Source organism: Amycolatopsis sp. WQ 127309 (assembly GCF_023023025.1).
GTDB lineage: Bacteria > Actinomycetota > Actinomycetes > Mycobacteriales > Pseudonocardiaceae > Amycolatopsis.
The window spans coordinates 6,804,148-7,034,833 of record NZ_CP095481.1 but is presented as its reverse complement, the minus strand read 5'-3'; the positions used below and the strand labels follow the sequence as shown (position 1 = coordinate 7,034,833).

Annotated in this window: 182 protein-coding genes and 3 pseudogenes (2 of these 185 running past the window's edge); 81 read left to right on the top strand and 104 right to left on the bottom strand. The window is 70.5% G+C overall.

Annotated features, from left to right (window positions below; genetic code table 11):
* Position 1, bottom strand: partial view of an aldo/keto reductase gene (locus tag MUY22_RS31830; protein WP_247050773.1) — a 1-nt sliver only. The gene continues 860 nt to the left of window position 1, outside the view; only 1 of the gene's 861 nt is visible here; the start codon is cut by the window's left edge — 1 of its three bases falls inside, at position 1; its stop codon lies beyond the left edge, outside the window.
* Between the two features lie 543 nt (positions 2-544).
* Between MUY22_RS31830 and MUY22_RS31825 the strand changes: the two genes are divergently transcribed.
* Both MUY22_RS31825 and MUY22_RS31820 read left to right on the top strand, forming a co-directional pair.
* Positions 545-1,960 carry a glycoside hydrolase family 30 beta sandwich domain-containing protein gene (locus MUY22_RS31825; RefSeq protein ID WP_247050771.1) on the top strand — a complete coding sequence of 472 codons (1,416 nt, stop codon included), beginning with the start codon at positions 545-547 and terminating at the stop codon, positions 1,958-1,960.
* 503 nt (positions 1,961-2,463) lie between these two features.
* Positions 2,464-3,153 carry a DUF998 domain-containing protein gene (locus MUY22_RS31820; RefSeq protein WP_247050769.1) on the top strand — a complete coding sequence of 230 codons (690 nt, stop codon included), beginning with the start codon at positions 2,464-2,466 and terminating at the stop codon, positions 3,151-3,153.
* A 30-nt stretch (positions 3,154-3,183) separates the two neighbouring features.
* Here MUY22_RS31820 and MUY22_RS31815 read toward each other — a convergent pair whose 3' ends face one another.
* A complete protein-coding gene (locus MUY22_RS31815; protein ID WP_247050767.1) occupies positions 3,184-4,077 on the bottom strand; it encodes an oxidoreductase in 894 nt (297 codons plus the stop codon).
* A gap of 131 nt (positions 4,078-4,208) precedes the next feature.
* On the opposite strand from MUY22_RS31815, the gene MUY22_RS31810 reads away from it, so the two are divergent.
* Entirely contained in the window at positions 4,209-5,195 is a 987-nt protein-coding gene (locus MUY22_RS31810) for an Lrp/AsnC family transcriptional regulator (protein WP_247050765.1), read from the top strand.
* A gap of 571 nt (positions 5,196-5,766) precedes the next feature.
* On the opposite strand, the gene MUY22_RS31805 is transcribed toward MUY22_RS31810, so the two are convergent.
* The 5 genes from MUY22_RS31805 to MUY22_RS31785 all read right to left on the bottom strand — a co-directional run bounded on the left by MUY22_RS31805 (position 5,767) and on the right by MUY22_RS31785 (position 11,399).
* On the bottom strand, positions 5,767-6,804 hold the full coding sequence (locus MUY22_RS31805) for an Lrp/AsnC family transcriptional regulator (protein ID WP_247050764.1): 1,038 nt from the start codon (positions 6,802-6,804) through the stop codon (positions 5,767-5,769).
* 62 nt (positions 6,805-6,866) lie between these two features.
* Positions 6,867-7,637 (bottom strand): SDR family NAD(P)-dependent oxidoreductase, encoded by a 771-nt coding sequence (locus MUY22_RS31800; protein ID WP_247050762.1) that lies wholly within the window; start codon positions 7,635-7,637, stop codon positions 6,867-6,869.
* A 13-nt stretch (positions 7,638-7,650) separates the two neighbouring features.
* Entirely contained in the window at positions 7,651-8,955 is a 1,305-nt protein-coding gene (locus MUY22_RS31795) for a multidrug effflux MFS transporter (protein ID WP_247050760.1), read from the bottom strand.
* 300 nt (positions 8,956-9,255) lie between these two features.
* Positions 9,256-10,386: a DNA methyltransferase gene (locus MUY22_RS31790; RefSeq protein ID WP_371827512.1), complete on the bottom strand. Its 1,131-nt coding sequence runs from the start codon at positions 10,384-10,386 to the stop codon at positions 9,256-9,258.
* Positions 10,383-11,399 (bottom strand): hypothetical protein, encoded by a 1,017-nt coding sequence (locus tag MUY22_RS31785; RefSeq protein ID WP_247050758.1) that lies wholly within the window; start codon positions 11,397-11,399, stop codon positions 10,383-10,385. Before MUY22_RS31785 ends, MUY22_RS31790 begins: the two co-directional genes overlap by 4 nt.
* A gap of 445 nt (positions 11,400-11,844) precedes the next feature.
* Here MUY22_RS31785 and MUY22_RS31780 point away from each other — a divergent pair, with 445 nt between their 5' ends.
* From MUY22_RS31780 to MUY22_RS31740, 9 genes are all read left to right on the top strand, one after another.
* Positions 11,845-12,918: a sigma-70 family RNA polymerase sigma factor gene (locus tag MUY22_RS31780; protein WP_247050756.1), complete on the top strand. Its 1,074-nt coding sequence runs from the start codon at positions 11,845-11,847 to the stop codon at positions 12,916-12,918.
* Positions 12,919-13,130: 212 nt separating this feature from the next.
* A complete protein-coding gene (locus MUY22_RS31775) occupies positions 13,131-13,427 on the top strand; it encodes a pilin (protein WP_247064219.1) in 297 nt (98 codons plus the stop codon).
* Between the two features lie 503 nt (positions 13,428-13,930).
* On the top strand, positions 13,931-15,643 hold the full coding sequence (locus tag MUY22_RS31770; RefSeq protein ID WP_247050754.1) for a hypothetical protein: 1,713 nt from the start codon (positions 13,931-13,933) through the stop codon (positions 15,641-15,643).
* Between the two features lie 55 nt (positions 15,644-15,698).
* A complete protein-coding gene (locus MUY22_RS31765) occupies positions 15,699-16,907 on the top strand; it encodes a PrgI family mobile element protein (RefSeq protein ID WP_247050752.1) in 1,209 nt (402 codons plus the stop codon).
* 6 nt (positions 16,908-16,913) lie between these two features.
* Positions 16,914-18,800: a VirB4 family type IV secretion system protein gene (locus MUY22_RS31760; RefSeq protein WP_247050750.1), complete on the top strand. Its 1,887-nt coding sequence runs from the start codon at positions 16,914-16,916 to the stop codon at positions 18,798-18,800.
* The gene (locus MUY22_RS31755) at positions 18,790-21,351 is read left to right on the top strand and encodes a type IV secretory system conjugative DNA transfer family protein (RefSeq protein ID WP_247050748.1); all 2,562 of its coding nucleotides are present in this window, start codon (positions 18,790-18,792) and stop codon (positions 21,349-21,351) included. Before MUY22_RS31760 ends, MUY22_RS31755 begins: the two co-directional genes overlap by 11 nt.
* A gap of 55 nt (positions 21,352-21,406) precedes the next feature.
* A complete protein-coding gene (locus tag MUY22_RS31750; RefSeq protein WP_247050745.1) occupies positions 21,407-22,495 on the top strand; it encodes a replication-relaxation family protein in 1,089 nt (362 codons plus the stop codon).
* Positions 22,496-22,533: 38 nt separating this feature from the next.
* Positions 22,534-23,508, top strand: coding sequence for a C40 family peptidase (locus MUY22_RS31745; RefSeq protein ID WP_247050743.1), 975 nt, complete (start codon positions 22,534-22,536; stop codon positions 23,506-23,508).
* Between the two features lie 196 nt (positions 23,509-23,704).
* On the top strand, positions 23,705-24,448 hold the full coding sequence (locus MUY22_RS31740) for a MarR family transcriptional regulator (protein ID WP_247050741.1): 744 nt from the start codon (positions 23,705-23,707) through the stop codon (positions 24,446-24,448).
* 297 nt (positions 24,449-24,745) lie between these two features.
* Here MUY22_RS31740 and MUY22_RS31735 read toward each other — a convergent pair whose 3' ends face one another.
* From MUY22_RS31735 to MUY22_RS31635, 21 genes are all read right to left on the bottom strand, one after another.
* Entirely contained in the window at positions 24,746-25,186 is a 441-nt protein-coding gene (locus tag MUY22_RS31735; protein WP_247050739.1) for a hypothetical protein, read from the bottom strand.
* 12 nt (positions 25,187-25,198) lie between these two features.
* A complete protein-coding gene (locus MUY22_RS31730) occupies positions 25,199-25,786 on the bottom strand; it encodes a hypothetical protein (RefSeq protein ID WP_247050737.1) in 588 nt (195 codons plus the stop codon).
* Between the two features lie 34 nt (positions 25,787-25,820).
* The gene (locus MUY22_RS31725; protein ID WP_247050735.1) at positions 25,821-26,141 is read right to left on the bottom strand and encodes a hypothetical protein; all 321 of its coding nucleotides are present in this window, start codon (positions 26,139-26,141) and stop codon (positions 25,821-25,823) included.
* Positions 26,142-26,215: 74 nt separating this feature from the next.
* Positions 26,216-26,479 carry a hypothetical protein gene (locus tag MUY22_RS31720; protein ID WP_247050733.1) on the bottom strand — a complete coding sequence of 88 codons (264 nt, stop codon included), beginning with the start codon at positions 26,477-26,479 and terminating at the stop codon, positions 26,216-26,218.
* Between the two features lie 87 nt (positions 26,480-26,566).
* The gene (locus tag MUY22_RS31715) at positions 26,567-28,345 is read right to left on the bottom strand and encodes a vWA domain-containing protein (protein WP_247050731.1); all 1,779 of its coding nucleotides are present in this window, start codon (positions 28,343-28,345) and stop codon (positions 26,567-26,569) included.
* Positions 28,346-28,388: 43 nt separating this feature from the next.
* Positions 28,389-29,612, bottom strand: coding sequence for an AAA family ATPase (locus MUY22_RS31710; protein WP_247050729.1), 1,224 nt, complete (start codon positions 29,610-29,612; stop codon positions 28,389-28,391).
* Between the two features lie 41 nt (positions 29,613-29,653).
* On the bottom strand, positions 29,654-29,800 hold the full coding sequence (locus MUY22_RS31705) for a hypothetical protein (protein WP_247050727.1): 147 nt from the start codon (positions 29,798-29,800) through the stop codon (positions 29,654-29,656).
* Positions 29,801-30,608: 808 nt separating this feature from the next.
* The gene (locus MUY22_RS31700; RefSeq protein WP_247050726.1) at positions 30,609-33,314 is read right to left on the bottom strand and encodes a BTAD domain-containing putative transcriptional regulator; all 2,706 of its coding nucleotides are present in this window, start codon (positions 33,312-33,314) and stop codon (positions 30,609-30,611) included.
* Positions 33,315-33,373: 59 nt separating this feature from the next.
* Positions 33,374-33,745: a hypothetical protein gene (locus tag MUY22_RS31695; protein ID WP_247050724.1), complete on the bottom strand. Its 372-nt coding sequence runs from the start codon at positions 33,743-33,745 to the stop codon at positions 33,374-33,376.
* A 29-nt stretch (positions 33,746-33,774) separates the two neighbouring features.
* Positions 33,775-34,212 (bottom strand): pilus assembly protein TadG-related protein, encoded by a 438-nt coding sequence (locus MUY22_RS31690; protein WP_247050722.1) that lies wholly within the window; start codon positions 34,210-34,212, stop codon positions 33,775-33,777.
* Positions 34,209-34,661, bottom strand: coding sequence for a TadE/TadG family type IV pilus assembly protein (locus MUY22_RS31685; protein ID WP_247050720.1), 453 nt, complete (start codon positions 34,659-34,661; stop codon positions 34,209-34,211). Before MUY22_RS31685 ends, MUY22_RS31690 begins: the two co-directional genes overlap by 4 nt.
* Positions 34,658-35,539 carry a hypothetical protein gene (locus MUY22_RS31680; RefSeq protein WP_247050719.1) on the bottom strand — a complete coding sequence of 294 codons (882 nt, stop codon included), beginning with the start codon at positions 35,537-35,539 and terminating at the stop codon, positions 34,658-34,660. Before MUY22_RS31680 ends, MUY22_RS31685 begins: the two co-directional genes overlap by 4 nt.
* A gap of 17 nt (positions 35,540-35,556) precedes the next feature.
* Positions 35,557-35,910: a TadE/TadG family type IV pilus assembly protein gene (locus tag MUY22_RS31675; protein ID WP_371827511.1), complete on the bottom strand. Its 354-nt coding sequence runs from the start codon at positions 35,908-35,910 to the stop codon at positions 35,557-35,559.
* A gap of 73 nt (positions 35,911-35,983) precedes the next feature.
* Positions 35,984-36,184 (bottom strand): hypothetical protein, encoded by a 201-nt coding sequence (locus tag MUY22_RS31670; protein WP_247050716.1) that lies wholly within the window; start codon positions 36,182-36,184, stop codon positions 35,984-35,986.
* Between the two features lie 19 nt (positions 36,185-36,203).
* Positions 36,204-37,079 (bottom strand): type II secretion system F family protein, encoded by an 876-nt coding sequence (locus MUY22_RS31665; protein WP_247050714.1) that lies wholly within the window; start codon positions 37,077-37,079, stop codon positions 36,204-36,206.
* A complete protein-coding gene (locus tag MUY22_RS31660) occupies positions 37,076-37,993 on the bottom strand; it encodes a type II secretion system F family protein (RefSeq protein WP_247050712.1) in 918 nt (305 codons plus the stop codon). Before MUY22_RS31660 ends, MUY22_RS31665 begins: the two co-directional genes overlap by 4 nt.
* Positions 37,981-39,339 (bottom strand): CpaF family protein, encoded by a 1,359-nt coding sequence (locus MUY22_RS31655; protein WP_247050710.1) that lies wholly within the window; start codon positions 39,337-39,339, stop codon positions 37,981-37,983. Before MUY22_RS31655 ends, MUY22_RS31660 begins: the two co-directional genes overlap by 13 nt.
* Entirely contained in the window at positions 39,336-40,190 is an 855-nt protein-coding gene (locus MUY22_RS31650) for a carbon monoxide dehydrogenase maturation protein (RefSeq protein ID WP_247050708.1), read from the bottom strand. Before MUY22_RS31650 ends, MUY22_RS31655 begins: the two co-directional genes overlap by 4 nt.
* On the bottom strand, positions 40,190-40,885 hold the full coding sequence (locus tag MUY22_RS31645; RefSeq protein WP_247050706.1) for an SAF domain-containing protein: 696 nt from the start codon (positions 40,883-40,885) through the stop codon (positions 40,190-40,192). The genes MUY22_RS31650 and MUY22_RS31645 overlap by 1 nt, the downstream gene beginning before the upstream one ends.
* A gap of 102 nt (positions 40,886-40,987) precedes the next feature.
* A complete protein-coding gene (locus MUY22_RS31640; RefSeq protein ID WP_247050704.1) occupies positions 40,988-41,527 on the bottom strand; it encodes a hypothetical protein in 540 nt (179 codons plus the stop codon).
* 386 nt (positions 41,528-41,913) lie between these two features.
* Entirely contained in the window at positions 41,914-42,474 is a 561-nt protein-coding gene (locus tag MUY22_RS31635) for a hypothetical protein (protein WP_247050703.1), read from the bottom strand.
* A 159-nt stretch (positions 42,475-42,633) separates the two neighbouring features.
* On the opposite strand from MUY22_RS31635, the gene MUY22_RS31630 reads away from it, so the two are divergent.
* Positions 42,634-43,260 carry a prepilin peptidase gene (locus MUY22_RS31630; RefSeq protein ID WP_247050701.1) on the top strand — a complete coding sequence of 209 codons (627 nt, stop codon included), beginning with the start codon at positions 42,634-42,636 and terminating at the stop codon, positions 43,258-43,260.
* Positions 43,261-43,440: 180 nt separating this feature from the next.
* On the opposite strand, the gene MUY22_RS31625 is transcribed toward MUY22_RS31630, so the two are convergent.
* On the bottom strand, positions 43,441-43,917 hold the full coding sequence (locus MUY22_RS31625) for a DUF6355 family natural product biosynthesis protein (RefSeq protein ID WP_247050699.1): 477 nt from the start codon (positions 43,915-43,917) through the stop codon (positions 43,441-43,443).
* Positions 43,918-44,068: 151 nt separating this feature from the next.
* Here MUY22_RS31625 and MUY22_RS31620 point away from each other — a divergent pair, with 151 nt between their 5' ends.
* From MUY22_RS31620 to MUY22_RS31610, 3 genes are all read left to right on the top strand, one after another.
* Positions 44,069-46,381: a tetratricopeptide repeat protein gene (locus MUY22_RS31620; RefSeq protein ID WP_247050696.1), complete on the top strand. Its 2,313-nt coding sequence runs from the start codon at positions 44,069-44,071 to the stop codon at positions 46,379-46,381.
* A complete protein-coding gene (locus MUY22_RS31615; protein WP_247050694.1) occupies positions 46,378-47,781 on the top strand; it encodes an FAD-binding protein in 1,404 nt (467 codons plus the stop codon). Before MUY22_RS31620 ends, MUY22_RS31615 begins: the two co-directional genes overlap by 4 nt.
* An 838-nt stretch (positions 47,782-48,619) precedes the next feature.
* On the top strand, positions 48,620-49,708 hold the full coding sequence (locus MUY22_RS31610; RefSeq protein ID WP_247050692.1) for a nuclease-related domain-containing protein: 1,089 nt from the start codon (positions 48,620-48,622) through the stop codon (positions 49,706-49,708).
* A 96-nt stretch (positions 49,709-49,804) separates the two neighbouring features.
* Here the strand turns inward: MUY22_RS31610 and MUY22_RS31605 are convergent, their stop codons facing one another.
* The 3 genes from MUY22_RS31605 to MUY22_RS31595 form a co-directional block, all read right to left on the bottom strand.
* Positions 49,805-49,990 (bottom strand): hypothetical protein, encoded by a 186-nt coding sequence (locus MUY22_RS31605; protein WP_247050690.1) that lies wholly within the window; start codon positions 49,988-49,990, stop codon positions 49,805-49,807.
* A 356-nt stretch (positions 49,991-50,346) separates the two neighbouring features.
* Positions 50,347-50,532 (bottom strand): DUF397 domain-containing protein, encoded by a 186-nt coding sequence (locus tag MUY22_RS31600; protein WP_371827699.1) that lies wholly within the window; start codon positions 50,530-50,532, stop codon positions 50,347-50,349.
* 27 nt (positions 50,533-50,559) lie between these two features.
* The gene (locus MUY22_RS31595; RefSeq protein WP_247050688.1) at positions 50,560-51,429 is read right to left on the bottom strand and encodes a helix-turn-helix transcriptional regulator; all 870 of its coding nucleotides are present in this window, start codon (positions 51,427-51,429) and stop codon (positions 50,560-50,562) included.
* Between the two features lie 287 nt (positions 51,430-51,716).
* Between MUY22_RS31595 and MUY22_RS31590 the strand changes: the two genes are divergently transcribed.
* Positions 51,717-52,046, top strand: a complete 330-nt coding sequence (locus tag MUY22_RS31590; RefSeq protein WP_247050685.1) for a hypothetical protein — start codon at positions 51,717-51,719, stop codon at positions 52,044-52,046.
* Positions 52,047-52,079: 33 nt separating this feature from the next.
* The gene (locus MUY22_RS49805) at positions 52,080-52,880 is read left to right on the top strand and encodes a Scr1 family TA system antitoxin-like transcriptional regulator (protein ID WP_371827510.1); all 801 of its coding nucleotides are present in this window, start codon (positions 52,080-52,082) and stop codon (positions 52,878-52,880) included.
* A 600-nt stretch (positions 52,881-53,480) separates the two neighbouring features.
* Here the strand turns inward: MUY22_RS49805 and MUY22_RS31580 are convergent.
* The 4 genes from MUY22_RS31580 to MUY22_RS31565 all read right to left on the bottom strand — a co-directional run bounded on the left by MUY22_RS31580 (position 53,481) and on the right by MUY22_RS31565 (position 56,893).
* Complete coding sequence (locus MUY22_RS31580; RefSeq protein ID WP_247050680.1) at positions 53,481-53,942, bottom strand: NUDIX domain-containing protein; 462 nt, start codon at positions 53,940-53,942, stop codon at positions 53,481-53,483.
* Positions 53,943-54,013: 71 nt separating this feature from the next.
* Complete coding sequence (gene tmk, locus MUY22_RS31575) at positions 54,014-54,649, bottom strand: dTMP kinase (protein WP_247050678.1); 636 nt, start codon at positions 54,647-54,649, stop codon at positions 54,014-54,016.
* Positions 54,646-56,112, bottom strand: coding sequence for a B12-binding domain-containing radical SAM protein (locus MUY22_RS31570; protein ID WP_247050676.1), 1,467 nt, complete (start codon positions 56,110-56,112; stop codon positions 54,646-54,648). Before MUY22_RS31570 ends, tmk begins: the two co-directional genes overlap by 4 nt.
* Positions 56,090-56,893, bottom strand: coding sequence for a hypothetical protein (locus tag MUY22_RS31565; protein ID WP_247050674.1), 804 nt, complete (start codon positions 56,891-56,893; stop codon positions 56,090-56,092). The genes MUY22_RS31570 and MUY22_RS31565 overlap by 23 nt, the downstream gene beginning before the upstream one ends.
* A 530-nt stretch (positions 56,894-57,423) precedes the next feature.
* Between MUY22_RS31565 and MUY22_RS31560 the strand changes: the two genes are divergently transcribed.
* The 3 genes from MUY22_RS31560 to MUY22_RS31550 all read left to right on the top strand — a co-directional run bounded on the left by MUY22_RS31560 (position 57,424) and on the right by MUY22_RS31550 (position 59,878).
* On the top strand, positions 57,424-58,536 hold the full coding sequence (locus tag MUY22_RS31560; protein ID WP_247050673.1) for a helix-turn-helix transcriptional regulator: 1,113 nt from the start codon (positions 57,424-57,426) through the stop codon (positions 58,534-58,536).
* A 13-nt stretch (positions 58,537-58,549) separates the two neighbouring features.
* The gene (locus MUY22_RS31555; protein WP_247050671.1) at positions 58,550-59,110 is read left to right on the top strand and encodes an HD family hydrolase; all 561 of its coding nucleotides are present in this window, start codon (positions 58,550-58,552) and stop codon (positions 59,108-59,110) included.
* A gap of 273 nt (positions 59,111-59,383) precedes the next feature.
* Positions 59,384-59,878 carry an NUDIX domain-containing protein gene (locus MUY22_RS31550; protein ID WP_247050669.1) on the top strand — a complete coding sequence of 165 codons (495 nt, stop codon included), beginning with the start codon at positions 59,384-59,386 and terminating at the stop codon, positions 59,876-59,878.
* A gap of 215 nt (positions 59,879-60,093) precedes the next feature.
* Here MUY22_RS31550 and MUY22_RS31545 read toward each other — a convergent pair whose 3' ends face one another.
* Positions 60,094-60,738, bottom strand: coding sequence for a TetR/AcrR family transcriptional regulator (locus MUY22_RS31545; protein ID WP_247050668.1), 645 nt, complete (start codon positions 60,736-60,738; stop codon positions 60,094-60,096).
* A gap of 127 nt (positions 60,739-60,865) precedes the next feature.
* On the opposite strand from MUY22_RS31545, the gene MUY22_RS31540 reads away from it, so the two are divergent.
* Genes MUY22_RS31540 through MUY22_RS31505 form a run of 8 tightly spaced genes read left to right on the top strand, consistent with a single transcriptional unit; the run spans position 60,866 to position 68,827 of the window.
* Positions 60,866-62,410: an ABC transporter substrate-binding protein gene (locus tag MUY22_RS31540; protein ID WP_247050666.1), complete on the top strand. Its 1,545-nt coding sequence runs from the start codon at positions 60,866-60,868 to the stop codon at positions 62,408-62,410.
* A 4-nt stretch (positions 62,411-62,414) separates the two neighbouring features.
* Complete coding sequence (locus MUY22_RS31535; protein WP_247050664.1) at positions 62,415-63,371, top strand: ABC transporter permease; 957 nt, start codon at positions 62,415-62,417, stop codon at positions 63,369-63,371.
* Positions 63,368-64,165 carry an ABC transporter permease gene (locus MUY22_RS31530; protein ID WP_247050662.1) on the top strand — a complete coding sequence of 266 codons (798 nt, stop codon included), beginning with the start codon at positions 63,368-63,370 and terminating at the stop codon, positions 64,163-64,165. The genes MUY22_RS31535 and MUY22_RS31530 overlap by 4 nt, the downstream gene beginning before the upstream one ends.
* Positions 64,162-65,739 (top strand): ABC transporter ATP-binding protein, encoded by a 1,578-nt coding sequence (locus MUY22_RS31525; protein WP_247050660.1) that lies wholly within the window; start codon positions 64,162-64,164, stop codon positions 65,737-65,739. The genes MUY22_RS31530 and MUY22_RS31525 overlap by 4 nt, the downstream gene beginning before the upstream one ends.
* Positions 65,730-66,755 (top strand): LLM class flavin-dependent oxidoreductase, encoded by a 1,026-nt coding sequence (locus MUY22_RS31520; RefSeq protein ID WP_247050659.1) that lies wholly within the window; start codon positions 65,730-65,732, stop codon positions 66,753-66,755. Before MUY22_RS31525 ends, MUY22_RS31520 begins: the two co-directional genes overlap by 10 nt.
* Positions 66,745-67,131, top strand: coding sequence for a TIGR03618 family F420-dependent PPOX class oxidoreductase (locus MUY22_RS31515; RefSeq protein WP_247050657.1), 387 nt, complete (start codon positions 66,745-66,747; stop codon positions 67,129-67,131). The genes MUY22_RS31520 and MUY22_RS31515 overlap by 11 nt, the downstream gene beginning before the upstream one ends.
* Positions 67,132-67,133: 2 nt before the next feature.
* The gene (locus tag MUY22_RS31510) at positions 67,134-67,946 is read left to right on the top strand and encodes a sulfurtransferase (RefSeq protein WP_247050655.1); all 813 of its coding nucleotides are present in this window, start codon (positions 67,134-67,136) and stop codon (positions 67,944-67,946) included.
* Complete coding sequence (locus tag MUY22_RS31505) at positions 67,943-68,827, top strand: LLM class flavin-dependent oxidoreductase (RefSeq protein WP_247050653.1); 885 nt, start codon at positions 67,943-67,945, stop codon at positions 68,825-68,827. The genes MUY22_RS31510 and MUY22_RS31505 overlap by 4 nt, the downstream gene beginning before the upstream one ends.
* Before the next feature lie 46 nt (positions 68,828-68,873).
* Here the strand turns inward: MUY22_RS31505 and MUY22_RS31500 are convergent, their stop codons facing one another.
* Complete coding sequence (locus tag MUY22_RS31500; protein ID WP_247050650.1) at positions 68,874-69,353, bottom strand: MarR family winged helix-turn-helix transcriptional regulator; 480 nt, start codon at positions 69,351-69,353, stop codon at positions 68,874-68,876.
* An 82-nt stretch (positions 69,354-69,435) separates the two neighbouring features.
* Between MUY22_RS31500 and MUY22_RS31495 the strand changes: the two genes are divergently transcribed.
* From MUY22_RS31495 to MUY22_RS31480, 4 genes are read left to right on the top strand one after another with little or no spacing between them, the layout of a single operon-like run.
* Positions 69,436-70,851 carry an MFS transporter gene (locus MUY22_RS31495; RefSeq protein WP_247050648.1) on the top strand — a complete coding sequence of 472 codons (1,416 nt, stop codon included), beginning with the start codon at positions 69,436-69,438 and terminating at the stop codon, positions 70,849-70,851.
* The gene (locus MUY22_RS31490) at positions 70,848-71,444 is read left to right on the top strand and encodes a hemerythrin domain-containing protein (RefSeq protein ID WP_247050646.1); all 597 of its coding nucleotides are present in this window, start codon (positions 70,848-70,850) and stop codon (positions 71,442-71,444) included. The genes MUY22_RS31495 and MUY22_RS31490 overlap by 4 nt, the downstream gene beginning before the upstream one ends.
* Positions 71,445-71,452: 8 nt before the next feature.
* Entirely contained in the window at positions 71,453-72,541 is a 1,089-nt protein-coding gene (locus MUY22_RS31485; RefSeq protein ID WP_247050644.1) for an NAD(P)/FAD-dependent oxidoreductase, read from the top strand.
* Complete coding sequence (locus MUY22_RS31480; protein WP_247050642.1) at positions 72,538-73,956, top strand: FAD-dependent oxidoreductase; 1,419 nt, start codon at positions 72,538-72,540, stop codon at positions 73,954-73,956. The genes MUY22_RS31485 and MUY22_RS31480 overlap by 4 nt, the downstream gene beginning before the upstream one ends.
* On the opposite strand, the gene MUY22_RS31475 is transcribed toward MUY22_RS31480, so the two are convergent.
* The 13 genes from MUY22_RS31475 to MUY22_RS31415 all read right to left on the bottom strand — a co-directional run bounded on the left by MUY22_RS31475 (position 73,953) and on the right by MUY22_RS31415 (position 85,408).
* Positions 73,953-74,780, bottom strand: a complete 828-nt coding sequence (locus MUY22_RS31475; RefSeq protein WP_247050640.1) for an SDR family NAD(P)-dependent oxidoreductase — start codon at positions 74,778-74,780, stop codon at positions 73,953-73,955. The genes MUY22_RS31480 and MUY22_RS31475 overlap by 4 nt on opposite strands.
* Entirely contained in the window at positions 74,777-75,781 is a 1,005-nt protein-coding gene (locus MUY22_RS31470; protein ID WP_247050638.1) for an acetylserotonin O-methyltransferase, read from the bottom strand. Before MUY22_RS31470 ends, MUY22_RS31475 begins: the two co-directional genes overlap by 4 nt.
* A gap of 9 nt (positions 75,782-75,790) precedes the next feature.
* On the bottom strand, positions 75,791-76,861 hold the full coding sequence (locus MUY22_RS31465; RefSeq protein WP_247050637.1) for an FAD-dependent monooxygenase: 1,071 nt from the start codon (positions 76,859-76,861) through the stop codon (positions 75,791-75,793).
* A gap of 1 nt (position 76,862) precedes the next feature.
* Positions 76,863-77,795: an aromatase/cyclase gene (locus MUY22_RS31460; RefSeq protein ID WP_247050635.1), complete on the bottom strand. Its 933-nt coding sequence runs from the start codon at positions 77,793-77,795 to the stop codon at positions 76,863-76,865.
* A 7-nt stretch (positions 77,796-77,802) separates the two neighbouring features.
* Positions 77,803-78,576 carry an SDR family NAD(P)-dependent oxidoreductase gene (locus MUY22_RS31455; RefSeq protein WP_247050633.1) on the bottom strand — a complete coding sequence of 258 codons (774 nt, stop codon included), beginning with the start codon at positions 78,574-78,576 and terminating at the stop codon, positions 77,803-77,805.
* 8 nt (positions 78,577-78,584) lie between these two features.
* Entirely contained in the window at positions 78,585-78,824 is a 240-nt protein-coding gene (locus MUY22_RS31450; RefSeq protein ID WP_247050632.1) for an acyl carrier protein, read from the bottom strand.
* A complete protein-coding gene (locus tag MUY22_RS31445) occupies positions 78,815-80,038 on the bottom strand; it encodes a ketosynthase chain-length factor (RefSeq protein ID WP_247050630.1) in 1,224 nt (407 codons plus the stop codon). The genes MUY22_RS31450 and MUY22_RS31445 overlap by 10 nt, the downstream gene beginning before the upstream one ends.
* Positions 80,035-81,291 carry a beta-ketoacyl synthase gene (locus MUY22_RS31440; protein WP_247050628.1) on the bottom strand — a complete coding sequence of 419 codons (1,257 nt, stop codon included), beginning with the start codon at positions 81,289-81,291 and terminating at the stop codon, positions 80,035-80,037. Before MUY22_RS31440 ends, MUY22_RS31445 begins: the two co-directional genes overlap by 4 nt.
* On the bottom strand, positions 81,288-81,614 hold the full coding sequence (locus MUY22_RS31435) for a TcmI family type II polyketide cyclase (protein ID WP_247050626.1): 327 nt from the start codon (positions 81,612-81,614) through the stop codon (positions 81,288-81,290). Before MUY22_RS31435 ends, MUY22_RS31440 begins: the two co-directional genes overlap by 4 nt.
* Entirely contained in the window at positions 81,599-83,005 is a 1,407-nt protein-coding gene (locus MUY22_RS31430; RefSeq protein WP_247050624.1) for an FAD-dependent monooxygenase, read from the bottom strand. The genes MUY22_RS31435 and MUY22_RS31430 overlap by 16 nt, the downstream gene beginning before the upstream one ends.
* Complete coding sequence (locus MUY22_RS31425; protein ID WP_247050622.1) at positions 83,002-83,694, bottom strand: antibiotic biosynthesis monooxygenase; 693 nt, start codon at positions 83,692-83,694, stop codon at positions 83,002-83,004. Before MUY22_RS31425 ends, MUY22_RS31430 begins: the two co-directional genes overlap by 4 nt.
* Before the next feature lie 151 nt (positions 83,695-83,845).
* Complete coding sequence (locus MUY22_RS31420; RefSeq protein ID WP_247050620.1) at positions 83,846-84,538, bottom strand: response regulator transcription factor; 693 nt, start codon at positions 84,536-84,538, stop codon at positions 83,846-83,848.
* A gap of 222 nt (positions 84,539-84,760) precedes the next feature.
* Positions 84,761-85,408, bottom strand: a complete 648-nt coding sequence (locus MUY22_RS31415; RefSeq protein ID WP_247050618.1) for a winged helix-turn-helix domain-containing protein — start codon at positions 85,406-85,408, stop codon at positions 84,761-84,763.
* 812 nt (positions 85,409-86,220) lie between these two features.
* Between MUY22_RS31415 and MUY22_RS31410 the strand changes: the two genes are divergently transcribed.
* From MUY22_RS31410 to MUY22_RS31395, 4 genes are all read left to right on the top strand, one after another.
* Positions 86,221-86,703, top strand: coding sequence for a MarR family winged helix-turn-helix transcriptional regulator (locus MUY22_RS31410; protein WP_247050616.1), 483 nt, complete (start codon positions 86,221-86,223; stop codon positions 86,701-86,703).
* A complete protein-coding gene (locus tag MUY22_RS31405; RefSeq protein ID WP_247050614.1) occupies positions 86,704-87,147 on the top strand; it encodes a hypothetical protein in 444 nt (147 codons plus the stop codon).
* A 186-nt stretch (positions 87,148-87,333) separates the two neighbouring features.
* Positions 87,334-87,681, top strand: a complete 348-nt coding sequence (locus tag MUY22_RS31400; RefSeq protein ID WP_247050612.1) for a hypothetical protein — start codon at positions 87,334-87,336, stop codon at positions 87,679-87,681.
* Positions 87,682-88,109: 428 nt separating this feature from the next.
* The gene (locus tag MUY22_RS31395) at positions 88,110-88,385 is read left to right on the top strand and encodes a DUF1883 domain-containing protein (RefSeq protein WP_247050610.1); all 276 of its coding nucleotides are present in this window, start codon (positions 88,110-88,112) and stop codon (positions 88,383-88,385) included.
* A 95-nt stretch (positions 88,386-88,480) separates the two neighbouring features.
* Here MUY22_RS31395 and MUY22_RS31390 read toward each other — a convergent pair whose 3' ends face one another.
* Genes MUY22_RS31390 through MUY22_RS31365 form a run of 6 tightly spaced genes read right to left on the bottom strand, consistent with a single transcriptional unit; the run spans position 88,481 to position 130,067 of the window.
* On the bottom strand, positions 88,481-89,689 hold the full coding sequence (locus tag MUY22_RS31390) for a cytochrome P450 (protein WP_247050608.1): 1,209 nt from the start codon (positions 89,687-89,689) through the stop codon (positions 88,481-88,483).
* Entirely contained in the window at positions 89,686-90,966 is a 1,281-nt protein-coding gene (locus MUY22_RS31385) for an MFS transporter (RefSeq protein ID WP_247050606.1), read from the bottom strand. The genes MUY22_RS31390 and MUY22_RS31385 overlap by 4 nt, the downstream gene beginning before the upstream one ends.
* Positions 90,963-110,738, bottom strand: a complete 19,776-nt coding sequence (locus MUY22_RS31380) for a non-ribosomal peptide synthase/polyketide synthase (protein WP_247050604.1) — start codon at positions 110,736-110,738, stop codon at positions 90,963-90,965. Before MUY22_RS31380 ends, MUY22_RS31385 begins: the two co-directional genes overlap by 4 nt.
* A gap of 57 nt (positions 110,739-110,795) precedes the next feature.
* Positions 110,796-112,151, bottom strand: coding sequence for a serine hydrolase (locus MUY22_RS31375; RefSeq protein ID WP_247050602.1), 1,356 nt, complete (start codon positions 112,149-112,151; stop codon positions 110,796-110,798).
* 56 nt (positions 112,152-112,207) lie between these two features.
* Positions 112,208-112,408, bottom strand: coding sequence for an MbtH family NRPS accessory protein (locus MUY22_RS31370; protein WP_247050600.1), 201 nt, complete (start codon positions 112,406-112,408; stop codon positions 112,208-112,210).
* Positions 112,409-112,433: 25 nt separating this feature from the next.
* Positions 112,434-130,067: a non-ribosomal peptide synthetase gene (locus MUY22_RS31365; protein WP_247050598.1), complete on the bottom strand. Its 17,634-nt coding sequence runs from the start codon at positions 130,065-130,067 to the stop codon at positions 112,434-112,436.
* 1,251 nt (positions 130,068-131,318) lie between these two features.
* Between MUY22_RS31365 and MUY22_RS31360 the strand changes: the two genes are divergently transcribed.
* Positions 131,319-131,882, top strand: a complete 564-nt coding sequence (locus MUY22_RS31360; RefSeq protein ID WP_247050596.1) for an STAS domain-containing protein — start codon at positions 131,319-131,321, stop codon at positions 131,880-131,882.
* 428 nt (positions 131,883-132,310) lie between these two features.
* On the opposite strand, the gene MUY22_RS31355 is transcribed toward MUY22_RS31360, so the two are convergent.
* The gene (locus tag MUY22_RS31355; protein WP_247050594.1) at positions 132,311-132,778 is read right to left on the bottom strand and encodes a DUF4383 domain-containing protein; all 468 of its coding nucleotides are present in this window, start codon (positions 132,776-132,778) and stop codon (positions 132,311-132,313) included.
* 310 nt (positions 132,779-133,088) lie between these two features.
* Here MUY22_RS31355 and MUY22_RS31350 point away from each other — a divergent pair, with 310 nt between their 5' ends.
* From MUY22_RS31350 to MUY22_RS31325, 6 genes and pseudogenes are all read left to right on the top strand, one after another.
* Positions 133,089-134,585, top strand: a complete 1,497-nt coding sequence (locus tag MUY22_RS31350) for an FAD-dependent oxidoreductase (RefSeq protein ID WP_247050592.1) — start codon at positions 133,089-133,091, stop codon at positions 134,583-134,585.
* Positions 134,586-134,745: 160 nt separating this feature from the next.
* Positions 134,746-135,587 (top strand): annotated as a pseudogene (locus MUY22_RS31345) (SigB/SigF/SigG family RNA polymerase sigma factor); the annotation flags it as partial.
* Between the two features lie 555 nt (positions 135,588-136,142).
* Complete coding sequence (locus tag MUY22_RS31340) at positions 136,143-136,553, top strand: STAS domain-containing protein (protein ID WP_247050590.1); 411 nt, start codon at positions 136,143-136,145, stop codon at positions 136,551-136,553.
* Between the two features lie 165 nt (positions 136,554-136,718).
* Positions 136,719-137,039, top strand: coding sequence for an anti-sigma factor antagonist (locus MUY22_RS31335; protein WP_247050589.1), 321 nt, complete (start codon positions 136,719-136,721; stop codon positions 137,037-137,039).
* Between the two features lie 9 nt (positions 137,040-137,048).
* Positions 137,049-137,525 (top strand): ATP-binding protein, encoded by a 477-nt coding sequence (locus MUY22_RS31330; protein ID WP_247050587.1) that lies wholly within the window; start codon positions 137,049-137,051, stop codon positions 137,523-137,525.
* A 78-nt stretch (positions 137,526-137,603) separates the two neighbouring features.
* Entirely contained in the window at positions 137,604-137,951 is a 348-nt protein-coding gene (locus MUY22_RS31325) for a hypothetical protein (protein ID WP_247050585.1), read from the top strand.
* Here MUY22_RS31325 and MUY22_RS31320 read toward each other — a convergent pair.
* Complete coding sequence (locus MUY22_RS31320; RefSeq protein ID WP_247050583.1) at positions 137,929-138,270, bottom strand: helix-turn-helix domain-containing protein; 342 nt, start codon at positions 138,268-138,270, stop codon at positions 137,929-137,931. The two genes, MUY22_RS31325 and MUY22_RS31320, sit on opposite strands and share 23 nt — an antisense overlap.
* Before the next feature lie 125 nt (positions 138,271-138,395).
* Between MUY22_RS31320 and MUY22_RS31315 the strand changes: the two genes are divergently transcribed.
* Complete coding sequence (locus MUY22_RS31315) at positions 138,396-139,157, top strand: SDR family oxidoreductase (RefSeq protein WP_247050581.1); 762 nt, start codon at positions 138,396-138,398, stop codon at positions 139,155-139,157.
* 18 nt (positions 139,158-139,175) lie between these two features.
* On the opposite strand, the gene MUY22_RS49520 is transcribed toward MUY22_RS31315, so the two are convergent.
* The 14 genes and pseudogenes from MUY22_RS49520 to MUY22_RS31250 form a co-directional block, all read right to left on the bottom strand.
* Positions 139,176-139,577, bottom strand: coding sequence for an LLM class flavin-dependent oxidoreductase (locus MUY22_RS49520; protein ID WP_256474705.1), 402 nt, complete (start codon positions 139,575-139,577; stop codon positions 139,176-139,178).
* Positions 139,578-139,684: 107 nt separating this feature from the next.
* Positions 139,685-140,179, bottom strand: a pseudogene (locus tag MUY22_RS49515) (LLM class flavin-dependent oxidoreductase); the annotation flags it as partial.
* A gap of 171 nt (positions 140,180-140,350) precedes the next feature.
* Positions 140,351-141,628 carry a methyltransferase gene (locus tag MUY22_RS31305; protein ID WP_247050580.1) on the bottom strand — a complete coding sequence of 426 codons (1,278 nt, stop codon included), beginning with the start codon at positions 141,626-141,628 and terminating at the stop codon, positions 140,351-140,353.
* Positions 141,625-142,677, bottom strand: coding sequence for a P1 family peptidase (locus tag MUY22_RS31300; protein WP_247050577.1), 1,053 nt, complete (start codon positions 142,675-142,677; stop codon positions 141,625-141,627). The genes MUY22_RS31305 and MUY22_RS31300 overlap by 4 nt, the downstream gene beginning before the upstream one ends.
* The gene (locus MUY22_RS31295; protein ID WP_247050575.1) at positions 142,667-144,001 is read right to left on the bottom strand and encodes an LLM class flavin-dependent oxidoreductase; all 1,335 of its coding nucleotides are present in this window, start codon (positions 143,999-144,001) and stop codon (positions 142,667-142,669) included. The genes MUY22_RS31300 and MUY22_RS31295 overlap by 11 nt, the downstream gene beginning before the upstream one ends.
* Positions 143,998-145,071 (bottom strand): NtaA/DmoA family FMN-dependent monooxygenase, encoded by a 1,074-nt coding sequence (locus MUY22_RS31290; protein WP_247050573.1) that lies wholly within the window; start codon positions 145,069-145,071, stop codon positions 143,998-144,000. The genes MUY22_RS31295 and MUY22_RS31290 overlap by 4 nt, the downstream gene beginning before the upstream one ends.
* Complete coding sequence (locus MUY22_RS31285) at positions 145,068-145,997, bottom strand: LLM class flavin-dependent oxidoreductase (RefSeq protein WP_247050571.1); 930 nt, start codon at positions 145,995-145,997, stop codon at positions 145,068-145,070. The genes MUY22_RS31290 and MUY22_RS31285 overlap by 4 nt, the downstream gene beginning before the upstream one ends.
* A complete protein-coding gene (locus tag MUY22_RS31280; RefSeq protein WP_247050568.1) occupies positions 145,994-146,944 on the bottom strand; it encodes an LLM class flavin-dependent oxidoreductase in 951 nt (316 codons plus the stop codon). Before MUY22_RS31280 ends, MUY22_RS31285 begins: the two co-directional genes overlap by 4 nt.
* Positions 146,941-147,723, bottom strand: a complete 783-nt coding sequence (locus MUY22_RS31275; protein ID WP_371827509.1) for an ABC transporter ATP-binding protein — start codon at positions 147,721-147,723, stop codon at positions 146,941-146,943. Before MUY22_RS31275 ends, MUY22_RS31280 begins: the two co-directional genes overlap by 4 nt.
* Positions 147,720-148,517, bottom strand: a complete 798-nt coding sequence (locus MUY22_RS31270; RefSeq protein WP_247050567.1) for an ABC transporter ATP-binding protein — start codon at positions 148,515-148,517, stop codon at positions 147,720-147,722. Before MUY22_RS31270 ends, MUY22_RS31275 begins: the two co-directional genes overlap by 4 nt.
* Positions 148,514-149,365, bottom strand: coding sequence for an ABC transporter permease (locus MUY22_RS31265; protein WP_247050565.1), 852 nt, complete (start codon positions 149,363-149,365; stop codon positions 148,514-148,516). Before MUY22_RS31265 ends, MUY22_RS31270 begins: the two co-directional genes overlap by 4 nt.
* Positions 149,362-150,312, bottom strand: coding sequence for an ABC transporter permease (locus MUY22_RS31260; protein WP_247050563.1), 951 nt, complete (start codon positions 150,310-150,312; stop codon positions 149,362-149,364). Before MUY22_RS31260 ends, MUY22_RS31265 begins: the two co-directional genes overlap by 4 nt.
* Before the next feature lies 1 nt (position 150,313).
* Positions 150,314-151,870: an ABC transporter substrate-binding protein gene (locus MUY22_RS31255; protein WP_247050561.1), complete on the bottom strand. Its 1,557-nt coding sequence runs from the start codon at positions 151,868-151,870 to the stop codon at positions 150,314-150,316.
* A 34-nt stretch (positions 151,871-151,904) separates the two neighbouring features.
* Positions 151,905-152,132, bottom strand: coding sequence for a 2-oxoglutarate and iron-dependent oxygenase domain-containing protein (locus MUY22_RS31250; protein WP_247050559.1), 228 nt, complete (start codon positions 152,130-152,132; stop codon positions 151,905-151,907).
* 178 nt (positions 152,133-152,310) lie between these two features.
* On the opposite strand from MUY22_RS31250, the gene MUY22_RS31245 reads away from it, so the two are divergent.
* From MUY22_RS31245 to MUY22_RS31215, 7 genes and pseudogenes are all read left to right on the top strand, one after another.
* On the top strand, positions 152,311-153,474 hold the full coding sequence (locus MUY22_RS31245) for a thioesterase domain-containing protein (protein WP_247050557.1): 1,164 nt from the start codon (positions 152,311-152,313) through the stop codon (positions 153,472-153,474).
* A gap of 2 nt (positions 153,475-153,476) precedes the next feature.
* Positions 153,477-153,689: an MbtH family protein gene (locus MUY22_RS31240; RefSeq protein ID WP_305879317.1), complete on the top strand. Its 213-nt coding sequence runs from the start codon at positions 153,477-153,479 to the stop codon at positions 153,687-153,689.
* A pseudogene (locus MUY22_RS31235) lies at positions 153,686-154,720 on the top strand (ATP-binding cassette domain-containing protein). The gene MUY22_RS31240 and the pseudogene MUY22_RS31235 overlap by 4 nt, the downstream one beginning before the upstream one ends.
* Positions 154,717-155,517 carry an ABC transporter permease gene (locus MUY22_RS31230; RefSeq protein ID WP_247050555.1) on the top strand — a complete coding sequence of 267 codons (801 nt, stop codon included), beginning with the start codon at positions 154,717-154,719 and terminating at the stop codon, positions 155,515-155,517. The pseudogene MUY22_RS31235 and the gene MUY22_RS31230 overlap by 4 nt, the downstream one beginning before the upstream one ends.
* Positions 155,518-155,744: 227 nt before the next feature.
* Complete coding sequence (locus MUY22_RS31225; RefSeq protein ID WP_247050553.1) at positions 155,745-156,278, top strand: sigma factor; 534 nt, start codon at positions 155,745-155,747, stop codon at positions 156,276-156,278.
* A gap of 80 nt (positions 156,279-156,358) precedes the next feature.
* On the top strand, positions 156,359-156,619 hold the full coding sequence (locus MUY22_RS31220; protein ID WP_247050551.1) for a hypothetical protein: 261 nt from the start codon (positions 156,359-156,361) through the stop codon (positions 156,617-156,619).
* A gap of 82 nt (positions 156,620-156,701) precedes the next feature.
* Complete coding sequence (locus tag MUY22_RS31215) at positions 156,702-157,115, top strand: ester cyclase (RefSeq protein ID WP_247050549.1); 414 nt, start codon at positions 156,702-156,704, stop codon at positions 157,113-157,115.
* 56 nt (positions 157,116-157,171) lie between these two features.
* Here the strand turns inward: MUY22_RS31215 and MUY22_RS31210 are convergent, their stop codons facing one another.
* The 4 genes from MUY22_RS31210 to MUY22_RS31200 all read right to left on the bottom strand — a co-directional run bounded on the left by MUY22_RS31210 (position 157,172) and on the right by MUY22_RS31200 (position 160,673).
* Positions 157,172-157,999, bottom strand: coding sequence for an IS5 family transposase (locus MUY22_RS31210; RefSeq protein ID WP_247050547.1), 828 nt, complete (start codon positions 157,997-157,999; stop codon positions 157,172-157,174).
* Positions 158,000-158,191: 192 nt separating this feature from the next.
* Positions 158,192-158,545 (bottom strand): transposase, encoded by a 354-nt coding sequence (locus tag MUY22_RS31205; protein ID WP_247050545.1) that lies wholly within the window; start codon positions 158,543-158,545, stop codon positions 158,192-158,194.
* 294 nt (positions 158,546-158,839) lie between these two features.
* Positions 158,840-159,085 carry a helix-turn-helix domain-containing protein gene (locus MUY22_RS49800; RefSeq protein WP_371827508.1) on the bottom strand — a complete coding sequence of 82 codons (246 nt, stop codon included), beginning with the start codon at positions 159,083-159,085 and terminating at the stop codon, positions 158,840-158,842.
* A 247-nt stretch (positions 159,086-159,332) separates the two neighbouring features.
* Positions 159,333-160,673, bottom strand: coding sequence for a helix-turn-helix transcriptional regulator (locus MUY22_RS31200; RefSeq protein WP_247050543.1), 1,341 nt, complete (start codon positions 160,671-160,673; stop codon positions 159,333-159,335).
* Positions 160,674-160,852: 179 nt separating this feature from the next.
* Between MUY22_RS31200 and MUY22_RS31195 the strand changes: the two genes are divergently transcribed.
* The 4 genes from MUY22_RS31195 to MUY22_RS31180 are packed head-to-tail and all read left to right on the top strand — an operon-like array spanning position 160,853 to position 164,325.
* A complete protein-coding gene (locus tag MUY22_RS31195) occupies positions 160,853-161,464 on the top strand; it encodes a dTDP-4-dehydrorhamnose 3,5-epimerase family protein (protein WP_247050541.1) in 612 nt (203 codons plus the stop codon).
* 46 nt (positions 161,465-161,510) lie between these two features.
* On the top strand, positions 161,511-162,497 hold the full coding sequence (locus MUY22_RS31190; protein ID WP_247050539.1) for a dTDP-glucose 4,6-dehydratase: 987 nt from the start codon (positions 161,511-161,513) through the stop codon (positions 162,495-162,497).
* On the top strand, positions 162,494-163,681 hold the full coding sequence (locus MUY22_RS31185; protein ID WP_247050538.1) for a DegT/DnrJ/EryC1/StrS aminotransferase family protein: 1,188 nt from the start codon (positions 162,494-162,496) through the stop codon (positions 163,679-163,681). Before MUY22_RS31190 ends, MUY22_RS31185 begins: the two co-directional genes overlap by 4 nt.
* Entirely contained in the window at positions 163,681-164,325 is a 645-nt protein-coding gene (locus MUY22_RS31180) for a formyltransferase family protein (RefSeq protein ID WP_247050536.1), read from the top strand. The genes MUY22_RS31185 and MUY22_RS31180 overlap by 1 nt, the downstream gene beginning before the upstream one ends.
* Positions 164,326-164,357: 32 nt before the next feature.
* On the opposite strand, the gene MUY22_RS31175 is transcribed toward MUY22_RS31180, so the two are convergent.
* A complete protein-coding gene (locus MUY22_RS31175; protein WP_247050534.1) occupies positions 164,358-165,560 on the bottom strand; it encodes a glycosyltransferase in 1,203 nt (400 codons plus the stop codon).
* Positions 165,561-165,858: 298 nt separating this feature from the next.
* Between MUY22_RS31175 and MUY22_RS31170 the strand changes: the two genes are divergently transcribed.
* From MUY22_RS31170 to MUY22_RS31150, 5 genes are all read left to right on the top strand, one after another.
* Positions 165,859-167,025, top strand: coding sequence for a hypothetical protein (locus tag MUY22_RS31170; protein WP_247050532.1), 1,167 nt, complete (start codon positions 165,859-165,861; stop codon positions 167,023-167,025).
* A 93-nt stretch (positions 167,026-167,118) separates the two neighbouring features.
* Positions 167,119-169,830 (top strand): tetratricopeptide repeat protein, encoded by a 2,712-nt coding sequence (locus MUY22_RS31165; protein ID WP_247050529.1) that lies wholly within the window; start codon positions 167,119-167,121, stop codon positions 169,828-169,830.
* Positions 169,831-170,124: 294 nt separating this feature from the next.
* On the top strand, positions 170,125-170,412 hold the full coding sequence (locus MUY22_RS31160; protein WP_247050528.1) for a hypothetical protein: 288 nt from the start codon (positions 170,125-170,127) through the stop codon (positions 170,410-170,412).
* 2 nt (positions 170,413-170,414) lie between these two features.
* Positions 170,415-171,401, top strand: a complete 987-nt coding sequence (locus MUY22_RS31155; RefSeq protein ID WP_247050526.1) for a hypothetical protein — start codon at positions 170,415-170,417, stop codon at positions 171,399-171,401.
* Complete coding sequence (locus tag MUY22_RS31150; RefSeq protein WP_247050524.1) at positions 171,394-171,969, top strand: DUF3558 family protein; 576 nt, start codon at positions 171,394-171,396, stop codon at positions 171,967-171,969. Before MUY22_RS31155 ends, MUY22_RS31150 begins: the two co-directional genes overlap by 8 nt.
* Before the next feature lie 19 nt (positions 171,970-171,988).
* Here MUY22_RS31150 and MUY22_RS31145 read toward each other — a convergent pair whose 3' ends face one another.
* The 4 genes from MUY22_RS31145 to MUY22_RS31130 form a co-directional block, all read right to left on the bottom strand.
* Positions 171,989-172,720, bottom strand: a complete 732-nt coding sequence (locus tag MUY22_RS31145) for an ESX secretion-associated protein EspG (RefSeq protein ID WP_247050522.1) — start codon at positions 172,718-172,720, stop codon at positions 171,989-171,991.
* Between the two features lie 68 nt (positions 172,721-172,788).
* Positions 172,789-174,102: a hypothetical protein gene (locus tag MUY22_RS31140; RefSeq protein ID WP_247050521.1), complete on the bottom strand. Its 1,314-nt coding sequence runs from the start codon at positions 174,100-174,102 to the stop codon at positions 172,789-172,791.
* Complete coding sequence (locus MUY22_RS31135) at positions 174,102-174,743, bottom strand: DUF3558 domain-containing protein (RefSeq protein WP_247050519.1); 642 nt, start codon at positions 174,741-174,743, stop codon at positions 174,102-174,104. Before MUY22_RS31135 ends, MUY22_RS31140 begins: the two co-directional genes overlap by 1 nt.
* Entirely contained in the window at positions 174,740-175,039 is a 300-nt protein-coding gene (locus MUY22_RS31130; protein ID WP_247050516.1) for a hypothetical protein, read from the bottom strand. Before MUY22_RS31130 ends, MUY22_RS31135 begins: the two co-directional genes overlap by 4 nt.
* 913 nt (positions 175,040-175,952) lie before the next feature.
* Here MUY22_RS31130 and MUY22_RS31125 point away from each other — a divergent pair.
* Positions 175,953-176,768, top strand: a complete 816-nt coding sequence (locus MUY22_RS31125; protein ID WP_247050514.1) for a serine/threonine-protein kinase — start codon at positions 175,953-175,955, stop codon at positions 176,766-176,768.
* A gap of 50 nt (positions 176,769-176,818) precedes the next feature.
* A complete protein-coding gene (locus MUY22_RS31120) occupies positions 176,819-178,270 on the top strand; it encodes a hypothetical protein (RefSeq protein WP_247050512.1) in 1,452 nt (483 codons plus the stop codon).
* A 37-nt stretch (positions 178,271-178,307) separates the two neighbouring features.
* Here the strand turns inward: MUY22_RS31120 and MUY22_RS31115 are convergent, their stop codons facing one another.
* The 3 genes from MUY22_RS31115 to MUY22_RS31105 all read right to left on the bottom strand — a co-directional run bounded on the left by MUY22_RS31115 (position 178,308) and on the right by MUY22_RS31105 (position 182,016).
* Positions 178,308-179,102 (bottom strand): hypothetical protein, encoded by a 795-nt coding sequence (locus MUY22_RS31115; RefSeq protein WP_247050510.1) that lies wholly within the window; start codon positions 179,100-179,102, stop codon positions 178,308-178,310.
* 623 nt (positions 179,103-179,725) lie between these two features.
* Positions 179,726-180,004 carry a hypothetical protein gene (locus tag MUY22_RS31110; protein WP_247050508.1) on the bottom strand — a complete coding sequence of 93 codons (279 nt, stop codon included), beginning with the start codon at positions 180,002-180,004 and terminating at the stop codon, positions 179,726-179,728.
* 836 nt (positions 180,005-180,840) lie between these two features.
* Positions 180,841-182,016 (bottom strand): IS110 family transposase, encoded by a 1,176-nt coding sequence (locus MUY22_RS31105; RefSeq protein WP_247050506.1) that lies wholly within the window; start codon positions 182,014-182,016, stop codon positions 180,841-180,843.
* 308 nt (positions 182,017-182,324) lie between these two features.
* On the opposite strand from MUY22_RS31105, the gene MUY22_RS31100 reads away from it, so the two are divergent.
* The 3 genes from MUY22_RS31100 (at position 182,325) to MUY22_RS31090 (ending at position 188,937) form a co-directional block, all read left to right on the top strand.
* Entirely contained in the window at positions 182,325-183,530 is a 1,206-nt protein-coding gene (locus MUY22_RS31100; protein WP_247050504.1) for an IS110 family transposase, read from the top strand.
* Between the two features lie 747 nt (positions 183,531-184,277).
* Positions 184,278-186,041 (top strand): ATP-dependent endonuclease, encoded by a 1,764-nt coding sequence (locus MUY22_RS31095; RefSeq protein WP_247050502.1) that lies wholly within the window; start codon positions 184,278-184,280, stop codon positions 186,039-186,041.
* A gap of 370 nt (positions 186,042-186,411) precedes the next feature.
* A complete protein-coding gene (locus MUY22_RS31090; RefSeq protein ID WP_247050500.1) occupies positions 186,412-188,937 on the top strand; it encodes a P-loop NTPase fold protein in 2,526 nt (841 codons plus the stop codon).
* Positions 188,938-188,957: 20 nt separating this feature from the next.
* Here MUY22_RS31090 and MUY22_RS31085 read toward each other — a convergent pair whose 3' ends face one another.
* Both MUY22_RS31085 and MUY22_RS49640 read right to left on the bottom strand, forming a co-directional pair.
* Positions 188,958-192,134, bottom strand: a complete 3,177-nt coding sequence (locus MUY22_RS31085) for a DEAD/DEAH box helicase (RefSeq protein WP_247050498.1) — start codon at positions 192,132-192,134, stop codon at positions 188,958-188,960.
* Between the two features lie 1,378 nt (positions 192,135-193,512).
* Positions 193,513-193,995: an Lsr2 family protein gene (locus tag MUY22_RS49640; protein ID WP_305879316.1), complete on the bottom strand. Its 483-nt coding sequence runs from the start codon at positions 193,993-193,995 to the stop codon at positions 193,513-193,515.
* Positions 193,996-194,763: 768 nt separating this feature from the next.
* Here MUY22_RS49640 and MUY22_RS31075 point away from each other — a divergent pair.
* Both MUY22_RS31075 and MUY22_RS31070 read left to right on the top strand, forming a co-directional pair.
* On the top strand, positions 194,764-194,964 hold the full coding sequence (locus MUY22_RS31075) for an AlpA family transcriptional regulator (protein WP_247050496.1): 201 nt from the start codon (positions 194,764-194,766) through the stop codon (positions 194,962-194,964).
* Between the two features lie 113 nt (positions 194,965-195,077).
* Positions 195,078-196,388: a site-specific integrase gene (locus MUY22_RS31070; RefSeq protein WP_247050494.1), complete on the top strand. Its 1,311-nt coding sequence runs from the start codon at positions 195,078-195,080 to the stop codon at positions 196,386-196,388.
* Between the two features lie 54 nt (positions 196,389-196,442).
* Here the strand turns inward: MUY22_RS31070 and MUY22_RS31065 are convergent, their stop codons facing one another.
* On the bottom strand, positions 196,443-197,045 hold the full coding sequence (locus MUY22_RS31065; protein ID WP_371827507.1) for a hypothetical protein: 603 nt from the start codon (positions 197,043-197,045) through the stop codon (positions 196,443-196,445).
* A 216-nt stretch (positions 197,046-197,261) separates the two neighbouring features.
* On the opposite strand from MUY22_RS31065, the gene MUY22_RS31060 reads away from it, so the two are divergent.
* Both MUY22_RS31060 and MUY22_RS31055 read left to right on the top strand, forming a co-directional pair.
* Entirely contained in the window at positions 197,262-197,837 is a 576-nt protein-coding gene (locus MUY22_RS31060) for a dihydrofolate reductase family protein (RefSeq protein WP_247050492.1), read from the top strand.
* A 43-nt stretch (positions 197,838-197,880) separates the two neighbouring features.
* Positions 197,881-198,507 (top strand): alpha-ketoglutarate-dependent dioxygenase AlkB, encoded by a 627-nt coding sequence (locus MUY22_RS31055; RefSeq protein ID WP_247050490.1) that lies wholly within the window; start codon positions 197,881-197,883, stop codon positions 198,505-198,507.
* 467 nt (positions 198,508-198,974) lie between these two features.
* Here MUY22_RS31055 and MUY22_RS31050 read toward each other — a convergent pair whose 3' ends face one another.
* Together MUY22_RS31050 and MUY22_RS31045 are read right to left on the bottom strand one after the other, a co-directional pair.
* The gene (locus MUY22_RS31050; RefSeq protein WP_247050488.1) at positions 198,975-200,252 is read right to left on the bottom strand and encodes a cytochrome P450; all 1,278 of its coding nucleotides are present in this window, start codon (positions 200,250-200,252) and stop codon (positions 198,975-198,977) included.
* A 53-nt stretch (positions 200,253-200,305) separates the two neighbouring features.
* Positions 200,306-201,967 carry a peptide-N4-asparagine amidase gene (locus tag MUY22_RS31045; protein WP_247050485.1) on the bottom strand — a complete coding sequence of 554 codons (1,662 nt, stop codon included), beginning with the start codon at positions 201,965-201,967 and terminating at the stop codon, positions 200,306-200,308.
* 144 nt (positions 201,968-202,111) lie between these two features.
* On the opposite strand from MUY22_RS31045, the gene MUY22_RS31040 reads away from it, so the two are divergent.
* On the top strand, positions 202,112-203,107 hold the full coding sequence (locus tag MUY22_RS31040) for a LacI family DNA-binding transcriptional regulator (protein WP_247050483.1): 996 nt from the start codon (positions 202,112-202,114) through the stop codon (positions 203,105-203,107).
* Between the two features lies 1 nt (position 203,108).
* Here MUY22_RS31040 and MUY22_RS31035 read toward each other — a convergent pair whose 3' ends face one another.
* Positions 203,109-203,786: a 1-aminocyclopropane-1-carboxylate deaminase/D-cysteine desulfhydrase gene (locus MUY22_RS31035; RefSeq protein ID WP_371827698.1), complete on the bottom strand. Its 678-nt coding sequence runs from the start codon at positions 203,784-203,786 to the stop codon at positions 203,109-203,111.
* A 228-nt stretch (positions 203,787-204,014) separates the two neighbouring features.
* Here MUY22_RS31035 and MUY22_RS31030 point away from each other — a divergent pair, with 228 nt between their 5' ends.
* Positions 204,015-205,220, top strand: coding sequence for an MFS transporter (locus MUY22_RS31030; RefSeq protein ID WP_247050481.1), 1,206 nt, complete (start codon positions 204,015-204,017; stop codon positions 205,218-205,220).
* Between the two features lie 102 nt (positions 205,221-205,322).
* Here the strand turns inward: MUY22_RS31030 and MUY22_RS31025 are convergent, their stop codons facing one another.
* From MUY22_RS31025 to MUY22_RS31015, 3 genes are read right to left on the bottom strand one after another with little or no spacing between them, the layout of a single operon-like run.
* Positions 205,323-206,216, bottom strand: coding sequence for an ROK family protein (locus MUY22_RS31025; protein ID WP_247050479.1), 894 nt, complete (start codon positions 206,214-206,216; stop codon positions 205,323-205,325).
* Positions 206,213-209,107: a sugar-binding domain-containing protein gene (locus tag MUY22_RS31020; protein WP_247050477.1), complete on the bottom strand. Its 2,895-nt coding sequence runs from the start codon at positions 209,105-209,107 to the stop codon at positions 206,213-206,215. The genes MUY22_RS31025 and MUY22_RS31020 overlap by 4 nt, the downstream gene beginning before the upstream one ends.
* Positions 209,104-210,546 (bottom strand): APC family permease, encoded by a 1,443-nt coding sequence (locus tag MUY22_RS31015; RefSeq protein WP_247050475.1) that lies wholly within the window; start codon positions 210,544-210,546, stop codon positions 209,104-209,106. Before MUY22_RS31015 ends, MUY22_RS31020 begins: the two co-directional genes overlap by 4 nt.
* Before the next feature lie 147 nt (positions 210,547-210,693).
* Between MUY22_RS31015 and MUY22_RS31010 the strand changes: the two genes are divergently transcribed.
* A complete protein-coding gene (locus MUY22_RS31010) occupies positions 210,694-211,866 on the top strand; it encodes an ROK family transcriptional regulator (protein ID WP_247050473.1) in 1,173 nt (390 codons plus the stop codon).
* A gap of 184 nt (positions 211,867-212,050) precedes the next feature.
* On the opposite strand, the gene MUY22_RS31005 is transcribed toward MUY22_RS31010, so the two are convergent.
* Positions 212,051-212,281 carry a hypothetical protein gene (locus MUY22_RS31005; protein WP_247050471.1) on the bottom strand — a complete coding sequence of 77 codons (231 nt, stop codon included), beginning with the start codon at positions 212,279-212,281 and terminating at the stop codon, positions 212,051-212,053.
* A gap of 122 nt (positions 212,282-212,403) precedes the next feature.
* Here MUY22_RS31005 and MUY22_RS31000 point away from each other — a divergent pair, with 122 nt between their 5' ends.
* Genes MUY22_RS31000 through MUY22_RS30990 form a run of 3 tightly spaced genes read left to right on the top strand, consistent with a single transcriptional unit; the run spans position 212,404 to position 215,312 of the window.
* Positions 212,404-213,219, top strand: coding sequence for a bifunctional 2-polyprenyl-6-hydroxyphenol methylase/3-demethylubiquinol 3-O-methyltransferase UbiG (locus MUY22_RS31000; RefSeq protein WP_247050469.1), 816 nt, complete (start codon positions 212,404-212,406; stop codon positions 213,217-213,219).
* Positions 213,220-213,267: 48 nt separating this feature from the next.
* Positions 213,268-214,752, top strand: a complete 1,485-nt coding sequence (locus tag MUY22_RS30995) for an MFS transporter (RefSeq protein ID WP_247050467.1) — start codon at positions 213,268-213,270, stop codon at positions 214,750-214,752.
* Between the two features lie 2 nt (positions 214,753-214,754).
* Positions 214,755-215,312, top strand: a complete 558-nt coding sequence (locus tag MUY22_RS30990; protein WP_247050466.1) for a TetR/AcrR family transcriptional regulator — start codon at positions 214,755-214,757, stop codon at positions 215,310-215,312.
* Between the two features lie 185 nt (positions 215,313-215,497).
* Here the strand turns inward: MUY22_RS30990 and MUY22_RS30985 are convergent, their stop codons facing one another.
* Positions 215,498-216,295 carry an FkbM family methyltransferase gene (locus MUY22_RS30985; protein ID WP_247050465.1) on the bottom strand — a complete coding sequence of 266 codons (798 nt, stop codon included), beginning with the start codon at positions 216,293-216,295 and terminating at the stop codon, positions 215,498-215,500.
* A 154-nt stretch (positions 216,296-216,449) separates the two neighbouring features.
* Between MUY22_RS30985 and MUY22_RS30980 the strand changes: the two genes are divergently transcribed.
* Positions 216,450-217,526: a DUF2235 domain-containing protein gene (locus MUY22_RS30980; protein WP_247050464.1), complete on the top strand. Its 1,077-nt coding sequence runs from the start codon at positions 216,450-216,452 to the stop codon at positions 217,524-217,526.
* Here MUY22_RS30980 and mftD read toward each other — a convergent pair whose 3' ends face one another.
* The 4 genes from mftD to mftE form a co-directional block, all read right to left on the bottom strand.
* A complete protein-coding gene (gene mftD / locus MUY22_RS30975) occupies positions 217,527-218,702 on the bottom strand; it encodes a pre-mycofactocin synthase MftD (protein ID WP_247050463.1) in 1,176 nt (391 codons plus the stop codon).
* Positions 218,699-220,129 carry a mycofactocin biosynthesis glycosyltransferase MftF gene (gene mftF, locus MUY22_RS30970; RefSeq protein WP_247050462.1) on the bottom strand — a complete coding sequence of 477 codons (1,431 nt, stop codon included), beginning with the start codon at positions 220,127-220,129 and terminating at the stop codon, positions 218,699-218,701. Before mftF ends, mftD begins: the two co-directional genes overlap by 4 nt.
* Positions 220,126-220,911 carry a mycofactocin-coupled SDR family oxidoreductase gene (locus tag MUY22_RS30965; RefSeq protein WP_247050461.1) on the bottom strand — a complete coding sequence of 262 codons (786 nt, stop codon included), beginning with the start codon at positions 220,909-220,911 and terminating at the stop codon, positions 220,126-220,128. The genes mftF and MUY22_RS30965 overlap by 4 nt, the downstream gene beginning before the upstream one ends.
* Positions 220,912-220,972: 61 nt before the next feature.
* Positions 220,973-221,662 carry a mycofactocin biosynthesis peptidyl-dipeptidase MftE gene (mftE, locus tag MUY22_RS30960; RefSeq protein ID WP_247050460.1) on the bottom strand — a complete coding sequence of 230 codons (690 nt, stop codon included), beginning with the start codon at positions 221,660-221,662 and terminating at the stop codon, positions 220,973-220,975.
* 92 nt (positions 221,663-221,754) lie between these two features.
* Between mftE and mftR the strand changes: the two genes are divergently transcribed.
* Positions 221,755-222,384, top strand: coding sequence for a mycofactocin system transcriptional regulator (mftR, locus tag MUY22_RS30955; protein ID WP_247050459.1), 630 nt, complete (start codon positions 221,755-221,757; stop codon positions 222,382-222,384).
* On the opposite strand, the gene MUY22_RS30950 is transcribed toward mftR, so the two are convergent.
* Positions 222,370-223,044: a GntR family transcriptional regulator gene (locus MUY22_RS30950; protein ID WP_247050458.1), complete on the bottom strand. Its 675-nt coding sequence runs from the start codon at positions 223,042-223,044 to the stop codon at positions 222,370-222,372. The two genes, mftR and MUY22_RS30950, sit on opposite strands and share 15 nt — an antisense overlap.
* A gap of 79 nt (positions 223,045-223,123) precedes the next feature.
* A complete protein-coding gene (locus MUY22_RS30945) occupies positions 223,124-223,717 on the bottom strand; it encodes a hypothetical protein (RefSeq protein ID WP_247050456.1) in 594 nt (197 codons plus the stop codon).
* Between the two features lie 264 nt (positions 223,718-223,981).
* Between MUY22_RS30945 and MUY22_RS30940 the strand changes: the two genes are divergently transcribed.
* Genes MUY22_RS30940 through MUY22_RS30930 form a run of 3 tightly spaced genes read left to right on the top strand, consistent with a single transcriptional unit; the run spans position 223,982 to position 227,019 of the window.
* Positions 223,982-224,941: a helix-turn-helix transcriptional regulator gene (locus MUY22_RS30940; protein WP_247050454.1), complete on the top strand. Its 960-nt coding sequence runs from the start codon at positions 223,982-223,984 to the stop codon at positions 224,939-224,941.
* 45 nt (positions 224,942-224,986) lie between these two features.
* Positions 224,987-225,880, top strand: coding sequence for a polysaccharide deacetylase (locus MUY22_RS30935; protein WP_371827506.1), 894 nt, complete (start codon positions 224,987-224,989; stop codon positions 225,878-225,880).
* Positions 225,877-227,019 (top strand): M20 family metallopeptidase, encoded by a 1,143-nt coding sequence (locus tag MUY22_RS30930; protein WP_247050451.1) that lies wholly within the window; start codon positions 225,877-225,879, stop codon positions 227,017-227,019. The genes MUY22_RS30935 and MUY22_RS30930 overlap by 4 nt, the downstream gene beginning before the upstream one ends.
* 91 nt (positions 227,020-227,110) lie before the next feature.
* Here the strand turns inward: MUY22_RS30930 and MUY22_RS30925 are convergent, their stop codons facing one another.
* Both MUY22_RS30925 and MUY22_RS30920 read right to left on the bottom strand, forming a co-directional pair.
* The gene (locus tag MUY22_RS30925) at positions 227,111-227,614 is read right to left on the bottom strand and encodes a type VII secretion system-associated protein (protein ID WP_247050449.1); all 504 of its coding nucleotides are present in this window, start codon (positions 227,612-227,614) and stop codon (positions 227,111-227,113) included.
* Positions 227,604-230,686, bottom strand: partial view of a hypothetical protein gene (locus tag MUY22_RS30920; protein WP_247050446.1) — the end only. Its footprint extends 13,654 nt past the window's final position; the window shows 3,083 of its 16,737 coding nt (coding positions 13,655-16,737); the start codon falls outside the window, past its right edge; the stop codon is at positions 227,604-227,606. Before MUY22_RS30920 ends, MUY22_RS30925 begins: the two co-directional genes overlap by 11 nt.

The following is a 230,686-nucleotide window of genomic DNA, read 5'->3' as shown; positions in this document are numbered from 1 at the left end:
TGCGTCAAGCTCCTCTCGTCGGCGGCCCACCACACCTCACCATCCCGGCATCGCCACCACGGGGCCTGCTCGTTCGAGCGATCTCATCGGCAACCGCCACGAGGCCAGTAAGATGGCCGATATTCTTCCATCGTGGACGCGATGGACCGGGAAATCGTGCAGTACCTGAAAGCAGACCACCGGTCGCCGGCACGGGGCTGAGCCTGCGCGCGGTACTCCCCCGTCGCAAAGGCATCTGACCAAGTCACGGTCAGCGGCAGTCTTGACACTCTGAGCTATCCGTCTTTAGCATCACTGCACGCAGCCAATCGGCCCTTGCCGCACTATTCCTCTCACGAAGAATTACGTGGCAGCCGCATGTCTGCAGCCTCTCACGAGGTTTCTCTCAGCCTGCCTGACAGCCGCCACTGTGGCAGCAACTCACGGAACCCGTCCGGGCGCGCAACGTATCCGGCCGGTCCAGAACACAAGGAGCGGCATGTCATATCCCTTTTCGCATTCCGGGGCCGGTCATTCCCCGAGGTACCGGTCACCGGGACGCCGGATGGTCACGGCGGTCACCATCGCCGTCACGACTGCGGGAGCCTTGCTCGCAGCACCCACGGCTCCGGCCATCGCGGCAACGTCCGCCAGCGTTTGGCTCACCACGGCGGACCGATCGAATCTGTTGCGGCAGCAGGGTGACGTCGCATTCGGCAACGGTGGCAGCGGTTCGGTGATCACGATCAACGACAACGCCAGGTACCAGTCAATGGTCGGCTTCGGCGCATCGCTCACCGATGCCGCGGCATGGAACATCTCCAACTCGTCACAGCGCAACAGCATCATGAACGCGCTGTTCAATCCCAGCAGCGGCATCGGACTCAGCTGGTTACGCCAGCCGATCGGCGCGTCTGACTTCTCCCGCAGCTTCTACACCTACGATGACGGCGCGGCCGACCCCAGTCTCACCCGGTTCTCGATCGCTCACGACAACGCCTACATCCTGCCGTTGGTCACGCAAGCCCGTTCGCTCAACCCGCGACTGTCCATCATGGCCACTCCGTGGAGTGCGCCTGCGTGGATGAAAACGAACAACAACCTCATCGGCGGCTCCCTGAGCGACAGCCAGATCGGGGCGTACACCAGCTACCTGGTCCGGTTCGCCCAAGCCTACGGTTCCGCGGGTGCGCCGATCGCCTACATGAGCGTGCAGAATGAGCCGAACTTCTCACCGCCGGGCTACCCGGGCATGCTGATGTCGGCCCAGCAGCAGTCGAACATCATCAACACCCTGACACCGAAGCTGCGCGCAGCGGGGTTGAACACCCAGATCCTCGGTTACGACCACAATTGGGACAACACCAGCTACCCGCAGACCGTCAACAACAGCGCAGGAAGCAACGTAGCCGGTTCCGCATGGCACTGCTACGGCGGCAACCCCTCTGCACAGTCCACTGTGCACAACGCGCAACCCGGCAAGGACATCTTCTTCACCGAGTGCTCGGGCACGGAATCGGGCAACACCTTCGCGGACTCGCTGCGCTGGCAAGGCACCAATCTCGCGATCGGCGCCACCCGCAACTGGGCGCGCACCGTAACGACGTGGAACATGGCGCTCGACGGCAACCACGGCCCGGTGATCGGCAGTTGCACCAACTGCACGGGCGTGGCCACCGTCAATGGCGGCAACGTCACCTACAACGCCGAGTACTACGTCCTGGGCCACTTGAGCAAGTTCGTTCAGCCCGGCGCTGCGCGGATCGACTCGACGGGCTACGGGGACGGCGGCATCCAGAACGTCGCTTTCCGCAACCCGGACGGCTCGATCGTGCTCGTCGCGCTCAACACCGGTGGTACACAGAACTTCCGGGTGTCCTACAACGGACAGTCGTTCGGCTACTCGCTGCCCGGCGGCGCGATGGCGACCTTCAGGTGGACGGCGGACGGCGCCAGGAGCGGTACCGTCACCGGTGGGTGACACCACAGTGCAGCTGTGTGGCAGCTTCGGCGCACCCCGATCAGCGGTGGACGGCCACTACCGGATTCAGACACCGCCGGCGATTCCCAGTCGAACGTTCCGGTGACGACCCGCCGTACGGTCCCTGCACTCAGGGGCCGTACGGCTCATCCTTCCGGCGCCGAGGATCGCCGTCACATCCCGTGGCAGACCGACGGCGATCCTCGGGTGCACCAACGCGGGTCGGTCCCGCCGAGACAGTGAACCAACCGAAACTGCGGTGTGATCCGGTACACGACCAGACCGAGACAGACACTTCTCCCAGCGAAGTCCGTCATGCCGTCCGCCGAAGGATCCGGACGCGTCGACCGCCGAATCACGTGTCGATCCTTCACAATCGGCCGCAACGGAAGGCCGATCCTCCAGCTCGCCCACACCGTCCCGGAAACAGCCGAGCACGCCCACAGCAAATCGACAGTTTCCTTGTCGAGAAAGTCGCATGATATCCGGCTACGCTCGTGCATATGATCACCGTCGCCCTCGGCCGCCGAGCTGATGTCACTGCGCTGTCAGGCGTCGGCGCGCTCTTCGTCGGAGCCGTCCTCATCCTGACACTGGGACTGATTCCCCTTACGAATGACATCAGCGTGACCAGCCAGACCATCAGCCAGTACGGCCTGAGTAAGGGTGCATGGCTGTTCGACCTCGCCGTACTCCTGGTCGCCGCCGGCTCCGCGCTGTGCTTCACCGCGCTTCGGATCCAGAACCGGCTGCCCGTGATCTCCGCGACCTTTGGTGCTTTGTGGACGATCGGCCTTCTGGTGATCGTCACGTTTCCCAGAACCAACTGGGCGGTCGAAACCGGATCCCATCTGGGTGGAACGCTCCACCGAATCGCGAGCGTGGTGGCCTTCGTTTGCTTGCCGGTGGCAGTCCTCACAGGAGCGCGCGCCGCGTTCCCGCGGCCTGTCCGCCGAGCCTTCATCGTACGACTGCTCGGGGCCGTTTCTCTTGGTTGGTTCGCAGTAATCATCGGTGCGATCGTGGTCGCTGCCGTAAACGGTGAACGCTGGTGGGAGATTATTCCGCTCGGCCTGGTGGAGCGAGGAATGGCGCTTACCGAAATCGTGGCTCTCGTTATCCTCGCTGCCCCGTTGCGGAGGGCCCGCGAGCAGTTTGCCACTACTACCGCGCGGGTCATCGACTCCCGATAGCCCGACGGCGGGAGGTGGACTGACCTGACGTCAGTTCAAACCCTCTCCTGCGGCTTTGAAGGCTCTGTCGCCCAGGGAGTCCAGCTCGGTGACCGCAGAAGGAGGGAGCTCGATGCTTGCCGCAGCGAAGTTCTCACGCAGATGGTCGACCGATGACGTACCGGGGATCAGCAGTATCGTCGCCGAGCGCTGCAGCAGCCAGGCTAGGGCGACCTGCAACGGCGTGTACCCCAGATCAGCGGCAACCTTCTCCAATGCCCTGGACTGCAGCGGACGGAAGCCGCCGAGGGGGAAGAACGGCACGAAGGCAATACCCCGCTCAGCGCAGAGGTCGACGAGGTCGTCGTCGCGGCGCATGACCAGGTTGTAGGAGTTCTGCACCGACACAACCGGAGCGATCTTCTGCGCCACCTCGACCTGATCCGCGCTCACGTTGCTGACACCCAGATGCTTGATCAGCCCCTCCTGCTGCAGTTCGGCCAGCACGGAGAACGGCTCGGCGATGTCGTCCGCATCGCGTGTGCCGGTCATCCGCAGATTGACCAGGTCCAGCACCGGCAGCTCGAGGTGCTCGAGGTTGTCGTGCACGGCCTGCACCAGGTCGGCGCGGGAGACGGCCTCCGGCCACGAATTGCCCGGTCCCCGGCGAGCGCCGACCTTGGTGACGATATGCAGGTCTTCGGGATACGGGTACAACGTCTCGTGGATGAGGCAGTTGACCGCGTGCGGCCCGTAGTAGTCGCTGGTGTCGATGTGGGTGATGCCGCACTCGACGACCGTGCGCAGGACCGCCATCGCCGCATTGCGGTCTCTCGGCGGCCCCCACGCCATCGGGCCGGCGAGCTGGATGGCGCCATAACCCATCCGGGTGAGCTTGAGGTCTCCGGCGAGCCTGACGCTGCCGGCCGGGATGGTGTCGGTCATGAAGGGCGCTTCCGTTCACTGCGTGTCTGACAACCTCAGCATCGCGACACCGGCGGGCAGAGACCCACGTTGGACACACGTTCGGCTTCGATCCTTCGCCATTACGGCGATCAAGGCGGTAATCTTCCAGCATGGAAGCCGTTGATCATCAGATCGTGCAATGTCTGCTGAGAGATGGACGAGCTCCCTTCCGTCGGATCGCCGACGTCTTGGGAGTCTCGGAGCAGACGGTTGCGCGGCGGTACCGTGCTCTACGCGCCAACGGCGTCCTGCGGGTGCAGGTACTCGCGAACGAGCGCGCACTCGGCCTGAAGCGGTGGTTCGTGCGAATTCAATGCCGGCCTGACGCCGCCGAAGCGTTGGCCGAGGTAATGGCCGCCCGCGAAGACGTCTCCTGGGTGAGCATCACCTCTGGCGGCTCTGAGATCATCTGCGTGGCCTTCAGCGACCCCAGCCGTGCCCGTGGCTCGGTGCTCCACCGGCTGCCCCGCACCAGCCAGGTTCTGAGCTTCACCGCGTTCGCCGCACTGCACATGCACGTCGGGACCGACCGGAAGTGGATGGCGTTCGATTCACCTCTCGGTGATGAGCAACTTTCGAAGCTGTGCGAAACACGCCCGAGGGCGCCGCTGAAGACCCCGCATCCTGGGTCTGTGATCCGCGACGAGGACGCCGCGTTGTTCGCCGAGCTGGCGAAGGACGGTCGCGCAGGCGCGGTCGCGCTTGCCCGCGCGACCGGTTGGCCGCAGTCCCGCGTCTCGGCTCGGCTCGAGGAACTGCTGTCGACCGGGACCGCGCATGTGTCCACCGACCTCGCACCCCAGCAGTTCGGCTTCGACGCCGTCGCTTACCTCTGGCTCACCGTTACTCCTTCGGATCTCGACGAGACCGGCAAAGAGCTGTCGCTACAACCGGAGACGACATTCACCGCCGCTGTGACCGGAATGGCGAACCTGCTGGTCACGGTGACCTGCCGGGACTTGGATGCGCTCTACACCTTCGTCACCACCAAGGTCGGGACACTTTCCGGAGTACGCCAGGTAGAAGTCGTACCAGTGCTGCACCGGCTCAAACAGGCCGGGACCCGCGTCCGCGACGGACGTCTCGTGGTCACCTGACGCCCCGATCCACAAAGGATCTCCCGTTGACGTGGGCGGTCAGCCGGCCCCATGAGGTCGGCCCGCCCGAATACTTAGGCCCGTGTCGTCCGCCGACGGTCACCACCATGCGAACTGTGCCGAATGCACACGACAGGGCGGCCGAACACGCCAGGCTTCTCAGTCCGGCTACGGCCGTGGCGCCGATCGTGTCGGCGCCTGGCAACAAGAGCAGTTCGACCGCTCGACGCCAACCCGCACTACCGGTCGGCCAGCCACTGGTCGCCAAAGATCCGTTCGCGGATCGTCGACGCCCGGGAACGGGCGTAGGACGCCACGACCCGGCCGGCGTCCACCAGTATTGCGACGTCGGCGGAGTAGCCCGGCACACACGTGCGGCTGGGCGCTGACGCGATCCGCGAACCCGTCGACGGGGCTGCCGGTGGTGGTCAGTCGTCTCAGGCGGTCCGAACACCTCTGACGGGAAACGCAGCGAGAACCGCCGACAGCACCGCTTGGCGCCACACCGGCATGGGCCTTCGGCGTGATCCCGGGCGGCGGAGACGTGAGGCGTCTGCGGCAGCGGCAGGGTTCAGCCGGGACGTCGCGTTGATGGCTTCTTCGGCCGTGGCGCAGTGAGCCGGTTTCCGGTCATCGGTGTGTTGAACTGCTTGAGCTGCCGCAGCACCGGTGAGACTTCGACGACACGAACGCCGTCGAGCGCGCCGATGCGATCGGTGACAAAGCCGAACAGGTCCTCCAGGGTGCGGCAGCTCACGGCGGCGTGCATGTTGTGGGTGCCGGAGATCCCGGCAGCGAAGGCGACCTCCGGCATGGCGCTCAGCTCCTTGCCCACGGCACGCACCGCACTCGGGGCCACCTGCAGCCACAAGTCCGCCCGCGTAGTGAAGCCCAGCGCGGCTCGCGACAGTGCCACGTCCAGGTGCAGGACCCCGGACTCCAGCAGTGCCTGTACGCGCCGAGCGGCGCGAGCGGGGCTGATGTCCGCAGCCGTGGCGAGTTCGACGTGCGTGGCCCGGCCGTCGGCGGCGAGGGCGGACAGGATGGCCTCGTCCTGCGGCTGCAGGGTGGTCGGGGGCTGCGGGGGCCGACGGCTCACCGCACCGCCGAGTGCGAGGGTTTCCTGAGGGGTGAGGGCAACCTCGAGCGCGGTCCAGTCGCGGGTGCACCCAGTCGAGAAGACGTGCATCACGACCGACGCGGTGATGTCCAGGACGGTCGCGACCCGCGGCAGCAGTTCGACGAGCAGGTGCTCGCGGTCGGCCTCGGAGCGGGAACGCAGCGCACAGGTCACCTCGGAGCCCGCGGCGTTGAGAGACACCCAGCCGACGTCGTCGCGCACGGCGAGAGCCTCCGCGATGGCCGGTGTGCTGTCCGGGCGGCATCGGACGCGCACCACCCATTCGCTCTGTCCCAGTGCCGCCGGGTCGACAACACCGGCCACGTGCAGGACACCGGCTTGGCGCAACCGCCGGTAGCGGCGCGCGACGGTCGCCTCCGACACGCCGAGCACCTCACCGAGCCGCGCGAACCCCTCCCGAGGCGCCAGCTGCAGGGCGCGGATGATCCGGTAGTCGTCCTGGTCCAGCTCGGACCGGGTGGTCACCATGGGCACTCCTCGACGATAGGTGCCCCGGCCGCGCCGGTGTGGCCTCGGCCGGGGGTCCGGGCTCAGAGCAGCGCGCCGCCGCTGGCCTCGACGCGCTGCCCAGTGATCCAACCGGTCCGATCATCCAGCAGCGCCGAGATGACGCCCCCGATGTCGCCCGGTTCCCCGGTGCGGCCGAGCGCCGTAATGCCGGCGATCGCTTCCCGCCCTTGGGGGCTTCCGGCGTAGCCACCGGCGAAGTCGGTCGCGGTGGCTCCGGGAGCGACGGCGTTGGCCGTGATGCCGCGCGGACCGAGCTCGAGGGCGAGGTAGCGGGTCAGCATCTCCACACCGGCCTTCATGATCGCGTAAGCGGACATGCCGGGGTTGGAGAAGCGGGTGAGCGCGGAGGACACGTTGACGATCCGGCCGCCGTCACGCAGCAGCGGCAGCAGCTGCTGGGTCAGGAAGAACACGCCTTTGAGGTGCACGTTCATCAGATGGTCGAAGTCGGCCTCGGTGACCTCGGCGAACGGAACCAGGCTGCCGTGGCCCGCGTTGTTCACGAGGTGGTCGAGATCGGCGCGGTCCCACGTGGTGCGCAGGGCCGCACGCAGGGCCGCCGTGAACGCGGGGAACGAAGTCAGGTCGGCAACATCGAGGTGAAGCGCCTCGGCCTTGCGTCCAAGCGCCCGTAACTCGGCGACGACGGCGTGCGCCTCGCCGGGGTGGCTGCGATAGGTGATGACGACGTCGGTGCCGTCCTGGGCGAGACGCAACGCGGTGTCGCGACCGACGCCCCGGCTGCCGCCGGTGATGAGAGCGACCGTGGAGCGGGTGTGGGCGGAACTCACGGAACAGGTCTCCTCATGCCGTTTCAGATGTCGAGCGAGTCAGCGGACGAACGGTTTCGCGGGGGCGAACCACGAGCGCCAAGACGAGCAGTGCGATCACCAGGCCGGCCGCGATGACCGTGGCCATGGCCGCCGGGCCGGTTCCGATGAGCCCGACCACTGGCGCGGCGAGCGCGCCGACGCCGAACTGGACGGCGCCGAGCAGCGCGGCGGCGGTTCCGGCGGCCTCTCCGTGGCGGGACATCGCGAGCGCGGGGGCGTTGGGAAGGGCGAACCCGACCGAGAACAGCACCATCCACAGCGGAATCAGGCTGCCGACGATGCCCCCCGCGCCGGTGGCCTCGAGGGTCAGGAGCAGCACTGCGGAACCCGCGGCCGCGACCAGAGCCGGGACGAGGATCCGCTGGGGACTGCGGCGCCGTAGCAAGCGCGCGTTGAGCTGGGTGCCGACCACCACCCACAGCGCTCCGGCGCCGAAGATATAGCCGAACGCCTGCTCGTCGAGACCGAAGTAGGTCTGGAACACGAAGGGCGAACCCGACACGAAGGCGAAGATCGTGCTCATCACCAGTCCCGTCACCAGGATCAGCCCCAGGAAGACACGGTCGCGGAACAGGGTGCGGTAGTCCCGCAGCGTTCCGGTGACGCCCCCGCGGCGCCTCCGCTCGACGACCAGCGTCTCGGGCAGCGCGATGCCTGTGATGATCGCGATCAGCAGCGTGACCACCGCGATGACCGCGAAGATCCCGCGCCAGTCGGTCCAGTTCAACACCACCCCACCTAGCGTGGGGCCCAGGATCGGGGACACGCCGGTGACCAGCATGAGTCGGGAGAGGACGGTCGCCGCCGCCGAGTCCGAGAACAGGTCTCGCACGATCGCCATCGCGATGACCGTCGACGTCGCGGCACCCAGGCCCTGCAGGACCCGCAACACATCCAGCACCAGCAGGCCGGGCGCGACGAGGCAGAGCGCAGACGCCACGATGTGCACGGCGACCCCGGCCAGCAGGGGACGTCGGCGACCGGCCCGGTCCGAAAGCGGCCCGACCAGCAGCTGCCCGAGTGCCAGCCCGGCGAGAGTCGCGGTCAGGGTCAGCTGGATCGCCGACGCGCTCGCGTGCAGCTCGGTGCCGATGGCGGGCAGCGCCGGCAGGTACATGTCCGTGGTCAACGGCCCGATCGCGACCACTGAACCCAGCAGCAACACCATCCGAATCCGCGCGCTGCGGCTGAGCAGCCCCTGCTCGCCATGGGCGCTGGGAGCATCTCTCGCGTGGATCGGCCGCTCCCCCGGACCGGACCATTGTTTCGTGCTCATGCGATTAAGTATCACCTCGTGATAATCAACGGAAGTGATGAAAACTGCGTAGTGGTCGATCCCCGCAGAACTCTGCGACCAGACGGGAGATTCCATCACCTTACGCTCGGCAAGCCGCACGGTTCCGGCATTCCGACCGTCCTCACCCTCGACGCGCTCGCGCGTCGCCGCTACTGCGACGGCTGGGTAGCCAGTTGGAGTCCAGTGCGGTCGTAGCGCCCGTCGTCGAGACGATCGAGGAAGTCACCTTGTCGAGATTCGATTACGTGCCCGCAATCGCGAGCTTGATCGAGACTGCGATCATGCCGTCTGCCGAATGGGCGAGAGGGGCAGGTCCGCCTCAGCCGGGATCGCGGCCCGCTTGGCGGTGGCCGGAGTGAAGGGCTTGCGGAGCACGATGACGTCTTCGTGCGCGATCAGGTGCAGCGGCAGTCCCTGCTCGCGCTGCTTGCGGATGAAGTCACGCTGGAAGAACGAGCCGCGGACGACGAGGTCGGAGTCGGCCACGCGAGCCAGCAGAGCGACGCACCGCTCGACCGGAACCAGACCGGCGGCGCGGCCGCAAGCGATGATCTGCGAGGGCAGGTCGATCAGCTCGGCGTGCTCGCGCCACGGCCGCACGGTGATCGCGATGTGACCGCCCGGACGCAGCACGGCCGCACAGCCGATCAGGACGCGGGTGAACCCCGCCAGCAGCCGGTGGTGGCCGACGTTGGCCAGATTCCCGCGGTCGAGGACGCTGCCATAGCGGTGGTGGAACTTGTGCACCTTCCCGTCCGGCGAGTCCGTGGTCGCGGTGACGACCTGTCCGTGGGTGGAGGTCCCGTACGGCGGTGAAGTGACGATCAGCGCGGCCTGCCCGTGGTAGCGCTCGGGCAGCAAGTGCGGCAGCCGACGGGCATCGCCGCGCAGGATCTCGGCGTCGTGCTCGTGCCCGCGTCGGCGTACCAGGCGCAGGTTCGCGCGGGCGACGCTCACCCAGTGCGGCTCGTACTCCACACCGACCGCGCGGCGCCCGGCGTCGATCGCCTCCACCAGCGTCGTCCCGGACCCGGCCATCGGATCGAACACGAGCTCTCCGAGCTGGGTGTAGTGGCGGATCGCGTACGCCGCGACCGCCGGGAGCATCTTCGCCGGATGGGCGGTGGACTCGGGGACGTAGCGGTCTTTGCGCTGTGCCGCGGGGGACGTCTGCGCGGTCGCCCACACCGACAGCGGCAGCTCGTCCGGAGTCGCCGTGTTGGTCTCCGCAGCGGGCCAGGAACGGCCAATCCCGGACGCGGCGATGTCGGCGTCGAGGTCGTCGATGAGCGCCCGCGGGATCGGTATCGTCGGCGCATCAGCGGGAGTGGACGGGCGCGGAGCGTGCATCGTGACGGGACCTTTCGTGGCGTGCGGGCGGGACTGGCGAGCAGGCTCGAGGGGTGTCATGCGTCCTCCTCGGGAGTCGCCGGCGACTGCGCGGTGTCGTGGTCGGCGGGTTGAGCGAAGACCAGGACGTCGCTGTGGGCGCGCCAGTGCGGCGTGGGCAGTTCGCGTGTGGCTGCGCGGTGCGCCGCGCGGCTGTATTCGGCGGAGGCCCGTGAGGTCGGCTCGGCGTGCAAACGGCTCTCGCGGAGCGGCGTGTGGAGGGCGACGACGTGCTGCAGGTAGAGCAAGTCGGCGTGCTGGCAGGCCGCGACGATCGGCCCGGTCGGATCGACCAGCACCCCGTCGTTCCAATCACTGTGCGTGTACACGGCAAAGATGCCGCCGCTACGCAGCAGACCGGCCGCGAGCAACGCCAGACGATCCAGCGACACCCCCTCCGCCGCGTGCGCGGGCAGCGACACGATGACCAGATCGACGTGCTCGCGGGCGCCTGAGGTCGGCTCGGCGGACAGCACCGGCGAGGCGGCGGGCGCCGAGTCCGGGGAGACCGGCAGCAGGCCGGTGAACGGAGTGGCGGAGTCCGTGACGAGGTGCGCCCAGAACGGCTGTGCCACCGGTGCCGTGGTGCTCTGCGCGGCGTCGAAGGTGGCGATCTCGGCGGTTCGGCCGACTGCGGTCACGGCTTCCCGCGCGGACGTGACCGCCTCCGCGATGGTCGTCCTGGCTACGCCGGTTCCGGTGTCGGGGACGGCGAGTACGACGTGCTCGCCGGAACTGCTGAATGCGGTGGTGATGGCTTCGACGATCGGGACCGGCCAGGGTGCGTGGGAGTCGATGGGATCCGGTCCGCACGTCCAGACGGTGGCCGGTGTCGGCGTAGGAGACGGAGGTGTCGTGGCGCGGCCGGTGGAGGCATTCGCGGGTCGGGAACGCGTGGCTGCGCGACCGGCGGAGACGCGGCCGGTGGCGCCGGGATAAGGCGCGAGGTCGCCTCCGCGACGGGAGCGCGGCGGGCGGGTCGCGTCGCTGCGACGAGCGGGGCGGTCGTCCGCGGGCTGCGGGCGTCGAGCCATGGTGTGCCTCCTTGATGGGGCGATCATTCGGCCGGCGAGAGCCTGGTTCCTTCGTGCTTGTCGGGAGGCAATACCTGGCACGTAGCATCGCGGCGACACCCTTGTATCAAGAAATGCCATTCATCTCCCGTCGACCGTCGCAGGTTCTGTCGGGTTCTACGAAATATCCTGACCGAGAAGCGATTCCGGGAATTCAGGACGTGAAGCACGATCCTTGTCTGAATATTTCTTTGCCGTCTGGAACACACTGACTTCGACCCGTTGAGGCGCTGCGCCTCATCGGACCGTCCCAGGCATTACAAGGCAGTTCAGAAGCAACTTTCAGGCTTGACGTGGCGACAAGAACGCGTCGTCTTCCGGCGGCGTCCGCAGCGGACACGACGGTCCTTGAGGCGCTTTTGTCACGGTCCAGAGGCGGTCCAGAGGCGGTTTTGAGGCGCCCCGGATGGCGTCCTGGTTGCTCACCGAAAGCACGAGCTTCAGGAGAGCCGCCATGGCCCGTTCCTCTAATGAATCCGCAACCCTCGGGCGCGTGTTTTATGTACGCGCCCATCCTGATTTCGTCACCAGCTCGGATGTGTTCGCGATGGCGCGGTCAAGTTTCGCGTGGCTGGTGACCGGGCCGGAACCGGTCAGCGTCGACGGCCGCGAGATTGACGGCCTGCCGCCGCGGCTGTTTCCACTGGACAAGCTCGGCACGGTGCTGCTCGATCCCGCCTGTCCTCAGCAGACCCGCGACGGCGTGTGGGCGTATCTGATCACGCGCTCGCGCGCCGAAGGCGGGACGTGGACGGTGGCGTGCGTCGGGCTGGCGCTACCGATGCTGCTGCGCGTCGCGGCGCTCGTGACGCGCCGGTTCTCCGGCGATACCCACGACCTCAACGCGGCGGTGCTGACCGGTTTCCTGCACGGGCTGCGCGAGGTTGATCTGGTTCGGCCGGCGATCCTCGCGCGGCTCTACTGGGCCGTTTACCGCGAGGGCCTCGCGGCCCTGCACGAGGCTGCCGGCAGCCCGACTCCCGTCGCCGATCTCGAACTGCGAACGGCCCCCGCGCCTCGGCCGGAAGGTCACCCGGATCTGGTTCTCGCAGCCGCCGTCGCGGCCGGGGTGATCACCGCCGACGAAGCCGGACTGATCGCCGAGACCCGCCTGGGCGAACTCAGCTTGACGCAGGCGGCGCACGCCCGCGGCCGCTCCTACAAGGCCACTCAGAAGTTCCGCGAACGCGCCGAGGCTCGCCTCGCCGCGCACCTCTCGTCGCCGGCCGGCGACGGTCCTGCACCGGCCCGGTCGCGACGGTCGGGCCGTGTCACGCCCACTCGCCCGTCGTTGCTCAGCGTGACCGCTACTGGCGCGAGTTCGGAGCGAAAAGTGCGTCGCCCGGTGTCGCCGGAGGACCCGGAATCCGGCATTGCCGCACGCGGGATCCCTCAGCCCGCGCGCCGCCGTACATGCGCGAGCCGCTCGGCCATCGGCCCGACCGCGCACACCGTCCGGGAGGTCCGCTCATGCGACTGAACCGCACCCGCCGTGCCCAGCGCCCAGCGCACCGTCAAGGCGCCACTCGACCGCCCCGACGGTCCGGTCGAAGCCCGATTCGCGCATCGCGCGCACCCGGAGCGTCTCGCGTTCGTGGCTGCCCGCGGTCCGCTCCCCCGCCGGATACCGAACTCGTGCCGCGACCGCGTCGGCGCCGATCGCTGACGCTGTTCGGCGGAGTCCTCGTCGCGATGGCGCTGCTGCTGGGCGGGTCGGCGGCGTGGGCGGAGACCGTGCAGTACGTCGCGCTCGCCCAGACCGTGGATCAGGTCCTGTCCAACATCCGCAACTGGATCATGGGCATCCTCGCCGGGGTCGCGTTGGTGTTCTTCACCCTCGGCGGGCTGCGCTACCTGATGGCCAACGGCGACCCCGGCGACGTCGAGAAAGCCAAAGGCGCCTTCAAGGCAGCCGGCATCGGGTTCGGCCTGGCCGCGCTCGCCCCGCTGGTGGTCGAGATCCTCAAGACCATCGTCGGCGGGGTGTGAGGCCGATGCCCGCCTCATCGAGCCGTCGCATGCTCAGTCCGGCAGGCAGCGAGAAACCTCGCCCGCGCGGAGCGTCGCGGAGGCGCCGGGGTCGCATCCTGATCGTCCTCGGCCTCCTGCTGGCAACGGTGCTCGGCGTCTTGGCCTCCGCCCATGCCAGCCCCGCTCCGGTGTCCGCACAGCTCGCGCCGCAGCAGACACCGCCTTTGCCGCTGCCACCCAATCCCAGCTGTGCGCCCGGCTCGGCCGAACCGGCCTGTCACCTGCCCGCCGCCAGCCCGACCCACACGATCCCCGCGACACCACTGCCGCCGATCACGACACTCCCTGCACCTGAGCCGTCGTGCGTCCCCGGCTCCGTGCTGCCCGGCTGTGCGCCCGCAGTCGATCCGCCGTGCGCCGGGCCGGACTGCATCCCCCAGCCTTCGACGCTTGTGCCGAGCACCGTGCCCCCGGCGGCAGTGCCTGGCGGGCCGGGCGGGGATGCCGCGGAGTGCGGGCTGATGCACCTGACCGGGTGCATGGTGGTGGCCGCGAGCGCGTTGTTCGCCGCGGTCGTGGCCGCCGGGCTGAACCCGCTGCTGGACCTGCTCGGCCGGACGCTGCTCACCACTCCGGAGCCGGATCAGCTGCCCGGGCTCGGCGCCGCGTGGACCGGGTCGTGGCACATCCTGCTCACGTCCTATGTGGTGCTGGTGCTGCTGGCCGGGCTGATCATCATGAGCTACCAGACCCTGCAGTCCCGCTACACCGTCAAGGAGATCGCGCCCCGGCTGGTCGTCGGGTTCCTGGCCGGGACGCTGTCATTGTTCTTGGCGACCAAAGGCATCCAGATCGCCAATGCCCTTTCCGCCGCGGTCATGGGCGAGGGCGTCGAGCCGGGTGTGCTGGCCCACAGCTTGATCACCATGGTGCAGGGCTCGCTGCACGGCGGAGGGCTGTTCCTCGGCGTGCTCGGCCTCGTTCTGGTCGCGATGCTGCTGGTGCTGCTCGTGGTGTTCATCGTGCGGGTGCTGCTGACGATCCTGCTGATCGCCGCCGCGCCGATCGCGTTGATGTGCCACGCGCTCCCGCACACCGAAGGCGTCGCCTACTGGTGGTGGAAGGGCTACGGCGGGGTTCTGGTGATCCAGGTCGGGCAGTCGATGACGCTCGTGGTCTCGGTGAAGATTTTCTTCGCTCCTGGCGGGTTCACCCTCTTCGGCCCCTCCCTTTCGGCGTTGGTGAATGTGCTGCTGTGCATCGCGCTGCTGTACGTGTTGATCAAGATTCCGTTCTGGTTCCTCGCCCCGCTGCGCTCCGGGCGCGGATCGCTGCTCGGGCGAGTCGTACGCGGTGCGCTGGCGTTCAAGACGATGGGGTTGCTTAGCGGTGCCCTGGCCGCTCGCGGCGGCGGCCCTGCGCCTCGTCGCGGAGGCGGCATGCCGGCAGATCCTCCGGCGACCCGCTCCGGGCAGTTCATGCTTCCGCTGCGGGTGCGCCGGACTCGCGTCGGTGCGCCACGCTCACCGAGGCTGGGTGAGCTCGCCTCCTCTGAGCCGTTCCCCGGCAGGCGTCCCGGTCCGGGACAGTTGTCGCTGTTCACCGCCTCCGGTTCCGGCGAAAGCCGTCGGGTGACGCCGAATCCGCGGGCGTTGCCGCCGGACTCGGTGCCGCACGCGTTGCCGCGCGATCAGCTCGGGTTGCCGATCACCACCCGCCGCGAACCCGGCCGCGTCGGGCGCCGGTCAGTGTTCGAGGACCTCGCCGAGCGCCAACCCGGCCTGCCGCCGCCGGTGCGCCAGCCCGGGTTGCTCACCGCGGATGGGCGGGTCAGCCGCAACGCCAAGCCACGGGCGAAGGCGCCGAACGCGTTGATCGCACCGGAGCCGGGCATGCTGCCGATGCACCTGTGCCCGGCAGCAGTCCGTCCCGCGAGGCGCACCCTCGGCGACGAAACCACGACTCCGACGCAACCGGTGCGGCAGACCGGGCCTGGGCTGATCACGCCGTCCGGGCAGATCAACCGCGCGGCCCGGGCGACACGCCGTCAACCGCGTGACGCCTTCACGGGGAACCGGCCGCTGGCCTCAGGCCAATACCCGCTGCCCCTCGGCGTGCGACGCCAACCGAAACCCGCCCCGCCGCCGGCAGACACCACCACTCCGGCATCGAAGGTGACGTCGACACGGCGGACCGGAGCGCAGTTGCCGCTGCCGCTGGACTTGCCGAAGTGACCGCGTCGCAGCCCGGCCCCGAAGAAGAAGTGAGGTCCTTGTCGTGACTACTCCCGTGCGTATTCCGGCTGACGTCGATCGCCCGGACCGGGTTCTCGGCCCCTTCACCGCCCGGCAGCTGGCGATCCTCGGCCTCGCCGCGCTGCTGCTCTACGGGCTCTATCTGCTCACCCGTCCGTTCCTGCCGGTGCCGATCTTCCTGTTGCTCGCCGCGCCGCTCGGGATCGCGGTCGCAATGCTCGCGTTGGGGCGCCGGGACGGGGTGGCGCTGGACCACCTCGCCGTCGCCGCGATCCGGCAGCACCTGTCCCCGCGGCATCGCGTCGCCGCCCCTGAAGGTGTGTGCGCGGCCCCGGCCTGGATCGCTCCGCACACGGGCATGGGGGCGTCGTCGCGGGGCCGACGGCCGGGCGGGAGCACGGTCTCGCCGGCGCCGCTGAGGCTGCCCGCCGAGCGAGTCGACGATCTCGGCGGCAACGCCGGGGTGATCGATCTCGGCGGGGACGGATTGGCGGTGATCGCGGTCTGCTCGACGGTGAACTTCTCCCTGCGGACCCCCGCCGAGCAGGAAGCGCTCGTCGCCTCGTTCTCCCGTTACCTGCACAGCATGACCGCGCCGGTGCAGATCCTCGTGCGCGCCGAACGGCTCGACCTCGCCCCGCAGATCGAGCAGCTGCGCGACCGCGCGGGCGGGCTCCCGCATCCCGCGTTGGAGGCCGCTGCCCGTGACCACGCCGACTACCTCGCCGAGCTCACAGCCCAGTCCGACCTGCTGCGCCGCCAGGTGCTGCTCGTGCTGCGCGAGCCGCTGCGCACCGGCCCGGCTCCGGCCACCGCGACGCTGCTGCCCTGGCGACGCGACCAGGGCGGGCAGCCGACCAGCGACAGCGCTCGGCACGCCGCCGAGCAGCGGCTCGTGCGCCGCCTCGCCGAAGCCTGCGACCTTCTGACGGCCGCGGGGATCACGCTGACCCCGCTGGACGCCGCCGCGGCGACCGGGGTTCTGGCCTCGGCGTGCAACCCGGACACGTTCCTCCTGCCGTCTGCAGATCTCGCCGCGGCCGACGACGTCATCACCGCCACTTCGACCTTCACCGATCTCTACGGCAACAGCGATCCCCCGCCTGGCCGCGCGGCGCCGCCCGATACCGGCACGCGCGCGCCGCAGCAGCGCTCGGCCGCCGCATCACGCATGGGGGCATCGGGTCCGTGGCTGGACGAGGACGACGACTGGGATTACGACGACGAGATCGAAGGCAGGTAGCCCGCCATGGCTCGACACACCACCACGGCCCGCAGCGGGTCGGCGGGAGCGTTCACCCCGGACTCGTTGTCGGTCGCCGCCCGCCATCTGGAAATCGGCAACGAATTCGTCGCCTCCTTCGGGATCACCGGCTACCCGCAGGAGGTCTACCCCGGCTGGCTCGCCCCGCTGCTGACCTACCCCGCCCGTCTGGACGTCTCCGTGCACATCCAGCCCGTCGACCCGGCCACCGCCGCCACCGGCCTGCGCCGCCAGCGCGCCAAACTCGAATCCTCCCGCCGCCAGAACGCCCGCCACGACCGGCTCGACGACCCCGACCTCGACGCCGCGGCCGACGACGCCGCCGACCTCTCCCGGCGCCTGGCCCGCGGCGAAGGCCGGCTGTTCCGGTTCGGGCTCTACCTCACCATCCACGCCCCCGACGAGCGCACCCTCACCGAAGAGGTCTCGGCGCTGCGGTCGCTGTGCGCGTCCCTGCTCCTGGACGCCAAACCCGCCACCTACCGGGCGCTGCAGGGCTGGGTGTCCACGCTGCCGCTCGGCCTCGATCCGCTCGGGCTGACCCGCACCTTCGACACCGCCGCCGTGTCGGCGGCCTACCCGTTCACCTCACCCGACCTGCCCCCGACCGACCCGGCCACCGCGACCCCGGCCGGCGTGCTCTACGGCTACAACGTCGGCTCCGCCGGTCTGGTGCACTGGGACCGCTTCGCCTGCGACAACTACAACTCCGTCATCCTGGGCCGCTCCGGCTCCGGCAAGAGCTACCTCGTCAAGCTCGAGACGCTGCGCAGCCTCTACAGCGGCATCCAGGCGTTCGTCATCGACCCCGAGGACGAATACGCCCGCCTTGCCACCCAGGTCGGCGGCACCTACCTGCACCTCGGCGCCGACGGCGTCCGGCTGAACCCGTTCGACCTGCCCATCCACACCGACTCCGGCGGCCGCCGTACCGCACCGCCCGATGCGCTGCGCAGGCGCAGCCTGTTCCTGCACACCGTTCTCGCCGTCCTGTTCGGCGTCGAGATCACCGCCGCAGAAAGGTCCGCGCTCGACACGGCCATCATCGCCACCTACGCCGGCGCCGGAATCACCGACGCCCCACGTACCTGGACTCGACCGGCGCCGCTGCTGCGGGATCTGCGCGATGCCCTGGCGGCGACCGGCGACGCGGGTGACGCCGTCGCCGCGGACCTCTCGGCCCGGTTGCACCCGTTCGTCGACGGCGCCTTCAGCGACCTCTTCGCCGGCCCCACCTCCACCGCGCCCGACGGGCATCTCGTGGTGTTCTCGCTACGCGACCTGCCCGATGAGCTGCGCGCGATCGGGACGTTACTGGTGCTGGACGCGGTGTGGCGGCGAGTGTCCAACCCGGCGCATCGACGGCGCAGGCTCGTGGTCATCGACGAGGCATGGCTGCTGATGCAGCAACCCGACGGCGCTCGCTACCTGTATCGGATGGCCAAGGCGCTGCGCAAACACTGGGGCGGGGTGACGGTTGCCAGCCAGGATGCCGGTGACGTGCTCAGCAGCGAGGTCGGCAAGGCCGTCGTCGCGAACGCCGCCACCCAGATCCTCATGCGTCAAGCACCGCAGGCGATCGAGGAGATCGCGGCGGCGTTCGACCTCTCCGCCGGTGAGCGGCAGTTCCTGCTCTCCGCCGACCGCGGTCAAGGACTGCTGTCCTCGGGCACCCAGCGGGTCGCCTTCCAGTCCTTGGCTTCCCCCGCAGAGAACTACCTCGTCACCACCGACCCGGCCGAACTCGCCGGCTTCGCCGAGGACCTCCCAGACATCCGAGAATCACCGCACGCCGAGGCTTACATCGACCTGGGCACCGTGGACCAGCCGGGGACCGAGGTCCAGAGCGAGGTCGATCTCGATGTGTCCTGACCTGCAGCTCTGGGGCCAACCACCGGTGCCTCGTAGCTGGGTGGGTGACTACCTGCGCGATCCCGGCAACGCCGTCCTCACCGTGCTGTCCGCACTCCGCGACGTCGCCCTGGAATGGGCACCGGTGGCGATCTCGGCGCTGGCCGTGGTTCTCGCGGGCTCGGCTGTGACCCGGCGCTGGTGGCGGATCCGCCGGCACGCCGCGCTGCTCGCGGACGCCCGGCGGATCACGGTGCTCGCGCCACCGACGGTGGACCCGGCCGGCGGGGCCGCGGTCTGGTCCAACCTCGTCGGGCTGCTGCGTCCGGCCTGGCGGCGGTTGTGGGCCGGGCAGCCGCACGTGGGGATGGAGTACGTGTTCGGCGAGCACGGCGTCGCCATCGGGTTTTGGGTTCCCGGTGTCATCCCGCCCGGCCTGGTCGAGCGTGCGATCGAAGCGGCCTGGCCCGGCGCCCACACTCGCACCGAACCGGCCATCTCACCCTTCCCCTGCCTGGCCACCGGCCGGCGGCGGATCACCGTCGGCGGGCAACTGCGCCTGGCCCGCTCCGAATCGCTGCCGATCAGGACCGGGTTCGACGCCGACCCGATCCGCGGACTGCTCGGCGCCCCCGTCGGGCTGGGCCGCGACGAGCACGCCTGCGTCCAGGTGCTGGCCCGCCCGGTCACCGGCCGCCGCGTCGCCCAGGCCCGCCGCGCGGCCCGCCGGGTCCACCGCGGTTCCTCCGCCCGGCTCGGCGGTCGGCTGCTCGACGCCCTCACTCCGGGTGGGCGGGCTACCCGGTCCGGGCGGACGGCCGACGCTCGGCGGATCAGTCAAGACCCGCAGCTGTCCTTGGAATATTCGGCGCAGAACAAGGCGATCGTGAGCAAACAGCGCGGCTCTCAGTACGAGACGCTCGTCCGCTACGCCGTCACGGCCGATCTGCCCGCCGGCGCCGACGAGGACGCGGTGCGGCGGACCCGTGACACCGCCCGCGGCCGGGCACACGCGCTGGCGGCCTCGTTCGCCGCCTACACCGAGCACAACTACTACCGCCGCACCCGATTGCCCCAGCCGGCTCGCGCTCTCGCCGAACGTCGACTCGAGCGCGGCGACCTGCTGTCGGTCCCTGAGCTGGCCGCGCTCGCGCACCTGCCTATCGACGCCGAGATACCCGGCGTGGAACGCGCCGGCGCACGAGCAGTCGCCCCGCCACCGTCGGTCGCGGCGCCGGGACCGGAGGTCAAGCCGCTCGGGCGAGCCGACACCGGCCACGGCCGCCCGGTCGGGCTGCGCGTGACCGACGCCCGCCAGCACATCCACATCATCGGCGCCACCGGCTCGGGCAAGTCGACCCTGCTCGGGAACCTGGTCCTCGACGACGTCGCACACGGCCGCGGCGTCGTGGTGGTCGATCCCAAGGGCGACCTGGTCACCGACGTTCTCAACCGGATTCCGCTGGCCGCGGCGGACCGGGTCGTGCTCTTCGACGCCGACTCGATGCACCGCCCGCCGATCATCAACCCGCTCGACGGCGAGGACACCGACCGCGAAGTCGACAACGTCGTGTCCGTGTTCCGGCGCGTCTACTCCGCGTTCTGGGGCCCGCGCACCGACGACCTGATGCGCGTGTCCTGCCTGACCCTGCGCGCGCAAGAAGGCGTTCCCACACTCGCCGACCTCCCGAAGCTGCTCACCAGCGACGCGTTCCGGGCCCGCATCACCACCGGGCTGACCGACCCGGTCCTCACCGGATTCTGGGACGGCTATGAAGAGCTGACCGACAGCTCCCGCTCCCAGATCATCTCCCCATTGATGAACAAGCTGCGCGCGTTCCTGCTGCGGCCGTTCGTCAAAGAGGCGATCGCCGGGGGCCGCTCCACCGTCGACATGGCACAAGTGCTCAACGAGGGCGGGATCTGCCTCGTCCGCATCCCCAAGGGCTCCCTCGGCGACGAAACCACCCGGCTGGTCGGATCCCTGATCGTGGCGCGCACCTGGCAGGCGGCCACCGCACGGGCCCGGACTCCGCAACGGCTCCGGCCGGACGCCAGCGTCGTCGTCGACGAGTTCCACAACTTCCTCAACATGCCGTACTCCCTGGAAGACATCCTCCCCGAGTCCCGCGGCTACCACGTGGGCTGGACCCTCGCGCACCAGAACTTGGCTCAGCTGCACCGCGAGCTGAAGGAAGGGCTGTCCACCAACGCCCGCTCGAAGATCATCTACTCCGCATCCCCCGAAGACGCCCGCGAACTCGCCCAGCACACCGCACCGCGGCTGTCCGCCCACGACCTGTCCCATCTCGACACCTACCACGCCGCGGCGCGGCTGGTCACCAACGGCGGCGAATCCGAGCCCTTCACCATGCTCACCAACCCGATGCCCGACCCGATTCCGGGCAGGTCACGGAAACTCCGCGCGGCCGTGCGGGCCCGGCGCAGATCAGGAATGACCGCAGCCGACTCGACAACAGGCCCTCGCACGAGCTCGTGTGGACCTTCGACTACGCGAACAGTGCGTCCGACGAGGACACCCAAGACCGACCCGCGCCGCAGCGCCTCGTGATCCGAATCGACATGTCGGCCACAGCAGGGAAACGTCCATCCGAGAGGGGCTTCCGGTGATCACCACTACGACCCGCCAGCACGCATTGCGCGCGCCTCTGCCCGGCCGCGCCACCGTGCGGATCGCGAGTTCGATCGAGCACCAGGCGATGCTGGCCGCTCGGCTCACCGCCCGCGACAAGTGGCTCCTCACCCTCTTGCACGAGCACCGCGTGCTCACCAGCCGCCAGATCCAGGACTGTGCTTTTCCCTCGGAACGTTCCGCCCGCCAACGGCTGCGCGACCTGTACCTGTGGCGCGTGATCAGCCGGTTCCAGCCGTTCCGGCAGCTCGGCTCCGCGCCGATGCACTACGTCCTCGGGCCAGCCGGTGCCGCCGTCCTGGCTGCCGAGCACGGCCTCGAAGTCAAGGACCTCGGCTACCGCCACGACCGCGCCATGGCCATTGCCCACAACCAGCGCCTTGCCCACACCATCGGCGTCGGCGACTTCTTCACCTCGCTCATCGCCGGTAAGCACCGCTCCCGCTGGCCGGGAGAACTGGTGACCTGGTGGTCGGAGGCCCGCTGCGCACGCCACTTTGGCGACCTCGTCATCCCCGACGGCTACGGCCGCTGGCGTACCGGCGACGACGTGATGGAGTGGTTCCTCGAGTACGACACCGGAACCGAGGCGCTCACCAAGGTCGGCCGCAAGCTCATCGGATACGCGCGGCTGGCCGACTCCACCGGTATCGCGACCCCCGTGCTGCTGTGGCTCCCCTCCAGCCGCCGCGAGGCCGGCGCCCGGGCCGCTCTCGCACGCGTGCACGCTCAGCTCGACCACCCGCGCACCGTCCCGGTCGCCACGGCCGCGGCCGACCTGCTCAGCCGATCGGACACCGATCCGAGCCCTGCCAGCGCGGTCTGGCTACCGCTGACCACCGCGCGAGCCGACCGCGCCGGCCCTCGCTACAGCCTCGCCGAGCTGGTCGGCGCCTGGCCAGGCATCGCTCCTCCAGCCGAAACGGTCACTACCGGGGTCCATCCCGCCGAGCCCGACTCCCCCGCGGCGTCGCCGTTCCGCCTTCCGCCGCCCACGCCGGTGCCGCCGCCCGCGACGCCCAACCGCGTTGCCCGGAAGCCCCGACGCCCCTCAGCCAGCTGAACCTCGGGCACTCCGAAATCCGACAGGAGGACTCCGTCGTGGCAAGCAAACCGATCGCCGGGCTCGCCGCGGCCGCCGTCGGCCTCCCGGTGCTGCTCGGCGTCATCCCGCAAGTTGTCGTGACGTCTCTGGCCGGCGGCGACGGCGGAGTCAGTTGCTCGGTCACGGGCTCGCCGACCGGCGCGGTGCCGGGATTCGCGCCGGATCAGCTGACCAACGCCGCCACGATCACAGCCGTCGGCCGACAGCTCGAGATTCCCGAGCCCGGCTGGGTGATCGCGATCGCAGTCGCGATCCAGGAGTCCACGTTGCGCAACCTCGCGTACGGCGATCGCGACAGCTTGGGCCTCTTCCAGCAACGCCCCTCGCAAGGCTGGGGCACCGCCGAGCAGGTCATGGATCCCGGCTACGCGGCCACGCAGTTCTACCGCCGCCTGCAGACGGTTTCCGGCTGGCAGCAGATGAGCCTCAACGACGCCGCCCAGGCCGTCCAGCGATCCGGCACCCCGGACGCGTACGGCCGCCACGAGCACGAGGCCGAGGCCATCGTCGCCGCAGTCGCCGGCGTCACGTGCGCTCACGACGCCGGCAGCGGGGACTGCAACACCATCGCAGCGCCCACTGCGGCGGCTCTCACGGCGATCAACTACGCGTGCGGGCAGCGCGGTCTCCCCTACGTCTGGGGTGGCGACGGCCCTCTGCACGGCGACGCCGGATTCGACTGCAGCGGGCTGACCCACGCCGCCTACGGCGCCGCCGGGATCACCCTGCCTCGCACGTCGGCCGCGCAGTACGACGCCGGCCCACGCGTTCCTGATGGCGAGCCGCTGCTGCCGGGCGACCTCGTCTTCTACGCCACCGCTGGGCGCGTGCACCACGTCGGCCTGTACCTCGGCGGCGGCCACATGATCGACGCACCCGACTTCGGCCGGCCCGTGGCAGTCCATCCCTATCGCTACCCACGTGACGACTACTACGGCGCCACCAGGCCATCAGGTGGCCCAACCGGGTGACTCGTCCGTTCTTTCACCGCGCGGACAGCTGCGAGTGTCCACATGAGACACGCATCTTGTTTGACGGATCGCTTGACACGGAGGCAGAGACGAAGCGTTCATAGACATGTAGCCCGCAACTAACGGATGCGCACCGGCGGGCGACAGCCCCGGCCGGGGCATGGCCAATCCACTTCATCTGAACACGGAGTCAGTCATGTCCCGCAAGAACAACAGCAGTCTCACCACCAACGACGTCCTCCAACCCCTCGAAGGCCCGGCCGACAACCTGTCCACAGAGGACAAGGTACGTACCGCGCTGACCACGCACCCCGACTCGACAAGCGCCGAACTGGCGAAGGAGGCTGGCGTCGGCCGCTCGACCGCCGGGAAGATTCTGGCCCGCTGGGATCGAGATGGCCTTGTCGTCCGTACCGCAGGAGCAGGCGGCCACAAGCCCGACACCTGGACGCTGACCGGACCGTGCGAGCACAAGACCGACGAAGGGACCGGCACGGCGTCCGTTCCTACCCCCGAATCGGCGTCCCAGAGCGACACCCGGCCCACCGAAACAGCCACTGGCGTGGTTACGTCGGAGGATGAGGAACCGGCGCCGGTGGACAGCACAGACAGCGCGACCACGGCCCAGGACATCATCGAGGAGGGAGACGAGGCCATCGCTCCTCCGAGCGATGACGCGGAACCGGCCCCGAACGGGAAGAAGCGGTTGCCCAAGGGTGGCCTGCGCGCCCTTGTCGAGGACTACCTGAGCGAGAACCCGGGAGAGAGCTTCGGACCCGCTCAGATCGGCAAGGTGCTGAATCGTTCGGGCGGCGCGGTGAGCAACGCATTGGACAAACTGGAGGCGAATGGGTACGCGATCAGGACCTGTCCTGCACCGAAGCGGTTCAGTATCAACCCCGCGAAGACCGACGTGGCGGACCCGACCGCCGCCGAGTAGCTACCGGACCTCGTGTAGGCCACCGCCAGCATCGTGGCGGTGGCCTACACAAGGTCCGGTTTTGTCGTCCCGAGAATCATTCCAGCGGAGCTGCGTAAGGGTCTCGAATCGGCGCACCAGGAACGAGTGCATAGGGATCCGGTGGCGGAGGCGGGCGGTGTTCGACGGGCTGACCGTCCCCGGTGAGGCGACTGACCAGGTAGGCCAGCAGGAGTATCGGGGTCCAGGGGCCTGGCAGCAGGATCACCAGGGCAGTCCAAACGAGACGCTTCTTTCGGTTGTCCATTCGGGTTTCCTCTACAGTGGTCCGACTTTCGAAGGCGGGTAGAGCCTGTGACTCCGGCCGTGACGCGGGTGGCCGAGGTCGTCGACGAAAAACAGGGAGCCGCTGTAGAGGCCGAATCTGTCAGGCGCCAGCTCTCCACTACCCCGGCGATCGAGGACAGCGAAGGTTTCGGTAGCCACTTCGGCGCGCGAGGCGGCGTCTTCCGGGGCGGGTAGCCCGACGAATCGGATGTGCAGGAACCATACGTCAGGCGCATCTCCCCACAACGGCCTGATCGTGGACGCGCTGACCGTGATCCCGACGTGGTCAGGGATTCGCCCGGCAGCCTGCGCAGTGATCAGGTCGTCGTGGACGTGGTGGGCGAAGGCGCCGAAGTCGTCGGCGTGCGCGGCGTTGAGGGAAACATCTCCATCGATCCACACGCCGGGCTTCCAGTCGTGTTCAATAAGCACTGTATTCTCCTCCTACGGTCGAGAGCTACTTGCAGGATCAGGAAAGACGCACTCGTCGTCGCAGTCGCGGGCCCCTGAGCTGGTGATGAACGGACAGTCGTCCCGATGAGCCTTGGTGAACGTGACGGCGCCGCTACCGTGCTCGAAGATGTGCAAGGCTCCCCCGCGCTCACAGGCCCAGGTGACCTCGTCCGGTTCGATACGCCTTTCGCCGTCGAAGCGGTAGGTGGTGGCCAAAAGTGCGCTGATCGCCCCATGTACGCGAGGCGACATGGCCAGCGGAGTCGGCGGCAAGGCGACGATGCGCGCGGCGCGGTAAAGCAGGTCGTCCGCGAGCCGGCCGAGAACGGCAGAGGCGTCGAGGTGGTGAGTCGGCGTCGGAGTGTCATACCACCAGTTGCTGGGCGCGTCGGAGGCGAGGCTCGTCCAGGTCATCTGATCGTTGAGCACCTCCACCACGGCGCAGCTGTGGCCGAGGTAGTAGTCGCGTTCGACGCAAGCTCGGACGGTGCGGCCCGCCATCGCGACAACCCGGGTGTAGTGGTAGCGGGTCGAAGTGGCTCCTGCGGCGCTGTCGCGTTCTGTCATGGTCACGTTCATTACCGATCTCCGTTCATCTTGGGCGGGCTTAAGGTCACCTCGGGGGACGAGTTGCTTCCCGCAGCAGAGTGTCGACTTCGTTACGGGGTGCCGTGAGGATGGTGGTCAGCACGAGGATGGCTGCGCCTTCGGAGACCGCGTTGACGAGTTCGCCGTCGAGGGTGAGGTGGTCGCCGTCGCGAGTGACGATGCGCCAGTCATCCGTGAGACGGTCGGCGCAGTAGTAGCTGCCGATGAGCGCGCCCTCATGGGTGGCGGTGCCGTACACGGTTTGCTGCTGGTCGGCGGGATCGGCAACGACAGCGGTGATCTCGCATTGGTTCTCGGTGAAGTGGCGGACGACGATCTCGGGCATGCCTTGCGATGTCATCGTGACCTCCATGGGCTTCTTCAGGGCAATGGATTGGTTCGAACCACGCGGCTGGCTCGCTAGACGTGGAAGTCTTCGCTGCTGTCGAAGTCGCCGGGGCCGACGCCGGGAAGTCCCACCGCTTCAGCCATCGCGTTCAGGGTGGTGAGGGCGGGTCCGTCCCACTGGCCGCCGGAGCCCACTTCCTCGGAAGCTTCGTAGTCCAGTCCCAGGAGGGCTGCGGTGAACCCTGCCCGGAGCTGGTCCTCGGTGAGGTCGCCTACACGTTCGGCGATCCGTTCACCGGCGGCGGTGATCGTCGGCAAGTCAGTGGTCGAGTTCATGGCTTCTCCTAGGTCGGGCAGGTTGTCGGTTCTCGTTCTGGGGAAGGGAGCGGCGGTTCCGCCCCTTCCCTTGCTGGGGCCGGTGAGCTAGCGGCGGGCAGTGGCCCGCAGGGCGGCGGTGGCCGCGTGCCCGATGGCGCGGGCGGTGATGGCCGGGTCGGACAGCAGGTGGACGGTCGCCCCGGCGAGCGGGGCGTCGAACATGCCGCCCGTGGTCAGCCACAGGGCCGCGCAGCCGGACGCGCGCAGCCGGTCGAGCTTCTTCTGCCCAGCGGCGCGGGGGTCGGGGCGGTAGTCGCCGTCGGACACGATGACCACCAGCCGCGCGGCGCCGGGACGGGACAGCCCGAGGGCACCGTCGAGCGCGTCCAACGCCGTAGGGATGTTCTCCCAGTTGTCATCGGATTCGAATTCGGTGACCATCGCGGGCGGCTTGCCGGGGCGGGTCAGCGGGCGCACGTGATGCCCGAAGATCACGCTGGCGACCTCGGCGGGAACCCTGGTGTGCCGGGCGGCGTCGGCAAGGATCCACGCGGCCGAGGCGACGTGGGCACGCGCCCACCCCATGGACCCGGAGACGTCACACGCGACCCCGACGCGGAGGGGCGGAAGAGCAACCGGGGTGCGGGTGACCCGGGTGAAGGGTTCGGCGGTCACCACCGCCCCGGCGGCGCGTTGGGCTTCCGCCGCGCGGACGCCCCGCATCCGCACCCGTCCCGGTGGCAGTTCGGAGGTGGACTTCACCGCGACCCGCTCTCGGATCCCTGCGGTGTCCAGAGCCCGTGCCAGCACGCGCGCGGCAGTGCGTTCCTCCGGGGTGGGTGGGCGAGTTCCCACCATCCGCGTGTGGCCGGTATGAGGGCCTCCGGTGGCGAACACTCGGTGTGCGGCCTTCCCTGCCGTCTGTTCGGCGGCTTCCTCTTCCTCGTCCCGGGCGGCCGCAACGGCGGCAGGGTCCTCGGGCGCCTTCTCCCGTGCCACCTTCCCCGCCACGCCGTTCAACACGGCGGCGATCGCATCGGCCAGCGATGACGGATCGGCGGAGCCGTTCCCGCTCGCAGACGGGTCCGGGGCGCCGGAGGGGCCGGGTGTCATGTCAGAGCCGTCGGGGTCGGCGTCCGGGTCAGTGCCGAGAATCTCGCACCACTGTCGCCCGAGTTCGAGCATGGCCTCGCCGGCATCGTCGGGGGTCCGTAGCGCCTTGCGCCACACCGCTCGCAGCTTGCCCAGCACGTCCGCGCCGAGCACGTTCTCGACGACGTCGGCGACGGGGGCGACCTCGGCGCGGGTGAGCACGCCTCCGTCGGCTCGTCCGAGCAGCAGGGCGGCGGTGTTCGCGGCGTCGGCGGGTGCCATCTTCGGGGCGGTGGCCGGGTCGGCGTACAGGTGCAGGTCCGTGGCGACGATGCCCTTCACGCACGCGCGCAGCCAGTGCCGGTCGTCCGGGCGGCGGCGAATGTGGGCCGCTTCCATGCGCGGCTCTTCCAGCAGCATGGCGGCGGCGACCACGGCGGGCGGGGCGTCGTCCGGGGGTTCCCACGCGGTGTGTTTGGCGTGTCCGCACTCGTGGGTCAGGGCGCCCCATGCCGGGGCGTAGCGGGGGCGGTCGGACAGGTTCGCCGGGTTCACGGTCGCCGGGTCCACGCCGAGGTGGTCGCCGTCGACTTCGATCAGGGCGCGGTGCGGATAGAAGCAAGCGGGGGCTCCGCCACCCGCGCCGGGGGCGACGCTGACCACGAGGTCGTCGCGGTCGGCGATCACCGGGACCTCGTCGGCGAACGCGGCGGACAGGGTCAGCCATTCCGGGCGCGCCGGGAACACGGCGGCGCCGGTGGCGGCCGGGTCGGCGGTGAAGTGGGCACTCATGGCGCGGGTCCTTTCGCGACGGTTCGCGGTTCCGCTTGGGGCGTCAGGGTTTGGTGGCGATGCGGGCACCGAGGGCAAGCGGCGTGACGGTCTTTCCGAAGACGTCGCGCACTACTGCGGCAACGGTGGCGCGGTCTTCTTCCGGCGCGATGCCGACCAGGTTCCCGGCGGCGGCGTCGAGGTCCCACGCGTCGGCGAGTTTCTTGAACGCGAGTAGCTCTCGCAGCTGGGGAGCCCAGCCGATCTCGCCTTTTTCCTGCCGGGTGGCCAGGTTCCGCGCCACGCGGACCGCTTTCGCGTCGACTCCGAGCTGGTCGGCGAGCGCGTAGTCGCTGGACACCTGGATGTGCACGGAGAACCGTGAGGACAGGGCGTCGGTGAGCACCGCGCCGTGCACGCCGGGGTTGTGCCCGGCGACGACGTAGAAGCCCGGCGCGGCGTCGACGACTTCGCAGCCGTTGGCTTTGACCGTGATTTGGCGGCGTCCGTCCATCGCGGGGTAGACCACGGCGAGCACGGTCGGCGGGATCAGCGTGGCGTCGTCGATGAACAGCGGTACGCCGTCGCGCATAGCGCGGACCAGCGGCCCGTGTACGAACACGAAGTCGCCCCCGGGGATCTTGGTGTAGTCGCCTACCAGGTCGGCGACCACGGTGTCCCCGTCGCCCTGCACGGTCAGGCAGTCGTTGAACGCCGCTTCCACCACCGACGTCTTTCCGGTGCCGGGCGGTCCGTACAGCAGGGCGGCCACCCCGACGTCACGCAACCGCTGCAGCGCGGTCACGTCCGGCATGCCGGACAGCAACCGGGGGTGATAGTCCATCCCGTTCGGCCGTTTTACCGGACCGGTTGCCTTTCGAGAACCGGTTGCACGCCGGGCCGGGGCGGACTTGGCTGCGGCGGCAGGCTTTGCCCCGGTGGGTTTCGGGCTTGATGGGCGGGATGTGCGCGGCGGGGCGGGAATGATGGTGGAAGCGGCGGCGGCCGCTGTCGTCGCGGTGGCCCGGTAGGCCAGTGGTGCGGCCGAAGCGACTTCGGCTTCCCCCTTGGCTGCCAGTACTTTGCACGCGTTCCCGACGGCGCCGGACGATCGGTTCAAAGTGTGCGCGATGCTGCCCGGGGTGTGCGTGTCACCGGGGTTGTCGGCGAGAGTTTTGGCGACCATGGCGCGGAGTTCGCCGTTGCGCAGCCGGGTTGACTTCCCGCCCGCCGGGACGGCGGTCGGCGCGGCGGCGGGCGCCGTGACGGGCGGTGTGGGCGTGGCCATGGCTGGTTCCTTTCGGTTTCTGTGAGCGCGGCGGATGGGCGTCAGGCGAGCACGGCGTCGGCGTCGCGCTGGTGGCGTTCGGCGTCGGCGTCCGCCGCTTCCGGGGTGGCGTGGTCTTGCGTCCAACCGCAGTAGCAGAACGCGACGGCGGTACCGTCTTCATTGGTGTCAGTGTCGGCGTAGCACATGATTAGACTCCCGTTTCCAAGAAGTTGAATGACGCGCCGGGTGAGGAATTCGATTCGAGCTTTCGCTTTTCCGGCGACACAACAAAGATAACTCGATCACGGGACGCCGCGCAATAGGTTTCCACTTTTGATTCGGCGAATTTCAAGAAAAGAAATTCGCATTGCCGATCGAATATGCATTCCGCATTGTATCCGTAGGCCAGGGGCGGTTCTACCCGCAGAGAAATGGCGGAACAAATCAAGCTCGAAGCGCCGGCTTCTACTCATTAATTGAGATAATGGCAAAGGCAGGTGAGGGCCAGTTGAGGCGAGTTGATCGACAGAGCATGCAACCACGGACGACGAGAACGGTCGAGAGAACGCAGACGACGGGCCTGATGTGTTTACCTGCTTGATGTCAAGCGAGTCTGGGATACCGACGGATCCCCTTGCAGGTACCTTGACCTGCAACAATCGAGGCAACAGGGGGATCCGGCTTAGTCGGCCACCGGAGGGCGAGCCTGATCGGCAGGCTCGGCGGCACCCCGATCGGCGCAGTGCTGGCGCCTTGCCATGCCAGAGACCGGGTACGCGAGGTTCGCATTGAGAGTCGATACCTTGATACCTCGGCGCGAGACATCGACGTTCCCCACCGCCGGGCACTCTGACCGTTTCCGAATATTGCACAGGCTCCGTCGACATCCACACAAAAAGAACAGATTGAGTCTCTTTCTGCCACCAGACCATCGGCAGCATCAACCGCGACGTTAGCATCGATTCCCGGTCGCGCATCCGATCGGAAATCGAGGTATTTTGCGGCGCTGGACGCTCATCCCCGGATTCGCGGACCGGTTCCGCACTGATTCGCAATACTGGCGTGGTGGCCGCGCAGTCGATGGGCGAGGTCGAGAGTCTCGGCAGTCGGCGTGATATCGAGTTCTGCCAGGCGTGTCTGCAACAAAGTAAGAGTTCGGGAGATCGCGTCATGCCGGCCGAGGAGGTGCTGCAATCGCATGATGTCGCGGTAGAGCAGTTCGTTGTGCGGATCGAACGAGCGCGCGGTTTCGAGCAGGTCGAGGGTGTAGTCCGGGTCGTCGTCGACGCGTGCGCGCGCGAGTGCGGCCACCGCGTCCATGGCGTCGCGGCGAGTGGCTTCGCGGGCGGCGACGAGCCATTCGGCGTCGAGCCCGTCCGCCAAGGGACCGCCGTAGGCGGCGATGATCGCCTCGTAGACGGAGTGGCGGTCGCCCGGCCCGCTGGTTCGGCGGCCGGCTACTGCGTCGGCGAAGTGCCAGTAGTCGACGTCCACCACCGCCGGGTCGAGCCGGTAGTGGCCGTGCTCGACCAGCACTGCCTCATCTGCGGCGCCTTCGGTGGCAGCGTAAACGGCGCGCCGGATCCGCGAGAGGACCGTACGGAGGACGCTTGCCGGGTTGCGGGGCGGGGCGGCGGGCCACAGGGCGTCGATGATGCCGTTGCGGGATATGCCGGTGGGATGCACGGCCAGGAGGACCAGCAGCTCGACAAGCCTTCGGGTCAGCTCACCCGACATGTCGCGCAGGTCGTCCGGGCGATCGGGTTCGGGGCGCCAGTGCAGCGTCGGAGGGCCGAATACCGTCATTACCAGGGTTCTGACGGCGGCTTTGACCGATGGACTGTCCGGATCGCCGCGTTCTCCCGCCACGGCAACCGGCGTCGGCCGAGCGGTAATCTCGAGACGCCCGGCTTCTGCGGGATGTGTACGGCTGGCAGGTTCCTCTCCTGCGAGTTCGCTCGGGTGGCCCGTGGGGTTCTGTGTCGCTCGCAGGAACGCCAGCAGCTCGCGGGTTGCGGAGTCGGGCAACGTGAAGGCGCGGGAGCCGCGGAGAGGCTCGCCGAGGCCGGGATTGGTGGCGGAGATGATTCCGCCGGCGGTGATGTACGCGGTGACGCCGGGACGCCACTGGCCGAGCAGCAATGCGGTGATGCCGCCGCGCGCGCCGTTGTCGAGCAGGTGTTGCAGCCGTGCCTGCCGGTTGCTGTCGTGCGGTGGTGACGTGACCAGTACGGTGGCTCGGCTTGGCTCTGCCTGACGCCGTTCGGCTTCGGCCAAGGCCGTGTCAAGGTCGGCGGTGACCTCGACGGTGACCGGCAGAGCCGGAGCTGGTGTTGACGTGCCGAGCAGGCGGCCCAGGTCCGCAGAAGGCACGAGGACCGACGGCGAACTTCCGGCTCCCGGTAGAGCGGTCAAGACTGTGAGCAGGAGAGCCCGTGCCGCGGCGTAGCCACCGGGACCGACGAGCCCGAGCCCGTGCGCGCTGGCCAGGTCGATGGCCACGTCCACGCCTGCGGAGACCTCTCGGTCCGCTGGCCGGTCGGCGGCCCCTTCGACGGCGATGTCGACCGTCGAAGATGAAGATTCGAGAGGTGGCGTACCGATGAGACGGTGGCCGCGTGACGCGACGAGCTGCAGCCGTCCCGCGGTATCCGGTACTGGCTCCTGGGGTTCCCCGGCGGCTTCCCCGTCCGGTGGATCGTCACTGCCGATCGCCGCGTGTTCGTCGTCGATCTGCTGAGCGTCCAGGTGAGCCAGCCGAAGCTGGTACACCACGGGCGTGACGGGAGGGTCGTCCTGTCGGCGGCCGCTTCCGGGCCGGTAGCGGGTGTGCCGTCGCCTGCGCGCTACCAGGAGCAGGGTGCTGACGGCGGCCGCCAGGGTCAGGCCTACGAACACCTCGCCGCTCCCCCACGTCACGGCCCCCGGCGTGCCTTCGTGCGCTACGCCGCTCGCCGGGCGGGGTGTGCCAGGCGCCTGCGGCGAAGGCTGCGACGGGCTCACGGAGGCTGGAGGTTGCGGGTCGTGACGGTCTTCCTGCGGGAGAAGCGATGGCGCTGCGGGCCTCGCCGTTGGTGGGGCGACGGGTAGGCGAAGAACGTCGCCAGGGTGGATCACGTTCGGGTTGGACAGGGCGCGCCCGCCAGGCTGGACGCTGCCTCGGTTGAGGGCCCAGATCTCCGGCCAGCGGTCGCCGTCTCCGAGGCAGCGTTGCGCGATCCGCCACAACGTGTCGTGCACCCCGCCGTCCGGGGCGCGGACCCGTTCGGTACCCGCCGCCGGAGAGGGCGGGGATGGCTTCGGGCCGCGGTCCCCGGGGGATGCGGTGGCATCCGCGGACGGAAAGAGCGGACCAGCGACCGACTGGCCACCGGAGGACGAGATAGGGGCGGCGTCGGCTGTGCGGCTGAGCAGCGCCAGCAACAGCGTTCCGACAAGGACCGCCGCCACACGCCGAAACGGCCAGGTGCCGGCTCTCCGCGGCGTGCCGCGGAGAGCGTCGACCGTGCACACGACGACGTCGGCGACGAAGACCAGCCACACGCCCCAGTCCAGGCAAGCGAGGATGTCGAGCAGGAACCGTTTCGACATCGGCGCCATCAGCGCGGCGCCGATCTCGTCCAGGTGCAGCAGATGGTCCGGCAGTGGCCAGCCAACACAGCCGATCAGCGCCCAGGGCAGACCGGCCACCAAACCCAGCAGCAGCACCGCCGCGCTCACACAACGCACCGTCCGGCCCAGCGGGCGCGACGAGGCCGGTGTGCGGGGCGGCGAGCTCATCAGCTGCCCGCAGAATCGTCGACTCGCGCGGCGAGCGCCGAAGTGGTGCTCCGCGGGTTCGCGCCGCCCGTGTCCTTGCCGCCGTCCTGGCGCTTACGACGTCGGGCAGGCTTGACGGCCTGCTCCCGCCAGCGGCTGAGGTCAGCAGCCGGGATGTCGGTGACGTCAGCCAGCTCGGGCACGTCGATGACGTCACGGGCTGCCGTCAGCACCTGGCCGAGTTCACGTTCGAGCTCGGCGAGCTGTCCGGCGAGGTCGACGTGCCGGCGGGCGAGCAGGCCGACGGTGGTGGCCGCCTGCGCTCGGCGAGCCTTGCGCACGGAATCGGTCTCGCTGAGGCGGCGGGTGATCTCCTCTTCGGTGGACACCATGACCAGGTCCTCCTTCGGTCGAAATGCGGTCAGGGTTCGAGTTCGCCGACTCCGCGCTGCGGGCGGGCGGAGCCGCGGCCGTGGACGCGGATCTCGGCGACGCCGATCAGGGAGAGCAGCTGGGTCGGACAAGTTTCGGTGACCTCGACGGACACTGTGTCCCCGGAGACGGATACGGAGCCGGTCGCCCCGGCGTCGCCGAGGTACTTCTGCGCCAGCTCACGTGCGCGCCCCGAATCAAGCCGAACTGCGCTGGTGGCGCGATAGGTGCCGAGATCTACGGCTTGGGCACCGGCGCGAGCTGCGGATTCGGCTTGACCGGTGGCGCGGACCTTGGCGGCCAGCGCGAGGCCGCCGTCCAGGCCGAGTCCGGCCAGGGCCATGAGCCCCAGCGTCAGCACGACAACGAAGGCCGAGACGCGTCCCTGCTCCGCTCGCCACCACACCGCGCCGCATCGCGCCTTCATCCCGCACCTCCGGCGGCGGACTGGGAGCGGAAAACGTCGATGATTTCGGCGGCAGAGGCGGAGAGCGTTTTCGTGCCCGGGACGCCGAGGACGAGCGCCTGGCCGAAGTCGACCGTGCATCGCACGCTGACGACGACCGTGGTCCCCGCCGTCGCCGACGTAGCCGTGTTCACGGCGATCCCGCGACAGACCACGCCGGCTCGAGCGAGCGCCGCGGTGGCAGTCGCCTCGGACGCCGCGGCCGCGGCGGCAGGCGTGCGCTGCAGGCTCGCGGCACGAGCGGCCTGGTGCGCGGCGTCGTCGAGCCGCAGCCGGGCATCGACGCCGCGGTGGACGACCACAGCAACGAACACCAGCAGAATCACCAGCACCGGCGTGAGCAAGACGGCTTCGGCGGTCACCGAGCCACGCTCGGCTCGCCACCAACGAGCCGACAGTGCGGCGGTCACCGGACCGGCTCCCCGTCGTCGGCCGGGCGTTCCCAGGGAAACGATCCGGCTCCCGACACGTCTCGAGCAGCGGTGACGAACGCGAAGCAGGACCTCGGCAGTTCTTCGGCGGAGTCCGCGACCTGCCGTATCGACGTGGCTCGCAGCTCGGCGGTAACGGCGAAGGTGCGTTCGGCGAGCTGGGTGTGGCGGAGTCTTGCCTCCCAGGCCCTCGTCAGGGTCACACAGCCGCGCAAGTGGAAGACCAGCTCGTCGAGCGCCTCGTCGAACTCGGCGAGCGCCTTGACCGCCGTCGACGCGAGCTCGGTCTCGTCCGGTATCGCCGCGAGCTGCGCCACGTGCCGACGCGCAGGCCGGGATCGGGCCAAGCACGCCAGCGCCTCCCACGCGAGCCGGTGTGCTCGGTCGGGCAGCTCTGGGTCAAGCCAGTCCCGGGCTTCCGTGGTGTGCAGCTCGCGAGTGAGGTCGATCAGCAGGAAGGCGGAGCGCTGGGCGGCGTCACCGAGATCACTGAAATCACGGCCACGGAGGAAGAACACGTCGGGCTGGCGTTCCAGCCGGCATCGGCGTCCGTGGGGATGGTCGTGGTCGATGTCCAGGCACAGCATGTGGATTGCCGCGTCACACAGACCGCTCACCACGAGCGCGGCAGCGGCGCCGACGAGCAGAGCGCCCGGGAGCGTCTCGGCGATACGAATCGCCAGGACCAAGGTGACCAGCCCGGCTGCGCAGCGAATCGTGAGGCATCGTAAGGCGAACATGCGAAGCGACTCAGTTTGCCAGCGTTTCGCAGTGAGGGCCGGATTCCAGAGCATGACGTCCGGTCCGTCGGCGAAGTCGCCATCGGTCACCGACTCAGGTTTTTTCAGCAATGTCACGGTCTTCTCCCTTCGGATCAGGCGTCCGGAACGAATCGTTCGACCTCGCCTGCGGTTTCGGCGTGCACGTGCAGGTGCACGCCGGGCAGAACCGCGACGGCCTCGCCCTGCACGCTCACCGCTGCCGAGGTCGTGGTGCGGACGATCTCGATCCGCGGCGAGCGCAGCGGCCCTCGGGCGAGGTCGTCGAGCAGCCGTTGACCTGCGTCATGCCCAGCCGCGACGGTGCCGGCCTGCACGCGGGTCGCAGACAGGGCCTGGGACGCGGCCGCCTGGGCGACGTGGGTGGCGTGTGACCAGAGGGCGAACTGGATGATCGCCAGCAGCGCGAGCAGCAGTAACGGCGTCGCGATCACCAACTCGGCGGTCACCGCGCCCCGCTCCCCCGCCAGCGCACACCGGACGCGACGCCAGGCAGCTGCGGTGAGACCGCGCGCGGGCACGTCAGCCGCCGAAGCCGAGGTCGATGCTGTTCGCCTTCGCCGTCAGCTTCGCCGCGATGATCGCGATCAGCGCGATCGCCAGCACGGCCATCAGGGCCGTGACGATGACCGTGGTCGTGATCTCGCCGCGGTCGTCGTCTTCCAGCACGCGCAGGATGCGGGCGGTGACTAGGTTCCAGAGGATTCGGATGTGAAGCAGCATGGTTGTCTCCTGTGGACTTTCAGAGGCCGTTGAGGACCTGCGTGACGGCCGGATAGGCGATGAACCCGAGGAAGCCGAGGAACAGCAAGGTCACCGGTAAAGCCATGCGTTCGGTCGCGGCTTGTGCTTCGGCCTCGGCGTCGGCGACCAGGTGCGTGCGCAGCGCGCCGGCCTTGGCCGACAGCGAGGCGCGGATCTTGGCGCCCTCGGTGCCGGCGAGGGCGAGCGACGCGGCGAGTTCGGCGAGCTCGGCGATGTCCAGCTCCTCGCCGAGCCGGCGCAGCGTCGCCCAGGGCGTGGTGCGGGTCAGCTGGGCGGCATCCAGCGCGCGACGGAGCTGGATGAACGCCGGGCCGTGCCCGACATCGGCGGCCGCGAGCAGGGCGGACTCGACTCCGGCGCCGCCGGCGAGGGTGATCCAGACGAGGTCCAGGAACGCCGACAGCGCCGCGCGGAACTCTGCACGTGCACGCCCGGCTTTCGCCCGGACCTCGAGGTCGGGTACGAGAAAGCCGGCGATGGCCAACAGGATCGCGACGACGAACGGCAACTCCACGCCGAACTGAAGGTCGCCAAGCGCCAGCAGCCCCTGAAGCAGCAACGGCGCGAGCAGCCCCGTGCAGCACAGCACGACCTTGACGGCCACGTGCGCGTCGGCGCCGCGGCCGAGCACGCGCAAGTCACGTTCGAGGATCTCCCCCGGCAGGCCGAGCGCGCGCAGGCCGGGTAGGACAGGTCGTGCCAGGGCGGTAGCCCACGTCGCGTCGGTGACCTCGGTGAGCGGAGCTGTCTCCGCGAGGCGGCCTCGAAGTGTCGGCTGCGGCAGGATCGCCCAGGTCAAGACCAGCCACAGGCCGAGTCCGGTGCCGATGCCCACCAGGATGACGGCGATCATGCCCGCTCACCTCCCCAGCCGGCTGCCGCCGCGGCCGGCTCGGGTTCCGGCGACTCGCGAAGGGAAAGCACGCGCGGTGCGCCACGGCCGGCCACGATCCGGGTCAGCCAGGAGAATCCGCCGCCGAAGAGCGCGCCGATGACGAGCAGGACGGCTTGGCCGAGCGGGCTGTCGTAGGCGGTGAGGTAGCCGCGGTTGAGGGCCACGACGCCGACCGCGAACGCGATCGTCGTGCCGACGATGACACGGACTGAGGTGCGGGTGCGGGCGCGGCCGGTTTCGACGCGCATGCGCATCGCCGCCTGCGCGCGGGCGGCTTCGGCGAGGGAACCGAGGAGGTCGCCGAGCTGCCGGGCTTGGTGCTCGGCGGCCAGGACCAGGGACGCGATGACCAGGTCCGCCGCCGGGTCGGCCAGGTCTTCGGCCAGCAGCCGCAAGGCCGGGACGAGGCGGTGCCCGCTGCGCAGCCGCAGCGCGAGGGTGGCGACGTCATCGCGGATCGCCGCCGGTGCCAGCGGTGCGGTCGCGAGGATCGCCTGCTCCAGGCCGGCCGCGGCCGACAGGGTGTCGCGCAGCATCTCCGTCCAGGACGCGACGGCCTCGATACGGGCGACCCGACGAGCGTGAGCACGGTCAGGCCCCACGAGCGTCGGCAAGAACCAGACCGCCGCGGCGGTGAGCACGCCTCCCACGAGCCAGCTGGTCGCGACGCCGGCCACCAGCCCGGCGCCGACGGCGATCACCAGGCGGAATCCCCAGCGCCGGTCGGTGCGCCACGGCAAACCGCTGCCGCTTGTCGACCGCAGTCCGGGCGCCAGCGGAGGCCGTCGGAGCCCCACGAGGACGAGCAGCAGTCCCACGGCGGCGCCGAGCCCGGTGACGGCGCCGATCACGGTGCTGGTCACGACGCCCACCACCCTTCCGGCCTCGCCAGCAGGTCGGGGTCGAACCCGGCGTCGACGAGGTCGTCGAGCGTGCCCGCGCGCAGGGCGCCCGCGACCGGGCGCGCGCGGAGGTCGGAGCCGGGACGGTAGATCTCATTGGACACGACGGTCCCGCCGTCGGCGTCGACGACCTCGCGGATCGAGGAGACCACCCGGGTCGTGCGGTCGGCGGCTTTGGCCAGGTGCACGACGAAGTGCACGCTCGAGGCCACCAGCAGCGCGGTCGCCTCCAGCGGCAGCCGCTCCGCGCCCTGCGCGGCGTAGGAGGCGAGGCGGGTGAACGCGATCTTCGAGCTGCTCGCGTGCAGGGTCGCCATCGAGCCGTCGTTGCCCTGCGACATCGCGTTGCACATCGGGATCACCTCCGGCCCGCGGATCTCGCCGACGATCACCCGGTCGGGAGACATCCGCAGGCCCCAGCGGACGAGTTCGGCCTGGCTGACCGCGCCGGCGCCCTCGACGTTGACCTCCCGTGCCTGCAGCGCCGTGACGTCGGCGTGGCGTGCCGAATCGATGCCGAGGCCGAGCTCGAAGGCGTCCTCGATGGTGACGATGCGCTCCAAGGGGTCCATTTCGGAGGCCATCGCGCGCAGGAGGGTCGTCTTGCCGATGCCGGTGCCGCCGGTGATCAGGACGTTCTTGCGGGCCCTCACGAGCGCACGGAGGAACCGTTCGAGGCCGACGTCGAGGGTACCGCGGCGGCGCAGCTGGGCGAGGCTGGTGGTGAGGTAGCCGTGGCGGCGGATCGAGCACGCGGTCATCCCGCCGGCAGTGAGCCCCAGCACCGCGAACAGCCGCTCCCCGCCCGGGAGCTGGAGGTTCAGCGCGGGTGAGCCGCGGTCGAACCGGCGCTCCTCCGAGGACGCGCGGGCGGCGAGGGTGCGGATCAGGTCGGTCAGCTCATCGTTCGAGGCCGCGACCGGGGCGACCTGGGCGCGGGAGCCGTCGGCGTACTGCACGAAGACGCGGTCGAAGCTGTTGACGTTGATCGTCTCGACCGCGGGATCGTCCAGCAGCTGCTGGAGGCCGCCCAGGCCGAAGACCTCGTCCAGCACGGCCTCGGCGACGCGCGCCTCGACCTCGGCCGGCAGCAGAACGCGCCCCGCTCCGAGCTCGGCCTCGCTGTGTGCGGCGCTCGCGGCCCGGAGAACGTCCTGGGCGAGTTCGCGCCGGCGTTCGACGGTGACCGGGCTCGAATCCTCTTGAGCACGGCCTGGCAGCTCGGCGGCAAGGGCCTGGCGGAGGTGGACGCGGAGCCGCGCCTCCGGGGCTCCGTCCGGTGCGGCAGGTCGGCGGTGTTCGTCGAGCACGGTCATGACGATGCGTCCTTCCTGAGTACGACCCCGTTGTGCAGCAGTTCCGGCGGGGCGACGCGGACGCCGGACATCTGGACCTGCTGCGGGGGCACGCCGGGAATCTGTGAGCCGGCAGCCGGAGGATGCGGAAGGGCAGCCGCCTGCGTCGGGATGGTGTCGTCGAGCAGAACTCGAGCGATGATTCCGGCGGCGCGGACGAGTCCGCCCTTCCTGTGTCGTCCGGGTATGCCGTGACCGGTGCGGGCCGTGACCGGGTCGTGGGGAATCCTCGCCATCACGGGAATCCCCAGCTCGCGCTCCACCTCCGCGGTCGGGTGCCCGTCGCCGGTCAGCACGAGGCACGGACGGGTGGCAGCTCGGCCCAGCTCGTGGATTCGGACGGCCAGGTGAGCCAGCTCATCGCTGTGCGTGCCGGAGAGCAGAAGCAGGACATCCGCGTGGCCGATCACCGGTTCCGCGGGCGAACCCGGATCCAACCGCCCGCAGTCGACGAAGATCGCCACGCCGGACTCCCGCCCGGCGCCGTACACCGGCGAACCGGGCGCGGTCAGGACGCCTAGCGCGGCGCGCGCCTGGTGGCTGCCGGGCGGACCGGACACGATCTGCGTCCCGCCTGGTAGCGGCTGTGCGTGGTTCCAGAGCACCTCGGGCTCGGCGGAGCCGCGGGCCGCGGCGGCCAGGCTGAGCAGGCCGGGCGTGGGACGCAGCCCGAATCGATGTGCGAGGTCTCCCCCGGCTGGGTCGCATTCGACGATCAGGCGGCGGGCGGCGATCGGCCAGCTGGCGGCCAGTGCCACGGTGAAGGCGGTGACGCCGGGCGACCCCTTCACGCTGGCCAGGGCGATCAACATCAGCGATCACCTCCGGCCAGCATGACCAGAGAGACCTGACCGGCCGGCACGCGGGCAAGCGCCGGTGCGCTGGCGCCGGGCAGCTGCAGCGAGACCACGGTGTTCTGGTCGGTCTCCGCCTTGACGACGCCGGTCACCGTCGCCGGCCACGCCGAGTCGTCGGCGGCGAGCTGAGTCGCCGAAGGCGGCGGCGTGGCGAGGACAACGAGGACGGGCGATCCTGGCGTGAGTTCCAGCGGGAACTGGCCGGGCTTGAGGGCGACCGCGACGACCGCGTACCCGGCGGCGGGAATCGTTGCTGGGCCGAGGCTGCTCGGGGTGAGCAGGGAGCCGGGGCCGAGGCTGGTGGCCATGCGCCGGCCGAGCACGGCGGACGCTTGCTCGGTCGGCACGGTGGCGACCGCGTCGGCTGCGGAGATCTCGACCTCGTGGACGTCGGCCGGTTCGAGGACGTGCCCGACGCTTAACGGCCGAGCGACGGCCAGCACTGGTACCTGGTTCTGTGCGTTGCTCGACCACCACAGCGCGCCGCCGACGCAGACCACCACGAGCAGGACGCCGACGAGCAGGTGCGGCAGACGCCGACGGGTTCGGCGCCCGGTCGGTACCGGCGTCAGCCTTCCCTTCTTTCCCACCCACGACGGGGAACCCACCTCGGGTCCGGCGCTTTGTTCACTGGTACGGATGCTGGTCACGACGTGCCTCCCAGGCATGGTTCGGCCGCGCCGTGCACTCGAGCGAATCGCTGGTGCACAGCGGAAACGGAGATTTGAATGTGCGGGGACCGGCTGGATGTGTCAGCGGTGTCCGGTGCCGAGCGCTTGGACCTCGGCGACGCGGAAGGCCGCCGAGCCGGAGGTCGTCATATCCGGGAAGGTGCCGCTCGCCCCGGCACCCGACCACGCCACCGTCCAGTGCACGGTCGCCCGGACCGGGAACTGGTGGGCAGGTGCTACCGCCGAGGACCGGCGGTAGGTGTGACCGCAGTCCGGCGAGGCGGCAGCAGGATCCGCGCCTGACGAGAAGGGAGTCCCTGCGCCGGAGCAGTTGACGGTTTCGCCGTCTCCCATCGACCACGAGACGGAGGTCGGTGTGGCGACCGCCGTCACCGAGACGCCGGGGACGGCCGCCGTCGCTTGCTGGGTTCCCCAGCTTGCGCGGTCCAGCCACAGCCAGGTCGGCAGGCTGACGAGCTTGTCGCCGGCCGGGTTCGCCTCGATGCGCGGGGCAGGCAAGCGCAGCTGCGCGTGGGCCTGGTCGGCCAGCTCCTGCGGTGACGGCGGCGCGGCTTCCGCGGGTACCGCACCGTCCGGGAGCCAGATCGGGGCTCGGTACAAGCCGTCACGGAAGCCGGGTCCGGAACATCGGTAGACGTACCAAGAACCGCCACCGCCAGGATCCAGCCGGAGCGCGACGGTCTGCACGCCGTTCGCGGGCGGATGGTAGTTGCTGCGGACGTACGAGCATTTCGCCGAGGTGTCCTTGCCGCCGAGGATACTGTCGCCCGACGGCGGTTCCTGGCCAGGCACAGGATGTGGCACTGCAGGCTTTCCCGGCCTCGCGGGCGACTGTGGCTTCGCCCCACCGCCGCGTCCTGCACCGAGATCACATGACGGGTTGCCGCCTTGTCCACAATCGACGGTTCCCCAGCCGTCGGCGTGAGCGACCTGGGCCAGCGCAAGGAAGAAACCGAACGCGATTGCGGTGGACGCAGCGCTCTTCCTCACCCCGAGCATGATCCGACCTCGTGAACGGCGAAGGTGGTGACCTTCCAGGAGCCGTCCACTGCTTTCTTCACCAGAGCCTCGATCTGGCGGCGACCGCCAGGGCCGTCGTCGGCGGGCTGTCCGTTGTCGGCGCGGTACTTCAGCCAGTTCGTCGAGTCACCACAGTCTGCGATGGTGATGGTCTTCGGGTCGGCCGGCGGCTCTACCGCCTGAACACGCGGGTGGTTCAGCGGACGTCCTTTGGTGACCAAGCCGTTGTAGTGATCGGCGTACAGACTCCGCGAGATGGTCTGCAACGCCTCCGCGGTGGCGTTCCGAACCAGCTTGGGCGACTGCCAGTCCGAGGTCGTGGCCGCGTCGGCCATGTCGCTCCACATGCCGAGGTACGCGGCGGTGGCCTGCTGCGTCGCGACGTCGCTCGGCTGCGGTGCTGCGCTCGTGGTCATCGGCGCGCTCGACGAGGCCGTGGGTCGGCTGGGCTCGTTCGTGCTGCAGCCGGCAATCAGCAGGATCGCGGAGCCGGCGATCGTGATGCGGGCCGTTTGACGCAGGTTCATGGATTCCCCTCCCCTTGGAATGATCAGCTGGCCGCCTGGCCCGAAGGACCACCTCGGCGGAGGTTCACCCGTTGGTAGGACGAGTGGTGCGCCGACCTGGCGAGCTGGCCAGCATGGCGTCATGGGGACGGGAATCAGCGCGGACGACGTGTCGGGGGCGTGGTGAACGCCTGGCCCGCCGTCGTCGCGGCGAGCGCGGGCTTTGTGCTGGGTGCCGTCGGAAGCCTGCTCACCGGGCGGCTTCTGCGTCAGCGAGCCCGTATCGCGTCGTCGTGGTGGCTTGGCGCGATCATCACGGCGCTGGTGCTCGCCGTGCTCGGCTGGCGCATCGGCCCTCGCGGTGAGCTGATCGTCTACGCCTTCGTGCTGGCGTTGGGCGTTCCGCTCGCGATCATCGATTGGGTGGAGCATCGGTTACCTCGCATTGTCGTGGTGCCTCAGCTGCTCGGCGGTGCTGTGGGTCTGGGCTTGTTGTGCGTCGCACGCGCCGACGCGGCTCCGGGAATCCGGGCACTGTGGGCGATGCTCGCCGCGACGGGCTTCTATCTCTTGCTCGCCGTAGTGGTCGAGGGCGGTGTCGGCTCCGGTGACGTGGGCCTGGCGGCCGTTGTCGGCTTGGTTACCGGGTGGTCCGGCTGGGCAGAGCTAGCCGGCGCGCTGGTGCTCGCGTCGTTCGTGGCGCTGGTTCTTCTGCTCGTGCCGCGCAAGGGCGGCGGACGTGCAGCCGTTCCCTTCGGTCCGTGCCTCTTGACCGGGATGGCAGCAATGCTCGCGATCACCGGCTGATCGAGTTGATGCCGACGCGGCGGGCGCCGCAGAGGGGGCAAGGACGCCCGCCGCGTCGACTGGCCGAGGACTGGGAGCCGTCCTCGAGATCGTGTAGCTACGCCGGACCTTCGTACCCCGGATAGCAGCCGACTCCACGCCCACGAATGTGAGCACGTCCCGCGTTCGATCTCAGTTTTGTCACGCCGGCCCGTAGTAGCCCGGGTCGCACCCCACTCCGCCGTTCCACCACGCGCCGACCACGCGCCAGCGGATCACCGGCTGGAGGTTCGTGGTTCCCGGCCCGACGCAGTAGTGGTACAGGTTGAAGAAGATGTCCTGGACGTCCAGCATCACGGTTGACCCAGAACCGTTGTCGCAGTGGGTGTATTCACCTCCGCCAATGTACCCACAACCAGCGGTGTCGAATTTTTCGGAAGCAGTCCGCGCCGAAGCTTCCATCGCGCCGGAACAACCGATTGCCAGCATCATCGCTACAGCAATGGAAGCGCGCCGCAGAGACCTCGAAATTGACATGGGATTCTCCAAAGGACGAATAATATTCCAGCCGTTGCGCTCATTCAGAACAAGCGCCCGGTTCGGTAGGGTTTGCGATAAAGCGGGAGAGTGAGCCGGGACGACTACAAGTGGCGACCGTTCCACCTGATCGAACGTCACCCGTTTGATTCAACCAACGGGTGATCCATCACTCACCATGCTCATTGTTCAGCCTCATGGACGATCTTGGTCGCGGCGTCCCGCTGTTTGCCTGACTCGAACCCTTGCTGCCACTACTCTCACTACTGAGGGGTACGTGTCCCGTCACCCGGTGACTACATCCAGGATCAACCGGAGCGACCGCGATTACCAGGGGGTTTCTGTTTTCATGTACCGGAAACATGAAACACGGGCGACCGAAGGCGAGAGGCGAAAGAGTTTCGCGACCGAGCTTCGTGATGTGCGCATCGCTCGCGGCTTGTCGCTGGCGGACCTGGCCGCTCGCACTCACTACAGCCGAGCTCATCTCGCCAACGTCGAACACGGTCGTCGCGCTGCCACCACGGAACTGGCCGAAGCCTGCGACAGCGCACTCGATGCCGGCGGTGAGCTGCTGGCGTTGATTCCGCGTCCACGCCAGGGTGATTCGGACACGGTTACCCGTCCAGCGCAGTTGCCGGCCGCTCCGGGGCGATTCGTCGGACGGGACGAACAGCTCTCCGTCCTCGACGCCATCTCGGGGCGCACGGACAGGCTGTCGATCGCGACCGTCCACGGGCCGCCTGGGGTCGGAAAGTCCACACTGGCTTTGCAGTGGGCACACCGGGAGATCGGCGGGTTCCCCGACGGCCAGCTGTTCGCAGACCTTCGAGGCCACTCGGGACACCAATCTCCGGCCAGCCCCGCCGAAGTTCTCGAAGACTTCCTGGTCTCCCTGGGATTGACACCCGCAGATGTTCCCGCCAGCGAGGAAAAGCGGGCAGCGCTGTTTCGCACCATGACACACGATCGCTGTATTCTGGTCGTGCTCGACAACGCGGCCTCTTCGGACCAAGTACGGCCACTGCTCCCTGGTGCGGCCGGCAGCACGGTGCTGGTGACGAGCCGGATCATGCTCACGGGACTCGCCGTGCGCGCCGGCGCGACGCAGGTGGCGCTCGCACCCTTCGACGCCCATGACTCACTGCGCTTCCTGCGTGAAGTCGTGGGCCCACGGGTGGACGACGAGCCGGAAGCTGCGTTGTCCGTCCTCGATCGATGCGGTCATCTGCCGCTCGCCGTGGCTGTCGCGGCGGAACGCATCGCCGCCCATCCCATCCGCCTTTCCGAGCTTGCCGAAGAGCTCGCGGAAGAGCACCAGCGGCTCGCGGCACTGACCGCGAACGAGGACGCCGACGTACGTGCCGTCTTCTCCTGGTCCTACCGGGCCCTGCCAGTGGCGGCCGCACGGATGTTCCGGCTGCTCGGCCTCCACCCCGGCAAGGAAATCAGTGCTGCCGCGGCCGCGGCTCTCGCTGATGCCCAGCCGGGGCAGGCCCTGGACCTCCTTCGCACGCTGGCCACCTGTCATCTGGTCGAAGAAGCTGGTCGAGACCGCTTCTGGCTCCACGAACTGCTACGGGTCTACGCGTCCGAGCAAGCACTGGCCGTGGACACACCTCAAGACATCGAGCAAGCTCAGGTACGTGAGCTTTCGTGGTACTTGGACACCGCCGGCACAGCAGGGCGGGCCCTCGAACCATTCCGTCCTCCGGCCCCGGCCCGTGCTACCTCCGCGCTCGACTACGCCGACGCGTTCAGCTGGTGCGAGCAGGAGATGGCCGGCTTCCCGTCGGTGGTCGGACTTGCCCTCAAGACCGGACACCCCGGTCTCGCGTGCCGGATTTCGCAAGCGCTTTTTTCGTATTTTCACCTTCGCAAGCCTTGGACGATCTGGGACCGCACCTACCACCTCGGTTTGGAAGCCGCCACCAAGCTGGGGGACTCCAGCCTTCAGGCCGACATGCTGACCGGACTCGGCCTCGTGGAGCTGGGCCTGGGACGCCCGGAGAACGGCCGTGACGCGTTTCGCCGAGGGCTGGACCTGCTGGAAGCCGAAACCGAGCCTTCCAGGTCGGCGTGGTGCCACATCGGCATCGGGCTCGCGAACGCGGACATGGAAGACTTCGACTCGGCCAGGAGCTCACTTGAGCGCGGCATGGTCATCCATCGCGCACAGAACGATGAGCACGCCGAATCCGTGGTTCTGGTGCACCTTGCCGATCTCTGCCGAGAAGAGGGGCGCACCGATGACGCGCTCCGCTACGCTGGTCGCGCTCTGTCGCTCTGCAGGTCGATCGACGACAGGTACGGCGAGGGACTCTCGCTCTATCAGATCGGGATGACGTACTTCGCGGCCGGCCAGTTCGAAACAGCAATTCCGGAACTCGAAGAAGCGCTGTCGGCCCAACAAGCCGCGCACGACGACAAAGGCCAGGCCGACACCCTGTGGGCCCTCGCACGAACACTGATTTACCTTGGAGACAGGGACAAAGCGCGTTCTCGCCTTGAGGAAGCTGCGGACATCTTCGCAAGCCGAGGTGACCCCGCCGAGGCTGCCGTGCGAGCAAGCATAGGCGATCTGGAAACTCGGAGAGATCATTGACTTCAGACATTTTCTCAGGCCTGGCGCTGGACGGCACGGTCGACACCGACCGCACCGCGACGGCGTACGCCGCAGCAGACTTCGGCGGCATCGTCAGCAACCCGCCGCTGGCGGTTCTCCGTGCCGGATCCATCTCCGATATCGCGGCCATCTTGCCGGTCGCCGCGGCCAACGCCATCCCCGTCGTGCCCCGGGGACGCGGACACAGCAGCCTGGGGCAGGCCCAGGTGCTTGACGGTCTGGTCATCGATCTGACAGACCTGAACGAGATCCGCAACGTCACCGATGAATCGGTGACCGTCGAAGCCGGCGCGACCTGGAACTCACTGCTCGCACGAACACTCCAGGAGGGCCTGACTCCGCGTGTCCTCACCGACTACTTGGGAACGTCCGTCGGGGGAACACTGTCAGCCGGCGGGATCGGAGGTACCAGCCATCGCTACGGAGTTCAAACAGACAACGTTCTTTCCCTGGATGTCGTCACCGCCGACGGCACGGTCCGCCACTGCTCACCCACAGAGCTGCCCGACCTGTTCCACGCCACGCTCGGCGGGTTCGGCCAGTGCGGCATCATCGTGCGAGCCACGCTGCCGCTGATACCAGCACCCGCGAGTGTGCGGCGGATCAAGATCTTCTACCCCACCGTCGAAGAACTGATCACCAGTCAGCGCGCCTTGCTTGCCGAGGGGCGATTCGACTTCCTGCAAGGAGAGGTCCTGCCGACCGCCGACGGCTGGGTCTACATGCTCGATGCCGCCTCGTACTACACGCGACCAGACGAGCCCGATCAAGACTCACTCCTTGCCGGGCTTGGTTTTGCCACCTCTCGCGACAAGGTCGAGGACCTGGGCTACTGGGAGTTCGCCACGCGGCTGGATGAGACCGTGACGTACCTCGAAGGCACCGGCGAATGGCAGGCGCCACACCCGTGGCCCAACTTACTGGTGCCCGACGCGGAGATCGACGCTTTCACCAGCGAAGTCATGAGCGGCCTCGAGCAGGCCGACATGGGCGCATCCGGTTTGATCCTCATCTACCCGGTATCCACGGCGGCTCTCACCACTCCCCTTTTCCGCAAACCGGAGGGGAGCACCCTCTACCTGGTCGCTGGGCTTCGCTTCGCGACGGACCGGGTGCAGGCCGACAAGATGGTCTCCAGTAACCGGCGCTGGTACGACGTTGCTGTCAGCCTGGGCGGCACCAGCTATCCCACCGGGGCCATTCCCTTCACCAGCGCCGACTGGACGCGCCATCTCGGCTCGACGCGGGCGACGCTCGCCGAGGCCAAAGCTCGGTTTGATCCGCTGGGTTTGTTTCCACGCCGCTTTGGTCATCCCACGAAAGCCGGTGGTGAGCGCACGCCGGGCCGGCTCAACGGCCCGGCCGCACCCAAACAGTGAACCGATCAGTTCACCACCGGGCCAGGGTTCCGCACACGACCGCGACCATCGACGGCTCCATGGGCGCCTGACCGGCCCGGGACGAGGATCGACGCAGGAGCACACCGACGCCCCGGCCGAGGCCGTCGACCAGACCGCGATGAGTCCCCGGGTGCGCAGCTCCACTCGCCCCCAGCCGAGGAGAACACCCACGCTCGGCGCGAGCTTGACGTCTCGCGGTGATCGCGGCGACGATCACCTCGACGACGTACCGACGCGGCAGAGCTGCCGGCGCCGAGCTGCGGGCGATCACCGGGCCGGCGGACGCGGCGAGTCCCAGTCCGATGAGCAGGCGAACTGCCACGCCCACAGCGACCCCACCTCCTCGCCGGTCCCCGCGGTCTCCGCCGACGCCGCGGTACCGGACACCGACCTGGCCTGGCCTGGCCTGGCCTGAATGATCCAGCAGTGCGTGCTGTGGGACCTGCAGCGCTCCTCGACTCGATGCCCGGCCTCAGCCACATCAGCCTCAACCTCCAGCCCGCAACGCGGTGGGCTGATTCATCGAGCAAGCGCCCGGCCGAGCAGCGGCCCCGTTCGGGGGCGTCGTCCATGACGCCGACAACCTGTGGACGTCCCCTCCGAGGTGGCCCAGAAGCGACTGCGCCAGTTCCTTCCACTCGTTGGCGGCGCCCCCGCACTGCGCCTCGCCCGACTCTTCCTGCGGCGTTGCGGCCACGGAAGAAGTCACCTCTAGCGCTACCCGAACGGTGGCAGCCCAATCCGGCAGCCTGCTCGTACCGTCGAACACGAGCAGGCACCTTGTGGTGCCGCACCGTACGCGCGGAGGGAGCGGACGATGCTGGTGCGGGTACAGCCGGGCACCGGATCAGCTGCGCACGGTCTCTCCGGCGCCGAGGCGAAAGTGCACGACATGCTGGCCGGCTGGGCCCACGGCACCCCGCACGCGATCGACGGCCTGGCGCTGCTGAACGTCAACATCCCCGACAAGAGCACGACCCGGCAGATCGACGGGCTGCTGTTCCTGCCCACCGGCCTGGCCGTGCTCGAGGTCAAAGGCTTCACCACTCCGCAGGCCGGGATGCTGACGATCCCGCCGAACGGGCCGTGGCTGGTCGAAGGCGAGCCGGCAGCGATCCACACACTGGCCGGGCTGCCAAACCCCGGCGAACAAGTCAAAGCCGGCGTCTACGCGGCCAAGCGCGTCTTCGCCGACATCCCCGGCGACGGTGACAGCTTCATCCGGGGTCTGGTCGTGCTCGCCGCCACCGGCGCGATCGAACTGCCACCGGGCAAGGACCTGGCGGGTTACGGCATCGACGTCGCCCTGGCCCAGCCCACCAGCCTGCGCAAGGTTCTCCACCGCTACCGCGCCCAGGCCCCGGTCTGGACCGCCGACGGCGTCGTGGCCGCCTGCGCAGCGCTCGCCCTGGTCGAACTGGCACCCAGCCGCGCCGAGCTGCTCGCTGAAGGATTCAGCGAACACCTCCCGGCCCCGCCCTCCCGGCCCGAACCGCCGATCAAGCCACCGATCTCACCGCCGTTCAGTCCTGCACTCGGCGACCCGGAGCTGGAGTCGCCCGTGCGAGGCACAGGATCCCCGTACCGGCGCGTGACACCACCGCCGCTGCAGTCCGTGTCCGCCACCACGACCACCCGGGCAAGCGCGCCCGCACTGCCGGCACAGGCTCCCCCGCGGCGAGCCCGGCAGGTGCCTGCCAGTCACAGCCTGCCGCCGTCGAAGACCCCACCACCGCCCCCTCCGGCGCGTCCGGAAACGCGGCCGCTGTCGGTGCCCGAGCCTCAGGTAGCCACGCGACGGCTGCAGCGCCGGGTTCCGTGGGGATTGATCGTAGTGCTCGCTCTGATTAGCGCGATCGGTATCACCGCCGCGATCATCGTCGGTCAAGTCTTCCACGGAAGCTGAGGTCATTACAGCGGGGCGTGCTCAGCTGAGCAAAACGAGCGGCATTCACCTCCGCTGTCCCTGGACCGCAGGAATCGCGCTTGTGGTCCGCTGGTTTCAGCCGTGCGCGGCCGCCACGGCGTCTCGGCGGCCCGGTACGCCGTCCGGGGTGCCGATGACCTCCTGGTCGAGGAAGTGAAGTTCGAAACGCGCCGAGTCGTACCCTCCGGCGTCCCACGCAAGGTCGCTGTCACCGACTCGCCACTCGCGACCAGATGCTCGCTCCTTCAGCAACCATGCCACGAGAACCTCCTGGTTGAGCGTCCGACCTCAGCGATGCGAACCTACCAAACTTAGAACACGCGTTCGACCGACTCGCCTAGCGAGGCTCGAGGCTCGCCTTTGCCATCTCGGTCACCGTCGGCTGCGCTATCGGGCCAGACCAAAGTCAGCGGCCTTGAACCTGCCGGGAGCCGATCAGCCAGAACCGAAGGAGACTGGCCGACGACCTCTGAGCCTGGAGCTACTCGACTCGTCGCAGCCCACCGTTGACAACGCTGACGCCGAGAACCCGGGCCGTTCGCGACCTGCGAGATCGTCAGCGCGACGCGTCAGATCGCGGACGAAGCCCGCCATCTCGGGGCCTGCCTCCCCGTCGACTACTTCACCGCTGAGTCGAGAAACGCCGCCCAGCCTGCCTTCGGCAGGACCAGGAACCCGCCGCGCGGGTCCTTCGAGTCGCGGACGGCAACCACAGCGTCAAGGGACGCCACCTCCACACACTCGTTGCCGCCCTCGCCGCTATGGCTGCTCTTCCGCCACGCCGACTCCGGCAGTTGCGCCACGTCCACCTTCGATCTCCAGTCCGTTGATCATTCGGCCGCCCCGATGATCTCGGACAGCAGATCACGGGATTCGTCCGAACCCTCCGCCGTCTCCCACAGTTCGTCGAAGGCATCGGCGTACGGCTCGATCTCAGCCTCCTGCTCAAGATATATGCCCGTCCCGAGCAGCTCGACGTAGCCGATGTCTGGCTCGTTCGCGGCAAAGCCCAGGATGCTAAACGGGTAGCCCATCGCGCGATACGCACCGCTCGTACTCTTGATGACGCGGATGTCGACGTTGGGTAGGTCCATGAGCTCGGCGATCCGCCGGAGCTGGCCCAGCCAAGTCGCACGGCCACCCACCTCGATCCTCAACACGGCCTCGGTCAGCACGCATCGAACGCGGAGCGTCGTCCCGTCCTGCACCCGACCTTGGCGCTGGATGCGCGCGCGAACGCGGTCTTCACTCCGCCCGTTGTCGGTCTTCGCGATCAGCTCTTCGATGGCCCGGGCGTAGTCCGCGGTCTGAAACAGACCAGGCATCACGTCGACCTTGAAGATCCGCACTTCCGCAGCCTCGGCTTCGAGCGCCACATACTCGCGAACGTCGGCGGCGAAGGCGTCGTCTGAGACCTGCTCCAGCCAGCGTGCACTGCCGACCGTCTGCGCATCCCGGAACAAGGCTTCGCGCTCTTCCACGGATCGGCCGAAGTGGAGGGCAAGGGTCATGACGTCGGCCGGAGTGGCCGGCAACTTGGCTCCTTCGATGCGTGACTGCTTCGCATTCGACCAACCGACGGCGTTCGCGACCTCCTGTTGATCCTGGCCACTCTCCTTGCGCCAGGCCAGGATCGTGCGCGCGATCCGGCGCATGCGGACGCCCGATGGCTTCGGCTTCACTTCGTCGGACAAGAGCACTCCCTCTTCTCGGTCTCAATGAGCCTACGACAGTCGTGAGAACTTGCACGGTAACCCGCATAGGTGATCGTGCAAATTTACATTCAAGACCCCTTGTCATCTGTGCAAATTTGCGCGACCGTGATCACGTCACTGAACCACAGGCGACGACGTCACGATTACCACCAGCAGGCCGACAGCGGAGCTGCGGAATCTCCCGGATCTGAATTGCGGCCGCCCCGCTGGCAGTCCGCCACACCGAAGCGTGCGTAGAGCTAATCCCATCTCTCGTCAGGAGGTGATTCAACTTGCTGCATAACGAAAGCCCGCAGCTTGACGAAGTTGACCCGTGGACCGTAGACGACCCTGAGTGCATCCTCCTCCGCCGCGTGCTCGCCGGGTTGCACCGAATGTCCACCTCCGCTCGACCGCCGGTCTCAGTGAACGCACCCACGCCCTGGGCAACGGCACAGCTCGTCGAGGCGATCCAGACGACGCAGACGTGGATCGGGCTGCTCGCGGTCAGGCTTCAAGACGGCACGGCGAGCCGGGCTGACCAACGCTGGACTGCCGACAAGGTCGAGGAGCTACTCGGCCTTCTCCAGTCCCCCGTTTCGGATGCCGCTTCGGGATTGTGACGACGCTTTCCTTCTCCCAGACAGGCACACAGTATGACAAACGGACCTTCACATCGACCCGCTCTTCACGTGATCGGCCGAGAAGTGCGGGAGATCCGTACAGCTCAAGGGATCAGCCTTCGCGAACTGGCTCGTAGGCTGGGACTTTCGCCTGCCTTGCTTTCCGCCTGGGAAACTGGGGAGCGCAGGCCCGAGGATGCCACCCTTGCTCAGATCCTCGGATACCTACGCGTAGCACCACGTGCTTATACCTTCCTTATGCGGCTTCACGAACAGTCCGGATGCCGGACCTATGTGGAAGCCAACGAGCCTGGTACGCCAAGCCTTCAGATGGCGTACGAACGGCACGCACTGCGCACCTTGGAGTGGGCGCCGCGGGTCGTACCGGACTTGCTGCAGCCCTACGAGTATGCCCATGCAGTTCTGGCCTCACACGTCGATCGGCCTGACGTCATCGACGAGGAGATCCTGGCGCGGCAAGTCCGTCGAATCGACCGAGATCACCGACACCGACACACGGTCCTCTTGGGCGAGGCAGCCGTCGCATCGAAGATCGTCCCGTCGGAGAACGCGGAAGCTCGGCCAGATCGGATAATTGACGCGACCCAAGCTCACCGTGCCGATATTCGCGTTGTGCCAGAGGAAGCATGCCCCATGGGGACGATCGAACCTTTCGTGATCCACGAAACGGCGGAAAACATCTTCGCCGTTATCTTGCGGCATCACCACACGACCGTCTATTCGTCTGCCCCAGAGACAGTCGACCGGTATTGGTCGACTTTCGATTCATTGCGACAAGCCGCTGTCGGCTACGGACTGGCCGGGTCGCCATGACCACTGCGGACTGCCGAGGACGCATCTTCGAGGGCATTCCGGCGAGGGTTGAGCAGGTGCGCGGCAACGCAGCGCTGCCGCGCATGGACGCAGACGAAGGTGCCGCGACGATCTCCAGGGTGGGCAGTCCATGACGACAAAGGAACGGATCACTTCAGCTCACGAACGGGCATCGTAGTGACCGCCGCGATCTACCTAGACCCGCTGGTGTTTCGCCCGGTCGTCAACGGGACGTGGCATCGACCACGGCACAGCGGTATTCCGCAGCCCGGCGACACCATAACCATGCTCTGCGGTGCGTCCGGCGCGGCGGAATACCGACCATCCGACGAGCGGCGACGCGGGGCGGCGTATCGACAATGTGATTCCTGCGACGAGATCTTTCGACAGAAACAGGGAATTCCCTCTTGGACGGATCGCGTCGGCCGGTGCGTCCGTCGCTAAGGCGTCCACAGTAGAACGAAGCGGCTAGGTCGCCGGTGCGAGTAGGCCTCACAAACGACCAAGAGCCGCGCGCTCGGGGTCGCCGGCCTTGCTCAGGTCGCTGATCCCGGTCAGCAGTGAATGCGCGTGGCGAAACTTGCCACCGTCGCTCGGGGCTCAGGCAATCGCGGCGCGGCGGTCGTCCACCCAGCCGAGCACCGCAAAGGTCTGTCCTGCCAGGTACCCCTGGATCCCCGCAAGCGGGTACGAGATCACCTCGTCGGGCAGGTTGTCGAGCGGGAACCAGTCAACGGCCGAGCACTTGTCGGGTTCGCAGTTGCGAGGCTCGCCGGACCAGCGACGAGCCTCGAAGAAAAAACCGAGCCGCGGTACCGGACCGGATCCGGCGACGTGCAATGTGTGGACGTGCCGCAAGTCGGCCGGATCGATCAGCACACCGATCTCTTCGGCGGCCTCCCGAGCCGCACCCGCCGGCAGAGACTCGCCGGCATCGAGCTTGCCTGACGGCAGATGCCACATTCCGCCGCCGTAGGTACCGCGCCGCTGCGTGAGCAGCAGCTCGTCGCCACGAACGAGCAGAACGTGCACATCGATGACAGTGTGCTGGCCGTCGGGCATCCGGCAAGGTCCTCACGGGTGGCGGTTCTGGTCCTGCGAACCCACGGACGTCCGCAGGTTCGCAGGGCAGGTTACGCCGAGGCCACTTCGCCGGCGGGATCCGCCACCAGCTCGGCGATTCGGTTCGTGAGGTAGGTCGCGACCTGCGCGGGCGACGCCCCGGCCGTGTCAACGGTGAGCACCGGATACCCCCGACGCGCGAGCTGTTCCGCCGCCTCCTCGTACAGTTCGCTTTCTCGGCGGCTGCTGCCCTCGCCGGTGTGGAACCGGTTGTGCGCCCCGCGGGCGGCGACCCGCGCCGAGGTTACCTCGGGTGGCGCCTGCAAGATGACCGCGAGGTCCGGCCGGTCGGCCGCCGAGTTGATCGCGTCGACGAAGGCCAGCGGCACGCCGTCCATGCGTTGCAGCACGTAGGACGAGGCGACGTACCGGTCGCAGATGACGATGAACCCGGCCTCGAGCTGAGGGCGCACTTCCCGCTCGAGGTGGTGGTACCGGTCGGCGGCGACCAGGCAGGCGAGGGTGTACCCGCGGTAGGTGTCCGTGCGGTGCCGAGCGGTCTCGCCGAGCACGCCGTGCGACGGCTGTGTCGTCGCGTGCACCGGGTATCCGCGCCGGTCCAGGAACTCGCGCAGGATCCGGGTGGTCGTGGTCTTGCCGACGCCTGCCGGGCCGTCGAGAGTGACGAACACTCCGCGGTTGATCACGCGGCCGCCTTCCGGTCGAACTGCGTGCGCGAGACTGTGACCAGGTTGCGCCTCACGTAGTCGATCGGCGCGTCACTCAACTGGATGTTGACCGAGAAGTTGAACTCGTCGCGTTCGCGCATCGACTCGTCGATACCATCCGAGGTGAGGTCCACGGCGGTGTAGTTGAGGAGTTGCCCGGCGGTGTACCGGCCGGTCTTCATCAGCTCAGCCCAGTCGGGCGTACCGGGATACGGGCGGTACTCGAACGCCGAGGCCCGGAACCGGCCCGGATACTTGTCGGTGATGTCCCACAGGTCGTGAACGAGCCGCACGGTGTCGTCGATCTCGGCGCACGTCTCGGTCGGGAACCCCAGGATGAAATAGCCCTTGACGTTGATGCCGCGCTCGACGAGCCGCCGCACCACCGTGCGCGCCATGTCCGGGGTGATGCGCTTGTCGATCCGCTTGAGCATCCGCGCGTTGCCGGACTCGACGCCGAGCGCGACCTCGCGTAGCCCGTTCACGGCGAGGGTGTCGAGCATGGCGTCGCTCGTGCGGTACAGGACGTTGATCCGGCCGGTGGCGTCCCACCGCGCCCAATCGCCGACGTGGTCCGCGGTGAACGCGGTCATCATCTGCTTGATGACGCGTGGGACGCCGAGGAACAGGTCGTCGACGAACCGGAAGGCGTTCACGCCGACGCCGCGGAGCTGGTCCATCTCGTCGAGGATGTTGTGCGGTGCGCGGGTCCGGATGGTGACGTCCGGGTTCGCCGAGACCGCAGCGCCGCAGAACGAGCAGTCGTAGGGGCAGCCGCGGGCGCCGACCATGTTCGCCTCGATCCGGCTGGCGTCAGGACGCGGGTCCTGCGCGAGGTAGCGGCGATCGACGAACGGCAACCCGTTGATGTCCGGCGCGAGGTGGTGCCCGTTCTTCAGGCCGATCCCACCTGTGACCGGGGTGTGCAGGATCGGGTCGAGCCACATCACCCCGGGCAGCTCGGTTCGCCGCCGGTGATCGTCGAGCAGGGCAGCGACCCTCGTCTCGCCCTCCCCGATCACCAGGGCTTCGCATCGGCTCATCCGCCGGTCGCACAGGATGTCGGCCGGCATGGCTTTGGCCTGGTGCCCGCCGAGCATGAGCATGATGTCGCGGTCGAGCCGCTCGGCGATCCGTGCGGTGATCTCGTAGGTCGGGGCCAGCAGGTTGAACCCGACCCATCGCGGCGCGGCCGCGTTGACCAGTCGGGCCGTGCGTTCGACGCCGAGGCCGTGCGCCTCGGCGTCGAGGACGCCGACGTTGAAGCCCTGAGCGGCGGCCGCGTAGGTGGCGATGTAGGCCATGCCGAGCACAGGCAGCGTGAAGTCGTTCACCCGCGGACGTTCGTCGTAGTCGCGCAACGGCGCGTTGACGAACAGGGCGTCGATGTCGCGTGTCCGGTCGGCACCGGCGATCAGCTCAGATCGCAACTCCGGTTGCATGTCGAACTCCCCAAGCGAGGGTGAGCAGCGTCCACTCGGACAGCTGCGCGCCGGCCATCGCCTGCCACAACCACCCGAAATCGGGTTCGGGTTTCGGCCAGTCGACCGACGGGGCGAGCTTGCCCGCCCAGGTGCGCACCGCGAGGTCGGCGAACGGATAGAGGCTGTAGTCGTTGGTGACGTCGGCGACCGTGGCGCCGGCCGTCCACGGGCCGATGCGACGCACGCCCTGCACCGCGGCGACGAGCTGCTCGCCCGTCATGCCGGCCCAGTCGTCGGCCGCTTTGAGGCTCGCCTCGGCCGCGGAGCGCAGGCCATCACGGAAGAAGGTCATGCGCAGCGCAGCGAACTCGTCATCCGACAGGGCGAGAACCGTCTCGGGCGTAGGGAACAGCCACGCCGGGCCGGCCGCGGTGTCGTAGCGCTCGCCGTGGGTTTCGCAGAACCGGCGGTAGTTCTCGCGTGCGTTCGCGGCTTTGATGACCTGCCGGGTCACCGCGGTGCCGAGCGCTTCCCAGACGTCGCAGGTCCGCAGCCGCGCGACCGGGCCGACAGCCCGCAGCGGATCGCACACCGCCGCATCGCCGACCAGGAGCTGCGGATCGATCGTGTCCACGACCGGCGCGACATCGGTGTCGCCGGCGAGCGGTGCGACCTCGACCAGGTGCCCGCGCTCGGGTGCGGGTGAGCAGACCACCGCCCAGACCGCGCCGGCCGAGCGGAGGACGCGCCGGGCTCGCCCGGTGTCGTCGCGCAGCCATCCGGGGTGGTCGAGCATCATGGTCGGGTGTGCCACGTTCGGCCCTTCTCGCGTTGGTTCCGGCATTCTCGCGGGGCGGCGACCGCCCGGTTTCGCCACCGTCCCGGATCACGTGATCAGCTCGCGAAGCCGGGGAGCACGCCCGACGTCATGCCGCTGCCCCGGTGAGTTGATCGTGCATTCCAGACACGGTGCTCCCCCAGGCATCGGTAGCAGCTCCGCCTGTTTAGGCAGGAATTTCTGGCCGCACAGGGCGACCAGCTCGCCCATGTCTTGTGTCGCGAGACCGTCCTCCGGGGCGGGCACCAAGTGCACCGACCGACGCGTCTCACCCACGACGCCACGACGGAACCGGACGAACATCAACGGAGTCACGGAACGTCACCTCTCCCCCGTCGTAGCTGCCGCGCAAGGGCGCCGCCATGGCGTTTAGCCTGCTCAGAGACTTCTGTGTCACTGCGGGTTGTAACGCTACGATCAGCAGTGAGCACGAAGAACGGACCACGAGTGCGGGTGTGGTCCGATCGGTTCGGCCAGACCGGGGAGCGTCCGTGGGCGGAGGATCGGCAACACTGACCGGCAGTCAGGGTTCCCACTCGACCGGCGTCGTGTCCGGCTACGTCCTCAAGCTCGCCCGCCAGACAGCCGGGCTGACACAGGAGCGGTTCGCCGAACACCTCGCGATGGACGTGAGCACGATTCAAGGCTGGGAATCGGGCCGGCGTCCGCTCGCCGCGATGAACGCGGGCGATTTCGTCCGCCTGTGCGCCCGAGTACGCCGGCTCGGCGCGCCCGCCACCACCGGCCGGCACCTGCGTACGGCACTCGAGGCCGACCTCGTCCTCTCCACCGGGATCACCGCCAGCAGCGGCTGGGTCGACCCCGACCTGCATCCGCTGGCCGCGAGCGTGCACCGCAAGACGCTGACCAACCTGATCACCTGGCCCTTCACCGGACATCTCCCGCCGGAGCTGGGGATGTTCACCTCGAACGTGCCTCGCCGCGGCCCCGTCCCACCCGGTCCCACGCTGGGCGCCGAGGCGCGAATCCGGTTCTTCGATCATCTGATGACCGTCGCCGAACGCGGCGTGCACCAGGGAGAGGCTCTGCTGCGTCGGCAAGCGGTCTACCTGCTCGGCTTCGACCACCGCGACCAGGTCACCGCCTGGCTGCGCCAGGAATGGCAAAGCGCGGGGCGCCGCCCGGTCGCCGACGTGACCAGCCTGCTCGAAGCCCGCTCGGCCTCAGTCGCGCTCGCCTCCGCCGGCGATCCCTCCCATCTGCACGACTTCGTCGCGCGCACCACCGATTCCCGCGCCGAGCTGGCGAACCTCAACTACTGGGCGCACTGGATCGGCGAACTCGGAGACGACCAGACCGACGACGCCTTCATGGCTGACGGCGACACGAAAGCCTGGTCCGGTGTCCGACTGTTCGAACACCTGGTGAACCGGCTCGCTCCGACCTCACCGCACTTACCGCTGAACCTGCAGACCGTGCACACGCTCGTGGCCAGCCGCCCTGCCCTGCTGGCCGGGCAGTCTGCTGCTCGCGGCGCCCTGGCCGAGGCATTGGACATCCTGACGTCCGGAGAAGCGCTGACCCGCGCTGGGCGCGATCAGGTTGCAGGGCTTCACTACGCTCTTCGTCTCGCCGACCGCTAGGGAGAACACTTTCATGCCAGACGAGCCCGCCGCCCTCGCCGCGTTCGGCTACGAACTCGGCTTGCTCAAGCGCATCCGCCGTACCGGGTGGTGGCACGCCGGCGTCCGCGACCCCGAATCGGTCGCCGAACACAGCCTTCGAACCGCCCAGATCGCGGCACTGCTCGCCGCTGAGGAAGGCGCCAACCCCGAACGCGCCGCGTTCCTGGCGCTCTGGCACGACACCCAGGAAACCCGCACCGGGGACATCCCGCACACCGCGACCAAGTACATGAGCAAACCCGAGCCACGCGACATCACCGCCGACCAGACCGCCGCCCTCCCGGACACCTCCCGAGACCTCGTCCGCGCGGCGGTCGACGAATTTGAGTCTCGGCAGACGCCGGAGGCGCGATGCGCCAAGGACGCTGACAAGCTCGAGATGCTGCTGCAGGCCATCGAGTACCAGGACATCGGAGTCCGCCGCGTCGCCGGGTGGATCGACTCCGCGCAGAAAGGCCTCACGACCGAGACCGCCAGGCGCGTCGCCGAGGCAGCCGTCAGCCTGTCCCCGCTCGCTTGGCGCGATCGATAAGCCACCGCCGTCGGAGCAGGTCAGCACACTTGGGCGCCAGCTCATCACCAACGGGCCTCGGCCGTCTCCTGTATCCCCTCCTACACCTGACGCGTTGCTCAAACGTTCACAGCCAGCGCCACGAAACGCCGACGCTATGGATCGACTCGGGCCTCGCCGTGCAACCGACGCTGATAACGTCCAACCCGGCCACGGACCGCGAGGCAACGCTCTTCTGAACCAGGGTGCTCGTGCCCGGCCGCCACCGAGCTGCCGAGCACGAGGACCCACCGGATGACCGTCACCAGCGACCCCGGCCCTGCGGGTCGGCGCCCGCGTCCTGCTCCTCAACCCCGACGACGAGGTCCTGCTCATCCACGCCCGCGACCCGACGACCCAGGCCACCACTGGTGGGAACTCCCCGGCGGCGGCCAAGACCCCGGCGAGAAGCTCGAGGCCACCGCCCGCCGCGAAATCGCCGAGGAGACCGGCCTCGTCCTGGACGAGGTCGGCCGCAAGCTCTGGACCCGCGAAAGCCGCTTCACCTACCGCGGCCGCGAGCACCACCGCCTCGACCACGTCTACCTCGCCCGCACCGACCGGACCGCGCCGCAGGTCGCCCTCCGGCACACCGCCAACGAACGCGCCGGCCACATCGAGCGCCGCTGGTGGTCGGCCGTCGCGCTGTCGGAATGCCAGGACAAACTCCTGCCTGCCGAGCTACCGGACCTGCTGCAGACGCTCCTCGACAGCCGTTTTCCGAGCAACCCGCTCACGATCACCAGCTGACGTCGGCACTAACACGGTGTTCGCGCGGCGAACCTGCGAGGCGCATGTCCGGCCATGCGTCATCGGCGTGAACCCGGACCCCGCGGCCTTGGCTCGCTGCCGCTCGATCAACGTCCTGGCAGCCCGGCCTCCATCGGATTCCTGAGCCGAACGGGTGGGCCGACAGCGAGACCACCGCGCGGCAGCCCTGCTTCACACCACGGGCTGACGGGTGATCAAGCCTTTCTCGGCAGGTGGCCGTAGATGAAGGTGTGCACGCCGGCGCGGGCGATGCGGTCGATCTCCGATTCGAGGGCGGTCGCGCTGAACTCGGCGCGGCTGACGGTGGTGTCGGTGATGAGCGCCATGAACTGCTGGGCGGTGAGCTCGGGATCGCGCACCGCGAGCAGGCCACGCTCGGCGAGGCCGGCCATCCGGGCGGCCAGGGCGCGGCGGGCCCGGAACGGCCCGGCTTCCTGCCAGCTCTCCACGAGCTCGCGAGGGAAGCGGTCCGTCTCCCCTCGCAGCCGCCGCACGACGCGGAAGTGGTCCTCGAAGTCCGGGTTGGGGCGGACCCATTCCTTCGCCAGCGCGATCAGGGCGCTCTCCAGGTCGGTCACCGCGCCCAGGTGCCGCTCGATGAGCGCTTCCCGGGTGACGGCGACCCGGGTCGAGCTCTCCAGCAGCACGGTGGCGAACAGCTGTTCCTTGTTCTCGAAGTGGTTGTAGATGGTCCTGGTCGAGACGTCGGCTTCCGCGGCGATCATGTCGATGCTCGCGCCGAGGTAGCCGACGCGCCCGAACACCAGCAACGCCCCGTCGAGGATCGACCGGCGCTTCTGGGTGCGGCGACGCGGCGCGCTCGTGGTTTGTCCTGTCAAGGCCGCTCCCATCCTCCGGGACACCATCACGATCCCCCGCCTTAATTGCCATACACGTTGTACTTTACCTCAGACCGCTCCCATCGCCGAGTTTCCTCGGCCCCCTCTTCCACCGTGAGGCCTGCCGATGCGCACCGCCCGAATCCTGGGGACAGCCCTCATCCTGGCCGCCGCGGCCGCCTGCGCCCCGAGCCAGGCCGCCACCGGCGGCACGCTGTCGATCGCCACCCAAGCGGACCCGACCTGCCTGGACCCGCAGCAAACCGGCCAGCTGGTGTCGATGGACGTCTCCCGCTCCCTCGTCGACACACTCACCGACCAGGACCCGAAGACCGGCAAGATCGTGCCCTGGCTGGCCGAGCAGTTCACCGCGCTGGACGGCGGCCGCAAGTTCAAGTTCGTGCTCCGCCAAGGCGTCACGTTCAGCGACGGCACGCCGGTCGACTCGGCCGCCGTCAAGGCCACCTTCGACCAGCTGATCAAGCTGCCGGCCAACGGCGCGCCCGCCTACATCCGCGGCTACACCGGCACCACGATCATCGATCCACGCACCTTCACCGTGGACTTCACGACGCCCAACGCCCAGTTCCTGCAGGCCACCTCGGGCGCCGGCCTCGGCATCCTGTCCACCGCGACGGCGAAGAAACCGCTGCCCGCCCGGTGCCGCGGCGACTACGTCGGTTCCGGGCCGTACGTACTCGACCACTACACCGCCAACCAGGAAGTGGTCATCAAGAAGCGGCCGGACTACGCCTGGCCGTCGTCGCTGTCGCCGAACCACGGCGCGGCCGCGCTGGAGCAGATCCGGTTCGCCTTCGTGCCCGAGGACGGCGCCCGGACGACGGCGCTGCGCTCCGGCCAGGTCCAGCTCGGCACCGCTATCCAGCCGACCGACCAGGACCTGTTCCAGGGCAACGGGTTCAGCCTGCTCAGCGCCTCCTCCCCCGGTGCCGTCAACCCCCTTTCCCTCAACCACAAGGGCATCCTCGCCGACGAACGCGTGCGCGCCGCGCTGCTGACCGGGATCGACCGCGAAGAGCTGGTCAAGGCCGTGCTCGGCAGCCGCGCCAAGCCCGCGACCAGCGTGCTGTCCTCCTCGACGCCCTTCTACCAGCCCACGGACAAACTGCGGTACGACCCGCAGGCGTCCGGGAAGCTCCTGGACGAGGCGGGCTGGGCGCCGGGCCCGGACGGGTTCCGCGTCAAGGACGGCAAGCGGCTGAGCCTCACCTGGCTGATCCCGGCCCCGATGCCGCAGGCGGACGAGGCGGTGCAGCAGCAGCTGCGCAAGATCGGCGTCGAGCTGAAGCTGAACGCCGTGCCCCCGGCCAAGTACGTCGAACAGCAGTCCGCCGGCAACTTCGACCTGACCGCGGTCGCCGTCACCCGTGCCGACCCGGACGTGCTGCGCAACCTCTTCTACAGCAAGGGACAGAACCTCTGGCACCTGCCGCCCAGCCAGCTCGACACCTACCTCGAGCAGCAGCTGGCCGCGGGCTCGGACGCCGAGCGCCAGCAGGCGGTCACGAACGCGGTGAACTGGATCATCGACCACGCCGACAGCGTCCCGCTGTACGAGAACGCTCTCGTCGACGGCGTGTCCGACCAGGTCAAGGACCTGACGCTCGACGCGTCACTGCGGCTGCGGCTGCACGACGCGAGGCTCGGGTGACACCGTGCCCAGGTACCTGCTGGGACGCCTCGCGCAGGCGGTCTTCGTGGTGTGGGCGGCGTTCACCGTCACCTTCGTCGCGATCCGCCTGCTGCCGGGTGATCCGGTGGCGCTCATGCTCAACGGCCGCGGTGGTGGCGAAGCCGCTTCCCCGCAGGACATCGCCCGCGTCTCCGCGGAACTGGGCTTCGACGGGCCGATCGTCGAGCAGTACGCCCGGGCCCTGGCCGGTGCGGTGCACGGCGACTTCGGGCAGTCCATCCAAACCGGGCTGCCGGTGTCCGGGATGATCTCGGCGGCGCTACCCCGCACGCTGCAGCTCGGAGCGGCGGCGCTGGTCCTGTCCCTGGTGGCCGGCACGGCGCTGGCCGTGTCGGCCAACCTGGTGCGCAGCCCGCTCGGCCGCCAGGTGCTGCGGTCCGTGCCGTCGATCGCCGTGTCCATGCCATCGTTCTGGGTCGGGCTGATGCTGATCCAGCTGTTCTCGCTGAACCTGAAGCTCTTCCCGTCACTGGGCGGCGCCGGTTTCGCCGGCCTCGTGCTGCCCGCCTCCACGCTGGCGATCCCCGGTGCCGCCCTGGTCGGGCAGGTCCTGAGCAAGAGCCTGCACGCCACGGTGCGGGAACCCTACGCCGACACGATCCGCGCGACCGGCGCGAGCGAGCTGCGAGTCGTGCTCGGGCACGGCCTGCGCAACGCCGCCATTCCCGCGATCACCGTCGTCGGCCTGCTGGCCGGGTACGTCATCGGCGGATCCGTCGTGGTGGAGAGCGTGTTTTCCCGGCCCGGCATGGGACAGGACATCTTCTTCGCGGTCACCACCCAGGACCTGCCGGTCGTGCAGGGCGTCGTGGTCGTGGCGTCGATCGCCTTCGTGGCGGTGAACCTGGTGGTGGATCTGCTGTGCCCGGTGCTGGACCCGCGGATCCGGTCCACCGGACCGGCGGTGGTGGCCCGATGAGGCGGCCGGGCTTCGTGGTGTCGGTCCTGGTGCTGGTCCTGGTCATCGGCTGGGCGCTCGCACCCGGCCTGTTCACCGGCCGCGACCCGATCGACGGCGCCACCGGCGAGAAGTTCCAGGGCCCCGGTTGGGCGCACCTGTTCGGCACCGACCAGCTCGGGCGGGACGTCTACGCCCGGGTGGTCCACGGCGCCGCGCTGTCGTTGCAGGCCGCGCTGATCGCGATCGTGCTGGCCTTCGTGGCCGGTGCGGTGCTGGGGCTGGCCGCGGGGTATTTCGGCGGTTGGCTGGACGTCGTCGTCACGCGGGTGGTCGAGGTGCTGCTGTCGATCCCGCCGGTGCTGCTGTCGTTGCTGGTGATCAGCGCGCTCGGCTTCGGCACGGTGAACGTGGCGGTGGCGGTGGGCCTCACCAGCATCGCCGCGTTCACCCGGCTGATGCGGGCCGAGGTGATCCGGGTGCGGACCGCCGTCTACGTGGAGGCAGCGGTGCTGTGCGGGGCGCGGTGGTGGCAGGTCCTGCCGAAGTACGTGCTGCCGGCCGCGATCGGCCCGGTGCTCGCGCTGGCGGCGCTGGACTTCGGGCTGGTGGTGCTGGGTGTCTCCTCGCTGAGCTTCCTGGGCTACGGCCAGCCGCCACCGGCTCCCGAGTGGGGATCACTGGTCTCCGACGGCCGCAACTACCTGGGGATCGCCTGGTGGCTGACCACCCTGCCGGGCTTGACGGTGATGGCCGTCGTGCTGGCGGCCAACCGGATCTCCCGGGTCCTCGAACGGGAACGGAGCCACGCATGACGCTGCTGAGCATCGACGGCCTCCGGGTCGCCTACCGGGACCACGTCGCGGTCGACGGCGTCAGCCTGGACCTGGAACCCGGCCGGATCACCGCGGTGGTCGGCGAGTCCGGTTCGGGCAAGAGCACCTTGGCGCACGCCATCATCGGCCTGCTGCCCGGCACGGGAAAGGTGCTGGGCGGCAGCATCCGGCTCGACGGCGAAGAGCTCGTCGGGCTGTCGGCGAAGGCGTGGCGGTCGGTCCGCGGCCGCCGCGTCGGCCTGGTGCCGCAGGACCCCGGCGTCGCGCTGGATCCGACGCAGCCGGTCGGCCGCCAGGTCGCCGAGGTGCTGAAGGTGCACGGGCTGCCGGGCGGCCCGCGGGTGACGGAGCTGCTGGCCGAGGCCGGGCTGCCCGAACCGGCGGTCCGCGCCCGGCAGTACCCGCACGAACTGTCCGGCGGGATGCGGCAACGGGTGCTGATCGCGATGGCGACGGCCGCCCGGCCGCGGCTGCTCGTCGCCGACGAGCCCACGTCGGCACTGGACGTCACGGTGCAGCGCCAGATCCTCGACCACCTGGAGCACCTGGCGAGAACCACCGGCACCGCGATCCTGCTGGTGACGCACGACCTGGCGGTGGCCGCCGAGCGAGCGCAGCGGATCGTCGTGATGCGGAACGCGCAGGTGGTCGAAGCCGGCCCGACCGAGCAGGTCCTGCACGCGCCGGGTGATCCGTACACCCGACGGCTGCTCTCCGACAACCCCGCCACCGCCCGGCCGAGGGCGCGCGCCGTCGAGCGATCGGAGGTGCTGCTGGAGGTTCGCGAGCTGAGCAAGACGTTCCCGGTCCGCGGCAGCGGGTTGCGCAAGCAGCACCGCACCGCCGTGGACGACGTGAGCTTCGAAATCCGGCGGGGCCAGAGCCTCGGTCTGGTCGGCGAATCGGGCTCGGGCAAGACCACCACGGCCCGGCTCGTGGTGGGGCTGGAACGCCCGACCGCCGGGCGCGTGCGGCTGGACGACGTCGACGTCACCGCGGCGGACCGGCGCCGGCTCCGGCAGCTGCACCGCCGGATCCAGCTGATCTACCAGAACCCGTACGCCTCCTTGAACCCCCGGTTCACCGTGCGGGACCTGCTGACCGAGCCGCTGCGCAACTTCGGCATCACCGACGGCCCGGGTGTCACCGAGCTCCTGGACAGCGTGGCGCTGCCGGCGGCGACCGCGGCGCGCAAGGCCGCCGAACTGTCCGGCGGCCAGCGGCAGCGGGTCGCCATCGCCCGCGCGTTGTCGCTGAACCCGGAGCTGGTCGTCTGCGACGAGCCGGTTTCCGCCCTCGACGTCACCGTCCAGGCGCAGATCCTCGACCTGCTCGTCACGCTGCAGCGGGACCGGGGCCTGTCCTACCTGTTCATCTCGCACGACCTGGCGGTGGTCCGGCAGGTCTGCGACCGGATCGCGGTCATGCGGCACGGCCGGATCGTGGAGACCGGCGCCACCGAAGACGTCTTCACCGCGGCCCGGCACCCGTACACCCAGAGCCTGCTCGACGCCGTTCCCGGCATCACGGAGGAAGAAGCATCATGGACCTAGGGCTGATCACGTTCGGCAGCCTGCTGCCCGACGTCCGCACCGGCACCACCCTCAGCCAGCGCCAGCGGCTCCGGGACGTGGTCCGCGCGGCCAAGGAGGCCGAGGACCTCGGGTACGCCTGGTACACCGTGGGTGAGCACCACTTCCGGGACCGGGACGTGATCCCGTCGCCCGCGGTCGTGCTGGCCGCGATCGCGGAGAACACCTCGACGATCCGCCTGGCGACGGGCACGACGCTGGTGGCCAACCGCGACCCGGTCCTCGTCGCCGAGGACTACGCGGTGGTCGACCTGCTGTCCGACGGCCGCCTGGAGATGATCGTCGGCGGCTCGTTCTTCCCCGAACCGTACGCGGTGTTCGACCAGGCCCCGGCGACCAAGGGCGCCCGCAAGCGGGAGAACCTCGAACTGCTGCAACGGTTGTGGACCGAGGAGCGGGTCACCTGGCGGGGCGAGTTCCGGCCGCCGCTGGACGACGTCCTGGTGCAGCCCCGGCTCGCGCAGCCCCGGCCGCCGCTGTGGATCAGCGGCGGCACCAACCCCGACTCGATCGCGCTGGCCGTCGGCCACGGCCTGCCCATGGTGTTCGGCACCACGGCCCGGGAGCCGGCCGCGTTCGTGCCGTTCTTCGACGCCTACCGCGACCAGTGGCGCGAGCGCCGGGGCGGCGAGCCAGGCCGGCTGGGCGCGGCGAGCCACGCGTTCGTGGCCAAGACGTCCCAGGAGGCGCGGGCGTTGTGGTCGACGTACATCGAGAGCTACCTCAGCGCCCGCAAGGACGGGCCCCTGGACTTCGACGGCCACATCGGCCCCACCGGCCCCGCGCTCTGCGGCAGCCCGGCCGAGGTCGTCGACAAGCTGGGCCGGCTGCGGCAGCTGTGGGGCCACGACCTGCACCTGCTGTCGGTCGACATCGGCGGGATCCCTTATGCCACCGTGCAAGGCGCCACGGAGCTGATCGCCGCCGAAGTGCTGCCCCAGGTCCGGCGCGGGACGGTGGCCGCCGGTGCTCGATGACGACGTCCGCGCGCTCGCGGCCGCGCGCAGCCTCGGCATCTTCACCACCCTCATGCCGGGCGGCCAGCCGCAGACCAGTGCCGTGTGGCCGCACTCGGACGAACGGCACATCCTGGTCGGCACCAACACCTCGCGGCAGAAGTACCGCAACGTCGTCGGCGACCCGCGGGTGACGATCCTGCTGCTGGACCCCGAAAACAGCCGCCGCTACATCGAGGTCCGCGGCCGGATCGTGGACGTCGAACGCGGCGAGGCGGCGCTCGCACTGGCCCGCACCACGTTCACCAAGTGGACCGGCAAGCCGGAGATCCGCCCGGCGGAAGGCGACCGGGTGCTGCTGCGGATGCAGGCCGACCACATTCACCGGAAGGAGTGATCATGGGAGAACCCGTCGTCGGCCCGGAGGAGATCCGCCGGGCCGACGTCACCCTCGTGGACGTGCGCTGGTACCTCGACGGGCGCAGCGGTGCGGCCGCCTACGAGGCCGGCCACCTCCCCGGCGCGGTCTGGGTCGATCTCGACACCGTGCTCAGCGGCCCGCCGGATCCGGCGGGTGGCCGGCACCCGATTCCCACGCCGGAAGCCTTCGCCGAAGGCCTGGGCCGGGCCGGCGTGGCGGACGACGCCACGGTGGTCGCCTACGACGACAACGGCGGGGCCCACGCGGCTCGCCTGGTCTGGCTGCTGCGGCTGCTGGGCCGGCCGGCGGCCCTGCTCGACGGCGGTTTGTCGGCGTGGCAAGGAGAACTGGAGACGGGGGTGGTCACGCGGCCGCCGGTGACGCGCCGGGTCGTCGCCTGGCCGGCCGGTGTCTTCCGCACCGCGGACGAAGCCGCGCGGGCGCCGGTCCTGCTGGACGCGCGGGCACCCGAGCGGTACTCGGGCGAGAGCGTGCTGCCCAGCGACGTCCGATCGGGACACATCCCGGGTGCGGTCAACGCGCCGTGGGCGGCCAACCTCAACGAAGACAAGACATTCGCCTCCCGGGAACGGCTGCGCGAGCACTACGGCGCGCTCGGCGTCACCGGCGACTCCGACGTCACGGTCTACTGCGGCAGCGGCGTGACGGCGTGTCACGACCTGCTGGCGCTGGAACTGATCGGCGTGCGGGCGTCGCTGTACCCCGGGAGCTGGTCGGCGTGGTCGGCGGAGCCGGCCCGCCCGATAACGACAGGGAACCAACCACGATGAGTGCGATCCACGGTCAACGGCTCGGCTTCGGCGCGGGCGGGATCTTCCGCGGCGCCGACCCGGCGCGGTTGCTCGACCTCGCGCAGAGCGCCGACGAGCTGGGCTTCGACCTGTTCAGCCTGAGCGACCACCTGCACACCGACCAGCCGACGCTGGAGCCCTGGACGGCGTTGAGCTGGCTGGCGGCGAAGACGGAACGCATCGAGCTGGGCACCAACGTGCTCGGCCTGCCCTACCGCGCCCCCGCGGTGCTGGCCAAGGCGGCCGAGACGCTGGACCGGGTGTCCGGCGGCCGGCTGGTGCTGGGGCTCGGGGCGGGCGGCTACGACCGCGAGTTCGCGGCGTTCGGCTTGCCGGTGCGCACGCCGGGGCGCAAGATCACCGCGCAGCGCGAGGCGATCCGGATCATCCGGGGGTTGTGGGCCGGGGAGCCGGAGGTGTTCGACGGCCAGGAGTTCTCCGTGCGCGACGCCCGCATCGAGCCGCGGCCAGCCCACCGGATCCCGCTCTGGCTCGGCTCGTACGGCCCCCGGGCGCTGGAGCTGACCGGGCAGCTCGCCGACGGCTGGCTGCCCTCGTTCGGGCGGATCGACCTGCCCCGGGCGGCCGAGATGCGGGACGTGGTGCGGAAAGCGGCCGCCGACGCGGGCCGGGATCCCGGGTCGATCACCTACGCGGCCAACTTGACCGTCCGGGTCGACCCGGCGCAGACGTCCTACCCGGGCCTGGTCACCGGCAGCGTGGACGAGGTGGTCCGGCAGATCACCGAGGTGGTCCGGGCCGGGTTCACGTTCCTGTTGCTGGGCCCGCAATCGGTGGCGGAGCAGAAACTCCTGGCCCGCGAGGTGCTCCCGGCCGTCCGCGCCGCCGCGGCCGGCTAGCGCACCCGCATGCTGTTCGGTGTTCGGCCCAAGCGCCGGGCCGCAGTCAACCCGACTTACCGCTCACGACCTCGGTGCGGGCCGCATCGTCGGCGTTGACGACCCGGCGCATCAGCTCGACCAGCGTCTCCCGCTCGTCCTCGGACAGCACGCCGAGGAATTCGCGCTGGGACCGCTGCGCGGTCTCCAGGAGTTCGCGGGCGAGGGCGCAGCCGTCGGCGGTGAGGGTGACGCGCTGGCGGCGGCGGTCGCCGGGATCGCGTTCCCGGCCGACCAGGCCGCGGCGCTCCACCTCGTCGAGGTACCCGACCAGGTGACTGCGGTTGAGGCCGAGCCGGTCGGCGAGGTCGTGCTGGGCCAGCGGGCCGAAGTCGGCCAAGCCGGTCAGCACGGCGAAGTGCGGCAGCCGCAGTCCCTGGTGGGCGAGGGAGTCGGCGAGCACCCGCCGACCGATCTGGGCGAGATGACTGGCCAGATAGGACGGGAGGGCGAGCAGGGTCGGCGGACGGATCCCGTCAGGTGGCATGAGGCGCAGCGTACTCGACGAACGGAACTATGTCGTGTTGTAATGATGTCGTACTGACACGATATTCCCTGGAGGAGTGCCCATGACCGGCCCGGAGCGTGCGGTGGCGGCGCCGTTCACCGCCTTGCTCATCGCGGTGCTTTCGTTTTCCCTGCTCCAGACCATGCCGGTACCCGCGCTGCCGAGCCTGCAACAGGCGTTCGGCGCGTCCACCACCACGGCGTCCTGGGTGCTGAGCGCCTTCCTGCTCACCGCGTCGGTCGCGACCGGCGTGCTCGGCCGGCTCGGCGACATGTTCGGCAAGCGGCGGGTGCTGATCGCCTGCCTGCTCGTGTCGGCCGCCGGCACCCTGCTCGCGGCGCTGGCCGGCTCGATCGGCGTGCTCATCACGGCCCGCGCCGTGCAGGGCGTCGGAGCCGCGACCTTCCCGCTCGCCTTCGGCATCGTGCGCGAACAGTTCCCGCGCGAGCGGGTCCCGGTCGCGATCGGCTGGATCAGCTCGGTGTTCGGCATCGGCTTCGGCGCCGGCCTGGTCATCCCCGGCCTGATCGTGGACACGCTGAGCTGGCGGTGGATCTTCTGGCTGATGCTCGTGATGATCGTCGTGGGCGTCGGTGCGGTGGCGGCCTTCATCCGCGAGTCGCCCGTCACCTCCCCTGGCCGGGTCGACTGGGCCGGCGCGCTGCTGCTGTCCGCCGCGATCGTCGCCCTGCTGCTGGCGATCAGCAACGGCCGGGTGTGGGGCTGGGGCTCGGCACCGGTGCTCGGCCTGTTCGCCGCCACCCTCGTGCTGCTCGTCGTGTTCGGCTCGGTGGAGCGGCGGACCACCGCGCCGCTGGTGGACACCGGGCTGCTGCGCAACCGGACCGTGCTCGCGGCCAACGTCACCGCGCTGATCATCGGCATCGGCATGTACGGCGCGTTCACGCTGATCCCGGCGCTGGTCGAGACGCCGCCGTCGGTCGGTTACGGCTTCGGCGCGTCGGTCACCCAGGCCGGCCTCTTCATCATCCCGATGGCCGCGACCATGCTGTTCGCCAGTCCGCTCGCCGGACGGCTGGGAGCCGTGCTCGGGTTCAAGCTCCCGCTGGTGCTGGCCTGCGTGATCGGCGCGCTCGGGTTCGCCCTGTTCGCGGCCGCGCACGGCACGCCGTGGCCCCTCTACGTCGGCAACGGGATCATCGGCGTCGGCGTGGGGTTCGCGTTCGCCTCGCTGGCCAACCTGGTTGTCAGCGCGGTCGATCCCCGGCAGACCGGCGAGGCGACCGGGATCAACACCATCATGCGGACCATCGGCGGTACGCTCGGCGCCCAGATCGCCGCCACCATCGTCACGTCCTCGCTGGTTCCCGGTACTCGGACTCCGGTGGAATCCGGGTACACCACCGCGTTCACGCTGTCGGCGATCGCCATGGGCGTGGCGACCCTCGCCGCGCTCGCCGTGCCGGGACGGCTGCGCAAGGCCGCGCCGGCGCCGGTGACCCGGGCCGCCGGATGACCGGCGGGGAGCTGATCGCCGCACCCACGCCGGTGTCCGGCGTCCGGCTGAGCCGCTCCCGGCTCTGGGACGAGCGGGCCCGGCCGCAGGCGCCGCCACCGGAAGCGGGACGCCACTACACGGCCCGCGAACAAGCGGGTGGCCGCCGGCTGATCGAGGTGCACGACCACCTCCGGACCGAGCTCGGCCGGCTGCGCGAGCTGATGTCCGAAGTGATCACGGCCGCGATCGGGCCGGCGGCCGCGCGAGCCCGGTTGCACGCGCTGGCGTTGCGGCCGGTCGAGAAGCCGCTCGCCGGCTACTGCCGCACGTTCTGCCGGATCGTGCTGCTGCACCACAACCGGGAGGACACCGACGTCTTCCCGCGCCTGCGGGAGTTCGAGCCACGGCTCGGGCCGGTCGTCGACCGGCTGGAGCAGGAACACGAAGCACTGCACGGCCTCGTCGAGCGGATCGACCGGACGCTGGTCGCCGAACCGCTCGACGTGTCCGCCCTGCGGGGCGCGGTCGACCTGCTGACCGACGCCCTGCTGTCCCACCTGTCCTACGAGGAACACGAACTGGTCGAGCCGCTGGCCCGGCTGTGGGGATGAGGAGATCCATGAGCACTACCATTGCGGTCGTCGGTGGCGGCTATGGCGGCGTCACCGCCGCGAAGGCCCTCGACGAGTTCGCCGACGTCGTCCTGATCGAGCCGCGGGACGCCTTCGTGCACAACGTCGCCGTCCTGCGGCACCTGGTCGACCCCGGCTGGTCGGGGCGGCTGTTCTTCCCGTACGACCGGCTGCTCACGCGGGGCAAGGTGATCCACGACCGCGCGGTCGCCGTGGACGCCACCGGGGTGACGCTCGGCTCCGGCGACCGGGTGCCGGCCGACTACATCGTGCTGGCCACCGGCTCCCGGTACCCGTTCCCGGCCAAGGTCGAGGAAACGGCGACGGCCGCGGCGGTGGAGACGCTCCGCGACGCCCACCTGGCGCTCGCCGGCGCAGCCCGCGTGCTGCTGCTCGGCGCCGGCCCGGTCGGGCTGGAGCTGGCCGGGGAGATCAAGGCGGCGTGGCCGGACACCGCCGTGACGATCGTCGATCCGGCACCGGACATCCTGGGCACCACCGCCCTGCCCGACGAGCTGCGGGCCGAGGTCCGCCGGCAGCTGGCCGAGCTGGGGGTCGAGCTGCTGCTGGGCACGGCGCTGACGGCGGACCCGCCCGGGAAGCCGGGCCAGGCCGGCGAGTTCACCGTGACCACCGGGACGGGCACGGAGATCGCCGCCGACCTCTGGTTCCGCTGCTACGGCGTGGTTCCGGCCACCGACTACGTCGGCGGCGGCCTGGCCGCGGCGCTCGACGCGCAGGGCGCCCTGCGCGTCGATCCCGACCTGCGGGTGCCCGGGCACGCGAGCGTCTTCGCCATCGGCGACGTCACGGCCGTCCCCGAAGCCAAGATGGCCAAGGCCGCCGAGCAGCAGGCCGCGGTCGTCGCCGCGAACATCAGGACCCTGGTCGAAGGCGGCACCGAGCTGGCGGCCTACTCCCCCGCGTCGCCCGGCATCGCGCTCCCGCTCGGCCCGCACGGCGGCGCGTCCTACAACGAGACCGTCGGTGTGCTGGGCGCGGAGCAGACGTCGAAGATCAAGGGCACGAGCCTGCGTGTCGAGTCCTACCTCGAACTGCTCAACCTGGACCGATGAGCGTCGTCGTCGTGGGAGCGGGTCCCACCGGCCTGCTCCTCGCCGGCGACCTCGCGGCCGCCGGCGTGCCGGTGACCGTGCTGGAGAAGCGGGAAGAGGGCGTCAGCAACCTGTCCCGCGCCTTCGGCGTGCACGCGCGCACGCTCGAGCTGCTCGACGCGCGCGGGCTGGCCGACGAGCTCGTGCCCACCGGGCAGGTGATCGGCGAGCTGCGGCTCTTCGGGTCGATCCCGTTCGACATCACCCGGCTGCCTTCGCGATTCCCGTTCCTGCTGGTGACCCCGCAGTACGAGGTGGAGAAGCTGCTGCTGAAGCGGGCCCACGACCTCGGCGTCGTGTTCCGCCACGGCACCGAGGTCACCGGTCTCCGGCAGGACGGCGACGGCGTCACCGTGGCCACGGGTTCCGGCGAGTTCCGTGCGTCCTACGTGGTCGGGGCCGACGGGGTGCGCAGCGCCGTCCGCGACGCGGTGGGCCTGCCGTTCCCCGGGCGGGTGCTGATCAGGTCCGTGGTCCTGGCGGACGTGAAGCTGGTGGAAGAGCCGAGCCTCACCGTCCGCGTGCACGGTGGCCGAGACGCCTTCGGCTTCATCGCGCCCTTCGGCGACGGCTACTGGCGGATCGGCGGCTGGGACCGCCGCCACCGCGACCTCCCCGACGACACGCCGGTGGAGTTCGAGGAGCTGCGGTCCATCACCGAACGGGCCTTCGGCACGGACTACGGCATGCACGCGCCGCGCTGGCTCGGGCGCTTCCACAGCGACGAGCGGCAGGCACCGAGCTACCGCGCCGGGCGCGTGCTGCTCGCGGGGGACGCCGCGCACCAGCATTCCCCCGCCGGCGGTCAGGGCATGAACACCGGTCTCCAGGACGCGGCGAACCTGAGCTGGAAGCTCGCCGCGGCGGTGCACGGGTGGGGGCCGGCGGCACTGCTCGACAGCTACCAGGACGAGCGCCATCCCGTCGGCCGGGCGGTCCTGCGCAGCAGCGGGCTGAACCTCCGGCTGGCGATGGCGCGCAACCCGGCCGAGGTGGCCCTGCGCTTCGTGCGCACCCAGGTGGTCAAGCGCGTCCCGGCGGTCAGCCGCGCGGCGATCGGCGAGATCACCGGCGTCGGGTACTCCTACCCGGCACCCCGTGGCGCCCACCGGCTGGTCGGCCGGCGGACCCCGGACCACGCGCTGGCGTCGGGCCGGCTCCACGAGGTTCTGCGGACGGGGAAGTTCGTGCTCGTCGTGCCCCAGGACGTCGAGGTGGACGTCCCGCCGGAACAGGTCGTCACGGCGAGCTGGCCGGACGCGCGGCGCGAGGCCGTGCTGGTCCGGCCGGACGGGTACACGGCTTGGGCCGCCGACTCCCCGGAGGTTTCCGAGATCGAGTCGGCGGCCCGGGACTGGACCGGCAACCGGTACTAGGTCCGGTTGGCCACGTGGCCGGCGTCGCCCTGTCCGGGCGGCGCCAGCACCGCCAGGGTCGGCAGGTGCGACAGGAAGCCGCCGTCCACCGGGATCAGCTGGCCGGTGATGAAACTCGCGGCCGGGGAGGCGAGGAACGTGACCAGCGCGGCCACGTCCGCCGGCGTGCCCAGCCGGGGCACCAGGTGGTGCGCGCGGATCTTGTCCTGCACGAACGCCGGCATGTCCGCGTCCAGCGCCGGCGTCTTGATCAGCCCCGGCGCCACGGTGTTGCACCGGACGCCGTGGTCGCCGTAGGCGGCGGCGACGAACCGGGTCAACGCGATCAAGCCGCCCTTCGAACTGCCGTAGGCGACCATCGTGCGGTCCCCGGACAGCCCCTGGCCGCTGGCGATGTTGACGATCGAGCCACCGCCGCGCTCGATCATGATCGGTACGGTGTGCTTGCACAGCAGCATCGGGCCGCGCAGGTTCACCGCCATGACTTCGTCCCACAGCTCGACGGGCATGGTCACGACGTCGCGGTCCCGCTTGATCGCCGACACCAGCGCCGCGTTGTTGTCCAGGATGTCGACGCCGCCGAAGGTGTCCACGGTGAACTTCACGAGCGCCCGCACACTGTCCTCATCGGACACGTCGGCCACGTGGCCGGCCACCTTGAGCCCCTGCGTGGTCAGCGAGTCGACGACCTCCGCGACGGCGGCTCCGGCCACGTCGGCCACCACCACCCGGGCGCCGGCCTCCGCCAGCGCGGCCACGGTGGCGGCGCCGATGCCACCGGCGCCGCCGGTGACGATCGCGACCTTCCCCTCCAGCGCGCTCACGCCCGCACCGCCTCGACGACACTGCAGAACCCGCTGGGCACGATCCGCGACAGCTCCAGGCCCGCGCTGCGGAACAGCTCCGCGAACTCGGCCTCGGTCCGCTGCTTGCCGTCGCAGAGCACCAGCATGTTGAGGTCCATCAGCTTCACCGTCGCGGCGGGCTCGGCCTTGCCCGGCATCACCACCTCGGCCAGCAGCACCCGGGCGTCCGGCTTCATCGCGTCCCGGACGTGGGACAGGATCCGGGCCGACTTCTCGTCGTCCCAGTCGTGGATCACGTTGGACAGCAGGTAGGCGTCGCCGCCCGGCGGCACGCTCTCGAAGAAGCTGCCGCCCACCACCGACAACCGTTCGGCAACATCGGGGTGCGACGCGCCGGCCACAACGTCGGGCTGGTCGTACAGCACACCGTGGACGCCGGGGTTGGCCCGCAGGATCTCGGCGAGCAACGCCCCGTGGCCGCCGCCGACGTCGACGACGCGGCCGAACCGGCTGAAGTCGTAGGCCGACACCACCGGCTTGATCATCTGGTCGGACGCGCTCGTCATCGCGTTGTTGAACACGGTCGCGGTCTCCGGGTGCGTGGCCATGTACTCCCACACGTCCTGGCCGTGCACCCGCTCGAACGCCGACCGCCCGGTGCGGACGGAGTCCGCGAGGCCGGACCAGCTGTGGCGGTCGGCCGGATCGCCGACCCACTGCGCGAAACCGCGCATCGACACCGGGCTGTCGGTGCGCAGCGCGTGCCCCAGCTCGGTGAGCGCGAAGACCTGGTCGTCCTGTTCCTCGAACAGGTCGTAGTCCGCGCACGCGCGCAGCAGCCGGTAGAGCGTCGGCGCGTGCGCGTCGATCTCCTCGGCGATGTCTTCCACGGGACGCGGGCCGGCGGCCAGCGCGTCCGCGACGCCGAGGGACGCCGCCGCGCTCACCGCCGCCGACAGCCAGCTCGCCGTCGCGAGTTGCAGGATACGGGCGGGGATCGGGATCTCCGGAGACGTCATGCGTTGCTCCTAACCGAGAAGGGCGGCGAAATGGGATTGGACCTGAGGCAGGGCCACGAGTTCCGCGAGCACCGCGCGGAGCGGCCCGACCTCGGGGCCGCCCAGCAGCAGATCTTCCTGCGCCACGACGTGGCGCAGGATCTTCGCGCCGACGGGGTGGCGTTCGTCGTGGTAGGTGTCCGGCGACCGCCCCGGCCGGAGGGCGGCGCCGAGGCTGACGGCGTCCTGGAGGCCGGCGTTCAGCGCCTGGCCGCCGATCGGCAGGTGCCAGCGCGCCGCGTCGCCGGCGAGAAAGACCCGCCCACGGCGGTATTCGGTGGCCTGCCCCCGGGAGTTGTCGAAAGCGTCCACCCACACCGGGATGCCGTGGGAGATGTCCTCCCCGGTGACCTTCGCCCAGACCTCGGCGACGGTCGCGAACGTCGGCTCCTCAAGCGTCACCTCCCGGCCGAACTCGTGCACCATCACCCGGGTGACGCCGGCCCGGGTCGAGGCGACGGCCATGCCGTGCTCGAACCGTTCGAACCGGCGGTCCGGGACGTCGAGGCCGGTGACGTCCGCCCGGAGCAGCTCACGCGTGGCCGGTGCGGCGTCGACCTCGAACCCGGCCAGCCGCCGGACGGTGCTGTGCCGGCCGTCGCAGCCGACGACGAAGTCCGCCCGCAGCGATGGCCGGCCGGTGAACACCGCCCCGACGTGGTCCTCGTGCACCTCCAGGCCGGCCAGCTCGTGCTCGCGCAGCAGCGTGGCGCCCAGGCCGAGCGCCTGCTCCGCGAGCGCCGCCTCGGTCCGGAACTGCGGGACCTTCCGGTGGCCCGCGAACCCACTGTCCACATCGGGCAGAGCGAAGCCGAGCCCGCCGAAGTGCGAGCGGGGTTCGTGGACGGCCTCGGCCAGCAACGCGTGCAGCCCGCGTTCGTGCAGCAGCTCCGCGGTACGGCTGGTGAGCTGCGACGCCCGGGATTCCTGCATCGGCCGGGCGAGCCGGTCCACCACCGTCACACCGACCTCGGCGCGCCGCAGCTCACCGGCGATCAGGAGGCCGACCGGCCCGGCGCCGACCACCAGCACCTCGGGCACGTCAGCGGCTCTCGGCGTAGGTCTTGGCGTGGCCGAGCGTGGCGAGGCTGTTGGTGCTCAACGCCTTCCGCACGAATGCGCGCGCGGCCGCCACGTCCGCCGACGCGCCGAGCACCTCGGTGATGGTGTCCTCGTTGATCCGGACGGTGTGCCGCGAGGTGGCCGTGACACCCCCACCCGGCCGGTCTTCGAAGAGCCAGTGCCCGGTGTGCAGCGTCATCAGCTTGGGCACCTGGACCTGCTTGTAGACGATCCGCCGGTGCGGCAGGCAGACCCGGATCGACCGGGTGGTGTGCGTCGAGCCGTCCGCGGTCCGCGTGTCCATCTCCAGCACCTGCAGGCCGGGGGTGTCCTCGGTCAGGTCGACCCGCGCGACGTGCGGCAGGCGCTCCCGCCACAGCTGGGCGTCGTTGACGAAGTCGTAGACGTCTCGCGCGCTGCCGTCGATCTCCACCGTGTCGTCGAAGCTGAACAGCAGGTCCGACGCCGCCCCTTCGGCGTTGTCCTTCAGCGCCGCCAGCTCCACGTGGCTGTTGCGGTCCACAGCCTGGTCGATCCACGCCAGGTCCGCCGGGTCGTCGGTGGCCGCGTGGTAATCGTGGCGCAGCCGCACCTTCGACGTCCCTTCGGACAACGGCTCCACCAGCCAGGCGCCCCCCATCCCGCCGACCGGGGGCTGGGACACCTCCTGGCGGAAGTCGATGCGCAGCGCGCCGGGATCCAGCTCCCGGCGCGACGTCCAGGTCTTGGCCGTGCCGTTCGCGGTGGCCCAGATCCGGATGCGTTCCGACCGCTCGCCCTGGGACGCGTGCTCGACGTGGACGGTGGGGGCGAACAACTGGGGCCAGTTCCCCACGTCCGCGATCAGCTGGTAGATCTCTTTGGCCGGGGCCGCGACGGTGATCTCGTGCTCGACGTTGCGTGTGATGGGCATGATTCTCCTAGAAGTTGCCGAGACCGCCGCAGACGTTGATGGCCTGCGCCGCGATGGAGCCCGCGATGTCGGTGACGAGGTAGCCGATCAGCCCCGCCACCTCCTCGGGCGTCGAGTAGCGGCCGAGCGGGATCTTGGCCTGGAACCGGGTGAGCACGTCGTCCTCCGAGGTGTCCCAGGCCGCCGCGTAGCCCTGCCGGACCCGTTGTGCCATCGGGGTTTCGACGTAACCGGGACACACCGCGTTGACCGTGATGCCGGCCTTGGCCAGCTCGTTGCCCAGCGCCTTGGTGAAGCCGACGACGCCGTGCTTGGACGCCGAGTACGGCGCGCCGAGGACCACGCCCTGCTTGCCCGCGGTGGACGCGACGTTGACGATGCGGCCCCAGCCCGCCTCCCGCATGCCGCCGATCGACAGCACGTCCCTGGTGACCAGGAAGACGCTGTTCAGGTTGGTGTCGATGACGTCGAACCACAAGTCGTCGGCGATGTCGGCGGTGACGCCACCGCCGCTGCGGCCGGCGTTGTTGACGAGGATGTCGACGGGGCCGTAGCGGTCGACGGCGGCCGTGACGAACGACCGGACCGCCTCCGGCGATCGGACGTCGCACGCCGCGCCGTCGACGTCGTACCCCTTGTCCCGCAGCTGTTCCACGGTCAGCGCGACGTTGTCGGCGTCGCGGGCGCAGAGGAAGACGCGGTGTCCCCGATCGGCGAGGAGCTCGGTGGTGGCCAAGCCGATGCCGCTGGTCGCGCCGGTGACGATGGCTGTTCTGCTCATGGTTCTCCTCAGCCCGCGTTGACCAGCGCCAGGAACTCCCGCGGCGTGGCGGCGGCCACCGCGGCGTCGTCGTCGAACTCGATCTTGAACTCGCGGGTGATCCGGGAGGTGGCTTCCAGCACCGCCAGCGAGTCGTAACCGAGCTCGTCGAACGGCGTGTCCAGGATGTCGCCGCCGAGGTCGACGCCGTCCTGGGTGCCGGCGCCTTCCCGCAGGACCCGCCTGAGGTTCTCCAAAGTCAGTGACACGACTGCCTCCTAGTGGGGGTGGCGCGCACGACCATGGCGGAGTTGAAACCGCCCTGGCCGCGCGCGAGGACGAGGGCGGTGCGCACCGCTGCGCTGCGGGCCTGCCCGGTGACGAGGTCGATCGGGTGCTCCGGCGCGAGCCGGACGTGGGTGGACGGCGGGATGACACCGTCCCGGATGGACAGCAGGGCACACGCCAGGTCCAGGGGCGCACCGCCGGCGTAGAGCCGTCCGGTCATCGTTTTCGGCGCGGTCACGGGGACGGCGTACGCGCCGAACACGTCGGTGATCGCCCGCGCTTCGGCCCGGTCCAGTTCGGGCACGGCCGCCGCGTCGGCGAACACCACGTCCACGTCGGCCGGTTCGACGCCGGCGTCGCCCAGCGCTCCGCGGATCGCGCGACCCAGTCCCGGCTCCCGGCCGCTCCCGGGTTTCGGGTCGAACGTCGCGGCGTAGCCGGCGATCTCGCCGTAGGACGGACGCTCGGTCGCGGCGTCCTCCACGACCAGGATCGCGCCGCCCTCGGCGGCCACGTGCCCGGCGGCGCGCGAGTCGAACGGCAGGTAAGCGGTGTCCGGGTCGTCGCCGGTGCTCAGCCGCCCACTGGCCAGCTGGGCGACCCACCCCCAGGGGCAGATCGAGCCGTCGACGCCGCCGGACACGATCAGCCGGCTGCCCTTGCGGATCTGCCGGCGGGCGTGGGCGAGGGCGTCCAGGCCACCGGCCTGGTCGCTGACCACGACGCCGCTCGGCCCCTTCATCCCGTTGCGGATGGAGATCTGCCCGGTGTTGACCGCGTAGAACCAGGCGAACGACTGGTACGCGCTCACGTACCCGCTGCCGCGGCTCCAGAGGTTCTCCAGCTCGCGTTGCCCGAACTCGAACCCGCCGGCCGAACTCGCCGTGATCACGCCCATGTCGAAGGCGGGCAGCTCGCCCGGGTCGAGGCCGGCGTCGGCCAGCGCCCAGTCGGCGGCGGCCAGGGCGTACCGGGTCATGTAGTCCGTCTGCGGCAGCAGCCGGCTCTCCAGGTGGTCTTCGGCGACGAAGTCCCGCACTTCGCCGGCGAGCCGGGCCGGGTAGCCGGCGGCGTCGAACCGCCGCACCGGGCCGATGCCGTGCTCGCCGGCGAGCGTGGCCTTCCAGAACTCCTCGACGCCCAGCCCGTTCGGCGCCACCACCCCGAGGCCGGTGACCACGGCCGCGGCGCTCACGCCGGCTCCCGCAGCACCATCGCGCTCTGGAAGCCGCCGAAGCCGCTGCCCACGCTGAGCACGGTCCTGGTCGGCCAGTCCCGCGCGACCAGCGGCACGTAGTCCAGGTCGCACTCGGGGTCCGGGACGTGCAGGTTGGCCGTCGGCGGCACGACGTCGTGCCGGATCGCCAGCACGGAGGCGGCGATCTCCAGCGAGCCGATCGCGCCGAGCGAGTGCCCGATCATCGACTTGACCGAGCTGACCGGGGTGCGGTACGCGTGGTCGCCGAGGCTGCGCTTGAACGCGGCGGTCTCGTGCCGGTCGTTCTGCTTGGTGCCGGAACCGTGCGCGTTGACGTAGTCGACGTCTGCGGGGTCGATGCGGGCCTCGGCGAGGGCGCGGGTGATCGCCTCGGCCATCTCCGCGCCGTCCGGCCGGAGACCGGTCATGTGGTAGGCGTTGCAGCGGGAAGCGACACCGGCGATCTCGGCGTACACCTGGGCGCCGCGGGCCCGGGCCCGGTCGAGGTCCTCGAGCACGAAGATCGCCGCGCCCTCGCCGAGCACGAAACCGTTGCGGGTCGCGTCGAAGGGACGGGACGCGTGCTCGGGATCGTCGTTGCGCGGGGTCGTCGCCTTGATCGCGTCGAAGCAGGCCATGGTGATCGGCGAGATCGGCGCATCCGTCGCCCCGGCGATCATCACGTCCGCCGAGCCCTCGCGGATGAGTTCCGTGGCGTAGCCCACCGAGTCCAGCCCGGAGGTGCAGCCGGTCGAGACGACCGCGACCGGCCCTTCCGCGCCGCGGTCCCACGCGACCTCCGCCGCGAACGAGCTGGGCACCAGGTAGTCGTAGAGGTGCGGCACGCCGTAGCGGTGGTCCACGTGGTGCAGCCGGCCGTCGTCGCTGACCACCCGGTACTCCTCCTCCAGCCCGGTGGTGGCCCCGACGGCCGTGCCGATGGTCACGCCGAGCCGGCCCGGATCGAGGTCGTCGAAGTCCAGCCCGCTGTCGGCCGCCGCCTCCCGGGCCGCCACCACGGCGAACTGGGCCGCGCGGTCCATCCGCCGGATCTCCTGCGGGGTGAGCCCGGCCGCCACCGGGTCGAAGTCGATCTCGGCCGCGACCCGCGAGCGGAACGGCGCCGGGTCGAAGAAGGTGATGGCGCGCGTCGCCGTCCGGCCACCCACGAGCAGGCTCCAGAACTCCTTCGCCCCCCTTCCGCCCGGGGCCAGCACACCCACCCCGGTGATCACGACCCGGCGCGTCACTTCTCCTCCCAGTGGTAGAAGCGGGTCGCCATCGCGTCTTTCGGGGACCGCCAGGTCGACGGGTCGTACGCCTCGATGAACGGCTTGAGGTCGGTGCTGATCCCGACGAACCCCGGGTGGGTGCGGGCCTCCTGGATCGCCTCGCCACCGTGCTCGCCGTCGAAGTCCTGGAGGTGGAAGTACAGGCCGCGGTAGTGGAACAGTTCGCGGCGGCGGGTGCCCATCAGCTCGGGCAGCTCGCTCGCGTCGAACCGCGCGAACAGGTCGGCCACGGACTGCTGCGAGCCCGGGTCCATCCGCGCCACGATCAGGGTGCTGTGCATGATTCGAGCTGCCTTTCCGTGACTGATTTCGGCTCGCCGAACCAGCGGCGCAGAGCTTCGTCCAGGCCGTCGCCGCCGGCCCAGACGACGTAGCCGTCCGGCCGGACCAGCACCGGTTCGCCGCCGGGCCGCAGTTCGATGCGGGTGGCCCAGTCGGCGGCCGCGTCGGCCGCCGGACCGGTCAGCAGGCCGCGGCCGGTGGGCAGGGCGGCCCCCGGCAGCCGGCGGCCCAGCAGCGGATGGGTGCCGGAGCCGACGTCGTAGCGGATGTCCAGCCCGCTGACCATGCCGGACAGGTGCCGGCCGACCTCGGGGATCCGGATCAGCTCGGCCACCACCTCGCGCAGCGGCTCGACCTCCGCGCCGCTGAGGTAGAGGTGGCCCTGGGCCCTGGTGTTGCGCAGGACCCGGGCGCCGACCGGGTGGCGTTCCGAGTGGTAGGTGTCGAGCAGGTCCGGCGCCGCCCAGCCCCGGACGGTCGCGGCCAGCTTCCACCCCAGGTTGACCGCGTCCTGCACGCCGAGGCTCAGTCCCTGGCCGCCGGCCGGCAGATGGGTGTGGGCGGCGTCTCCCGCCACGAGGAACCGTCCTCTGCGGTACTCGGTGACTTGCCGCGTGGCGTCGGTGAAGGCGCTCACCCAGCGGGTGTCCGCGCCGTGCAGGCTCTCCCCCGTCAACCGCTGCCAGGCGTCGGCGACCTCGGCGAAACCGGGCGCCTCACCGCGGTCCCGGTGCGGGGTTTCCCGTTCGCAGACGATGATCCGGTCCACGCCGGGTTCGAGCGGGGCCGACATGACCATGCCGCCCGGCACGCGCTCGCCGATGAACCGGGGCCGGATGTTCCGGCCGACGACGTCGGCGAGGTACATCTCGCGGGTGGCTTCGGTGCCCGGGAAGTCGAACCCCGCGAGACCCCGCACGGTGCTGCGACCGCCGTCGCAGGCGACGAGGTAGGAGCCGTCGAACTCGACGAGCCCGTCGCCGTCGTCGACGATCGCCACCACGCCGCCGGCGTTCTGCCGCACGCCGACGACTTCGTGGCCGCGCAACACCTCCGCACCCAGTTCGCACGCCCAGTCCTCGAGCATGCTCTCGATGCGGTGCTGGGGGATGCCGCGCGCGCCGAAGTGCGATCCCGGCAGCACGCTGTAGTCCATGGGGATGCCGCCGAAGTGGCCTTGCGGGCTCGTCTCCACCGTGCCGAACCGGCTCAGCAGCCCCCGTTGCTCGAAGATTTCGGTGGCCCGCGCGGTGAACCCCAGGCCCCTCGACTCGCCGCTCGGCTCCTCGCGGCGTTCCAGCACGATCACCTCCACGCCGCCCAGCCGCAGTTCTCCCGCCAGCATGAGCCCGACCGGGCCGGCGCCGACGACGATCACCGGCGCGGTCATGACCGCGCGGCGGCCGGCGCGGCCGACCGGGTGTGCACGGGCCGGTAGGTGTTGTACTCGTGCGAGGTCAGCAACGACCGCGCCCGCAGCCGCGTCTTCCGCACGTCCTCGGGGCGCTCCTGTTCGGGCAGCGTGTGGAAGACGTCGTAGGCGGCTTGGCTTTCCCACTGGGCGAAGTTCACGACGAAGGTGCCGTCGGTGCCACGGAGGATGCTGTTGGAGAGGTAGCCCGGGAACCCGGTGAGCCAGTCGTCCTCCTGCGCGAAGAGGTCCACGAGTTCCTGCTGGTCGTCCGGGGCCACCCCCATCACCGCGAGCACCGTGAAGTGGTCGTGGTCCGGGCCGATTTCGATGGCGTCCAGCCCGGCGCGGCGGCGGGTGAACACCACTTCGGTCTGCAGGAGCCGGACGGAGGTGGCGAGCTCGTCGAACAGCGGGACGATCTCCCGCTGGAACTTCTCGCCGTGGTACCGGTTCTGCAGGTCTTCGGCGCTGCGCCACTGGATGTAGTTCGCCGTGCCGGGCTCGGCGATCCCGCCGAAGAGGGTGGACGAGATCCAGCCCGGGAAGTCGGCCGAGTCGATGATGCCGCGCATCGTGGTGAGCAGTTTCTCCTGGGCGGCAGCGGACTTGGCGCCGAACAGGTTGAGCACCGTCAAATTGTCGGCTTCCGCCGAAATGAACGCCATTTTTCCTCCGGCTGGATAAAAGATTTTCGGCGAGCCGATCGACCGGATTCACTCCGGCGCCCTCGTCCGCTTGAAATCCATTCTGACCAATTACCGGGAGCCGGTCAACGGGCCTGTAGCGAAGTTTCCGGCAAGTCTGTGTCAGAGAAAATCAAGAACCGGTGGACACGGTTCGCCCGCCGGCCCCGGCCATCGCCCGGTAACCGAGACGAAAGCCGACTCCACGTATCGTCCGGATTACCGCGGGGTCACCCATCTTGTTACGCAGGCTGTTCACGTGGGTGTCGATCGTCCGGTCTGACCGCGCCCATTCGTCGCCCCACACCCGGGACATGATCTCGCGCCGCGTGAACACCTCGTCCGGCTCGGCGGTGAGCAGGTGGAGCAGGTCGAACTCCTTGAGCGTCACCTGGACGAGCTCGCCGCACCGGTGCACCTCCCGGGTGCGCGCGTTGAGCCGGAGCGGGCCGCACGAAACCACCGCCCAGTCGTCGGCGCCGGCGAGCGTCCGGCGCAGGATCGCGTCGACCCGGGCGACCAGCTCCCGGATCCCGACCGGCCGGACGAGATAGGCGTCGAGGCCGCTCCGCAAGCCGGTGACCAGGTCGATGTCCGAGCCGGGGACCGCCGTTCCGATGATCGGCACGGCGCTGTCCGCCCGGACGGCCGCGCAGACCGCCAGCCCGGGCGCCGGCAACCCGAGCACCACGAGGTCGACGCCGGACGCGGCGCCGACCGCCGCCGGCACGGTCCCGGCCGTCTCGACCTCGAACCCCTGCCTGCGCAGCGCGCCGGCGACGACCAGCCGCTCCACCTCGTCGCACTCGGCAACCAGCACACGCACCATCACTGCCCCCAGTGAATCGTCACTTGACCACCAGTAAGATCGTCTCGATCGCCGAGTCTGACAAGCCTCCCGAAAACTCTCAACCAATCCCACGGTGATTGCAAAGGATTGCACGATCTCTGCAAGTCATTTCAGGCCGGCACCGACCGAGCCGACCCGAACTACTCCGATCGAGTGACCGCGACCACAGTTGGCAATTGGTTCCTTTCTTCGTTGTACCTACTGCCCGCCGAGCCGAAACCCGATTCCGGGCACGTTGACGACCCACGAGTGGGCCCCCAATTTCGCTCGCAAAGTCCGGACGTGCGTGTCGATTGTCCGCGTTCCCCGGCCGCTCGAATCGCGCCACACCTCGGACATGATCCGGCGCCGCGCGAACACCGCGCCCGGCTCGGAGGCCAGCAGGGCGAGCAGGTCGAACTCCTTCGGCGTCACGGCGACCCGCCGGCCGCCGACCCGGACCTCGCGGGCCCGCAGGTCGATGTGCAGCGAACCGTGCAGGACGGTCTCGGTGTCCACCGCCGGCTCCACGACCGGGCGGCGCACCCGGCGCAGCACCGCATCGACCACCGCGATCAGTTCGCTCGGCCGGACCGGCCCGGTCAGGTAGTCGTCGAGCCCCGCCTGCAAGCCCAGCACCCGGTCCAGCTCGGAATCACGAGCGGACACACCGATGATCGGCACCCGGCTGCGGGCACGCAGGCGGCGGCAGACTTCCAAACCGTCGAGATCGGGCAGATCCAGGGCGAGCAACACTAGGTCGGCCTGGACCGGCGTGGCGAGCAGGCTGGTCCCGCTGTCCACGACACCCACGTCGAAGCCGTGACCGCGCAGGTCGTGGGTCAGGTTTCCGGCGGTCGCCGGCATCGCCCCCACCAGTAGTAAGCGCACCTGCCCCCTCCACGACGAAGCCAGACAACTCGTACGTCCGGGTTGCCTCGATCGACCAAGTGAGGAGAAGGCCCGAGAGGTCCGCCCGGCTCACGGACGAGGCGGTCGCCGATGGCCGCCCGAGTCGCCGTGATCGTTCGAGGCTAGCCGGACGACGGCCACCACCCCAGAGAAGTCGTCACCGTCCCAGGAAATGGACGACATCACAGGCCCGCGTCGGCCACCGAAGTGACCGGCAGACGACCTGCTCGGCACCGCTCCGAACGCCCGCGCCCGCGCCCGCGGAACTCGGGTCGGCACTCCCATGGGCAACGGTGAGGGTCGCTCCGCAGCGTTCGCACCCGCACACCGCGGTTACCTCGCGGCCGGAGTGCGCGCTGCCGCTCGAATCAGGCAGCGATCGATCGCTTTGTACCGATCGGGCGTCCGCAGGCCGGTCTCCTCGGCGATCTCCCGCGCGACGCGCTGCTCCGAGCCTGATCCGGCCACGTCGAATCAGCCCGGACGGCACGTCCCCACCGCGACGGCAGACCGTCCGGCATCTTCATGCTGACCGACCACAGCCCGGTCCGCTCTCCCCCTGGGGAAAGCCGGATTCTCCCGCCGGGCGTCGGCCCCGCACGCCGAGTGCTCCGACCAGCCACGACCCCAGCAGCGGACCACGGCGGGGACTGGGCGCCGGCCGATGGCCAGACCGTCCACATGGAACTCGCCGAGGCGGCGGCCCGTTTACCGCGTCCCGCCCAGCCCAATTGCCCGGCGAAGCCTCCTTGCGCTAACTTCGTTTCATGCCGCAACGAAATGAGTCCGCCGAGCTGGCCCGGGCGGTGATGGACCTGATCGACCAGGGCCACCGCCGCATCTCACGCCGGATCGACCTGACGCGCGTGCGGATCCTCGGCCTGATCGGCGACCGGGCTCCGGTGCGGCCCAGCACGATCGCCGCCGAGCTCGGGCTCACCGCGTCGGCCACCAGCCGCCACTTGACCGCCCTTGAACAGGCCGGGCAGATCGCCGTCGAGCCGGACCCGGACGACCAGCGCACCTTCCTGGTCCGCCCCACCGAAGCCGGCCACGCCGACATCGACGCGACCGTCGAAGCCGGCGCCCGGGTCTTCGCCGAGGTCATCGCCGACTGGACCGACGAGGACGTCGCCACCGCGCGACAGCTCATCACCCGCCTGAACGAGGCATGGGCGCGTCGCGCCGACCCACCCCGACCGACCCCCGGCCCGCGCTGGCGCCGGACCCACCGCATCGAGGAGAGCTAGATGACCACGACGACCACCCGCGTGTCCGCCCCCGTCCAGTGGGCACGAGCGCTGCTGGCCCTCGTGGCACTGAGCCACCTGGTGGTGCCGATCGTGATGTTCGCGGCACAGAGCACGCTGCGCGACGAGATCGCCGCCCAGCACCCGGACTTCGGCCCCGCCGAGGTCACCAAGTCCGCCGACATCGCGGTCACCTCGGGCGCGGTCTTCCACGGCGTGCTGCTCGTGCTCTGCCTGCTGCTCGCCGTCAAGCTCGCGGGCGGACGACCGTGGACGCGGAGGCTGACCACGGTGTCCCAGCTGCTGTCGGCGGTGTTCAGCGTGGTCTCGTGGTCGTCCTCAACGATGTTCCACGCCGTCATCCCGGTGGTCGGCGCGCTCCAGATCGCCGCCGTGGTTCTGCTCTGGGCTCCGCCGGCCGCGCGGCGGTTCTTCACACGCTGACCGCGATGGCGCCGTACGCAACCATCGGATTCGCCCTCAGCGGCGAAATTCCCGGCACGGTATGTTTTCGCGGCGGCGCGTCGGCGTCGGCACCGCGGCACGCGCCACCGGCCTGGGGCCGGCGACAGCTCCCCCGAGACTGCCACCAGCCCTTCCGCTTGCCGGTGAACTTCCCGGCGGAGTCGAATGGAAGTGTCCCGCGACCCCGGCCTGCGCAACGTCCCGTGGGGCGTCTGCCCGGCCCCCGGCGTCACGCTGCGGGCCGGCGGAAACCGGGCCTGGTGCACGGCTCCCGGCTGCGAGGGCGAGTGGGACTACGACCGGCTCCACACCCCGTGCGCGGAGCCGGCCACCGCGGTGGTCACCGATGAGGACGGCGCGACCGGCAAACTGTGCGCCGCTCACGCGCGGGACGCCGGTGACCGGCTGCACCGTCTCCGCCCGGGACCACTCGACCCCGAGCGGCTGACGAAGCCCGAGTTCCTCGCCGGCACCGTACGACCCGAGGCGATGCGGGTGATCGACGAGGGATGAGTGGCGTCGGCTCGCGATCGAGCCGACGCCACCCGGGGAGGAAGTTGCGTCGAACAAACCCTCCGCCCGCTGGCGTCGCCGGCTTGGTCCGGATCCGGTGCGCGACAGTCCGGTGGTTGCCGCCGCGGTGATGACTTGCCTTGGTCGTCACGCGGCCGCCGCCGCGGGCGCGGCGCTCGACAGGCGAAGGGCGTCTTCGCGGTAGCCGCGGCGCACTCGTGGCCAAGCCGTTCTCGCCGACACGTGAAACGGTACCCGAAACCGAATCCTGTTGATCGTTAATCAACTTCGTCGTTGTGAACAGGAATTGTTCACGGCACGTTTTACCGTCGTAACAACATCGATTGCGTGGCCGACTGAGCTGAAGAGGTCTGCAGGTCAAGCAGCGGCAGCAGCCTGACGTCTTGCGAAGAGGCAGAGGGGGAGTTATGCAGTCGCGCGTTTTTGATCTCGGCGCCGTCCGCAAAAATGCCGTCGTAACCGTGTTCCTGCAAGCGTCCGCGAATATCAGGCTCATGACCAAGGCAAATTTTCGAGCCTACAAGCAGAAGCAGTTTTACAAAATGCTCGGCGGCGTTGCTCTCACGCCGATGTTCAAGTTGACGATCCCGTCGAACGGGCACTGGGTGGTGGTCGTCGACGTCGACGGATTGACCTCACCCCTGCTGCTGACCCGGGTCCAGGTGGACGTGGACGTACCGTAGCTCCGGGGGCGCTGCGCACCCGCGAACGTCAACGGGTGCGCAGCTTTCCGGCCGGACCAAGTTGCGGCCGGAAATCTCTTGGCCGATGACGCCGCTCAAGTGGTTTCGACGTCGAGCGGAAGACGTTTCACGCTGACGATCACCGCCGGATTCTGGAACTCGACCTGATCGTCGGACGCGACGGCGAGGTCGCGGTAGCGCTCGAAGAGGACTTCGAACGCCACCCGGCCCTCCAACCGGGCGAGCGGGGCGCCGAAGCAGAAGTGGATCCCGTGCCCGAAGGTGAGGTGCGGGTTCGGGCTGCGGCGCGCGTCGAACTCGCCGGGGCGATCGAAGCTCGCGGGGTCGCGGTTGGCCGCGGCCACGTCGGCCATCACGATCGAGTTCGCCGGGATGATCCGGCCGCCCAGTTCGACGTCCGAGGTCGTGCGCCGGCCGAGTTCGGGGAACGGCGGCAGCATCCGCAGCACCTCTTCCAGCGTGGTCGGCAGGCCGGCCGGATCGGCTCGCAGCGCGGCCGCGGCATGCGGGTTCCGGTCGAGGCTGACCACGGCGTTGCCCAGCAGTGCGGTCGTCGTGATGTGCCCGGCGACCAGCAGCAGCGCCACGAACCCGACGATCTCCTGGTCCTCCAGACGCTCGCCGTTGAACTCCGCCTGGACGAGCCGGCTGGTGAGACCGTCTCCGGGGTGGGCGCGGTGCTGCCGGATGTGGTCGAGGATGTAGGCGTTCATCTCGCGGATCGTCGGGGCGATCGCGTCGAGCGCGCGCTGGATGTCGTCCATGTCGGCCGACTCCCCCAGCTGGTCCCCGCCGAACAGCACCTGCGCCCACCGGGTGAACAGCGGCCGGTCGGCGACCGGGATGCCCAGCAGCTCGGCGATCACGATGATGGGGAGCGGGTAGGCGAGCGCGTCGACGAGGTCGATCCGGGACGCGCCGGCGACTTCGTCGAGCAGTTCGTGCGTGATGGCCTGGATCCGGGGTTCGAGCCCGGCCACCACGCGCGGGGTGAACGCCTGGGTGACCAGGGTCCGCAGCTTGCGGTGGTCCGGCGGGTCCATCCCGACGAAGTTGCCCCTGCGGAAGGTCTCGAAGTCCTCCTGGACCGGGGTGAGGCCGCTGAAGTCCGAGGAGAACGTGGCCGGGTCGGACAGCACGCGCGAGACGGTCGGGTGGTCGAGCGCCCGCCAGCTGCCCCGCTCTTCGTCGTGGTGCACCGGGCCGCCGCGTTCGCGCAGCTCGGCCGAACGCACCAGCAGGTCTTCGAAAGCGAAGGCGAGGCCGGGTTCCTGGGTGGTCATGGCTTCCTCTCGTCGGTGGGGGGCACGTCGGCGGGGCGTCCGCCCACCGGCTGGGGTTCGGCGGGCAGGGCGTCGGCGCGGGGGAAGTGGCGCAGGGTGGGGTTGAAGGTGACGACCAGGGTCACGAGGGCGATCCCGGCGGTGCACAGCACGACGGCGCCGCCGCCGGGGACGGCCTGCACCACCAGGCCGCCGAAGGCCGGGCCGGTCGCGGCCGACACCCCGCCGATCACGCCCATCACGCTGGTCAACCGCCCGCGCAGCCGGTCGGGCGTGAGCAGCAGCTGGTAGGTGCCGATCGTCGTGTTCGCGGTCGGCGGGAGCAGGGCCATGGCGACGAAAAGGGCACCCATCAGGTAACCGTCGTCGATGACGGCCGCGAGCGGCGTGAGCAGGGTCAGCACCCAGAACACGCTCACGATCGAGACGTACGGGCTGAGCCGGCGCTGCAGCCAGGGCGCGATCAGGGAGCCCGCGACCCCGCCGACGCCGAGCATCGCGGCCATCACGCCGATCTCACCCGAGGTGATGCCGCGGTCGCGCGCCAGGACGACGACGACGATGTAGTAGGCGCTGAAGAAGAAGTTCAGGCTCACCGCACACAGCACGGTGACGCGCACGTGCCGTTCCCCCCACACCCAGCGCAGGCCCTCGGCCATCTCTCGGCCCAGGTGCCCTTCGCCGCGCGGCACGGGCTCGTGGCGCGGGGCCCGCACGAAGCACAGGGCGACGAACGAGATCGCGTGGGCGAGCACGTCGAAGGCGAACGGGACGGCGCGCGCGAGGCCGTAGAGGAACCCGCCGAGCGCGGTGCCCGAGAGCTGGCCGAGCGCGCCGCGTGCCGAGTTCATCGCCACCGCGCTGGGCAGCTGGGTCGCGGGCACGATCCGGGCGAGCGTCGCGCCTTCGGCCGGGCCGAACAGCGAGCGGCAGCAGCCCATCACCGCCGCGACCGCGATCAGCTGGGGGATGCTCACGACGTCCAGCCAGACGGTCACGACCAGGCTCGCCACCGCCAGCGAATACACCGCCTCGCAGCCGAGCATGAGCTTCTTGCGGTTCCAGCGGTCGGCCAGCGCGCCGGCGGGCAGCCCGGCCACCAGCTGGGCCATCGCGTCCACGCCGAGCACCAGCCCGGACAGCGCCGGCGAGCCGGTCACCGCGAGCACCAGCAGCGGCAGCGCGATGACCGACGCGGCGAAGCCGGCTTCCGACAGCGCCTGGCTGCCCCACAGCAGGCGGTAGTCCCGGTTCCGGGACAGCGGCGGCGCGGTCATCGGCGCCCGCCCCGGCTGTCGGCCGCGATCTGCCGCAGGGCGCCGGCGAAGTTGGCGGCGACCGCTTCGACGGTCCGGCGCTCGTGGCGACCGGGTGCGTAGATCAGGGAGAACACCAGCTCGCCGTCCTGGACGGCGCCGACCAGGTCGAGCAGGTACGGGCGGTGCTCGGCCGGGTCGTGGTCGTGGCCGAGGGAACCGTGCTGGGCGGCGTACAGGCTCTCCGCCGCAGCCGTCCCGGCCCCCGAACCGTCCCACTGGCCGAGGTAGTTGAAGGAGATCTCGGGCCGGGGGCCGGTTTCGGCCAGCTTCCGCCGGACGTCCGGGGCGCCGAGATGGCGGAGAGCGCCGTAGCCGAAACCGTTGCCCGGTACGGCCCGCAGCTGCTTGCGGACGGACTTGACCAGGGTCCGCCAGTTCGCGCCACCGTCCACGGTCAAGGCCACCGGGTAGAGCGTGGTGAACCAGCCGGCGGTCCGGGTCAGGTCGACGCCGTCGAGGACGTCTTCGCGGCCGTGGCCTTCCAGAGCGATCGACACGTCCGCACGGCCGGTCCACCGCGCCAGGGCCCAGGCCAGCGCCGTCAGCAGGACGTCGTTGACGCGGGTGCGGTACGCCGCGGGGGCCGAGCGCAGCAGGGCGTTGGTGTCCTCGGCGTCGAGGACCACGGTGACCTCATCGGTCCCGGCGCTCCCGCCGTCGTGGTCCACCGGCAGCGTGCCGGAGGCGGGAAGGCCTGTCCAGTACGGGATTTCGTCGTCGAACCCGCTGGCACGGACGTGTGCTGCGAGCCGGTGCGACCAGTCCCGGAACGACGTCGTCCGCGGGCCGAGGTCGATCGGGGCGCGCCGGAGCGCCTGCTGGTAGGCGGTGTCGAGGTCGTCGAGCAGGATGCGCCAGGAGACCGCGTCGACCACGACGTGGTGCGCCGCCAGGAAGAGTTTCGGCCGCCACCCCGGTTCGGCGGTGGCCAGGACAGCTTCGAGCAGCGGGCCCCGGGTCAGGTCGAAACCGGCGTGGACGGCGTCGGCGATCCGTTCCAGCGCGGCCGGGCGTTCGGCCTCGGCGACGGCGGTCAGGTCGTGGTGCCGCAGCTCGGGTCCCGGGTCGAGACCGGCGTTGTGCTGCCGCCAGCCGTCCGCGGTCCGCTCGAACCGCATCCGCAGGGCGTCGTGGTGGGCCCACACCGCCGCCAGGGCGCCTCGGAGCGCGCCGGCGTCGAAGCCGTCGGCGAGGTCGACGAGCATGGACTGGTTGAAGTGGTGCGGGTTCACGGTGTTGGTCGCGAAGAACCAGTCCTGGATCGGGGTCAGCGGCACCGGGCCGACGACCGGCCCGTCGGGCTCGGTCGCTTCGGACACCGCGGTCGCCTGCGGGGCCAGTGCCGCGATGGTCTGGTGCAGGAACATGTCCTTCGCGGTCAGCCGCAGCCCGGCCTGCCGGGCCCGGGACACGACCTGCATGCTCAGGATGGAGTCGCCGCCCAGCTCGAAGAAGTTGTCCTCCGTGCCGACCCGGTCCAGGCCCAGCACCTGGGCCCACACCTCGGCGAGCACGCGCTCGGCGGGCGTCACCGGCTCGACGTGGCGGGCGGCCGGCTCGGCCATCGCGGTGACCACGGGCAGGGCCCGCCGGTCGACCTTGCCGCTCGGGCCGAGCGGGAGCGCGGCGAGCGGCAGGAACGCCGACGGCACCAGGTGTCCTGGCAGCGACCGGCCCAGGAACTCGCGCAGGTCGGCGGCGCCGGGCGGGTCGTCCGGCGAGGCCGCGACGAAGCAGGCGACCAGGCGCTTGTGCCCGGACTCGTCCTGCTGCACGGCCGCGACGGCGGCGGTGACGCCCGGGTGGCGCAGCAGCGCCGACTCGACCTCGCCCAGCTCGATCCGGAAGCCGCGGACCTTGACCTGGTCGTCGGCCCGGCCGGTGAACTCCAGCTGCCCGGCCGCGGTCCAGCGAACGACGTCGCCGGTGCGGTACATCCGCTCCCCCGGCGCGCCGAACGGGTCGGCCGGGAACCGGTCCGCGGTCAGGCCCGGGCGGTCGAGGTAGCCGCGGGCCAGGCTCGGTCCCGCGACGTACAGCTCACCCGCGACGCCGATCGGGACCGGCGTGAGCGCGTCGTCGAGGACGTAGACGCGGGTGTTCGGGATCGGCCGGCCGATCGGGGGCGCCACGCCTGGGACGAGCGGTTCGCTCCACGTCGCGACGACCGTCGACTCGGTGGGGCCGTAGGCGTTGATCATCCGACGTCCGGGCGCCCAGCGGGCCACCAGCTCCGCCGGGCAGGCGTCGCCGCCCACGACGAGCGTGCGCAGGTGCGGCAGGGGCACCTCGGGCACGGTCGCCAGCGCGGCGGGCGGGATCAGCGTGTGGCTGATTTCGTGCGTGGTGAGGAATTCGGCGAGCGGCTCCCCCAGCAACGGCCCGGGCGGGACGACGACGAGCGCCGCGCCGGCAGGCAGGGCCAGGCACAGCTCCAGCACCGCGGCGTCGAAGCTCGGCGAGGAGTACGCCATGACCCGGTCGCCTTCGGTCACGCGCAGGTGCTCGGCCTCCGCGTCGGCGAAGCCGGTCAGCCCGGCGTGGGTGACGACCACGCCCTTGGGGCGGCCGGTCGACCCGGACGTGTAGATCACGTAGGCGGGACTGCCCGGCCGCGGCGGGGTGAGTTTCGCTCCCGGGTCCGCGGCGAACGCGGCCGGGTCGTCGAGCGAGAGCACCGGGACGCCGTCGGGCACGGGCGGGGCGAGGGCGTCGAGGGTGAGCACCAGCGCCGGGTGGGCGTCGGTGAGCATGAACGTGATGCGTTCGAGCGGGTAGGTCGGGTCGACCGGCAGGAACGCCGCGCCCGTCTTCAGGACGGCGAGCTGCGCGACGATGATGTCGACCGACCGGGGCAGGGCCAGCGCGACGATCCGTTCCGGGCCGATGCCGCGCGCGGCGAGCACCCGGGCCAGCCGCTCGGCGCGGACGTCGAGTTCGGCGTAGGTGAGGGTGCCGTGCTCGGCGGAGACGACCGCGATTGCGTCCGGGTGCCGCCGGGCCCGGGCTTCGATGCGTTCGGGCAGGGTTCCGGGCGCCACCGCGCGGCCGGTGTCGTTCCACGCGCCGAGCAGCCGGCGGCGTTCGTCCTCGCCCAGCAACGGCAGCCTCGACAAGGGCCGCGCCGGGTTCTCGGCGATGCCGGCGAGCAGGAAGCTCAGGTGCTCGGCGAGGCGGTCGATCGTGGCGGCGTCGAACAGGTCGGTGTTGTAGGTCAGGGCCGCGTGCAGCACGTCGTGGTCCGGCTGGAACTCGACGGTGAGGTCGAAGTTCGCCGCGGTCGCGGGCTGCGCGACGTCTTCGGCCTCGAGGCCGGGCAGCCGGGCCGGTTCCCGCGGGCTGTTCTGCAGCACGACCATCGCCTGGAACAGCGGCGTGCGGCTGGGGTCGCGGCCGGGCTGGACGGCGTCGACGACGCGGTCGAACGGCAGGTCCTGGTGGTCGAACGCCGCGCGGACCCCGGCGCTGACCTCGTCGAGGAAGTCCGTGAACGGCTGGTCCGGGCGAACCCGGGACCGCAGGACGAGGGTGTTGACGAAGAACCCGACGAGGCTTTCCAGCTCGGCGCGCTCGCGGCCGGAGGTGACCGTGCCGACGGCGACGTCGTCCTGCCCGGCCCAGCGGCCGAGCAGCACCTGGCAGGCCGCGACGAGGGTGGTGAACAGGGTGGTCCCCCGCTGCCGGCTCACCTGCTCGAGCCGGGCGGTCACCGCGGCCGGGACGAGAAGTTCCCGGGTCGCGCCGCTGGTGGTGCGCACCGGCGGCCGCGGCCGGTCGGCAGGCAGCTCCAGCGGGGTGAGGTCACGCAGGCGCTCGGTCCAGTAGGCGACCTGGCCGGCGAGCACCCGCTCGGCGAGCAGACCGCGTTGCCAGGCCGCGAAGTCCGCGTACTGCACGGGCAGCGGCGGCAGCTCCGCCGGCTCGCCTCGCAGCGCGGCGGTGTAGCGCAGGCCGATCTCCTCGGCGATCAGGCCGTTGGACCAGCCGTCGGTGACGATGTGGTGCACGGTCACGGTGAGCACGTGCTCCCGCGGGGCCAGCCGGATCAGCTTGACCCGCAGCAGCGGGCCTTCCCGCAGGTCGAACGGCTCCTCGCCGTCGGCCCGCAGGACCTCGGCCAGCGCCGCTTCCCGCGTGTCGGCGAGGTGGTCGCCCAGATCGGTGACGGGCACCGGCACCGTGGTCGGCGGGTGCACGACCTGGACGCCGTGGCCGTCGACCGAAGCGAACGTGGTGCGCAGCGGCTCGTGCCGGGCCACCAGGCCGGTGAAGGCCTCGGCGAGCGCATCGACGACCAGGTCGCCGTGCAGGCGCACGGCCGTGCTCGTGACGTACTCGGTGCCGCCGGGCTCGAACTCGTCGAGGAACCACAACCGCTGCTGGGCGAAGGATTGCGGCGGCGCCTGGTCGCGGGGCGCGGCGGGGATCGGGTCGGCGGCGGTGCGGGCGGCCCCGACGGTGTCGATCGCCGCGGCGAGCCGGGCCACCGTCGGGTGCGCGAACACCGCGCGCGGCGACATCGAGACGGCGAATTCGGCCAGCAGCCGCGAAACGAGCCGGATGCTGAGGATCGAGTCGCCGCCGAGCTCGAAGAAGTTGTCCTGCGCGCCGACTCGTTCGGTGCCGAGCAGCCGCTGCCAGATTTCGGCGACGGTCTGTTCGGTCACGGTGGCGGGCGGGACGTACGCCCGCTGGGCGGGGATCGGGCCGTCCGGCGCGGGCAGCGCCCGGCGGTCGACCTTTCCGTTGCGGTTCAACGGAAGGACGGGCAGCACGAGGACGACCGCGGGCACCATGTACTCGGGCAGGGTCTCGGCGGCGTGGGCGCGCAGCTCGTCGGGGTCTGCGGTACGCCCCGGTACGGCGACGACGTGGGCGACCAGCCGGCGGGTGCCGGCGGCGTCCGTGTGGACCGTCGCGATCGCCTGCGCGACCGCCGGGTGGGCGGCCAGCACGGTTTCCACTTCGGCGGGCTCGATCCGGAAGCCGCGCAGCTTGACCTGGTCGTCGGACCGGCCGAGGAACACCAGGTCGCCGTCGGCGTCGCGGCGGACGACGTCGCCGGTGCGGTACATCCGCTTCCCCGGCGCGCCGAACGGGTCGGCGACGAACCGGTCGGCGGTCGGGCCCGGGCGGCCGAGGTAGCCGCGCGCCAGGCCGGGTCCGGCGAGGCACAGCTCGCCCGGCGAACCGGCCGGCAGCGGGCGCAGGTCGCGGTCCAGCACGTAGGCGCGGACGCCGTCGAGCGGGCGGCCGATGGGGATCGAGCCGGGCACGTTCCCGGTCACCCGGAAGGACGTGGCGAACGTGGTGGTCTCGGTGGGGCCGTAACCGTCGACCACGACGAGGCCGGGGCACGCGGCCTGGACCGCACGCACGGCCGCGGGCGGGACGACGTCGCCGCCGGTCCACACCTCGCGCAGGCCGCGCAGGGCGTCCGGCGCGTCGTGGGCGAGGAGCCGGAACAGGCCCGCGGTCAGCCACGCCGCCGTCACGCCGTGCGCGGACACCGCGCGCCGCAACGATTCCACGGTCAGGTCGGGGGCGTCGGACAGGACCACGGCGCCGCCGGAGAGCAGCGGGACCCACAGTTCGTAGGTGGACGCGTCGAAGGCCAGCGGCGAGTGGGCGAGCACCCGGGTGTGGGCGCCACCGGCGAACCGGCCGTCCTGGGCCAGCGCGGTGATGTCGCCGTGGCACACCGCGACGCCCTTCGGCGTCCCGGTCGAGCCCGACGTGTACATCACGTAGGCGAGGTTGCTGGGATCCACCGTGCGCTCCGGCGCCGACGGGGATCGCTGCTCGCCCACCGTCAGCATAGGTCCACTGTGGACAGCATCGGTGGTGGTCACCCAGGTGGGCCCGGCAACCACGACCGACACCGCGGCCTCGGCGAGCACGGCCCGCAGCCGCTCGTGCGGGGCCCGGGTGTCCAGCGGCACGTAGGCCGCCCCCGCCTTGAGCACGGCCAGCTCGGCGACGACGTGGTCCGCCGACGGTTCGAGCAGCAGGCCGACGCGGTCCTCCGCACCGACGCCCAGCTCGATCAGCCGGTGCACCAGGTGGTTCGCCCGTTCGTCCAGCTCGGTGTAGGTCAGGGTCCGGCCGCCGGCGACGACCGCGGGCGCATCCGGGGTGCGGCCGGCCTGCTCGGCGAACAACGCGGGCACCGTCGCGGCGGGCGCGGCGCCGCCCGGGCCGTGGGCGTCGGCGAGCACCTGGGCGCGTTCGGCGCCGTCGACCCACGGCAGCCGCGCCAGCGGGCGGGCGGGATCGGCGGTGACGGCGTCGAGCAGCAGGCCGAGCCGGTCGGTCATGGCCGTGATCGAGCCGGCGTCGAACAGCGCCGGGTCGTAGGCGAGGTCGAGCGCGAGGCCCTCGTCGAGGGATGCGCGCAGGCACAGCGGGAAGTTGGTGGCGTCGGCCGAGGCGACCTCGACGACCCGGGGCGCGCCCGTGGTGGCGGGTTCGCTGATCGGGTAGTTCTCGAAGACCACCATGCTGTCGAACAGGTTCTGTCCGGCGGCGATGTCGCTCAGCGGCCGCAGCCGGCCCAGCGACACGAAGTCGTGGTCACGAGCCTCGCTCTGCGCTTCCTGCAGCTCCCCCAGCCACGCCGCGACCGGCTGGGTGCCGTCGAGGCGGACGCGGGTGGGGATGGTGTTGATGAACATGCCGATCATGGTTTCGACGCCGGCCAGGTCGGCCGGGCGGCCGGACACGGTGGTGCCGAACACGACGTCCCGGTCCCCCGACAGCAGCGACAGCAGCAGCGCCCAGGCGCCCTGCACGACGGTGTTGACGGTCAGGCCGTGGGTCCGGGCGAACTCCCGCAGCCGCAGGGTTGCGGCCGGCGCCAGCTCGGTGCGGACGGAGTCGGTCGAGCGGGACCGGTGGGCTTCGGCCGGCGGCCGGTCGTAGGGCAGCGCGGTCGGGGCGTCAAAGCCGGCCAGGGTGGCGCGCCAGAACTCGTCGGCGCGGGTTTGGTCGCGCTCGGCCAGCCAGCCGAGGTAGTCGCGGTAGGGGCGGCGGGTGACCAGGCCCGGCCGGGCGCCGGCGGCCGCGGAGGCGTACTGCTCGCACGCCTCGGCGAAGACCTGGGCCGAGCTCCAGCCGTCGAGCAGGACGTGGTGGGACGTCCAGACGAGGTCGACCTCGTCGCCGGGCAGCGCGGCGATCGCCAGCCGGGTCAGCGGGGCGCGGGCCAGGTCGAACGGGACGGCGCGGTCGGCCTCCAGGAGGTCCCGCACGGCGTTCTCGCGAGCCGCCGGGTCGAGGTGGCGCAGGTCGTGGTGGGTGACCGGCAGCGTGGCCGCGCGGTCCACCACCTGGACGGGCTCGTCGACGCCGGTCAGGACCAGCCGGGTCCGCAGCACCGGGGTGCGGTCGAGCACCCGCTGCCACGCCGCGGCGAGCCCGGCGGGGTCGGCGACCCCGGCGAGGCGCACGCGGACCTGTTCGAAGTAGGCCGGGGAGCCGCTGTCGAACAGCGTGTGGAACACCATGCCGGCCTGCAGCGGCGTCAGCGGGTAGACGTCCTCGACGCCCCGGCCGTCACCGGCCACGACGTCCAGCTCGCGCTGGCTCAGCCGGGCGAGCGGGAAGTCCGCGGGCGTGCGGCCGCCGGCCTCGGGAGTGGCGCAGTGCGCGACGATCTCGCGCAGCGCCTCGGTGAGCTGCTCGGCGAGGCGCCGGACGGTGCTTTCGTGGTGCACGCCGGGGGAATACGTCCAGGCCAGCTCGAGCCGGCCGTCGTCGACGATGCCGACGACGTCGAGCAGATAACTGCGCGGCCGGGCGTCTTCGTCGTCGCCCAGGTCGCCGCCGAAGCCGCGGTAAAGGCCGCCGTCGTCACCGGCGGCGGTCCACTGCCCGAGGTAGTTCAGCGAGATCTGCGGGGTGCGGCGCTCGCGCAGGGGCGAGTCGGGTACGAGACGGCTCAGCGCGCCGTAACCGAGGCCCTTGCCGGGCACGGCCCGCAGCTGCTCCTTGACCGCCTTGAGCGTCGGTCCCCAGTCCTCCGTGTCGGGCAGCGTGAGCGCGACCGGGAACTCGGCGGTGAACCAGCCGACCGTGCGGGACAGGTCGAGGTCGTCGAAGATCTCCTCGCGGCCGTGTCCTTCCAGCGCGACGAGCACCCGCTCGCGCCCGGTCCACCGGGCCAGGACCCGGCCCAGCGCGCTGAGCAGGACGTCGTTGACCTGCGTGCGGTAGACGTCGGGGACCTGGTGCAGCAGGGCGTCGGTGGTGGCGGCGTCCAGGCCGACGGTGACCGTGCGAGCGCCGGAGGGCTCCCCCACCGCGTCGACCGGCAGGTCCGCGGCCGGGCCGGTGAGCACCCCGGTCCAATACGGCAGTTCGGCGTCGAGCCCGCCGTCGCGGACGTGGGCGGCGAGGCGGTCCGCCCAGCGGAAATAGCTGGTCGTCCCCGGCCCGAGGTCGACCGGCCGGCCCGCGAGGACCTGGCGGTACGCGGTTTCGGTGTCGGCGAGCAGGATCCGCCACGAGACGCCGTCGACGACCAAGTGGTGAATGGTCACCAGCAGGGACGGCGGCCGCGCCGGGCCGAAGGTGAACAACACGGCCGCGACGAGCGGGCCGTCCCCGACGCGCAGGGTCGCGCGGGCTTCGGCCGCGGCGGTGCGCATCGCCGCGTCGACGTCTCCCTCCACAGTGGACAAGTCGACCTGCCGCAGCGCCGGGATCTCCGCGTCGGCACGGAATTCCTGCTGCCAGCTGTCGCCGGTGCGGGTGAACCGGGTGCGCAGCGCGTCGTGGCGCGACAGCACCGCGGCCAGGGCGGTGCTGAGGGCCGGGACGTCCACGTCGGGATCGAGTTCGGCCACTGTGGACATCGTGAACCGGTCGTGGCCGGTGTCGAAGAACCACTGCTGGATCGGCGTGAGCGGGGCCGCGCCGGTGAACGCCGCCTCGGGACCGTCGGCCACGTCCGTGCCGGCGATTAGCGCCAGCTCGGCGATGTTCTGGTGGCGGAAGACGTCCTTGGACGTCAGGCGCAGGCCGTGCTGCCGGGCCCGGGAGACGACCTGGATGCTCAGGATGGAATCCCCGCCCAGCGCGAAGAAGTTGTCCGTCACCCCCGGCTGCTCGACGCCGAGGACGTCGGCCCAGATCGACGCCAGCAGCCGCTCGGCCGGCGTGCGCGGCGCGGTCCGGCCGGCGGCCGGGGCCACGAGCGGCGCGGGAGCGGGCAGCGCACCGCGGTCGACCTTGCCGCTGGCCGCCAGGGGCAGCCGGTCGAGCGGGACGAACACCGTGGGCACCAGGTGGTCGGGCAGGGTCGCCTTCAGCCGGGTCCGCAGGTCACCCGGGTCGTCCTTCGTGACGACGTAGGCGACGAGCCGCGCGTGGCCGTCGTCGCGGCGCGCGACGACCACCGCGTCGGCGACCTCGGGCAGGGCGCGCAGGGCCGCTTCGACCTCGCCGGGCTCGATCCGGAAGCCGCGGATCTTGACCTGGTCGTCGGCGCGGCCGAGGTACTCCAGGTGCCCGTCGCGGGTCCAGCGGACGCGGTCGCCGGTGGCGTACATCCGGTTGCCGGGCGGGCCGAACGGGTTCGGCAGGAACTTCTCCGCGGTCGTTCCGGGCCGGTTGAGGTACCCGCGGGCGAGCTGGGCGCCGGCCAGGTGCAGTTCGCCGGGGACGCCGATCGGCGCCGGGCGCAGCCGCTCGTCGAGGACGTAGGTCCGCACGTTCCCGACCGGGCGGCCGATCACCTCCCGCGCGGTCGCGTCGATCCGGACGAGGGTCGCGTCGACCGTGCATTCGGTCGGGCCGTAGATGTTGAACGCCGTGACGCCGTCGCTCGCGCCGAGTTCGCGCCACAGCGCGTCCCCGACGGCCTCCCCGCCCAGCAGCAGCACCGACGGCCGGTGTCGGCTCGCGTCGAGCAGGTGCCGGGCGAACGACGGCGTCGAGTTGACCAGGTCGATCCCGTGATCGGCGACGTATTCGGCGAGCAGAGCGGGGTCGAGGCGGGTGTCGCCGTCGATCACGTGCAGCTCGTGCCCGGCCGTCAGCATCAGCAGCAGCGCTTCCCACGACGCGTCGAAGGAGAACGCGGCGGTCAGCGCCACTCGCAGGCGGTCCTTCCCGGCCGCGGCGGTGAACTGCTCCGCGTGGTCGAGGGCCAGGTTGGCCAGCGCGCGGTGGCTGACGACGACGCCCTTGGGCACGCCGGTCGAGCCGGAGGTGTAGATCGTGTAGGCCGCGTGATCGAGCGACAGCAGTTCGCGGCGGTCAGCGTCGGAAAGGTCCACATCGGACACCGAGTCGGAGACGGAGATCGGTTCGGTGACCACGAGCACCGGGCGGGTGTCGGCGAGCAGCGCGTCCCGGCGTCGCGCGGGCAGTTCGGGGTCCAGGTACAGGAGGACGGCCCCGGCCTTGAGCACGGCCAGGATGGTGACGACGAGATCGGCGGACCGGGGCAGGGAAACGGCCACGAACCGCTCCGGGCCCGCGCCGCGGCCGGCGAGATCGCGGGCGAGCCGGTTCGCGCGGGCGTTCAGCTCGGCGAAGGTCAGCGCGGTGTCGCCGCAGACCAGCGCGGTCGCGTGCGGGGTGCGCGCGGCCTGCGCCTCGAACAGCTCGGTCACGGTGCCGCCGGGCGCCGGGCGGTCGGTGGCGTTCCAGGTCTCGACGACCAGGTCGTGCTCGGCCGCGGGCAGCAGCGGCAGCGCGTCGACGGGCCGCGTGGGATCGGCCGCGACGGCGGTGAGCAGCACCGTCAGGTGCTCGGCGAAGCGTCCCATCGTGGCCGCGTCGAACAGATCGGTGCTGTAGTTCAGCAGGCCGCGCAGGCCATCGGGGCGTTCTTCGAACTCGATGCTGAGGTCGAACCCGGCGGTCGTCATCGGCAGTTCGAGGTCGCTCGCGGCGAGCCCGGCGAGGGCGGGCAGCCGGTTGCCCGCGTTCTGCAGGGTCACCAGCACCTCGAACAGCGGCGTGCGGCTGGTGTCGCGCTCGGGGCTCAGCTCGTCCACGATCCGCTCGAACGGCACGTCCTGGTGGGCGAACGCGTCCAGGACGGTCCGGCGGACGGTGGTCAGCAGCTCGCCGAAGTCCTGGCGCCCGTCGAGGCGCGATCGCAGCACGACGGTGTTGACGAACATCCCGACGAGGTGCTGCACCTCGGGGTGGTCACGGCCGGACGTGATCGTGCCGATGGCGACGTCGTCCTGCCCGGACCAGCGGCGCAGCACCAGCTGGCAGGCCGCGGCCAGGGCCGTGAACAGGGTCGTGTCGCGGTCGGCGGCCAGCCGGCGCAGGCCGGCGAGCGGTTCGGCGCCGAGGGCGAACTCGTGCTCGGCGCCGTGCGACGTCCGGGTCACCGGCCGGGGGCGGTCGGCAGGCAGGTCGAGCGGGCGCAGGCCGTCGAGCTGCCGGCGCCAGAAGCCGAGCTGATCCTCGACGGGCAGTTCCCGTTGCCACGCGGCGAAGTCCGCGTACTGGATCGGCAACGCGGGCAGCTCCGGGTGCTCGTTGCCGTAGAGGGCGGCGAGTTCGCCGACGAGCACGCCCATCGACCAGCCGTCGGTGACGATGTGGTGCAGGGACAGGACGAGGGCGTGGTCGTCCGGGGCGACGCGGGCGAGCCGGGCCCGCAGCAGCGGGCCGCGGGTCAGGTCGAACGGCCGGGCGAGGTCGTCGGCGAGCAGCCGTCGCAGGTCGCCGGGGTCGTCGGAGAGGTCGGTGACCGGCAGCGCCGGTTCCCACGGCTCGCCGACGATCTGGCGGGGCTTGCCGTCGGTGACGCCGAACGTGGTGCGCAGGGACTCGTGGCGGGCGATCAGGGTGTTCAAGGCCGCGGCGAGGGCGTCGGCCCGCAGGTCGCCGCGCAGCCGCACGCCGAAGACGGTGACGTGGTCGGTACTGCCCGGGGCGAACTCCTCGAGGAACCACAGCCGCTGCTGGGCGAACGACAGCGGCAGGTCGTGCTCGCGGGTCACCGGGGGGATCGCCGCGATGGTGACCGGCGTGGTGGCCAGGCTCGCCGCGAGCCCTTCGACGGTCGGGGTGTCGAACACGCTGCGCGGGGAGACGTCGACGCCGAGGGCGTCGCGCAGCGCGGAGGCCAGCCGGATGCTGAGGATGGAATCCCCGCCGAGCTCGAAGAAGCTGTCCTGGGCGCCGACGCGGTCCAGGCCGAGGGTGGCGGCCAGGACCGCGGCGACCGTGCGTTCGGCGTCGGTGCGCGGCTCGACGAACTCCGCGCCCGCCGGGCCGGCGGCGGCCGGGGCCGGCAACGCGCGGTGGTCGAGCTTTCCGTTGCGCGTCAACGGCATCGCGTCGACCGTGACGAACGCCGACGGCACCATGTACTCGGGCAGCGACCGGGCCAGCCGCTCGCGCAGCAGGGCCGCGGCGGGCGGGTCGTGCGGGTCGGCCGCGACGACGTAGGCGACGAGCCGCTTGCGGCCGGGCTCGTCCTCGCGGGCGAGGACAGCCGCCGAGCCGACCTCCGGCAGGGCGAGCAGGGTGGCCTCGATCTCGCCCGGTTCGATGCGGAAGCCGCGGATCTTGACCTGCTCGTCGGCGCGGCCGCGGTAGCGCAGGGCGCCGCCGCCGGTGCGGGACACCAGGTCCCCGGACCGGTACATCCGCGAGCCGGGCGCGCCGAAGGGGTCGGCGACGAACCGGGCGGCGGTCAGCCCGGGACGGCCGAGGTAGCCGCGGGCCAGGCCGGCCCCGGCGACGTGCAGTTCGCCCGGCACGCCCGCGGGCACGGGGTTCAGGTCGGCGTCGAGAACGTAGCCGCGCAGGTCGGGCAGGACCTCACCGACGAGACCGGGAGCGTCGGACACCAGGTCGTGGTGGGTGACGTGGACGGTGGTCTCGGTGATGCCGTACATGTTCACCAGCCGCGGGGTGTTCCCGTGGCGGCGGAACCAGCCGGCCAGCCGGCGCGTGTCGAGCGCCTCCCCGCCGAAGATCACGTGCCGCAGCGCCAGCCGGGCGCCGGTTTCGGGATCGTCCTCGTCGGCGCGGCAGAGCTGGTAGAACGCCGACGGCGTCTGGTTGAGCACGGTGACGCCTTCGTCGGCCAGCAGGCGCAGGAACTCCCGCGGCGACCGGGAAACGGCGTGCGGCACCACGACGAGCCGGCCGCCGTGCAGCAGCGGCCCCCAGATCTCCCAGACGGAGAAGTCGAAGGCGTAGGAGTGGAACAGCGTCCACACGTCGTCCGCGCCGAAGCCGAACCGGCCGGCGGTCGCGGCGAACAGCCGCGTGACGTTGCGGTGCGGGATCACCACGCCCTTGGGCTGCCCGGTCGAGCCGGAGGTGTAGATGACGTAGGCGGGGTGGCCGGGCGCGCACCGCGGCGGCGGGTCGGTGTCGGGGCCGGTCGCGTCGACGTCTTCGGGGGTGAGGACGGCGACGGGGGCGGTGTCGGCGAGCATCCGCTCGACGCGCTCGTCCGGCGTGGCCGGGTCGATCGGCAGGTAGGCGGCCCCGGCCTTGAGCACGGCGAGGATCGCGACGACCTGCTCCGGCGAGCGCGGCAAGCGCAGGGCGACGTACCGCTCGGGCCCGGCGCCGAGCGCGATCAGCCGGTGCGCCAGCCGGTTCGCGCAGCGGTTGAGTTCGGCGTAGGACAGCGAAGTGCCCTCGCCGGTGAGCGCGATCGCGTCCGGGGTCGCGGCCACCTGAGCGGCGAAGAGGTCCGTGATGGTCGGTGCGGGCAGCGACGCCGGGGCGGGGACGTCGGCGAGCTGCGCCCGGTCGGCGGCCGAGAGCCACGGCAGCCGGGCGATCGTGCGGTCCGGGTTCTCGGCGAGCGCCAGCAGCAGGGTCTCCAGCCGGGCGGCCAGCGCCTCGGCGGTGGCCGTGTCGAACAACGCCGGGTCGGTGGCCAGTTCGAAGCCCAGGTGCTCGCCGGCGTAGGCGCGCAAGGTGATCGGGAAAGTGGTGGCGTCGAGCGCGGTCACCTCGCGCAGGGTGACGCCGGCGCGGGCGGCGGCGTGTTCGTCGAACGGGTAGTTCTCGAACGCGACCATGCTGTCGAACAGGTTCTGCCCGGCCGGGACGTCGCTGAGCGAGCGCAGCCGCCCGAGGGCGACGAAGTCGAAGCGCCGCGCGCGGTTCTGCTCGTCCTGGAGTCGCCGCAGCCACGGCAGCACCGGTTCGCCGCGGTCGATCCGGGTGCGCGTCGGGATGGTGTTGATGAACATCCCGATCATGGTCTCGACGCCGGGCAGGTCGTCGGGCCGGCCGGAGACGGTCGTGCCGAACACGACGTCGTCCTCGCCGCTCTGGTGGGCCAGTAGCAGCGCCCACGCGCCCTGCACGATAGTGTTGACGGTCAGGCCGTGGCGCCGGGCGACGTCCCGCAGGCGGGCGGTGTCCCCGGCGGTGAGGGAACCGCGCACCGGCTGCGCGGTCCGCGTCCGGTGCGCGTGGGCCGGTGACCGGTCCCAGGGCAGCGGCGTCGGCGTGGCGAAGCCGGCCAGCACCTCGCGCCAGTGCTCTTCGGCCGCGGTGACGTCCTGTGCGGCCAGCCAGGCGAGGTAGTCGCGGAACGGGCGGTGGGCCGGCACGCGCGGGACGCGGCTCCCGGTGATCGCGGCGTACTGCTCGACCACCTCGGTGAAGATCTGGGCCAGGCTCCAGCCGTCGAGCACGATGTGGTGCGACGTCCACATCAGCAGCACCCGGTCGTGGCTCAGCGCGATGATGCCCAGCCGCATCAGCGGCGCGGCAGCCAGGTCCATCCCGGCGGCGGCGTCCTCGGCCGAGAGCCGGTCCAGCTCGGCGGCCTGCTCGGCCTCGGTCAGGCCGCGCCAGTCGTGGCGGGTGATCGGCACGACCGCGCGGCGGCGCACCACCTGCAGGGGTTCCTCGACGCCGTCCCAGACCAGCTGGGTGCGCAGCACCGGGGTCCGGTCGGCCACCTGCTGCCAGGCCCGCGCGAACGCCTCCGGGTCGCGGACGCCGTCGAGCAGCATCCGGGCCTGGTCGACGTAGGCGTCGGCGGTGGGGTCGAGCAGGCTGTGGAAGAGCATGCCCGCCTGCAGCGGCGTGAGCGGGTAGACGTCCTCGACGTCGTGGCCGTCGCCGGCAATCCTGTCCACAGTGGATTGATCGAGGCGGGCGAGCGGGAAGTCGGACGGCGTGCGGCCGCCGGCGCCGGGCGCCGCGCAGTGCGCGACGATCTCGCGCAGCCCCGCCAGCATCGCCTCGGCCAGCTCCGCCACCGTTTCCCGGTCGTTGACCTGCTCGGAGTAGCTCCACGTCAGCGACAGCTCGCCGCCGTCGACGACACCGGTGACGTCCAGCTGGTAGGTGGTCGCCTCGTCCGGCGCGATGTCCGCGCCCGTGCCGTCGAGCCGGCCGCGGAGGAGCCCTTCGCCGCCGCCTCCGCCGTCCCAGCGGCCGTGGTAGTTGAAGCAGATCTGGGGCAGCGGGAACGTCTGCAGGGCGTGCCCGGGATCGCCGAGGTGGCGCAGCGCCTCGTAGCTGAGGCCGCGGCGCGGGACGGCCCGCAGCTGCTCCTTGACCGCCTTCAGGGTGGCGCCCCAGTCCCCCGCCGGTGGCAGGTCGAGCGCCACCGGGAACTGCGTGGTGAACCAGCCGACCGTGCGGGAGAGGTCGACGCCGTCGAGGACGTCCTCCCGGCCGTGGCCCTCCAGCGCGATCAGGACGCCGTCCTGCGTGGTCCGGTCGGCCAGGGCCCGGCCGAGCGCGCTCAGCAGCACGTCGTTGACCTGCGTCCGGTAGGCCGCGGGGACCCGGTGCAGCAGGGCGTCAGTGTCGTCGGCGCCGAGGGCCACGGTCAGCGTCCGCGCGGAGCCGGTGGTGCCGGCGCCGTCGTGGTCGACCGGCAGGGCCGTCGGGACGCGACCCGCCACCCGGGTCCAGTGCTCGACGTCGCCGTCGAAGGCACCGGAGCGGACGTGCTCGCGCAGCAGGTGCGCCCACCGGGTGAACGTCGTGCCCGCGGCCGGCAGCCGGACGGCGGCACCGGCGCGGGCCTGGTGGTAGGCGGTGTCGAGGTCGGCGAGCAGCACCCGCAGCGACACGCCGTCGACCACGAGGTGGTGCACGGCCAGGAACAGCAGCGGCGGCCGGGTGCCGCGCACCAGCAGCACGGCTCCGGCGACCACGCCGGTCGTCAGGTCCAGCCCGGCGCGCACCTGGCCCGCCGCGGCCTCGATGCCCGCGCGCTGCCCGGCTTCGCCGAGCGAGGACAGGTCGCGGCTCCACAGCACCCCGGTCGGCGGCGTCGGCACGACTTCCTGCCGCCACTCGCCGTCGAGGTGGAAGAACCGGGTCCGCAGGGCCTCGTGGTGGGCGGCAACGGCGTCGACCGCGGTCCGCAGGGCGTCGTGGTCGACGTCGGCGGGCAGTTCGAGCAGCTGCGACATCGTGAAGTGGGCCAGCGGGCCGTGGGTGCCGAAGAACCAGTGCTGGATCGGCGTCAGCGGCGCGGGTCCGGTGATCGGCGCCGTCACGTCCGGAGCGAGCGCCGCGGCGGTCTGCACCACGGTCGCGAGACCGGCGATGGTCTGGTGCAGGAAGATGTCGCGCGAAGTCAGCCGCAGCCCGGCTTGACGCGCCTGGGCGACGACCTGGATGCTCAGGATCGAGTCGCCGCCGAGGCCGAAGAAGTTGTCCTCCACCCCGACGCGGTCGTTGCCGAGCACCTCGGCCCAGATGGCCACCAGCTGGTGCTCGACGGCGGTCCGCGCCGCGACGTAGGCCTGGTCGCCGTCTTCCGGGACGCCGGGTGCCGGGAGGGCCCGGCGGTCGACCTTCCCTTGCGGGGTCACGGGAACGGCGTCGATCGGGACGTACGCCGAGGGCACCAGGTAGTCGGGCAGGGTGGCCCGCAGGGCCTGGCGCAGGTCGGCTGACGACGGTGCGGCCAAGCCGGCCGCGACGACGTAGGCCACCAGCCGGGCGTGCCCGTCGTCGCCGCGGTGGGCGACGACCACGGCGGCGGAGACGTCGGGCAGGCGCAGCAGCGCGGCCTCGACCTCGCCGGGTTCGACGCGGAAGCCGCGGATCTTGACCTGGTCGTCGAGGCGGCCCAGGTACTCCAGCTGTCCGTCCGCCGTCCAGCGGACGCGGTCGCCGGTGCGGTACATCCGCTCGCCGGGCGCGCCGAAGGGGTTCGCGACGAAGCTGCCGGCGGTCCGGCCCGGCCGGCCGAGGTAACCGCGCGCGAGCTGCGCCCCGGCCAGGCAGAGTTCGCCCGCCACGCCGATGGGCACCGGCCGGAGCTCTTCGTCGAGGACGTGCGCCCGGGTGTTGGCGAGCGGGCGGCCGAGGACCGGCCGGGCGGTCGCGCCGACCCGGCCCGACACGGCGTCCACTGTGTACTCGGTCGGGCCGTAGAAGTTGTGCGCCACCGTGACTTCGGCGTCGGCCAGCGCGCGCCAGAGCGTCTCGTCGAGGGCCTCGCCGCCGAGCATCAGGATCTTCGGGCGGTGCCGCGGGTCGGTCAGCAGCCCGGCGGGCACGAGCCGGCGCAGGTAGGTGGGCGTCAGGTCGAGGAAGTCGATCCGGTGCTCGGCGATGTGGTCCACGAGGGCGTGCGCGTCCAGCCGGACGTCGTCGCCGAGGAGGTGCAGCTCGTGGCCGTCGGCCATGAGCACCGGGCCTTCCAGCGAGGTGTCGAAGGAGAGCGTCGCGGTCAGCGCGACGCGCAGCCGTTGCCCCGGTGCGGCGAAGTCGTGGCGGTGGTTGACCAGCAGGTTGGTGAGGTTGCGGTGCGGCACCGCCACGCCCTTCGGCCGGCCGGTGGAGCCGGAGGTGTAGATGACGTAGGCGGTGTTGGCGGGCCGCAGCGGGGCGACGCGGTCGGCGTCGGTCAGGTCGGTGCCCGGGTACTGGTTCACCGCAGCGGTGGTCTCCGGCGTGCCGAGGACGAGCCCGGCGCCGGGCGTGGTCTCGTCGCCGGCGTGGGTGACGACCAGGGTGGCGTGCGCGTCGCTCAGCAGCAGCTCGATCCGGTCGGCGGGCAGGGCCGGGTCGATCGGCAGGTACACCGCGCCGGCCTTCAGCACCGCGAGCAGCGCGACGATCGCGTCGGCCGTGCGCGGCAGGGCGAGCGCAACGACCCGTTCCGGGCCCGCGCCCAACGCCACGAGGTGCCGGGCGAGCCGGTTGGCGCGGTCGTTCAGCTCGGCGAAGCTCAGCGTGGTGGCCCCGGCGACCAGCGCGGTCTCGTCCGGGATGCGGCGGGCCTGGGACTCGAACAGCTCGGTGAGGGTGGCCGCGGGAACGTCCCGGCCGGTGTCGTTCCACTCGGCGAGGCGCCGCCGCTCGGCGCCGGTCAGCAGCGGCAGCGCGCCGACCGGGCGGGCGGCGTCGGCGGCGATGCCGGTCAGCAGCACGGTGAGGTGCTCGGCCAGCGCGGCGGCGGTCCGCTGGTCGAACAGGTCGGTGTTGTACTCCAGCGATCCTTCGAGGCCGGCGTCGGCCTGCTGGAACTCGACGGTGAGGTCGAAGTTGGCCGCGCGCCGGGCCACCTCGACCGGTTCGACGGTGAGCCCGCCGAAGTCCGGCTGCCCGCCGGGGCGCCCGTGCAGCAGCACCATGGCGTCGAACAACGGGTTGCGGCTGGGGTCACGCTCGATCTTCAGCGCTTCGACGAGCTTCTCGAACGGCGCTTCGGCGTGGTCGAAGGACTCCAGCACCGTCGTGCGGACGGCGCCGAGGAACGCCTCGAACGGTGCGGCGGAGTCCACTGTGGACCGGACGACGACGGTGTCGACGAAGAATCCGACCGTGCGCTCGAGTTCGGGGCGGCCCCGCCCGGAGACGACGGTGCCGAGCGCGATGTCGTCGCGGCCGGTGTACCGGGCGAACAGCACCTGGCAGGCCGCGACGAGCACGGTGTAGAGCGTCGTGTCGTGGGCCCGGGCCAGGTCGGCGAGCGCGGCGGTGACGTCGGCCGGGACGCGGAAGCCGTGCAGCGCGCCCGCGGTCGTGCGCACGGCGGGCCGCGGCCGGTCGGCCGGCAGGTCGAGGGGTTCGACGCCGGCCAGCTGGGTGGTCCAGTAGGCGAGGTGCCGGTCCAGGGCCGGGCCGGCGAGCCGGTTCCGTTGCCACACCGCGAAATCGGCGTACTGGATCGCCGGCTCGGGCAGGTCCGCGGGTTCGCCGCGCACGGCGGCCGCGTACAGGACCCCGAGCTCGCCGACCAGGATGCCCATCGACTCGCCGTCGGTGACGACGTGGTGGGCGGTGAGCAGCAGGACGTGGTGCTCCGCCGCGACGCGCACCAGCAGCAGCCGGACCAGCGGGCCGCGGCGCAGGTCGAACGGCCGGGCGTACTCGGCGCCCAGCACCTCGTCGAGGTCGGCGGGCCGCAGCGCGGGATCGGCCGTCAGGTCGACCGTCCGCACCGGGACCTCCGGGGCCGGGTGGATGACCTGCACCGGCGTGCCGCCGGTGTCGTCGATGGTGGTGCGCAGGGATTCGTGGCGCGCCACCAGTTCCCCGAGCGCGCCGGTGAGCGCGGCGGTGTCGAGCGCCCCGGTGAGCCGCAGCCCGACCGCGCTGTTGTACTCGGCGTCCCCCGGCCGGAACTCGTCGAGGAACCACAGGCGCTGCTGGGCGAACGACAGCGGCAGGTCGTCCTCGCGCGGGGCCCGGCCGATGACGTCGGTGCGCTCCGCCCGCCCGGCCAGCCGGCGCTTGAGCGTCTCGCGCAGGTCGGCGGGCAGCGCGTCGATGCGGCTCTTCCTCGAGGTGGTCATGGTTCGCTTTCCTCACAGCACTTTTCGGGGTGATCCGGGGCGGTCGGGCGAGGCGGGTCAGGACGCCTTGCGGCGCCGGCGGGCGACCCGGCCCCCGGCCTGCATGGCGCTGACGGTCCCGGTGGCCGGATCGGTCAGGAAGCGGCCCCCGACGATCCGGCGGCCGGTGCCGGGCTCCCGCACCGAGAACGCCCCGTTGTCGAGCACCGCCAGCTCCGGGTAGACCTCGCCGTCGACGACCAGGACCGCGCCGCCGTCGGCGCGCACGTCGACGTGGTACTCCAGGTCGCCGTTGGTGTAGCTGCCGGACAGGTCGGCCGGCGGCCGGGTGGCCCGCTCCCCGTCGCCGGGCAGCTCGTAGTCGCCGACCGGCAGCCCGGCGGCGCGCAGTTCGGCGACCAGGTCGACCCACAGCGCCGAGCCGGCGCCCGCGTTCGTGGTGAGCGCGACGACGCGGTCGTGCCCGGGGTCCACCCGCAGGTGGCACGAGGTGCCGTCGGCGGTGCCGTCGTGGCCGGTCCAGTCCGCGTCGGCGCCCCGGTAGGCGGCGAGGCCGAGACCCCAGCCGTCGGCCAGGCCGAAGGGTTCGGCCCCCGGCACCGGACGCCGCATCAGGTCGAGCAGGTCCGCCGGCAGCGGGCTCTCGCCCCCGCTGAACGCCCGGCCGAACACGACGAGGTCGTCGGCGCTGAGCGCGAGCGCGCCGGCGGCGGCCTCGACGCCGCTCAGGGTCTGCGCGACCGGCCGGGCGCGTCCGGTGACGGCGTGCACCGCGTGCCCGCTGACGTGGGTGCCGGCCCGGCGCCGGGCCCCCGGCTCGACGACGAACGCCGGGACGATCCCGAGCGTCTCCAGCAGGAGCGTGTCCACCGCCTCCCACCAGCTCATGCCGGTGATGGCCTCGACCACGTAGCCGGTGAGCACGTACCCGACGTTGGAGTAGGAGAAGCCCAGCCCGGGCGGCTGGACGAGCCCGGCGTCGCGGCACGCCCGCAGGTACCGGCGGGCCGACCCGGTGCTCTCCGCGGCACCGAGCGCGGCGGGCAGACCGCCGGTGTGGCTCAGGACCTGCGCGAGCGTCGGTCTGCCGACCTGGGTGCCGAGGTCGGCGAGGTGGTCCCCGAGCGCGTCACCGGGGTCCAGGTCGCCGTCGGCGACGAGCAGCATCGCCAGCGCGGCGGTGAACGCCTTCGTGATGGAGCCGACCGGGAACTTCGAGGCGGCGGTGACGTCACCGACGGCGACGGAGCGCGTCCGGCCGCCGTCGTGGACCGCCAGCTGGGCCGCGGGGACCCGGTGCTTGCGGGCCAGGCCCGCGAGCAGCCGCCGCAAGCGGTCGTCCCCGAGAGCGGCGGGGCCGTCCTGGGCCGGGATGTGGTGGAGGGACTGGGTGGATGCCGAAGGAGAGGGCACTAGCGGGAAACCTTCCGGGTGGGTCGAGCTGCTCGGGTGGACCGGGATCGGGAGACTCAGGCGTCGGCGGCCATCTGGCGCTGCAGGCTCAGCGGGCGCATGTCGGTCCACACCTCGTCGACGTGGTCCATGCACTCCTGGCGGCCGCCGCGGAAGCCGTCCGCACGCCAGCCCGCGGGCACCTCGTTGGTCAGCGGCCAGAGCGAGTACTGGCCCTCGTCGTTGACCAGCACCTGGAACTCGATGTCGTCCTGCATGTCGGTTTCCTTTCTCGGGGGTCTGTCAGAGGTCTTGGCCGGCGGCGAGCCGTTCGAGGTCCCGCAGGACCCGTTCTTCGACGAGCTCGGCCAGGGCCAGCACGGTGCCGGCGGCGAGCACGTCCTTGGGGGTGAGCTGGACGTCGAAGGCGGACTTGGTCATCGACGTGATCCGCAGGCTGCGCACGGAATCCCCGCCGAGGGCGAAGAAGTTGTCCTCGACGCCGACCCGGTCGATGCCGAGCGCCTCGGCCCAGATCGCGGCGAGGACCTCTTCGGTCTCGGTTTCCGGGGCCGCGTACTCCGCGCCCGCCTCCGGCGCCGCGGGCTCCGGCAGCGCTCGCCGGTCGAGTTTTCCGTTGGCGGTCAAGGGAAGCGCGTCGAGCGCGACGAAGGCCGCGGGCACCAGGTGCGCCGGCAGGGTCGCGGCGACGTGCTCCCGCAGTCCGGCAACCGAGCCCGCGACGACGTAGGCGACCAGCCGCTGGTCGATCGCGACGACGGCGGCGTCGCGCACGTCCGGGTGGGTCCGCAGGGCCGCCGCGATCTCGCCGGGCTCGATCCGGAAGCCGCGGATCTTGACCTGGTCGTCGGCGCGGCCGAGGAACTCGAGCGTGCCGCCGGGCCGCCACCGCACCAGGTCGCCGGTGCGGTACATCCGGGTGCCCGGCGCGCCGAAGGGGTCGGCGAGGAACCGCGTCGCGGTCAGCCCCGGCCGGTTCAGGTAGCCGCGGGCGACGCCGGCACCGGAGACGTACAGCTCCCCCGGCGCCCCGATCGGCACCGGCCGCAGCGCGGCGTCGAGGACGTGCACGCGGGCGTTGCGGATCGGCCGGCCGATCGACGGGGTCGGGCCCGGCTCCAGCGGATCGCTCCACGTGGCCACCACCGTGATCTCCGTGGGGCCGTAAGCGTTGATCATCCGGCGGTCCGGCGCCCAACGGGCGACGAGATCGGCCGTGCAGGCGTCACCGCCGACCACCAGCGTCCGGAACGCGGGCAGCGCCACATCGGGCACGCTCGCCATCGCCACCGGCGGGATCAGCGCGTGGGTGACGCCCTGCTCGCGCAGCACGCCGGCCAGCTGCTCGCCGAGCAGCGGTCCGGGCGGCGGCACGACCAGCGCGGCGCCCGCGGGCAGCGCCATGCACAGTTCCAGCACCGAGGCGTCGAAGCTGGGCGAGGAGAACTGCAGCACCCGGTCACCCGGCCGGACGTCGAAGTGGTCGACCTCGGCGCCGGAGAAGCTCGCCAGGCCGGCGTGCGTGACCACGACGCCCTTCGGGGTGCCGGTCGAGCCGGACGTGTAGATCACGTACGCCGGCGCGTCGAGCGCCGCGGTCCGGGCGAGCGGCTCGGCCGAGGCGTCCGCATCGTCGAGGGTGGCCAGCTCGGCGGGGGTCACCACGACGACCGGGGCCGCGTCTTCGATCATGAACGCGATCCGCTCGGCCGGGTAGTCCGGGTCGATCGGCAGGTAGGCGGCGCCGGTCTTGAGCACGGCCAGCTGCGCGACGACGATCTCCACCGAGCGCGGCAGGGCGAGCGCGACGATCCGCTCCGGCCCGGCGCCGCGCGCGGCCAGCGCCCGCGCCAGCCGGTTCGCCCGGGCGTCGAGTCCGGCGAAGGTCAGGCTCTCGTCGCCGGCGAGCACCGCGACGGCGTCCGGGGTCCGGGCCACCTGTGCCTCGATCAGGTCGATCAGGGTCACCGGCGCGACGTCGTGGCGGGTGTTGTTGAACGCCACCAGGATCTCGTCGCGTTCGGCCGCGGTCAGGACGTCGAGTGTCCCCAAGGGACGGTCCGGGGCGTCGGCCAGCACGCCGAGCACGTGCTCCAGCTGCCCCACCAGCCGCTCGATCGTCGCCGCGTCGAACAGCGCCGGGTCGTAGCCGAGGCCGAGCGACAGCCGAGGGCCCGGCGAGGCCACGACGCTGAGCGGATAGCTGGTCGTCTCCCGCGCGTCGAGATCCCGCAGGCGCACGCCGTGCCCGGCGACATCGTCGGCGGTGATCGGGTAGTTCTCGAACACCACGATGCTGTCGAACAGGTTCTGCCCGCCCTCGACGCCGCTCCAGCCCTGCACCGCGGTCAGCGGGACGTGCTCGAAGCGGCGCGACTCGGCCTGCGCGGCCTGCAGGTCGCGCAGCCAGCCCGCGACCGGGGCCGCCGGGTCCACCGCGACCCGCACCGGCAGGGTGTTGATGAAGATGCCGGTGATGTCGTCGACGCCGGCCAGCCCGGCCGGGCGGCCGGACACGGTCGCACCGAAGCAGACGTCGTCCTGGCCGCTGTGGCGGGACAGCAGCAGCGCCCACGCTCCCTGCACGATCGCGTTGACGGTGAGCCGTTCCCGCCGGGCGAACGCGGCGAGCCGGGCGGTCCGGTCCTCGTCGAGGTCCCGGCCGGCCCACACCGACGAACTCGCTTCGTGGGCGACGGCCGGAACCCGGTCGTAGGGCAACGGCGTCGGTTCGGTGACACCGCCCAGTTCGCGGCGCCAGTACTCCTCCGCGCCGGCCTGGCCCTGTGCGCCCAGCCACGTCACGTAGTCGGCGAACGGCCGCCGGTTCGGCAGGACCGGCGCGGCACCGTCACGCAGGGCGGCGTACGCGGCGCAGACGTCGGACAGCACCTGGAAGACGCTCCAGCCGTCCAGCAGGACGTGGTGGAACGTCCAGAGGAGCTGGACGGCGTCGCCGGGCAACCGGGCCAAGGTGACCCGCAGCAGCGGCGCCGCGGCCAGGTCGAACGGCTCGGCGCGGTCGCGGGCGAGCAGGTCGCGCAGGGCCTCGCCGGTGTCGAGGTCCCGCCAGTCGAGTTCGGTGACCGGCAGGCGCACGTCGCGGTGCACCACGAGCAGCGGGTCGGCGACGCCCTCCCAGACGACGCGGCCGCGCAGGACCGGCGTCCGGTCGACCACGTGCTGCCAGGCCGCGGCCAGCGCGTGCGGGTCGGTGACGCCGTCGAGGACGGCGGTGACCTGTTCGAAGTAGACACCTTGTGCCTGCTGGGAAAGGCCGTGGAAGACCATGCCGGCCTGCATCGGGGTCAGCGGGTGGATGTCGGCCACGGTGCGGCCGTCGCCGGCGATCCGGTCGACGTGGCCCTGGTCCAGTCCGGCGAGGGGGAAGTCGGACGGCGTCCGGCCGCCCGCCCCGGGCCCGGAGCAGTGCGCGACGGCTTCGCCGAGCGCGGCCACCAGGTCGGCGGCCAGCCGCCCGACCGTCTCGGCGGTGTGCACCCCGGGCGAGTAGTACCAGGTCAGCTCCAGGGAATCGGCCTCCACGCGGCCGACGACGTCGAGCAGGTGCGCCCGGCCCGCGCCCGCGCCGACGGCGGAGTCCAGACTGCCGGCCGCGCCTTCGAAGCGGCCCAGGTAGTTGAAGCCGATCTCGGCGTCGACCGCGGGCGCGGTCCCGGTCAGGTACCGCAGCGCGCCGAAGCCCACACCCCGGCGGGGCACCGCGCGCAGCTGCTCCTTCACCGACTTGAGCAGGGAGGCCCAGTCGTCGTCGATCCGCAGCGCGACCGGGTACATCGAGGTGAACCAGCCGACCGTGCGGGACAGGTCGACGTCGTCGAACAGGTCCTCGCGGCCGTGCCCCTCCAGGTCGATCACCATGTGGTCGCGCCGGGTCCAGCGGGCCAGGACCCGGCCCAGCGCGGCCAGCAGCACGTCGTTGACCTGCGTCCGGTAGGCGCCCGGGACGTCCTGCAGCAGGGCCCGGGTCAGCTCGGCGTCCAGCCGCGCGGTGACCGTCCCGGTGGTGCCGTCTGCGGCCGTGCCGTCGACCGGCAAGGCCGCGTCGACGTCGAGAGCGGTGCGCCAGTACGGCAGTTCGTCGTCGAAGCCGCCGGCTTCGGCCCGGCCGGCGAGCCGGTTGGCCCAGTCGCGGAACGACGTCGTCTTCGGCGGCAGCGGGCGCCGCTCGTAGGCGGTTTCCAGGTCCTCCAGCAGGATCCGCCACGAGACGCCGTCGACGACCAGGTGGTCGACGGTGAGCCGCAGGACGGCCGGTTCGAGCAGTTCGGCGGTGAGCAGCGGCCCGGCGGCGACGTCGATGACGGCGCCGAGGAGCTCGGCCGGCTCGGCCGCGGCGTTGACCTGGCTGTCGCCGGTGAACCGCATGCGCAGCGCGTCGTGGTGCTCGACCAGCGCGGCCAGCGTCGCGCGCAGGCGCTCGACGTCGAACGGTTCCGCCCGCTCGACCCGGACCGACTGCGTGAAGTCGGCGGCGGCACCGAAGTCGCCGGTGAAGAACCAGTGCTGGATCGGCGTCAGCGCGGTGGGGCCGCTGACCGGGCCCTGCTCGGCCACGGTCACCGTGGCCGTCCCCGCGGCGACGGCCAGCGCCGCGACGGTCTGGTGGGCGAACAGGTCCCGCGGGGTGAGCGCGAGGCCGTGACGCCGCGCCCGCGAGACGACCTGGATGCTCAGGATCGAGTCACCGCCGAGCTCGAAGAAGTTGTCCTCGATCCCGACCGCGGGCACGCCGAGCACGTCGGCCCAGACCCCGGCCAGGACGCGTTCGTTCTCCGTGCGGGGCGGCAGGTACCCGGCCACCGGCTCGGCGGCCGGCTCCGGCAGCGCCTGCCGGTCGACCTTCCCGTTGCGGCTCAAGGGAAGTGCGTCGAGCGTGACGAACGCCGAGGGCACCATGTAGTCGGGCAGGTCGCGCTGCAGCCACGCACGCAGGTCGGTCGTCGTGGCGGTGCCGACCAGGTAGGCGACGAGCCGCTTCTCGCGGGTGACGACGACGGCTTCGGCGATGCCGGGGTGCGCGGCCAGGGCGTTCTCGATCTCGCCCAGCTCGATCCGGAAGCCGCGGATCTTGACCTGGTCGTCGGCCCGGCCGACGAACTCCAGCACCCCGCCGGCCGACCAGCGGACGACGTCGCCGGTGCGGTACATCCGCGCCCCCGGCGCACCGAACGGGTTCGCGACGAACCGTTCCGCGGTGAGCCCGGGCCGGCCGAGGTAGCCGCGTGCGACGCCGGTGCCGGCGACGAACAGCTCCCCCGCCACCCCCGGCGGGACCGGCCGCAGCCCGGCGTCGAGGACGTAGGCGGCCATGTTGTCGAGGGGACCGCCGATCGGCACCACGTCGGGAACCGGCTCGTGCGGCGGCAGGACGCAGCGGCTGGCGAAGGTCGTGGTCTCGGTGGGGCCGTAGCCGTCGACGACGGTCAGGCCCGGGCATGCGTCGCGCACCTGGCGGACGGCGGTCGCGGGGACGACGTCGCCGCCGGTCCACACCTCCCGGACCCCGCGCAGGCACGCGGGGTCCTCCTGCGCCAGCAGGCGGAACAGGCCCGCGGTCAGCCACAGCGCGCTCACGTGCTGCTCGGCGACGAGCCCGCGCAGCACCTCGGGGTCGAGGTCTCCCGGCGGCGCGACGACCACGCGGCCGCCGTTCAGCAGCGGCACCCACACCTCGTACGTCGAGGCGTCGAACGCCTGCGGTGAGTGCAGCAGCACGGTCCGGTGCGCCTCGCCCGCGAAGGACCGGTCCGACGCCAGGCCGACGACGTCGTGGTGGGTCACCGCGACGCCCTTCGGCGTCCCCGTCGACCCGGACGTGTACATCACGTACGCCAGGTTCTCCGGCCGCACCAGCACTTCCGGCGCGGTCTCCGGCCCGTCGAGGGGCTCGCCGACCAGCACCGTGGGTCCATTGTGGACGTCCGCCCACGACTGGTCGGTGACGACCACGCAGACGTCCGCCTCGGCCAACACCAGCCGCATCCGGGCGGCCGGCGCGCGCAGGTCGACCGGGACGTACGCGGCGCCGGCCTTGAGCACGGCCAGTTCGGCGACGACCAGGTCGGCGGAGCGCTCCAGCAGCAGCCCGACGCGGTCTTCGACGCCGACGCCGAGCGCGATCAGGTGGTGCGCGAGCCGGTTGGCGTGCTTGTCCAGCTCGGCGTAGGTCAGCTGTCCGAGCGCGGGGGCATCGGGCGTGCGGCGGACCTGGTCGGCGAACCTGCTCACCACCGTGGCCGGGGCGACCGGGTGTGCGGTGGTGTTGAACGTCCGCAGCACGCTTTCGCGGTCGTCCTCGGTCAGCAGGTCGAGTTCGGCGACCGCGCGGCCGGAATCGGCGGCGATGCGGTCCAGGACGAGGAGCAGGTGCCCGGCGAGCCGCTCGATGGTGGCCGCGTCGAACAGATCGGGGTCGTGGTCGAACGACACGGCCAGCCGCTCGCCCGGCGTGACGACCACGCTGAGCGGGTAGTTGGTCGGCTGCAGCTCGCCGTCCTCGTGCAGGCCGATCCCGTGCGCGGCGATGGCGTCGGCGTCGAAGGGGTAGTTCTCGAAGACGAGGATGCTGTCGAACAGTGCGGCGCCCATCCGGGCCAGTGACACGAAGTCGAACCGGCGCGATCGCGCCTGGGCGGCTTGCAGGTCCCGCAGCCACGCGGCTACGGTCTGTCCTTCGTGGACGGTGATCCGGCTGGGCAGGGTGTTGATGAACAGGCCGACCATCGACTCGACGCCCGGCAGGTCGGCGGGGCGCCCGGAGACGGTGGTGCCGAAGACGACGTCGGCTTCACCGCTGTGACGGGCGAGCACGAGTCCCCACGCGCCCTGCACGATCGTGTTGAGGGTCAGCCCGGCGTGCCGGGCCAGCTCCCGCAGCCCGTCGATCGGCGCCGACACCCGGATCGACGCGGCGGACCGGGCGCGGTGTGCCTCCCGCGGGCGGCGGTCGTACGGCAGCGGTGTCGGCGTCCGGACGCCGGCCAGCTCGGTGCTCCAGTGCTGTTCGGCGGCGGCGGTGTCCTGCTCGCCGAGCCAGCGCAGGTAATCGCGGAACGGCGGCCGGTGCCCCGGAACGGCGCCACCGGCGTACCGGGCGCAGACCTCGCCGAACACCTGCGCGGCGCTCCAGCCGTCGAGCAGCACGTGGTGGAACGTCCACAGCATCAGGACGTCCCCGCCGGGCAGCCGGGCGAACCCCAGCCGCAGCAGCGGCGCGGCCGCCAGGTCGAAGCCCCGCGCCCGGTCGGCGTCGAGGAACCGCTCCAGCTCGCTCGCGCGCTCCCGCTCGTCCAGCGCCGTCCAGTCGAGCTGGACGACCGGCACCGGCGCGGACCGCTCGACGACCTGCACAGGCTCGTCGAGACCGTCCCAGACGACGCGGCTGCGCAGCACCGGCGTGGCCGCCACGACGTCGTGCCAGGCCTGGGCCAGGCGTTCGGGGTCGGTGACGCCGGACAGCCGCAGCCGCACCTGGTTGAGGTAGGTCCCGGCCGCGCCGTCGACGAGGCTGTGGAACACCATGCCCGACTGCATCGGGGTCAGCGGGTAGATGTCCTCGACCGTCTCGCCGGTCCCGGCGAGACGGTCCACGGCGGCCTGGTCGAGCCGGGCCAGCGGGAAGTCCGACGGCGTCCGGCCGCCGGCGTCCGGGCCGGCGCAGTGCCCGACGATCCCGGTGAGCGCGGCGAGCAGCGCGTCGGCCAGCCGGTGGACGGTGGCCTCGGTGTGCACTTGGTCCGAGTAGTGCCAGGTCAGTTCGAGGCGGTCGCCGACGACCGCGCCGACGACGTCGAGCAGGTGCCCGCGGGTCTGTCCGGGGTGAGCCGCGCCGTCGAGGCCGCCGCCGTGGTCGAACCGGCCCAGGTAGTTGAAGCTGATCCCGGGTTCGACGCGCGGGGCGGTGCCGGCGAGGTAGCGCAGGGCGCCGTAGCCGACGCCCCGGCGGGGCACCGCGCGCAGCTGTTCCTTGGTCTGCTTCAGCGCGTCGCCCCAGTCACCGGCGGGCACGGTGAGGGCGACCGGGAAGATCGAGGTGAACCAGCCGACGGTGCGGGAGAGGTCGACCCCGGGGAACAGGTCTTCGCGCCCGTGCCCTTCGAGGTCGACCAGGACGCGGTCGCGGCCCGTCCAGTCCGCGAGGACCCGGCCCAGCGCGGTCAGCAGGACGTCGTTGACCTGGGTCCGGTACGCGCCCGGGACGTCGTGGAGCACCGCCCGGGTCGCCTCGGCGGGCAGTCGCACGGTCACCGACCGGGCGGACCCGTAGGTGTTGGCGCCCGTGGCGTCGACCGGCAGGGCCGGGTCGGCGTCGGTGGCCGCCCAGTGGGCGAGTTCGTCGTCGAACCCGCCCGCGGCGGTGTGCTCGGCCAGGGTGCGGGCCCAATCGCGGAACGACGTCGTGCGAGCGGCGAGCTCGCCGCCGGCGAGGAGGGTGTCCAGGTCCTCCAGGAGGATCCGCCACGAGACGCCGTCGACGACCAGGTGGTGCGCGGCGAGCGTCAGCGTGGTGCCGGACAGCTCGGCCCGCAGCAGCGGTCCCCGTTCGAGGTCGATGGTGGCCCCGAGCACGTCGCCGGCCTCCGGTGCGTGGTACTGGCCGTCGCCGATGAACCGCAGCCGCAACGCGTCGTGGTGCAGCTGGAGTTCCCGCAGGGCGTGTCCCAGCGCCACGGGGTCGGCTGCGGGCAGGTCGATCGAGACGGACTGGACGAACTGCCCGGCGTGCACCGGCTTCGGGTCGAGGTACCAGTGCTGGACGGGCGTCAGCGGTGCTTCGCCGGTCACCGGTCCTTCGTCGACCGTGACGGCGGCGGGCGCGGTGCTCGCGACGAGGGCGAGCGCGGCGACGGTCGGGTGGTCGAACACCTGGCCCGGCATGAGGTCCAGCCCGGCCCGGCGGGCCCGGGAGACGACCTGGATGCTCAGGATGGAGTCGCCGCCGAGTTCGAAGAAGTTGTCGTCGGCGCCGACGCGGTCCACGCGCAGGACCTCGGCCCAGATCCCGGCCAGCAGCCGCTCGGCGTCCGTGGCCGGCTCGCGGTACGCCCGCTCCGGCGCACGGTCCGGCGCGGGCAGCGCCCGCCGGTCCACCTTCCCGTTGTCGTTGAGCGGCAACGCTTCCAGTGGGACGTAGAGCGAGGGCACGAGGTAGTCCGGCAGGGACCGGAGCAGGAACTCGCGCAGGTCCGGCGCCCCGGTCGCGACGACGTAGGCGACGAGCCGCTTGGTCCCGGCGCTCTCCGCCGCGACGACGACGGCTTCGGCGACGTCCGGGTGCGCGGTGAGCGCGGTCTCGATCTCCCCCAGCTCGATCCGGAAACCGCGGATCTTCACCTGGTCGTCGGCGCGGCCGGCGAACTCCAGCACTCCGGCGCGGGACCAGCGGACGAGGTCGCCGGTGCGGTACATCCGCGCCCCCGGCGCGCCGAAGGGGTCGGCCAGGAACCGTTCCGCCGTCAGGGCCGGCTGGCCCAGGTAGCCGCGGGCCAGTCCGGTGCCGGCGAGGTACAGCTCGCCGACGACGCCCGGCGGGACCGGCCGCAGCCCGGCGTCGAGCACGTAGGCCGCCATGTTGTCCTGCGGCCGGCCGATCGGCAGCACGTCCGGCACCGGCTCGCCCGGCGGCAGGACGAGGTGACTCGCGAAGGTCGTCGTCTCGGTCGGCCCGTAGACGTCCACCACGGCCAGGCCGGGGCACGCCGCCAGCACCTGGCGCACCGCTGCGGGGGGAACCACGTCGCCGCCGGTCCACACCTCGCGGATCCCCTGCAGGCAAGCGGGATCCTCCTGCGCCAGCACCCGGAACAACCCCGCCGTCAGGAACACCGCGCGCACCCCGTGCGCGGCGACCACGCGACGCAGCACCCGGGCGTCGACGTCGCCCTGCGGCGCGACGACCACCCGGCCGCCGCTGAGCAACGGCACCCACACCTCGTACGTCGACGCGTCGAACGCCTGCGGGGAGTGCATCAGCACGGACCGGTGCGCCGGTCCGGCGAAGCACCGGTCCAGCGCCAGCCCGACGATGTCCCGGTGGGTCACCGCCACGCCCTTCGGTGTGCCCGTCGACCCCGACGTGTACATCACGTAGGCCAGGTTTTCCTGGTGCAGCACCACCTCCGGCACGCTCGCCGGTTCGTCTCCACAGTCGTCAACGCGGACGGCCGGTCCACTGTGGACATCCTGGCCCGGGTCGTCGGTGACGAGCACCCGCACGCCGTCGAGCAGCACGCGCAGGCGTTCCCGCGGGGCTCGGGCGTCCAGCGGCAGGTACGCGCCGCCGGCCTTGAGCACCGCGAGCTGGGCGACGACGACGTCCGCCGACCGGCGCAGCAGCAGCGCGACCAGGTCGTCCCGGCCGGTGCCGAGCGCGATCAGGCGGTGGGCCAGCCGGTTCGCTCGGACGTCGAGTTCCGCGTAGGTCAGGGTTTCCCCGCCGGTGACGGCGACCGCGTCGGGGTGGCGCCGGACCTGCTCGGCGAACAACTCCGGCACGGTCGCGGCCGGGAGGTCGTGCGCGGTGTCGTTCCACCGGACCAGGACGTCGTGCCGCTCGGCGTCGGTGAGCATCCGCAGGTCGGCGACGGGCTTGTCCAGGCCGGCCGCCAGCTCGGTGAGCAGCGTGCGCAGGTGCCCGGCGAACCCGGCGACCGTCTCGGCGTCGAACAGCGCCGGGTCGTAGCCGAAGGCCAGGTCCAAGCGGTCCTCGCCGGGATAGGCGACGACGCTGAGCGGGTAGTTGGTGCTCTCGACGCCGCGCAGCTCACGCAGCCCGAGCCCGTCGGTGACCGGGTAGTTCTCGAAGACCAGGAGCGTGTCGAACGGGGTCACCGGCGGCGCGTACTCGAACCGCCGCGCTTCGGCCTGTGCGGACTGCAGGTCCCGGAGCCAGTCGCACACCCGGGCACGGTCGTCGACGTCGGTGACCAGCGGGAGGGTGGTGATGAACATGCCGGTGATCTCGTCGGCCCCCGGCAGTTCGGCGGGCCGCCCGGCGACCGTGGTGCCGAAGCAGACCTCCGGCCGGCCGCCGTAGCGGGCCAGCACCACGGCCCAGGCGCCCTGGACGAGGGTGTTCAGGGTCAGGCCGTGGCGTTGCGCGGCGGCGCGCAGCGGTCCGGCCGGCACGTCGGCCCGCAGCGCGGCCGTCGACTCGACGGTGTGCCGCTCGGGGGTGCGGTCGGGCCGCAGCCGGACGGGCTCGGGGCGGCCGGAAAGCTGCTCGCGCCAGTACGTTTCCGCGGCGGGACGGTCCTGCTCGGACAGCCAGCGGACGTGGTCGCGGAACGGGCGCCGGGTGGGCAGCGCCCGGCCGGCGTGCGCCGCCGAGACGTCGGAAAGCACCTGGAACAGGCTCCAGCCGTCCAGCAGGAGGTGGTGGAACGTCCAGACGACCCGGACCTCGGTCGCCGAGAGGCGGGCGATGAGCAGCCGCGTCAGCGGTACCGCGGTCAGGTCGAGCCCGGCGGCGCGGTCGGCGGCCAGCACGGCGTCCAGGTCCTCGGGCTCGGTCGTCCAGTCGCGGTGCTCGACGGGCAGGGTGACGTGGCGGTGGACGACCTGCACGGGCTCGTCGACGCCGTCCCAGACGACCCGGCTGCGCAGCACCGGGGTCCGGTCCACGACGTGCTGCCACGCCCGGGCGAGGGCGGCCGGGTCGGGGACGCCGGTCAGCACGAACGTGACCTGCTGGAGGTAAGCGGACCGGGCGTCGCCGGTGAGGCCGTGGAAGAGCATGCCGGCCTGGGCCGGGGTGAGCGGGTAGACGTCTTCGACATCGCGGCCGTCGCCGGCGATCGTGTCCACGCCGGCTTGATCCAGGTGCGCCAGCGGGAAGTCCGACGGCGTGCGGCCGCCGGCGGCCGGGTCGGCGCAGTGGGCGGCGATCTCCGCCAGGCCGTGCACGAGGTCGTCGGCGACCGCGCCGAGGGTGGCTTCGCGGTGCAGCCGGTCGGAGTAGAACCAGGTGATCTCCAGGCAGCCGTCGGTGACGCGGGCGACGACGTCGATGGCGTGCGCGCGGATCGCGTCGGGACTCTGCGACAGTTCGAGGTCCCGTTCGAGGCCGCGGTAGAGGTCGCCGGCCACCTCGAAGCGGCCGAGGTAGTTGAAGCTGAGCCGGGGCGTGATCTCGGGGGCGGTGCCGGTCAGGTAGCGCAGGGCGCCGTAGGACAGGCCGCGAGCCGGGATCGCGCGCAGCTGTTCCTTGGTCCGTTTCAGGGCTGCGCCCCAGTCGCCGCCGGGCACGTCGAGCGCGACCGGGAACAGGGACGTGAACCAGCCGACCGTGCGGGACAGGTCGACGTCGTCGAACAGCTCTTCGCGGCCGTGGCCTTCGAGGTCGAGCAGGACCCGTTCGGTGCCGGTCCACCGGCCCAGGGCGCGGCCGAGCGCGGCCAGCAGGACGTCGTTGACCTGGGTCCGGTAGACGCCCGGGACGTCCTGCAGCAGTGTGCGCGTCAGCTCGGCGTCCAGCCGGGTGGTGACGGTCCTGGTACTGGCGACGGTGTCGACGCCGTCGGCGTCGAGCGGGATCTGGGTGCCGTCGACGGCGCGCCAGTGGTCGAGGTGGTCGTCGAAGGAGTGCGCGGCGAGCCGGGCCGACCAGTCCTGGAAGGACGTCGTCCGGGCGCTCAGCTCGCGGCCGTGGTAGGCGTGGTCGAGGTCCTCCAGGAGGATCCGCCAGGACACGCCGTCCACGACCAAGTGGTGCACGGCCAGGCGCAACGTCGTCCCGGTCAACTCCGCGCGCAGCAGGGGGCCATGTTCGAGGTCGATCGTCGCGCCGAAGACGTCGGTGTCGCCGGGTTCGGCGTGGGCTTGCGTCCAGCCGGCCTCGGTGCGGCGGAACCGCAGCCGCAGGGCGTCGTGGTGCGCGACCAGGGTGTTCACCGCGGCCCGCAGTCGAGCTTCGTCGACGTCGTCGGCGAGCCGGACGCTCAGCTCCTGCGCGAAGTGGTCCGGGTCGGCCGGCTCGGCGTCGAGGAACCAGCGCTGGATCGGGGTCGGCGTCACGGCCCCGGTCGCCGCCCGCCGCTCCACGGCCGGGGCCGACGTGCCGGCGGCCGCGGCGAGCGCGGCGATTGTCTGGTGCCGGAAGACGTCGCGGGTCGTGATCTTCAGGCCGGCCTTCGCGGCCTCGGACACGAGCCGGATGCTGAGGATCGAATCGCCGCCCAGCTCGAAGAAGTTGTCCTCGACGCCGACCTCGGGCAGCCCGAGCGCTTCGGCCCAGATCCCGGCGAGCAGGCGTTCGGCCGGGGTCCGCGGCGCCACGCGGGTGGTGGTGCCCGCCCAGTCGGGGGCGGGCAGGGCGCGCCGGTCGAGCTTGCCGCTGGGGTTGAGCGGCAGCCGGTCGAGCGGCACGAACGCCGAGGGCACCAGGTGCGCGGGCAGCGAGCCGGCGAGGAACTCCCGCAGCTGCGCGGGGGTGACCGAGCCGCCGGGCACCACGTAGGCGACCAGCCGCTGGTGCCCGGCGTCCTTGCGCGCGACCACGACCGCCTCGGCGACGTCCGGGTGCTGCCGCAGTGCGGCCTCCACTTCGCCCGGCTCGATCCGGAACCCGCGGATCTTGACCTGGTCGTCGGCGCGACCCAGGTATTCCAGCTCGCCGTGCGCGGTCCAGCGCACGACGTCGCCGGTCCGGTACATCCGGGCCCCCGGGGCGGCGAAGGGATCGGCGACGAACCGGCCGGCGGTCAGGCCCGGCCGGCCGAGGTAACCGCGGGCGACACCCGCGCCGCCGAGGTGCAGCTCCCCCGGCACGCCGACGGGCACGCGCCGCAGCCCGGCGTCGAGCACGTAGGCGCGGATCCCGGCGACCGGGCGGCCGATCGGCGGCGTGCGATCGGTGTCGTGATACCACGCGGTCGCGTACACAGTGGACTCGGTCGGCCCGTAGATGTTCGCGATCCGGCTGTCCGGCAAGGCTTTCCGGATGTCGCGCAGCGCGTGCAGCGTCAGGGCTTCACCGGCCAGGACGACCGTCGAGGGCCGCACCGAGACCGCGCCCTGCGACAGGAGCTGCGCGAACGCGGACGGCACGCCGCTCACCAGGCCGACTTCCCGGCCGGCGTCCGGTTGCTCGCCGAGGGCCAGCACGTCCCGGACGATCTCGACGGTGGCGCCCGCCATCAGCGGCGCGAAGATCTCGAACACCGAGACGTCGAAGTTGAGCGACGTCGACGCGACGACGGTCGACCCGGGCCGCAGGACGGCGCCGAAGTCGGCGGCCGCCCACGCCATCAGGTTCGCCGCGCTGCGGTGGGCGATCACGACGCCCTTGGGGCGGCCGGTCGAGCCGGACGTGTGGATCACGTAGGCCGGGTTGGCGGGGTCGGGCTCACCGTCGACCGGCGCCGTCGACCGGCCGGCGAGCAGGCCGGGGTCGTCGAACGCCAGCGCGGGCCCGGGTCCCTCGCCGTCGGCCGTCAGCAGCAGGACCGGGGCGGCGTCGTCGAGGATCAGCGCGATCCGGTCGGCCGGGTAGGCCGGGTCGACCGGCAGGTACGCGGCGCCGGACTTGAGGACGCCGAGCAGCGCCACCAGGATCCGTTCCGTGCGCGGCAGCGAGACGGCGACGAGCCGCTCGGGTCCGGCGCCCCGGTCGAGCAGGACGCGGGCCAGCTGGTTGGCCTGGTCGTCGAGCTCCCGGTAAGTCAGGCGGCGGCCGTCGCAGACGACGGCGACCGCGTCCGGCGTCCGGTTCACCTGGGCCTCGAACAAGCGGGGCAGGGTGAGCGCGGGGACCGGGACCGCCGGGCCCCGCTCGAGGTCGTGGAGCCGGGCCAGTTCCGCACCGTCCATCATGGACAGCGCGGCCAGCGGCCGGTGCGGGTCGGCGACGACGGCTTCGGCCAGCACGCGCAGGTGCCCGGCGAAGCGGTCGATCGTCGCGGCGTCGAAGAGGGCCGTGTCGTACTCGATCGCGACGCCGCGGCCCTGCGGCTGGAACTCCAGCACGAGGTCGAACCGGGCCCGGGGGCGGGGCAGGTCGTGCTCGCCCAGATGCAGGGCGCCCGCCTCCCGGGGCCGGACGAGGTCCTGCTGGAGCACGAGCAGGACCTGCACCAGCGGCGTGCGGCCCGGATCACGGGCCGGCCGCAGGTCGTCGACGACCTGGTCGAAGGGCACCTCGCCGGCGGCGAACGCCGCGAGCGCGGTTTCCTTGACCTGGCCGAGAAAGGCGTCGAACGGCTGGGCAGGGTCGACGGCGGAGCGCAGGACGAGCGTGTTGACGAAGAACCCGGCCAAGCGCTCGAGCTGGTCGTGGTCGCGCCCGGACACCGCGGTGCCGACGGCGATGTCGTCCTGCCCGGTGTAGCGGGCCAGCAGCAGCTGGACCACCGCGGTCAGCGTCGTGAACAGGGTGGCGCCGGTGTCCTGGCCGAGGGCGGCCAGGCCACCGGCGAGCTCCTCGGGCAGCGGGTAGCGGCGGATGGCGCCGTGCGTCTCGCGGACGGGCGGACGCGGCCGGTCGGTGGGCAACGCCAAGGGCTCCAGCCCGGCCAGCCGCTCCCGCCAGTACGTCAGCTGCCGCTCGCGCAGCGGACCGGCGAGCCGCTCGTGGTGCCAGCGGGAGTAGTCGCGGTACCCGATCGGCGCCGGGGTGGGCTCCTCCCCCGCGTACAGCGCGGCGAGCTCGTCGACGAGCAGACCGACCGACCAGCCGTCGGTGACGATGTGGTGCTGGCACAGGAGAAGGAGGTGCTCGTCGGGACCGAGGCGGATCAGCGTGGCGCGGGTCAGCGGCCCGGCGCCCAGGTCGAACGGGCGGTCCAGCTCGGCTGCGAGCAGCGCGTCCAGGTCGTCATCGGCGTCGGTCTCGCGCAACGGGATCGTGGCGGTCTCGGCGACCACCTGGAAGCCGTGCCCGTCGACGGTGCGGAAGGTCGTCCGCAGCGCCTCGTGCCGCGCGACGAGGCCGGCCAACGCGGTCCGCAGGGCTTCGCGATCCAGCGGACCGGACAGGGTGAGCCCGACACCGGCGTTGTACTCGGTGCTGCCCGGGTTCTGCTCGTCGAGCAGCCACAGCCGGCGCTGGACCGGCGAAATCGGCACGACGTCTTCGTGGGTGCCGCGCTCGATCCGGCCGCTCGCCGGCTGGTCGCCGTCGGGCAGCAGCGCGGCGAGCTTCGCGATGGTCCGGGCGTCGAACACCACCCGCGGTGACAGGTCCGCGCCGAAGCGGGCACGGATCCGGGCCAGCGCCCGCGCGCCGAGGATCGAGTCCCCGCCGAGCTCGAAGAAGTCCGCGTCGATGCCCACATCGGGCACGCCGAGCAGGTCGGCCCAGATTTCGGCCAGGACGCGCTCGGTCGCGGTCCGCGGCGGCGTGTGGGTCGCGCGCGCCTGGGCGGCCCAGTCGGGCTCCGGCAGCGCGTCGCGGTCCAGCTTGCCGTGCGTGGTCAGGGGCATCCGGTCGAGCACGACGAAAGCGGCGGGCACCAGGTACGGCGGGAGCTTGGCTGCCACGGCCGAGCGCAGGGCGGCCGGCTCGGCGTCCCCGGCGACGTAGGCGACCAGGCGCTTGACGCCGGGCTGATCCTCCCGGGCGACGACGACCGCTTCCCGGACGTCCGGGCGGCCCAGCAGCAGAGCTTCGATCTCGCCGGGCTCGATGCGGAAGCCCCGGATCTTGACCTGGTGGTCGGTCCGCCCGACGAACTCCAGCTCGCCCGAGGCGGTGCGGCGCACGACGTCACCGGTCCGGTACATCCGGGCACCAGGCGCGCCGAAGGGGTCGGCCACGAACCGGCTCGCGGTCAGGCCCGGCCGGTCGAGGTAGCCGCGGGCCAGGCTCGGCCCGGCGAGGTGCAGCTCGCCGGTGGTGGCCGGGCGCAGCGACTCGTCGAGGACGTACACCGTGGTGCCGGGCAGCGGCCGGCCGATCGGCGGCGTTCCCCCGGGCGCCAGCGGGTCGCTCCAGGTGGCCACGACGGTGGACTCGGTGGGACCGTAGGAGTTGATCATCTGGCGGCCGGGCGCCCAGGTCCGCACCAGTTCGGGCGGGCAGGCGTCGCCGCCGACGATCACGGTCCGGAAGTCCGGCAGGCCCGCGGCGTGCGTGGCGGACAGCGTGGCCAGCGCGACCGGCGGGATCAGGGCGTGGGTGACCCGGTGGTCGGCGAGGACTTCGGCCAACCGGTCGCCCAGCAGCGGCCCGGCGGGCGGGACGACGAGCGCGGCGCCCGAGGGCAGCGCCATGCCCAGCTCCAGGATCGAGGCGTCGAAGCTGGGCGAGGAGAACTCGAGCACCCGGTCGCCGGGGTGGACGTCGTAGCGGTCCCGCATCGCGGCGAAGAACCCGGCCAGGCCGCGGTGGGTGACCACCACGCCCTTGGGCACGCCGGTCGAGCCGGAGGTGTAGATCAGGTACGCGGGGTGGCCGACCTGCAGCGGGCGCGTCCGGTCCTCGTCCGTGAGGTCGTGGCCGGGCCTGCCATCGAGCAGCCCGGCCCGGTCGAGCGCGATCGTGGCCGCGGTCCCGACGCCGTCCGGTGCGGCCACCGACTGCGTGACGACCAGCACCGGCCGGGCGTCGGCCAGCATGAAGGTGATCCGCTCGGCGGGGTGGTCCGGATCGACCGGAAGGAACGCCGCACCCGCTTTTGCCGTCGCCAGTTGCGCGACAACGAGGTCGGCCGACCGCGGCAGCGCGAGCGCGACGACCCGTTCCGGCCCGGCACCGTGCTCGACGAGCACCCGCGCCAGCTGGTTCGCCCGAACGTTCAAGTCCGCGTAGGTCAGCGTCCCGTTCGCACCGGTCAGGGCCGTGGCAAGAGGACTGCGAACGGCTTGTGCCTGGAACAGTTCGGCGAGGTGCGCGGGCGTCGGCACGCTGCGGGACGCCGTCCCGGCCACGACGACCGGAACGTCAGATGACGGCATTTCCAAAACCCTTTCGAGCGTGGTGTGACCAGCGCCGGACCAGCCAGGCACCAGAAAAGACGAAAGACGGGTTTACCGAGGAATCTCCGATGTGGTACCGGACCGAACAGCCTCAATGCGACATACGGTGAACCGCGCACGCAGAGGCACGCGCACCACCGATCGCGAAGACATACGCAAGATCCTTTCTCACCCCAGAAGCAAGGCAGCGAAACGTTCGCGCTCCTTGATCGAAAGTAGATCAATTCAACGGTCCGTGATCCCCCAACAACCAGATTCGTCAGTCACGTTACCCAGTCGAGATCAGGCTCGTACCGCCGGATGGAGTATCAGGAAAAATTCAACGGAAATCCTCGAAAGGTGATCACCCAGAGGAAAAACCAGCACCTCGAGCAGTTCACCCTTCTGCCGATTCTGTACCACCAATGACGGGTTTAACACCCAGGAAACTCCCTCACCAGCGATTACCCGCCACCCAACGGCGCCGCAGCGATCACCTCTTTCCACATTTCGAGATCACCCGGATGACACGTAACGCGAGCATGACCACGCAAAGGCGGCGACCGAAAACAGATCCGTAACCACGACGTAAACCCGACAAAATACCAACCGGACGGCCGGATTCCACATGACCGGAAGACATGCCGATCAATCGGTTCTCGTGGCACATCTGGTGATCTTTTGACGCGCCACCACCCGGTTTTCACCTGAAGAGCACGCCGGCTGCCTTTCTTGGACCGGGCGCGTCCGAAGATCCCGATGCCAGCAGGCAACCGACGAAAGCGGAGAACTCCACAGCGACCCGAGCCCACCTGCGAAAAGCCGGCGAAAGCACACCGACCGGCGTTCTCGCGATGGTGCGGGATATCCCCCGGCCGGGTGTTCGTGATTCGCGACTACGTCCCGGAGCACCAGAGTGCAGATTTCACCGGCGGGTGCGATCCCGGGACCGACACACCTCGTGACGTGCTGTGCACGACACCCGCAGCGGCGAGAACCCCGGCACGGCACGCGTCACGGACGTGCTCGGCGGCGCATCGACGTCGTAACACCCGAGAGCGCCGGATCGACATCGGCACTGCGGCACCCGCCGCGGGCGGGGTTTACCACCGGCCCAGCCGGGTATCAGCAAACATCATCCGGTCGTTTATCGGGAGAATGGGTGCACGTCCGCAAGAAGATCGCCGTCTTGATGAGGCAAGGGGTGCACCCCCGCCGGGCAGGTCGATCGGGTCGGTCAGCTCGGTCACGGTGAACGACCACGCCCGGTCCGCGCCGCGCCAGTACTTGCGCGGACGGACACGCAGCTTCACGAACGTGGTCGTGCCCGGCCGCAGCACCCGCACCTTCGGCCGACCGGTGAAGGCGGTGCTGGTAGCAGCGGACATTCAAAACCCCCGTGAGGGGGGTATCCGCATGACCGAACACAGCAACACCCACATCGTCACCCATACCCATCCCGACCTCACCGTGGTGACCGTTACCGGTGTGCTCGATCTGTTCACCGTCCCGCACCTGGAAGTGGAACTGTCCACCGCTGCCTTCGGGCTGCCGCTGATCGTGGACCTGCGGGAGGTGTCGTTCTGCTGCGCAGAATGCATCGGTTTACTAGAGGTCACCTACGAACATCGCGCTGGACTCGGTGATCCACTGAGCCGCAACGGTGTTGCGGTGCTGACCGGACAGCGGGCTGTTCTGCGGCCGCTGCAACTGCTCGGCGTGGACCGGAAACTGATCGTGGCCACCACCATGGAGCGAGCGCGAGCCTGGCTCGGACTGCCCGAACAGCCGGCGATGGCGGCCGAACCGCAGTAGCGGACCGGTGTTCAGGCCGGTGCCTTTGGCTGTCAGGGCACGGCCGGTGACGACGCGTTTCAAGTACCGACCTCCAGCGCAAGTTGCCCGAGCCGTTCCGCCGGTTCGGCGATGGGATGACAAAGTGGACGCTGTGGATCTGTCTCGCACGGAACCAGCTCCGGACGGGACGCCCGCGATACCCGGACTTTCTCGCCGAACCGGTCCTCGACGTCGACGGAACGGTCGATCTGGAGACCTTCGTGGCCGATGGGGTGCTCGCCATCGGCGTTCCGCGGTGGCCGAAGCGAGCGCCTGCACCCGCAGCCCGCCTTCCGGGGCCACGCCGGCGGCGGCCACGAGATCCACGATCGCGCGGGCGGCGTCGGATTCCATCGTCAGAGTCGGCATCCCGCCCGGCTACCCGTTCCGTGCGGGGCTACACCGGTTCACTGTCCTTGCATCTCCGGCTCCGGGTACCGGCCCCGGCTCCGGTCGAGCGCCGTCGTCCCGATTCCGGCGGCGATCATCGCGATGCCGAGGCCGAGGTGCAGCCAGTCGTCGGCGTCGTCCATCGGGACGAAGTTGGCCGGGCTGTCGTGGTTCATCGCCAGCCCGAACACGAACAGCAGGACGTAGATCCCGCCGCCGACCATCAGGAACAGCCGGGACCCGCCGTTCGACCGGGCCACCACCACCCCGGCCACCCCGAACGCCAGGTGAATGAGGTTGTGCAGCACGGACACGGTGAACAGGCCGAACAGGCGCGCACCCGAGTGCGGCCCGGCGACCCGCAGGTCCGCGTACCCCGCGGTGATCCCCGGGACGAACCCCAGCACACCGACGAGCAGGAACGCCAGACCGAACAGCAGCGCGGCGTTCCGCGCCGCGCTTCGTCGTGATCGGACCTCCGTCATGACACCTCCGTACCGGTCGAGGAGATCGGCGGCTTCCCGCGCCGATCGCCGATAAACGCGCGCTGGCCGCCGAAATCGCGGCTCGGCCGCGGGTGAGCAGCCGGGCGCCCGGTTCAGCCGTAGGTCCACAGAGGACTACCGGAGGACACTTTCGCCGGCTCGGAGTCGCGGATCGACGCCGTGCGTGCCGTTCTCCAGTTCCTTCCGCGCCAGGAGGCCCCCACCGAAAGTGACGCCGGATCGCCGTTTCGGCGCCGGGTCAGCGGGTAGCCACGTCGAGTTCCGCCGGCCCGACGAGAGGTGTACCGCGATGCCCACGACCACCGCGGACCAGTCCCTGTGGCTGCACACTGTGCCGGACGCCCCTGGGCACCCGCCGCTGTCCGGTGCGCACCACGCCGACGTCGTCGTGATCGGCGCGGGCATCGCCGGTCTCACCACTGCGCTGCTGCTCGCCCGCGACGGGGCCGACGTCGTCGTCCTCGAAGCCGGTCGCGTCGGCGCCGGGGTGAGCGGCAACAACACCGCGAAGGTCACCGCGCTGCAGTCCACGATGTACTCCACGCTGGAGCGCACCCACGATGCCGAGGTGGCGGCGGGTTACGCTGCGGCGGCCACCACCGGCGTCGACCTGGTGGCCCTGCTGGCCGAGGAGATCGACTGCGACCTGCAGCGCGCGCCCGCGGCGACCTTCGCCCACTCCGAAGAAGAAAGCGACACCGTCCGCGCCGAGGCCGACGCCGCCGTGCGGGCGGGACTACCGGTGGAGTGGACCGACCGGCTCGACCTGCCGTTCCCGACGTTCGGCGCAGCCCGGCTGGCCGGGCAGATCGTGTTGCACCCCGCGAAATACGTCCGCGGCCTGGCCGCGGCGTTCGTCACCGCGGGTGGGCGCGTCTTCGAGCACAGCCGGGTGGGCGACGTGTCCCTCACCGCCCCGTACGACGTCAGCACTTCGACCGGAACCGTGACCGCGGCACAGGTGGTGGTGGCGACCCACTACCCGATCCTCGACCGGGGACTGTTCTTCGCGCGCCTCGAGGCCCAGCGGTCCTACTGCGTCGCCGCCCGGCTGGCCTCCGGTGCTCCTCCACGGGACCTGGCCATCAGCGCGGGGAATCCGGCCTGGTCGTTCAGCCGCCACGGCGACCTGCTGATCGTCGGCGGGCAGAGCCACCCGGCCGGTCAGCGCGACGTCGGCTTCGACCGCTACCGCACGCTGGCCGACTTCGCGCAGCGGCACTTCGACGTCGCCGAGATCACCCACCGGTGGTCGGCGCAGGAAGTCGTGGCCTACGACGAGCTGCCGATGGTGGGTCCCTACCTGCCCGGGCAGCCGAGCCTCCAGCTGGCCACCGGCTTCGCCAAGTGGGGGCTGGCGATGGGCACCGTGGCCGGGCAGGTCCTTGCCGACCGCATCTCCGGCGCGGGCAGCGCGTACGCCGGCCTGTTCGGCCCGCACCGGGTGAGCCTGTCGAGCACACCGACGCTGCTGCAGCAGAACGCCAAGGTCGCGAAGGACCTGATCGGCGACCGGCTGGTGCCGGCCGAGGCGGCGGACACCGACGACGTCCCGGTCGACACCGCCCGCACGCTCCCCGACGGCGTCGGCAAGAAGGGCGTTTACCGCGACCGGGAGGGCGTGCTCCACGCGGTCTCGGTGCGCTGCACGCACCTGGGCTGCCTGCTGCGGTTCAACGGTGCCGAACGCAGCTGGGACTGCTCGTGCCACGGCTCCCGCTTCGACGTCGACGGCGCCGTGCTGGAGGGGCCCGCGACCCGGTCCCTCCCCCGCCGCGACCCCTGACGCGGAGTCCCCGGACCGCCCGCGCTTCAGCATGGTCGCGGATTTCGTGTTTGCCGCACTCGGCGCAGTGGATACCTCCGCCGCCACGAGAAGGAGACCGCATGCCGCGGCGAAGCGTGAGTGCCGCCTTGTCCCGCGTCCGCCGGCTCACCGCACGCCGATGACCAGCACCGTACTGGCACCGGACGTCACGCACCGGCCGGCCGCGACAGGCAGCGCCCGGACGTCCGAACCGCGCCTTCCGCGCAGCACCGGCAAGAAGGACGACTATTCCCACTGCCGGCCACTGTTCGACGAACTGGCCGCTCTTCCCGCAGGCCACCACGGGCGGGGACGGCTGCGCGAACAGCTGGTCCTCGAGCACCTGCCGCTCGCGACAACATCGCCGCACGCTTCACCGGACGAGGCCAGCCACGCGACGACCTGGTCCAGGTCGCGCGCCTGGGCTTGATGGAAGCCCTCGACCGGTTCGACCCCGCGCGGGGATCCGACTTCCTGTCCTTCGCGGTCCCCACCGTCATGGGCGAGGTCCGCCGGTTCTTCCGAGACACCGGCTGGTCGATGCGCGTGCCGCGCGGGCTGAAAGAGCTGAGCGCCCAGCTCGCCCAAGGCACCACCCAGCTCGCCCAGCCCCTCGGCCGCGCCCCCACCCCCAGCGAACTCGCCGGCCACCTCGGCATCGACGTCGAGACCGTCCGCGAAGGCCTCCTGGCCGCGAACTGCTACGAGACCACGTCCCTGGACCGGCCCACCGGAGACGGCGCCGTCACCGTGGCCGATTCGATGAGCGGTCTCGACGAGCGGATCGAGCTGGTGGAAGATCACGAGACCCTGGCGCCGTTGCTGCAGCGGCTGCCGGCGCGGGATCGGGCGATCCTCACCATGCGGTTCTTCGACGGCATGAGCCAGTCCCAGATCGCCACTCGTGTCGGCGTCTCGCAGATGCAAGTTTCCCGCCTGCTCGCCAAGATCCTCAAGGACCTGCGCGTACAGCTTCGGGAGCGGTGTTCACGGGCAGGTCGGCGTCAGCTCCGCGGCGACGAGCCGGCCGAGGGGAGCTGGGCCAGACCGCGGCCGCCGAGACCGACGACCGCCTGCGCGGTCGCGCGCACCACGGTGTCCGCGTGGTAGCCGGTGGCGTCACGGGCGACCGCTCCGCGGTTCGCGGGGACGCCCGCGCAGCCGGCCCGCAGAGCGGCGATGAACGTCTTCACCTCCTGGGCCGCCGCGAGCCGCAGGCCCGCTCGGAACGCACGGCCCGCCAGGCCGGTGGTGTCGGCGTTCGGCGCGACCGCCGGGTCACCGGTGCCGACCGAAATGCCGCCCCCTGCTGCGTGCCCGCCGGCCGGCCAGGTCAGGCCCTGCTGGGGCCTGTCTGGTCGCCCGCAGCACCTGGCCCGGCCCCACCCCACCGATCGGGTGCTCTTCGAAATGGTGTCCGGCGCAGCTGCCGACCGGCCGAAGCCGTCAAGCGTAAAGTCGGGTCCTCGGTGTCCGCGGTCTGCTGATCCGCACTCAGGCCGCCCAGGATGCGAGCTTCCTCTTGAGAGGCACACCGTGACCTTCTCCTTGGCCGTCCGGGCCGACAGTTCCCGAGATGTGCTGATAGCCGTGTCAGGAGACGTTGTAGGTGTCGCGCCGGCCGACCTGCTGGCGCGGATAGTCGCCGTGATCGAGCTCCAGCACCCTGAAACGCTGCGAGTCAGCCTGGCCGGCGTCACCGCGCTCGGCTCCGCAGGCATTCACGCCCTTCTGGGCGGGTACACCAGCGCGGTCGAAAACGGCACGACCTATCACGTTCAGCACGCGATCGGCCCCGTGCGCCGGATACTCGACCTGGCCGGGGTCCGTGAAATGCTCGCCGACAGCAACGACGTCGGCGCCCTGCTCCTGGCCAAGCTCAGGCTCCGCGACCCGGTGTCACCAGCCAGTGACGAGGCCCCGCCGCCCTGGCTCGAAGACTTCTAGTCCTCCCGTCCCCGGAGGACGGTGAGGCGGCGGGGCCGCGAACGTTTCATGTTCCGGAAAACCGGGTAACGGGTCTCTGGCGTCCCGCCCCGACGGTGCGGCCATCTCGGCACAACGAACGAAGGAACAGCATGGCACCAGAGTGGACACGGCGAGCCGGAGACCATGGTGGCCGCTGACGGTGACCAAGTCCGCCCCCGGGACCTGCTCGACGTGACCTCGCACGACCACGACCGCGCCGTGTTGCTGACCGTATCCGGCGAAGTCGACCTGCTGAGCGGCCCGATCCTGGACGAAGCGATCACCACGGCACTTGCCGACCGTCCACCCACGCTCCTGGTCAAGACCCACCGCGCGGCCGGTGACCGTACCCGGGTCCGCGTCGGGGCACCCGAGCTCAGCGTCGTCCAACCCACCTTGCAGCTGACTGGAATGCTCCTGGTCCTTGACGTGGTTCCGACCCGCGCCGCCGCGGTCGGCAGGTGATCCCGCGCAGTGTCCGTCCCGAATCCATCCCCCGGCCCCGCCGGCGACCCGCCTCCTCGAAGTGATGACGCCACCGCCCTCGAAGACCTGCAGTGCAGCGGGGTCCCGGCAGATCCCGGGCGGCTGGTCCTGCTGCGTGAGCAGCTCGCCGACTGGGTCCTCCGGGCCGGGCTGAGCGAGGAGATCCGCGAACGGGTGCTGCTTGCGACGTACGAAGCAATGGCCAACGTGGTCGTCCACGCTTACCGCGAAGCGACCGGCCCCCTCGACCTGCACGCGACGAGCCGGAATGGCCTGATCACCGTCAGTGTCACCGACTACGGCCGGTGGCAGCCCGTCGCCCGGCCCACTCCGCTGCACGGCCGCGGGCTGCCGCTGATCCGCCGCCTGACCTCGGAAGCGTCTATCGACACGACCGCGGCCGGCACGACCGTCACCATGACTTTCCTCCGCGCGCTGCCCGGTGATCCCAGGGCGGCCAGATGACGAGCGGGCCGACGTGGCTGTCGGAAGATCGGCCGGATCGGCGGAGGTCGCAGCCGGCGTTGCCGGTGAAGATCGACCATGACACGCGCGCGGGAACTGGCCAGCGGCTACGCCCTCTGGGTCCGCTCCATCCGCCGCGCCGAGGGGGCGATCCTCTTTCCCACGCCGGAAGAAGCCGCCGCCCACGTCTGGAGCGATGAAGACCGGGCCCTGGTCGCCGACCGCGTCGACACCCAGTTCGTCGGCTCACCCGCCACGGTGGCGGCCCGGCTGCGGCAGCTCCAGGAGGCGACGGGCGCCGACGAGCTCGTCATCACCACCATCACCCACGCGCACGCCGACCGCGTGCGGTCCTACGAACTGCTCGCCGAGCAGTGGAACCGGGGTGAGATGTCTCGCCAAGTCATTCTTCGCGGCGCACGGTGATCTCCGCCGCGTTCGCGCGAATCCAGTCCAGCAACGGGTTCAACGCCGTCGCGGCGCCACGGCCCAGCTCCGTCACCGAATACGTCACCGACGGCGGCCGGCCCGCGCCGACTTCGCGGTGCACCAAGCCGTCCTGCTGCAGGGACCGCAGCGTGGCCGCCAGGCTTTTGTCGCTGACACCCGCGACCAGAGCCCGCAGTTCGTGGTACCGGCGTGGTTCGGCCACCAGCGCGGAAAGGACGAGGATCGTCCAGCGGCCGGCGAGGTGGCCCAGCACCTCGCGCGCCGGGCAGTCCTTGTGGAACACATCACCCGTCACACCTCACCCACGCTCCTGATCTGCGTGCTCACCCGCGGGTGAGCACCCCACCCCAGGGTGAGCGCATTCCGCCCACCCCGCGCTCTCCCTAGGTTAGTGACCTGTTCACGACCGAAGGAGGAGCCGTGCCGACCACACTCATCACCGGGGCCGCCCGTGGGCTGGGCGCGGCCGTCGCCCGGCGGCTGGGCGCCCAAGGCCATCGCGTGATCGTCAACTACCGCACTTCTTCCGCCGCGGCGGAAGACGTCGTCCGGGACGTCGAACGCGCCGGTGGCATGGCGTCGAGCGCCCGGGCCGACGTCACCGACGCCACGGCCGTGGACACGATGGTGACCGGGATCCTCGCCGAGCACGGGAGAATCGACACCGTCATCGTCAACGCGAACACCGCCCCGCCCCCGTTCGACCCGCTGGCCGAGCTGTCGTGGACCGCCTTCGAGGCCAAGGTCACGGGCGAGCTCGCCGGCGCGTTCCACATCACGAAGCGAGTCCTCGAACCGATGCGCGCCCAGGGCGACGGCCGGCTGATCTACATCGGCAGCACCGCCGCGGACTACGTCGGCGAGGGCCGGTTGGCGCACGGAACCGCGAAATCCGCGTTGACCACCTTCGCCCGCCACGTCGCCGCGGAATGCGCGCGCGACGGCGTCAGCGTGCTGGTGGTCGCCCCCGGGGCCGTCCGAACCCCGGCCACCGCGGGCGTGCTGGCCGGGCCACGCGGTGCCGACCTCGCCCGGGAATCCGTGCTGGGTCGTGTTCTCGAACCCGAAGACGTCGCCGCCGCGGTGGCACTGGCCGCCGACCCAGCGCTCCGCCCGGCAACGGGGACCGTGCTCCGCGTCGACGGCGGCTGGTCCGTCCTCGTCGGCGGACCGGTGAGCTGACCGCGGCAATCGGACCCCTCAGTCGCGCAGCAGTGGCAGGAGCTGTTCGCCATGGCGCTCGATCTCAGGCAGGTACGGGGTGTCCGACAGCACGAAGTGGGTGATTCCGAGCGCCCGGTACTTCCACAGCGACCTGGCGACATCGGCGGCCGAGCCGACCAGCCACGTCGTGCCGGCACCGGTGCCGCCGAAGCGACCCGGGGCGACGTAGACATTGTCGTCCAGCACGTCGCCTCGTGCTGACAGGTCCAGCAGCCACCGCTGCCCGCTAGCGGCGGACCAGTCGGGGGCGCGCGCGACCGCACCGTTCGCCATGCGCCCGACCTTGGCCTCGGCGTCGGCCCAGGCCTGTTCCGTGGTGTCACGAACCACCGTGGTGACACGCAGGCCGTACTCCAGTGGCGCGTGTTCGCGCCCCACCTTCCGGCGAGCTCCTCGAGCCGCTCGATGCGCTCGGCGACGCCGTCCAGCGGTTCGCCCCAGAAGAGCTGGACGTCGGCTTCGGCCGCCGCGACCTCTTCGGCCGCGTCGGACGCGCCGCCGAAGTAGAGCCGCGGGTGCCTGCGATCGCCCCGTACGACCGGTCCCTGCGCGAGCGTCGAGCCACGGACGCTGAAGTACTCGCCGTCGTGGGTGACGTTCTCCTCGGTCCACAACTTCCGCACGACCCGCAGGAACTCCTTGGTGCGGGCATAACGCCGCGGCCGGTCGCCTTCAGGGTCACCGTAGGCCGCGACGTCGTCCTTGCCCGACACGATGTTCACCAGGACCCGCCCACCACTGAGGTGGTCCAAGGTCGCCGCCGCGGACGCGAACTGCGCCGGCTGCCAGTAGCCCGGCCGGATCGCGACGAGCGGCTGGAACGTGCTCGTCCGCGCGGCGAGCGCGGTGGCGACGGTGAAAGCGTCGGGCCGGCCCCAGCCGGTGCCGAGCAGCGCGCCGCCCCAGCCGTGCCTCTCCAGCGCCTCGGCGTGGCGGGTCAAAGTGGCCAGGATACCGGCGGTCCGGCCAACGCTTCCCACGCTTCAGGAATGGTCGGATCCCGAACTACCTGCCTTTCGGCGCCGCCGCCACGCCGAACTCCAGGAAGGTGCGCCGATCGGCGATCTTCCCCGAGTTCCGCAACACCAGTCCGCACTCCGCGGCCAAGGCTTCGAGCTCACCGGCGGTCCGCTCGCGGCCGCCGAAACACATCAGCACGAACAGATCGAGCGCAGTGTTGGGACCTGCCCCGCGACTCCCGTTCGCAGGCTCTCGATCACGATGACAACGCCACCGCCCCGCGCGACACGGGCGCAGCCACGCAGGATCGCCCGGCTCTCGTCGTCGCTCCAATCGTGCAACACGTCCGAGAGCACGTACGCGTCAGCACGACTGGGCAGCGGATCGAAGAAACTTCCCGCCACCGCTTCCGCCCGATCATCCAGCCCTTCCCTGGCGAACCGTTCCCGGGCACTCCCGGCGGTGGGCGGCAGATCCAGGACCCGGCCGCGAACGCCGCGATGAGCGTGAAGGACCGCGGAAAGCAAGGTCCCGTCACCACCGCCGACGTCGATCACCGAACCGAACCGGCTCCAGTCGAATCGACGTGCTATCTGCTCGGCCTGGATCCGGAACCGCCTGCTCATCTTGGTGTCGAACGACTCCTGCAGCCGAGGGCGCTTCTCCAGGTCGGCCCAGAATCCGCGCCCGTACCGGCGGGGATAGGCCGGCTCGCCGGTGACCACCGTCTCCGGCAGCTCGGTGAAGGCCAGTTCGGCCCGCCCGATCGCCGTGGTGACGTCCAGATCGGCCCGGATCCCGTCCGGGTGATCGTCTCGCAGCTGCCGGCCCAGCGCCGTGGGCAGGTACCGCCCGGAGACGCTGTCGAAGCAGAACACCCCGGCGGTGACCAGGTGGTCGAGCAGCCGGCGCAGCGCGGATTCCGAGACCCTGGCGGCCGACGCCAGCGCCTCGGCCGTGGCGCCGTCTTCACCGGCCAGATCGGCGAGGCGGAACGTCGCGGCCACGCGCAAGGACATCGGGGTGGCCAGTCCGGCCGCGACCGACAACGCGGGCATCGGGGAACCGGCTGCGGCGTAGGCGTGCCGCAGGATCAGTTCGACACTGCCGGACACGCTCGTCACCGCCGTGTCGATGACCAGGTGCGCCCGGTCCCACGGCTCGTGTTCGCGCCCGGGGCACTGCTCGCCCGTCCCGGAGCCGGCGAACTCGACCTCGAGCACCCAGCCGGCGTGGCGATCGCCGACGGCCTTCCATGCGTCCCTGGTGACCTTGAGCGGGTTCACGCCCTCGACGACGACACCGAGACCGGTGCCGAGCTGATCCCGCGCCACCGCACGACCGACGGCGTCGCCGATCGTGTCGATCCGCAGGTACGCGGCCGTCAGCGCACGGGCCAGCGGAACGGCCACGGTGGACCTGCCCGTGGCCGGCAGGCCGCTGAGGAGGATCAGGCCGGGCGACGTCACCGGGCGGCGCCCACCACGCCCGGGTACAGCTCTTCGTAGGCGGCGATGTGGCCCCAGCCCGTCGAGACCGAACGGGCCGCGAGCACCGCGTGGACGATCGCTCGGGCGAAGGCGTTCGACGCCGCCGCGAACAGCTCCGGGCTCGGGCCCGCCGAGGCCGCTCCGGTCGAGACCGCGAACACCGTGTCGCCGTCGGCCACGCCGTGGGCGGGGCGGACCGCCACCGCCAAGCCGTCCTGAGCCGCACCCGCGAGGCGGTAGGCCTCGCCGGGTTCGAGGGACGCGGTGGTGGCGACCACGCCGATCACCGTGTTGAGCGGGGTGCGGGTGTCACGCTCACGTGTGGTGGCCTCGAGCCGCTCGCGCGCCACAGCCAGAGCGGCCTCGTCCGGTGCGGTGAAGTCGAACTCCTGCCACGGAACCGTCGAGTCCCCGCGCCGGCGCGTGGTCGCACCCAGCGAGTGCCCGTACGGCAGCCCGGTCACGGGATCCACCGCGGGGTGGTGCGAGTTCAGCACGGCCAGCGCCGCGACGACCGTGCCGTCCGGCAGCACCGCGCTCGCCGTCCCGACACCGCCCTTCATCTGCGCGCTGACGGCGCCGGTCCCGGCGCCGACGTTCCCCTGCTCGACGGCGCCGGCCGCGGCGGCCCGGACGGCCTCGGCACCGAGTTCGGCGTGGGGGCGGGCGTGGAAGTCCCCACCGCGGCCGAGGTCGAACAGGGCCGCGGCGGGAACCACCGACGTCGCCTCGGGGCGGTGCCCGGCCAGCCAGTCCAGGACTCCCCCGACCGCGGCGAGGCCGTAGGCGCTGCCGCCGGTGAGGGTGATCGCCCCGACCTGAGGCGCCGCGTGCCGCGGATCCAGCGCCGCGGTGTCGCGGGTCGCCGGGCCACCGCCGCGGACGTCGACGGCGGTGACCGCGCCCGGAGGCACCAGCACGACGGTCGTGCCGGTCAACGCCCCTTCTCCAGCGCGGGTCGCGTGCCCGACGCGGATGCCCGGGACGTCGGTCAGTGCGTTGTGCTCGCCCGCGGTGTCAGCCGCCATGAGTGGATCCGTATCTCGAGGTCGGTCGGCGGAGGCCGAGGTGGTCACGCAGGGTGGCTCCCTCGTACCTGGACCGGAACAGCCCACGCCGGCGCAGGATGGGCAGGACCAGCTGGATGAAGTCGTCGAGGGTACCCGGCAGGTACGGGAAGACGAGCGTGAAGCCGTCCGCGGCCGGCGCGGTGAACCAGCGTTCGATGTGGTCGGCGATCTCGTCCGGCGGGCTGACGATCGTGGTGGCGTCGTCGCTGATCTCGGCGGCGAGCTGCCGGATCGTGAGCCCGCGCTGGCGGGCGCGCAGGTAGACGTCGAGCTGGGTGCTCTTCGACTGGTTGGACTCCGGCAGTTCCGGCAACGGCCCGTCGAGCGGGTACGCGGTCAGGTCGAACCCGCCGAGCAGGTAGGCCAGGTGGGCCAGCGCCACCTGCGGCGGCATCAGCCCGCGCAGGGCGTCGCGCTTCGCCGCCGCGGCCGCGCGGGTCTCCCCGGTGATGACCGAGAGCGCGGGGAACACCTTCAGCTCGTCCGGGCTCCGGCCGAACGCGGCCGCGCGGTGCTTGATCTCCGCGTAGAACTCGGTGGCCCGGGCCAGGTCCCGCTGCCCGGAGAAGACGACCTCGGCCACCCGCGCGGCGAACTGCTTGCCCGCCTCGGACGCGCCGGCCTGCACGATCACCGGACGCCCCTGCGGCGGCCGCGCGATGTTCAGCGGCCCGGCGACCGACAGGTGCGCGCCGGTGTGGCCGAGGGGGTGCAGCTTGTCCAGGTCGAAGGACACCCCGGACGGCTTGTCGTGCCGGAAGGCGTCGTCCTCGAAGCTGTCCCACAGGCCGGTGACGACGTCGAAGAACTCCTCCGCCCGCGCGTACCGGTCGGCGTGCCCGACGTGGGCGTCGCGGCCGAAGTTGAGGGCTTCGCCGTCGTTGAGCGAGGTGACGACGTTCCAGCCGGCCCGGCCGCCGGAGATGTGGTCGATCGAGGCGAACGTCCGCGCCAGGTGGTAGGGCTCGTTGTAGGTGGTCGACGCCGTCGCGATGAGCCCGATCCGGCTGGTCGCCGCGGCGAGCGCGGCCAGCAGCGTGGTGGGTTCGAAGGAGTCGTTGACCACCGACACCCGCGACAGGACGTCCTGGCTCTCCAGCGGGACGCCTACGAGGTCGGCGAAGAACACCGCGTCGAACTTCGCCGCCTCGGCGGTGCGGGCGAAGGAAAGCACGGTGTCGAAGTCGATCCCGGCGTCGGCGCGGGTGTCCGGGTGCCGCCACGCGGCCAGGTACTCCCCCGGCGGCTTCAAGAACGCCGTGAAGTGCAGCTGCCGGGTCATCGGGACACCTCCGGGCGGGCGAGGCCGAGGTTCTCGCGCAACGTCGTCCCGCGGTAGCCGTCGGGCACCAGGCCGCGCCGGCGCAGGATCGGGACGACCTGCTGGACGAAGTCGATGGCGGGGCCGGGGAAGTACGGGAACGAGACGGTGAAGCCGTCTGCCGCGCCTTCGGTGAACCACTGCTGCATCCGGTGGGCGATCTGTTCCGGCGTGCCCGCGACGATCGAGCCGCCCGGGGCCTGCGCGAGGTCGTCGAGTTCGGCGACCTTCCGCCGGGCGGCCGCTTCGGTGTCGGCGACCAGCGGGGACAGCAGCGGCCACACGCGAACCTGGCCGGGATCGCGGCCCGCGGCGGCGACCCGGGCTCGGACAGCCGTGGCGGCTCCGACGTCGGGCTGTTCGGTGAAGAAGACTTCGCCGTGCTTGGCCGCGAAGGGCTCGTCCGTGCTCGTCACGAACAGCACCGGGTGCCCCTGCGGGGGCCGGGAAATGTTCAGCGGACCGCGGACGCGGAAGTGCCCCCCGTGGTGCTCCGGCGTGCGCAGCTGATCCGGTTCGTAGTAGCGCGATCCGGCCACGTCCCGGACGAGTGCCTTGTCGGAGAAGCTGTCCCACAGCTGCCGCACGACGTCGACGAACTCGTTTCCCGCGGCCGGACGGCCGAGCGAGCCGAAGTTGGCGACCTCCTCCGCGACGGCCGCCGTGACGGCGTGCCACCCGGCACGGCCGTGCGAGAGGTGGTCGAGCGACGCGAACTTCCGCGCGACGTGGTACGGCTCGTGGTGCGTCGTACCGACGGTGCCGACGAGTCCGATGTGGGTGGTCACTGTGGACAGCGCCGCGAGGAGGCTGAACGGCTCGAACCGCACGGCCCGGCTCGGCGGACCCTCGACCGCCACGACGTCGGCGACGAAGAAGGCGTCGAACCGGCCGCGTTCCAGCAGCCGGGCCAGCTCGGCGTGGAACGCGAAGTCCAGCTGGCCGGCGGCGTAGGCCTCGGGGTGGCGCCAGCCGGCGGTGTGCCCGCCCGAGCCGTGGACGAGTGCGCTCAGCGCGAGGAACCGTGTCATGGCCGCCACCCCAGTTCGGGCGCGATCTTCCGCGCGATGGTCTCGAGCCGGGTCAGCGCCTGGCCGAGGGTGGAGCTTTCCGCCTGGACGGCGGCGATCAGGTGCGTGCTGGGCCCGGCGAACACCGGGTCGGCCCGCAGCGATTCGACGATGTCCGCCGGCGTGCCGTGCTGGACGTTCATCAGGCGCAGCAGCTCCGTCAGGCTGATGTCCTCGTGCGGCGCCCACCCCGCGCGAACGTGCAGGGGCCGGTAGCGGGCGACGTCCGGGGCCAGCTGCGCGGCAGCGGCCGCCCGGCTGGGACCGGGGAAGATCCCGCGGACCACGGCGAGCCGCGGCGATCGCGGACCGGCGCCGAGATACGTCGCCGCCAGCCCGGCCTGGACCTGGTCGGCGGGCCCGACACCGAGCAGCAGCCCGCGTCCGGCGGCGGCGCCTTCGGTGAGCACCTGCGGCCGGAGGCTGGACTCCCACAACCGCTCGCTCAGCTCGTACCCGCTCAGCGCGTCGGTCAGGGCGCGCAGGTTGCGGTCGTAGTCGGCGTGCCGGTCGGCGACGTCCCGGCCGAACACGGCGAACTCGTCGGCGGACGGCGTCCCGCTGCCCAGCCCCAGTTCGAGGCGCCCGCCGGAGAGGGCGTCGAGGACGATCGCGTCCTCGGCCAGCCGAAGAGGATCTTCCAGCGGGAGCACGGTGACCGCGGTGCCGAGGTGGATCCGCCGGGTCCGCTCGGCGGCCGCGGCCAGCAGCACGAGCGGTGAGGGCAGCCGTCCGTGCTCGGGTTGCAGGTGGTGCTGCGCCACCCAGCCCGACTGGTAGCCCAGCTCTTCCGCGGCGACGAACAGCTCGACCAGGTCGCGGTAGAGCCGTCCCGCGGCGACGCCTTCGCCGTGGACATGGGTGAGGAAACCGAGGTGGAAGGTCACGGACGCCATCCCAGCGCCGGGGCGATTTCGGTGGCGATCACGCGTAGCCGCTCGACGTCGGCGTCCACAGTGGACAGTTCGTGCTGGACGACGGGCAAGAACCAGCTGTCCGGGTTGAGGAACTCCAGCAGCGCCGGATCCGCGCGCAGGCTCGCGGTGACTTCTTCGGCGGTGCCGTGGTGGACGTTGGTGCGGGCCAGGTGCTCCTCGACACCGAGGCCCGCCAGCTCCGGGAAGTTCCGGCGGTGGACGGCCAGGGCCGGGGCGAGGTCGTCGCGGGCGGCCTGGCGGTCCTTCGCCGGGAACACCGCGCGCACAATCCCGAACCGCGGCCGGGGTGACGCAGCCGCGTAGGCCTCGGCGAGCGGGCGCTGGACCTTCCGCGGGTCGTGCACGGCGGTGCCGAGCAGCAGGCCGTCGCCGTCCCGGCCGATGCGCACCGCTCGCGTGAGGTCCGAAGTGGCCTGCCACAGCCGGTCGGCCAGTGCCGGTGCGGGTGGTTGCAGGACGCTGCCGCCCAGCGCGAGCCGGAGGGTGCCGAGGTTCTCGTCGTGGAGCCGGTGGCGGTGCGCCGGGTCGTGGCCGAACCGGCTGAAGGCGTCCTGGTTGGCGCCGCCGGTGCCGAGGCCGAGTTCGAGAGCGCCGCCGGTGAGTGCGTCGAGCACGGCGGCGTCTTCGGCCAGCCGGAGCGGGTCTTCCAGGGGAAGCACGGTGACCGCGGTGCCCAGCCTCAGCTTCGGCGCCCGGGCCGCGACGGCGCCGAAGAACACCAGCGGCGAGGGCAGCCGGCCGAAGTCGGTGCGGAAGTGGTGCTGGGCCACCCAGCCGCCGTCGAACCCGAGCTCCTCCGCGGCGGCGAACACCGTGAGCAGGTCGCGCAGGACGCTGCTCAGGTCCCGGCCCGGGCCGTGGACGTGGGTGAGGAACCCGAGCTTGAAGCGGCTCATCCGACCTCCTCCGGCAGCTGGGGCACCGCGTCCAGCAGGGCCCGGGTGTACGGGTGGCTGGGCGCGGTGAGGACGTCGGTGGTGGCGCCGGCTTCGACGACGACGCCGTCCTTGAGCACCAACAGCCGGTCGCACAGCTGCTGGACCACGCCGATGTCGTGCGAGACGAGCACCAGCGACAGCCCGAACGCCGTGGTCAAGCCGGCGACGAGGTCGATGATCTGGGCACGCACCGAGGCGTCGAGCGCGGAGAACGGCTCGTCGCCGACGAGCACCTTCGGCCGCGGTGCGAGGGCCCGGGCGAGTGCGATCCGCTGCCGCTGGCCGCCGGAGAACTCGTGCGGGTAGCGCCGGGCCGCGTCCGGTTCGAGGCCCACGGCGACGAGGATCTCCTCGACACGCCCATCGTGGTCGCCTGGCACGCGCAGGCATTCGAGGGGTTCGGCGACGATGTCGCGGACCAGGGTGCGCGGGTTCAGCGAGCTGTAGGGGTCCTGCAGGACGACCTGGACGTCGCGCCGGAACCAGGTGAGGTCGCGGCCGGTGACCAGGCGCCCTCCATAGTGGACGGTGCCGGCGTCCGGCCGTTCGAGGGCGAGCAGGAGACGCAGCAGGGTCGACTTGCCCGAACCCGACTCGCCGACGATCCCGAGCCGGCCACCGTCGTGCAGTGACAGGCTCACGTCCTGGACGGCGTGCCGCGGCGGCGCGGCCTCGAACAGGGACCGGCGGGGTAGCCGGTAGGAGCGGTGCAGGCCGGTGGCTTCCAGCAGCGTCACGGGGTCACCTCCGTGCGACGGCGGAACGCGCCCGCCCGCGCGATCTCCAGCAGCTGCCGGGTCTCCGGGTGCCGGGGCGTGCGCAGCACGTCCGCCAGGACGCCGTCTTCGAGCAGGCGCCCGTCGCCGAGCACGAGCACGCGCCGCACGACCTGGGCGAGCACCGCGAGGTCGTGCGTGATGAACAGCAGCGCGGTGCCCTCTTCGGCCACGAGCGCATGCAGGAGCTGGAGGATCTCGGCCTGCACGGTGACGTCGAGGGCGGTGGTCGGCTCGTCCGCGAGCAGCAGCGCCGGGCGGCACGCGAGCGCGATCGCGATGCCGATCCGCTGGCGCTGCCCGCCGGACAGCTGGTGCGGGAACGCCCTGACCGCGTGCCCGGGATCGGGCAGGCCCACCTTCGACGCCAGCGCGACGGCTTCGGCCGCGGCGGCTTTGCGGGACAGGCCGCGGTGCGCGCGCAGCGGTTCGGCGATCTGCTTTCCGACGCGCATCAACGGGTTCAGCGCGGTGCGCGGGTCCTGGAAGATCGTGGCGACGCGTTTGCCACGGATCGCCGACAGCGCCCGATCGGACCGGCCGAGCAGTTCGGCGCCGTCCAGCCGGACGCTGCCCCGCACCGTCATCTCCTCGGGCAGCAGGCCGAGCACGGCCAGCGCGGTGAGCGACTTGCCGGAGCCGGACGCGCCGATCAGGCCGACCCGCTCCCCCGCGCCCACGGTGAAAGAGACGTCGTCGACCAGCGGCCGGTCTCCGAGCAGCACAGTCAGGTCCTCGACCTCCAGCAGGCTCATCGGGTCGTCACCAGCCGCGGGTCGGTGACGTCGCGCAGGGCGTCGCCGAGGAGGTTGAAGCCGAGCACGGTCAGCGCCACCGCCAGGCCGGGCCAGATCACCAGCAGCGGCCGCGCGGCGATGTAGGCCTGCTGTTCGTGGAGCATGCCGCCCCAGGACGGCGACGACGGCGAACTGCCGTACCCGAGGTAGGTCAGCGCCGCTTCGGCCAGCACGGCCAGGGCCATCACCAGCGACAGCTGGACGATCAGGGTCGGGGCGATCGTGGGCAGCAGGTGCCGCCGGACGATCCGGCCGGTCCGCGCGCCCCCGGCCCGCGCGGCCAGAACGTAGTCGCTGCCCAAGGCCGCGCTCAGCTCGGCCCGCGCCACCCGGGCGACGGCGACCCCGAAGCCGACGCCGATCGCGGCGACGACCGTGGCCAGCGAGCTGCCGTAGACCGCGGCGAGCACCATCGCGAGCAGCAGGGTCGGGAACGCGACCAGCAGGTCTATCAGCTGGACCACCCCGGCCCCGACCCAGCGTGGGGTGAGCACGGCGAGCAGGGCCAGCAGCAGCCCGACGACGGTCGCGACACCAGCGGACGCGACGGCCGCGACCAGCGTTTCCCGGGCGCCGGCGAGCAGCTGGCTGAGCTGGTCGTGCCCGATGCGATCGGTGCCGAGCAGGTGCCCGCCCTGCAGCGGCAGCAACCACGCCGCACCCGGGTTCGTGGCCTGCGGGTCGAACGGCGTCCACCACAGCGACAGCAGGCCGGCGACGACCAGGAGCGCCACCACGACCACCCCGAAGAGCCCGCCCGGGCGCCGGAGCAGGTACCGCGCGGCCGCCTTCCGGCGCCGGTTCACCGGGGCTCTCGCAGGCGGGGGTCGATCAGCCGGTGGACGACGTCGACCGCGAACCCGATCACCAGCACGGCGGCGACGACGAGGAACACCTCGCCCTGCACCTTCACCAGGTCGCGGTTGCCGACGTCGCCGACCAGCATGCTGCCGACACCGGGCAGGGTGAAGACGCGCTCGATGACCACCGCGCCGACGACGAGCGTCGCCAGCTGCACGCCCAGGATCGAGACGACGGGGAGCGCGGCGTTGCGGAAACCGTGCCGCAACAACGCTTGCGTCCGGGTGAGCCCCTTGGCTCGTGCCGCCCGGACGTAGTCGGCGTGCAGCACGCCGAGCACCGCGGACCGCACGAACCGCAGCAGCACCGCGCCTTCGGCGAGGCCGAGCGCGATCCACGGCAGCACCAGGCTCTGCAACGCCTGGCCGGGCCGCGCCCAGCCGTCGACCGGGAAACCCTGCGCGGGCAGCCAGCCGAGCTCGACCGAGAACACCAGGACCAGCACCAGGCCCAGCCACAGCGTCGGCACGGCGATGCCGACCTGCGACAGCGCGCTGATCCCGGTCCCGACCGCACCACGGCGGCGGACCGCGGCCCAGGCGCCGAACGGCACCGCGACGACCAGCGCCACGACCACCGCCCCGGCCACGAGCGGCGCGGTCACCTGGAGCTTGCGGCCCAGCTCCGCCGCGACCGACGTCCCGTTGAGCTGGGACCGGCCGAAGTCGCCGTGCAGCACGCCGGCCACCCACGAGCCGTACTGCGCCGGGAGCGGGCGGTCGAGCCCGAGCCCCGCGCGGATCGACGCGAGCTGCTCGGGGCTCGCGCGCAGGCCGCCGATGGTCGCCGCGACGTCGCCGGGCAGCAACCGCAGCAGCACGAAAACGAGCACGCTGGCGATCGCGAGCGCGACCACCAGCAGCCCGGTCCGGCGCAGCAGGAACAGCGTCATCTCACTTGCCGACCGCGAGCTTCGCCAGCGAGAACCGGTTGCTCGTCTCCGCCTTCGGCACGCCGTAAACACCCTTGCGCACCACCGTGTGCGCCTCGGACAGGAACAGCCAGTCGCTCGCGGCGTCCGTGGAGATCTGCTTGGCGACCTGCTTCAGCAGCGTGTCACGCTCGGCGTCGCTCGACGCGGTCCGCGCCTGCGTGTACCACTGCTGGACCTGCTTGCTGTCGTACCCGAAGTAGTAGGCAGGCTTCGTGTAGTTGGCGACGTCGCGGGCCTCGGCGTGGTCGACCAGGCTGAGCTGGAAGTCGTGGTTCTTGAACACCTGCGACAGCCAAGCCGGGAACTCGACCTGCTTCACCGTGAGCGTGACGCCGACCTGCTTGAGGTTCGACACCAGGACGTCGGTGATCGACGTCGGATAGATCGACGGCACGTCTAGGGTCAGCGACAGGCCGCTCGCGAACCCGGCCTGCGCGAGCAGCTTCTTCGCGTTCTCCGGGTTGTAGGCGTCGATCGAGGTCAGGTCCTCGTACCACGGGTCCTGCGGCGGGACGGAGCTGCCGATCACCGTGCCGGCGCCGACGGCCTTGACGATGTCCTGCTTGTTGATCGCCTGGCGCAGGGCGTGACGGACGTTCGGGTCGGTGAACGGCGCCTTGGTGCCGTTGAAGGCCAGGGTGTACTTGTCGGTCGTGGTGCCCTTGAGCACCGAGAACCCGGCGCCGGCCGAGGTGAACGGCTGCAACAGAGTCGGGTCCGCGGCCGTCTCGACGTCGGTCTGCCCGGTCTGCTCGGCGTTGTTGGCCGCGTTGGTCTCGGTGATGTACTGGAACACCACCTTGGCCACCTTCGGCTTCGCGCCCCAGTAGGCGTCGTCGCGCTGGACCGTGATCGAGGCGCCCCGGTTCCACTGGGCGAGCTTGAACGGGCCGGACCCGTTCTCCGCACCGTCCAAAGCAGCGAAGTCGGTGCCCTTCTTGAACACGATGCCGCCGCGCTGCGTCAGGTTCCACAGCAGGAAGGTGTCGCGGGCCTTCAGTCCGATCCGGACGGTCGCCGGGTCGGGCGCGGTGACGTCGGCGATCGAGGCGAAGTCCGCGCCGTAGACGGCTTTCGAACCCGGCGCGATCTGCTGCTGCAGCGACCACACGACGTCGGCGGACGTCAGCGGCGTGCCGTCGTGAAACTTCGCGCCGGAGGTGAGGTGGAAGGTGTAGCTCAGGCCGTCGGGCGCCTGCTCCCACGAGGTCGCCAGCTGCGGGACGATCTTGTCCTTCGCGTCGACGTCGACCGAGACCAAGCCCTGGTAGACGTTGTCGAGCAGGATCTGGTCGAGCGCGGCACCGGACGTCGAGAAGATGTTCAGGCCGGAAGGTTCCAGCACCAGCCGGACGTTGACCGTCGCGTCCGGGTTCAGCTGGTCGTCCGACGGCGTGGCGTCCTGGGCGGACGTGCCGGCTCCTGCCGCAGGCTCCTCGGTGCCGCCCGTGCCGCACGCCGTGGCGAGCAGGGCCGCCGCCAGCAGCGCAGCAGGGATCGAAACAAGGCGTCTCATCGTTCTCCTCGGGGACCGTGCGGGTGATCGGGGTTCAGCCGCGGACGTGCTCGGCGGCGAACTCGGCGAAGACGCGGAGAACGTCGTCGCGGTCCAGCTCGTTCAGGATGTTGTGGCGGTCTACGCAGAAGAAGCCGGCGTCGTGCGCGGCCCGCCGCAGCTCGCCCAGGAACTCCGCGCGGTCCGCGGCGGGCCCGCGCAAGCGCAAGATGTCGATCAGCGGCAGCGCGGTAGCCGCCCCGGATTCCTCGAGCGTCGTCACGTCTCGCAGCCTAAGCCCGCTCCTGCGCCCGGGCCGGGCGTTCCCACATCGCGGACGGACCGGGGCGCCAGGCGTCTTTCGCGGAGACCTGCTTTCAGCGCGCCGAAACGCAAATCCGGCCGCAAAACCGCAAGGCCGCGACCCCGGCCGCCAAGTCTGGAACAAGTAGCGCAAAGACATGGTGCCCTCGGCGTTCGTCACGCTCGACGGGCTCCCGCTCACCCCGAACGGAAAGCTGGACCAGCGTGCCCTGCCCGCGCCGCCGGACGCCGCCACGGGATCGCGCGGCCCGCGGTCGCCTCGCGAGGACCTGCTCTGCAAGCTCTTCGCCGAGACGCTCGGACTTCCGCGCGTAGGCATCGACGACAGCTTCTTCGAGCTCGGCGGGCACTCCCTGCTGGCCAGCGGTCTGATCACCCGGATCCGCGCGGCGTTCGGCGTCGACCTGCCGATCCGGCGGCTGTTCGAGCACCCGACCGTGGCAGGCCTGGCGGCCAAGCTGGATTCCGGGGCCGAAGGCAGCGATCTCGACGTGCTGCTGCCGCTGCGCACCACCGGCAGCCGGCCGCCGCTGTTCTGCGTCCACCCGGCCAGCGGGCTGTCCTGGAGCTACTCCGGGCTGCTCAAGCACCTGTCGCCGGACCAGCCGCTCTACGGGCTGCAGTCGCGCAAGCTCACCGACCCGGACTACACCCCGGCGAGCATCGCCGAGATCGCCGCCGGGTACGTCGAGCACATCCGCTCGGTTCAGCCGCACGGCCCGTACTACCTGCTGGGCTGGTCCTTCGGCGGCAACCTCGCCCACGAAGTCGTCGCGCAGCTGGAGGCCGCGGGCGAGGAGATCGGGCTGCTGACCGTGCTGGACGCCTACCCGCAGGCCCCGGTCGACGGCCTGGAGGTGGCGAGCGAGGCGAAGATGTTCGCCGCGCTCCTGCACAACCAGGGCTTCCCCGTGCCGGCGGACGTGACGCTCGACCGGACGAGCGTGCTGGCGCACTACCGCGAGATCGGCAACCCGATGGGCAGCCTGACCGAAGCGGCCCTCGGCGGCATGATCGGCGCGTTCGTCAGCCAAGCCCAGCTGATGGGCGACTTCGTGCCCCACACGATCGCCGCGGACGTGCTGTTCTTCACGGCCACCGCCGACCGCGACCCGCACGGCCCGGTGCTGGCCGACTGGATGCCCTACCTCAGTGGCGACGTCGAGAACCACGACGTCGACGTCACCCACGTCCAGCTCACCCAGCCGGACGCGCTGGCCCGGATCGGCCCGGTCCTCGCCGAACGCCTCGCCGGCCGGCAGCCCCGCCCCGACCAGCCACGAGCCAAGACAGGGAACTGATCATGACCAACCCCTTCGAATCCGACGACGCGCAGTACCTGGTGCTGACCAACCACGAGAACCAGCACTCCCTGTGGCCGGCCTTCGCCGCCATCCCGGACGGCTGGACCACCGCCTTCGGGCCCGACACCCGCCAGGCGTGCCTCGACTTCGTCGAACGGAACTGGACCGACATCACCCCGCAAAGCCTGCTGCGCGAGGAGAACTCCCGATGACCGCGCAACCCGCGATCCGGCTCGAAGGACTCCGGAAGTCTTTCGGCCCCAAGACCGCCCTCGACGGCATCGACCTCGACATGCCCGCCGGCGCGGTGTTCGGCCTGCTCGGCCCCAACGGCGCCGGGAAGACCACCACCGTCCGGATCATCACCACCCTGCTGGCCCCCGACAGCGGCCGGGCCCTGGTCGCCGGAGCCGACGTCGCCCGCGACCCGGACCGGGTCCGGCGCTCGATTGGCGTCTCCGGGCAGTACGCCGCCGTCGACGACAAGCTCACCGGCTTCGAGAACCTCTACCTCGTCGCGAAGCTCTACGGCATGCGCCGCCGCAAGGCTGCCTCGACCGCGCGCGAGCTGCTGAGCCGCTTCCACCTCGACGATGCCGCCGACCGCCTGGCCGGGACGTACTCCGGCGGGATGCGGCGACGGCTGGATCTGGCCGGCGCGCTCGTCGCCGCTCCCCCGGTCGTCGTGATCGACGAACCCACGACCGGACTGGACCCGCAAAGCCGCCTCGACACGTGGGACATCGTGGGCAAGCTCGTCCGCGAGGGCACCACCGTCCTGCTCACCACGCAGTACCTCGAGGAAGCCGACCAGCTGGCCGACCGGATCGCGGTCATCGCCGAGGGCCGGGTCGTCGCCTAAGGCACCAGCGACGAGCTCAAGAGCGCCACCGGCGGGGAACGGATCGAGCTGGTCACCGCCAACGCCGGGGACCTCGCCGCGGCCCACCGGGTCCTGGCGGCGATCGGCGGCGCTCCGCCGAAGCTGGATCGGCGCGCCCGCCGCGTCGAAGTCGCCGTCGGCGCCGGGCAGAACGGCCAGCACGCCCTCGCCGCCGCGGCGTCCCGGCTCACCGCCGACGGGATCCAGGTCCTCGACCTCGGGCTTCGGCGCGCCACGCTCGACGACGTCTTCCTGGCCCTGACGCGCCGCGCGGCCGACGACGACACCGCCGTCATGCCCTCGGTGGTCGACTGGCCGACGCACTCGGGCGACCTCGACCGGGAAGAGGTGGGCGCGTGACCACCCTGACCCGGGTCGCCCGCGACAGCGGCTCCCTCGCCTGGCGCAACCTGCTCACCATCCGGCGCACACCCGGCTCGATCTTCGCCAGCATCCTGCAGCCGATCATGTTCGTGCTGCTGCTGGGCTACGTCTTCGGCGGCAGCCTGGGCGGCGACACCTACCGCGAGTTCATCATGGGCGGCATCTTCGCCCAGACCGTCACGTTCAACGCCTCGTTCACCACCATCGGCCTCGCCAACGACCTGCAGAAGGGCATCGTCGACCGGTTCCGCTCCCTGCCGATGTCCCGCGTTGCGGTGATGCTCGGCCGGACCACCTCCGACCTGACCACCAGCGTCGTCAGCCTGTTCGTTACCAGCCTGTGCGGACTCGCGATCGGCTGGCGTATCCGCGGCAGCATCCTCGACGCCGTCCTGGCCTACCTGCTGATCCTGCTGTTCGCCTTCGCGATGTCCTGGGTCGGCGCGTTCATCGGCCTGGTCTCCCGCAGCGTCGAGGTCGCGCAGAGCCTCGGCCTCATCTGGCTGTTCCCCGCGACGTTCATCTCCTCCGGCTTCGTCTCGGTGGCCGCCATGCCCGAACCGCTGGCGACGATCGCGGAGTGGAACCCGATCACCTCCCTGGCCAACGCGACCCGGTCCCTGTTCGCCAACCCCACCCCGGCCGCGCTCCCGCAGCCGCACGCCTGGCCGGCCCAGCACGCGGCGCTCTACACCGCGCTCTGGGCCGCCGGACTCATCGCGCTGTTCATGGCGCTGTCGGTCAACCGGTACCGCCGGGTCACCAGCCGGTAGCCCGGCCGGCGACACCCCACCGTCGTCTCCCCTCAGGACCGACCCCGGCTCGGGCCGGGAGGTCGCCACATACCTGATCGCGGTCACGTCGCAGGTATCCAGCAGGTGCGGTAGCCGCCAGGCCTGTGCGTTGTTTGCCGACCGCCGGCCGGGGTACTCGCAAGATCACATGAGGCTGCCCGAGTCCCCGGTGGTGCGACTTCTGTAAGTCGATTCCGGGAGAGGCCGTGCAGATCGACAGCGAAGACTCGGAGCTTTGCCAACTGCTGCTGCAGCGAGCGGGCCGTGGTGACGCCACCGCGTTCGCTGGTCTGTACGACCGCACCGCACCGGCCGTGTACGGGCTGATCCGCAGCGTCCTGCCCGACGTGCGTCAGGCCGACGACGTCACCCTTGAGGTGTACAGGCAGACATGGCGAGTAGCGTCGCGCTTTGATCCCGACCGCGATGACGCGTGCTCCTTGCTGATGGCCACGGCTCGTCGGTACGTGCTCGACAAGATCCGATCCGCACCGTCTCGCGATGGTGGGTCCGGGCCAGCGCACCCGGCTGTGTCGTATGCACAAGCTATGGCCGCAGTACCCGTCGCGTGCCGCGAAGTACTCGGGTGGAGTCACTTCGGCGGACAGCCCTTGGCCGAGGTCGCCAAGCTGCTCGGCATACCGGTCGCCGAGGCCGTCTCCCGGCTGAACGATGCCCTGACGAGTCTGCGTGAAGCCGCGGAAACGCGGCACCATCGTCAGCGGGACAGCGTGCGATGACTGCCACTTCTCCCGAGCCTGGCGGGTCACATCTGCCCTCATTCCCGTCCGCTGAGGCCGCGTTGCGGTTCCATCGGCGTGTGCTCGCCGCGATCCGCCACGCCACCGGTTACGGGCTGTTCACCGCCGACGAGGCCGACGGCATGGTGAACCGCGTTTACGCTCTGACCGCAGAACCGATCGCGTTACTGACCACGCCCGGCGATGACGCAGAAGCCACCAGCAGCGAACTGCGCCCGAGTCCCCGTCCTCAGCAGAAATTGCCTGTCGGCGAAACGGTGTCGATCCGGACATCGGAAGTCTGTTCGTCACCAACACCGCCGACGGCATCCTCGAACTGATCGATCTGTCACGCCGGCGACGTTTCCGGTCGCCGTTTGGGGGAATCCGTTCAGACGATCAACCACGAATCGAGGAGGCTACGTGTCCAGGGAACAGAACATCGCCACGCAGGAAAAGGCCGCAGAACTGATCAATTCCGGTGACATCGACGGCGGGATGGAGACCATGTTCGCCGAAGACGCGCTGGACCACGACCCCGCACCGGGCCAAGCCGCGGGCCGCGAGGGCTTCCGCGGGTTCTTCCGCACGCTGGTCGGCGCGTTCCCCGACGCCCGTCTCGAGCCGGCGACACTGGTGGCCGACGACGACCACGTTTGCCTGGCTTACACGCTGACCGGCACCCATCAAGGCGACTTCCAAGGCATCGCCGCCACCGGCCGGAAGATCGAGGTTCGCGGTGTCCAGATAGGACGGTTCGAGAACGGGAAGATCGTCGAGCGCTGGGGCAGCACCGACGAACTCGGCATCCTGCACCAGCTGGGCCTCCGGTCCTAGTGCCGCATCAGCAACGTTGGGTAGGTAATCCGGGCGGCGGATCTTAGAGCGTGTTCCTAAACCAGTCGGGGTTCGCTGTCTCGGGCCCGCCACTGGTGGATGTTGGTGGGGTCGTGACGGGTGAGTTTGCGGGTCATGGTGGTGATCATGACCCACTTGATCATGGCTTCGTGAGTGCCGGGTAAACGTTCGTAGTCCCGGACGGTGCGCCGGTGGCGGGTGATCCAGGCCAGGGTCCGCTCGACCTTCCACCGGTGCGCTACCACCACAAACCCGGGTGTCTTATCGGTCCGTTTGACGATCCGGACGGTCAGCGACAGAACCTGGCGGGCCCAGGGCAGCAACGCCCCGCCGTAGCCACCATCAGCCCAGACCAGGCTGATGTGGTCGAACAGATTGCCCAGCAGCCGCAGCAACGGGCGGGCAGCGTCACGGTCCTGCACCGAGGCGTCGGTCACGATCACAGCCAGCAGCATCCCGAGGACGTCGACGGCGATGTGCCGTTTCCGGCCGTTGATCTTTTTTCCTGCGTCGTAGCCGCGGCTGGCAGCCCCGACGGTTTCGGCGGCCTTGACCGATTGCGAGTCGATGATCGCCGCGGTCGGCCAGGGTGGCCGGCCGTCGGTCATGAGGACCCGGTCCCGCAGCGCGTCGTGCAGGTCGTCGACGGCGAGCAGGTCCGCCCAGCGCTGGAAGTATTTGTAGACGGTGGACCAGGGTGGGAAGTCGGCGGGCAATGCCCGCCAGGTGATGCCTTCTTTGACCAGGTAGCGGATGGCGTCGATGACTGTCCGGCGGCAGTGTTTTCGGGTCGGCCACCGACACCTTCCCGCCCGCCGCGCCAGTCCGCACGCCGGGGCATCAATGGGAGCAGCAGGGCCCACTCGGCTTCGGTGCAATCGGAGGGGTAGCGGCGTCGTCGGGGCGACACCGATGACATACACGCCTGATCGGCAAGGCACACTAGGGCTGGGCTCCTGGTAAGTGGGTTTGGCTTCGCAACCTCCCTCCTACCAGGAGCCCACCTATTTCATGTCTCACGACACCCGCAACGACCACAGGTTCAGGAACAGCCTCTACGAGCTGACTGCGAAGTGGCGTTTCGGGTGGCAGCTGCGGTTGTGCCAGCGGAGGTAGCCGCCGATAGCGGCTTCCTGGGAAGCATGACTGGGGTAGTCACTGCCGTCGAGGGTGAAGTAGCGGATCGCGGTGAACTCGCACTCGATCCAGTTCAGCCAGGACGCGTTGGTGGGCGTGTAGACAAGCTCGATGTCGTTGGCCGCGCACCAGCTACGGACCTCGGCCTTGCCGTGAGGGCCGTAATTGTCACAGACCAGGTAGAGCTTCCCCGCAGGGAAACGGCGGCGCAGCTGCTTGCAGAAGTCGAGAAACTGCGGCCAGCGCTTGCGGTCGCGGAACCGGTAGAACATCTGCCCGGAGGCCAGATCGAGTCGGCGAACATCTGCCGAACCCCCTGGGTACGGGTGTAGGTAGCACGCTGCCGGGTCGGTCGGCCTCGGGGGAACCAGCCGCGGCCGGGGCGGGGTTGCAGGTTTAGCAGCCCGAACTCGTCGACACAGAGCACTCGCCCGTCGGCAGGCGGATGATCATAGAGGTCGAGGATACGGTTCTTCTTCGCGATGAAGTCCGGGTCCTTGCTGGCTTTCCAGGTCTTCGTCGCCTGCCAGGACACGCCCGCCTCACGCAGGGTCTGGCGAACAGTCTCAGTGCTCGCCCGGATCCATGAGTGCTCGGCGAGGTAGTCGACCAGCTTGGTCAGGCTCCAGGTCGTGAACGGCAACCTCAGCTCGGCGGGTTTGCAGGCCGCGATGCGGCAAGATCTGGTCACGGGCGGCCGGCCCGAACTTACGAGGTCTGCCGCCACTCCATTTTGGGGACAAAGCCACGAACCCGGAGGTGTTGAACGCGTGGATCACCTCCCGCACATACCCCTCGGTCGCGGCGAACATTGCCGCGATCTCCCCCGCGGACCGGCTTTGCAACCGAGGCCAGCACAATCCCGGAGCGCCGCAGCCGCACCCGATCCTTCGTCGACCTCGTAATCTTCACCAGCCGCTGCGCTTCTTCGGGCTCCAACGACCGCGCGAACACCTCTGGCTGACGCGCCACCAGCCTCATCTCCGTGGCCAGCCTCGCGATCACCAGCCTGGTTGTCCACGCGACACGATGACGACGTCAACGTTTCTTGGTGAGGCACTAGGCCGGAACATGCACCCGGGCGGCGAGGTCACGAATCCCGGGCACGGCAGCCTGGCTCTGTTCGAGCAGCGCGTCGACGATGGTTCGGACGGCGGCGCGAGTGTGGACTTCCCCGGGTGCGCGCCGTTCGGCGGCCAGCAGAGTGCTGTAGGCAGGTCCGGGCTGATCGAGCTGGAGCTGCACAGCGGCGAGGTCGACCAGATACCGTCCCTCCCGCTCGACGTCGGGGAACGCGACTGCCCGGGCGGCGCGAGCGTGCTGCAAGGCCGCGCCCGGATCGCCGAGTAATTGTTCGACGGACACGCGGTGGCTGAGCAGATTCGCACCGGCGCGCGCGGCGTCGGCACCGTCGAGCCGTGTCGTGGTTGCCGCCGCGTCGGCCAGCAAGTTACGAGCGCGGGCACCGTCGCCGGCTCGGGCCGCGGCGTAGCCGCCGGAGCACAGCAGGCTGGAGTGCAGCAGCAGGTGGCGAGGGTCTCGGCCGTCGAGGTCGAGCCGGTCGGCTGCGTCGAGGACGAGCATCTGCGCGCGGTCGTGGTGGCCGGCGCGGCGGCACACGCCCGAGAGCATGCGTTCAGCCTCAGCGAGCACGAGCGGCTGCCCGGCTTCGCCCGCAGCGCGAACGGCCCGATCGGCGCTGATCCACTCCAACCCACTCGGGCGCAGCTTCACCAGCACACGGGTGACCAGCGTGTACGCCTGGGCCAGCGCACCGGCGTCCTGGGCGGCTTCAGCGGCACGCACCAGCTCCGGCAGCGTGTCGGCCAGCGCGAGGAAGTCGGACTTGCCGAAGGACGACCGGGCCGCGGCGAGGCCACGGGTCAAGCTGGCGGCGGGCAGGACCGCGCCCCGCGCGGCCGGCGTGCCGACTAGGACTTCCGACAGCCGGGAGGCGAGCGTGACGGCGGGGTCCGGCAGCGCCTCGGACGCTGCGGCGCCGGCAGCGGCGCCCGGGGCACCCGCGACAGCTACGCCCATGGCCACGCCACCGGCTTTCAGAAAGCTGCGTCGACGCACGTCGTCCTCCTCGTGAGCGGGCTCGCCGACCACCCTAGAAGCCTTCGATCCGATGCGCCCGGTCGCCACGCCTTCGTGGTCGTCCAGCCCGAACGCCGTGGCAGGTACCGGCAGGACCTCGGCCAGCCGCCGCAGGACCGCGATGTTCTCCATCCGGCGGCGGCCGGCTTCCATGCGCGAGATCACGCTCGGGTGGAACCCGACGCGCTGCGCGAGTTCGGTCTGGCTCCATCCGGCCTGCTCCCGGGCGTACCGCAGCACCGCGGGGTAGTCGCGCCGCTCGATCGCCTCGAGCAACAGCGACGACATGGTCGGGGGCATCGGGTCCTCCACAGTCGGAGCGACGACTCACCCAGCGTAGCGGCTCGGTGACGGCGTCAAGAGCTTTGTGCCAACTTGGCACGCCCCATGCCGGGTTGGCACACAACCAGCCGCAGCTCAACTCGCATTCCTATGTTCGAGCGACACCCGCGCCGCACCGATTCCGGGGAGGGGACGCGATGGATTCACGAATCGAACCGCTGCCGATCGGCGGGACCTGGAAAGTAACCGCAGAGGCCTTCACCGATGACCGAGGCGACCTGCACGAACCGTTCCACAGTGCACAGTTCACAGCCGCCACCGGCCTTAAACTCGTCGCACGGCAAGCGACCTGCTCGACCTCCCATCGCTCGGTCCTTCGGGGCATTCGGGTCAGCTCGGCGACCGGGCCCGCGAAGTACGTGACCTGCCTGCAGGGTGCGGTGCTGGACGTCGTCGTGGACCTGCGGGTGGGGTCTTCGACCTTCGGGCGGTGGCACGCCGAGCCTCTCGACCAGGACAACCGGACCGCCCTGTACATCCCGCCGGGTGTCGGGCACGCGTTCGTGGCTCTGTCGGAGACCACGACGCTGCTGTACCTGCTGTCCCAGCCGCATCACGACGTGCAGGAGCAGGCTGTGAACGCCCTCGACCCTGACCTCGCGATCGCCTGGCCGACCGACCTCACCCCTCGACGGTCGACGAAGGACTCCGCCAGTCCAGGCGCGTTGGAGGCTCGACAAGCCGGAATCCTGCCCAGCTACACCAGCTGCGCCTCCTCGTACCGCAGCGCAATTTCGCACCACGGCTGACGTCGCTTTCATGCCCGACGCCTTGCCCAGAAACGAAAGGACCATCATGCACACGGTTTTCGTCACCGGTGGCGCCGGATTCATCGGGTCGCATCTGGTCGACCGGCTCGTCGGTTGCGACGACATCACGCAGGTCACGGTGCTGGACGCCCTGACCTACGCCGGCGACCGCCGCAACCTCGCCGACGCCGAAGCATCCGGCAAAGTGCGGTTCGTCCACGGTGACATCCGCGACCACGACCTCGTCTCCGCGGTCCTTCCCGGACACGACTGGGTCGTGCACCTGGCCGCGGAATCCCACGTCGACCGCTCGCTGATCGATGTCGGCCAGTCGGTCCACACGAACGTCATGGGCACCCAGGCACTGCTCGACGTCGCGATGCGAGCCGGCGTCGCCAAGCTGGTCCACGTGTCCACCGACGAGGTCTACGGTCCCCTGCCCACCGGCTGCGCCACCGAGGCCTCGCCGCTACGGCCGACCGTGCCGTACGCGGCCAGCAAGGCGTGCAGCGACCTGCTCGCCACCTCGTACTACGTCTCCTGCGGCGTCCCGGTGTGCATCACCCGCAGCTCGAACAACTACGGACCACGCCAGCACCCCGAGAAGCTGATCCCCCGATTCCTCGGCCTCCTGCTGGCCGGCCAGCAGATCACGGTGCACGGCCGCGGCCGGCACGTACGCAACTGGCTGCACGTCGAGGACAACTGCAGGGCCATCGAGCAGGTCCTGCGCGCCGGCGTGCCGGGCGAGACCTACAACATCGGCGGCGGCACCGACCTGACCACCATCGAGCTGACCATGCTCCTGCTGGAGGCAACTGGTCGGGACGCCGACGCGATCGCCTACGTCCCGGACCGGCCAGCAAACGACGTCCGCTACAGCACGGACTGGAGCAAGATCGCGGCCCTTGGCTTCACACCCCGCCGCGAGCTGCCGGCCGGCCTGGCCGACACCGTCGCCTGGTACCGCCGCCATCCCGAGCGATTGGCGCTCTCTGCTCTGGGAGCCGGGCTCGAGGCGATGAGCGCGTGACCACCGTGACGAGCCCCAGCGGGCCGGCCGCCAACGCCCGCCCGTTCCTGCACGGCACCGAGCTGGCCGCGATCGGCCGCGTGCTGGAAACCGGCCAGTATGGGCACGGTCACGAAACCGACGCTTTCGAGAGCGAACTCGCGGCCCACCTCGGCGTCGACGACGTCGTCGCGGTCGCCACCGGCACCGCAGCCCTGCACCTGGCGCTGCTGGCGGCCGGCGTCGGACCCGGCGACGAGGTCGTCGTCCCGTCCCTGACCTTCTGCGCCAGCGTCCAGGCCATCCTCGCCACCGGAGCCCAGCCTCGGTTCGTCGACGTCGACCCCGCCACGCTGTGCGTCACCGCCGAGCACATCCAGACCGCACTCACCTCGGCCACCCGGGCGGTGATGCCGGTGCTCTACGGCGGCCGGGCCGTCGACCTGGCCCCGATCCGCGACCAGCTCGCCGAACGGGACATCGCGGTCGTCGAAGACGCCGCCCACGCTTTCGGCTCCCTCACAGCCGGACGCCGAGTCGGCGCCACCGGGGACCTGACCTGCTTCAGCTTCGACGCGATCAAGGCGTTGACCTGCGGAGACGGCGGAGCCATCGTCCCCCGTCACCCGGCCGAAGCCGACCAGCTGCGTCGCGCCCGGCTGCTGGGGATGACCAGCCCCCGGGAACAGCGGGTCCAGACCGTCTCCTACCTGGTCGCGGTGCCGGGGTTCCGCTATCACCTCTCGACCCTGCACGCGGCGATCGGCCGGGTCCAGCTCACCCACTTCGACGAGGTCACGGCCTGCCGCCGGCACCTCTGGCGCAGCTACGCCACCGCGCTCGCCAACGTTCCCGGCGTCGTCCTGGTCGACCTCGACGTGGCGAACACCGTGCCGTTCAACTGCGTCGTCCGGGTGCCTGCGTCCGTGCGGGACACCGTTCACGCCCGGCTGCACGCTGCCGGGATCCAGGCCGGAGTGCACTACCCGCCCAACCACCTGCAACCGGCGTTCGCGCGGTGGTCACGATCGCTGCCCGCCACCGAAGCGGTGGCCAGCGAGATCCTGAGCCTGCCGTTTCATCCAAACCTGACCGACGCCGACCTCACCTTCGTGGTCACCGCGCTCGCAGCCGCAGTGTCCGCCGAACCCGCAGCACTCCACCGCGGCAAAGCCGTTCCGGCCGGGCAGCCAGGAGTTCGGTGATGCGCCGCGCGGCCGTCCTCGGGAAGGGCACCCTCGCCATCCACGCCTGCGAAACCATCGCCAAGCTGCCGGGCATCGTGCTCGACACCGTCATCCCGACTATGCCCGAGCCGGGCTGGGACATCAGCCTCGCCGAGACCGTCGCGACCCGCTGGCCCGACGTGCGGATCGTCGACTCCGGGGACTGGCGCGACCTCGAGCCCGGCCGGTGCGACGTCGTCTTCAGCGTCCTCTACGACAAGATCATCGGTCCCGAGCTGATCGACGCCACCCTGCAGATCATCAACTGCCACCCTGGCCGCCTCCCGCACTACCGAGGCGTCCGGCCCGTCAACTGGGCGCTGCGCAACGGCGAGGACCTGACCGGGATCACCCTGCACGTCATCGACCAGGGGATCGACACCGGCCCTGTCCTCGCCGAGGCACTGTTCTCCATCTGGCCCGACATCGACGAGGTTCGCGACGTCTGGTGGCGGGCCATCGCCCACGGCCGCCAGCTCATCACCGACACCTTGCCCCGGCTCGACACGATCACGCCCAGACCGCAGGATCCGGCTCTGGCCGTGACGCACTACAGCCGCGATGACCATCAGCTCGGCGACCGGCTGGACTGGACGCGAGCCCAGTCCAGCTTCCGCGCCTGACCGTTCCGGTCACCGTTGATCTCAGCGTGGGGTCAACGGCGACCGGTCGTGGCGAGGTCCAAGACGACGTCGACGAGCCGGTCCCCGGCATCCGGGCGGCCCTGCTCGCGTGCTTTCCCGGCCATCGCGCTCCGGAGTGCGCCGTCGGCCAACAGCGGTTCGAGGGCCTCCCGCAGTGCCGCCGGCGTGACCTCGTCCAGCAGGGCGCTGGCCGCGCCAGCGTCCGCAAGGTGCCGCGCGTTGTGCGCCTGCTCGCCGCCGGCCGACGACGCCAGCGGGATCAACACCGAGGGCAACCCCAACGCAGTCAGCTCGGCGATCGTGCCCGCGCCACTACGCGAAATCACCACGTCCGCCAGCGCGAACACGTCTGGCAACTCCGGCCCCACGAACCCGACCGGCAGATACCGGCCCGCCTCTTCCACCGGCAAAGCCGCAGCCATCTCCTGCATCCCCTCTTCGGCTGCCGGCCCGCACTGGTGAATCACGTTGGCCCGCTCCAGCAGCCACGGCAGGATCTCGCCGACGAGCCGGTTGATCTGGACCGCGCCCTGCGCTCCCCCGGTCACGTACACCGTCGGCCGAGCCGGATCGAAAGCGTCCAAGCTCAAAGCCTCCAGTGCCTTCTCGGCATGGCCGGCCAGGACCTCCGGCCGCACCGGATTCCCGATCACCACCGCGCGCTTCCGAGCTCGCTCCGGCAGCAGCGGCAACGTCGAGGCCGACGACACGGCCATCGCCGTCGCAACCCGGGCCAGCAACCTGTTCGCCAGCCCCAGCCGCACCGTCTGCTCGTGCACGACCAGTGGACGTCGGCACACCCACGCCGCCAAGCTCACCGGAACCGACACGTACCCGCCAGTCGCGAGCACCACATCCGGCCGGAACGCCCTGACCGCACGAATCGCCTGCACGACACCGAGTGGCACCTTCCCCATGTCGCTCAAGTTCGCCCAGGACACCATCTTCAGCGGATTCCGCGGCCGTCGGATCTTTCCGGCCGCGACCGCCACGAACGGGATGCCCTCATGTCCGGCAATGCGGGCTTCGAGGCCGCCGACGGTTCCGACCCACAGAACCTCCGCTGCTGCCTGGCCGCTCGCCAGCCGGGACCGCGCCGTCCGGACATCCGTCAACGCCGGATACGTGTGACCACCTGTACCGCCACCCGTCACTAGCATCCGCACGGGCTGGCCACCAGCGACACGACCCTCACCGACACGATCGGCGTCCACGACAATTGCCCCCTTCAAACATGGGCCGCGCGCTGAAGGTGACGACCTCACGCCCTAAGGCTGCCACGTCGATGCAGCCAACCCGTAGGCAGGTAATCACCCTCGGTGCCGTTGGTCCTCACGCGTCCGCGAGATGCCGGGCGTTGTGCGCCTGCTCTCCACCAGCCGACGACGCCAGCGGAATCAGGACCGAGGCAACCAACGACATCGGCAAGCAAATGTTGGGCTGATCGGGCCCGACTCCGCTTCTGGCGCAACATTGGGCCCCCGCAGCGCGACCAACTGACGGGAGGGTGTGATGGCCAAAAAGAAGGCGGTGGCGCGGCAGTCCTCGGGATGGCTCGCGCTGGCGATCGTCTCGATCACGTTGAAGGCCCCCGGCGGGGCGGCGGTGACCGTGCTGTCCGAGGTGATCAAGGCGATCATCGACCACGTCGGCGACAAGGAGCTCGAGGACAAGATCACCTCGGGCTTCGCGGACATCGACAACCAACTGCGGGACTTGCGGATCCAGATCGGCAGGATCCCGCTGCGGGAGTATGACAAGCACATGGCCGCCGGCCGCAGGCATCTCCAGGACGTCATGGACACGCAGGAATACTTCGACCGCCGGCAGACCATTCAGAACGCGAAAGCGAAGTTCATCGTGGCCAGCGCGGTTGCCGAGGTCAAGGGCGATCTCGAGCGCAGGCTGCTGGCGGAGGTCGCCATTGCCGGGTGCTGGTACGCCCTGGAGTCACAGGAAGGCCTCTACAAGACCCTGAAGGCGACCCGGGAGGCCGCGGAGACCGGTGTCTTGGACGGGGACCGGGCGATCATCGTCCGGTACAGCCACATCCTGCGCCTCTGCCGCAACCTCGGCATCGTGCCCGTCCACTGGGCCGAGCCGCTGGACCCGCAGCTGATGCCCGGGATCAAGGCCACCATCCCCATGGTCGCGGTTGTGGGTACCAGCGCCTACCTGCTCGGCGTGCAGGTGCTGGTGACCGCGACGAGTCCCGGAGTGGTGAGTTTCGAAGTCTGGAACGAGCGCTGGCCCGAGGTCCAGGTTGGGGGCGGCCAGCAGCACGGGCGACTGCCCACACGTCCCCATCCACCCACAGATCTCGGCGAACATCGATGCCTCGTGCAGTGGCCAGGACCGGTTCGCTGCCAGCTCGCCCTTCCAGAGCAGGTGTGCGAGCTGATGGCGCCAGCAGGCCTTTGCGCAGGCCCGCTCGGTCGTTGCAACCCTGCTGCAGCCCTGGAAAAAATGATCTTCCGGTCAGCAATCGATCACGACCAGCATCAGCGAGATGGTCCCGAACAGGCCTCAGCCGCCCGGCCCGGTTGGGATGGGGTCTGCGCGCCAGCGGCGCGGATGCGAGCAAGGGCGCAGCCGGCGCAGAGCGCATGGACGCGGCTTCGACCGGACGGTATCGGTCGGGTGCCCGGCTCAATGCCGCCGAGAGCGGGCCCAATTTAGAACCAGGCACCCCGCCAGGGGCTATCTCTCGTACTCGATTTTGCGACTGTGGTCAGATCCTGCGTTCTTGCGGACCCGGGAGAGAGGGCGGGCATGGCGACGGAGCAGGGCCTGGGGTCAAGACATCACCTGATCGTGGTCGCCGATGTCGAAGGGTTCGGGGATCCGCGCCGGACGAGCCCGCATTTGCAAGCAGTGCGCGACGGGCTCGACGCGGTAATGCAGGCGGCGTTCGCCGCGGCCGGGACACAGTGGGAAGACTGCTATCGCGAAATTCGCGGAGATGCCGTCGTCGCACTCGCGCCGGCCGAGACTGACAAGGCCCAGTTCGTGGAAGTAGTGCTGCCGGCGCTGGTGAGGCGGCTCCGGGTGCACAACGACACCCACCCCGACCCACAGCGGCTCCGACTGCGTGTCGCGCTGCACGCCGGCGAGGTCGGCTACGACACGCACGGCATCTCCTCCGCCGCGCTGATCCGGACGTTCCGGCTGTGCGACGCCCCGCCATTGAAGGCGGCACTGGCCGGGTCACCGGGAGTGCTGGCGGTAATCGCCTCGGACGGGCTGTTCGACGACGTCATCCGCCACACCCCTGCCGCCGCGCCCGCCACCTGGCGCCCCGTCGCGGTCACGGTGAAGGAAGCCGACACCACCGGCTGGATCACTCTCCCCGACCACCCCTATTCACCCGACCCCATACCGCCAGGTAGCGGCGGCCGAGGCGCCGGACATCCCCATTTCGGCTCCCGACCAAGCTCGGGCAGAGTGGTTCCGCGGCAACTGCCCGCGGCAGTGCGGGACTTCACCGGCCGCGCCGGACACCTGGACGCACTCGACGCTCTGGCCCCACCCGACCACCACAATCTCGACGAACCGGGAGCTCGGTCGGTGGTGATCACTGCCGTCGACGGGGCCGGAGGGATTGGCAAGACCACCCTCGCGCTGCACTGGGCCCACCGCAACCAGGACCGGTTCCCAGATGGCACGCTGCATGTGAATCTGCGCGGCTACGGTCCTGGTACTCCAGCCACGCCGAGTGAGGCACTGGGCGGATTCCTGCGCGCCCTCGGGATCGCGGCCCGCACCATCCCGCCGGAGGTTGAGGAGCAGTCGGCACTACTGCGATCACTGCTATCAGGCAAACGGGTGCTGATGGTGCTGGACAACGCCCGCAGCCCCGAACAGATCCGCCCTCTGCTACCCGGCACCCCCGGCTGCATGGTCCTGGTGACCAGCCGCGACAGCCTCACCGGACTGGTCGTCACCGACGCCGCCCACCGCCTCACCCTCGACCTGCTCGACATACCCGAAGCACACGCCCTCGTCACCGGCATCCTCGGCGCCGAACGCGCCGCCACCGAACCCCACGCCATCCATGAACTCATCCGGCTCTGCGCGCGGCTGCCCTTGGCCCTGCGGATCGCCGCCACCCGCGCCGCCGCCCACCCCCACCAAAGCGTGGCCGAGGTGGTCGCCGACCTGACCGACGACCACACCCGTCTAGACGTCCTCAGCGACACCGGCGACGAACGCGCAGCCATCCGCGCCGTCTTCGACTGGTCCTACCAGCAACTCCCACCCGAACACGCACGGCTGTTCCGCCGCCTCGGACTCCACCCCGGCCCCGACCTCACCCTGCCTGCCGCCGCCGCACTCGCCGAGCTGTCCCCCGCCGACACCCGGCCCCAATTGGCCGCGCTCACGAGTGCGCACCTGATCGAACCCGCCGCAGGCAGCCGGTATCGGTTGCACGACCTGCTCCGCGCCTACGCCGCCGGCCAGGCCCACGACCACGACACCGACCACGACCGCCGTTCTGCGCTCGAATCCCTGCTCACCTGGTACACCCACACCAGCCGTACCGCCGATCACCGCGTCCACCCTAGGTTCGAACAGATCCCCGCGGTCGTGGCAGAACCCGACTACCCACATCCCATCACCGGGATCAGCCAGGCGTGGGCCTGGCTCATCAGCGAACGCACCAACATCCTGGCTGCGTTGCAATACGCTGCCGACCACCAGCTCCATCACCATACGATCCCCCTCGCTTACGCTTGCCGCTTCCTCCGCTCCGCGGGCAGCCCGCAAGAAGAACTCGACGCATGCAGCCTGGGGATCACCGCAGCTCAGCTGGCTGGTAACCGCGCACAAGAAGAAAGCCTCGTAACCCTCCGAGGAGAGACAGCGTCCTCGCTCGGCGCCTGGGACCAAGCTCAAGATGACTTCGACCGCGCAGCGACTCTCGCCGAGCAACTCGGCGACGGCGCGCGCCAGGCGTGGAATCTCAACGATCGCGGGCTGATGTTCCTGCGCCGGGGCGACTTCGACAAGGCACTGCAGTGGCTCGACAGGGCGCTGCCGCTGAGCCGGGGCATTGACTCCGGACGCATGGAGGCGGTCGTAGAAGGCAACCTCAGCGCCACCCATATCGGCCTCGGCCAATACCAGCGCGCACTCAAGCACGGTGAGCTCGGCCTGCACCTGCGGCGGCAGGTCGGGGACCGCACCGGCGAAGCATACGCGTTGACTCAGTTGGCGCGTGCCTGCCTAGCACTGCAGGCACCCGAGCAAGCGATCCGGTTGTGCCGCGACGCGATCGCCATCGGCCGTAGCACGCCCATCAGCCGCGACAAGACCATCGCGGAGCCGCTGGATGTTCTCGCCACCTGCCTGCTTCACCTCGGCCACATGGGTGAAGCGATGGTCTGCTGGCAAGAAGCCGCCACCATCTACGAGGACACCGGCTACCCCCACCACGCCGTCGAAGTCCGGCAACGCCTCCAAGACGCCCAAACGCCATCCTGACCCCCTCCCTACGGCATAGACCCGCCCACCCGAACTCCGCCCAGCGCATGTTCATCGGCTGGAGCCAGAACAAGCGCAGAAAGTCTTTGGAGGATCCCGAAGAATGGCCTTACCCAGCATTTTCTTCCCTCGGCAACAGGGCCTTGAATCACTGTTGCACAAATCAACTACTGCGATCGGCGTAGAAATCCGCTCGAAGGAGAGAAACTGGACGGTTGACGTCATCCACTTGCAGAGTGTAATCGATCAGCTATGGTGAGTTGACATGACCTGTACGAGGTGGGGAGGCCCCGGGTGGGAAATGGCTTCAAGGTAGCGCTCGACGAGCTGCAACGCGTCGGAGAGAGCGCCCTGCCGACGTTGCGCGACATCATGGGATCACAACTTCCCGTCCTGAACGCCCACGAAGGACTCGCCGGGCCGGGAACACTGGACGCGATCAACGAATTTCAACTGTCCTACGCCCGGTTCACCGACGAAATCGCAGCCCGCCAGAAGCACGGAACCGAAGTCGTCGACGCGACAGCAGAAGCCACCAAAGCCATCGTGGCGCTCTACCGCCGCGCCGACGGACAGGCCTAAGAATGGCCGACTGGAAAAGCGACGACGAAGTGCGCTCCGCCGCAGACCGTGCCGCACGCCGGCTCATCGACCTGTTCAACGACGAGCAGCCCGACGGCAAATGGCTGGGATCGCCGGAGGCCTACCCCGGCGGCGGTGGGGCTGTGCTCCTGCGCGGGCTGCTCGACGACGCCGACAAGGTACTCAGCCTCGACCCGCAAAAAATCATCGACGAGTTCGAGCGCATGAAGAAGGTCGGCCGCGCCCTGGACCAGGACACCTCGTCCGACATCGTCGACGCCTTCCGGAAGATCGACTACTCGGTGCAGGACTGGGAGGGCGGCGGAGCCGATGCTTTCCGGCTCCAGATCTCGAAGATCCAAGCCTTCCTCGGCCAGCAGGCCTCCTACCTGGTCAAGACCGTCGAGTCGCTCGCGGTACTGCTCGCTGCCGCGGTCCAGGCCCGCCGGGACTACGTCGCGGTCGCCGATGCCACCAGCGCCGCCGTTGCCAAGGCGCTCAAGCAGCACAGCGAGGCGGAGACGAAGATTGCGATCTCGGTCGGTGCAAGCGTCGTCTCGGCAGTGCTCGGCATCGCGACCGGCGGCGCCTGGTTCACCGCCACCGCCGGCGTCGTGATCGGCGCGTCGTCCACAGGCTTGCAGCTGGCCGTGGACGGGGACAAGTTCGCCGAGGTCGCCTCCGGCTACAAGACCGGCAAGGACCAGGTGCTGACCAGCTACCAGGACATCGTCCACAGCGCCTCAGCCCAAGTCCACGACGCGGAACGGGACCTGCTCGGCGAGAAGAACGAACTGTTCGCCCCGCTGCCACCGACGATCGTCGTCAACTCCCCGACCTTCCACTACGAGGACTTCTCCTCAACCGAACGCCCGGCCGGTGGATTCGGCTCGAAGGTCGACGAGGAACACCGGGAACTGGTCGAGCGGCCGGGACCGGCCGGTGTCGTCGGCCCCGGCACCCCGCTGCAAAGGCGCCTCGATGGCTGACAAGATCCGCAGCGTCGCGCTGGTCGGGCTCGGATTGGCCGTGGTCGCGGCCGGCTGCACCGGCCCCGACGCCCCTCCCCCGCCGCCCACGTCGTCGACACCGTTATCTATCACCGGCACTCAGCTCGACGTGTCTCGCTACCTCTCTACCCCCTGCTCGGGCGTGCCCGCCGCCCTCACGGCACAGCTCGGACTGGTGAAACCCCAGGACGCCCACGACACCGTGCTCGTCACCGCCGGCGACCAGTCGCAATGCCGGTTCACCAGCGGCCCGCCCCTATCTGCCGCGGCCGAGGTCCGCTTCTACCCGAAAGCACGGCCTCTCCCGCTTGTCAGCGGGCCCGGCAGCCAGGTCAAAGCGACCTCGGTGGCTGGCTACCCAGCCGGTGAATGGGTGCTCAGCACTGGGACGGACGGCAGCTTCACTTCGTGCCAAATCATCGTCGACATCGCCGACAGCCAAGGGCTCGGCACTCTGTACAACGGCCCGGCCGGCGAACCTGTCACGACCTCGTGCGCTAAAACCAGACAGCTTGCCGAGGGAGTTCTGGCTGCTCTCCCCCGCTGACAGGGGCTCGTGTGGTTCGTCAGAGGTCGGTGTAGGTGTTGTTGAGGGTCGACACGAACTCGCGGGCGGTTGCGGGGATCATGACGATGTTGTCGTCGGCGTCGGTGTAGACGAGGAGACGTCCGGCTTCTGCGATGTCGATCGCGGTGATCGGCAGACTGCGGATCCTCTCGCCGTCGGCGTCTCGGCGAGCGACGTAGATCTGGTGAACGGCCTGCCGTGGTCGCTGCATCGCGGTCTGGAGGCGTTCGAGGTCGCGGCCATCCGTCTCGCCGGACGCCGGCTGGCCCTCGTAGACAGCGTGCGGCACGACGGCCGGCGGTGTCACCGCGGCGGTTACCTCCGGGAGGGTGTCCAGGAGCGCGGTGGCAAGCCACTTATCCTCGATCGGTTCCAGGGACACGACGTTGTCGTCGATGACGACACGGAGGGCATCCTCGCCGCGGGCAGCGATGAGCACCGAGCAGGCTCGCCCGTCGGCGAAGTTGCTGAAGGAGTAGTACTCGCGACCGGCCCGCGCGAGGACCGTGGCGGTCGATCGCCAGAGTCCGTTGAGTCGGTTGTTGCGGGCCAGGCCGAGGTCGGTCAGCGCCGTCATGGCTCTGACCTCGAGCTCACGTCGGCCGTCGGCGCTCGTCCAGTGGTGCAGGTTGGTCCCGAACGCTGATGGAAGGTCCCCGACGGCGAGCATGCTCCACGCGGTCAGGAACGCGAGTTTGGGCAAGACGATGGGTCGGTCGATGACAGCCACGACACACGCTCCGTGATGCGGGACGACAGGTGGGGAAGGCCGTTGCCGGCGGGCATGCACGGAGTGCGTCAGGTACCGATGGTGGGCTGAACTGGGCCGAAGCCGGTATGGGGGTCGACCAGCTCGTCGTCATCGACGGCGAACGCGCTCGCATCGTCACGGACGTATTTGCGCTGGTGTTCGTCGTCCTCGGAAGAGCCACGCGTGGTCCCCGCGGGTGCCACACCTGCGGCTCCGCGAGAGCCGGTGCCGCGGCCGCCGGCACCTGCTGCTCTCTGTTCCGCTCCTCCGCGTGGTCCTTTGGCCAGCGTGCCCGCTCCGCCTTCGGCCAGGCCTCGGTTCGGCCCAGCAGAGGCAGGCGGCCGGGGAACACCCACGAGCGGCAGATCGCCGGGATCGGGTAGCTGGGTGCCAGCGCCTCGTCCGACCTGCTCGGCCAGGCCGAGCCCGATCATCCCTCGCCTGCCAGGCTCGAGCCCGGATTCCGTAAGTCCGGCGGCGTCGGTCTGGTCGTGCTGCGGGGCGACGATCTCGTGCGGGTCCCTGCTGTCGACGTCGTCGCCACTGCCGGATCCTGTGGTGGTGCGGGAGTCCTTGCCGTCGGTCCCGGTGTTCGCGTGGTCGTTCTCCGTGGAAGGCGTCTCCGTCGTTGTTCGGTCCGTGGTCACGCGGGCGGGCTTTCCGGTTCCGCGGTCCGACCGGTCGGTGACCCCGCGCAGGTCAGTCTGTGTGCGCTCGGCGGGATCCGTTACCGGCTCAGGCGTGAGTCGGCCGTAGTCGCCGGACAGTCCCTGGCCCTGCGTGTCGAGGTGCTGGACGTAGGTGTTGTAGATGCCGAGGTTCTTCTCGGCCTTCGCGTTGTAGGCCTCGATGGCCTCCTCGGTGTCGGTGTCCCAGGGCGTCGCGACGTCGAAGAAGGACTTGTCGGGCGGGTCACCCATTGGCTCCATGGACCGCTTGGCCAGCTCGAACCCGTAGGCGGCGTCGGTCACGTTGCTGCCGTTGGAACTCAGTGTCAGCGCCGCGCGATCGATCAGATCGCTGAAGGCCTTGGTGCGCATGTGGGCACGGTCTGCACCACTGCCTGTCCAGGCCGGCTCCAGGTTGTTCAGCATCGTGGTGAGCCCGGCCGCGATCTCGTGATGTTCTGCCGCCGCGCTCCCGGACGTGGCGCCGCTCTCGGTCCAGCTCGTGCCGTCCCCGGCCATGACGCATTGCACGACGGCCGGGACCGGCATCGCGCGAGCGCCGATATCGCCGGAGAACAGGTCACCCGCCCAGCCGATCGCGTCCTGGGCCGTGTGCACAAGAGCGGTTCCGGCGTGCTCTGCTTCGTGTGCCATGGCGTGCGCGGCACGCCCGAGTTGGTCAAAGGGAAACATCAGGAACCTGCCTTCGCTCTCAGCGTCGTGACTGTCATGTCAGCGATCTGAGAGATCAGGCTGCATGCGTCTTCGGTGTCCTTTTTGCTCACGCCCAAGGTGAGGCTGACGTCGATGGAAAGGTTGTCTGCCAGGCCGATGCTCGCCTGGCAGAAGCCGGCGGGGACCGTGCCGCCTTTGGCCCCGGCATGTGCAACGGCAGGGAAGCCCTGTATCGCCGGGAGTTCTCGCCACAGAGCCGATTGCGGTTTGGTGTTGGCGTAGACACCGCTGAGCCCGACGTGGGTGTTGAGCGTGTAGGAGACTCCGACGGCGCCTCCGGTGTCGCGATTGGACCACGCACACGCTGGGCCGACCTCCGCGAGATCTTCGCGCTGCCCGGAGACGGAGGCCCCCACCGCGGCGACGACCTGATCCGGAGTGAGCGCGTCCGAGCAGGGGTCGCCGGCCAGGACCGACAGCGGCAAGGGGTCTGCCACCCGGGGCGCCCCGGCGAACGGCAAACCAGGGGCCGAGGCGTTCTGTCCAGCAGGCGCGGGCAGAGCCTTTCCCGACGTTTCGCCAAGCCCTCCGTGGCTGGAGCATGCGACAGAGAGACCCGTGACGGAGACCAGCAGGACGAGAGCCAGCCGACGATTCATCCCGCGACACTCCCCTTCGGGGTCTTCGCCTGATCGACGTCCTGCGCGGCAGCGGAGTCACGTTCGCCGATCAATCGGTAGGATTCCTGGATCTTCTTGACCAGCTCGTCCAGATAGGCCGCTTCCGAGCTGACGTGATCACCGAGCACGGAGAAGACGCCCTGGCCGTTCACCAGGCGGGCGTTGTAGGCGAGGCTGGCGGGATCATCAGCCGCCGGACGGACCTGCTTCAACGTCTCCGCCTGGCGCTGCAGTTGCCGAAGCCGCCTGAGGGCGTTCTGCGCTTGCGACAGCACAGCCTGCGCTTCCTTGGGTGACAGGCTGAACCCCGCGCCTGAGGCCCCTGTCTGCGGACCGCCACCGGCTTCTGGCATCTGTACTTGTACATCGACTTCCGCCAGCCACGGACTGACGCCTGTGTGTGGTTGTGCCACGGCCGCGTGAACCCCTCCCGCTCAGCGCTGCGTGCCAAACGACCCGGCTACCGACACGCCGAAGATCGCTCCGCTGACCTGCTGAGACCGGTGATAGATCGACCGGTCCTACCAAGTCGGCTGCACATGCGACCGTAGCTGATCAACTACTTCTGTGTACGGCAATCGGCGGATTTCGCCGTCTGCAAATTGCATCCGCAGATCACTTACGGACTCAAACCCTCGGCGCGACGCTCGACATTCAACGAGGTCAAGGCACACATCTGGGACCAATTGGCAGCTCGCCCAGAACGAGTGGACAATTTGATGACAGTTCCCGCAGCCAGCCGCGACCACACGATCAAAACTCACCCAACCGAGCGAGGGATCCCGTCTGCACGCGCGATAGCACGTGCATTTGTACGAGCTCGCACTCCTGCGCTGGACTGGTTCATGGCACTACTGGCCGTCCTCACCCGCGCGTCAATGAATCCGCGCAAGGTACCGCCGTATTGCATCGACGACCGCGCAAGCACACAATGGCCGCCCTGGGCGACTATCGCGCATACATGACGACCGCCGCCCAGCTGACCAGGAGACCGGCCGCAGTTCGGACACGACTTCCGCAAGGGTACAACAATGAGAGCATCTCGCCGGAGTGGCCGCACCTGTCGGCTCCCAGTCCGCCAGCATCTTTCACACCGCTCGCGGCGAGGCTTCCGCCGCTCCCACATCGGAGGGAGGATCATGGAGCGTCAAGGCACCTGAAGCTCAGGACTCGCCAGGAGGTCACCGGATGGAAGAGCGGAAGTACACAGCTGACGAGGTAGCTGCCGCCTTCGGAACTCCCGCCAAAGAAGTCAGTTTCCTCGGCACCGGAGCGTTCGGTGAGACCTGGAGGGTCGGCCCGCAGGACGCGTGCAAGATCATCTACCAGGACGAATTCCCTGCGGAACGCCTCGATCGGGAGGTCGAGGGCCTGCTCAAGATCGAGGACGACCGTGTGGTTCGACTGAGGGAACGGACCGCCGTGCTGATCGAGGGATGCGTGCGGCAGGTCCTGAGGTTCGAGTTCATCCCCGGCGGCGATCTCCGCCACCGGCTCAACCGGGGGCAGGTTCCTGCGGAAGAGTGTCTCCCCTTTACCCGTGGGCTGCTGCACGCCGCAGCCGTGCTGCACGAGGCACAGGTGGTGCACCGCGACATCAAGCCGGAGAACATCCTGCTGCGGCACGGGGAGGCCGCCGATCCCGTGCTCGTCGACCTCGGCCTGGTCAAACCGCTAGATGAGTCGACGTTGACGGTCTACCCGAGCTTCATCGGCACCGCACGCTACGCCGCGCCGGAGCAACTCCGCGGCGATCGTGCACGTAACGCGGCGGATCTCTGGTCCATCGGCGCCGTGGCCGCAGAGGCTCTGACCGGCCGCCACCCGTACTCCCAGCCAGGGCAGCACAGGGATTTCGCCACCCTGCTCCGCGCCGCGGAGAGCGTCGACCTCGATCTGCACGCCGACACCCCCTCCGAGCTGCGGATCGTGATCGCGAAGTTGCTCTCGCCGCGTAGGTCGGCCCGAGGCTCAGCCCGTACGGCGGAGCGCATGCTGGCGTGAGCGGCACCGGAAGTGCAACCAGCGTTGGCGGGGTCACCGGAGGTGGGAAGATGCGTGATGAGAGCTCGGATGGTTCTTCAGAGAGCGACATCGGCGAGTCTGAGCTGCTCGGACCGCCGGAAGCCTACGGCTTCGACGCCCTGACCGGCGTCTGGATCACCGAGGACACCCGGCCCGAGGACCTCGACCCCTACGCCGACCCGCCAAGCCGGTACTACGACCTGGACGAACCAGACGACGACACGGTCGAGGAGTTCAACCGTAGTCTCGCGGAGGAGATCGCTGACTTAGCGGAGGCGCAGAGCGCCGAACAGGCAGCCACTCCGGACGTCACCGGCCCGCCGGCCGCCGAAGCACTTCGCGGTAACAGTCCGATCATGATCATCAGCCGTCCCCACCAGCACTACTCCGCAGTACCCGCCCTCCTGCGAGGGCTCGCCCGCTCTCAGGGTAGGACAGTCACGTTTGCGGCGGCCGGCACCTTGCTACAGCTGGTGCCCAGAGCGGGTAACGCCTACCTGTCCCAATTCGGAGCCGCCGCGCTCCGCATCGCCGATCCTGTCGCCCACGCCGTGTTCGATGCGGTTCCTGGTCGCAGACCGGTGAGCGATCAGAGCAAACGCTGGCCGTTCCAACAGCACCAGGATCCCGCCGTTAATGAGGCGGCTTGGCTTGACGACGTCGTCGCGGCCCAACGGGAAGCCGGAGCCAACGTCCTGCTGAGTCCAGGACGGTTCCTGCCAGGTGTCGCTCCGGACGCCGAGCTGGACGCGGCCCTCCGCCACCTCGACGCGGTACGTAACCGAGCCGAGGACGAGCCCTCGCTCCTGAACCTGATGTTGGCCACAGGATGGCTGATGTACCCCGACCGGGTGGACGACGTCGCCGAACGAGTGATCGAATCGCGCCCCGACGCACTCTGGCTCACCACGCTATGGCCAACTACGGCCACAGCATCGCAACCTGTGGAACAGCAGCTCCTCGCCGGCTATCGCGACCTCTGTCAGGCCCTCGCGGACGAGCAGATCCCCGTCCTGCTGCCCACCACCGATCTCACCGGCTGGTGGTGCCTGGCGCACGGCGCCGCAGGATTCGGCACCGGCTTATCGGCAGCCGCGCGCGGCTTTACCCCGAATATGCGAGGTGGCGGGACCACAGCGCCGCCGAAGCCGCGCATCTTCACGCCTGAGCTCCTCCACACCATCCTGCGCACGGAGCATGAAGCGCTGACAGCAGGCGGATTGGTCGCCCAATGCGACTGCCCCTACTGTGAAGCCAGTCGCAACACCCACGATTGGGACGCGCACACGCAGGGGGCGCATCACCTGTGCCGCCTGGCAGAGCTGACCGCCGGCGTCGCCAACGCCTCCGACCGGCGCACCCACATCACAGAACTCGTATCCGACGCGCTGATCACCGCGGCTTCGGCAGTTTCACAAGTCGCGATGGAAACCGCGTCGAAACCCGGTCACCTACGAGTCTGGCACCAACTCCTAGCGTGACCGCCGTCACGCGGGTCAGCTTTATCGGCCGAAGAATTCAGTTCAGCACGGCGACCGAGCTCCGCGGATCGCGCGGTGAAGCCAGAACAGGCCGCCCAAACACGTGCCTGACCGGTCCCGATACGGCGCCTGCCGAGTGAAGTGCCCATAGCCGCTCGGCCGCGAACATCCGACGTAGAGCCCAACCCCGGATCCGGCGCGGCCGCGGAGCTTCACGAACCACCCGTACCTCACCCGACGGTCGAACTGACAGCACGCCAACCTGAGATGAAGCAAGCATCTCTGTGGCATCGGCGGCCCTCGCCGCTACGCGCGGCGGCAAAGCGATGTAAGACGCGTCGGCAAACACGGTGTGTCGACGTGCCTGCACGAGTGCGCGATGCCAATCCGACAACTTCGCCTCGACCGCTGTCACGCCCGTGACGGGGATCGAGTACTGCCACTCGGTCTCAGCGCCACCATCCGCGGTGCGCCGGACGTGCCCGGCTTCAGTCAACCGGCGCAACGGCCCTCGACGAAGCCCATCGACGGTGAGACCGGCGAGGGCGGCGAGCTCGGCGACACTGGTCCACTTGTCTGGGTGCTGCAGAACGGCGAAGACCCGCACATCGGTCCAGTCCGTGATCGCCGGACGACCACCACGCTTGTCGCGGTGACCGCGCGCGAACCGCACCGCGCACAGATCCGCCACGCCGTCGCCGGCCGGCACTTCGAACATCGCCGACCAGTCCCCGCCGACGATCCGCGGCGGCATCAGGCACGCAGTGGCCCGGGCAAGCGGCAGCAGCATCTCCACCTCACTAGCGAAGAGCTCTTCGACCAACTTGCCCACGTCATCCCCTCCTCCGGCCGGTCGAGGCAACGATAATCGAATGTCACCGGCACGGCAGAGGCAGTCGGAAGGGAACCGTCCACTAGGCCGACAAGCTGGTGCCGCGCCGGATGGCCCGTCGGACGCTGAACTTCACCCAGGCTCAGATCCTCGATATGGAAGGCGAGGACCGCGACGACGTCACCCGGGCGGTGTACGACCCGGCCAGCACATACGGTGTAAAGCCAACGGCGGAGCCGCACCAAGCCACGCAGCAACCGGCAAGTGCTGGTGTCTAGTCCGAGCCATGCTCCGAGGGCTTCCCCTTGGCATGTGTCGCGCGGTGTCGTCTCATGCCGATTCCTTTCGGGACGCCAGATACGTTGCACCCGTCGATCCCGCAACGCTCCCTCACGCCACGCTCGATCGCATACTCGTGCAGGTTGCGTAGCCCTGGTCCGAACCCGAAGTGCGCGAGGCGCTGCGCAACGCTTCCGTCGTGATGCAAGGCATCAAGATCAGCGCTGGCCTTCTTGTCATGACCCGTGCGGAAGAAGGCACCGGGCAGGGTCTCTCTCCCACATCCGCAGAAACACTCACCGGTCGGTGTGATTGGGGTGGCGGTCCCTGACATGACCTTCTCCTCAGCCTCTTCGGAAGATGAACAGGTCAAGTCTGTCTTGATAATCAAGAATGTCAAGACTTATATCCAGCATCCCTGCCTTGAGCTCCCGGGTCCTGAAGTGGAACTTCGGCGTCCGGACGGTGATCGAAAAGGCGTCAACTGACTTGTCCGGCCCCGACGCAGTGACGGCCACGATCACGTAGGCGTTGCGATACGCCCGGTACAGGCGACCGGGCGCACAGTCCCGGATCGCGCCGCTGACCAACTGTTTCCCCAGCGCATCGTCGAGGTAGTCCAAGGGCCGCCCACAAGCGATCGCATTGAGCACACGTCGGAGCAAGTACCCTGCGAGCCCCATCGCCACACCCGCAGCTGAACATCGACCGTGATTGCTCCGCCGGCGACAAGTGCGCCAGGGATACTCCTCATCCACGATTCGAATGCCATACCCGCCCGGCCGGCTACTCGGTATCTTTTGGGGTGCTTCAGACTGGCCAGCTGTACCCAGACGGTGTGGCGCTCCTCGTCGATGAGGTACCAGATGGAGCCACCGCCGGTCACATCGAACTGCCATTGCGCCAGCTGTCGGCCGCGGTGCAAGGCGGTGCAAGCCAGTTGCGAGCGACCCCTTTGAGGCGCTGATGGCGGGTATCCGGGTTCTGACCGCGCGGTGAGCATGAGGTCGTACGCGCGGCGAGCGTTACTTTCGCCGCGCGTACGAGATCGTCCCAGCTTGCCGCCGCTTCCTTGGTGCCGAACCGAACGTCCCGCTCGTCGCCGACTGGCGGCTACCAGCGGCTTCGCCGAGCTGGCCGCCGTCCTCGCCTACCATGGCGTCGCGCTACTCGACGGCGTGCACGACGAGCACCAACTGCTGCAGTTCGCAACTCGGCTCTGACAGAGTACCTGCCCACCGCGACAGCAGCCCGTCCGGCATCACCGCGCTCACCGACCACAACCAGGTCCACGCCCACCCGGGAAAGCCGGATTCATCCGACGCGGGCCGCCTCCGCACACCGGCTGCTCCGACCTGCCACGCCCCCGTTACGTTTTCGTGGCTCCCGACCTGGGAGTTGTGGTCACCAGGCCCGGTATGACTTACGCCCCCAGTCGCACGCATGATCCGGGGGGGTGTCACCGGGTCTGGTGGCATCGACCGACCGCTGATAGGGACACGGCCACCGCCAGGAAGGTCTCGATGCCCCTATTGTTCGTCAAGCAGCGTGCTGAGCTGGTGCGGTCTGTGAGTCCGGTGAGGTGATGATCCGGTAGAACTCGCGGGCGATGTAGCGTTTGAGGCAGCGGACGGCTTCGCGTTTGGTTTTGCCCTCGCGGACACGCCGGTCGATGTAGTCGCGGGTGCGTTGGTCCCAGCGCAGGCGGACCAGCACGATGCAGCGCAGGGCGGAGTTGGCCTGGCGGTCGCCGCCTCGGTTGAGCCGGTGGCGTTGCCGTCCTGCCTGAGGATGCTTCCACCGGGCTGACGCCGCACAGCGCGGCGAAAGACGCTTCGCTGCGCAGGCGTTCGGGGTTGTCGCCGGCGGCGATGAGGAGCGTCGCGGCCGTATCGGGTCCGACTCCGTAGGTGTCGAGCATGGCGGAGTTGTGGCCGGTCAGGACCGCGGCGGTCTGCGCGTTGAGATCGGCGATCTCCTGACTGAGGCGGTCAATCCTGCATGCAAGCACGCGCAGGGTGTATCGGGCCGCGGTGGCGCTGTCGGTTGGCGTGGCGGGTGCCCATGCGACGCACCGCTGCACGAGCTTGGCGGTGCTGAGGTCGCGCAGCTCCTCGCGCAGGGCGGGGTCGGCGGAGACCAGGACGGCCTTGAGCTGGTTGATGGCCTGGGTTCGTGACTTGAGGGCGGAGGTCTTGGCCACCTTGAACATGCGCAGCATCTCCACTGGGCCCTGGCCGCCCTTGGCTAACCCGCTGGTTTGCCCGTTGAGCACGGAGCGGGCGGCGGACTCGGCGTCGATGGCGTCGTTCTTGCCGCGGCGTCGGCGGTTGGCCTTGTCGGGCTGGTTGACCTCGAACACCTCGATGTCGACGGCTGCGAGGTGGCGGGCGAGCGCAGCTCCGTAGGAGCCCGTGCACTCCACTCCGGCGCGGCGCACGGCACCGAACTCGCGCGCCCACTTCACCAGAGCCTGATATCCGGCCGGCGTCGTCGGAAATGCCTTACTGGCAAGCAAAACGCCGAACGCGGTGACGACCGCGGCGACGTGGAGGTCCTTGTGGGTGTCGACTTCCACGATCACCTCCTGGCCGTCGAGAACCTGAGGCGAGGTGAGACGCGGGGTGCTCGGCACGGTCTGCTGACTCCTGCTCTGATCGAAACGCCGGTGGCTGGCCGACGCCGGACCGATCAGGCGGTCAGGACTGTGAAGATGCACAATGCGGCAAAGCCCCTATCGGGACACGCCCCACCAGCCCGGCGGCAGCAAGCACCGCCCCGAGCACGCAGCCGACAGATCGAGACAAAGACACATCGGTCAGTCGTAACGCGGGTCAGACCACGGCTCGGGGCGGCACCCCCTGATCATCACAGTCGTAACGTGGGTGCCGGCGCTCGATGCCCAACCAGGTGACCACTCGCGACGATCGAACGGCATGGTGGATGAGCAGCACTTTCGGGGTGTTCCTCGGCCTGGATGTCGGCAAGGAAGCCCATCACGCGGTCGGCCTCGACCCGACGGGCAAGCGTCTGCATGACGGGCCGCTGCCCAACAGTGAACCGAAACTGCGGGCCTTGTTCGACAAGCTGGCCCAGCACGGGCCGCTGCTGGTCGTGGTGGACCAGCCGGCCACGATCGGGGCGTTGCCGGTCACGGTCGCCCGCGCGGTCGGCCATGAGGTGGCCTATCTGCCAGGTCTGGCGATGCGCCGCATCGCCGACCTCTACCCCGGCCGAGCGAAAACCGATGCCCGGGACGCGTTCATCATCGCCGACGCGGCCCGCTCGCTGCCGCATACGCTGCGGCCGGTCGACGTCGGCGACGAGGCGTTGGCCGAGCTGGAGGTGCTGGTCGGGTTCGATGACGACCTGGCCGGCGAAGCCACTCGCATCGCCAACCGGATCAGGGGCCTGCTCACCGGCATCCACCCGGCCCTTGAACACGCCATCGGACCGCGGATCAGTCATCCCGCGGTGCTGGAGATCCTCTCGCGTTGCGGCGGCCCGACCGGCATCGCCAAGGCCGGCCGCCGCAAACTCACCGCGATCGCGAAAGTCCACGCCCCCCGCATGAGCGACAAACTCGTCGAGGCGATCATGGTCGCCCTGGACGAGCAGACGGTCACCGTCCCGGGCACCGCAGCCGCGGACACGGTCTTGCCGCGGCTGGCTGACAGCCTTAAAACCGTGCTCCAGCAACGCAAAACCGTCGCTGATCAGGTTGAGAGGATACTTGATGCGCACCCTCTTGCCGGGGTCCTGACCTCGATGCCCGGCATCGGAGTCAGGACCGCAGCCCGCATCCTGCTCGAGGTCGGCGACGCCTCGAACTTCGCCAGCTCCGGCCATCTGGCGGCCTACGCGGGCATCGCTCCGGTCACCCGCAGCTCTGGATCCTCGATCAGAGGCGAGCATCCGGCTCGGACCGGCAACCGGAAGCTGAAACGGGCGTTCTTCCTGGCCGCGTTCGCGGCCTTGCACGACCCGACCAGCAGGACCTACTACGACCGCAAACGAGCCGAGGGCAAGAAGCACAACGCCGCCCTGATCTGCCTGGCCCGCCGCCGCTGCGACGTCCTCTACGCCATGCTCCGCAACGGCACCCACTACCGCCACCCCGAACCAGCTCCCGTCCCCGCTGCGGCTTGACAACCACATAGGGACACCCCGCACTGGTAATGATGGCGTGCGCCCGCTCCGCCGGACGCCGCGGGGACTCGGTGCTGGTCGATGCCCAGGCCGTCCTTGCCTGGTGGTCGGCCAGGTAAAGGCGAAGTCAGATGAACGACTCCGGACTGGCTGGCAACCTCTGTTAAGCGACGATGCCCTTGCGGATCACCCGCACGAGCCGATCCCACAGTCCAGGTCGACTCTATTCAACCCGAGCAGCTCGGAGGCCCGCGCCGCGCAGCTGACCCCCAGGGACAGCAATGCTTGATCCCGATTGGACCGCAGACTACTGAATACGTCGTTCCATCGCTCGTCAGGCAGGGCCCGCTGAACGCCCCTTCGGCAGCTTAGAGTTGCACTGGACAGGTTCAACATGGTCGAACGATCTTCGAGTGCGGACAGCCGACAACAAACACTTGATCGATGTACACCCAGTCGAGTGAATATCAACAACCTCATCGGCTCCCTTTCACACTTGCCGCCGCCTAACGCACCGCACGTCCTTCCAGGTAGGAAACCTCGACATGATCCACTTGGCGCGCCAACCACAACGATCCCTCGTTGGCAGAACACCAACATCATCGATAATACGTTGGCAAACTCAGTACCAATAGAACCCACCGTGGATTACCGTGGGTGTACCATCCACGTTCAATAATGGACAGAGCAGAATTACGGAGCACGCACGATGAACAACTCGACTAATGGATCTGCAGGTTTGACGACGTGGAAATTCTGAAAGACCTGAGACTCCGTAATTTTCGCGCCTTCCAAGATTTTCGGCTGACCTTCGGCAACGGGGCCTACCTCATCGGCCCGAACAATGCCGGAAAATCCACAGTACTCACTGCTCTCCGTGTCGCCGATGTACTGATCCGCCTTGCCCGACGACGGAAGCCTGACGACGCCAAAGTAGATGGTGATCGGAAATATCCGATATGGCCGATTCCTCTAACGGAATTCCCGGCTTTGCGCGAAAGCGTGAGATATGAGTTCCGCGGCCATGAAGCACGACTTGAGCTGAGCTGGAAAAACGGCGCCAGACTGGTCGCAGTGTGGCCAGAGGAAGACGATGAAGCTAGCGAACCCTTCTTCTACATGGAGAGGAAGCCTGGACTGCCGGTCAGGGATGTCAAGCAGGCCCGAGAAGCATTCCCGGAATTGGGCGTAATCCCAATTCTAAACCCGATTGACCACACGGAAAGTCAACTACAAGACGGCTATGTCGAGCGAAACATCTCTGGTCGCCTGAGTAGCCGTCACTTTCGCAATCAGTTGCGGTTGCTCAAAAACTCCAGAAAACTTGATTCATTCTTGGAGTTCGCTGAACCATGGATTGACGGAATTCAGTTTATGAATTTTGGTCAGCATCTCGGATCAGGTTCGGAAGGCGTAGTCCTCGACGTCTACTACACCGAGCCGGGAAGCCGTGCCGAAAAAGAGCTTGTCTGGGCCGGCGACGGGATCCAAGTCTGGCTTCAACTGCTTTACCACATCTACCGCGTCCGCAACTTCGATACAATAATCCTGGACGAACCCGAGGTCTACCTCCACCCGGATCTTCAACGAAGGCTCGTCCACCTGCTGGAAGCAACGTCCCGGCAGATAATTGTCGCAACACACTCATCGGAGATCGCCGCCGAAGCAGAACCTCGCTTGGTCACGCTTGTCGAAAAGGGAAGAAAGAATGCTCGACGAGCTCGCGACGAGGCAACCCTCGAACAGCTTTCCTCCACACTGGGAACAGCCTTCAACCTGAGACTCGCGCGCGCCCTGCGATCACGAGTAGTCCTTTTCGTCGAAGGACAGGACATGGCAGTCATTCGTCGATTCTCAAAAACCCTTCGACTAGCCAATATCGAGCTGGAAAAGGGCATAACCGTGATCAAGCTCGAGGGCTTCTCGAGATTCAACCACGTAGCACCCTTCACATGGCTGTGCGACGAGCTGCTACCGGAAGCAATCAAGGTACATATTCTACTGGACCGAGACTATCGAAGTAATGTAGCGATCACAGGTATCGAGCAAGACTTCGACGACGTCGGCATATCTGCACACATCTGGCGACGAAAAGAATTGGAAAGTTACCTATTGACACCTTCAGTGATTGCACGCCTTTCCGGGCTCACCGAAGCAGAGGCGACGGACGCACTGTCAACTGCCACGCTCGCAATGGAGAACGACGTCTTCAGCCGACTTCTAGGCGACCGAATTCAGGAAGAAAAGAGCAGCTCTCGACATGCCGTGGATGTGACGGCACAATTTAAGACAGAATTCGATAGGGAATGGATTAGTCTTAGTTTTCGCCTATACCATTGCCCGGCAAAGCAGGTTATCGCTCGCCTCAACGACTTGTTGCAGACCCAAGGCAAGAGGTCCGTTTCATCTCGTTCGCTCGCGTCTGCCCATCGAGTTGGCGAGATTGCGCCAGAGATGACCGATGCCCTCCGTCAAATCAACGCTGCCGTAACAAACTTGCAAGTTCTTTAGCAGCAGAACAGTCAGTACGCTGGAACGACTGGTCGGCAAGTCTGGACGGAGGCCTGCCGAGAAACCGAGCAGCTGGTGCGCTCCGAGCAGCGCCACAGAAGGTCACAGCCACTCACAGTGGACGGCCGAGCCAAGAGACGAACGGCCCGACCGAGCCTGTACCGTGCCAAAAGTCGAAGCGAAGGGGGTGAACAGGTGTTTTCCGATCAGCTCAGGCAGCCCGCCGTTGGCGAGATCCCAGACCCGCGCAGCGTCGTCGCTGGCGGTGACGGTGACGGCAACAGGAAGCACATCACCCCCGGCCTTCAGTGTGAAGCGGAGCGTTCGAATCGCGATGTATCAGGTGTCACTCCGACCAGGGAGCACATCAATGGCAGGCAAGCGGACCGCACTCTTGATCTCAGCAGGTGAGTTCACCAGCACAACGATTTCCCCTCTCAAGGGACCCCGAAACGACGTCACCATGCTCGCCGCGGCGCTCGCCGACCCTAACATGGGAAACTTCCAAGTACAGGTCGCCTCAGACCTTCCGCGTCACGAAGTGACAAAGAGGATCAAGCGACTCTTCCACGACGCAAGCCAGGACGACATCGTGGCTCTCTACTTCTCAGGCCATGGCTGGGCAAGCAACGACGGCGATTTGCAACTACTGCTCACCGATACAAATGTAGACGAATTGAATTCCACCTCACTGTCCACAAGCCTCATCGCGGAATCCGCACAAAATTCCCAAGCCCGCCAGGTCGCAATTATTCTCGATTGCGACTACGCTCACACCTTCCCAGATTCTCCCAACACTTTCCCTTCGATTAAAATTGGAGACCAACCCGGAGGCCGAGATCCAGAAATATTTATCCTTTCGTCGACCAAGGAGTCACAACATGCATACGAGTCACTCGACGAAGGATTTCCGGCGGGAGTTTTCACCGTAGCCCTCGTTGAAGGCATCCAGACGGGCGCAGCCGACCTCGACGAGGACGGATTGATCCACCTCGATGAACTCGAAGCGCACATCCGCAACTCGATTTCGCGCCGATTCAGGCAATCACCGCGACTTCGCGCCCCCGGGAAAAGCCGATTTCTCCTGGCCCGTGCACCGACTTGGTCGGTTGAGACGCGTGGATACGGAGACCGACCTCCCACGACAGACTTGCTACGGCGTGGCGCAATGCTCGACACCCTGGTCGAGCTCGTCTCCATCGAAGCAGGCACCTCCGACAGTGATCGCGACGGACCTACGGTGATCGCCCTCGACGGCGCTTGGGGCACCGGTAAGACATCGCTGATCACCCTCATGGAGGAACGCTTGACCCAGCTGCCTCGGTTCACCGAACCAGGCAAGACCGGTCGACACCTCAGCGTGTTCGAGGCAGACCGAGCCCTCAGCGGGCGTCAGACGCGATTGTGGGAACCGGAAATGATCGACCGAGCCGCCCCCTCCGCTCCGCGACCACCGGTAATCACGGCTCGTTTCGAACCTTGGGCCCACCAGACGGACCAGCAGGTTTGGGCCGGCATCGCCAAGACGCTCCTTGATTCGGTGACCACCACCTTGTTGCCGCCCGGCTCGCCGTCATCCGAGCGCTACTGGTTCCAGCGCAACGTCGAACGCGTGGACCGCATGCGCCTTCGCCGCGCCCTGCGCAAGAGTGCTGTTTCACCCCTACTCACCGTCGCAGTGCTAGCCCTGGTGATACCGATCGTCGCGCAGCTGGCCAGGTCGACCGACCAGTACCACCTCGTGGGCTGGATCGAAGTGGTGGGCTCCAACCTCGCGGTGGCCATCGTCGCCGCCGTGTTTCTCGCCGGGATCGTCCACACAGTTCTCAGACTTCGGCTACCGGCCGCCACTTTCCTCCCCTCGGACCTTTTCACCGGACCCATTGTCAGCACCGCGTTCGCACATAACAGCGACACAAGCGACGACGCACTCCACGATCCGTACTACAATGCTCGATCCGGATTCCTGTACCTACTGCAGCACGACGTCTTCGCCCTCCTGCACGATGTCGAAAAGGCGGGCCACACCGTCGTCTTGTTTATCGACGACCTGGACCGATGTTCGCCGAGTACAACAGCCGAGGTTTTCGAGGCGATAAACATCTTCGTCAATCGAACCTACCCGGTCACAAAATTCGTGCTCTGCCTTGACACTTCGACTGTCGCCGACCACCTCGACCACGTTCACTCGACACTTAAGGACAAGGCTCTTCACGGGGATGACCCGAGCCCCGGCTGGAGCTTCATGCGCAAGCTCGTCCAGCTTCCGATACCTATTCCGCCCGCCTCTCCCGAAACGGTTGAGGAGATCCTCGGCGTCCTCCTGCGCAAGCCCGACACCACGGCACCTCAGCGCAGAACCACCGCCGACCGAGCAGACTCGATTGGCGCCACCCCTTCGACCTCGACCACAACTCAGCCGAGCGAGCAGGAACCACGCAGCGACGAGTTGGAGATCTCTACCAACTTCCGGCTCTTGGAGCACAACGAGCAGGTCCGGGCTCGTATTGTTCAGCGCCTGACAGCACAACCTGATCCGTCGATCCGAGAAACGAAGAGAATTCTCACCACGTGGCAGTACTACGTGCGAGTCATGCTCCGCGCCAGAGATCTGCAACACCCGCCGACGATCGAGGATGCACGAGCCCTCGTCGTCCTGGCGGAGATCGTCACGAGGTGGCCTGCGGCGCAACGTGGGCTGAACCGCCGCTTCGATGGCGAGCACGGTCTTCAGCTCCTGGCAGAGACTACAGGCAACAACTGGGAGTGGACCCAGGCACTCCAACGACTCGGTCTACACAACAGCAAATACGCGAACTGCACCAACGGACTCCGCGATCTGCTGCTCCGTTACGACGGTCATCGAGTGGCCGCACTCGCGGCCGAACTGATGTGAACGACCACCGGCACGATTGGTCAGTCAACCGGTGGCAACAGGAGGTCGTCGAGGCTGGGTGCCTCGGCCGTGACCACCTCGGCCCGCCGGGCCCATTCCCGCAGGCCCGCAACCATCAAGGGATGACCGCCGATACGTTCGAGCAGTTCATCATCGTCGGCAGCGAGGATCGCTTCGGGCGTGACAAATCCGCTATCGGCGAGGTCGAGGTACACCTGGCGGGGCAGCTCGGCGCCTGCCACGCGTGCCAGTGGGACGGCGTCCGCGGGGATACCGAGTTCCAGCTGCGTCGCCATGAGCTCGCCGAGCCGGACGAGAACCGGGTCGGCGTCGGGATGAATCTCCCGACTGATCGAGATCACCGTGTCGATCACGTCGCGCACACGTGCTGCGACGGCGCGAACGGGACCGATCACGTCCTTTCCCGGCATGTGCTGCATGAGGGCGGGTTCCAGCTGCGCGGCGAGCGCACCCTGCGTCCAGAGCAAACAGGCCACGGCCTTCTTCGCCCGCCGGGCGGGCAGGCTCGTCTCCGGCTGTGCCATCACGTTGAGCTGTTGCACCGCGGCGGGTGCCGCCCCCTGCCGGCGGAGTGCCGACTCGAATGTACCCAGCTCGGCGCGATGACCGCGGTGATTGACCGGGAACAGTACCTGGTCGACCTCGGCTGTCAGCTGGGCGATGGTGATGAGGGTGGCGCGGTTGACCTGGTCGGGGGTGAGCGACCGCAGTGCACGAGTGACGCTGAGGGCTGAGCGCACGGACAGAGCGCTCCGGGAGACCAGCACCCCGAGCGGCGTCAAGACCAACGCGCCCTGCTCCGTCTCGGCGACGAACGTCTGGTTGCGGAGCTCGTCGAGCACGCCCAATACGGTCGCGGGGTCGAACGGCTCGTCCACGCCCGCCAGCCGGCGCTGGTGGGACGCGAAGCTGTTGGCCAAGACCGAGACGACGTCCTGGATTGTGATGCCGCTGCCGGTTCGACTGGAGGCGACCAGCACGACGCGCAGCACGAGGGTGTCGAGGTCGAGGTTGGCGTGCAGGAGGCTCGAGGTGATGTCTTCCGGGGTGCCGGTGACATAGCGGTTCCACTTGTCGTGCTCGTCGGCGGCACCGTAAGCGAGGACGATCGCCATTCCCGCTTCGGTGAGACCGAGCCGCCCGGCCCGGCCGGCGATATTCTTGTATTCGGCGGTCGTGTACGGCACGGACCGGCGGAGCCCCAGGGGATGGTCGAGCTCGGCGATCACCACCGTCTCGACCGGCAGGTTCAGGCCTTGGGCCAGTGTGGTGGTGGAGGCGATGACACGAATCGGGCTGTCTGGCCTGCGGAACACGTCCTCGATGACTCGCTTTTCGTCGCGCTGCAGGTCAGCGATGTGGAACGCGACGCCGCCTTGCAGACACTGGCGCAGCTCCTGCGAGAGCACGGCCGGGTCTCCAGCGGGCAGCGCCTCAATCGCCTCGGGAGCTGCGGGCAATCCGAGAGCTCCCGACAGGTACCGAGCGCTTCCGCGCGCGGCACCTTTGCTACTGCGGAAGACGATCACCTGCTGGCCGTCGTCGACCAGCTTCCGCACCAGTGGCACAAGGAAGTCCCGAGCACGCCCGGCGTTGTGAAGCGGTAGGAACTGTTCAACGCGTTCTTCACCGTCTTCGAGGGCCCGGAAGACGCCGTTCGGACGGAGGATGCCTTCGACCAGGGCAACGGGCCGTTTCGTCCAACGGACCGGCTGAGACTCGAGCCACGAGTCGAGGCCACCGAAGTCGCCGAGAACGGCGGACAAGCACACCAGTTGCGGAGCGATACCATCGTCGCGGCGCGACTTGATCGCGGTGAGCAGTAGTTCGAGCAGCGGCCCACGGCCGGCATCGACGAGCGTCTGGACCTCGTCGACGACGATCACCGACAGCATCCGGAGGATGTGTGACGACGAGAGCGCGAGACCGGTGAACTTCTCGTAGGTCAGGATCGCGATGTCGAACTGGCCGAGAATGAACTGCGGCAACTGGTCGCTGATCTCCCCAGTGGCACGCACGACCCGGATGCCGAGGTCGCCGTACGTCTTCGTGAAGCGGTCGAACTGCTCGTTCACCAGAGCGCGGGTCGGGAGCAGGAACACCGATCGGCCGCCGCGCCGGGACGCACCCAAGGCGGCCAGCTCACCGAGCATCGTCTTGCCCGACGAAGTCGGCGCGGACACCAAGACGTTCTTGCCCGCGAGCAATCCCGCGTTGTTGATCACTGTCTGCTGGAGCTCGTTCAAACTGGGAAAGGTCTCGGCCCACCGGTCGAGCACCTCGTCGGCGATGCCATGGCCCTTCAAGCTGTCAATGGCCGCCGTCACCGGAGCAGTCGACCGTTCTGGTAACAACTCCAGGAACCGCGGGCCGGGCACGAAGACCGGCCAGGTGGGCGCGCCGTCCAGCTGGCCGCGAAGTGTCGGTTCCTGACGCGCCGCCATGGTGCCCGACGCGGCGGCGATGACCCTCGTAGTGACGTAGGCCAGGAGAGCGTGGATCGGGACGCGGCCGTTCTCTACCAGGCTGTCCTGGCCGAGCAGCGCCTGTAACAGGTGGTAGGTCAACAAACCGTGGCCGAGGACGGGGTCCTCGTAGGCCGGCTGGTCCGCTGTCGACGCGGTCAGGATCAGCCGGCCACGTCCCGCGAGTTGCTCCAGCCGGGCCGCGGTGGACAGCAGAGCGCCACCGGAGACCGACCCACGGGGCTGATACCGGGCGTGCAGCACCTTGGCACCGGCACCGCCAGAGAAGCAGCAGTCCAGAACGACGACCAGCTGGCGGGCCGGGATCGCGGAGACGCGTTCGGTCAGCTCATCCAGCGACAGGCAGGAACCTGCAAAGTCCGCCGGGTCGGCATCGTAGGTGACCAGCTCGTGGGTGTCGGTTCCGTGCCCGGAGAACGTGATCACGACGACGTCATCGGGGCTCGAGGTCCCGGCCAGCACGTCCAGCTCGGTGACGAGCCGATCGCGGGTGGCGTCCTGGTCCAGAAGCCCGACGATGTCGCCACCGAGGTTGTCCTCGAACAGCGCGTGCAGTGCTTCGGCGTCCCGTACCGCAGAGGCCAGGTTCGGGATCTGCGGCGATTCGTACCGGTCCACGCCGACGAACAGGCCACGCAAGCGCGGCACAATCTGTTCCGCCGTCGCGTCTGCCAGTTCGTCCGAGTGCATCGCGAGATTCTCTCATCCGCGTTGACGCGCACACGATCCGGTGAATCCGTGGCCACGGGCGCGGACCGACGGCACGTCTCATCCCTGGCGAAGGCGTGGCTGATCGACTCAGCGACGGTCGAACACCGTACGCATGAGGGCCGCGTATCACGGGTGACTACCTCAGATCACCGCGTGCGGTATCGCCTTTCAGACTTCACCTGGCCCGGCTTCAGGCTGCGCCAACAACCCACGCAGAGGTACATGACACCCGGCTCAGAAAGCCCACAGCGAAGCAGTATCGGACCGCTCCGGCGCCCGACCTGGGCCAGGTTCTCGCGCTACTGCAACCCGTTCGGCTCGCGAACACGGATGCCAGGGAACAGCGCGTGTTACGCGGCTTGGCGCGACACGCGACCAACGACAGGTTCGACAAACTGCCGCCGCAGTGCCGTTCCGCCTGGACGACGTTCCTTCTTTGACCGACCACAACACCACTGGCGGCGAACTACCGCCGGCCATGGTGTTCGTGGCCCAGGTAGCCGACCTCCTCCTGGCGGACCGTGAGACCGCTGCGGAACTAATCGTGCGACGCACGTACTCGCCGGCGCACCAGCTGCCCCGCACTTTCGTAAGGGCACAACGACAACCCGCCACGGGACGAGGTGACAACCTCCGGCGCCGGCCACAGCGCACGCTCCGCCGACCACAACACCAGGCCCGCTGCTGCGGCCAGGACCACTCCCGACGCCACGAGCGACACCCACAACCACCCGCGCACACCCACCTCCGAACACCGTCAAACCCTCAACGCACTCTACCGACTACGAAGCGTGATTGTATGCGTCTACGAGACGGACAAACTGTTTCGCGCCGGTCCTCACTTGCTCAGCAACACGTCCACTCGACGCCGAGAAACTTGGCGGCCCTGGCCGACGGAGCCGGAAGCCAATTGACCTAATCGACGCAAGAACCTCGCGCAGCTGGTCCCCACGTCCGGAGTCGGCAGGGTGATGACGACCGGGACCGGGAACGCCTCGGACGATAAAGACTCGTCAGCCTGAAGAGCCGCTGCCTGTAGATCGTCTCGCGGCAGACGTAGTAGACGCCGCCGGAACCAGGCACTTGCTGTCTATCTCGTTATACGGTTAGGCGGACCATCTTTGGGCCCAGCCGTGCGGAACCTGGCGATACGTCGGCGACCACAACCTGAGGCAACTGCGCCAAAGCTGCCCCACCGAGGAGCAATAGAAGCCCGCGACCTGCAGTGGCGCGCGTTTAGCCTGGTCAAGTCAGGTTTTGCCACTTCCCTGACACGGAAGAACTGAGCGACGGTATCCTGCCCTACAACGGTAGCTATTTCAGCACGACCAGGACTCGGTGACCCAGCAGTCTTTCTTCAGTTCACCTCGCCAGCACAGAGGGACCTGCATACGGCGTTTCGTCTCCGACCAGCGCACGGCCGCTGGAGCCGACACGTTGCTGCCGCACTGCAAGCACACAACTGCCTGTGGCTACTTTGAGTGCTGACCGCCTTCTGCGCGCTATTTCGCCGTCGTACAACTGTCAAAGGCTGCGCAGCGTTCTGCTGCGCCTCGTCAAAGGCAGCGATGACCCCCGATGAGATCCGACCGCGGTCGGCGACTTCGCAGCCGTGCTCTTCAGCCCAGGCCCGGATGGCGCGTGACCGGTCCCGGTCATCCGCCGTACTCGTGACTTTCGGCCGGTCGATGGAGCTTCGAACCTTCCGGCCGCCGATCCGGCGGCCGGACGCGACATATGCGGCGAGTTCCTCACGCAGTGCGGCGGCGTTCTCCTCGGACAGGTCGATCTCGTACGACACACCATCCAGACTGAACGGGATGGCCTCGCCGGCCACCATCTCACACTACATGAAGTCGTTGACCACCGTGCATACGTCGACGCAGATTACCCAATGCCGATATCCGCAATAGAGTCGACCGTCCATTATTTTGTTGACACAGAGGCATTGAAAGTTCTCAGCGACTTCCCGCAAAGGTAACGATATGGCGTCGCCATGTCGCCTGATGGCCGAATAGACGGAGTTGCTATCGAGGCACTGTTCAAAACGACCCAGACGGGCACTTGCTCTCTTGGCGTCCACGACGGTGTCGTGGACGACCCGTATATCGATCAGGCAGTCAGGGGCAGGACATGACGAACTCTTCGCAGCACCGGAGCCAGTCTCGGCCACCGGCAAGGCACGACTCCGCCGACAGCCGCCCGCTGCGACGTCGGCAGGACGACAGCCCGCCCCCCATCGAGGTACTGACGCGCCCGCTCGCACTGTCTTCCGGGTCTGCCGGCGCGTTGCTTCGTCTGCTGCTCAGCGCAGACCGTGAGTACGGGACCAGCTGCCGTCCCGCTTCGGGTCAGGTGGCGGCCTGATGCGATTCGCGTTCTACGGCCGGGCCTCCACCGAGACCAGCAGGACCTGGAGACCCGGCGACGTCCGCTGCACGCCACGAGACCAGCTCGTCATACGCGCAATCTCAAAGCGCATCGCATGGCAGGCGGGGGTACTTCCGGGCAATGCTCGCCGCCGCCGGTCTACCAGGTTCAAAACTCTCGGCAACTGCGATCACGGCCGCGGAGGCCGCCTGACCCACCGGGAAGGGAGGGCACAGCGATGGCCGCGCGAATCCGTGTAGTGGAGCTGGAAGGGCTCTGGGGGCCGGACGAACTGGGGGCGTTCCTCGGGATCTCGGAGAAGACGCTCAAGCACTGGCGGCTCACCGGACATGGCCCGCCGTGGGTGCGGCTTGGCAAGCACGTCCGCTACGCCCCGGCAGCCGTCCGGGCCTGGCTGGCAAGCCTTGAAGCGGCCTGACATCCGCCGTGCGTGAACAGCCCTGGTGCCCCCGCGAACGGCTTCTACGGGGGCACCAGGGCTGTTCACGCCGCACCGAGGTGGTTCGGCTTGGCAGGAGGAAGGAGAGCCGCGTGAAAGGACACGTGGAGGACCGGTGGTGGCGTAAGAAGAAGGTGGGCGGGAAGCTCGTCTACACCGACAGTGGCCGGCCGGTTCGGGAGAAGACGGATCTGTTCGGCAAGGGCGACCGCTACAAGGTCCGGTACTACGACCCCGATGGAAAGGAGAAGTCCAAGTCTTTTCCCGACAAGGAGCTGACCCGCGCAAAGGCGTTCCTCACCAAGATGCAGCACGACGTGCTCTCGCACGAGTACGTCGACCCGAAGGCTGGTGAGTTACCGTTCCGCGCCTACACCCGCGAGTGGCGCAAAGGCCAGTCGACAGACGCATCGACTCGTCAGACGGTCACGAGCCATCTCGACAACGGCATCTTTCCGTCTCTCGGCGACAAGTCGCTGCGAGCCGTCGAGAAGACGGAAACAATCCGTGACTGGCTCGACTGGATGGAGCGCCCGAAGAGTGAAGGTGGACGCGGGTTGGCCGCATCCTATCGAGCCGTCCTGTTCGACATGGTCTCGGCGATCCTCGAAGCCGCGCGGGTCGACCAGAAGATCCGCAGCAATCCGTGCAAGGCGAAGAGCATCAAACGTCCCAAGCCCGAACAGCGGAAGATCGTTCCTTGGAAGGCGCCCCAGGTACACCGGGTGAAGCTCGCCCTGCCCGCTTCGCAACAGGTGGTCGTGCCACTCGGGGCCGGTCTGGGACTGCGGCAGATGGAGATCTTCGGGTTCAGCCCGGACGATGTCGACCGCGAAGCGATGGTGGTCAACATCCAGCGGCAGATCCGGTGGATCGGCAACGTTCCGGTATTCGCTCCTCCGAAGGGCGGGAAGACACGAGTGGTGCCGGTCGGCGCCGGCGTGCTGGAAGAGATCGACGCCCACCTGGACAACTTCGAACCTGTCACGATCACCTTGCCTTGGCTCGAACCCGGCGCACGTCCGGAGACCGCACGACTGCTCATCCGGAAGCCGCAGGTCCTCCGCCGGTTCGGCGCTCGCGCGGCCTACGAGGCGATCAGCGGCCCCGAGTTCAACACCGCCATCTGGAAGCCCGCTTACCGAGCGGCGGAGCTCAACTACATTCCGCGACGAGACGGGATGCACGGCATGCGGCACCTCTATGCCTCGATCGCCTTGGCGTCCGGAGTGTCGGTCAAGGAACTGGCCGAGTACCTCGGTCACCACGACCCGGGCTACACGCTCCGGATCTACACCCACCTGGTCCCGTCGAGTCATCGTCGGGCACGGAAGGCCGCCGACGGGATCTTCAAACCGCGCCACACCGGGGCGGCACGGCTTGAAGATCCCGAGACGGCCTAGCGACGGCCTGACGCGTTCAACAACTATAAAACAGCAGGTCAGACCCTACCTCGCCTACTTGTGCCAGAACTTGACGCCGCTCCACGTCACCGTGATCGGGCCCGCGCCGCTCGAGGTCCGGTAGCTGCCGAACTTGTCGTAGTAGCTGCCGCTCGGGCTCGAGATCGTCTGCTTCAGCGAGCCGTTCAGGTACACCTTGTGCGAGCTGCCCACCTGGTTGATCGTGTTGACCTTCACCGACGTGCCGACGGTCGCGCCGCTGCCCAGCGTCGCCCCGCCCTCCACGGCGTACATCCGGCCGCCCTTCTCGACCGCCAGCAGGAAGTACGGCCCGGAGTCCGAGCCGTCCCGGAAGGTCTGCTTGAGACTGATCCGGGTGCCGGTCATGCTGGTGATCTTGAAGGAGCCCTCGAACTGGTGGGTGCCGCCCGTGTAGGTGTCGTAACGGCGTTCCGCCCGCTGCTCACCGCTGCTGCTGGAGCAGGTGAGCTTGAAGGTGAGCCCGGACGTCGAGCCGCAGCCGACGTTCTGCGTCTTGTAGCCCGGCGAGTCCGAGGTCCACGTACCGCCGCCGACCTGGGCTTCCGCCGTCGGGGCGAGCACCGCCAGCCCCGCCGCGACCGTCACGAGCACTCCCGCACCGCGAAGTCTGCGCACCGTCCAACCTCCTGTGTGACGAGAGGCGGCGGTGACCGGTCACAGGTTCAGACCTTTGCCCGGCTGGGGAAGACTGTACGAGCCGGGGCGGCCCGCGGACAAGACCCACTTCCGCCGGGAAGGGTGCGTCGGAAGTTTCGGGCGCGCCTTGTCGAATCCGGCGTCCGCCGTTCGACACACTGGCAGAAGCAAGATCGGCACACTGAGGAGCACCACATGCGCACCCTGATCTCCACCTCGTTCGTCTCGCTCGACGGCGTCGTCGAAGGACCCGGCGGCGAGCCGGGCTACCGCAACTCGGGCTGGACCTTCAAGGACGTCGAGTTCGACCCCGCCGCCTACGAGATCAAGGGCAGCGAGCAGGAGGAGGCCACCGCCCTGCTGCTGGGCCGGGTCAGCTACCAGGCGTTCGCGCCGGTGTGGCCGGGGATGACCGTCGAGTTCGCCGGCTACAACGCGATGCCGAAGTACGTCGTGTCGACCACGCTGCAGGAGTCCGACCTGGTGACGAACTGGGGCGAGACGACCATCCTCCGCTCGCTGGCCGACGTCGCCGCGCTCAAGGAGACCGAGGGCGGGCCGATCATCGTCAACGGCAGCGCCGCGCTGAACCAGGCGCTGGCCGACGCCGGCCTGATCGACCGCTACCACCTGCTGGTGTTCCCGGTCCTGCTCGGCGCGGGCAAGCGGCTGTTCAGCGGGACCGACAAGGACAAGCAGAACCTGAAGCTGGTCAGCAGCGAGGCCTACGGCAACGGCGTCCAGAAGCTCGTCTACGACGTCGCGCACTGAGATTCACTAGAACAGGTGTTCGATCTTGGTGTAAGGTGAGGTCATGAACCCGGGTCTCCAGTCTTCACTGTTCGGCACCCAGGGCTCGATTTCGCTGCGCCCGCTCGCCCCGGAGCGGACCGACCTCGGGGCGGGCGCGTGGGTGGACATCCAGCCCGGCTGGCTCGAGGGTGCCGACGAGCTCTTCGCCGCGCTCGTCGAAGGCGTGCCGTGGCAGGCCGAGAAGCGCAAGATGTACGACCGGGTCGTCGCCGTGCCGCGGCTGCTGAGCTACTACCGCGAGAACGTGCCGCTCCCCCACCCCGCGCTCACCGCGGCGCGGGACGCACTGAGCAAGCACTACCTGCGCGAGCTGCGGGAGCCGTTCCGCACGTCGGGCTTGTGTTACTACCGCGACGGCCGGGACAGCGTGGCGTGGCACGGCGACCGCATCGGCCGCGGCGCCCGCGAGGACACGATGATCGCAATCCTCTCGGTCGGCGCGGCCCGCACCCTGGCACTACGCCCACGCGGAGGCGGCGGCAAGACCCTGGCCCGCCCACTGGGCCACGGCGACCTCCTGGTGATGGGCGGCAGCTGCCAGCGCACGTGGGAGCACTCGATCCCGAAGACGGCCAAGCCGGTCGGCCCGCGGATCAGCGTGCAGTTCCGGCCGCGCGGGGTGAACTGACGGGTCCTGTCGGCCCCCTGCCACCCCGGGGGCAGGCCGTCGTGGGGATCGCGACGCGCGCCTTGCTCGGGTGGGCGAGGCCGAGCGGGGCCGATGCTCTTACGGAGGCGAGGTTTCTCCGGGTTCGCGGATCGCTCTGCATGGTGTCGCGCGACCAGGCCTCCGCGGCGACCTGACCGTGCGCCATGACCTGATCGCTCCGCGCAGTGCAGTGCAGCGAAGCGCTCTCGGGTTCGTGATCTGGGCGGGCGGTGCGGGACCCTCGATCGTTTCCGCCATGACCGGTCACCGCGCCTTCCGACTTGCCGGACGTCGCCGCTGTGCTGTCGGGCCGCGCGTTCCACGACTTCGGCTTCGACTCGCCGGCCACGGTCGCTCCCCGCAACCGCCTCACCACGACGATCGGGTTAGGGCAACTGGACCTGACGCGGCGACCGGCGCGATCCACAAAGGACGGCCGGACCGCGTCAGTCGACCAGGACCGGGAGTTCGTCCAGGCCGTACACAATGGACACCTTGCGGAACGCCAGCTCCTCGGCCGGCACGGCCAGGCGCAGGTTCGGGAACCGGCGCACCAGTGCGGGGTACGCCGTGCGCAGCTCCATCCTGGCCAGCTCGGCGCCGATGCAGCGGTGGATGCCGTAGCTGAACGCCAGGTGCGACGTCGGCTCGCGGGTGGCGTCGAACTTCTCCATGTCCGGGCCCAGCTTCGGGTCGCGGTCCGCGACCGACAGCGACACCAGCACGATGTCGCCCTCGGCGATGTGGACGCCGCCGATCTCCATGTCCTGCTTGGCGAACCGCGGGAACGCCATCTGGACGACCGTCAGGTAGCGCAGCAGCTCCTCGACGAAACGGTGCACGGACTCGTCGTCGCCGCGGACGGCGTCGAACGCCTTCTCGTCGCGCAGCAGCACCAGCGCACCGAGGGCGAGCATGCTCGCCGTGGTCTCCAGGCCGCCGGTGAGCACGCCGTCGGCGAGGCCGGCCAGCTCGCGGTCGGAGATCTCGTCGCCGTGCTCCTTGATCAGCATGCCGAGCAGGCCGTCGCCGGGCTCTTCGCGCTGCTTCTTCACGATGTCGAGCAGGTAGGTCAGCGACTCCGTCATCGCGCCGAGCGACGCGCTGGCGCCGCCGAAGAGGTCGAAACGGGCGGTGCTCAGCCGCTGGAAGTCCTCGCGGTCCTCGTAGGACACGCCGAGCAGCTCGCAGATGGTGAGCGACGGGATCGGCAGCGCGAACGCCTGCCACAGGTCGACCGGGCCGTCGGTGGCGGCCATCGCGTCGAGCTGCTCGGCGACGATCTCGTCGATGCGCGGGGTCAGCCTGCCCAGCCGGCGCATGGTGAACTCGGGCGTGAGCAGCTTGCGCAGCCGGGTGTGCACCGGCGGGTCCGCGAACCCGAGGCCGCCCGGGTTCTGGTCCTCGGTCACCCCGGCGCTGCCCACCAGGTTGGTGAAGTCGCTGGAGAACCCGGTCACCTTGCCGAGGACGGCCTTCGCCTCGTCGTACCCCGTGACCAGCCAGGCGTTCATCCCGAACGGCAGGTCGAGCTTGCTGATCGGGGCCTCGGCCCGGGTCGCGGCCAGCTCGGCGACCGGGTCGAGACCCTCGCGCTTGAGCGGCAGCAGCGCCGAATCCGGCAGGAAGGACGACATCTTCTCGAGGTCGAAGCCCTTTTTCGACTGCCGCGCGAGGTAGCGTCGGCCGACCCAGCCCAGGACCCGTGAGCGGAGACTCCCCATGTCTCCGACAGTACCCCACTAGCCCGATCGGGTGAGCGGCAGCGAGACGGGGTTCACCTTCGCGGCGGTAGCTCCCGGTTTTCGGTGATCAGCCCGTGCTCACTCGCGATGTAGTGGAGGTACGGCCGGCCCGCGTCGTCGGCCCCGGTGTAGAGCGTCCGCGACTTCCCGTCCGCTTCGGTGTTGACGCCGTTCGTGCGCGCCAGCACGCCGGACGCGGACAGCCACTCCCGCGACGCCCGCACCGGGCGCCACGACCGGCCGTCGCCGGTCAGGTCGCCGAGGATCTTGGTCATCTCGGCGGCGCCGGAGATCCGCAGGTTCTGGTCGTCGGTGATGTTCGCGGTGGCGTCGGTGGTCAGCGGGTAGGACCAGGTGTGCCGGTCCGCCGTCCGCACCCGGCCGTCCACAGTGGACGTCGAGGTCTGCTGGCCCGCGTCGGCCTGGACGACGTGCTGGGTGAAGCCGCCGCCGGTGACGTCGTCGCTGTTGCGGTAGTCACGGGTGCGCTCGACGCGGGTGTAGACGCGCCCCGCCGACGTGTCGACGTAGCCCGCGGTGACGTCGTGGCGCTTCGCCGTGACCGTCGCGTTGACGCCGCCGGCGATGTCCTTCACCGTCGTCTGCCGGACCGGCGCCGCCGCGACGTCGTCCTGGGTGAGCGCGCCGGACGTCCGCGCGGCGTGGTCGTCGGTGTAGAGCAGCAGGGTGGGCACGACCGTCCACTCGCCGCCGATGTCCGGCACGGTGAACGACAGGTCGTGCGCGCCGCCGTCGACGAGCTTGCCCACGAACGGCGTCACGTCGTACGTCTCGGCGTGCAGGCTGAACGTGTCGATCGCCACGATCGGCCGCCACAGCTGCGGGACGATGCCACCGGAGTAGATGTGCGGGAAGGTGAACGCCGAGCCGGCGGCCGTCCCGTCGATCGCGAAGTTCGCCTCGCGGTAGGGCCCGTGGCCGCACATCCCGGCGGCCGGGTACTTCGCCGAGACCTCGTCCGGGACGTCGTCGAACCACTGCTCGTCGCAGGCGTGACCTTCGAGCGTCACCTCGAGCTGCGCACGGGTGATGTTGCGCGGCAGGTCCTTCGCCGTGAAGTGGACGGTCGGCGCCGCGGGGGTCGCGTCGGCGTGGCCCATCCCGGCGACGTGGTCGGCGACGTCGGGAGCCGGGTGCAACCGGTCGGCGCGGTAGTAGGTGAGTGTCACGGTCTGGGCGTAGACGCCGGTGTAGACGTCGGAGGTGAAGTTCTCGATGCCGCCGCGGAAGGGCTGCGGGGTGCGCAGCAGCGCTGCGTACGGCGTGAGGTCCTTGTCGAAGTGGTAGGTGATCGGCCGGTTGCCCTCGCCGCTGGGTTCTTCGGTGGTCCCCCACCAGACCTCGGCGTCGCCGATCTTCAGGTCGCCGATCCGGTCGTACTGCCGCCCGCTGACGGTGACGGTCTGGTCCATGACGACCTTCGCCCACGGCCCGGCACACGCCTTCGGCGGTGTGAGGGTGCCTTGGTAGAACTGCGAGGTGCCGTCGGCGGCGTTGGAGCGGAAGGCGTCGGCGAGCGTGACGGTGCAGTGCTGCGTGTCCGGCCGCGTCACCGCGGGCGCCGCCAGCACGGGATCGTCGGTGTCGTGTTCGAGAACGGGGTCGGCCGAGGCGACCGCCCCCGACACCCCGGTCATCAGCACCAGCGACAGGACGATCGTGAAGATCCGCACCCGGACTCCTCCCAGTGGCAGGAACGCGAGACGAATCCTAGTACCGCGATCATGCGACGAACGGTGGGAAATGACCGGGGTGAGACATTCGCTGAAACGTTTCATCCGCGTGCTAGGCTGACCCTTTCTCAGCGAGGGGGTGCGGTGGTCGGCATCAAGGACGTCGCCAGGCAGGCGGGCGTCTCGATCGGCACGGTGTCCAATGTGGTCAACCGGCCGCACGTGGTCGCGACCGCCACCCGCAACCGGGTGCTCTCGGTCATCGAAGAGCTCGGCTACGTCCGCGACGAGTCCGCGCGGCAGCTGCGCGCCGGCAGCAGCCGGATCATGGGGCTGCTGGTGCTGGACCTCGGAAACCCGTTCTTCGTCGACGTAGCCCGCGGCGCCGAGCAGGCCGCGCACGCCGAAGGCCTCAACATCATCACCTGCAACAGCGGGCAGCGCTCCGACCTCGAAGCGTCGTACCTGGCGATGTTCGCCGAGCAGCGGGTCCGCGGGGTGCTGCTGAGCCCGGTCGGGGCGACGAGCGAGGCGCTGCACGCGTTCCGGCGCAGTGGCACGCCGTACGTCTTCGTCGACCGCAAGGCCCCGACGTCCGAAGCGAGTTCGGTGGCGGTGGACGACATCGCCGGCGGCGCGCTCGGCGCCCGGCACCTGCTGGAGACCGGCCACGAGCGGATCGCGTTCGTCAACGGCCCGGCCATCCTCGCCCAGTGCCGCGACCGCGAGCAGGGCGTCCACTCGGTGCTGGGGAGCTCGGCGGCGGAGCTGACGGTGCTGGAGGGGCTCGGCCTGGACGTCGCATCGGGGCGCGACGCGGGTTCCCGGCTGCTCGGCATGAGTCCCCGGCCGACGGCGGTGTTCTGCGCCAACGACTTGCTCGCGCTGGGCGTGCTGCAGGCGATGGTGGGCGCGGGCGTGCGCGTCCCGGAGGAGATGGCGATCGTCGGCTACGACGACATCGAGTTCGCGGGCGCGGCGGCGGTCCCGCTGACGTCGGTCCGGCAGCCGGCGCAACGGCTCGGGCGCACCGCGGCGGAGCTGCTGCTGGCCGAGACGGCGGACACGAAGACGGAACGCCAGGCCGTGGTGTTCACCCCGGAGCTGGTCGTCCGCGAGTCGACCCGGGTGCGCCGCTGACCTACCCGGCGACGACGGCCACGATCGTCGTCCCGGGCGCGAAGCCGCCACGGCGGATCCGCTCCAAGAGGCCGTACATCATCTTCGCTTCGTAGACCCAGTTGAGCCGAAGGCCGTGCCGGGCCTCGAAACCGTCGATGAACGCGTCGAGGTCCGGGGTGCGGCGGGCGAAGCCGCCGAAGGCGAAGTCCGCGTCGATCGACCAGTCCCCGCGACGGCCCCCGTACGTCTCGGTCTGCAGGCGCGTGACGTCGGCGTCGAGGAAGCCGCCTTTGAGCGCGGAGAAGCCGAGGGCGCGCTGCCCGGGTGCGAGGGCGGCGGCGATCCCGGCCAGCGTCGCGCCGGTGCCGCACGAGCAGGCGACGACGTCGAACGGGACGTCGATCTCGGCGACCAGCTCCGCGCAGCCGCGCACGCCCGCCGGGTTCGCGCCGCCTTCCGGGATGAGGAAGAACTCGCCCCACTCGCGGCGTAGGGCGGGAAGCGCCTCGGTCTTCGCGCGGTACGCCGTGCGGTCGAGATAGGTCAGCGCCATGCCGTGGGCGACGGCCGCGCGCAGGACGTCGTTGAGCGGCCGGTGCTCCTCGCCGCGCACGACGCCGACCGTCTCGAAGCCGAAGTGGTGCCCGGCGGCGGCCGTGGCGAGCAGGTGGTTGGAGTAGGCGCCGCCGAACGTCAGCAGCCTCTTCGCGCCCGCCGCGTCGCGGAGGTTGTGCTTGAGCTTGCGCCACTTGTTGCCGGGCAGCTCGGGGGTGGATCAGGTCGTCGCGCTTGAGGAAGACGCGCACGCCGAGGCCGGGTTCGGCCAGCTCGACCAGCGGCGACGGCACCTGGAGCTGATCCACGCTGATCACCCTAGAGCGTAAATCGCTTGGGCTGGGCTCGATCGTTAGGCAAGGTAACGATCATGACCAGCAGATGGGTGCGGCTGCAGGCCGTCGCGGTGTCCGGTTCGGCCTGTGAGGGACTCCTGCTGGCGGCGCTGCCCCTGCTGGCCGTGTCGATCACCACCGATCCGCGCGAGGTGTCGCTGGTCAACGTCTTCGGGCAGGCGCCGTGGCTGCTGTTGTCGCTGTTCGCCGGGGTGCTCATCGACCGCGTGCGGCGGACGACCGTGCTCGCCTGGGCGTACGCCGTGCAGGTCGGGACCGCGCTGGTGCTGGGCGCGATCACCACGGCCGGGGCGCTGACGCTGCCCGCGCTGCTCGTCATCGCGTTCGTCATCACCTCCGCGCAGGTGCTCGGCGACGGCGCGAGCGGCGCGCTCGTGCCCGAACTGGTCGCGCCGGACCGGCTGGCCCACGCCAACGCGCGGCTGACGGTGATCGACCGGGGCGTGGTGCAGTTCATCGTGCCGCCGGCGACCGGGTTCCTGATCGCCGTCGGCACCGGGGCCCCCGCGTGGCTGGCCGCCGCGTTCGCGCTGGTCGCGCTGGTGCTGGCGCGGCGGATCCCGTCCGAGTCGATCGTCGCCGCGCGGACGCACCCGCTGCGTGACCTCTCGGCCGGGCTCACCCACCTGGTCCGGACGCCGCTGCTGCGGTCGATCACGATCAACGTCGCGCTGGGCTCGTTCGCCGCGAGCGCGAGCAGTTCCATGCTGGTGCTGTACGCGACGCAGATCCTGCACGTCGGCTCGGTCGGGTACGGCCTGCTGCTGGCGTGTCTCGCGGTCGGCTGGGTGCTGTCGTCGTTCGTGGTGCAGCGGATCGTCGACCGGCTCGGCTACTCGTGGTCGATGCGGCTCGCGCAGGGCCTGGGCGCGGTGTCGCCGCTGCTGCTGGCCGTGCTGCCGCCGTGGCCGCCGCTGATCGGGGCGGTGCTGGTCTTCATGACCTCGACGGTGCTGGTCTGGAACGTCTGTTCGCAGTCGAGCCGCCAGCGTTTCACGCCGGCCCCGCTGCTGGGCCGGGTGCTGACGAGCCACCGCGCGCTGGCCTGGGGCCTGACGCCGCTGGGCGCGTTGACCGGCGGTTTGGTCGCGGCCCACTGGAGCCTGCGCGGGGTGTGGGTGATGGTCGCGGCGATCCAGGCGGTGAGCGCGGTCCTCGTGTGGTTCCAGCTGTCGCCGGAAGCCTTCCGCCGCACCGAACTGGCCGCCGCCGAAGCCTGACGCCGCATGCCGGCCCGGAAGGTCTGCCGTGGCCGGCGAGCACGATCAGGGGTTGATACCGGGTGGCGTGCCGGGTCGGGGCACCGGCACGCCACCCGGTCGTTACTGATCCCCCAGGGCCAGGGCGATCGCGCCCAGCAGTGCCGCGTCCTGGTCGAAGCGGGCCGCCACCAGTTCCGGGGGGAACGGGACCGCGGACGCGAGCCGGGACGCCAGTGCCGGCAACAGCACGTCGGCCGAGCGGACCAGGCCGCCGCCCACCGCGATGCGCTGGGGGTCCAGGGCCAGCGCGAGGTTGGCCACGTGCATCGACAGCTCGTCGAGCGCCGCGGTCACCAGTTCCTTGGCCTCGGCGTTCTCCTCGGCGAGGGCGAACAGCTCGCCCGCGGTGACCGGGCGGCCGAGCAGACTGCTCGCCCGGCCGCCCAGCCCACGCCCACCGACGGCTTCTTCCAGCGGCGCCGCTCCGCTGGCGAAACCCTCGGTGTCCTGCGGTGAGAGCAGGTTGTACCCGATCTCACCCGCAGCTCCGTTGGCGCCGGTCAGCAACCGGCCGCCGACCAGTACCGCCGCGGCGATACCGGTGCCCAGCGAGAGGAACACGGCCGGATCGGTCCCGGCCAGCGCGCCCCACCGCCATTCCGCGAGTGCCGCCGCCTTCGCGTCGGTCCCGACCGAGATCGGCACGTCCGGGAACTCCGCCGCCACCAGTTCCGCCAGGTGCAGCTGCTCCCAGCCCGGCACGTTCGGCGCGAGCAGGATCCGGTCCGGCAGCACGATCCCCGGACTGACGACGCCGATCGCGACAGGTACGGCGCCCGCCTCGGTCAGGAGCGAACGAGCCCCGGCGAGCGCCCGCACGACCACCTGATCGGCTCCCGCCTGCGCGTCGGTGTCCAGCCGGCACGTGGCCAGCAGGTCCCCGTCGCCGTCGGCGAGCCCCAGCGCCACTTTCGTGCCGCCGAAGTCGATCCCGAGAATCCGTTCCCTTGTCACTCCCTGGTCCCCTCGATCTGCGGCGGCACCGCCGCGTCCCCGTGGTGGCCGTGCCCGCCGGCCGCCCCCACCACGATCCGGCCGGTGTTGAACCCGTCGACGCTGATCACCGGCGCGGCGCCACGCAGGTCCGACGCCTTGTAGGTGACGGTCAGCGTCTGCGACTGGCCCGGCCACAGCGTGATGTCGTTGTCGTCCCAGGTCGCGGCCGCGAGCTGGTTGTCACCGCCGGCCTCGTGCCCGTCCGGCGTGCCGCGGCGGACGTCGGCCCGCAGGAAGAACCCGACCGCCGGGGTCTTCGACGTGTTGGTGACGGTGACCGTGGTGACGGTGTCGTCGCCGTCCGGCCCGCGTCCCGGCTTCGTCGAGGCGACGGCACTGACCTGCGACTTCGGCAGGTCCTGCAGCGCCTGCAGGTTGCTGTACTGCGACAGCGTGGCCTGCGGGTTGCCGAGCGTCTTGCCCCAGTCGACGACGTCCTTCTGCGTGGAGAGCCAGTAGACGTTCCGGTCGACGACCTTGCCGCCCTGCTTCACCTGCAGCTCGACGAAGTACACCTTCGCGGGAGCCGGCGCCTTCGTCTCGGCGGGCACCTTCGGCTTGAGGACGCCGGTCTTGACGCCCTGCGAGCCCAGCGAGAGCCCGGACGCCGTCTGGTCGTCCAGCACCTTGCCCGCGGTGTCGAGCACACGAGCCTGCACCGACAGCCCGGACTGCGTACCGGCGCCCAGGTTGTCCAGGGTGACGGACCCGTTGTCGTAGCCGTAGATCGCGTGCAGCGGCTTGTTGGCCTTCTTGGCGCCGAAGAACGCGCCGGCCTGGTCGCCGTCGTCGTTGTAGAGCGACCACAGCAGCGTCGGCCAGCCCTTGTTCAGCTGCCAGTAGACGACGCCGGTGGCCGGGTTGTCCTTGTCCGTCGAGTGGTGCAGGAAGGACTCGAACTGCGAGCGGGTGTTCTCGTAGTTCGCGATGTTCGCCAGGTCCACATAGGACTTGAGCGAGTTCCACTTGCCGTACCGCTGGGTGATCGACTGGTCCAGCGTGTACAGCGTGCCGAACGCGTAGCCGCCGTGGCCGGGCTCGAAGTTGGCGTGGTACTGGTTGTACGCCGGGTCCTGCCACAGCTTCGCCTGCTCGGTCGGCGACAGGAACCGCTTGATCGAGTCGAGCGTCGGCACGGTGTGCCCGGCGCTCTGCTCGCTCGCGAAGCCCCACGAGCCGCCCGCGTTGGTCCGCGACGAGTCGTCCGCGTCGAAGTGCGACGTGTCGTACCAGTACGACGGCGGGACCCAGTCGTACGGGCCTTCCTTCTCCCCCGAGTTGCCCAGCGTCGGCGTGCTCTTGTACTCCGCCGAGGCGATCACCGGCACCTGGAAGTCGGCCTCCTTGAACGCCTTGAGCGTCTCGCTCTCCTGGCGCGGCACCGGCTCGTTGTCGCTCCAGCCGTAGTTGAAGACGCTCGGGTGGCTCCGCTCCATCTGCCCGATCGTGTAGGCCGAGTCGTGCATGATCCGGTAGTCGCGCTCGGTCAGCGTCGAGGCGTCCTCGGGCTGCCAGGCGTCACAGCAGATGAACCCGCCGATCACGAGCAGCCCGGCGCGGTCGGCCTGGTCGTAGAAGTCCTGCGGCATGTCGTGGCCCTCGAGCCGGACGCCGGACAGGCCCATGTTCTTGATCAGCGCGATCTGGTGGGCGGTATCGGCCTTGTCGTAGCGCAGGAAGAGGTCCGGGGCGAAGCCGCCGCCGCGGAACACGAAGTCCTTGCCGTTGACGGCGAACTGGCGCGCGCCCTCGGGCAGCGGCACCGACTTCCCGACCAGCCGCGAGGTCACCGTGCGGATGCCGAAGGTGCTCTTCGACGACGTCGACAGCGTCCCGTTCTGCGAGACCGCGGTGGTCAGCGTGTACAGCGGCTGGTCACCCATCGAGTACGGCCACCACACGCGCGGCTTGCTGATCTTCACCGGCGCGAACGTCACGGTCCGCTTGGTGTTGGCCGGGATCGTCGCGCGCTGCTTGACGACGATCGGCGCGCCCGAGGGCGGCGTGATCGTCGCGGCGACGTCCCCGGTCTGCGCGGTGGCCGCGTTGTTGGTGACGTCGACCTTCACCGTCAGCGAGGAGCTGGACAGGTCGGCCGCGTTGGCCTGCACGACGTGGGCGTTGTCGCCGGTGAGCGCGTCGGACACCTGCAGGGTCGGCGGGAACTGGATGCCGGTGTTGTTGTCCGGCGGGATCTGGCCCCAGTCGACCTGGTCGAGGGTGTACATCTTCGACGGGTCGTTCGGGTAGACCTTGATCGCCAGGGTGTTCTTGCCCGGCTTCACCAGCTTCGAGACGTCGAAGGTGTGCCCGGCGTACGCGCCGCTCACGATGTCCTTCGACGCCACCAGCTTGCCGTTCACCCAGACGTCGCCCTCGCCGACGATGCCCGGGATGGTCAGCTTCGCGCTCTGGCCGGCGTGGAAGTCCGGGGTGAAGTCGGTGCGGTACCACCACGGGTCGGAGAACGGCTTGGTGACGACGGGGCCGACCGAGGTGACGTACCCGAAGCACTTGCGCATGTTGTCCGAGACGAAGACGTCCGGGCACTTGCCGTTCTGCACCAGCGCGTTGATCTCGGTGCCGGGCGCGCCGGCGTCGTCCGGGCGCACCGGCAGCCAGCCGCGGGTGGCGTACCCGGGCGTGGAGACCTTGTCCCCGCCGTCCTTGACGCTCGCGGTGGTCAGCACCTGCCAGCCCTGCGCGCCGAGCGTGCTCAAGCCGTGCGGCCTGGCCGTTTCCTGCTGGGCGGGTTCTTGAGCGGCGGCCGGCGCGGCCACGCTCAGCACCCCGGGCACCAGGAGCAGCGCCGTGACGGCGGCGATCCTGGCCTTGGGCGACTTCGTCATGCGTGAGCCCCTTCGGTGTCGGCGAACGCTTCCTTGATCTCCTTGGGCCCGAACGGCCACGTCTTCTCGGTCTTCGCGTAGATCAGGTAGGCGATCCCGCCGAGGACGAGCCAGCCCACGGACAGCCCGATCGACAGCCAGGTCGCGGAGATGTAGATGTAGACCCAGCCGACGAGCGCGAGCAACGTCGGGAACGGGTAGAGCCACTGGCGGTACGGCCGCTTCAGGTCCGGCTGCCGGCGGCGCAGCACGACGATCGCGGCGACCTGGGCCAGCGACTGGATGATCACCAGAGTGGCGACCGCCGCGTTGATCACGTCGGTCAGGGTGAACAGCGAGCCGACGATCGTGATGGCGCCCATGGTGAGCACGCCCGCGGTCGGCAGGTTCAGCTTCGGGTGCAGCTTGGCGAAGACCGACAGGAACACCTTGTCGCGCGCGGCTTCGAACGGCACGCGCGAGCCGCCGAGCAGGCCGGCGAACACCGAGCCGACGGCCGCGATCACGATGAAGACCGTCACGATCTTCGCCGTGGTGGTGCCCCAGGCCTGTTCGAGCACGGTGGAGGCGACCGACGTCGCGTTCTTCAGCTCCTCCAGCGGGATCGAGCCGAGCACGCCGACCTGCAGCAGGAAGTAGAGGGCCATGATGCCCACGATCGAGAAGATGATCGACCGCGGGAGCGTCCGGCCCGGCGTGCGGACCTCGCCGCCGAGGTAGGCGCTGGTGTTGTAGCCGAGGTAGTCGTAGATGGCGATGATCAGGCCGGCGCCGAGGCCGCCCCAGAACGTGCCGTCGCCGGCGGAGCTGAACGCGCCCGGCGTGAACGCGAACGCCTGCGAAGCGCTGAAGTGCGTCGCGGCCGCGACGATCGTGGTGAGCACCGCGATCAGCATGACCACGAACAACACCGTGGTCAGCTTGCCGATCTGGCCGATCTTGCGGAACAGCGCCAGCACGATGAGCAGCGTGACGCCGATGCCGATGATCTTGCCCAGCGCGGTGACCCCGCCGTCGTCGGTGACGCCCGGGATCAGGTAGCCGAGGTACTGGACCAGCCCGATGATGCCGGTCGACATGATCAGCGGGATGAACAGCACCGCGCTCCAGACGAACAGGAACGGCATCAGCCGCCCGGTGCGGTACTGGAACGCTTCGCGCAGGTAGATGTAGGTGCCGCCGGCGCCCGGCATGGAAGCGCCGAGTTCGGCCCAGATGAGCCCGTCGGCCAGTGCGACGATCGCCCCGATGACCCAGCCGAACATCGCCTGCGGGCCGCCCATCGTCGCGACCATGGCGGGGATCGTGACGAACGGGCCGATACCGCACATCTGGGTCATGTTGATCGCGGTGGCCTGCAGCGGGCCGATCTTGCGCTCAAGGGCGGGCTGCGGGGAAACCGCGGCCCCGGAGTCCCCTGAACGAGTGGGTGAACTCACGACATGCCTCCGTCCGATAGTTAGTAAAGTTTCTTAACATAAAACGTGCGGGGTCGAAAGAGGTCCGTGGGTAAACTTGCGGCAACGCAGACAGGAGATGGGGACTTGGTGGGCCAAAACGGGCCGCAGGTGGGGACTCCGGCCAGCATGCGGGCGCTGAACCAGCGTCTCGTGCTGGAAAGGCTTCGCGCGCACGGGGAAGCGACGCGACCACAGATCGCGGCCGACACCGGGCTGTCGAAACCGACCGTGGGGCAAGCCCTGCTCGACCTCGAACAACACGGCCTGGTCCGGGCGACCGGGCGCAGCCTGGCCGGCCCCGGGCGGGCCGCCGTCGTCTACCAGGCCGCGCCGGACGCGGGTCACGTCGTCGGCGTCGACATCGGGCGGCGCGTCATCCGCGTCGCCGTCGCGGACCTGGACGGCAGCATCGTCGCGCGGCTCGACGAGCCCAACCGGTGCCGCTCGGCGAGCGCCCTGGTGCGCACGGTGAGCGAAGCCGTCGAACGCGCCGTCGCGTCGGCCGGGCTGGACCCGCACGAGGTCGTCTCGACCGTCGTCGGCACCCCCGGCGTCCCGGACCCGGCCACCGGGACGGTGCACCGCGCGCCCAACCTGCCGGGCTGGGAGCGGCGCGGGCTGCTGCACGAGCTCGTCGCCGGGCTGGCCGGGGCGGGCTCGGACGTCGTCGTCGAGAACGACGCGAACCTGTGCGCGGTCGGCGAGCACGCGCTCGGGGCCGCGCTCGGCGTCGACGTGCTGGTGTGCCTGACCGTCGGCACCGGCATCGGGATGGGGCTGCTGGTGGACGGCAAGCTGTTCCGCGGCGCGAACGGCGCGGCGGGCGAGATCGCCGACCTGCCGTTCGGTCCGCTGCCCACCGGCGCCGACGCCGGCCGGCCCGGCCCGGTGGAGTCCGCGGCGGCGGGCCAGGCCGTGGTCGACGCGGCCCACGAGCACGGGCTCACGAAAGCGCGGTCGGCGAAGGACGTCTTCCGGCTGGCCCGCGCGGGCGACGAGCGCGCCGTGCGGGTGGTCGAGGACGAGGCGGAGAAGCTCGCGTACGTGGTTTCGGCGGTGACGGCGGTGCTGGACCCGCGCCTGATCGTGCTGGGCGGCGGCATCGGCGGCAACGCCGACCTGCTGGCCGGACCGATGCGGCGGTCACTGGCCGCGACGATCCCGGTGGTCCCGGAGATCGTGGCCGGGCAGCTGGGCGAGGACGCGGTCCTGGCGGGCGCGATCGCGACGGCGCTGGGCACAGCCCGGGACCTGGTGTTCGACCGGCGAGGCCTGCGGCGCGCGGCGGGCGAGGCCTAGTGTCGCGTGTCTGAGGTTCGTTGACGGGTCCGGGCGTTTGAGGCCGGGACGCTCCCAGAAGCATCGCGGCCCGGCCGGGGACGTGAGCTTCAGGGGCGACCCTGGTCTGGCCTCCTGGCTGTCAGGGGACTTGCGACGCGCGACACCAGCGGCCACACAGCCGGGTGTCCACTTCGGACCGGCGTCAGTCCGAGCGGCCGCGCAGGGTCAGCACCACGCGCAGCACGTGCTCGACCGCCGCCGGGAACGCGGCCCCGCGCAGCTCGCCGCGATCGGCCAGGTTCCGGGACGCGAACTCCAGCTCGCGCTCCGGGCCGCCACGCCGCACCACGAGCGCGGCCAGCTCCTCGAGGTCGAGGTCCGGGTGGTCGAGCCGCGTCAAGGCGAACTCGACGATCAGTTCCTCCTGCGTCACGTCCGCCTCCTTCCGCTGCTTCCAGCGTACCCGCGCCGCGCGGCGCGGTAGGGCCGTCCGGCCCGGAATGATCAGGCCGTCCGGCCGATCACGGCGGCCGCCGCCGCGACGCAGACTCGATCATGCGCACGACCCCACTTGACCAGGCGAAACGACTCGTCCGGCACACCGAAGAACTCGTCCACCGGTCCCTGGCGACCCTCGGCGCCACGCAGTCGCAGCGCCGGATCGCGGCCGACGCCCAGGACTACTGGCACCAGCCCGCCGGCGACCGGTGGCGCGCGAACTCCCACTGGCGCGACGCCCCGGTCTTCCAGGAGAACGACCTCTGGTCGGCGATCGGCCGCGACCACCTGGAGCTGTTCGAACGCGGCGCCCGGATGACCGGCTTCACCCGGTCGTGGGACCGGATCGTCGACTGGGGCTGCGGTGGCGGTGCCAACGCCGTCGCGTTCGCCCCGCGCGCCGAGCACTACATCGGCGTCGACATCTCCGGCGAGACGCTGAAGGAGTGCGAGCGCGAGGTCGCCGACGCGTGCGCGACGCCGTTCACGCCGGTCTCGATCGACGTCGACGAGCCGGAGGCGGCGCTGCGGCAGATCACCGAGCCGTGCGACGTCTTCCTGAGCTTCTACGTCTTCGAGCTGATCCCCACGCCCGAGTACGGCGAGCGCCTGCTGCGCATCGCGGCCCGGCTGCTCGCGCCCGGCGGCCTGGCACTGATCCAGATCAAGTACGACCCGGGCAGCTGGCGGACCCGGCCGCGGCGGCGGAACTACCGCTCGGGGCTCGCGGAGATGACGACCTACCCGATCGCGGCGTTCTGGGAGCTCGCCGAGCGGTGCGGGCTCAAGCCCGAGACCGTCCAGCTGGTGCCGCACAACGCGCTCGACCGGCACTACGCGTACTTCTTCCTGTCCAAGCCCGGCGCGGTGTGACCGGTCTGACCCGGCTCACTGTACCGTCCAGCCGGTACAGTAACTGGCATGACCACGTACGCGCCCACCTCCGCACCGTTGAGCCACCGCCGCCGCTGGGCCGCGCTGAGCGTGCTGGTCGGCGCCGTGCTGCTGCTCGCCGTCGACGGGACGGTGCTCTACCTCGCCGTGCCGTCACTGACCCGCGAGCTCTCCCCCAGCGCCACCGAGATCCTCTGGATCGGCGACGTCTACTCGCTCGCGCTGGCCGGCCTGCTCGTCACCGCGGGCAACCTCGCCGACCGGTTCGGCCGCAAGAAGGTGCTGCTCATCGGCACCGCGGCGTTCGGGGTGGCGTCCACGCTGGCCGCCTTCTCCCCCACCGCGGGCGTGCTCGTCGCCGCGCGGCTGCTGCTCGGGATCGCGGCGGCGACGATCATGCCGTCGACGCTGTCGATCATCCGCACCCTGTTCACCGACGCCCGCGAGCGCACCCGCGCCATCGCGATCTGGTCGGCGGGCTCCGGTGGCGGCATCGCGCTCGGCCCGCTCGTCGGCGGCGTGCTGCTGGAGCACTACTGGTGGGGTTCGGTGTTCCTGATCAACGTGCCGATCGTCGTCGTCTTCCTCATCGCCGGCGCGTGGCTGCTGCCCGAGTCGCGTGACCCGAACCCGGGCCGCTTCGACCTGCTCTCGGCCGCGTTGTCGATGGCCGCGATCGTGCCGCTGGTCTACGCGGTCAAGCACGCCATCGGTTCGGGCGTCGACGCGCAGGTCGTGCTGACGGCCGTGATCGGGCTGGTTTCGGGTGTGCTGTTCGTGCGCCGTCAGCGCCGGGTGGCCGACCCGCTGATCGACGTGACGCTGTTCCGCAACGGCGCCTTCAGCGGCGCGGTGGTGGCGAACTTCGTCGCGGTCTTCGCGCTGATGGGCCTGCTGTTCTTCTTCTCGCAGTACCTGCAGCTGGTCCGCGGGTTCAGCCCGCTGCAGGCCGGGCTCGCGGAGATGCCCGCGACGCTGGCCTCGATCGTGGTCGTGGCCGCCGTCGGCGTGGTCGTCACGCGGCTCGGCCGGGGCCGCGCGGTCGCCGTCAGCCTGGCGGTCACGGCCGTCGGGCTGCTGCTGGTCGCCGTCACCGAGCAGGCGCCGCAGTACATCTGGCTGGGCCTGACGCTGGTGCCGGTCGGGCTCGGCGTCGGGCTGGCGCTGACGCTGACCGTCGACTCGGTGCTGTCGGCCGTCCCGCGGGACAAGGCGGGCTCGGCGTCGGCGATCTCCGAAACCGCGTACGAACTGGGTGCGGCGCTGGGCATCGCGCTCCTCGGCTCGCTCGTGACGCTCGTCTACCGCGGCCTGCTGCCGCCGGCGGTGGCGCCCGAGGTCCGGGAGTCGCTGGCGGCCGCGGTGACCGTGCTCGACCCGGCGTCCCCGGTGGCCGAGAGCGCCCGGCAGGCGTTCACCGGCGCCATGCAGGTGACGTCGGTCGCGGCGGCCGTCGTCACCGCCGTCGCCGCGCTGATCGCCTGGCGTACGATCCCGTCCGGAAAGGACTGACGATGCCTCGCAAAGCCGGGCGCAGCCCCGAAGAAACGCGCCGGGCCCTGCTCGACGCGGCCGGGAGGACGATCCGCGCCCGCGGGGTCTCCGCGTCGCTGGACGACATCGCCCGGCAGGCGGGGGTCTCGAAAGGCGGGCTGCTGTACCACTTCCCGGCCAAGGACGCCCTGGTGCGCGCGCTCGCCCAGGACCTGCTCGACGCGTTCCGGGCGGAGGTCTCCGCCGCGCTGGACCCGGCGGACACCGCGCCGGGCCGGCTGACCCGCGCGTACGTCCGGGCGTCGCTGGACACGTCCCAGGACGAGGTCGCGATCCGGGAGAACATCGCGCTGATCGCCCAGCTGATCTCGATCCCCGAGGTCGCCGAGCTGGCCCGCGCGGACGCCGGGCGGTGGGACGCGGACCTGCACGCGGACGGCCTGCCGCCCGACGTGGTGACCCTGGTCGTCGCGGCCGCGGACGGCGCGAGCACGGCGCCGCTGTGGGGCGTCGGCATCGACGTGCCCGCCGCCCGACGGCTGGAACGGCAACTGCTGGACCTGACCCGCGAACCGTGATCCTTCGTCCATACCGGACAGGGCTCCGCGTCGGCACAGCCCCGACCTTTGAGGGGCGGCACGCGATGCGCCCCAATGTGGCGTTGGGTGCGTTGAACGCACCCAACGCCACATTGGGGCGCATCACACCTCGGCACAGCAACCTCAAGAGCCCCTGCCGCCACCTTCGTCCGCCGACGGCGCGGCTAACGAACCGCGAACACCATCCCGATGTCCGCCGCCTCCTGCACCGGATCCTGCTCCGCGCTCACCGTGAAACCCTTACCCGCGAACACCTCCCGGATCGTGTCCCGGTGGCGCCGCCAGCCTTCGACCTCCACCACCGCCTGCCGCACCAACGGCCAGTGCCGGTCCTCGATGCCGCGCAAGACGTCCAGCTCCGCTCCCTCGACGTCCACCTTCAGCAGGTCGATGCGGTCGATGGCCTGCTCGTCGAGAACCGCAGACAACGGCCGTACGCGGACGCGGTGCGTCTCCAGCTCGCGCATCACCCGCAGCTTGCGGCCGACGATTCCGCGCAGCACCGGCGCCGGGACGCGACGGGCCGTGGCACCCAGGCCGCCCCGGCGGATCATCTCGACGATGCTGGCCGTGACGCGCTTGCGCTCGGCCTCGACGTTTCCCGCGTCCCGCAAGGAGGACGAGAAGATCGTCGCGGCCGGGAAGTAGCTGAAGTCCAGCTCGTCCTCGGCCGAGGACAGCCCGAACGGCAGCGCGGTCAGCCGGCCGCCGAAGAACTCGCGGGCGTTGCGCTCCAGCGTCTCGTGGAGCGGTGGCAACGGCTCGAAGGCGAAGATCCGCACGTCGCCGTCCAGGCGCTCGTAGACGGCCGCCGAGAAGACGCCGACGTTGGCGCCGACGTCGAGGACCGTGGCGCCGGGTGCGAACTCGATGCCGTGGGCGAAGTAGCCGGCCACCTCTTCGCGCAGGAACGACACTTCCCACGGGTTGATGCTGTGCAGGGCGATCGCGTCCATCGTCATCCGCGAAGGATTACCAGTCCCGGGGGCCGGTGGTCCAGACCCGGACGTCGGGAACGGCCGGCCGCGGCTACGCCATCCGGGTGAGGTGTCCGATTCCGCGTAACCCGGCCTTCGCTCCTGCGACCCGTTGGGGGAAGCTCCGGAGAGGGGTGCCATGAAACGTCTCGTGATCTGCTGCGACGGCACGTGGAACACGCCGGACCAGACTTCCGGCGGAACGCCGACCCCCACGAACGTCACGAAGCTGGCCTTGGCCGTCGCCGGCGAGGCCGACGGCGTCCCCCAGCGCCTGTACTACCACCGCGGTGTCGGGTCCTACGGCCGGGCGCGGCTGCGCGGCGGCGCGTTCGGGGTCGGCGTGGCCCACGACGTGCTCCGCGCGTACCGGTTCGTCGTGGAGAACTACGAGCCGGACGACGAGATCTTCCTGTTCGGCTTCAGCCGCGGCGCCTACACCGCGCGCAGCGTCGCCGGGCTGATCCGGAACGCCGGCGTCCTCAAGCCGGCGGCCGTCGAGCGGCTCGACGACGCGTACGCGCTGTACCGCGCGCGGTCGATCAAGCCGCGGGACATCGAGTCGGAGCTGTTCCGGCGGTCCTACAGCCACGAAGACACCCGGATCCGGTTCATCGGCGTCTGGGACACGGTGGGCGCGCTCGGGATCCCCACGCTCGGGCCGAAGTTCCTGATGGACCGGATCAACCGGCGGTTCGCCTTCCACGACACCGAGCTGAGCAGCCGCGTCGACGTCGCGATGCACGCCGTCGCGATCGACGAGCGGCGCAAGGCCTTCCGGCCGGCCCTGTGGACGCGGCACGACGACGCCGGCGACCAGGTGGTCGAGCAGGTCTGGTTCTCCGGGGTGCACAGCGACGTCGGCGGCGGTTACCCGGACTCGTCCCTGGCGGACGTCGCCCTCCTCTGGCTGGCGGGCCGCGCGGCGGAGCACGGCCTGGGCCTGCGGAACGGCGCGTTCACGACCGAAGCCGGGTGGGGCGTCGAGAACCTCCCCGTGGTGCACGCGAACCCCCTCGGCGAGATCCACGAGTCGCGCAAGGGGATCTACCGCCTGCAGCGCCCCCTGGCGCGGTTTCGCCTCGACCTCCGCGAAGCCGTCGCCATGTCCGTCGCGTCGAGCGCGACCCGGCGGCGGCGCGACGCCGGCGCCGGGTACTGCCCGCCCGGGTTCGACGAACTCGCCGAGGTCGTCCCCGAGACCGACGTCGGGTGATCAGCCGACGGCGACGCCGAGATCGGCCTCGAACCCCGTGGGCACCAGCACGTCCGACCGGGTGAGGTCGTGCACGCTCCGCTTGCCCAGCGCCAGCAGCGTCGAGTCGATGCCGCCCCGAAGCACGTCGAGGACGTTCTCGACGCCCGCCTGGCCGTCCGCGGCCAGGCCCCACAGGTACGCGCGGCCGATCAGCACCGCGCGAGCGCCGAGGGCCAGGGCCTTCACGACGTCGCTGCCGCGGCGGATTCCGCCGTCCAGCAGGATTTCCACCCGGTCGCCGACCGCCTCGGCGATCGCCGGGAGCGCGCGGATCGTCGCCGGGGTGCCGTCGAGGTTGTTGCCGCCGTGGTTGGACACCGAGATCGCGCTGACGCCCGCGTCCACCGCGCGGCGGGCCTCGTCGACCCGGATGACGCCCTTGAGCAGGAACGGGCCGTCCCACTGCGAGCGCAGCCAGGCGACGTCCTCCCACGACGGCGGCGGCGTCTGCATCCACTGGCCGTACGCGCCGAAGAACGTCGGCGACGGCTCGCCCGGCTGGGCCATGTTCGGCACGCCGAGGTCCGGCAGTGCGCGGGTGCGCACGTAGCCGAGCAGCCAGCGCGGGTGCGTCAGGCCCTCCGGCGCGAAGCGCAGCAGCTCGCGGACGGTGAGCCGTTCCGGGATGTGCGGGCTGCCCCAGTCGCGGCTGTGCGAGAACGACCAGTCCAGGGTCAGGATGATGCCGACGGCCCCGGCCGCGCGGGCGCGCTCGAGACGGCGGCGGATGTCCTCGCGGGTGCCGGTCCAGTAAACCTGGAAGTAGGTGTTCGGGTTGGCCGCGACGACTTCCTCGATCGGCTTGCTGCCGAACGAGCTGAGCCCGATGGACGTCCCGCGCGCGGCGGCGGCGCGGGCCACGGCCACCTCGCCGTCCGGGTGCACCGCCTGCACCCCGGTCGGGGAGATCAGCACCGGCAGCGCGACGTCGCGGCCGAGCACGTGCGTGCTCAGGTCGCGCTCGCCGAAGTGCCCGGCGGTGCGCGGCGCGAACCGCAGCTCGTCGAACGCGCCGAGGTTGTCTTTGAGGGTCAGGCCTCGTTCGGAACCGGCGATCAAGGCGGAGTAGACGGAACCGGGGAGACGCTTCTTCGCGCGTCGCTGGGCTTCGGCGACGGACTCGAACCAGGTCATCGTGTTCCCTTCGGGTCGATCTCGAGCGGGCGCCGCACGACGGCCGGGCGGACCGGCACCGTGGTGCGCTGCGCCAGGCAGCCGGCCCAGACGCCGGCGCCGTACGCGATGTCGTCGGCGATCGCGGCCGCGGTGTAGCGGACGGGATCGAGCTCCGGCCGCCGCTGCGCCCACGCGGTCAGCGGGGGGCCCAGCAGCAGCGAAGCGACGGCGGCGCGGCGGCTCCAGCGCCGCCGCCCGCCGGGGACCAGCAGCGCGGCGAGGAGTGGGGCCGCGAACTGGGTGCCGTAGCGGCCGCACCCGAGCCAGGTCTGCCGGACGGCGGTGGCCATCGCGCGCACGACCCCGGCGTCCGGGACGTCGTGGGCGCGCAGGAGGCGGACCGTGCTGCCCACCGAGCCGCCGAACGCGAGCGCGGCGAGCGCCGGCCGGCGGGCCAGCAGCGCACCGACGGTCAGCGCGGGCCAGGGGTGCAAAGCCAAGGGCGCCAGCGCTTTCGGGTGCCGCAGCGCGAGCGGTGCGGCGGACGTGCCGTAGCGCGCCCGGCGGCCCAGCAGGTCGCGCCAGGTCTCCGGTTCGTGGTGGTCGACGGCGACGTCCGGGGCGTAGCGGACGCGGAAGCCGGCCTCGTGCAGGCGCCAGACGAGGTCGACGTCCTCGCCGACACGCAACGCCGGGTCGAACACCGCGCCGTCGACCGCGACCGACGTCAGCGCGCTGCGGCGGACCACGAGCGCGGCGGTCGGCACGTACGACACCCGCGTGCCCGGCGCGACCCGCGCGGGCCGGTCGCCGAGGTCGAGGCTGCCCGCGGCGCGGGTGTAGCGGCCGGCCCAGCTGTCGAGGGCCAGTGCGCGGACGCGGGGGGCGACGGCGGCGAGCAGCGGATCGGCGAAGTGGGTCGCGAGGCGGTCGGCCCAGCCGTCGGCCGGGACGCAGTCGCTGTCCAGGAAGGCGATCAGCTCGGTGCCGACGTGGTCCAGCGCGGTGTTGCGCGCGGCGCCCGGGCCGCCGTTGACGTCCCGGCGCACGAGCTTCGCGCCGTGCGCGGCGGCCACGGCCGCGACGGCGGCGGGGTCGTCGGAGCCGTCGTCGACGACGAGCACGGGGTGCTTCCGGTCGAGCTCGGCCAGGCAGCGGCCGAGCAGCTCGGCGCGGTCGCGGACCGGGACGACGACGGTGACGTCCGCGGGTGCGCCGGGCGCCGGCGGCACGGGATGGGCGAGACCGGCGTCGGTGAGGCGGCGGGCGAGCGTGCCGGTGGCGGCGGTGGTGACCGGGCCGTCGCCGAGGTCCTGCCACGCTCTGCGTCCGGCCCCGGTCAGCCGCAGCACGCGGGCCGGGGAGCCGCCGAACCAGAGGCCGTCGGCGAGTTCGCGGGTGTCCGGGTCCAGCGCGATGCGGAACCCGGGCGGCAAGGGCGTCACAAGGCCAGGCCTCCGTCCACCGGCACGACCGCGCCGGTCATCGCGCCGCTGTCCGGCCCGGCGAGGAACGCCAGCACGGCGGCGACTTCCGCCGGGTCGAGGAGCCGGCCGGCGGGCTGCTGATCGGCGAACGCGGCCGCCTCGGGCAGGTCGTAGAGCCGGGCGCTCTCAGCGAGGATCGGGGTGTCGGTCGAGCCGGGGCTGACGGCGTTGGCGGTGACGCCGGTGCGGCCCAGCTCGGCACCGAGCGCGCGGATCAGCCCGGCGACGCCGGCCTTCGCGGCGCAGTAGGCCGCGAGCATCGGCAGGCCGCGGGTCGCGGCGGCCGAGGCGACGGCGAGAAAGCGGCCGGCGCGCGGTTCGGGCCGGCGCAGCAGCGCGGGCACGGCGGCCCGGGCCAGGTGGATGACGCCGTTCAGGTTGACCTCGAGGACGGCCTTTTCCCGTGCCTCCGGGACTTCCCAGAGCGGCACGCCCCCGGCGATCACGCCCGCGGCGGCGATCGCGACGTCGAGCCCGCCCCAGCGGCGTTCGGCCTCGGCCACGGCGGCGGCCAGGGCGCCGGGGTCGCGGACGTCGGCGACGAAGGCCGTGGCGTTGTCCCCCGCCTTCGCGACGACGGCGGCCAGCTCGGCCGCGGTGCCCATGGGGTAAGGAAGAGCCGGATCGTCGACGGTGACGTCGACGGCGAGGACGGCGTAACCCTGTTCGGCCAGCCGAAGGACGGTCGCGGCGCCGATCCCGCGCGCCGCGCCGGTGACGAGGGCAGTGCGCGGGGTCATGCCGCCACCGCGCCTCGGGTCGGGTGTCCACAGGGGACACCAGCGCCGCATGCAGGCGCCGTCATGCGAACACCGCCGGATGCCAAGCGTCCACATGGGACACCAATGCTCCGGTCAAGAGCGCCAGCAGCTCCCGGCCCTCTTCCGCCGTCGCCGAGGTCGGGTCGCCCAGTACCCCGGTCGCCGTCACCGCGCGGACGCCGCCTTCGCGCAGCAGCGGCAGCACCTCTCCCAGCGGCCGCGTGTCCCCCGCGACCGCGCGGTTCATCCGGACCCCACTCGGCCGCAAGGCCAGCTGCAGCGCCGTTTCCGGGCGGCCGGCGTGCGGATCGCCGGGCCAGCGCGGCTGGAAGACCTCGACGTCGCGCGACTCCGCCCGCAGGCGGGCGACGGCCCGGGCGACCGGGCCCGCGTTGCCGCCGTGGGCGGAGACGAACAGCAGCCGGCCGAACGTCCCGGCCGCCGAGCGGCCCAGCTCGGCCAGCAGCAGCTCGGTCGCCTCCTGGCCGATCGACAGCGTCCCGGCGAAGCCCGCGTGCTCGCCGCTCGAGCCGTACGCGACCGCCGGGGCCACCAGGACGTCCGGGCGTGCGGCCGCGAGCCCGTCGCACAGGGCCTGGGCGATGTCGGTGTCGGTGGTCAGCGGCAGGTGCGGGCCGTGCTGCTCGGTCGCGCCGACCGGCACGGCCAGGATCGCCCCGGCCGCCGCGCGCTCGGCGACGTCCGGCCAGGACAGTTCCGCGAGCCGCATGGTCGACCTCTTTTCGGCACCCTGTGACGAATATCAGGCAGAGTAATGTCACCCAGTGTCAGAAACAAGCCTCACGAAGGAACGGCACCCGGATGACCGCACCGCCCCCCGCTGTCCGCCGCGGCCGCCCACCGGGCACCAGCGCCCGTGAGCTGGAGGTCATCGCCCTGCGGCTGTTCACCGAACGGGGCTTCCACGAGACGACGGTCGACGAGATCGCCGCGACCGCCGGGGTCAGCCGCCGGACGTTCTTCCGGTACTACGACGCCAAGTCGGACGTCCTGTGGAACGAGTTCGACACCGAGGTCGAGACGATCCGGAAGCTGCTCGCCGACGCGCCCGCCGGCCTGCCCGTGATGGACGCCGTCCGCGCGGCCGTGCTGGCCGCGAACCACTACCGCGCCGAGGACGTCCCCGAGCTGCGCAAGCGGATGAGCCTGCTCAGCTCGGTGCCCGAGCTGGCCGCGAGCGCGGCGATCCACTACGACGCCTGGGAACGCGCGGTCAGCGCGTACGTCGGCACGCGGACCGGCCAGCCCGCGGACTCGCTGTACCCGCTGGCGGTGGGCCGGGCGGTGCTGGCGGCGTGCCGCGCGGCCTACGAACGCTGGTCGGCCCGGGCCGACGCGGACCTGACGGTCTACCTGGACGCGGCGCTCCGGGCCCTGACCGCGGGCTTCGCGGACGCGGCGCTCACGGCCGAGCCGTCACCGGCCGGCTGAGCCGCCCTTGCCGGTGAGGATGTCGAACGCGTGCCGGCGGTGGGCGGCGAACAGCGCCAGCGCGGCCTCGCGGTCACCGGCGCGCAGCGCGGCGGCCAGCTGCCGGTGCTCCTCCGGGATCGCCGCGAGGTAACCGTCGGCCTCGACGCCGACGCGCGTCAGCAGGAACAGGTGCACCTGCGAGCGAATGGCCTCCCACGCTTCGAGCAGGCGCCGGTGCCCCGCGGCGGCGTACACGGCGTCGTGGAAGGCGATGTCGCAGCGGACCATCTCGTGCTCGTCCGCGGCGCGCGCCATCCGCCCCACGGCCGTGTCGACCGCCGCCAGCCCCTCGGCCGGCGCGCGCTCGATCACCAGCGCGACGGCGAGCTGCTCGAGGGCCGCCCGCAGCGTGTCGAGCTCGGCGACGTCGGGCTCGGTCAGGGCCGTCACGGTCGCGCCGCGGTGCCACTCGCTGCGCGCCAGGCCTTCTCGTTCGAGCCGCAGGAGGGCCTCCCGCACCGGCCCCCGGCTGACGCCCAGCGCGGCGGACAGCTCCACCTCCCGCAGCTGGCTGCCGGGCGGGTAGGCGCCGTCGAAGATGGCGTCCCGGATCCGGTCGGCGACCTCGTCGGCCAGCCCCCGCCGTCGCGCGGGCACCACCCGGCCGGGTTCGCTCATCGCTGTCCTTCCTCCAGGCTTGTCCCAAAGTTAACATCGCCGGCCCGGCAGACCGTGCGCGACGGCTCAGGTCGGCCGCTCAGAGGTCCGAAGCGCGCCGGAAAGCCCGGCCGAGCAGCAGGACGGCGGCGAGCCCGAGCAGCCAGCCCAGCAGGAAACCGACGGTCAACGGCCACGGCGCCGAGGTCCGCCACCAGTGGTAGCCCGCGGACAGCAGCCCGGCGGCCAGGCTGAGGAAACCGACCCCCTCGAACGCCAGCCTGGTCGGGTGCAGGAAGTTCCAGCCGGTGACGCTGAACCAGCCGCGGGTCGTGGGCGCGGCCAGCGCCGACGTCCGCCACGACTCCCACCGGACCTGCCCGCCGAGCCGCTGCGCCAGCGACTCGCGAACGTAGCGGCGGATCAGCTTGATGTGGAAGTCGTGCAGGATGTACCGGCTGCCGAGCAGGTACGACGCGAACGGGACGAGCAGCAGCAGGGCGAAGGTCGAGGACGAGATCGCCACGCTGGAGATCGCGCCCGCCGACGCCAGCTGCAGGGCGAACACGTTCCACTGGATCGTCGAGCGCCGCTCGGTCTCGGTCCGGAGCGCGTTGTACTCGGCGAGCAGGATCTGGGTGCGGGCCGCCGGATCGACCTCGCCGTCCGGTGGGGGTTCGCCGGGCTGCGCCATGCGACCAGGATCGCACGGCAGGCATCCGGACACCGCCCGTTCGAGCATCGCCGGCCCCTGGTCACCGGGCGTGCCCGCAGCCCTCCCCCAGCCGGCTGCGGGCACGTCCCGTCGAGCAGAACCTGCCAGCGCCGCGCGAGCGGGTCAACGGGCCCGAAAACGTTTCGCGCCCGGCCGAAACGTCGCCCGGCGGGAATGCCGGGCGCCCCGGCGGAAACCGCGTCCGACCAGCGCTATTCTCGCCGGGAAGGGGGTGCGCCCGGCATGTTGGAAATTCACTTCACGGACGCGGACCTGGCGAAGCTGACCATCGCCGAGGACGCCGACCCGATGTGGGAGCTGCTGATGAGCAGCTACCGGATCCGGCGACCCGAGGGTGAGCCCTTCTTCGGCCGGTGGCGCCGGGGGTCACGCTCCGCGGTCCCCGAGTCCGGGCGGCTGCTCATGGCCGCCGTGCCGCCGTACGGCTACTGCCCGGACTTCCTCACCCCGCCCGGCGCCCGCACGGTCGGCGACGGCATCGCCGCCATGCTCGAAACCCCGCCACGGGTCCTGGCCGCCGACGTCGCCGAGCTCGCCGCGCAGGGGACCCGCGTCCCGCCGTGGCTGCGCCGCCTCGGTGACGGCGAACCGCGCGAGCTGCGCCGGCTGGGCACGGCGCTGCACGACTACTACCGCCAGTGCCTCGCCCCGGACTGGCCGGCGGTCCGCCGCACCGTCGCGCGCGAGCGCCGCCGGCTGCAGTCCGGCCTTGATCGCGGCGGGCCTCAGCTGCTGCTCTCGACGCTGCACCCGGACATCGCGTGGAACCCGCCGGTGCTCCGCGTCCGCTTCCCGGTCGACCAGACGCTCCACCTGGCCGGCCGCGGCCTCCGGCTGCTCCCGACGTTCTTCGCCCACGGCATGCCGACGACGTACAAGGACCCGGGGCTGCCGCCGTCGCTCGTCTACTCGATCGGCCACACGACCCTGGACAGCGACGCCGAGCCCGGCCCGTCGCTGGCCGCGCTGCTCGGCCGGACCCGCGCCCGCGTCCTCATGACGGTGGCGATCACCCGCTGCAACACGAGCGAGCTGGCGGAGCTGACGGACATCGCTCTGGCCACGGCCAGCCAGCACGCGTCGGTCCTGCGGGCGAGCGGGCTGATCACCAGCACCCGGGCGGGCAAGTCGCAGATTCACGAGATCACCCCGCTGGGCCTGGGCGTGATCCGCGCCGGGTGACTCTTCCGGCCCTTGCCCTCGACGTTTCCCCGCGGTCAAGATGCGGTGGTGGAGAACGACCAACCCTGGCGGTGGGACGAATCGACGTGGCGCGGGCACGTCGAGCACGTCCGGGCGGGCCGCTCGCTGCGGCCCGCGTCGTGGCCCGGCGGCGCGAAGGTGGCGGTGGCGTTGTCGTTCGACTCCGACCACGAGACGCCCGCGTTGCGCGACGGCGACGTGCTGCCCGGCAAGCTGGCGCAGGGCGAGTACGGCGCGCGCGTCGGCGTGCCGCGGTTGCTGCGCCTGCTCGAGCGGTACTCCGCGCCGGCGTCGTTCTTCGTGCCCGCGGTCTCGGCGTTGCTGCACGACGGCGAAGTGCAGTCCTATGTGGACCACGGGCACGAGGTCGCGCTGCACGGCTGGATCCACGAACGCAACACCGCCCTCACCGGGGCCGAGGAGCGTGACCTCGCCTTTCGCGCCGCCGACGTCCTGGAGCGGCTCGCGGGCACCCGGCCGGCCGGCATCCGGACGCCGTCGTGGGACTTCTCCGCGCACACCCTGGCCATCACCCGCGAGCTGGGCCTGCGGTACGACTCGTCGCTGATGGCCGACGACGACTGCTACGAGCTCCTCGAACACGGCGAGCCCACCGGCGTCGTCGAGCTGCCGGTGGAGTGGATCCGCGACGACGCGCCGTACTTCATGATGGACCGGTTCGCCGCCCTGCGGCCCTACACGCCACCGCGCGGGGTGCTTTCGATCTGGCGCGACGAGTTCGACGCGGCCTACGCCGACGGCGGCCTGTTCCAGCTCACCATGCACCCGCACATCATCGGGCACCGCTCGCGGATCGCGATCCTCACCGAGCTGCTCGACCACATCACCGGCCACGACGGCGTCTGGTTCGCCACCCACGCCCAGGTCGTCGGCCACGTCCTCGGGGAGCGGCCGTGACGATCCCGCACGAGTGGGTGCGCGCCCACCGCGACGAGCTGCTGGCCGACGTCGCCGCTTACGTCGGCATCGAGACTCCCAGCGACGACAAGGAAAGCCTCGCCCGGGGACTGTCCTGGGTGGACGGCTGGCTGCGCGACCGGCTGGGCCCGCCCGCGTCGGTGCGCGACGTCGACGGCGGTGTCCACGGCGACGTCAAGGTCTACGACTTCGCCGGCGCCGGCACGCCGGTTCTGGTGCTGGCCCACTACGACACGGTGTGGCCGCTCGGGACGCTCGCGGACTGGCCGTTCACGGTGGACGGCGACCGCGCGACCGGGCCGGGGATCTTCGACATGAAGTCGGGCCTGGTGCACGCGGTGTGGGCACTGCGCGCGCTCGACGCCGCCGGGCTCCCCCGCCCGGCCGTCCGGCTGGTCCTCAACGGCGACGAGGAGATCGGCAGCCCGGCGTCCCGGCCGGTGATCGAGGAGGCCGCGGCGGGCACCCGCGCGACGCTGGTGTTCGAGGCGAGCGCGGACGGCGCGGTGAAGACCGCGCGCAAGGGCGTCGGCCTGTTCCGCGTGCGCGCCACCGGCGTCGAGTCCCACGCCGGGCTGGACCCGGCGAAGGGCGCGAGCGCGATCGACGAGCTGGCCCGGGCGGTCCTGGCCCTGCACGCGCTGGCCGACCCGGCCGCCGGGACGACGGTCAACGTCGGCGTGATCTCCGGCGGGACCAGGCAGAACGTGATCGCGGGCGCGGCGTCCGGCGAGGTCGACGTGCGCGTGTCGAGCGCGGCGGAGGCGTCCCGCGTCGACGCGGGCCTGGCGGCGCTCACGGCCCACGACCCCCGCGCGACGCTCGTGGTGGAGGGCGGCTGGAACCGCCCGGTGATGGAGCGTTCCCCGGCGACCGCGGAGCTGTACCACCTGGCCCGCGCGACGGCGGCGGAGCTGGGCGTCACGTTGGAAGAGTGCTCGGTGGGCGGAGCCAGCGACGGCAACTTCGTGGCGGCGCTGGGCCACCCGGTCCTGGACGGCTTCGGCGCGGTCGGCGACGGCGCCCACGCACGGCACGAGCACATCAGCGTCGAGGGGATGCTGGAACGAACAGCCTTGGCGGCCGCCGTCCTGCACCGCCTCGGCGAAAGCCGCTGACCCCAGGCGGTCCGGCGGACCAGGCCAAGTCCGTGAATGCCACATTGAGAGACCTAGTGTCCCTCGATGTGGCATTCACGGACTTCGGGCGTTACGGGCGCGAGAGGTCCTGGACCGTCTCCGCCGACAGGCGGGTGCAGCCGACCGCGCCCGGGTTGAGCAGCAGGTCCGTGCCCGGGCGGTCCGCCAGCAGCGCCGCCAGCTCCCCCGCGTCCACCGCTCGCCAGCCCGCCGTCCGGACCCGGTGGCGGTGGGCGGGCGCCGTCGCCACCAGCAGGCACGGGACGCCGTCGGGCGACGGTGCCGTCAAGGGCGCGCCCGACGCGTCCAGCGCCACCGCCGTCTCGACCTGGCGGAACACCGACGCCACCTGGGCGAACTCCGCGTCACCCACGGCCAGCAGCCGCAGAACCGCGTCCAGCGGGTCCGCCGGGCTGTCCGGGCCCGACGGCACGTACTCCGGGTTCGGCTCGAAGTCGCCGATCGAGCCGTCCGCCGCGGCCGGCCAGCCGCCGACCACGTGGGTCCGGTCGGGCGCCGACGGCTCCGGGGGCCACGCCGGGTCGACCAGCAGCACCCACTTCTCAGCCGTCATCACGCACCCCTCCCACCGCGGCCGTCAACCGGGCCGATCGTTCCGACGCCGCCTTCTCCTGTTCCTGATAGCGTCGCACGCCCTCCGCGATCCGCCACCGGTAGAGCCACGCGAGGTTCGTGACCCGGAACCGCCGCATCAGCCACAGCGCGCGCCGCGTGGGCTCGGGGTCGTCCACCGCGCCGCGCACCGCTTCGCGCATGACCCCGATCGGCAGATCCCCCTCGGCCAGTTCCCGGACCACCGCCGCGACCGCGCCGGCCCGCGTCTCGACGTCCGGCGACGCCAGGACGGCGTCCATCGCGACGGTCACCAGCCCCGGCCGCAACGCTCCGTGCCGGACCAGGGCGTCGATGGCGTCCGCGGCGGCGCCGACGTCCAGGCCGCCGGCCACCCGGGCCGCGATCTCCAGGACGTCGTCCCGGCCGACGACGGTGTCCGTGACGCCGTGCAGCTGCAGCAACGCGAACTCCTCGGCCAGCCCGGCCACGGCCGCGGCGTCGGCCGGACTCAACGCGCCATCGATCACGAAAGGCGCCGCACCCGGCGGAGTCACCGCGATCAGTTCACTTTGGACATCAGCCATCAGCTCATCCGGAACAACGGGCGCGGGCAAGCCGTCGCCGAGACGCTCCACAATAGACTCGGCAATCGAACGAGGCGTGTCCACAACAGAGGCACCCGGAACCAAAGGTCGATACACCAAGCCGTCCCGCCACTCGCCCTTGCCCACACCCGGGAAGAAGTCCGGGATGGACGGTCCGACCGGCCGCCACTTCCCGGATGCCGGATCGAACCGCCGGTCGACGACGTGCGTGACCGCAGCGAACTCCGGCGACGTCGCAACCTGAGCCAGCACCGACGTCCACAGCAGACCGGGGTTCTCGTGCGACTCCACGGCGTCCGCGACACTGTCCAAACGCAACACCGGCAGCCCCGAGCGCAGCCGCCCGACGATCTCCCCGACCGCCGGGTCGATCCGCAGCCGCGTCGAAGCGAAAGAGATCTCGACGTGCCCGCCGTCGCCACCACGGATCTTCACCGGGACGCGAGCCAGGACGTCGTGCGCGAGGGCCTCGCCGAGGTGCCCGGCCAGGGCCTTCGCGACCGAACCGGCGCCGGTGCCGGTGACGCTGATCGCGGGCAACGGACCGTCGCCGGTGTCGGCCACGAGCACCGCCCGCGCGAGTTCACGCGCACCGGCGGCCAGGCCGGTGTCCCGGTGCCCGAGATGCCGGTCGACGACCGCGCGGACGACGTCGGGCTGTTCGTGCTGCGCCAGCACCGACGCGGGATCGCGCAGCGCCAAGGTCGTCGCGACGGCTTCCCGCACGACCTCGAGAGTCCGCGCGCGATCGGCCAGCGGCACCAGTCCCGAGGCGGGCTCCGGACGCGCGTACTGCCAGTCCTTGCCCAGCGCCTCGGCCAGTTCTTCGACGACGGCGCCGGTGTCGACGGGCTTCCCGAACGTCGTCCAATGCCCGCCGCGGACGACGGCCGTGAACGCGTCGTCGGTGGCGCCGAACAGCGGCGCCGACGGCTCGTCGCCGTCGCGGCGGTTGGCGAGCACCGAGTCCGTGGCGGCGTGCACCGGCAGGCCGGAAGCCGCGTGGAAGTCGAAAGCGACCCCACCCGGTCCGGGACGGCGGCCGGCCGCGCACGGGAAGAGCGTCACCGATTCCGGTCGCGCGGAACCAAAGGAGGACGTCACCAACCGGGCCAGGGTGGCCCCGTCGACGAACACCGCGCGACGCTCACCGTCGACCTCGGCGAAGACCTTGGCGCGGGTCTCTTCACCGTGCCCGGTGACGAGGAACGTCTTCCCCCGCGCGAGTTCGTCGGCCCACGGCGCGCGGACCAGCACGCCGCCCTGCCCCGGTCCGCGACCGCGCAACGACGGCTGCGCGCCCGACGCGAACTCGCGCATCTCGTCCGGCGCGGCCTCCACGATGAGGTTCTCGCCGGTGGTCTGCGACAGCCAGGCCTGCACCTTCGCCGCCTCGTCCGGCTCGAGGAAACTGACCCCGCGAACCTCGCCCGACGCGTCCCGCAACAAAGTCGCCGTGGGCGCGTCGAACTCGACCGTCGTCCCCGGTTGATCGGCCAGTTCTCCCCTGAACCGCTCGCCGAAGGTCGCGAAGTGCCCGCCGTCGGTCACGGTCGTGAAGCCGCGGGTGGCGCCGGTCGCCTGGCCCAGGGTCGCCGACGGGCGGCCGAACAGCGCCGGCTCGGTCGGCGCGTGCACCTGCAGCGGGCCGCCCAGCTCGGTCAGCGCCCGCTGGAAGTCGTGAGCGACGCCGCCCGGGCCGTCGAGCTTGCCGGTGGCGCACGCGATGAGCGTGATCGACGGCCGCGCGGACCCGGCCGCCTGCGCGAACGGCTTCGACGCGGCGAGGATCTTCGCGAACGACGCGCCGTCGACGCGCACGGTCCGCCCGCCCAGCAGCGTGAGCTTCACCGACTGCGGCCGGCCGTGCGCCATGACGAACAGCGTGCCCGGGTCCCACGGCGCGGGGCTCTGCGACGCCCACTCGCCGAACGCGCGGCCGTCGAGGTCCGGCTTCGCGCCGTTCTCCCGGGCGTCACGCAGCAGCGGCGCGGTCCGCTCCGGCGTCGCGCCTTCGGGCAGGGAACCGACGGTGTCGGAGTGGTCGTCCGCCCAGTCGCGTTCGATGTCGGCGGTGTGCTCGGCGGCGGGCAGGAACGACACCGCGACGACCCGGCCGGACCGGTCGGTGACCGGGCGGGCCTCGATCTGGGAGACGTCGAAGTCGTACGGCAGGCCGGTCCCGGTGTCGACGCCGGTGACGGTGTCCTGCGCCAGTACGGCGTCCACTGTGGATGGATCGAACGCGTCCACCTGCCGGTCCAGCTCGCGCTTGGCGTCCCACCACGCCTGCCGGGCTTCATCGGCCTGACGGCGAGCTTCGACGACCTCGTCGAGCGCGGCGTCCCGGCGGGAGATCTGGTCGGCGCGGTCGTTGCGGTGGTCGTCGAGCACGGCGGCGAGCCGTTCGGCCCGGTCCTGCGCCGCACCGCGTGTCCGGGTCAGTTCCGGCTGCGCGGCCCGGA

Bases quoted from the DNA above. Each gene is read 5' to 3' on its own strand.
- MUY22_RS31400 (WP_247050612.1), top strand. From the start codon at position 87,334: ATGGAAGTGTCCCGCGACCCCGGCCTGCGCAACGTCCCGTGGGGCGTC.
- MUY22_RS30925 (WP_247050449.1), bottom strand. From the start codon at position 227,614: ATGACGGCTGAGAAGTGGGTGCTGCTGGTCGACCCGGCGTGGCCCCCG.
- MUY22_RS31505 (WP_247050653.1), top strand. From the start codon at position 67,943: ATGAGTGCGATCCACGGTCAACGGCTCGGCTTCGGCGCGGGCGGGATC.
- MUY22_RS30985 (WP_247050465.1), bottom strand. From the start codon at position 216,295: ATGACGATGGACGCGATCGCCCTGCACAGCATCAACCCGTGGGAAGTG.
- MUY22_RS31610 (WP_247050692.1), top strand. From the start codon at position 48,620: ATGCTGGTGCGGGTACAGCCGGGCACCGGATCAGCTGCGCACGGTCTC.
- MUY22_RS31705 (WP_247050727.1), bottom strand. From the start codon at position 29,800: ATGTGCTACGCCGACACTGACACCAATGAAGACGGTACCGCCGTCGCG.
- MUY22_RS31000 (WP_247050469.1), top strand. From the start codon at position 212,404: ATGCGCACGACCCCACTTGACCAGGCGAAACGACTCGTCCGGCACACC.
- MUY22_RS31580 (WP_247050680.1), bottom strand. From the start codon at position 53,942: ATGCCCGACGGCCAGCACACTGTCATCGATGTGCACGTTCTGCTCGTT.
- MUY22_RS31335 (WP_247050589.1), top strand. From the start codon at position 136,719: ATGGTGGCCGCTGACGGTGACCAAGTCCGCCCCCGGGACCTGCTCGAC.
- MUY22_RS31395 (WP_247050610.1), top strand. From the start codon at position 88,110: ATGCAGTCGCGCGTTTTTGATCTCGGCGCCGTCCGCAAAAATGCCGTC.
- MUY22_RS31730 (WP_247050737.1), bottom strand. From the start codon at position 25,786: ATGAACGTGACCATGACAGAACGCGACAGCGCCGCAGGAGCCACTTCG.
- MUY22_RS31150 (WP_247050524.1), top strand. From the start codon at position 171,394: ATGGCTGACAAGATCCGCAGCGTCGCGCTGGTCGGGCTCGGATTGGCC.
- MUY22_RS31720 (WP_247050733.1), bottom strand. From the start codon at position 26,479: ATGAACTCGACCACTGACTTGCCGACGATCACCGCCGCCGGTGAACGG.
- MUY22_RS31570 (WP_247050676.1), bottom strand. From the start codon at position 56,112: ATGCAACCGGAGTTGCGATCTGAGCTGATCGCCGGTGCCGACCGGACA.
- MUY22_RS31385 (WP_247050606.1), bottom strand. From the start codon at position 90,966: ATGACCGCGCCGCCGCTGTCCCGGAACCGGGACTACCGCCTGCTGTGG.
- MUY22_RS31365 (WP_247050598.1), bottom strand. From the start codon at position 130,067: ATGCCGTCATCTGACGTTCCGGTCGTCGTGGCCGGGACGGCGTCCCGC.
- MUY22_RS31405 (WP_247050614.1), top strand. From the start codon at position 86,704: ATGACCACGACGACCACCCGCGTGTCCGCCCCCGTCCAGTGGGCACGA.
- MUY22_RS31390 (WP_247050608.1), bottom strand. From the start codon at position 89,689: ATGACCACCCAGGAACCCGGCCTCGCCTTCGCTTTCGAAGACCTGCTG.
- MUY22_RS31295 (WP_247050575.1), bottom strand. From the start codon at position 144,001: ATGACCCGGCAGCTGCACTTCACGGCGTTCTTGAAGCCGCCGGGGGAG.
- MUY22_RS31090 (WP_247050500.1), top strand. From the start codon at position 186,412: ATGGCAGGCAAGCGGACCGCACTCTTGATCTCAGCAGGTGAGTTCACC.
- MUY22_RS31665 (WP_247050714.1), bottom strand. From the start codon at position 37,079: ATGATCGCCGTCATCCTGGTGGGCATCGGCACCGGACTCGGCCTGTGG.
- MUY22_RS31530 (WP_247050662.1), top strand. From the start codon at position 63,368: ATGAGGCGGCCGGGCTTCGTGGTGTCGGTCCTGGTGCTGGTCCTGGTC.
- MUY22_RS31030 (WP_247050481.1), top strand. From the start codon at position 204,015: ATGACCAGCAGATGGGTGCGGCTGCAGGCCGTCGCGGTGTCCGGTTCG.
- MUY22_RS31010 (WP_247050473.1), top strand. From the start codon at position 210,694: ATGCGGGCGCTGAACCAGCGTCTCGTGCTGGAAAGGCTTCGCGCGCAC.
- MUY22_RS31770 (WP_247050754.1), top strand. From the start codon at position 13,931: ATGCACCTGACCGGGTGCATGGTGGTGGCCGCGAGCGCGTTGTTCGCC.
- MUY22_RS31190 (WP_247050539.1), top strand. From the start codon at position 161,511: ATGCACACGGTTTTCGTCACCGGTGGCGCCGGATTCATCGGGTCGCAT.
- MUY22_RS30940 (WP_247050454.1), top strand. From the start codon at position 223,982: ATGTTGGAAATTCACTTCACGGACGCGGACCTGGCGAAGCTGACCATC.
- MUY22_RS49805 (WP_371827510.1), top strand. From the start codon at position 52,080: ATGACAAACGGACCTTCACATCGACCCGCTCTTCACGTGATCGGCCGA.
- MUY22_RS31180 (WP_247050536.1), top strand. From the start codon at position 163,681: ATGCGCCGCGCGGCCGTCCTCGGGAAGGGCACCCTCGCCATCCACGCC.
- mftE (WP_247050460.1), bottom strand. From the start codon at position 221,662: ATGCGGCTCGCGGAACTGTCCTGGCCGGACGTCGCCGAGCGCGCGGCG.
- MUY22_RS31550 (WP_247050669.1), top strand. From the start codon at position 59,384: ATGACCGTCACCAGCGACCCCGGCCCTGCGGGTCGGCGCCCGCGTCCT.
- MUY22_RS31300 (WP_247050577.1), bottom strand. From the start codon at position 142,677: ATGGCGGCTGACACCGCGGGCGAGCACAACGCACTGACCGACGTCCCG.
- MUY22_RS49800 (WP_371827508.1), bottom strand. From the start codon at position 159,085: ATGTTCGCCGCGACCGAGGGGTATGTGCGGGAGGTGATCCACGCGTTC.
- MUY22_RS31555 (WP_247050671.1), top strand. From the start codon at position 58,550: ATGCCAGACGAGCCCGCCGCCCTCGCCGCGTTCGGCTACGAACTCGGC.
- MUY22_RS30965 (WP_247050461.1), bottom strand. From the start codon at position 220,911: ATGACCCCGCGCACTGCCCTCGTCACCGGCGCGGCGCGCGGGATCGGC.
- MUY22_RS31140 (WP_247050521.1), bottom strand. From the start codon at position 174,102: ATGTTTCCCTTTGACCAACTCGGGCGTGCCGCGCACGCCATGGCACAC.
- MUY22_RS31200 (WP_247050543.1), bottom strand. From the start codon at position 160,673: ATGCCCCCGACCATGTCGTCGCTGTTGCTCGAGGCGATCGAGCGGCGC.
- MUY22_RS31380 (WP_247050604.1), bottom strand. From the start codon at position 110,738: ATGACCACCTCGAGGAAGAGCCGCATCGACGCGCTGCCCGCCGACCTG.
- MUY22_RS31155 (WP_247050526.1), top strand. From the start codon at position 170,415: ATGGCCGACTGGAAAAGCGACGACGAAGTGCGCTCCGCCGCAGACCGT.
- MUY22_RS31325 (WP_247050585.1), top strand. From the start codon at position 137,604: ATGACACGCGCGCGGGAACTGGCCAGCGGCTACGCCCTCTGGGTCCGC.
- MUY22_RS31480 (WP_247050642.1), top strand. From the start codon at position 72,538: ATGAGCGTCGTCGTCGTGGGAGCGGGTCCCACCGGCCTGCTCCTCGCC.
- MUY22_RS49640 (WP_305879316.1), bottom strand. From the start codon at position 193,995: ATGGTGGCCGGCGAGGCCATCCCGTTCAGTCTGGATGGTGTGTCGTAC.
- MUY22_RS31715 (WP_247050731.1), bottom strand. From the start codon at position 28,345: ATGAGTGCCCACTTCACCGCCGACCCGGCCGCCACCGGCGCCGCCGTG.
- MUY22_RS31470 (WP_247050638.1), bottom strand. From the start codon at position 75,781: ATGACGTCTCCGGAGATCCCGATCCCCGCCCGTATCCTGCAACTCGCG.
- MUY22_RS31050 (WP_247050488.1), bottom strand. From the start codon at position 200,252: ATGGGGAGTCTCCGCTCACGGGTCCTGGGCTGGGTCGGCCGACGCTAC.
- MUY22_RS30950 (WP_247050458.1), bottom strand. From the start codon at position 223,044: ATGAGCGAACCCGGCCGGGTGGTGCCCGCGCGACGGCGGGGGCTGGCC.
- MUY22_RS31075 (WP_247050496.1), top strand. From the start codon at position 194,764: ATGGCCGCGCGAATCCGTGTAGTGGAGCTGGAAGGGCTCTGGGGGCCG.
- MUY22_RS30990 (WP_247050466.1), top strand. From the start codon at position 214,755: ATGCCTCGCAAAGCCGGGCGCAGCCCCGAAGAAACGCGCCGGGCCCTG.
- MUY22_RS31775 (WP_247064219.1), top strand. From the start codon at position 13,131: ATGGCGCTGCTGCTGGGCGGGTCGGCGGCGTGGGCGGAGACCGTGCAG.
- MUY22_RS31785 (WP_247050758.1), bottom strand. From the start codon at position 11,399: ATGGCTCGACGCCCGCAGCCCGCGGACGACCGCCCCGCTCGTCGCAGC.
- MUY22_RS31055 (WP_247050490.1), top strand. From the start codon at position 197,881: ATGAACCCGGGTCTCCAGTCTTCACTGTTCGGCACCCAGGGCTCGATT.
- MUY22_RS31525 (WP_247050660.1), top strand. From the start codon at position 64,162: ATGACGCTGCTGAGCATCGACGGCCTCCGGGTCGCCTACCGGGACCAC.
- MUY22_RS31540 (WP_247050666.1), top strand. From the start codon at position 60,866: ATGCGCACCGCCCGAATCCTGGGGACAGCCCTCATCCTGGCCGCCGCG.
- MUY22_RS31415 (WP_247050618.1), bottom strand. From the start codon at position 85,408: ATGCCGGCGACCGCCGGAAACCTGACCCACGACCTGCGCGGTCACGGC.
- MUY22_RS31740 (WP_247050741.1), top strand. From the start codon at position 23,705: ATGTCCCGCAAGAACAACAGCAGTCTCACCACCAACGACGTCCTCCAA.
- MUY22_RS31455 (WP_247050633.1), bottom strand. From the start codon at position 78,576: ATGAGCAGAACAGCCATCGTCACCGGCGCGACCAGCGGCATCGGCTTG.
- MUY22_RS31790 (WP_371827512.1), bottom strand. From the start codon at position 10,386: ATGACACCCCTCGAGCCTGCTCGCCAGTCCCGCCCGCACGCCACGAAA.
- MUY22_RS31690 (WP_247050722.1), bottom strand. From the start codon at position 34,212: ATGAAGGCGCGATGCGGCGCGGTGTGGTGGCGAGCGGAGCAGGGACGC.
- MUY22_RS31205 (WP_247050545.1), bottom strand. From the start codon at position 158,545: ATGTTCTACCGGTTCCGCGACCGCAAGCGCTGGCCGCAGTTTCTCGAC.
- MUY22_RS31135 (WP_247050519.1), bottom strand. From the start codon at position 174,743: ATGAATCGTCGGCTGGCTCTCGTCCTGCTGGTCTCCGTCACGGGTCTC.
- MUY22_RS31695 (WP_247050724.1), bottom strand. From the start codon at position 33,745: ATGGTGTCCACCGAAGAGGAGATCACCCGCCGCCTCAGCGAGACCGAT.
- MUY22_RS31410 (WP_247050616.1), top strand. From the start codon at position 86,221: ATGCCGCAACGAAATGAGTCCGCCGAGCTGGCCCGGGCGGTGATGGAC.
- MUY22_RS31825 (WP_247050771.1), top strand. From the start codon at position 545: ATGGTCACGGCGGTCACCATCGCCGTCACGACTGCGGGAGCCTTGCTC.
- MUY22_RS31635 (WP_247050703.1), bottom strand. From the start codon at position 42,474: ATGAACCTGCGTCAAACGGCCCGCATCACGATCGCCGGCTCCGCGATC.
- MUY22_RS31120 (WP_247050512.1), top strand. From the start codon at position 176,819: ATGCGTGATGAGAGCTCGGATGGTTCTTCAGAGAGCGACATCGGCGAG.
- MUY22_RS31020 (WP_247050477.1), bottom strand. From the start codon at position 209,107: ATGACGAAGTCGCCCAAGGCCAGGATCGCCGCCGTCACGGCGCTGCTC.
- MUY22_RS30945 (WP_247050456.1), bottom strand. From the start codon at position 223,717: ATGGCGCAGCCCGGCGAACCCCCACCGGACGGCGAGGTCGATCCGGCG.
- MUY22_RS31430 (WP_247050624.1), bottom strand. From the start codon at position 83,005: ATGACCGCGCCGGTGATCGTCGTCGGCGCCGGCCCGGTCGGGCTCATG.
- MUY22_RS31520 (WP_247050659.1), top strand. From the start codon at position 65,730: ATGGACCTAGGGCTGATCACGTTCGGCAGCCTGCTGCCCGACGTCCGC.
- MUY22_RS31495 (WP_247050648.1), top strand. From the start codon at position 69,436: ATGACCGGCCCGGAGCGTGCGGTGGCGGCGCCGTTCACCGCCTTGCTC.
- MUY22_RS31060 (WP_247050492.1), top strand. From the start codon at position 197,262: ATGCGCACCCTGATCTCCACCTCGTTCGTCTCGCTCGACGGCGTCGTC.
- MUY22_RS31795 (WP_247050760.1), bottom strand. From the start codon at position 8,955: ATGAGCACGAAACAATGGTCCGGTCCGGGGGAGCGGCCGATCCACGCG.
- MUY22_RS31460 (WP_247050635.1), bottom strand. From the start codon at position 77,795: ATGCCCATCACACGCAACGTCGAGCACGAGATCACCGTCGCGGCCCCG.
- MUY22_RS31245 (WP_247050557.1), top strand. From the start codon at position 152,311: ATGGTGCCCTCGGCGTTCGTCACGCTCGACGGGCTCCCGCTCACCCCG.
- MUY22_RS31510 (WP_247050655.1), top strand. From the start codon at position 67,134: ATGGGAGAACCCGTCGTCGGCCCGGAGGAGATCCGCCGGGCCGACGTC.
- MUY22_RS31125 (WP_247050514.1), top strand. From the start codon at position 175,953: ATGGAAGAGCGGAAGTACACAGCTGACGAGGTAGCTGCCGCCTTCGGA.
- MUY22_RS31255 (WP_247050561.1), bottom strand. From the start codon at position 151,870: ATGAGACGCCTTGTTTCGATCCCTGCTGCGCTGCTGGCGGCGGCCCTG.
- MUY22_RS31500 (WP_247050650.1), bottom strand. From the start codon at position 69,353: ATGCCACCTGACGGGATCCGTCCGCCGACCCTGCTCGCCCTCCCGTCC.
- MUY22_RS31170 (WP_247050532.1), top strand. From the start codon at position 165,859: ATGGCCAAAAAGAAGGCGGTGGCGCGGCAGTCCTCGGGATGGCTCGCG.
- MUY22_RS31810 (WP_247050765.1), top strand. From the start codon at position 4,209: ATGGAAGCCGTTGATCATCAGATCGTGCAATGTCTGCTGAGAGATGGA.
- MUY22_RS31490 (WP_247050646.1), top strand. From the start codon at position 70,848: ATGACCGGCGGGGAGCTGATCGCCGCACCCACGCCGGTGTCCGGCGTC.
- MUY22_RS30980 (WP_247050464.1), top strand. From the start codon at position 216,450: ATGAAACGTCTCGTGATCTGCTGCGACGGCACGTGGAACACGCCGGAC.
- MUY22_RS31260 (WP_247050563.1), bottom strand. From the start codon at position 150,312: ATGACGCTGTTCCTGCTGCGCCGGACCGGGCTGCTGGTGGTCGCGCTC.
- MUY22_RS31165 (WP_247050529.1), top strand. From the start codon at position 167,119: ATGGCGACGGAGCAGGGCCTGGGGTCAAGACATCACCTGATCGTGGTC.
- MUY22_RS31755 (WP_247050748.1), top strand. From the start codon at position 18,790: ATGTGTCCTGACCTGCAGCTCTGGGGCCAACCACCGGTGCCTCGTAGC.
- MUY22_RS31425 (WP_247050622.1), bottom strand. From the start codon at position 83,694: ATGGCGTTCATTTCGGCGGAAGCCGACAATTTGACGGTGCTCAACCTG.
- MUY22_RS31290 (WP_247050573.1), bottom strand. From the start codon at position 145,071: ATGACACGGTTCCTCGCGCTGAGCGCACTCGTCCACGGCTCGGGCGGG.
- MUY22_RS31670 (WP_247050716.1), bottom strand. From the start codon at position 36,184: ATGCTGCTTCACATCCGAATCCTCTGGAACCTAGTCACCGCCCGCATC.
- MUY22_RS31350 (WP_247050592.1), top strand. From the start codon at position 133,089: ATGCCCACGACCACCGCGGACCAGTCCCTGTGGCTGCACACTGTGCCG.
- MUY22_RS31085 (WP_247050498.1), bottom strand. From the start codon at position 192,134: ATGCACTCGGACGAACTGGCAGACGCGACGGCGGAACAGATTGTGCCG.
- MUY22_RS31650 (WP_247050708.1), bottom strand. From the start codon at position 40,190: ATGTTGATCGCCCTGGCCAGCGTGAAGGGGTCGCCCGGCGTCACCGCC.
- MUY22_RS31815 (WP_247050767.1), bottom strand. From the start codon at position 4,077: ATGACCGACACCATCCCGGCCGGCAGCGTCAGGCTCGCCGGAGACCTC.
- MUY22_RS31195 (WP_247050541.1), top strand. From the start codon at position 160,853: ATGGATTCACGAATCGAACCGCTGCCGATCGGCGGGACCTGGAAAGTA.
- MUY22_RS31710 (WP_247050729.1), bottom strand. From the start codon at position 29,612: ATGGCCACGCCCACACCGCCCGTCACGGCGCCCGCCGCCGCGCCGACC.
- MUY22_RS30995 (WP_247050467.1), top strand. From the start codon at position 213,268: ATGACCACGTACGCGCCCACCTCCGCACCGTTGAGCCACCGCCGCCGC.
- MUY22_RS31100 (WP_247050504.1), top strand. From the start codon at position 182,325: ATGAGCAGCACTTTCGGGGTGTTCCTCGGCCTGGATGTCGGCAAGGAA.
- MUY22_RS31280 (WP_247050568.1), bottom strand. From the start codon at position 146,944: ATGAGCCGCTTCAAGCTCGGGTTCCTCACCCACGTCCACGGCCCGGGC.
- MUY22_RS31565 (WP_247050674.1), bottom strand. From the start codon at position 56,893: ATGATGCTCGACCACCCCGGATGGCTGCGCGACGACACCGGGCGAGCC.
- MUY22_RS31435 (WP_247050626.1), bottom strand. From the start codon at position 81,614: ATGCACAGCACCCTGATCGTGGCGCGGATGGACCCGGGCTCGCAGCAG.
- MUY22_RS31370 (WP_247050600.1), bottom strand. From the start codon at position 112,408: ATGCAGGACGACATCGAGTTCCAGGTGCTGGTCAACGACGAGGGCCAG.
- mftR (WP_247050459.1), top strand. From the start codon at position 221,755: ATGACCGCACCGCCCCCCGCTGTCCGCCGCGGCCGCCCACCGGGCACC.
- MUY22_RS31485 (WP_247050644.1), top strand. From the start codon at position 71,453: ATGAGCACTACCATTGCGGTCGTCGGTGGCGGCTATGGCGGCGTCACC.
- mftD (WP_247050463.1), bottom strand. From the start codon at position 218,702: ATGACCTGGTTCGAGTCCGTCGCCGAAGCCCAGCGACGCGCGAAGAAG.
- MUY22_RS31725 (WP_247050735.1), bottom strand. From the start codon at position 26,141: ATGCCCGAGATCGTCGTCCGCCACTTCACCGAGAACCAATGCGAGATC.
- MUY22_RS31820 (WP_247050769.1), top strand. From the start codon at position 2,464: ATGATCACCGTCGCCCTCGGCCGCCGAGCTGATGTCACTGCGCTGTCA.
- MUY22_RS31240 (WP_305879317.1), top strand. From the start codon at position 153,477: ATGACCAACCCCTTCGAATCCGACGACGCGCAGTACCTGGTGCTGACC.
- MUY22_RS31655 (WP_247050710.1), bottom strand. From the start codon at position 39,339: ATGACCGTGCTCGACGAACACCGCCGACCTGCCGCACCGGACGGAGCC.
- MUY22_RS31805 (WP_247050764.1), bottom strand. From the start codon at position 6,804: ATGGTGACCACCCGGTCCGAGCTGGACCAGGACGACTACCGGATCATC.
- MUY22_RS31355 (WP_247050594.1), bottom strand. From the start codon at position 132,778: ATGACGGAGGTCCGATCACGACGAAGCGCGGCGCGGAACGCCGCGCTG.
- MUY22_RS31760 (WP_247050750.1), top strand. From the start codon at position 16,914: ATGGCTCGACACACCACCACGGCCCGCAGCGGGTCGGCGGGAGCGTTC.
- MUY22_RS31270 (WP_247050567.1), bottom strand. From the start codon at position 148,517: ATGAGCCTGCTGGAGGTCGAGGACCTGACTGTGCTGCTCGGAGACCGG.
- MUY22_RS31780 (WP_247050756.1), top strand. From the start codon at position 11,845: ATGGCGTCCTGGTTGCTCACCGAAAGCACGAGCTTCAGGAGAGCCGCC.